Origin of the sequence: Chryseobacterium sp. 22543, from assembly GCF_052044565.1 — a bacterium.
Lineage (GTDB): Bacteria > Bacteroidota > Bacteroidia > Flavobacteriales > Weeksellaceae > Chryseobacterium.
The window spans coordinates 741043-971728 of sequence record NZ_JBQENH010000001.1; the positions used below are offsets into that span (position 1 = coordinate 741043).

Consider the following 230686-nt stretch of genomic DNA (forward strand, 5'->3'; position numbering starts at 1 on the left):
CTTTGTCATTCTGTAAGAATCTAAATGATGCTGTTTTACGTTGCCGAGACTCCTATGGAATGACAAACGTTGCGTTGAACATTTTGTAATTCCAAACTAATGAAATCAATTTTCTGTACATAAAAAAACCGGATTTAAAATCCGGTCTTATTATTATTTATTTGAATATTCAAATTTTCTTACAGCTTCCAGCGTCATATCAATTTCTTTATCCTTGATTGCATCACTGATGAAATACGTTTCATAACCACTTGGCGGCAGATACACTCCATTCTGAAGCATCTGGTGGAAGAAGTTATTAAACAATGAATGGTTAGCTTCCTGTGCTTCATCAAAGTTAGAAACTCTGTTGATATGGAAGAATACCGACATCATAGAACCTTTTCTGTTGATTTTATGAGCAATTCCTTTTTCATTCAGAATTTTTCCGATTTCAAAATCTAATGTTTCTGTTGTCTTGTATAATCTGTTGAAAAATTCAGGATCATTTTTAATAAGCTGAAGGGTTTTTAATCCCGCTCTCATTGCTAAAGGGTTTCCACTTAATGTTCCTGCCTGGTATACTCCTCCTTTTGGAGCCAGGTGATCCATAATTTCGTTTCTTCCTGCGAAAGCTCCTACCGGAAGACCTCCACCGATTACTTTTCCGTAAGTCACAAGGTCTGCTTTAACATTGAAAAGCTCCTGAGCTCCTCCGAAAGCCAGTCTGAAACCGGTCATTACCTCATCAAAAATTAATAAAGCTCCGTTTTCATCACAGATCTTTCTCAGATTTTGTAAGAAATTGTTTTCCGGCAGTACACACCCCATATTTCCTGCAACCGGCTCTATAATTACCGCTGCAATTTCTCCCTGATTGTGACGGAATAGATCTTCTACCTGTTCAAAATCGTTATAACGGGCAAGTAATGTATCTTTAGCAGTACCTGCTGTTACTCCCGGAGAATTTGGATTTCCGAAAGTTGCCGCACCACTTCCTGCTTTGATCAGAAATGAATCTGAATGTCCGTGATAACAGCCTTCAAATTTTACGATCTTATCTCTTCCTGTATAACCTCTTGCCAGTCTTACGGCACTCATACATGCTTCTGTTCCTGAAGAAACCATTCTGATCTGGTCAATATTCGGAACGTTATCAATAATAAATTTTGCAATTTCCGTTTCCAGTTCTGTAGGCGCTCCGAAAGAGAATCCTTTCTCTGCCTGGATTTTAAGTTCTTCCAGTACTTCAGGATGGGTATGTCCCAAAATGGCCGGGCCCCATGAATTGATATAATCGATGTAAGTATTGTCATCTGCATCGGTAAGGTAAGCTCCTTTTGCCGATTTCATAAAAACAGGAACACCTCCTACGGATTTGAATGCTCTCACCGGAGAGTTTACTCCTCCCGGAATGTATTTGTAGGCTTCATCAAACAAAGCCGAACTTCTTTGATACTTCATATATACTTAGTTGCTGTTGGCAGTTGCTGGTTGGCATGTAACTGTCAACGGTAAACGCTCAACAAAAAATTAAATTAGTTTCGTGGTTTTTTGTCTATTAAATAAATAAGCTGTCCTGCAGATGGTTGCTGTCCTTCATCCATTCTGTTTTTAGCATACAATTTATTTAATTTGATTCCGAATTTCTGAGCGATATCATGCATATCTTCTCCGGATTCTGCTTTATAAGTAGCTGTATTTCCTGTAGAATTTTTTGATTCCAGAAAAACAATATCATTTTTCTTTAAGATTTCACCTTCCAGTTCATTCCACTTGATCAGTCTGCTTTCGCTGACTTTGAATTTATTGGCGATGAATTTCACATCAGTATCTTCAGGAATTACGATATATTTCAGGCCGTCATTCGGATGGCTTTTGATAAGGATGGAATTAAGAATTTCAGCTTTCGTTTTGATTCTTTCCACTCTTTTTTGCTGTTGTGCGTAAGAAGTCTGTTTATAAGGAACTTCTACAGTAACCGGGTCTTTAGCTTTTTTAACCGCTTTTGAGGGTTCCAGCTGTGCCATGAAAGTTCTGTCGTCCTTCAGATCCGGATACATTTTAAGTACGGCATACAATACCTCATTAGAACTGGTATTGTCGAATTCATATAGCTTGTACTTTTCAATTTTGGTAATAAGAATTGAAGCATAACGTGGATTGGTAGCATAACCCGCTTTTTTTAAACCGGTTGCCCACGCTCTGTAATCTCTCATATCCAATTTGAAAAGGTTTGCGTAATATTTTCTGGTGGATAAAAATATAGAATGATCTTCATAAGACTGTCTTGGATCGTCATATACACGGAAGCATTCATTGGGTGCATCATCGGTATGTTTCATCGTTCTACCGGTCCAGTCTTCTTTACATTTTATACCGAAGTGGTTTTTACCTTCCTGTGCCAATCTGCTTTGCCCGCCCCCGGTTTCCAATAATCCCTGGGCAAGGGTAATAGAAGCCGGAATTTTATATTTTTCCATTTCTTCTACGGCATATTTAGCAAACTTCTGAATATACTGATCTTCGGTTGCCCAAGCCTGGGCAGAAAATTTTGATAAAACTAAAAGGCTTATGGATAGGAAAAGTCTTTTCATGTTTTTCAATTTTACTTATATAATTAAATTTCTGTTCTGTTTTTCTAAAAGCAGATTAGCTCCTTCAATCCCCTGTAAACCACCAGTGTGAAAGCACAAAATGCTGCTGTTTTCAGGAAAATAATCATCTTCAATCAGTTCAAAAACTTTCTCCATCATTTTTCCTGTATATATCGGTTCTAAAGGAATACCATACTTCTCTTTGAAATCATTGATAAAACGGATGTTTCCATCATTTATTTTACCATAACCTCCAAAACATGAATCTATTAGATTAAAATTCTGTCTCAAAGTTAATTCAAAAATTTTATTTTCCAGTGAAGCATCATCTACAACTTTAAATCCTATAACTTTCTGATTGTCTTCACTAAATTTTGAAATTCCTGCAATGGTTCCTCCGGTTCCAACTGCGGTGCAAAGATAGTCAAAATCTTTTGTTTGTTCATTGAGCATCATTTTCACCCCTTCCACAGCCTCTTCATTGGTACCTCCTTCAGGTACTATCAGGGCATCGGGAAACTCCTGATGAAGGAATTCTGTCAGTTTTTCTTTATGACGGTATTCTTCACGGGTGACAAATTTCAGGTTCATTCCATTTCTTTTGGCAAAAAGTAAAGTAGGGTTATCACGCCACTTATGCTGCAGCTCTTCACCTCTGATGATTCCCAATGTTGGAATACCCGCCAGATTCCCTACTGCTGAAACCGCGGCGATATGGTTGGAAAAAGCTCCGCCAAAAGTAATAATATAGGGTTTATCCGGATTTTTTTCCAGATAGTGGTTCACATTATAAAATAGTTTCCAGTATTTATTGCCTGAAATCAGCGGATGAATCTGGTCTTCCCTTTTAATGAAAAGTTTTACGTTTTTATGAATGGGAATTTCCTGAATGGAAACAGGTTCTGTGGGAAGTTGTAATAGCATTTCAGTTTTACTACTCAAGGTTTACTGTTTGCAAAAGTAGGAAAAGATTTAGTGTTGTAGAGATTTTCTCTTTGTATAAAGTACTGTTTACTTATTTTTCACAACAGATCATGCAGATTCTTACAGATGATTGTATTGATACTATCTTTTTTCTAAGTTTTAGCTAAAGCCGGATGAATTGTTGATTTATTTGATAAACGGCTTCCTTCGTCTACGCTCAGGATATTAACCCACTTCTATTGAATAAGTAGAGATGTGAATACTTTTTCAAAATAATTCATAATTCTACAGATATTTCCGGAAGTTCCAGAATTTTCTTTTTTTGAGATAATTAAAATTATTTTCATTCGTATAAGCTTCTCTTTCAAATGATATTCTTCTGTAAGCCAGATAGCCGTCTTTGAGCTTAAAAAACCAGTAATAGTATTCAATGACATAAAAAATATAGAAGAAAATAATGAGCATTTCCAATTGTTGGCGTAAATGGATTTTTTCGTGATTGATCAATACATTATTTTCCTTATCTTCGGGTTTCCTAATGAAGATAAAGGGAAAGAGAGCAATGCCATTAATTTTTAATTTTTTTAAAGGCTTTTGGCATACAATTATCATAGTAACAAATATAAAAAGTTTTTTGACTAGCATTTAACTTATGGCCCATTATGACATCAAAGAAGGTGAAGACTTCTACTATAATGAACAGGGGTACAAGGTTTTTACAGAAAAATTCCATCTGAAAAGAGGTCATTGCTGTAAAAGCGGCTGCAGACACTGTCCTTACGGGTACGATAAAAAGACTGATACATTCATTAAAAATGATAAAAAAAATAAATAAAATGAAAAAATATATTTTTATTTTGTTGGCATCTGCTACATTAGGTTTAACTTCTTGTAGCCCTTTTCAGGTACGTTCAGATTATGCTGAAACCGCCAATTTCAATTCTTTCAAAACGTATAAAATAAGAATTGATGATCTAAAATTGAATGATATTGATAAAGACAGAGTCCTGAATGAACTGTCTAAACAGCTTCAGAGCAAAGGGCTTCAATCCGGAGAAAATCCTGATCTGATTATCAACGTAAAAGCGAATCATAAAAAGGTTACAGATATCAATTCTTCTTCACCTTACGGTATGTGGGGATGGGGTGGACCATTCGGATGGGGTGTTGGAATGAGCAGAACATGGACTTCAAATTATAATGAAGGCGCACTGATCGTAGACCTTATTGATTCAAAAACCAACAAATTGGTTTGGCAGGGTATCGGAAGTGGAATTTCTGTAGATTCTCCAAAGGCGAAACAAAGACAGATTCCTGAAATCATGGCTGAGATTATGAAAAATTATCCGCCACAAAGAAAATAAAATTAAGTCATCCATTATATAAGCCAGTATTTTTGTACTGGCTTTTTTTATAAGTAATTATTCCGTTTTTCCATAGATAAAACAGATTTTCACAAATCAATTTTTATGTATTTTTATGAGTAGGATTATTAAGTTTTAAGTTTTGGCTGAAGCCAAATGAATATTGATTTTGATAAGCGGGCTAAAGCCCACTCCTATTGAACTAAAAGACAATCACTTATTAATAGAAAAATAATTTATAACTTATAATTCATCATTACTAACATGCTGTACATTTAAAATTAACGCTCACTTAATTTTTTATTCACAAAAATGTGTTATTCTTGCTTAAACTTAATATTATATGAAAAAAGTTATTTTATTTTCTCTATTTGCAGGACTCGCCTACGCTCAGGCTCCTGCAGGATACTACAATTCTGCCAACGGACTGAGTGGCGCAGCACTGAAAACTGAATTAAGCAGTATTATCACCAACGGACATATGGACAAAGGTTACAGTGGACTATGGACTGCGTATAAAACCACTGATATTGATAAGGATTATGAGAATGACGGTTCTATTCTTGATATTTACTCTGAAAAACCTTCAGGCACAGATCCTTATAAGTATACTCCGGGGACCAACCAGTGTGGAACATATTCTACGGAAGGAAATTGCTATAACAGAGAGCATATTGTTCCTCAAAGTCTCTTTAATGAAGCTTCACCAATGGTTTCTGACGTTAATTTCATCAGAGCTACAGATGGAAAAGTAAACGGAATGAGAAGTAATTATCCTTTCGGAAAGGTAGGAAGTGCTTCTTTTACTTCACAGAATGGTTCAAAGCTTGGAACGTCAGCTTCTTCAGGATATTCGGGGACAGTTTTTGAGCCGATTGATGAGTTTAAAGGAGATGTGGCCCGTATGATTTTCTATTTTGTAACCCGTTATCAGAGTAAACTTTCTTCTTTTTCCTCAGGAAACATGTTAGGAAGTTCTACATTCCCGGGACTGCAGACATGGGAACTGAATGTTCTTCTGGCTTGGCACAATCAGGATCCCGTTTCCCAGGCTGAGATCAAAAGAAATAATGCATCTTATACTTTCCAGGGTAACAGAAATCCATTTATTGACAATCCGAATTATGTAAACCTTATCTGGGGTTCTCAACAGCCTTCAGGTGATACTCAGGCTCCAACCACAGCAACAGGGCTTACTGTTTCAGGGAAAACTTCCAGCAGTATTTCTCTTGCCTGGAATGCCTCTACAGATAACGTAGGTGTAACAGCTTATAACGTTTATATGGATGGAAATCTGAAAACTACGGTAAGCTCAACCTCAACGACTATTTCAGGTCTGACTCCTTCTACTACTTACAGCTTCTATGTTGTAGCGAAGGATGCAGCAGGAAATTCGTCATCCAACAGTTCAACAGTTTCCGGTACCACCAATTCAGGAGGTACTACTCCAGGAACCAACTGTGCCAATGAAACTTTTGAAACCATTCCTGCAGCCAATTCTACCTATACAACCAGAACATGGAGCAATGGAGGAATCTCATGGACAGCAACGGATGCAAGAACTGATCAGACTATTAACAATAAAGCTATTACAGTAAGAAACGGGTCTTTAACTTCCGGCAGTTCAGCAAACGGTATTGGTTCTTTAACAGTAACTACACAGCTTAAATTCTCAGGAACAAATGGAACTTTTGATGTAAAAGTAAACGGAACAACCGTAGGAACTGTTCCTTACAGTACTTCATCTACAACTACTACTATCAACAATATCAACCTTTCCGGGAATGTAGTGGTAAGCCTGGTTAATAATTCAACAAGTAACAGAGTGGCTATTGATGATCTTGCATGGACATGCTATTCCGGATCAAGTGCAAGAATGGCTCAAAATACGGCTGTAGAAACAACTTCTAACAGTTTTAAAATCTCTCCTAATCCTATTACCAACCAGGAGATTTTTGTAAAAGGAGATCTTCAGAAGGTAAGAAAAGCTGAGATTTATACCCTACAGGGGAAAGTTCTTCAGACGATTGACCAACCTTTCAGAAATGGAAATTCTATCAGAACCATAAATCTTGGTCAGGGAGTTTATATTCTGAAACTGGATCAGGTTACGATGCAGTTTTTGGTAAAATAATTCAAATACTTATTTAAATATAAAAAAATGCCGGTCTTTTTAGACTGGCATTTTATGTTTTTAAAACTCAACATTTTTTTAATTGACAGGATTTTTTAACGCAGAGATTTTATTTTTTAATGTTTTATTTTTAAAGAGCAAAGAAGGATCAGCAAGCTGATTTGACTAAGCGAATGTTATAGAGAGATTTTATCCAGATCCGGATATCCCGATCCTTTCAGAAGGTCTTTCCATTCTTTATTTTTAAATACAAAGAGATTGCAGCGGTATTCGTCCGGTCTGTTATCTATTTTGGTTTCGCAGTAGTAATAGAGTATATCTTTGTTTCTCCAGATCGCCACTTCCTGTCTGAGTTTGTTATGCGTCTGGATGATTTCATTATCTCTAACTTCTGATTCAAAACCTTCACGTATGGTATCAAAGCTGGGTTTCTGAAGTGTTTTGTTCAGATTATCCAGAAGTGCAGTTTTTTCCTGCTCTGTATAAATATCAAGCTGATACATTCCCAATTCATCTTCTTTTTCATTGGCAAGAGGACCTATTTCCTGATCAACCTTTCCGAAGTGTAAAATTACTTTATTGGTATTTTTATTATACTTTCCTTCCAGATCTATTCCGTTGAAGTGTAATAGTTCTTTTGATGAAAAAGCCAGTTTTTCATTTCCGATGAGGGTAACTTCACTGCTACGTACGGCTTCTTTGGCTGTTGCTCCGGCAGATTTTAAAATTTCATTAATATTCTGACCTACAGTAATTTTGGCAAGATTAAAGGGTTCTGTCTGCGTACTTCCCTGTGTTTCAACCAAAGCTTCAGTTTCTTTATTTTTCTGATGGCCGCATGAAGCAAGTCCCCAACAGATCATTGACAGTACTATATATTTCAATCCTTTCATAATGTTAGTGTTAGTAAGCAGTTCTCAATAATAAAACAGAAAAAAGTGGATTCAAGTATCCAGAATCTGTTTTTTTATTTCTTCATCCTTTTAAAGGCTTATTTTTAATTCATATACTTATACCACGGAGAAGCCGGAGATGTGGGATATTTTAATCCAAAATTACTGATTCTGTTTGTCTTTAATTATTTTAGACCAATCGGTAAACATTTTAGTAATGGTATTGGCATTGATTAAACTGAAAATAAACATTCCGGTAAAGACGGTAAGCCAGCAATATGCTAATTTCACTCCATTTTTGTCTGTAATAAAGAAAAGAACAAATATAGTGATCGCTCCAAATATAAAAGTAAAAAGCAATGTATACATCAACACATGAATGATGTACATATTGAATTTAAGCTTTCTGAACATCCAGCCTATCAGGGCAACGGGGATAAATAATAGCAGAGGTATGAACATCGCCCCGAAGATAACAACTTCAGGATAATCTGTAATTCTGTCCTCCAGTCCGAAGAAGGTGTTAAAACTGAACCCCATCATAATGTTTCTCGGCATTGGTTACCTCCAGTAAAGTCTTATCTTTATATCCTAACATTTTCGCCAGTATAACATTGGGAAATTCATGGATTCCTATGTTATAAAGGTTAATACTGTCATTAAAAAATTCTCTTCTGTCTGCTATTTTGTTTTCCAGATCGGAAACTCTTTTTTGCAGCTCCAGGAAGTTATTATTAGATTTCAGCTCGGGATAGTTCTCTGAAACTGCAAAGAATGAAGAGAGTGCTTTTGAGGTTTCGTTGGCAATTTCGGTTCTTTTATCTGCATCCGTACTGTTATTGTAAAAAGTTCTGAGCTCTGTAAGGCGGGCCAGAAGCTTTTCCTCATAATTCATAAAGTGTTTGGCTACGGTGACAAGATTGGGAATCTCATCTGCACGTTGTTTCAGCACCACATCAATATTTCCGTAAGCTTTTTCAACATTAAATTTGAGCATGACCAATTTGTTATACAGATTGATCAAAAAACTGATAATAACTACTCCTAACAGGATAAGTAATATGATTGCGACCGTCTGATTCATTATTGTATGAGTATATAAATAATTATTAAAAGGATGATGGAACAGGTAAACATAAATGACCTCAGCAATGGCTGATATTTGTTCCAAACACTGATTCCTGATGATGAAGTAATCCCGAGAACTTTATAATAGTCGTCTTTTCTAATGAAAGGTGTCCCGTTTTTAGAATCGGCATATCCCACCAAAAGCATTTTCTGCCCGTCTTTTATAAGGGTTTCTTTGTATCTTTTGCCTCCGTGGCTGCTTATATTGGTTTCTCCCAACAAAACCAGTTCTATTCCTTCAGGTTCTACTTCTATAATTCCTGTATCATCTTTCATCTGAAAAATATTACATTGGGTTTCCCTGTGAATGATGCTGTATGTTTCTTTACCGTCTGAGTCTCGCCCAATATTTTCGATGGTATAATAATATCCAATGCATTCTTCATTCTTCACCGGTGAAGATAAGGGATTTTTCATGATCAGGCTACCTTCAATCTCTACTACTCCTTTGGCTACGGAATGGATCTTTGAGGTGGGAAGAGAGGACTGCAGACGTAAAAAACGTTTTGCAGCATTAGGCTTCATTACTATGATAAATATGAATATAAAAAATAATAAAGGAATAAGAATGATGGCTTTTTCGGCATAGCTGTCATAATTATTTGCAATTTCATAAGCATATTCATGCAGTGGCATTTTGTCCTTGAAAATAACCCATAGAATAAAATAAATAAAGCATACGGCTATTATTCCTAAAATGATATATGCAATGTACGGCCTTTCTTTTTTTATTCCCATCTGTTCTGTTCTCAAATCCAGGAAAAATACATGACTGTTATTCCGATATTTTTACTTTTCCCTAAATTACATCAGATTCATTTAGTTCATGTATTTATACCACGGAGAGGCCGGAGGCGTGGGATATTTTAACCCGAACACGGCATTATTACGGTAAGCTTCTTTGGTCACGGAAATGTATTTATTTCTTATTTTCCCATCATCTTCAATGGAAATACTTAGTATGGAATAATTTTTTCCATCATCCCAGAAGAAAGAAGTTGGATAAGTAAAGGCATTTTTTTGATTTTGATCCCATGAAACTTTTTCGGGAGAAAGTTTTTTCAATTTTTCAAAAATAGGTTTTACAAGTTTGATATCTACAGTTGCTTTATCCGTGATAGAAGCTGTAGGATTTCCATGTTTTTTTACTATTTTTTCTACAAATTCCAAAGAGTATTTTTCGGCAGCATTGGTGTCAACAGCCCCTACTTTTCCTTTGTATACTGTAATTCTTGTACCCATCGTATTATCTAAGGGTATATTTCCATACGTTATTCCTTTGTTTTCATCAGCATAGTATTGAATGATGTCTGCTTTTGCGGCATCTTTCAAAAATAAATCTTTGTTTTCAAAGTCATATTTTTTTGCGTCATCGCCTAATGAAACTGATGAAAGGTCAAATGATTTATTTCCACAACAGATATTGATCAATACTACAAAAATCAATATCAGAACTCTCGCTTTTTTCATACTATTTTATATTTTGATGATTACTATAATTCGCTATTTTTTATTATATGTTTGTTTTTAAACTATTCTTTATGATTTCAAATATATGAATACTATACAGGAAATATTAATGAAAATAAGCAATAATGCAAGTCTGGAGGACAGGGCTATTCTTTTTTTCATGGGATATGATGTGGTGTAGGTAGAAATTAATGAAGCAAAAAATGCAGCAAATCCTGTAAAAATACAACCTGCAGCAAACATCACCCAATCCAGCTGAAGAGCATTTGTACTATCCTTCCCTGCTTTATCTGTTATCTTTAGTTTCTGTCCCATAGCAGGTGGATGATCACTTGTAATATCCAGTGTTTTTGTTACCTTTTCCCCATTGGCGCCTGTATATTCTACTTTCGGAAAGAAAATCACCTTATCTCTGTAGGTAGAGGTTGAAAAGTTTTTAAACTTTGTAGTTTCTTTTTTGTATCCCACTACTGTTGCTTCATATTGCGGCTCATCAAAGCTTCTGTAAGCCTTTTCCCAGAAAAAGGTGTATGAAAGTACCAATGTCATTGCATTAACAGAAATAATAATGATTGAAATGATAAAAAGAAGGAAGGCTTTCTCCAAAAGACCTTCTTTTTTTCCTGACTGATCTCTGTTCGCAGCAAATTTCGTGAAGATTTTATATCCTTTATACAGAGAAAATATGATAATAATTGCTGTAAAATATCCTAAAAAAGTCATTTTCAATGATTAAATAATACTGAACCCTTTTTCTTTTGTTCTCATATGAAGTTTCACTTCCATTTCTATATTACTTTGTTTTTCAATATCGGGGCTTTTGAATTGCAATGGTTGTGAGCCGTCTTTTCTCATCAGCCTTACTAATTTTCCATATCCCATTATCTCAAGCTGCAGATCTGATTCATGAAGTTCTTCCACTTCCAGGTTCTGAGAAAATAATTGTCCTGCGCTTTCCACAAAGCGTTTCTTTCTTTCTTCTGTATAATATAAAGCTTGTTCCTGCAGTTTCATTTTGTCCTGTGACATTTCCAGATATTTTCCGGCATTATGGCTTTGAAGTACTGTTCTGATCTGCTTATAATATTTAAAAACATCACTGAAAAGGTCTTCTTCTTTGATGTCTTTCAAATCTACTGAATTTTGCCATCCATCCAGTACAAAAGGAAGCTCGACTTCTATTTCACCTGCGATTTCAAAATGAGGATATTTGATATTGTCACTCAGACCGTCCCATGGAGATTCTATTTTGGGATGAAAAGCAGATCGTGAAGCCTTCCAGTTATCAAGCTCTGCACAGAAGAAATCGATGGACATCATATCATCTTCATCCAAGATATTTTTTCCTAAACGAGGATACATTTTCCCGGTCACTTTATATTTCCCACTCTGAAGCAATGCCTGATTGATCATAGTATCACCTCCGAATCCTCCTTCTTTTGTTTCGTCTCCGTACCAGTCTATGACAGGAACATCATTTATATAGATGGTGCCTGAGCAGTACAGTCTCGGATATACAGAATATAATGGTTTTTTTAAATTATGCATACGTCAATTTAAGTTAAATATTTTTTTTCCAGGTAGAAAGTTTCTTCTTTTATTGCTTTTTCTTCTACTTTAAAATTACTTTTCCACCAGCCGACTTCTCCTTCTATTTCTACTGAAAGAACTACTCCTGAGAATTTCAGGATCGGCTGTATGAATAATCCTTTAGAATCGGAATCCAGTACAATATCTCCTCCAAAGTAAGAATCGGCTTTTGCAGCGGCTTTAAAAGTCATAATCGGTTTTGATTTGGTTCCTTTTACTGTTCCGATTTCGACACTTACACTGAGTTCAATGGTGGCTCCCATTTTCCCTCCAATAGTGGTTTTCCCCTGCATATTGATCCCGTTGATGCTGTCAATTTTCAGGGCATCTACCATTATTTCCAATTCACCATAGAACGTTGCTGTAAAGGTTACCGAAGCTCCTAGTTTTTCTAATCCTCCACGGAATTTATTAATAATTCTTGCGGCAGCTGGATTTCCTGTAGCTCCATAAGAGGCTGCAGCAATAGCAGCTCCCAGAATATCTATGACTACTTCAGCTCCGATCAAGGGTTTAAAGCCAAAGCCTACTTCACCAATTACGCTGAGTGTATTTCTTTCGTTTACTCTTTCCAGATACCATTTTCCTACGACTGTAAATTTTGGATATCTCATATTGAAACCTACCGGTATTGCTGTTTCTTTTGCCGCACTTTGAGCATAGTTGATTGCATTTTGGACAATATTTACAGCAGTGGCAATCATTCTTGCTACCAGTTTAATTTTATCTGCAAATTCATTAGTAAAGCTTCTCTTTTCTCTCCCGGCATCCCATTCAGCAGATAGTCCTACTCCTATTGAAATCGGAACTTTTCCGGTTTCATTCATTCTCATTCTGTTGTATCCTGCCTGCCTGGATTTTTCCTGGTGTTTTGCATAAACAGATCCAGGCGGCATATTGGCCGCTTTATAATTGGAAACATTCACCAAAAACTCAAGAGCGAGTTCCCATTTAATATCGGGATAAGCTTTGATCAGTACTGTAGTTCTTTTTTCGTTACTAAAATATCTACAGCTATGAACATGCAAATGAAACTGATTCGGATTGGTTGCTGAAGGCCAAATATATTCTATTGGATAAACATTGACTCTGGACAGGTTTGAATATACACCATAACTAAATGAAGGAGTAGTAAATGTTTTCACCGTATCTCCTTTATCTATTGCCTGCCCTACGTCTACAATCAGAGCTTGTTTTTTATGTTTTCCTTTACTGTCTCTGAAACATTCATTGGTTTGAAAACCTGTAATATCAATGATCAGATTTTTCTTTGTAGACACGCTGGGAGCTGTCACTTCATAGTTTACCGTTTGTGCATCATGGGCATTGAATACAAATGAGATATCTACTCTACGGTTGTTTTCGTAGTCTTTCTCATTTTTATATTTAATATTATCTCTTCCCATTTTATCATCGGTAGGATCTACTTCTCCTTTTCCTACTGAGATTATTCTTCTGGGATCTAACCCTCCGTCTGCAAAGAATTTTTTGACAACGTCTGCTCTTCTTTGGGAAAGTCCTCTGTTATAATTTTCTTTTCCTATAACGCAGGCATAGCCACTGAGATTCATTGTGGAATCTTTATGCTCCAGAAGGAATTTGAGTACATTATTCAGAATTGCGACTCCGTCTTTGTCAATGACTGTGGAATCAAATTTATAAAAAATCGTTCTTTGAATATGCTCCTGTAATGCAGCAGATTTTATCAGTTTGACACCATTCCCGTTGTCAAAGACTTTAACGGTTGTATTGCTGGCCTGACCGTCCTTTGTTTCATTTTCAGTAATCTTTATCACTTCAAATTTGCACGGCTCTAGTCTTACAGAGTTTACATCCGGTTTATAGACTTTGGTTGGTGTCTGATTCTGAGCTCCGTTGGTATTGGTAGTGGCTATTTTATTCTTTACATTCAGATAGATGGCATGAAGATCATCACCCAGCTTGTCTTTGATGTATTGTTTTGATGCAGTATCTTTTACTTTAACGTAGAATTCTTCCACATTCTGAATGTTGTCTACATAGGCCATCCATGCAAAAGTATTCTCCATTTTCACATTTACCTCACCATCTATTACCTGTACATTGTTGTAGGTGTGTACCAGTTTATCTTTTTTTGCAGACTGCTGGTTCCATAGCTCAATACTGAGTGTATTTCCGTTCAGCCCTTCTGTCATCAGGTTCAGGTGAACAATGTGTCCATAGGAAATATACTCTGCCTTTTTGTTGTTTTTAATACTCTTGCTGTTTTTCTGTGTAGACCATTTACTGCTTACAATTTTGGGATCACACCAGCCTTTTACATATATTCCTGTATCATTTTTTGGGTCTCTCACTCCTGACAGACTGGCTTCAATATAAAACTGATAGCTTCCACAGAACTGTTTTCCTATTAAAAACTTATATCCGGTAGCAGAGGTTATCTGATTGATGATAATTTTTTTACTGTTGTTCTGCCTCATCCAGGTGAGAGGTTTCTTTTTGTCTGCATCTGTAGTGCCTGGTAACCATTCGCCCACTCCAAACTGCACCCACTGATCCGGCTTTATCGTAACCCTTTGTCCTAATACAGACATTTTAGGGTAATAAAGCCCACTTACAACTTTTATTTTCTTTACGCCTTTTGCCATTTTTGTATCATTTAGATTGCACCATCCTGACCTCCTCCCGAAGGCTGTTCGTTATACATTTCTTCGGAATCCACCAACGGATTGATCTGCTGCTGGACGTCTTTATCTGCATTTTTAAAGTTCTGCTGGCTGGCTTCTGCTCTCTGCCCGTGGTCTATAATCTCAATGCATGGAGTTCCGGCAATAGCACATACGGCTTTGCTGTCTTCTACAATTATATATCCGCCATTGCTGAGCTGTACTTTATCATAAAACTTCTGCCATTCTGTAACCATGATCTTGCAAGGTGGCGGCGGAACTCCCATTTTGGTACAGTTTCCGAATGTGTTTTTTTCAAATGTAGCTGCTCCTATTTCTTTCGTGGTGACGATGAGTTTTTTGGAAGCGCTTTTATCATTGGCATATTCTTTTTGGTGTGTAAGTACTTTCAGCTTGTCCGGAGCCTGCCCGAACTGGCATTTGCACATGGCGCCCTGTACTACAATATGTTTTTCTGCCATATTAATTTTATCTTTAGTGAAATGGTAATTTAGTTTTTATCAATTCCTGAAACTGATACTGAAATCTTTTTTTCTTCCTGCAGCATGATACTGCATTCCAGATAAAGAGATTCCGGAAGTGAAGTTTCTCCTTTCATATAGCTTATGAGTCTGAAAGTTCCTTGTTCATTCATCACAGGTTCGTCTTCTATAATCAATGAAAAAGGTGATCTTCTTATAAAATCATCAATGTCTCTTTCTTCATATAATTTCCCTGATCCTTCTACAGTAATCAGACCTGTTTCTCCTTTTATCGGATCTGTTTGCAGCTTAATTTTGTATTTGGGTTCAATAGCGTTGTCCACTACCGGAAAAGTTGATGTCATTTCTGTCGTATAATCCGTTCCGAAACGTTGGTAAATCCCAAAGAACAAAGCCCGGATGAAATAATCATTTTTAAGGTAAAGATCTATTGCTTCAGGCTGGCTGATTACTTTTTCAATCTTTCCGCAGTATTCGTCTACGGTTTCGCCCTCAAATTCTTTATATAATTCTTCTTTTACAGCCGGCCATCTTTTGATAAATACCTCAGCATTTTCTACTGCTTCAAATTTCCCCTGTTCATCTGTACTGATCTGTAAAGGATATAAAATCTCAGAGGTTCTGTACGCCAGCAGATCTGCAATTTCATTGACTTCTTCTTCATTGAGATAAAGATTAGATGTTCTGTCTATCTCAAAAAAGTGGTGTCCTTTTTCTGTTTTCAGCCAGCGAACTGAGGTTTCATATTTTAATTCGCTTTTATCATCTCCTTTTTCAATGGTAATGACAACACTGTATTTCCGTACTGAAATTTCCGGCTGAAAAACGAGATTATTTCCTCTTCCGAATTTCACCAAATTGTTTTTATCTGCAACTGCCGTTCTCGGAATAAAAAGTTCTTTCTGCCCGTTAAGGTTGATCAGGATCATATCCTTAACATCGCAATGATTATTGTGGAAGAGTTTTAATGCATCTTTATCCAGTCCGTACAGCGAGGCTATACTTTTTAAAGTTTCATCTTTCTGAACGGTATGTATATTATATTTCTGCATAAAAATGTTCCTGCTTCAATTTTTTTCTTTATTTGATATTTTATTAAAAATGAATAACCCTTGTTCTGTTAGGTCTTGGATCCATACCAATACCTTCTCTTCTTGCTGACCAGTGAAGATATTCATGGCGAAGTTTTCTTAAATCATCCTGTTCCTTTACTTCTTTCTGATAAGCTGTCTGACGGTTTTCCGGGATTTCGTTTCCTCCGTAGGCATCCCGCAGGGCTTTATAATGTTTGAAAGAGTAAGGCTTGCCATCTCCCATCACGTAAGTTCTGAGACGGTCTTTTATTCCTATTAAAAACTGATCATCCAAAATAGAATATTTATCGTCTGTCAGTTTCTTTATGGTTATAGGAAGATTTTTATCAATGCCATATTCCGCCATAAAATGCAAAGGAATGTAGCTGTATGTCTTCAGCAGCTTGCGTGTTCCTCTTAGTGACAAATAGAATCCGGGGGTAATGGTGAGCTCATCTTTATGATACCAACCTTCATTTTCAAGCTCTGTTTTTAATGCTTTTAATTTGGTACTGGTAGTCCATGAAGTTTCAACTTCTTCCCACGTTTCCTGTCCGTTTTCGTAAGCTCCACCTACATCACAGTGTACCCCGGGGAATGTTTTTTCAGTTCCGATATGTACTCTCGTAAGGTCAAAATTTTCCCTGTGTTCATCTTCTGCAGTAAAGTGAACTACTGTCTGTGCTTTTCCGATATCATTCAGGCTCAGTTCTTCAACGTCATTGCTGAAATTAGGTACTGGTGACAGGTATTTTGAATAGGAAGAAACGGTATCGTAAATTCCCAGGAATCTTACTTTTAAAACATCTACTTTTAATCCTGCTTCTTCAAGTTTAAGGCCTAAATGTCCCCATTTTGGAAGTTCTTCTGAAGCTACCCCTTTTCCATCGTCGTCTGAATAAGTAGTAACGGAAACGGCTTCGTTGGCAACTGTACGTGAGGTGGCTTTATATTTTGCTTTTCCAATTTCGTATACAAAATTACGGGCAGCAGCAGCTCCACGGCTGAATCCGAAAACATCAAAAGTAAGCACAGCAATTTTATCAGCTTTCTTTTCTGCTTTAATGGTTTTTACCTTTTTTACAATTTCTTCGCAGCCTTTTCTTACCTTCGATCTGATCCCGGTTTCTCCTGTTCCAAAAGCATATCCCAACGTAGCATCTCCTTCTTTATCCTGAGTACCGATGCCTTCTATATAGATTCCAAAGTTTTTATCATAGTTATCCCACATACGGGCTACATTACTCCAATCATTGTTGTAACTGGTATTGTCTGTAGATTTACCACCATGTTTTTTATGGGCATCAGTCTCTCTCTTTCTTTCGTCTGTATTGGTTTTATTATTCAGGGTTCCGTCAAAAAAAATCCCAATGGTAATATCCAGTACTTCCTCTTTGGATACAGATGGTGTATAACTTCCAAATTGATTGTTGTGCATAGTTCTTGTTTTTAAATTGACTGAGTGAACGCTATGATTCTATCTTTCGGGATACCCTTATTTTTGCTTTGGTAACGGCCAGTTTTTCTTTTTCAGATTCTAAGGATACCAAAACATTTGTATTGTCTTCATTGACTTTAATGGTAAGATTAATGTTTTTATCCTTCCCTAATTTTTGAAACAAATCAAATATTTCTTTATCATCAAAAGCGTCTATCCATACTGCATACCTGTTGTTATTTTTATCTTTCCAGTAAAAACCACAGAATCTTGGTACCGCTCTGCTTTTATAGGTATTATCTTTCAAACTCTGATCAAAAAGATTTTCCTGTTCTCCGTTATAATTGGTAAAACCAAAATCTATCCATACTGCTCCTTCAGGAAGAACTACTGAAGGTTTCCAGTTGTATTTTTCTCTGTAGGTTGTATAGATGTCCGCTGCAGGATATCCTTCTTTTTCAATTTTCTCACGAATTTCTGGCTTGAATGTCTTGTAAGAAGGATCTTTCAGCATTCTGTCTGCAAAACCTTCTTTCAGCATATACTGAGCATTATCATATGCTTTTTCTTTGGTAATAACAGTATCGTGAGCCTGGAAAGCACCTATTTCTCTCTGGTTACCAGCACCCTTCATCCAAATCACCACTCTGCCCTGTGGAGCTAATCCTACGACAAATGAGTTGTATGTAGATTTTTTTTTCGTATCCTGATCTACAAATCCTTCATCAAAAAGGCTTTTTATCTTTTCTTTGTCCAGGTTCCATTTTCCGGTATAGAATTTTTTTTCTACCAACGAGTACCATGTGAACTCCAGCTCATGGGGAGCATTCATTCTTTCGGTGGTTACGTTCATCGTTCCTCCTTCTTTTCCCCATCCTGTATTCTGTGTTCCCCAGATCGCATCAAAACTGTAGGTGAAATCATCAGCCACAATAGCTCCTTCATACACTTCCATTGGATATTCCTGTGGGGCAGAAACGGTTCCCAGCCAACTGTATTTTTCTTCCATTTTTTTATTCTGACAATTCGTTAATGAGAAACAGCATACTATAAAAAGAATCAGTATGTTATATTTACTTATGACCATGGGACATAATCTTCTTGTTACTCGCTAAAACCAGATTATCTCTGTGTGCTTCCACATTGATTTTCTTTGCTATTTTTTCAACCTTTTTTCCTACACTCAGGTGATAGGAATCTTTTACTGTTATGCGCAGATTGGTTGCTGTTTTTATGATGGCCATATCAGAAAAGTTTTGATTTTTCAGCGCTGTTGAATTCTACTATCTTTCCACTCTGCATGGTCATATTTTCCAGTTCGCTGAACATAGAAATTTCACCTGCTATTTCATTGGATGTTTCAGATTGTCTCTTGAATTCTTTTTCAATCATTTCTGTTCGGGTATCGGAAGCTTCCGTAATGTCTCCTGAAGCCGTAAGTTTCATATCTTTTCCTGCTATAGAAACAATATTGTCATTTGCAGTACTGGTAATACTTGCTCCAGCTCCTATTGAAATTTCTTTTCCTGCTGTGATATTGATATTGTCACCAGCATTTAAAGTAAAGTTTTTAGGTGCTTTCATACTGATATTGCCCTGTCCGTCCATGAAATAAGTATTGCCACTCGGATCCAGAATGGTTACACTACCTTCTTCATCATTCATTAAAATTCTGATTCCACTTCTGGTTTGGATAGATTTCAGATGATTGTTTACACCACCTCCTAAAGCGATTCCTCCATGGAACATTCCTCCCATTACGAAGGGTCTGTCCGGATGGCTGTGAACAAAATTAACCATCACCTGATCTCCCACTTCCGGAATAGCTACATATCCGCGGTTTTGGGTAATCTGGTCTGTTCCCCCTGCATCAGGGCTCATCATACGGATAAAGTGAGTGGTATCATTGGTCTGCCAGTCAAATCTCACCTGTATTCTTCCCTGTCCTTCGGGATCTGTATTAGAAATTACCGTTGCAGTCTGTGGTTCAGCTTTTGGAAGGGTATATTCCGGTTTTGGAAGAAAGCCAGTGTCTGCTGCTATCCCTATGAAGCTTCCATTGTAATGACCTATTGTGTCAATTTCATGTTCTGCTTCTGTAATCATGATTCTGGTGAAATAAGAAGTTTCATTAGAGTCCTGTTTACGCATCTGCACATCTGCTACACATCCTGGATGCAGGAAAGGAACTGTTGTATTTCCTGAAACGGAAAAAACGTTGACAGCTTCGCTTCCTGATGCACTTTTCTGAGAGTATTCAACGTCAAGATGTGTGGTAGCTTTGATGGGAGCCATCTGTAAAGCCGGGGTTTTATAAATAGATTCGTTATGACTGTATGCTGTTTTTGCCAGATCACTCACATGTTTGATCGGGGTTGAACCGGAAGTCAGTCTTTCATTTTTATTACTGTTGTAACCGTAAAATTGTGGTTTGGTATGTACCGCTTTCAATTCCACTTTTATATCATTGGCACTGCTTCCGTAGGTAAGGGTTATGGGCTTGTTCTGAGCAGGAAGTTTTCCGAAGTGTAAGACTTCACCGTCATAGTAGAACTGTTCACCATAAGCTTCAGCCATTCTTGCCAGATAGTTGTAATGGGTTTCATCATACTGGCTGCTGTAGATGATCTGGGAAAAGTTATTCGCATCTACCCTGATATCAAAACGGCTTTTGTCAATTCCCTGTTTAATCACTTCTTCTGCAATGATTCCTACATTTACAGACTGTGCACCTCCAAAACTCTGGATATGTGGTGCTCCGTCAAGGAGAATGGTAGGACTGTATCCGGTAAGGACAATATTTCCTAAGCTCATTTGTTCCTGGCTGAATCCTACTCCGGTAATCACTCCTACAAAGGTTCTTTCAGGACTGTTGTCTATATCTTTATAGGAAATAACAGCTGTAAGTCTTTTTCCAAGGAACTTATTGGCTTCTTCCAATGAATGGGTCTGTCTGTCTCCCAGGGTATCATGTGCCAGTGTCAGCGTAAATTCGTGGTGTCTTCTGGTGCTTTGTTTAAGCTTAAAATGCTTATAATACTTGATAATCTTCCCTTCTATGACAAGAGAAAGTTTTACCAAACGGTTGATACCTGTATGATGGTTTTCGGAAATACCATCTGCATTCTGCGTAGGACGAAAAGACGTCGCTTGTGATTTTCCAGGTGTATTTGACATATTTTTTAGTGATTTGATTAATTTTCTAACCGTTTATTCAACAGGACGGGAATTTAAAAACAAAAGCTCCCACTGAATATAGTCTAAGGTAAAAAAAGACCGTCTTATTTAAGGACAGTCTTTTATCTTTTACTCATGAAAGACCTAGCTCATTGGCCAAAGTCCGTCATAAGATGAGTTTCCATATGTAATGCTTTCAGCACTTACTACAAAGCTGATCAGCATATTGTTACTGTCTATTGCATCAAAGTCTACTTCATGCTGGATAACATATCCGTTTTCCCATTTCAAAGAAATCAATGTTCCTTCTTCGTGAGATTTATTGAAGTTTATTTCTCCGCTTGTAGGTTTATATTTACTGTTCAGCAAACTTTCTAAAACATCAGATTTTTCTGTTGCTTCAATAGTTACTTTAATCAATGCGTTTGACGGATCAGATGCTACACGTCCTGATATGTCTGTAGATCTTGATACGCTGTAGTTAAGCTTTAATAACTTTTGACCTTCTCCTCCATTGAATTTTAAGATTCCTCTTGAATTTCCTGCCATATTCTTAAATTTTAATCATTAACAACTGTTCCCAGATATAGGATTTATATAACAAAGATAGACTTCATGTTCTAATTTAAAAAGTTTTTATGGCACTGTTTCATAAATTGTAGTAGTTCTACGACATTTATCAAATTTTGAATTAAAAATCAATTTTAGAATTTTAAACTAAATTACCTTGTTTTTAATTGAAATTTTTCTACAAAATCCTTTATAATCCCACATGCACAGGAAACCAAAAACAATCACTTTATTCAATATCAATCATTTAGCATTTTTTTGTGACATCAATAGTGTTTATATCCATACCCAATTACCATAATAATAAGGTTAATGATTACCATACCCATTAAAATATTGCTGTATTTTCTTTTTTTGTCGATAAAACTCAGGCCCAGGGTAAAAAAAAACAATAATAAGGTATATACGGCAGGATACATGTGAAAAGCTTCAGAAAACTTTCCTTCAAACACCAATACAATTGCTCTCTGGGCGCCGCATCCCAGGCATTCCACTCCAAGGAATTTTTTGCTGGGGCAGGTAAGCATAAAGTCTTCGATATCCATTACTGTGGTTTTGTCAACTATTTCTGTAATTAAGAAGAGATTTTGGCTCTGGTATACTGATGTGGAAAAAAGCAGTCTTCTTTCATCTCAAAAGACCCCTGAACGGCAATATATGGATTTCTAAGAATTTCTCTTGCCACAAAAACAAGATCGGCATCACCTTTCTGAAGGATTTCTTCAGCCTGCTCTATTTTGGTAATCAATCCTACTGCTCCTGTCTTTACACCGGCTTCATTTCTCACCTGTGATGAAAAAGGAACCTGATAGCCATCGAAAACCGAAATTTTCGCGCCATGGATATTGCCGCCGCTGGATACATCAACAAGGTCTACAGCATGTTCTTTCAAAATTTTTGCCAGTTCCACACTGCTTTGAATATCCCAACCGTTCTCTGCATACTCCGTTCCGGAAATTCTTACAAAAAGGGCTGTATTTTCATTCAATTCTTCATTAACAGCATCTACAATTTCGATCAGAAACCTGATTCTGTTTTCAAAGCTTCCCCCATATTCGTCTGTTCTGATATTGGATAGCGGTGACAGGAACTGATGGATCAGATATCCGTGTGCCCCATGAATTTCAATAACGTCAAAACCAGCTTCTACAGCTCTTCTTGCTGCTTTTTTAAAATTCTGAACCTGCTCCTTTACCTCATCTGTAGTGAGCGTATGCGGAATTCTTTCCGTCGGGTGATACGGAATAGGGCTTGGTGCAACGGTTTCCCAGCCTTCTTCAATAGAAATCTGCAGGTTATTCCATGTAGAACCTTTCCTTCCGGCATGAGCCAGCTGAATTCCTATTCTGCTTTCAGAGTTTTTATGAACAAACTCCACAATCCTTTGTAATTTTTCTGCCTGCTCATCATTCCAGATTCCCATGCAGTGATTGGTAATTCTTCCTTTAGGTTCTACTCCCGTAGCCTCTACAATCAACAGACCTGTACCCCCTTGTGATCTGCTTCCGTAATGTACGAAATGGAAGTCATTGGCTTCTCCGTTTTCACATGAATACATACACATGGGTGACATTACCCATCTGTTTTTTAACTCTACATTTCTAAATTTTATTGGTGTATATAACATTGTACTCTTTAAAAAAATTGAACTTTTCACCGGAAGAATAAAATATTGCCCACCTCATTAAAAAGAACTAATTTTACCCCCCTTTTTTAGTCTACAATATATGAAAAAAGATATACAGATCAGTTACGAATATTTTAAAAATAGCAGTGAACTGAGCACCATAGAAAATACATTATTTGAAAGAGCCAAAGAGGCTCGTGAGAATGCTTATGCCCCTTATTCTCAATTTCTGGTAGGATGTTCCGTGTTATTGGAAAGCGGAGAAATCTATTCCGGGAATAATCAGGAAAATGCCGCTTATCCATCCGGACTCTGTGCAGAAAGAACTACTCTTTTTTGGGTAGCCGCCAATTTTCCAAATGTGAAAATAAAAAAGATCTTTGTGGTGGGAGGTCCTAAAGAATTTCATGAAAATAATCCTCCGATTCCTCCTTGTGGAGCATGCCGTCAGAGTCTTATCGAATATGAGACAAAACAAAATGAGAATATTGACCTTTATTTCTCCAGTATGAATGAAGAGGTTGTAAAAGTGCAGGCAGTGAAGGATCTGCTGCCATTTTATTTTGATTCTTCATTTTTGTAATAATTAGTGTATTGTGTAGAAAGGCACAAAGATTTTATCTCTGATAAATTTAAAGAAATTTCTACACCGTGTCAAGGTTTAAAACCTTGACACGGTGTGATAAAAGAAAACGAACTTCACATTTCAGCATAAAAAAGACTGTTTCGTAATTTGAAACAGTCTTGTTTTTTTTCTATTCTTCGTCTTCATCTTCATCCCCATCGTCTTCATACTGCTCCAGATAGTAGCTAAAGCTAAAGTCTTCTACTTCGTATTCGGCATCTTCAAGAGTGGTCAGCAGATCTTCAAAAATCTCCAGCTGATCTACGGTCATGTTTACGAATTCCAGATGGAGGGGCATTTCTATTTCTCCGGTGATGGTGTCAGACAGTGCATCAAGATTATCGCCAAAATGTTCAGGAAGCTGAATTTTTTCCTTTAACTGAGCGTAAAAATCTTCATAATCACCTATGTCTGTAAAATCTATATATACTGTCTTCATATTGAACTAAATTTCCAATTTTTATTGATTAAAAAAGTTTTGCATTTTTTGCAGAAATCCGTTTCTTGATTAGAAATCTATCTCTGTGTAAATATTTTTCAAAATTAATATTTATAATAATTTAAATGCAAATTATACACTGGTCATTGCGAGGAACGAAGTGACGAAGCAATCTCAAAAAACATCCATAATATTTTCAACATCCTCCGCAAGGTCTTTCCATAATGGATTCATACTGTTTATCAGATCTAATTTCTTTTGTCTCGAACCAGCTTTTATCTGTTTTTCTCTAAATATAGCGTCACCTATTTCCTGAAAAGCTTCCCAATACACCAAAATATATAAATTATATCTCGAGGTAAAGCTTTGTGAGTAATATGATTCCTTATGCTTGAACTCGTTTAGGCAGATTTGAAGTAACTCCTGTATAAAGAGTTGTATGATTTTTATTAGTCATGATATAGACAAAACCTGCTTTCAACTGTGATTATTTTTTTAAAGATCGCTTCGTCACTTCGTTCCTCGCAATGACAATTTGTTATTTACACATTATTGTTTCTCAAAGCTCTTATAATGATTTTTGGTAAGGTATACTTCCCCATTTTGGGTATAAATGATACGGTCAGCATTTCTTCCGCCGCAATGATAGTTTACATCTGCTTCAAAGTACCTTTCGCCATCAGGCAACCGCCCTTCTCTGTTTCCGAATTTATCTCCGCCAATCGCTTTTCCGGGAATTACGTCACAAAGGTTTCCCTGGGAAGGATTCCATCCTTGTTTTCTGGCTTCATTTTTAGTGATATAATAATCCGGAAGTTGATGATTCTGCTTCACGTAGCTGATCACCGTCTTTTCTTCTGTCAGTTGATCAATAGATACCTGAGCTGATGAATTTCCATTATTGATGCACCATTCGGGGAGGTACTGCCATAGCTCACTGTTTCCTTTTTTACAGAACCTGCATGATCTTTCTTATCTTCAATAAAGTTCCTGTAAACATACATTACAGCCATTCCGAAAAGGAGTCCCAGGCATATAAAAAATAAGGATCTTATTTTACCGTTCATAACAATAGTTGTTTAAATGTGACAATTTACCCATCAGGCAACGCATCGTTTATTGCTAAATGATGACACTGCTGAACTGGTACATTTTATTATGCTCTCCACTCTTCAGGAATATCACAAACCGGAATAGGATCTATTTTATGTTTGGCCGCTTTATGCATTCTGTCAAAAATCTGGAATACTTCCTTATCTCTTCCTTCGTAGTCATCAGCCGTTTTTGTTCCGTATTCTTTCTGGATTTTTTCCAGTTCCGGATACGTAGCCCCAATCTGCTGTTCGTCCGTTCTGTCTACATCCCAAAGTCCGTCTGTAGGAATAGCTTCCTGAATACTCTTGATCAGATTCAATCCTTTGGCAAGTTTATATACTTCAGTTTTATAAAGATCTGCAATGGGAGAAACATCTACTCCACCATCTCCGTATTTTGTATAAAAACCTATTCCGAAATCTTCTACCTTATTTCCTGTTCCACATACCAAAAGACCGTTCAGCTGTCCGTAATAGTAAAGAGTAAGCATTCTCAGGCGGGCTCTTGTATTCGCAAAAGCAAGTTTCTCGTTAGGATACAGATCATCTTTTACATCAAAAGTTTTATACAATTCTTCAAAAGCAGGTGTAAGATCTACAGACATTGTTTCTACATTGGGGAATCTGGATTTAAGGTCATTCATATGATCCTGTGCACGGTCTACCTGATCTACTTTCTGACGAATCGGCATTTCGATCAGTAATGTTTTCAGGCCTGTCATTGCTGCTAAAGTAGAAACCACTCCGGAATCTACTCCTCCGGAAACTCCAATTACATATCCGTTTACTTTGGCATTTGTCGCATAATCTTTTAACCAGCTTACAATATGATCTATCACTTTTTGTGTCTGCATTGTTTATATTTTTTTAGTCTATTCCAAATTCCTGAGGGTATTTCACCACTCCTTTTTTATTTTTTAATCCGTCTTTTATCAATTCTACAGCCATTCCGTTTTCTTCCGGAATATCGAATGGAAAAGAAATCCCAAAATTACTTGTTTTTTTGTAACCAAAGCGCGGATAATAATTTTCATGTCCGATCAATATTACAGATTCATATCCCAATTCTTTGGCAATATGGTGTCCCTGAAGAATCAATTTCCCGCCGATTCCCTGATTTTTAAATTCAGGTTTTACAGAAACAGGAGCCAGTGCAAGAGATTGGAAAGATTCTCCATCACCTTCAATTGTAATTTTTGTGAACAGAATATGTCCTGCAATTTCACCATTCCCATCTTCTGCCACTAATGACAATTCCGGAATAAAAGCACTGGACAATCTTAATTTTTCAACAAGAAACTGTTCCTGATGATCGCTGTGTTCCATATCTCTGAAAGCTTCCTCTACAAGACTGAAAACTTTTTTATGATCTTTTTCTTCTTCTTTTCTAATAGTCATTACTCTTATATTTTTCACGTTTCAGTTCGTACCAGAAACAGACTCCGTCAGGTTCTTCAAACTCACTGGTTTTTTCAAATCCTAATTTTCTTAAAATATGATTAGACACCTCATGTTCAGAATGAGCATAGGCATAAATAACCTCAGCATTCAGGTCATTAAAACCATAATTCAGAGAAGCTATTCCGGCTTCCACAGCATATCCTTTTCCCCATGATTCCGGCAAAAAACGATATCCCAGCTCCAATACATTTTTGTAGCCATTGGTTTCATGGGTTAATAATTTCAATCCGCTCCAACCTATCAGAAGACCGCTTTCTTTCTCCACTACTCCCAGTCTTCCTACTCCATTTTCTTCATATTGTTTCTGAATCATGCTGATAACATTTCTAGATTCATTGATATCTGTCAATACCGGTACACCAATATATTTCATGACTTCCGGATTGGAGTCCAGCAGAAATATACTTTCAAAATCTTCATCCTCGAGTTTTCTTAATATCAGTCGCTCTGTTTCTATTTTCATACTCATTAGTTTTTATTCTTCAGCACCAAAAATAGTTACGTCTGTTTTTGTACCTTTTTTGATGTCTGTTTCTTTTATTTTATTTCCCATTACATTGAGGGTTTGTAAAGCAGGATTCCCGGAAATATCAATTTTTTGAAGCTTATTATGTTCTACATTCAGTTTCCTTAATACTTTGAACTGCGTAAGGTCAACTGTTTTTAATTGATTTAAAGATAATGTTAATTGGTCAATTTTTGGAATTCCATTCAGCGAAATACCTTCCAACAGATTATTGTCCAGATATAAAGAACTTAAATTTTTCAGATTTTCTGCTTTGAATGAGGAGATTTTACATCCTGTACAGGAAAACAATTCGAGTTGATCCAAGCTGTTTAGTACAATATTCGGAATCACATTATCATCCAGAATAATCATTTTCACATTTTTAAAAAAGTGCAGATCTTCTGTGGAAGTAATCCCTTTCTGAACAAGGAACAGGTTCGTAACCGTCCCAGCTTCCATGGGTTCAAGTATTCCGTTTCTATTCAGATCAAAATTTCCAAGTACAGCTTTTTCAAAGTTTTTATCTTTAAATTCCAGCTTTTGCCCATAGAAAAAAGAAAGTCCCAAAATAAGGCAAAGGGTTGTAATTATTTTAATTTTCATCATGAATTGTGTATTTAATCCTTATTTTTGTAAACTTAAATTCCATGTAAAAATAATGAAGATTTTTAGATATATTGCGCTTTCTTCTATTTTAGCTGCCGGACTTGTTTCCTGCAAAAAAGAAGCTGAAAATCAATGGAAGGTAGAAGTTAAAGAAACTGCCGAAAAAGTTGATGTAACAGATATCTCCAAAGAATTTTACAATCCGAATGTTCCGCTGGAGCAGTTTAAAACTCAGTTCCCATGGTTTCAGGGAAGTGTTTCAGATGCAGATTTTGAAAAGAGAAGAATGGATGCTGAAGAGATCAAAATCTACAAGGAAACGATTGGAAAGATAAATCAGGCTACATTACAAACAGAGCTGAAGAGTTTATTCTCGCATATCAAATATTATTTCCCACAGTTTAAAAGCCCCAAAGTATATTTATTTTCATCTGCGTTACAGATGATCCAGGATCCGATATTTTATGATCAGAAAGGAAATCTACTGTTTATAGATATTACCGGTTTTATGGGAGATGGAAATCCTAATTATAAAGGACTGGAACTTTATTTTCAAAAATCAATGAATCCGCAGAATATCGTTCCTAAGGTTTCACAGCTTTTTGCTGAAAATATTGTAACGGAATCTCCTGATCATCAGAAATTCATTGATCAGATCGTTCTGAATGGAAAAGTAATGATTCTTCAGGACGCTTTTCTTCCTGATGTTCCTGATTATCTGAAAATGAATTATACCAAAAAGCAATATGAATGGGCAACAGCTAATGAAGCCAACATCTGGAATTATTTTGTAGAAAGCAACCTGATTTTCGGTGATGATCCAAGATTGGGAGAGCGTTTCATATCGCCCGGACCATTCTCAAAATTTTATACGGAGATTGACAATGAATCTTCACCACAAATCGGAATTTTTACAGGATGGCAGATCTGTAAGACCTACCTTAAGGAAAAGCCTGAAACAAAACTTACAGCTTTCCTGAAAATGGATGCAACGACCATTTTTAATGAATCCGGTTATAAACCGAAACTTAAACAATAGAAAATTTAGAATTTAGAAAAAATAGAAAAATGAGAAAGACTCAGATTACGATAGATGTAGAGCTTGATGAAAATCATGTACCTGAAAATATTACATGGAACGCTCAGGATGGAGGTATTGATAAGCAAGATACTAAAGCAACGATGATTTCTGTATGGGATGATAAAACAAGAGAGGCATTAAGAATTGATCTTTGGACTAAAGAAATGCCTGTAGACCAAATGAAGATGTTTATCCACCAGATTTTAATATCTTTAGGAAGCACTTATCAGAGAGCAACGGGTGAGGAGGATGTAGCGCAGTGGATGGAAGAAGTTGCAGAAGAGTTTGCTGTGAAATCTGCTATTAAGTAAAAAAACAATTGTGATAAGCTGGAGACAGTAAGCGGTAAGCTTTTTGTATTCAGCTAGAGCAAATTTAATAAAAAACAATGGGCTCAAGTAATATATTCTATTGCTTAATGCTCAAGCCTAAAGCAAAAAATTATGAATTTTAATACAAAAGTAATTCACGGAGGGCAGCACCACGAGTCTGCAACAGGTTCTGTAAATGTTCCTGTATTTTTGACCTCTACGTTTGCACAAAAAAGCCCTGGAGTACATTCCGGATATGAATATTCAAGAGCTGCCAACCCTACAAGACAGGCATTGGAAGATTCTTTGGCAAGTATTGAAAATGGAGCGAGAGGTTTAGCTTTCGGTTCTGGTCTTGCTGCCATCGACTGTGTTTTGAAATTATTAAACCCAGGTGATGAAGTCATCGCTGTAGATGATCTTTATGGTGGTACTTACAGAATGTTTACAAGACTTTTCGAAAAATATCAGCTGAAGTTTACTTTCGTGAATTTCGATGATGTTTCTAAAATTGCTGATGTTATCACTGATAAAACGAGACTGATCTGGGTAGAAACACCTACCAACCCTTTGATGAAATTGGTAGACATCAAAGCGGTTGTAGATATTGCGAAAGGAAAAGATATTTTAGTAGCAGTAGACAATACTTTTGCAACGCCTTATATTCAAAGACCTATTGATCTGGGTGCTGATATTGTGATGCACTCTGCCACCAAATATCTGGGTGGACACTCTGATGTGATTGCGGGAGCGCTTATCGCTAAAGATGCTGAACTGGGAGAAAAACTTCACTTTATTCAGTTTGCAAGTGGTGGTATTTTAGGACCTCATGATTCTTACCTTGTACTGAGAGGGATCAAAACACTGGCATTAAGAATGCAGAGACATTCTGACAACGGACTTGCAGTAGCCAAGTATCTTGAAAATCATCCTGCTGTAGATAAAGTAATTTATCCGGGATTAGAATCTCACCCTCAGTATGAATTGGCAAAATCTCAGATGAAGGAAGCAGGAGGAATGGTTTCATTCACTTTCAAATCCGGAAAGAAAGAAGATGCAATTAAATTCTTAGAGAAAGTAAGAGTATTCACCCTTGCAGAATCTTTAGGAGGAGTAGAATCTCTGGCTAACCACCCTGCTCTGATGACCCATGCTTCAATCCCGGCAGAAAAACGTGCTGAACTGGGGATCACTGATGATCTTGTTCGTTTAAGCGTAGGTATTGAAGATGCAGAAGATCTTATTGCAGATCTTGAGAAAGCTTTTTCTTAACATACTATAAACTAAAATGAGAAGGGTTAATCAATCCTTCTCATTTTATTATAACCACCAACCAATCATATGAAAAACACAAGAAAAGCAGTCATTTCCGACTTGCCTCAACTTGCTGAACTATTTGATCAGTACAGAATATTCTATCACAAGACCTCAGATATTTCTGCCGCGACAAGTTTTCTTCAGGAAAGACTTGAAAATAAAGATTCTGAAATTTTTGTTGCAGAAGAAAATGGTAAACTTACAGGTTTCGTACAATTATACCCTATATTCTCATCTACAAGAATGCAGCGCTACTGGCTGCTGAATGATCTCTACGTGAATGAAAACCATAGAGGAAAGGGCTATTCTAAAGAATTAATTGAAGAATCCAAGGAGCACTGCCGTTCATCAAAAGCATGTGGTATCCTTTTAGAAACAGGAAAAAGCAATGATATCGGGAATCAGCTGTATCCAGCCTGCGGATTTGAATTGTATGACTCTGTGAACTTCTACGAGTGGAGCAATTCATGAGTAATGAGAAATCAGTAATGAGTAATTTTATAAAATATATTCATTACTATCATTAACTTTCTGTTGCATTCTCTATACCCACACCCCGAAATCAATTTATAAAAACAAAAAAATAATATGACCGATTTTCAAAAATACATTCAAAGATATTTAGATCAGATTCCATCAGGGAACTGGCTAAACGAACTGCAGATATCAGCTGATAAAACCATAGGAATTTATTCTAACCTTACCGAAGAGCAGTCTCATTTTGCTTATGCAGAAGGAAAATGGACATTAAAAGGACTTCTACTCCATTTATCGGATACGGAAAGAGTTTTCCAATACAGAATATTAGCTTTCGCAAGAGGAGAAAAAAACAATCTTCCAGGGTTTGATGAAAATGAATATGCCGATCAGTCTTTCGCCAATGAAAGAACACTGGAATCTCTTCTGGAAGAATACAAGCTGGTGAGAAAGTCTTCCAAGATTCTATTAGAAACGCTTACGCCTTACGCCTTACAAAATACAGGTACAGCCAATGGCCATGAAATTTCTGTGGAAACCATCGGAAAGCTGATTGTAGGACATAATTACCACCATCTGAATATTATTGAGGAAAGGTATTTATCGAAGTTGGGATGGATGTAGGAGATTAAAAATAAGTTTTAATTAAGTTTTGGCTAAAGCCAGAGGATTTGTTCCTTTTTTATTTAAATGGGCTAAAGCTCATTTCTATTGAATAAGATAGCATACCTAATAATCGTTGAAACATTTTTTAAATGCGTCATAAAAACATCAATAGGAACGGGCTTTAGCCCGTTTTCACGTTTTACACCATTCCATTGGCTTTAGCCAAAACTTATCAACATAACCACATTTACATCCTGATTTTTTGTCTGAAATCCATAGATTTTCTACCTTTATCCACTCTTTGAATTTCACATACAATTATGGAACATATTATTGAAGTATTAAAATCCGGCGGAACAATTCTTTACCCTACAGATACCATTTGGGGAATTGGTTGTGATGCCACCAATATAGAAGCTGTCAATAAAATTTTTGACATCAAAAGGCGTGAGAAAAACAAATCCATGATCATTCTTGTAGAATCTGAAAAAAGACTTCAGGATCTGGTGGATGTTCCTGAAATAGCATGGGACATTATTGATCTTAGTGAAAAACCTGTAACGATCGTTTATGAAAATCCAAGAGGTTTACCCAAAGAACTTCTTGCGGAGGATGGAAGCATCGGAATACGTCTTGTAAAAAATGATTTCTGCAAAAAACTGATTACAAAACTGAACAAACCTCTGGTATCTACCTCTGCCAATTTCAGTGGTGAGAAAAGCCCATTGAAATTCTCTGATATTTCTGAGGAGATGATTGGTCTTGTAGATTATGCAGTGGAAGAAGACAGAGAAAAAGTTTCAAAATACGCTGGTTCTTCGGTGATCAAAATATGGAGTGACAACAGAATAAAGGTTCTTCGGGAATAGAAATTCTGAACCTTTTTGTTTATTTTTTAGAGTCTTGTCAGTTCATATCGGCAGGATTTCTTTTTTTTAATTCTATCTTTGCAAACTCAACTCATAAATTATTTGCTATGAATCATCAGGAATTTGCTCAAATATGGGTTAATGCATGGAATTCTCATGATTTAGAGACTATTCTTACCCATTATTCGGATGATATTGAGATTACAACTCCCATGATTGCGATGGCTACAGGCGGTAAAGAAAGTTCTTTGAAGGGAAAAGAAGCTGTCCGTGAATATTGGAGAAAGGCATTGGAAAAATTCCCAAATCTCCATTTTGACCTTATTCATTCTACAGCGGGAGTAGATTCAGCAGCATTATTTTATAAGTCGATTATGGATAAACATGCTGTTGAAGTCATGTTTTTTAATGAAGATGGAAAAATTAATAAAATGTATGCTCATTATGATTAATGGGTTACATGCGTAGAAATTGTCACTATTATTAACGATGAAAATTAATCTTAATCAAAATAAGAATTTAAAACTTTTTAAAATAATTTCTGAAGCAGCAGAAAGGAATAACCAGTCCGTGTATATTGTGGGTGGTTATGTACGTGACCTTCTGATGAACAGAAAAGCTTCTACAGATATAGACTTTGTAACAGAACAAAGCGGTATAGAGCTTGCTCAAAATGTAGCTCAAGATATAGATCCTAAATTAAAGGTTTCCGTATTCAAAACTTATGGAACAGCAATGATTAAGTATAAAGAACTTGATCTTGAATTTGTGGGAGCAAGAAAGGAAAGCTATACCGAAAACAGTCGAAAACCGGAAGTAGAAGGAGGAAGCCTTGAAGATGACCAGAAAAGAAGGGATTTCACCATCAATGCGATGGCTATTTCTTTAAATAAAGATAATTTCGGAGAACTGATTGATCCGTTCAATGGGGTTGAAGATCTTGAGAATGGAATTTTAAGAACTCCTTTGGAACCGGCTCAAACCTATTCTGATGATCCGTTGAGAATGATGAGAGCGGTACGTTTTGCTTCAACTTTAAATTTTAAAATTGAGGAAAACTCTCTGCAGGCTATCCAGCAGGAAGCGGAAAGAATCAAGATTGTTTCTATGGAAAGAATCATGGTAGAATTCAACAAGATTATGCTTTCTGAAAAACCGTCTGTCGGATTGAGGCTCATGGAGCAAACCGGTCTTATGAAGCTGATTATTCCAGAGCTGATCGAACTTAAAGGAGTGGAAGAAGTGGAAGGACAAACCCACAAAGATAACTTTTACCATACTTTAGAAGTTGTAGATAATATTTCTGTGAATACAGATAATCTTTGGCTTCGTTGGTCTGCCTTACTCCATGATATTGGTAAAGCTCCTACAAAAAAGTTTGTAGAAGGAACAGGATGGACTTTTCATGGACATGAGTTTTTAGGTTCAAAAATGGTTAAAAACCTTTTCCAGAGATTGAAATTACCTTTGGGAAGTGATATGAAATATGTTCAGAAAATGGTAAAACTTTCATCGCGACCTATTGCCCTGATCACTGATGATGCTTCAGATGCTGCATTGAGAAGACTTTTATTTGATGCCGGTGAAAACCTTGAAGATCTTTTTACCCTTTGTAAAGCTGACATTACAACTAAAAACTCCAAGAAACAGGAAAAGTTCAAAAGAAACTTTGAATATGTAGCGGTGAAGATCAAAGAAGTGGAAGAAAAAGATCAGGTAAGAAACTTCCAGCCGCCTATTACTGGTGAAGAGATTATGCAAATGTTTAATCTTAAGCCAGGCCGTGAAATTGGTATTTTGAAAGAGAAAGTAAAAGAAGCCATTCTGGAAGGTGAAATTCCCAATGAAAAAGAGGAAGCCACAAAATTTGTGATTGCTGAAGCGGAAAAACTGGGATTAACAATCTAATTCAATCTATAGCTAATATAAAAGCCCGGCGGGATGTTCCATCCCGCCGGTTTTTTTATTTTCACAAGGAAAACAAAGCCGGCCGGTTTCAAAAGAAACCGGCCGGAAAAAAACACAAATGATGAAAAAATAAAAAATTATTTTTTTATATACTGTGAAGTATTATGGATTCAGGTAAGTACCGTTAGCACCAAGACCTCCAGTTTTAATGGATCCCATCTTGCTCCCTGTAGCTGCTGAATATATTACCATTTCACTTTCTTCTGTAAACTTCTTAACGTCTGATGCAAAGATTCTTCCATCAATAACATTAAATCCATAAAGCGTATAATAAGGTCCACCATCCGCTGCTGTTAATAACGGACTTGCAGGAACTGTTGGTGTAGCTAAGCTTGTTGTATATACTTTATTGACAGAGCTGAAATAGAACTTATCGTTATCAATCTGAAGATTTGTAGCATTTGGAATTCCTGTCAAAGTAATTACCGGTGTTATAATTCCTGCGCTCGTAATCTTGTAGATATAAGAATCTGTAGCTGTTGAAGAAATTGTGTAAACATTGGATTTGTAAGATACAGTGTTTCCAATCTGACCATTCGGAATGGAAATTTCAGTTTTGCTATCGTTGGAAGTATTGATATACGTAATCTTATTTCCAAATCCTGATGAAGCATTCTGTACGAAAACATTTCCTCCTGCTTCTACTGTTTTATCAGAAACATCAGCCATGTTGATTTTACTTACAAATGAATAATCAGAAGCTTTATATTTCGTTACACTTTGAGTATTAGCAATGAAATTGGTGTTGGCAACATAAATAAATCCATTCGCAAAAGTAATTCCTCTTGGATTATCAAGCTGATCTGAAATGACTGCTAATTTCTTAAATGTATAACGGTCTACTACAACAATTTTGTTCGAGTTGTTTATCACAAGATAAGCCTTATTTCCGTCAAGACCAATGGTCTGAAGAACGTCACCTAAGATTTCTTTACTGTTGTTATAACCATATACATCCTCCTGCTTCAGGCTTAAATCTCTTGTAAGAAATGTTACTTTAGCCCCCTGGCTGTTGAAGTTACCTTCATTAGAGATAAAATATCCGTTCTGGTAAGTGATCGGAGACATTTCAAACTCTGCAGAGTCACTTGTACATGAAGACATGTTAAACAATAAAACCACTGCAAATAATACAGTTAAAAGTTTAGTTATTTTCATAATTTATTCAATTTAATTTTTTAAAAATTTATTGCCGCATACACACTATAGTTTCTTTTCGGTAAAGGATAAAAAGAAACCGTTTTATAATAAGTATTCGTTAGATTATTCACTTTAAATCCTAAAGTATACTTTTTTGCCAGTGTTGCTGAAACTCCCATATTTAAAAGAAAATAAGGATCTATTGCTTCTGATCTTTTTTCATCACTTGTAGTGTAAGTAACGCCATTCACCAGTCCCTGTGCGAAAAACTTAAAGAAACCGTATTCATAATCTACATTGGCCATTCCTCTGTGCATGGGAACATAAGGTCTTTGCATTTTCGTTTCCTTATCAATAGATTTTGCATAATAGTACCCGGCATTAGCCCGGATTTTATGATTTCCCAATTGTTTGCTGAAAGACAATTGAGATTCCAATCCGTAAGATTCAGATTTATTGACATTAAATGCCTGCCAATACCCCAAAGCAGTAGGCAGCCATACAATAAGATCTGTAATGTTCATATAATAAGGAGACAAAGTAAGTCTGAAATCTCCTACTCTGAACTCATTCACCATATCAAACTGGGTAGACGTTTCCGGTCTCAGATCTTTATTTCCTCCCGGCTCATAATAAATATCATTAAATGACGGATATCTGAAGTTTTTTGACACGTTAACGCTTACATCATACCATTTTGCGGCACTCCATTTTCCAGAGAATGAATACATAAACGGAGACTTCACATCTTCCACAAAATCTTTCTTAAATCCACCCTCAAAACGCAGGTCTTTAGTAGCAAAATACCTCAGCAACCCGGAAACAGAGCCAATATTTCTACTGACACTGGATATTCCGCTCTGATATCCTTCACCTTTATTGATCTGAAATTCTCCGATAAGATTAAAATTCCACTTAGAATTCAGAAAATAATTGAAATCATTTTTAAAGATATAGTTTTTCCCTGTTCCCCCACTTGATTTAGGCTGGTTTAACGAACCGAAATACTGAAAGTTTTCTTCTGTATAGGCCGCTTTAAAAGAGTTGCTGAACTTAGTTTTATTCCAGTCCCAGGAAAGAAGGCTTCTTATACTTTGAGTTTTATATTTTGTTTTTGTTCCCGTTTCTTCATACACAGGATAATGCTGTGAAGAATCGAAAAACTGGCTTTGCCACGAAATTTTATGATCGTTGGTTATTTTATAGGATGCACCTGCATTGAATGTGGTATTATAGTAATTTCCATTTCTGTTGATATACTTCAGATCGCTTACCTCATAATTGTTTTCACTTACAGAATAATTTCCGGAAGCTTTAAAACTGAACTTATCATTGCTGTAAGAACCTTTTACAAAATTATTATAGGTATTAAAGGAAGCCACCTCAGAAAATAAAGAACCATGGAAACCTTTATTAAAATCAAGGGTATTATTCAGGTGAATACTTCCCCCAATGGCACCACTTCCATAGACTACACTTCCACCGCCGGCTTTTATACCGATCTGATCATAGCCAAACAAAGCAATATTATTGATATCTCCCTGTCCTAAAAAACTGGAGTTGATATTAATCCCATTCCATACAAATGCAGTCTGCTGAGCGGTAGTACCCCGGAAAGATGGTGAAGAAACAGCCCCTCGGCCATTTTCTTTGATAAAAACCTGTGACTGAAATCTCAGGAGCTCTGAAAGATTACTGGAGTTTTTCTCGGCCTCTTCTGCCGAAATTATTTTTACGGGATGAAAAAGTTTCACCCTATTCATCTGGTTGTCGAAGACATAAATAGTGTCTATGGTTTTCTCTTGTCCAAAAAGAAAACAGCCATAAGATGAAAAAAGCAGTACTAAAGATCTTTTTATATCCATACTTTTTTACTTTTCCTCCGAAAGCAATATGTTTTTTGATTATAATGTTGGCAGGTCTCCTGACTTTCGCATTCTGCTCCTTCCCGTTTTAGACAGTGGTTGTTTGCAGAAACTTTTATTGCGATTTACAGTTGCGGGGACAGTATGGGAGTTACACCCAATTCCCTTTTCATTCCAAAATACTGGAAACCAAAATTTTTGCAAAGATAGTTTTTTATATGTATTTGCCAAAAAACCGGCTTTTACATCAAAAATTTCAGACTTTTACAAATAAAAAACAGCCGCTTTCAAAATTGAAAACGGCCATCATCCCACTACTTTACTATTTATATATGTTATTTTTTAATGAATTTATAAGCTTGTTTTTCTCCTTTCACAGAGTATTGCAGAATATAATCTCCTTTTGATAAAGATGAAACATCAATTTGTCCTTCCACAGTATTGAACGATTTCACCCTTTGCCCAACCATATTATAGATTTCTGCTTTTTCTATTTTTCCTGTTCCTTTAAAATAAAGCACATCAGTTACAGGATTAGGATAAATGCCAACACTGTTTTTCTCTTTCACGGTATCATTTACTGATAAGAATTCAGAAGTATCCAGATAAAAAGCAACTATTTGACCTGAAGCATTCGTCCCTGATCCGGCAATTTTCTTTCCGTCTTGTGAAATCGCCAGAGGAAGTCCCATCGTTACTCCATTCGTTGCAATTCCTAAGGATACTGCATAATCATTCAGATTAATTCTTCCGGCAGATGCAGTCCAGATAAAACCTTCTCCCGACATTGGAGGTGCTCCAAATGCTCTGTAAAAACCAATAACTCGTGTTCCATCAGCTGAAATTCCTGTAGCTCCTCCTTTGAAATTGAACGAAGCATTAGGATGTGTTATATAAGTCAGCCCGCTTGTAGCATTCCAAACATAAGGATTAGGATTTGCAGATCCTATAATGGTATTTCCGTCAGCCGAAATTCCGCCTGCTTCTCCTACATTATTCCCGTTATTATCTGTAATAAAACTTTCTACTCCATCCTGCCATTTTGCACCGCTTCTTGTTCCGGTTGGCTCATCCTGCCACCCTACAATCACGGTTCCTGCCGCATTGATTGCATTTGCCCTGGAACTGCGTCCGGAAACTATACTTCCCAGGTCAACCATTCCGTTTACGTCATCCCATTTCACAGCATGTGCGTTCGCAGCAGTAAGAAATCCTAACCCTACAATAGTATTTCCATTCGGTGACATTCCCCATGTAGAACTTACACTGCCGTCCCAACCGGTAGGAACCAGCCCTCCTCTGTTTACCCATGTGGAAGTAGCTACGTCATAAGTTGATATTTCATTAAATCCTGTTGCAGAATTTGTAACAGAAGATGATATTTTGGTTCCATCGTTTGAAACAATCGTTCTCCCTGCGGCTGGATATCCGTTTGATATTGAACCTATCTGTACAAGTCCGCCTGCTGCATTCCATTTATATACTCCTCCTGCACTTGTATGCATACTTACTACTCCATTATCTGAAACTGCACCTACATTATAATTTCCCAACCCTATTACTGTAAGCTGTGCTGCTGCAAAACTAAATTTCAGAAAAAGACAAGCCGTCAATATTTTTATTGACATTCTGTAAAAATTTTTCATATTTTATTATATTTAGCGTTCCGAATTGGTGAAAACAATATTAATACAATATTTACCCTATCCAAAGAAATAGACTTTCATAATTCGTGAATTTTAAAAGAGTTTAATTTTTAAACAAATAATAATCAATTAGATACAAAACATCATTTTGAATATGGATTTTACCCGAACTATTCAAAAAAGCACAAAAAACAAACTATCAAGACAAAAATTATTTCAAAATAGCAGAAAAATATTACTGTTTATTTTCATTTGCTGTTCTTTTATTACCAGTGGACAGTCAGGTCCGGACTTTAATATTTTGGCAGATAAGGCATTTCTGAAATTGTATCAGAATTCTGACGAATGCATCAGCTATACTCAGGGAATCCTCGTAAGTGATCAGAATACAGAGCATAAAATTGTACTGCAAAACATTATTTCACAGGCTTTTGCTATGAAAGGCGATTACATACAATCTGTGAATATTTTTGCGCAGAAAGAAGATGCCGATCCGAAAAATGAACTTTCTTATTTTATGCAGGTTTTCAGTGATTATAATCTTGCTGACCAATACCAAAATCTGAGTCTGTACAATCAGTCAAAAAGAATTATTACCCATCTTTTATCTGATCAAAAGCTTCTTAAAAGTAATGATGCCGCATTACGAATAACCACAGCAAAGCTGTACCAACTGCAAGCTTTGAACTCAGGAATCAATAGAGATTATCCTGCAGCATTCAAAAACCTTGATAAAAGTAATCAGTACCTCAGCGATCATAATGAAGAAAACAGAATATTAAAAATGGAAAACAGAATTTTCCGTTCTTCTTATCTCCTAAAACAAAATAGACTTGTTGAATATAAAGCGCTTATAGAAAATATTATTTCTGATCTTGAACACCAGACAAATCAACCATTTCTTTTAGGTTTAGCGTATGAGAATCTGTCCCAATATTATTTTTTGAAACAGGATTACACAACATCTGTTGAGAAACTGGAAGTTGGACTCTTTTTGATTGAAGATCTGTCTTTTAATAATTTAAAAATTAAAATTTACGAATCATTATCCCGCAACTATTACGCACTTCATGATGATGTAAAATATCATCAATACAATAAACTCTATAATGATTTAAAAACAAAAACCGATGCAAGCTCGAAAGAAGGAATACGATATATTGTAAAACTTGTTGAAACCAATCAGAATAAAAATATTGAATTTCAAAAACTGATGTTCCTTAGGTCCTTCTTACCTCTGGCTCTCATTCTATTCCTGATTATTATTGGCCTGTCCATCTATTTTTTAATTATTAAAAGCAAAAATAAAGATTTAAAAAAGCAGTTTGATTTCTTTAAAAAACAGAGCAATGAGAAACCTCAACCCATTTTATTAAATAAAGCTTCTGCAACAGCAAAAGATGCCGGTTTCAACAAAATATCGAGGGAAAAAGAAGATGAAATCCTTCAAAAACTTGAAGAGTTTGAAAAATCCAACGGATATCTGAATAAAAATATGTCCTTATCTATGCTTTCCTCTCAAATGGAAATTAATACAAAATACCTTTCTGAAGTCATCAACAACAAAGAGAAAAATTTCAATGGATACATTAACAAACTAAGGATCAATCATATTGTACAGCTATTAAGGAATGATTCCACTTTTCTTAATTATAAAGTAAGCTATCTTGCAGAATATTCAGGGTTCTCATCACACAGTGCCTTTACAACCGTTTTCAAATCCGTCACCGGAATGTCTCCCAATGCCTATATTCAGGAAATCAGTAAAACCAAAACCGTATGAAATCACTTTTAAAAATATGGCCACTGCTCCTGGTATCCTTTTGTATTTTCACAAAGGCTCAAAAGACACCGGATAGTGTCTTAATAAAAAAGGCCAGGCTTGAAATTTATGACAATCCTGATAATACAATTAAAATTGGGGAACGGCTGTTAAAGAAATCTTATGATGTCAAAACTTCTATCCAACTTTATAAGCTTCTTTCCACAGCTCATATTGCCAAAAGAAACTTTGAGGAATCATTAAGATATATTATGAAGGCAAAGGAACTTTCCCAGAAAACCAATGATCCCTGGAGTCATGCAGAAGTTCTTATCTCTGTCGCAATACAATATCAGCAGATGGAACTTTTCAGCAAGAGCCTTGAAACGCTGAATGAAGCGGACCAATATATTGCTAAAATCCCGGACAAAAATCCCTTGAAATATGTTGAAACCGCTACAAGCTATGCCATAAGAGGAATGATTTACAAGAGCCAGTCCAACTCAGAAATTGCATTGGAAAAGTTTTTAATTTCAATCCAGAATTTTGAAAAAGTACCTGTAAAGAAAACTACCAATTCCAACATGAGTGTGGTCTTATACAATATCGGGTATTGTTATCTTAATCTCAATCAAATTGATAAAGCACAGGAAGCTTTTGTGGAATCTTTAAACTATGCCCGCAAGAATTATTCTAAAAGTCTGGAAGCTTTTGCCTTAAAAGGAATTGCCGAAATACACAAGAAAAAACATGAAAATCAACCTGCTATAAACCTTTTGTTAAAAGCAGAAAATCTTTGTAAAAATATAGGAGATATCACCCTGAATGAAGGAATCTACAAGGAATTGGCAGAAAATCATCTTGCCATGGGACAACAGAATCTTTACCAGCAGTATAATAAAAAATACCTGGAAATGCGCTTTAAAAGAAAACAAAATGAACTGAAATCCATTAACCAGGTCATTGACAATCATAATAAGGAAACCTCTTTAAAAAGTGAAAAACTGAAATCCTATTATCGTTATATTAAAATTGGCTCTGTACTGCTGGGATGTATTTTTATAGTTATCCTTTTATATTCTATTATAAAAATCAGAAAACAGAATAAGAATTTTCATAAAGAGATACAGCAAATGATAAGAACATCATAAGCTATGAAAACAAAAAAGCATTCCAGTTTGGAATGCTTTTTTATAATGTATAATTTCAGCTTATCTACCGATAACTTCTGTAATTGGATTTCCTACATTTCCACTTGGGAACTGAATTTTCAGTAAAGAAGATACCGTAGGAGCAATATCAGTCATGTGATATTCTTTATTGCTTTCTCCCTGCTTCACTCCCCATCCCATAAAGATCAATGGAATATGTGAATCATAAGAGTTCCATACACTGTGTGTAGTTCCTGTTTTAGAATATGGAGGAAGCATAGAATCATGAGAAATCAACTGAATATCTCCGCTTCTCTGTCTGTTGATTCCGTTGATAATTCTTTGTTTGATGGGCTCCGGAATGCTTGACTCCTGAACTTTATCTACAGAAACAGCATATAAAACAGTAGGATCTTTCTCAATTTCTTTTACTGCAAAGTTTCTTACATCATCCAATTCAAGTTTGCTGTCTGCCAATACTTTTCTGTCGAAATAAATCTGATAGTTATCAATCGCATTGATCAGTTTATCTGCTCCGAATTTATCTTTTAGCTTTTGGTTCAGATTTTTTTCAGCATCTTCTCCGAAGAAACCTGTAGGAATTTTATGTTCTTTAAGAAATCCTACAGAATGCGCTCCACCATGGTCTGCAGAAAGGAAAACAGTGTATTCTCCTTTTCCTACTTTTGAATCTAAATAATTGAAGAATTCAGCTAAATCCTGGTCTAATCTGATATAAACATCTTCTACTTCAATAGAATTTGGTCCGAATTTATGTCCCGCATAATCTGTAGAAGCAAGGTTGATAGCTAAAAAGTCTGTAATATTATCTCCACCCAGTTTTTCACCCTCTACAGAAGCTTCTGCCAACTTCAATGTCAATGTGTTTCCGAAAGGAGTATAACGGATATTATCTTTTTTAGTCTGATAATCCTTTGCTAAGTTGCTGTAAGGGAATGTAGGTGTTTTTGCGCTTCCCAGCAGCCCTTCCCATGAAGAGTTGTCCGGTGCACTTTCTGTATATTGGTTGATCGGAAGTAAGGTATTCCAACCGTTTGCTACTAATTTTTCAGGAAGATTCTGAGAATTGAATGATTTTACCCATTGAGGCAGGTCATTCATATACCATGTGCTGGTAATGAAATTTCCTGTGCTGTCATCAAACCAGAAAGCTCCGTTTGGAGTGTGCCCTGCAGGAAGAATAGAAGCACGGTCTTTCAAAGAAACACCCACTACTTTTCCCTGGAAGTTGGTCGCCAGTCTCAATTCGTCAGTTACTGTAGTAGACCAAAGATTTTTTGGTGAGTGGCTTCCGATTTTTGTATTGGTTGTTCCTACTGGCTGAACGCTCTCATCTGCAGTACAGTAAACCCCTTCTCCGGTCTCTTTATCTGTCCAGTCGTTTCCTGCAATCCCATGAATTGCCGGTACAGATCCTGTATAGATACAAGTGTGTCCCAAAGCTGTAATGGTAGGCACATAAGGAATGTGTACGTTATTCAAAGAGTATCCTGTATTCAAAAGTCTCTTAAAACCGTCATTCCCATACTTACCATAAAAACGGTATAAATAGTCCCAACGCATCTGGTCTACTACCAGACCAACGACTAATTTGGGTCTTTCCAGTTGAGTATTTCTGTTCTTCTGCGCATTGATTGTAACTACGGACAATAATGTAGCTGCCGCAATTGAAATGTTCCTAAGCATCCAAGTAAATTTTTATTGCCTACAAATTTAAGGGTTTTGAAAGTTTTGGAGTGTGAAATTTTATTTAATTTTGATTATTGTACAATTCATCAATCAACCTTCTATGATTTTAGGCGTATACTGGTATTTCAAATTTCCGGATCATCTATATGACTTTACGTTTTTCAAATTTTATCCGGGATTTGGTGGACATGCCGATACTCCTGCTGAACTGGCAGCGAAAGTTCAGATTGAAAACACAAATGATTTCCTCATAAAGTTGGAAAAACTGAAAGCAAACTTCAGACAGACACATTTACAGGTAAACATCAATGAAAATCAACTGATCATTACTATTGGAGATTATCAGCTTTTTGACTTTCATTTTCAGTTTGTAACAGAAATTGAAAAATTATTGATTTGTGAAAATGCTCTATTACTAAATTCAGGCATTCCCTTTACTATTCAATCCAGTAAAAGCTATCCTCCGAAAAGAGAAGCTTTCAAAAATATTGAACACCGGTTTATTCAGATGGTGGGTTCAGATTTAAAAAAAAGTAATGCTGAAAATTATATGGTCAGAATTGACTGCAACCTTCCTGCACAGCATAAACAAAATCTTATTAATGACTTAGTGCAGATTTGCCAGGAAGAAAATCTCAATGTCTTCTACTATAATGATTTCAATTTTAATGATCATTGTAATTTGATGCTTTTTTTCAGCAATGGTAGGCAGAAAAAAGAGAATATCCAAAAGGTGGATATCAATTCCTTTGGAAGCAAAGTTCGGCAGCTTGCCCAGAAATACCCTCTTCATTTCGGTCATTTCGGAAGCTTCAAAGAATATCCTTTACATGGCCCTCATACCATACTTATGGTGGATGAAAAATATATTATACACAAAAAATAAAACCATTTTAATTCAATATTATGATTAAATTCAAATATGTCATTCTGTACGTGGAAAATGTAGAACAATCTATTAATTTTTATAAAAATACTTTTGATTCTGAAATAAAATTCATCACCCCGGAAAAAGATTATGGAGAACTCCTGACCGGAGAAACTACGCTATCATTTGCCTCTGTTAACCTTGCAGGTTCAAATATTAAAAAAGGTTTTTTAACTTCAAAAACGGAAGATAAACCTTTCGGAATAAAACTGGGGTTTACCACAGATAACGTAGAAGCCTTAGTAGAAAAAGCAATAAAAAACGGGGCTGTTCTTTATGAAGATATTGCGGTAAAACCCTGGGGGCAAAAAACAGCTTACATCAAAGATCTTGATAATTATCTGATAGAAATCTGTACTGAAATTCAATAAGCTTAAAATATCTGATGTGGAAATAAAAAAATTACAAAAATTAGAATCCAACCCAAGCTTACACTGGGGGCATAATGGCTATACAACGGAAATAATATATTCTGTTTCTTCGATTGAATTTGGAGGTTCTTTTGAGTTTAACTTAAAAGAAAAATCTTTCCCTTACAACAAAATATGGGAAACAACTTCTGAAGATTTGGAAGAACTCAATGCCTTTATCGAACAAGGAAATTCTTTTGGTGCTTTTGCAGATGAACAACTTACAGGCTGGATCATCTGTGAACACAGGACATGGAACAACAGTTTTTATATTGAAAACATCCTGATCGATGAAAAACACAGACGACAGGGAATTGGCATTATGCTGATTAAAAGTGCTCTTAAACAGGCAAGGAAACTAAACTGCAGGGTGATTGAACTGGAAACACAAAACACAAATTATCCAGCCATCCAGTTTTACAGAAGAATGGGATTCAATATTACCGGACTGAACACAAGACTGTATGAAAATGCAGAAGAAATTGCTCTTTTTATGACCTTAGACCTTGATTAAATCTATGATAAAATAAATACTATCTTAAAATCTACATCCCTATTAATTAAAACACTTGCTGGTGTGTTAAAAATTTTATACATTAGTTACCAACAAATTAAAACATGATTACTATGAAAAATTTAAAAAAATTAAAGAGAAATCAGCTTGTGATGATCAGTGGTGGTGACACTCCTTATGCATTATGTGATATGGATGGCAATTGCCCACCAACAATAGGCTCTTACTATTGCAGTGATGGAACCTGCTACAGAGTTTCCGGCGGCGGCGGTGGCAACCCTGGATGTAATGAACCAATGCGTCTTTGCCAGGAATGGGAAACAGGATGCGGATGCGTTTATATGTAAAATATTCTTGTTAGATAAAATTTTGTTGAGGGCGGTTTTTACCGCTCTTTTTTATGACCTGTTGCTAAGGTATAATCTCCGGCAATTTCATTAATTTCGCAAAAAACAGAATTTCTCAATATCATGGAAAATCTTCTGAAATATATCAGATTACTCACTCCATTTTCGGACAAAAGCTGGGAAATACTTCAACCTGCTCTATCGGAAAGGAATTACAGGAAAAATGAACTGATGTTACAGAAAGATGAAGTCTGCAACACTTTATTTTATATCGATAATGGGTTTTGCAAAAGCTATTATGAAATAGACGGAGATATTAAAAACACTGGATTTTTCTTTGAAAATGAAATCGTCACCAATATCAGCAGCTTTGGAAGCGGTCAAAAATCTGAATTTAATATCATCGCTTGTGAAGACCTGCATGTTGTTATTTTTGATAAAACAAAACTATTTGAAGCAGCCAGAAATGCACCCGAAATTGAAACTTTAGGACGCCATTGTATTCGCCAGTTTGCATCCAGACAAGAAGAATTTTCAAATCTGTTCAAACTTTATACAGCAAAACAAAGACTGGAATATATTGAATCCAAGCATCCGGAAATGCTGCAACGTATCTCGCTCACTCAGCTGGCTTCATTTCTTGGAGTAGCAAGAGAAACATTAAGCAGAATCCGGAAACGAAGAATTACCCGTTAATACATTACATCCAAAACTATATATATGAAAACACTAATCTGGCAGGGAATTCTTTACCAATCTCTTGAATATTTTAATTTACTATCTGATGATAAAAGCTATACTGCAGAATCAAAAATCATTGGTTGCTATGAAGATAAAATCTTTGCTGTAAACTACAGCATTCTTATTGATAAAAACTGGATTGTTCAGGATTTTTTGATCGAATCCGAGATCAATACTATTAAAAGCAAACTTGCAGGAAAAAGAATACAGGATCAATGGGAAATCAACAATACCATAAGCCCTGAACTCAATGGTTGTGAGTTTATAGATATTTCCCTCACTCCATTTACCAATACTTTACCGATCAACAATTTAAAACTGCAGGAAAGTATTTCTCAAAAAATTGATGTTCTTTATATTGATATATTAAATCAGCAAATCAGACCTGTTCAACAAGAATATACAAGGACAGCATCCCATAAATATCTGTATGAAAATATTGAAAATGATTTTAAAGCTGAAATTTCAGTCGATGAAATGGGATTAGTCATTAGCTATCCAGAATTATTTGAGAAAATCGCTGAACTCTAATCTCATAATTTTTTAATCTTAGTAATAAACATCCCTTTACAATTGTTATTACTATATGAAAACAATTTCTTTCCTACTCTTTTTGTTCATATCTCTGGCTGTCGTTTCAGCTCAGAATCATCATTCTGAAGGTTTTTATGAAACTTCAGATCATGTAAAGATCAAATACAAAGTCTCCGGAAAAGGAGAAGCCTGTTTCTATGTTCCCGGAGGTCCCGGGCAGGGCTATCCCTCTTTTGAACTGATGGGAGGGAATAATCTGGAAAAAAGCATGCAGATGGTTTATATGGATCAGCGGGGTTCCGGCGCATCCGGCACTTCGGAAAACTATCATCTCGATAAAATGGTTCAGGATATAGAAGAAATGAGACAACATCTCCATTTGAAAAAAATCTTTCTGCTGGCCCACTCCTTTGGGGGAATCATTGCTGTCAATTATGCAAAAAAATATCCTCAGCACACGAAAGGACTCATTCTGGCGAATGTTACCTTACATTTCCTGAATGATGAATCAGTCAAAGAACAGATTGAATATGGGAACAGTCTTTTACATACAAAAACCAGGGCTGTTTCTAAAGACAGTCTTTCATCAGAACTTTCAAAAATCAGCAGTGCGTTAAGGAAAAAAAGAATCGGATATAAATTTCTGACCGAAGATATTGAAACTATAAAAGAGTCTGATAAGATTGACTCTCTTCATCCCCGAATTATCGACTTTGGAATGGCAGTCATCTCAAAACCTAAAGATTTCCCGGAATATTATGCCGATTACGCTCCTATCACAAAAGATATTCATGTTCCTGTATTGATTATTACCGGAAAAAAAGATAAAGCAGTAGGAACCCAGCACTATAAAACATTTAGTTTTCCCAATCAGAAAATAGTTTCTATTGATGGCGGGCATCTTTTGTACTATGAAAAAAATAAAGAATTTGTGAATGCTGTCAGTCAGTTTGTGAATACTGCAAAGTGATATTGTATTGACTATTTTACAGATATTAAGTTTTTGTCGCGGCCTCCGGCCGCGACAAAAACTTAATCAATATTCAAAGATTAAAAACAAACCCGGCTGTTTCAAATGAAACAGCCGGGTTTTATCTATTTTAATTCCTGATTAAAAGCAGGCAATCATTAAAATTTAAGATCTCCATTCACTTCTCTTACTGCATTAGCAGCTTCAGCGAATTTCAATTGCTCTTCAGCAGTCAATGTTACGTTTACAATTGATTCTACTCCATTTGCTCCAATGATTGCTGGAACACCAAGGCAGATATCATTTTGACCGTATTCTCCTTCAAGCATTAAAGAACAAGGGATCATTTTCTTCTGGTCACATGCAATCGCCTGAACCATTACAGAAACTGCTGCACCTGGAGCATACCAAGCTGAAGTTCCTAATAATTTCGTAAGAGTAGCTCCTCCTACTTTAGTTTCTTCAATTACATATTTTTGTTGATCTTCACTTAAGAATTCAGTTACAGGAACACCGTTTCTTGTAGCTTTGCTCAATAACGGAAGCATACCTGTATCACTGTGAGCAGCAATTACCATACCGTCAACATCAGAAATTGGAGCTTCTAATGCTTCAGCCAATCTGTATTTGAATCTTGCAGAGTCTAATGCACCACCCATTCCGATGATTTTGTGCTTAGGAAGACCTGAAGTCTTGTGAACAAGGTAAGCCATAGTATCCATTGGGTTAGAAACCACGATGATGATTACTTCCGGAGAATGTTTTACTAAGTTTTCAGTAACTTCTTTCACGATACCAGCATTGATACCGATCAATTCTTCTCTTGTCATTCCAGGTTTTCTAGGAATTCCTGAAGTGATTACTGCTACATGAGAACCTGCAGTTTTGCTGTAATCTCCTGTTGTACCCGTAATTTTTGTATCAAATCCGTTAAGAGATGCTGTCTGCATCAAATCCATTGCTTTCCCTTCAGCAAACCCTTCTTTAATGTCTACCAAAACTACTTCTGAACAGAAGTTCTTCATTGCGATGTATTCCGCACAGCTTGCTCCTACAGCGCCTGCACCTACTACAGTTACTTTCATATTGTTACTTTTTAAAAATTATTTTTGTTAGTTAAGTTTAAATTTGAAACTCCCCAAATTTAACAATTCCTGAAAAAATGCGCAATTTTTCAGGAATTTAATTAGAATTAAAATAAATTAGTTGACGTTCAGTAAAAACGTGTACAGCTTTTTCGCACCAGAAAGCACTTCTTTGTAGTTTTCTTCAGCTACCTCCATATCCAGAACTTCTTTAAAATTTTTCCACATAGGTCCTGTATTTTCCTGATAACACCCGAAAAAGTTGAATGTAACCTCATCAAAACCTTCCGTTTTGGAAAGCTGTTTGGCAATTACGTTCCCACCAAGGGTAGAACCTTCAATCACATACATAGCTCCTAGCGCTTCATGCTCGTTATTGAACTCCAGGTTATGAGATACTTCCTGATTTTCCAGAGAAAGGCTTTTCAGATCTTTTTCAATAAGTGAAAGCTTTTTTCTTGCATCAAGCTGAAGTTTCTCTGCATATTTCCCGGAAAGACTGCTGAATATTTTGTCTTCACTGTGAAGAAGCATCAGGTAATTGGTATGGATGATTTTTTTATAATCCTCTAAGGTGAAAGTTTTGTTAAAAATCTTTTCAGAATTAAAAAGTTTCTCTGCTGCATCGTGATAATCTGCCGTATTCTGTTTAAGATATTCTGATACCATAAATAACGTTTTAAAAGTTTCTCAAATATAAGGCTTTTTGAACGTTAAAATAAAGGAAGTTCCTTCACTGCTGCTTTCATAATCCACATTTCCTCCTATCCTTTTCATGATACGGTGTACAATGGACAGCCCTACTCCGTTTCCTTTAAATTTCTTCGCATTATCCATCCTGTTGAAGATTTTAAACATCTTATGTTTTTCCTCCTCAGGAATACCGATTCCATTGTCGGAAACTCTGTAAATAATAGTCTGGCCATCTTCTCTCCCTTCAATTTCCACTTTCGGAAGCTCTTTGTGGGAAGAATATTTCACGGCATTATTGATAATATTCAGGAACACCTGATGAAGCATTGTTTTATCAGCCAGTACATCCGGACATTCCTTAATGATGATTTCACTATTTGGACTGCCATAGGTCATCTTGGCATTTTGAGATATTTTTTCAATAGTATGAGCCGTTTTCAGGCTTTCAAGCTGTATTTCACTATGCTTGGCGCGGCTGAGCTGCAGTACATCATGCATCATTTCCGCCATATTATCTATTTCCTCAATAATCGTATTGATCTTGTTTTTGCTTTTTATAGAATCATCAGCAAGATTTCCCAAAAGCATTTGTGCATTCAGTTTCATTACCGTAAGAGGCGTTCCCAGGTCATGCGAAATGGTATAAGAAAAACTGTCAAGTTCATCATTTACCTTTTTCAGCTCATCATTAAGCCTTTTGATTGCATTATAATTTTTGTGTGAGGTTTCTAAAATCAAATCTCTTACCGCCTGTACAGCACTCACATTTCTGGAATTCCATCTTTTAGAATTTCCTTTGATATTTTCTGTAAAAATACGGAAGGAGGTTCTAGGTGATATCATCTGCTTTTCTTCTCCGTTTTGAGAAAAGACACTTATCTTTTTCTCAGGATTCCCTGCCCAGTTGATGTGTTCATCAAACTCTTTCCGGAACCAGATCAGCATTTCATTTTTCTCCTTTTCTATAAAATAAATAACGATACCTGCAGCATTGTCAGACAGATCCAGTTCATCACCGTGCTCTTTAAGAAAGTTACGGCTTACATAGATTCTCTCATTTGTATTCCCCAGTGCCCATTGGACAATTCTGTTGATACTTTCCGGATTGGGAGTTTTACCATCTGTTATGATACTCTCATCCGAAACAATGGCAAGCCCATCTGCCTCAGGCAGATTTCTGATCTCTGTCTTACACTCAATAAGAGAGTCGAACAGGTTATTATGTTTTAAAAACTCCGTTTTAAGCTGAGACACTTTCTCATTCAGTTCCAAACGGTAGTTCAGTTCACTCTTGGATTTAAAAGATGAATAAGCATTAGCAGCCAAAGCTGTAAAAATTCCTGCCTGTACCCTGTCCTCAAGGTCAATATGCTTAGGTTCTACATTCTGGCAGGTTACCAATCCCCAAAGATGATCATCAATAATAATGGAAACACTGAAGCTTGAAGCAGCGCCTGCATTTTTAAGATACTGCCCGTGAACGGGTGACATACCTCTGGATGCTGAGTAAGTAAGGTCAATCTTTTCAGGGCTCCTGCTTAAAATAGGAACCGTATCTGCATATACATTGCTGAAGATTCTTTTTCTTTTTTTCAGATAAAGATCGCGTGCCTGTTTTGGAATATCGGATTCCGGATAATGAAGTCCCAGAAAGCTTTCCATATTCTCATTTTTCTTTTCGGCGATTACTTTTCCTGAACCATCCATCATAAATTTGTAGACCATCATCCGGTCATAGTTTACCACCTTCGACAGGGTTTCCAGAAGATGATTCCAGAGCTCCTTTTCATTATCGATGATATAAAAATTATCGTATTTATTCGAAATTCGTTTATTGGGGTTAATCAGGACTTCTTCAAACTCCATAAAAATATAAAGTTCACTTCTGAAAACAGAAAAATGGTACTCTGTATCACCAATAAAAATCTTATCAAAATAAGTTTCATTCTTCCGTCTGGTAAACTTATCCAATGAAGTATAGATTTCTGAATCAATAATGCTTTGAAAACTTTCCGGAAAGTCAGTAAGCTGCCTTCCGAACAGTTCCTCTGAACTCCCGATTTTAAATATATCCGAAATATTCCTGCTAAAAAAAGTAATGGTACGGGATTCCGCATCAATGCCAATCAAATAACCAAAACTTTGTATAGAACCCGGAATATGGATAGGTTCTTCATGGCATTCTATAAAATTCATATATCTCTTCAGTCTATCTATCAAATATAACGTTTTTTGGAACAGCTTCCTATTTTGTGGTACGTAGATTTTAAACTTCAGTCTATCAAATGTTCAAGAGAAAAATCAGTTTAAAAAAAGGCCGAAAAACACATTAAAATATTCTTCATTTTTTCCCACTTTTAATGTCATATATCTAAAATATACAAAAAAATATCCAATAATCCAATTATCATGCTTTAACTATGATTCATAACATGATTTACACATTATTAACCTTAATAATTATTTTATTTAAACAAATTTATCTAAATTTATATCACCAAATAATGAATATGATCAAAATTAATTGAATTATTCACAATAAATTCAATACAAAATTTAAATTCAAATAATACTATTATGAAAAAGTTCCCATTAATTTTATTTTCTCTGGTCCTCTCTATAGGATTATGGAATCCATCGGAAGCATGCACAAGAGTGGTTTACAAAGGGCCTCAGAATACCGTTATTACAGCCCGTTCTATGGACTGGCGTGACGAAATCCCTGCGAACCTGTGGGTTTTCCCAAAAGGAATAGACCGCAACGGGCAGGTAGGCTCTAAATCTGTAAAATGGAACTCCAAATACGGAAGCCTTATCAGCTCTTCCTGGGATATTGCATCAGCAGACGGAATGAACGAAAAAGGACTGGTTGCCAACCTGCTTTGGTTAGGAGAATCCCAGTACCCGAAATTCGATGGAAAAGGAAGTAAAAAGGGACTTGCCATATCATTATGGGCACAATATTATCTCGATAATTTTGCCACCGTAAAAGAAGCAGTAGAATTTTCACGAAAAGAACCGTTTGTTATTGTAAGTGATTATATTCCGGGAACAGAAAGATTTACAACAGTCCATCTTTCCATTTCCGATGCTTCAGGAGACAATGCTGTATTTGAGTATATTGCCGGTAAACTGGTCATTCATCATGATCCATCTTATACGGTAATGACCAATTCTCCTGTTTTTGAAGAACAGCTGGCCCTTAACAATTACTGGAAAGGAATTCCGGGAACAGTTATGCTTCCGGGAACCAACCGCGCTGCAGACCGCTTTGTACGAGCTTCTTACTATGTGAATGCAATTCCGCAGACTGCCGATACCCGTACAGCGGTGGCCAGTGTTTTCAGTGTCATCAGAAACTGTTCCGTTCCTTACGGAATCACCTCTGCAACAGAGCCTAATATTTCTTCAACAAGATGGCGTTCTGTCTCGGATCAGAAAAACCTGGTGTATTATTTTGAAACGGTTTTCACACCGAATACTTTCTGGGTAGATCTTAAAGATTTCGACCTGAGCTCTAAGGGAAAAGTAATGAAACTGGATCTTAGTAATAATAACACTTACAACGGTAAATCCAACGCAAATTTTAAAGAATCTGCACCGTTCACATTCTTAGGATTAAAATAGATATTTTACCACAAACCGCTTACGCTTATGCAAAAACAATCTGCCCTCAGCAGATGAAAAGACCTAAGTATGCAGCACTATAATTGAATGTGTAGCCACTCCTTTCCTCGGGATAGATGCCAAATCAAAGATTTGACAGATAGTTTAAAATACTTGTCTTTCATTTAAGTGCATGCAGGAAAGTAATGGTAAAATAAAGTTTACAATAAAAAAACAAAAATAGATATGGCCTTTTTTTCGATTAAAAAGAAAAGCCTGATCCTGTGCATGCTGGCCTGTGGGTTATCAGCTTATGCGCAAAATCAGGATTCTCTGAAGACCACCCCACCTCCACAGGAAGAAGACAATGTAAAATATCCGCAGCTGCAGATCAAAGGCCTTTTTCAGGCACGTTATCTCGTGGGGATGTCCAAGGATGTTGATGTCAACGGACTCCATCATACCGATGGTTCCGGAACGGATAATAATTTCATGCTCAAATACATGAGGATTCAGGTACGGGCACAGATCAGTAAACGTACAGAAGTTGTTGTTTTGGCCAACCTTGCCGATTTTAAAAATGATCCTAAAAGCAGAGTTCTTGAAAATGCTTATCTGAAGTACACCTTCAATCCGAAATTAGCAATTACGGTAGGACAGTTCAGACCTTGGTTCGGTATCGAAGAAACTTACCCTATTGATATTATTAAATCTTTAGACTGGTCCAATCAGTATACTGAATTCGGAAAACTGGGCTGGACGAGTTTCCAGATCGGAATGTCTGCTACAGGACAGCTTCAATTAGGAGAAATCCCTTTCCAATATGCTGTTTCGGTAGTCAACGGAAATGGAAAGAATCAAATCAATGACAACGATAACGGAAAACAATATTCTACCCGTCTGGTTTTTGGACTCTCCAAAAAATATAATTTTAACGTAGGACTAAATGCGGGTACCGGGGAAGTTTTTAGCAAAAAAGTATATGCTCTGGGAGTAGATCTGAGTTCACTGATCCAATTTGATCCAAAATGGAGCCTTGATATGCAGCTGGAAGCCAAACAGGCGACCAACCACGTTCTGTACAATTCCATTGCCCCTGAACTACGCCCTGATAATCCTGATCAGTATCTGATTCGAGGAGCTTATTTTCTTCCGAATTTAAGATATGAGATCAACCATAAGAACCTCAGTGCTTTTGAATTATCATGCCGGTACGAATACCTTGATACCAATTTCAGAATGGCTTCCAACCCAAGACAAACGATCACTCCTATGTTCGGATTGGAATTTTTGAAAAATTACGGTGCAAGAATTCAGTTGGGGGTTCAGTTTGACCGTTACAAATATCAGGTGGAAAATACATCACAATACAATAACAATCTATTCATTGTGCAGGTACAGAGTAGATTCTAAACGATTAAATAGTTAGTATCATGAAAGAAATTAATATCAAAAACGTAGCGATTACATTTGCTGTTGCGTTAATCATATGGTTCATTCCTGCTCCGGAAGGTGTTGCTGAGAATGCCTGGCATCTGTTCGCCATCTTTGCGGCAACTATTTTAGGGATTATTCTTAAAGCAGCACCAATGGGTACAATGTGTATGATGGCCATTGGTTTTACAGCCCTTACGCAGGTTGTGGCTCCGGGAGATGCTGGAAAATCTATTACCAAAGCGCTTTCCGGTTTTGGAGATAAAGTAATCTGGCTGATCGGGATTTCATTCTTTATTGCCAGAGGATTTATCAAAACGGGACTTGGAAACCGTATTGCCTTTCTATTCATCAGGATTTTTGGTAAAAGTTCATTGGGATTGGCTTACGGATTAGGACTTGCCGATGTTTGTCTGGCCCCTGCTATTCCGAGTAATACAGCGAGAGGAGGTGGAATTATCTACCCTATCATGAAATCTATGGCGATCAGCTTTGATTCCGTTCCTGAAAAACCTGAAACCCACAGAAAATTAGGATCATTCCTAACGTTGAACAGTTATTATATGAACCTCATCGCTTCTTCTATGTTCCTTACCGGGACAGCAAGTAACCCGATGTGTCAGAAATTTGCAGCGAACCTGGGTATTGATATTACATGGATGTCATGGGCTGCTGCAGGTTTCATTCCTGGTGCGGTAGCCTTCTTTGTCGTTCCTTTGGTATTGTACAAACTATACCCGCCTGAACTGAAAAAAACAGGTGATGCTCCGAAAATGGCAGCTCAGAAATTAAAAGAAATGGGACCTATCTCTAAAAATGAATGGCTGATGTTACTGGCATTTTTCATTCTGTTAGCCCTTTGGATATTTGGCGGAGCACTTTCTATTGATGCAACCACTACTGCATTTATCGGATTAACATTATTGCTGTTAACCTCAGTATTGACCTGGGAGGATGTAAAAAGTGAAAAAGGAGCATGGGATACCATTGTTTGGTTCGCTGTACTGGTGATGATGGCAAGTTCTTTAAATGAACTGGGTTTCATTGGCTGGTTCAGTAACCTTATCAAGGTACAAATTGGAGGTCTGAGCTGGCAGGTAGCTTTCCCGGTTATTATTGTAGTCTATTTCTTCAGTCACTATATTTTTGCCAGTGCTACCGCTCACGTAGCAGCTATGTATGCAGCATTGCTGGGTGTTGGGGTTTCTTTGGGAATTCCTCCTATGCTATTGGCGATGATGCTGGGTTTCATGGGTTCTATTTATGGGGTACTTACCCATTACGGCCATGGCCCGGCTCCGGTATTCTTCGGAAGCGGATATGTAGACCTGAAAGCATGGTGGGTCAGAGGTCTTGAAATAGGGATCGTTCTATTGATCATTTATATGGTTGTAGGAGGATTGTGGATGAAAGTCTTAGGATATTATTAATCATAAAATAAAAAATATGTTATCAACACTGTCAAGAAAAATGCTGATGTGCCTTACAGGACTCTTTTTGGGATTCTTCCTGTTGATTCATTTTCTCGGAAATCTTCAGCTTTTTCTGCCACAAGAACAGGCGCACCTGCAATTTAATGCTTATTCGCATTTTCTATCCGGAAATATTATTATCAAAATAGTTTCTTATGTTTTGTATGCCAGTATTATTCTACATGCTGTAGACGGGCTGATCATTACGTTAAAAAATAAAAAGTCTGGTGGCGGTTATCAGTCGGACAGACGTGGAAGAGCCAGTAAATGGGCTTCCAGAAATATGGGAATTCTCGGGACATTAATCCTGATCTTCCTGGTGATCCATTTCCAGAACTTCTGGTATATCTACAAATTCGGAAATCCGCCTTTGGATGAAAACGGAAATAAGGATCTGTACATTCTAGTAGTGAATGTCTTTAAAGAATGGTGGTACGTTATCATTTATGTTTTATCAATGATTGCTTTATGCTATCACCTGATCCATGGGATACACAGTGCTGTAAGAACATTGGGGCTCTATCACCCTAAGTTTGTACAATGGTTCAAAACTATAGGAATTGCCTATTCAATCATTATCTGTGTAGGTTTTGCATTGATGCCGGTGTATGTATTCTTTACTTATCATTAAACAGAACGGTCATGATTTTAGATTCAAAAATACCACAAGGCCCATTAGAACATAAATGGGATAATTATAAAAAGAAAGCAAAACTCGTTAACCCTGCCAACCGCAAAAAACTGGATGTCATTGTAGTAGGAACAGGACTGGCAGGAAGTTCCATTGCTGCTTCTTTGGGAGAAATGGGATATAATGTTAAATCATTCTGTTTCCAGGACAGCCCGAGAAGAGCACACTCTGTGGCAGCCCAGGGAGGTGTGAATGCTGCAAAAAATTATAAAAACGATGGTGACAGTATCTACCGGATGTTTGTAGACACACTGAAAGGAGGCGACTTCAGAGCCCGTGAAGCGAATGTATACCGTATGGCAGAGTGCTCTCTGAACCTCATCGATCAGGCCGTAGCTCAAGGTGTACCTTTCGGACGTGAATATGGGGGATATCTGAATAACCGTTCCTTCGGAGGGGTTCAGGTAAGCCGTACTTTTTATGCGAGAGGACAAACAGGGCAACAGCTTCTTCTGGGAGCTTATCAGGCTTTGATGAGACAGGTTGGAAAAGGTTCTGTACAATTGTTTTCAAGACATGAAATGCTTGATCTGGTCACTGTTGATGGGAAAGCCAGAGGAATTATCGTAAGGAATTTAGACACCGGAGACATTGAAAGACATGCAGCCCATGCTGTAGTATTGGCAACGGGAGGGTATGGTAAAATCTATTACCTGTCTACCCTTGCCATGGGATGCAATGGCTCTGCGATCTGGAGAGCCCACAAAAAGGGAGCTTTAATGGCTTCTCCAAGCTGGATTCAGGTGCATCCTACTTCTCTTCCACAATCCGGAGATTATCAGTCTAAACTGACCTTAATGTCTGAATCATTACGTAATGACGGTCGTATCTGGGTCCCATTGAAAGAAGGTGAAAACAGACCTCCGAATAATATTCCCGAAAATGAAAGAGATTATTACCTGGAAAGAAGATATCCGGCTTTCGGAAATCTTGCTCCGAGAGATATTTCTTCCCGTGCAGCAAAAGAAAGAATTGATGCAGGTTTTGGAATCGGGCCTTTGAAAAATGCAGTGTATCTCGATTTTTCAAAAGCAATACAGGAACAGGGGAAAGATAAGATCAGTGAAAAATATGGAAACTTATTCGATATGTATCTGAAAATAACAGGTTATGATGCGTATAAAGAACCTATGATGATCTCTCCGTCTGCACACTTTTCAATGGGTGGACTTTGGATAGATTACGAGCTGATGACTACTATTCCGGGATTGTTTGCCCTAGGTGAAGCTAATTTTGCGGATCACGGAGCCAACAGATTGGGAGCCAATTCTCTTTTACAAGCTTCTGTAGACGGTTATTTCATTGCTCCTTACACCATTGCGAACTATTTGGCAGATGAAATTCATACCGGAAAAATTTCACCGAACACTCCTGAATTTGAACAGGCAGAAAATGCCGTTAAAGAGCAGATTCGTGATTTTATCAGTATTAAAGGAACTAAAACCGTTGATTATTTCCACAAAACATTAGGAAAACTCCTGTATGATTATTGCGGACTGGCCAGAAATGAAGAAGGTCTGAAATATGCCATTCAGGAAATCAGAAAACTGAAAGAGGAATTTTATAAGGATGTAAGGGTTTCCGGGCAGGGAGATAAAATGAATACCGAACTGGAAAAAGCAGGCCGCGTTGCCGATTATTTTGAAATCGGAGAACTGATGTGCTATGATGCCTTAACCCGTAACGAATCGTGCGGAGCGCATTTCCGGGAAGAATTCCAGACTCCGGACGGGGAAGCGATGAGAAATGATGCGGAATACCAGTTTATCTCCGCATGGGCGTGGACAGGTGAAAATGGAGAACCTGAACTGATTAAAGAGCCTTTAACCTTTGAAGAAATTCAGCCAACGGTAAGAAGTTACAAATAAAAACAGAAAATTATGGATTTACATCTTAAGATATGGAGACAGAAAGACAGAAAAAGTGATGGAAAACTGGTGGGCTACGACCTGAAAGGATTGAACTCCCATATGTCTTTCTTAGAAATGCTGGATACCTTAAACGAAAAACTGATCATTGAAGGTGATGAGCCTGTAGAATTTGATCACGACTGCCGTGAAGGAATCTGTGGACAATGTGGAATGATGATTAACGGTATTGCCCATGGTCCTCTGAAAAATACAACCACCTGCCAGCTTCATTTACGGTCTTTTAAAGATGGGGAAACGATTCTGATAGAACCTTTCCGTGCTGAAGCTTTTCCGGTGAAGAAAGATTTAAAAGTAGACCGTTCTGCTTTCGATAGAATTATATCTTCAGGAGGTTTTGTGTCTGTAAACACAGGCCAGGCTCCTGACGCTACAGCCATTCCGGTGACTCACCAGACTGCTGAAGAAGCTTTTGATTCCGCAGCCTGTATCGGATGTGGGGCTTGTGTGGCTACGTGTAAAAACGGAAGTGCAGCATTATTTACCTCTGCAAAAATCACCCATATGGCCCTTCTTCCTCAAGGGAAGGAAGAACGCAGTAAAAGGGTTCTGGATATGGTGGCTCAGATGGACACCGAATTATTCGGGCACTGTTCCAATACAGAAGCCTGCGAAGTGGAATGTCCACAAGGAATTTCCGTACTCAATATCGCCAGAATGAATTTTGAGTATAGCAGAGCTTTATTTTTCAGGAAAAAAGCTTAGATCAATAAAAGAAGAACGCTAAAAATGATAATGTTTGAAAGGGTAAATCTGCAATGCAGGTTTGCTCTTTCTTTTTATGATTTACTTCTGCTCATTCATTATGGCCACAACCCTTGCCGGAGCTGCAGAACCGCCTACAATCTTTAATGGAAATACACAGATTTTAAATCCGGACGGAGGTAATGCACTGAGATTCGTAAGCTGCTCGATGTGTAAATATTCTTTTTCAATTCCTACACGGTGTCCTTCCCAAAAGAATTCAGGATCATTGAGTTCTTTGGCTTTTTTAGCCATATATCTTAAAGGAAGATCCCAGCCCCATTGATCAATTCCCATTACTTTTACGCCCTGGTCAATCAGCCACTCTGTAGCTTCTTTGCTCATTCCTGTACCTTTTTCTACAAAATCTGAAGTTCCCATCATCTTATCTCGGTCAGTTCTGATCAGTACAATATTTCCTTCCTGTATCATGATTCCATTTTTGTCAAGGTCTTTTTTGAGATCATCTACGGTGATAGCCACAAAATCTTCTTTATGAGTACAGTCAATCACAATTCCATCCCCATAACACCATTCCAGAGGAATCTGATCTATGGTTTTTGCCGGTTTACCTTCTACTACTGGACCATAATGCCATGGAGCATCAATATGAGTGGTGGCATGAAGTCCCATATTTTTAATCGTGTCATCTGCCCAGCCCGTCCAGTTTTTAGGAAAAAGTCTTGAGGGCAGTCTTAACGCCAGACGAATCAGCCAATGTGATTTTCTGTGTGCTTTATGTTTGATTTTCACCCTCATGAACCATGGGTCTCCTGCATTATATTGAATGGGTTTTGTCAGATCAACAATTGTCGTTTTCATATGATTTAGCTAATAAAACAAAGATAGCGAATATGATAAAAAGAAGAATAAATGGAATATTTGTTTGAGTTAAGAATCTGATCAGTACATAAAAAAGATCAGCTAATTACTGATCTTTTTCTAATTCTATTGGGTTTTCATATTTTTTATTTTCTTCTCGTTCTTTTTCTCTCTGTCTTACCATTTCCTGACCTTTTATTATTGTCGTTCCATAACTTGCAAGTACAGCAGCAGAATTTGCTTCTGCATTTCTTAATGCTTGTTTTAATTTTTGTTGTGTTGTTTCTATAGCTTCAGTATATCTGTTTTTCTTGATGGTAACTAACTTTCCTTTTAATTTAGATGCAGGTATAGATTTTACCAGTTCAAAATCAAAATCTCCTTTATCATCTGTTATTTTGACAATTAATCCTGGTAATCCACTAAATTTATATGGACCATAAGGCAATGGAATTTCAGGAGAATACCATGCTATCCAGTTTCTTCCTTTAAAGGTAACTTCTGCTTTTTTGCAATTAATTGTATTGATCACTTTAGACTCATTAATAAGTTTCCAATTCTTTATTATTGGTTCTTTATAAGTAAGTAAAGACATTCCAACTAATCTAAAATATTGTATATTTTCATTAGATTGAATTATGGTAAAAGATAAACCTGTTTTTGGAATCACTGTTCCTTTTTTCCAACCAAGAGTGATACTACCATCAGCATTCTTTGTTGCTGTTCCTGAAGCCGTCATTACAGAATCACCCTTAAGTGATATATTACTTGCGAAAAATGCACGGTTATTCCCTATCTGTAATAAAAATTGTTCCTCATGTTTATAATCAGTTCGTAAATCGAATTTAGCTTTTAATTGGTAAGTAAATTCACCATGAAGAGTATCCTGTCTGTATGATTGTGCATAAGATAAAACACTATAAAATAAAATGAATATTTGTATTAGTTTTTTATGGTAATGCATAAGAGATATTTTTCATTATAAAATTGCACTTATAGTCTTAATTTTCACTATAAGTGCATTAATTTAAGCTAATTAGGCTAGATTATTACTAGGACCATAGTGAGAAGCCGACTTACAATAATTTGCTTCAAGAGCTTCAACCCACGCATTTGCTTGCTCTGCTGTCCAATCTTGAGTAGTTGTAGCTTGTACACCGCAAGAAGTTTCAGCATACCAAACTTGACCTCCTTTTACAGATTTAAGGTTTTCACGAGTCATTTTTTTTAATTTTTTCATAAAATATGTTTTTAATCAGGTCTCAAATATATACAACTAACTCATATCTATAGGATATTTTTTATTATGTTAAGCAGTTGTTTATCTGATAAAAACATATTTTTCACTTAAAAAATTTTCGTATAAAATTGAATTGATTTTATCATATTTCCTACACAAAAAGTATTCATTAAAAAAATGCTTTTTATTATTCCTGATTATGTTAAATAATTAATTTCAAACAGAAATTTTCACATATAAAGTCTAAAGGTTGTTTAATTATTTTGACGCATTACCATCAAATTTAGCATTTTACCCTTTTGCTTTTTTGCCTTTTCCTTAAAACCCTTTAGGAATCATAATCTTCTTCGGATCATTCTCATCATACATGATTTCAATAGTTCCGGATTTAGGAACAGAAGAGAGGTTCAAAAGACTGACAATTTTCTTGTAAACAGTAATATGTTCTGTTCCTCTGAAATCTTTAAAGCTCACCTGAAACATAATCTGCGGCTGATCATTGACAAGAAGACCTGTCTGGCTTACACTGATAATATTGGCTTCAGCATTTCTTCCTGAAAAGAGGATTCGTTCTTCTTTTTTATTTTTAAAAAGCCTGCTGATCAGCAACTGAAAAACCAAAATATAAATAAGAGTCATTACTCCACTGAAAACAATCGGATGCATGAAGGTCAGAAATCTCCAGCCAAAATCAAAGGATTCCCGCATATAGAAATAATAGTAGAGCCCAATCACGTAAGTAATCAACAGGACAGTAAACACAATTCTTAAAATGATTCCAGAAGTATTGAGCCCCACTTTCTGATCACTTAAAATAAAGTAAGGTTCCTGAGAGACTTTAGGATTAAGTAGTACTTTCACCTTATTTCCGACATCAAACCTTTTTTCCTGTGGTTTGGAGTCGTGAAACATCATTTCATGTTCAATCAATGTATTTCTGAGATTAGGAAATGAAAGTACAACCTGAATGATATTCATATTGGTTTTCGGAATATACTTCAGGAGTTTATAGTTCATGATTTTGGCTTCTCTTGGAATTCCGTTCCGCAGTATGGATTGAATCATATCCTTCTCTTTAAAGGTTTTTATAAAAAGTATATTGATAAAGAAAAGAATCACATACAACCATATAAGCAAAGAAAAACCGAGATACCCATAGCTCACAGCTAATGAATTTCTCGGTTCTGTCGCCAGTTCCTCACCCATCATATAGATGAAAATGGGAAAAGGAGCACTGAAAAAAAAGAAAAAAGCTCCCCAGAAAATGATCAAAAATTTCATAACTTTTATTTTGTGTGGTGAGATAAAGTTATGATATTATTATTGAATGGGAGAATTCTTTTTTATACCTCTTTTTCGAAATAAAGTCTGTAGTATTTTCCTTTATCATCTTCTCCGGTTTCAATTTTCTGTCTGTCTCCGTGGATGTAGATGTGGAAATTTTTATCCAGTTTAATGATACTTTTAAAATGTCTCTGAGTCTTTTTTACCGCAGCTTCACTGATCGGGAATTCTTCAGCGATGTTCACCTGCATTTCCTGTTCGTAATCTGTTTTAAAGTTGACAAAACTTTCAATCACATGTTCATCTCCCAATACTTCACTGGCAAAATCATCTAACTTAAATTCTTCTTTTTCTTTGAAGAAATTGATAGACTTATTAAGGAAGTCCGCCTGGTCTGCTTTGGAAACTTCAAATTCCTGAGGCAGCTGTTTTGTGATATAATCTTTATAGACCATCAAAGCCTCCTGCGTGTGAAAATATTCATCATCACGCTGTTTTACCTTCAGGAAATCTTCGAACCAATAGTACATATCTCCGTTTTTGTTGTTGTCAACTACAGAAAGTACATATCCGGTTTCTTTATCATTGTTGTAGACCAAAGCGGCTTTATCAATTTTAGATAAACCAATTCCCTGATCTTTTTCAATATCAAAAGTTTCTTCTGAAGGGTTGATTTTCAGGAAAGATTCTCTCTTCTCTGTTTTGAAGATCCCGATCTTGTCTACTTTATCAGGACGGTCACTTTCATCTTCAAAAAGTACGATAAAAAGTTCTCCACTCTGAACTCTTGGGTTTTCGGCAGCATCAAAAAGGTGTTTTGCAATATTCTCCGACTCCCAGATGAACTTGGATTTATCCTCAAAAATTTCAGATACGGCACTGTAAACCGGATTATTCACCAGGTAGGTGTCACTGTAAAAATGAAAAGTTTCTTCTGATTTAAAGGAACCTAAAAAGTAATCTTCAAGCATTTCTGCCATTCCTTCTTCCAGCTTCAATTCTTCCTGGGAAAGCGTCAGGGAATCTCCATTGATCTTATTTCCTACTCTGTGTACTATTATTTTTGAAAACATTTTTCTGAATATTTGGACTGCAAAGATATTCATTCTTATTCTTTCTGCGAAACCTAAAAATTTTCATTTTATTCTGGGTGAAATTTTATCCCACTGTATCATTCTGAATGAAATGAAATGTAGTGAAGAATCCCATAAACCTGAATATCAATTAGATTATTCATTCGTCAGAATGACAACAGCTAAACCATTTGGCCTTTGAAACAGTCCCAATTCTCAGTCGTTCGTTTGTAATAGGCTTGATAATAGAAGTTTTTGGCTTTCATTTTTCCAAATTGATAAAACCCTTATCATTTTGACATGCTTTTTTGTTTTAAAAATTCAGCAACAAATACATAATTGTTTAAATATCAAATATTTAAATAAAACATATTTCTAACGGAATACCATTGGCATCATGATTTGAAAACATAGAAAAATGGACTTAAAGACATTAAACAGACTCGATAAGCTGAGAAGATTAAAAAGCAGAGGACCTGAAACTCCAAAATGGCTGAAGCCCTATCACCTGCTCTTTTTTGCTTTTTTAACCATTTTCATCTTTGGCGCCATCATCAGAATGCTGGAACAGAATCACCATTAAAATATAATATTATGAATTATCTACAAGCCGTAAAGGAAATCACCGACGTGGTTCCCGATTTCGAAAAAGAAGTGAAAGAAATTAAAATTCAAAACTCATACAGCATCATCCGCACTTTCACGGAGCGCATTAAAAACATGATCCGCCAGAATGACAGAAATCTGCTGTTCAGAAGTTTACAGAAAATGGACAAAATTTATACTGACGGAGATACCGTATTAAAAAATGCTATTGAAACTACTTTCATCTATTCTCTGGACAATTGTACCGCTTTCTGCAGTGAAGAATACAGAAAAGTGATTTTTAGTCACATTTCTACCAACCTTCAGAAGGTATATTCAAGACAAATTTACAGTCACGGTATATAAAGGTTTTATTACATTTTTTATCCGTTTCATTACAAAGTGTTTAAATTAAACAAAATCAAAAATAACTCACAATCAATAGATTATGAAAAATAAAATAAGAAGAATTTCAGATTGGAAAACCTTGAAAACCACGACCAACAGACACAATACAGAGATATTACTCACTCACATCGCTGTGATAGTATGTGTATTTATTTTTGCGGCCTGCCTTTAAATTTTGGTATACATTTCGCTGCAATATAAAGTGTTTGAAAAATTCTTAATTATGATGAAAGTACAAATGCAAACTATTAATCAAAAAATAGCTGTTGAATACTTAAAATTTTTCTATCCGCCACTTCGCAAGGAAATCACACAATTGTCTGTTCAGGACAATTTCGCTGGAATCATGCAGGCTACCGTGAATTATCTGAAGAATCTTTTACAGGAATCTAAAATCAGCATTATTGCCCATCACCTTAAACTGATGGACTCAATCTATAAAAACGGGGATTCTTATGTAAGAACCATGATTGAAAATCTGTTTGTAAGATCTTTTGAAAGCTTCAAGAAACACGCAAAGATTCAACATTGGAAACTCCTTTATCAATATATGCCTGTAAGCTTCCAGATCATTTATAATGAACAGCAGAAGCAGGATATGATATATTTTGGAAAATAACATGTAAAATAAAGAGCAAAAAGGTAAATCAGTGAATTCGCCTTTTTGCTTTTTTGTTCTGTTACTGACAAATCACACCCTCTTCTATTTCACTAGTACGTGTAAAACCCTTACTTTTGCAAAAAAATAACGATGAAGTACCCTTTTTACGCAGCAATGATAGGCCTCTCTCTGATTTCGTGTGGAAATAATGACAGCACCATTGACGATCCGAAGCCAATTGATAAAGAAATGTATCAATTTGAATTCAAAAGCTATGCTGTAAAAGGAACCACTCTTTATACCGGATCATTCGGAAGTAAATCTAATCCTGATGAGTCTTATCTGAACAAATACTGGAGCACGTATCAGGAACCTGCCTGGAAAAAGATAAGCCTTGATCTTACCAACAAGACCATTAAATTGATTTCCGAAACCTCATCTACAGACTTCACTTATAGTTTCACAATTGTAAATGACTCTGTGTTAATCAAAGAGAATAATACTAATAAACCAACTTATATTGGTGATTTCAATAAAAACACGTCCTCGTTCACTTTAAAAAGAACTTACAGATACGTTAAAAGAGTACCCCGAACCGATGGAGAAGGGCTGCTGATTACTAAAAGTGCACATTTTGGGACAACCCAATACGAAAATATTTTTGGGAATATATTTACCAATCCTTCTGAAATGGTAAAATCAGGAGACCAGGTTTTATGGACAAATATTGAATATTATTATAAGAAGTTTTAATCATCCGATGATATCATAAAAATCCCTCCAATGAACTTATTGGAGGGATTTTTATGTTTTTTTAAGTCTTATTTCTTCACAAACACTTTCTCAATGGTCTGCGATTCTTCTTTACTCAGTTTTGAAGATTTTCCCAGTTTAGCAATGAAAGCATTTACTTCTTCCGGGGTTGCCGGTGATCCCAGGTTTTGTCCTTTGTCATCAAAAGAATCTGTCAGCACTTCTCCTTTGGAGTTCAGAACCAGCCAGAAAGGAAGTCCTGCATTTTCACCTTTATATTTATTCATCAATTCCTGTCCGCCAGGATTTTCAAGGCTTTTCTTTTCGCCTCTTTCCTGAACATCCACATAAGCCGTGACAAATCTTTTATCAAAAATCGGTTTGGTTTCAGGAAGATCCATATTTTTCTCCATCATCTTACACCATTTGCACCATGAAGCATGGAATACCAGTAAAACATTTTTATTGTCTGCTTTAGCTTCTTTGAAAGCTGTATTTAATACTATATCTGCTTTTTCCTGTGCTGCTCCTAACTGAAATAAAAACAGCGTAACAATGATAATAATTTTAGAGTATTTCATTCTGAATTTTTGTTTAAATCTACACGAATTTAGATATTTTTCTTTGACAATATAACTTTGGAGCTCATCAATTTAGTTAAACATTTTGTAATTTAGTCCATGATAAATTTGCTTCCTGATATTTTATACAAAACAGAATCTTCTATTCTTAAATAGATTTAAAAATGATTGAAATAAAAAAATATTCTAATCAGTCAGGACATCCTGAGCCAAGACGGGTCATCAAATACACATTATTCTGGTGTGATCATGGAAGTGCTGAAATCCTGATTGACGAAAATATTTTCATCCTGAAAACCGGCCAAACCATAACCATTACTTCAGGGCAGTTTCATCAATTAAAATCGGTGGAAGGAGAACTTACGGCATTAGAATTTACCCTGGACTTCTTCTCTAAAAGTGACAGTGATATTGAACTTATTTTTCACAATGGGCTTTTTTGTCATTTTGGAATGAATGAAATGATTACTGTGCTTCATCCCAAATTTTTCTCCGAAATACTCAACACTATTGAAAAAGAAATTCTGGAACAGCCTTATCAGTATCTGATCTCCACGCATTCTCTGGTTGAATTGCTGTTGGTAGAAATCAACCGCAGTAAAATCGCCAACGGTGATGAAATATGGAAACCTGATGCTTTATTCTTAAAGTTCCTGGAAAGTGTCAGAACCCATTTTAAAAATAATTTTCAGGTCTCCCATTTTGCTGATATCCTCGGAACCACTGAAGCCAAGCTGAATGAGGTTTCAAAACTTCACACGAGCAAAACTGCTCAAAATGTTATCTACAGCCTTATTATTTCTGAAGCAAAGAGACTTTTACTGTATGAAAAACTAACCGTAAAAGAAATAGCTTACCTTCTTGGTTTCAATGATCCTTTCTACTTTTCCAATTTCTTTAAAAAACATACTTCCCGTTCTCCAAAAGATTATCAGAAGACCGTAAAGGAAATTTAAAGGAGTTAGAAAAATTTAACCTGATAAGAAATTAACAGTTCCCAATCACTTCCAGCTTCCCTCTTCCATACAAATATTCTATGCTTTTCCCGGAATTGTCTATTCTTTAGACAACAGTTTTCGCTGAACTTTGTACCTGTAATTAAGACCTAAAAATTATAAGTATGAAAACTCAACAGGACACCGCCGTTTTTTTATTAAGGATAGCTTTGGCATTCGGATTTTTATCTGCTGTAGCAAGCAGGCTTAATCTTTTGGGAGCTCAATCTTCAGGATGGAAAAAATTTGTCGATTATACTGCTGAAACGAATTCATTCTTACCGCAGTCATGGGCTTCCATAATTGCCATATTATCTACAGCTGCTGAATTGTCAATCGGCATTCTGCTTCTTATAGGGTATCAGATAAAAGGAATGGCACGTTGCGCCTCTATTCTTACTTTATTTTTTGCGGTTGCAATGAGTATTTCTTTTGGCATTAAAGAGCCTTTGGATTATTCTGTATTTGCATTCTGTGCCGGAGCATTTCTCCTGAGTACTTTCTCCCGCTATCAATGGAGTTTAGACCAGTTTCTACAACAATAACAATTAAAATTTATATATCATGAACACCAACATTCACGATTACATCGTAAAAACAGAACAAAAAGAATGGCAGCCTTTAATTGAAAAAGGAATTCACTATGAAGGTATTTTTGTAAAATCTTTAAAATTTGATCCGGAGAAAAACCGTTCTACCAGCATTCTTTTAAAATTTGAACCGGGAGCCAGCTATCCTTATCATAATCATCCTGCCGGAGAAGAACTGTTTATCATGGAAGGTGATGCTGCTATTGCAGGTGCTCAGCTTGAAAAAGGAGATTACTTATATACTCCACCGAATTTTAAGCATTCCGTAAAGTCGGAGCATGGGTGTACTATTCTTTTTGTGATCCCTGAAGAAGTAGAGATTCTTTAACCCATTAAAAACAAAACCACAGTGAAATATTTTACTGTGGTTTTCTCTTATAAAATATTGCAGCATTACACTGGCATTTTTATTTCAAGGCGGCTTTGTTTGATGATACAGGTCTGAAATTAATTAAAGTTTTTTTCTTTCTCACAATATCCACCAGAGTCTGTACTGAAAAAGTGAGAATGATATATAGTACAATCAGCACCGACACATACCCAATTTCATGTTGTCTATACCCAAAAATTCCTTTTCCCCAGGAGATCAGTATCCATTGGATCATGTACATTGAGGTTAAATTTCTGCTGCAGTACTTCAGAACACGCATAAAGCCATTTTCCTTAACGTTTGCAGTTATTGTATTGATCAGCCATAAAAACAGTAAGGTCCAGCCTGCAAAATAAATAACCCCGCCAGGCCCCATATGATAAAATCCGTTGTAATTATAATCACCATACAGAAAAACCAACGGTGCACCTATGGCAATAAACAACAGTCCTACATACAGCATATTTCTAAATACCAGTTTGATGTTGTAGTTCAGTTCCTGAAACCATTTACCGAAAAACATTCCGATGATAATAAAAGCCATCCATGGGAAAACAGGAAAATAGACATATGCCGGATAATCTGTATTGAAAAGAAGATCCAGAACATAATTGATCACAGGATAGTCAAGATTAATTCCGCTCACTTCTCTGGATATCAGTGCAACGAATAAGCCTATCGCCAGAATAATATATTTATTTTTCACATACTCTCTGATAAACCCAACGAACAGTAAAGACATCCCTGCCAGCTGTAAAATATCACCCAGCTGTACCAGATATACATACTGCTGCCCTATAGGAGCATGCCATCCGTATTTCTGGATAAAATTATCGGGAGCAAAATTAAAAATAACAGGGATCATAAATTTCATAAAATTCATAAAGAGACCTGCAAACACCAGTAAAACACCCCGTTTTAATGCACTTTTAAGACTTTGATGAGTGGAAGTCATAAAGGTAATTCCCATACAGATCAGGAAAATGGAAGTTCCTCTTCCGAGAAAAACAATAAAACTGCCAATTGCTGTTTCATATTGTGATTTTACATTGGCGTATACCAGTAAGGTATGTATAATGATCATTCCGATAACACTTATACCTTTTATTAAATCCAGAGTGAGGATTCTTTTGTTTTGTTGTTCCATAGTTTTATTTAGTGAAAATTGTGGATTAGATGGATAAAATTGTATTCATTAATTTTTCGTTAAACAATATTTTTATTTAGAATAAATAAAAATCAAATATACAAATTAAAACCACTCCTTATAATTCATTAATAAATTTTCATAAAATATTAATAATTAAAGATTTAATTCCACATTAAAACCCATTTCAGGTCAATATCCGTCCCTATCCATTCATATAATTTACCCTTAAATCCTTTCAAAAATGAAATGATTAATATCCCTCTACATAAAAAAACTCTTCCTGGGTGGAAGAGTTTTTACTATAGTGATTATGATTTAGGCAATTCAGGGGGACGCATTTTGTATTTGTAACTATTTAACGTTTTTAAAAATGCTACGATATCAAAAACTTCGTCGTCCGTAAGATTCAATTTTTCCACCATTCCTGATTTATGGGGAAATTTCGAGTCATTGATCTGATCTTCTTTTGGAGTTTCTCTTCCCATTCCTGCGTTGTACATCATGACAATGTTAGCCAGCTCAGGGAAAAGCCCGTTGTGCATGTAAGGTTTGTTCTCAGAAACCTCTCTCAGTGTAGGGGTTTTGAATTTCCCTACATCTTCATTTTTTTTAGTAACGATATATCTTCCCAAGTCTTCGTATTTCCTTCCGTAATAGGTGAGTCCGAGGTTATGAAACTTCTGGTCAGAAAAATAAGGAGTGTTGTGGCAGTTGATACAATTCGCTTTGGTTCGGAATAAATGAAGCCCATTGATTTCAGAGTCCGTTAACGCATCTTTTTTCCCGGAAACGAATTTATCAAACTTTGATGGCGGACTGATCAGAGAACGCTCAAACGTTGCAACGGCTTTTGCAATTTTCTCTTCTGTCACTTCTCCATTTCCGAAAGCTTTTATAAAGAAAGGCTTATAATCTTTAATCTTCTTGATATTTTTTGTGGCCATTGACATGTGAAGATTCATTTCCACCGGATTTTCGATAGGAGCTTTCACCTGCTCTTCCAACGTTGCTGAACGGCCATCCCAGAAGAATGTTTTGGCATATCCGATATTCACTAAAGTAGGTGCATTTCTTGTTCCCGTCTGTCTGTCATGACCAAAGGAAACTCTGCTCCCGTCTGACCATCCTATTTCAGGATTATGGCAGTTGGCGCAGGAAATCTGTCCGCTTTTGGACAATCTCGGATCAAAGAATAACATTTTTCCCAATTCCATTTTATCTTCGGAATAGGGATTATCTTCAGGAAATTTCATCTTAGACAAAGGTCCGATATCCTGAAACCCGTCTTTTGCTTCATCAAATAAGTGAGGAGCCGGCCATTTGCTCTGATCCCCGCTGCTGTATAAAGTACGAAGCTCTTCTACAGTATATCCTGTAGGATCATTTGAGGTATAACTTAATAAACATACTATTCCGGCAACGGCCAAAAAAGCGATATATCTGTCTTTCATTTATTTTTAATAATAAACATTCAACCCTACCAAGGCAACATGATTAGCTCTGCCATTGTAGTCCACTTGATTTTTATACGTACTGTTCATCAGCCAGGTCTGAGAAAAACTTCCGTACAGCTCATATCTGATTTTGTTTTGATCAAAGATATAACTTGCGTTAAAATTAAGACCAATTTTTGGAGTTGCGTCATAAGCAAAATCCGGCTGAGCAATTTTCATTGCAAAGATATTCTCTTTTGTGCTCTGATAAGGCTGATAATTGAATTCTTTTTCCAATGGAATATACAGGTTTTGCGAAAGACCAACCATTATTTTATGTGAAGGTTTTAAAGCAAATTCTTTTTCTGCACCCAGACGGTAATTGAAAAAAGAAAGTTTTCTGTCCATTACGACCGATGCATCTTTCACATGATTTTTCCCATATGCTGCATCAAAAAGAATCTTAAATGCTTCATTTTTATGGTTAAACCAAATCACACTATTCTGCCAGAAAAGATTCTTCTGCTCCAGGCGGTACGATCTGTATTCCAGAGGATAATTATAATTGGTATCCAGCTGATCCTGATAGGTCACCATGGAAGCCCATTTTTTACCATTATAGTTCCCTAAAAAATTAAGGTAGAAACTATGCAGATCTGTTTTTAGTCCGGAATATTTTGTATAGTCTTTATGCCAGTTAAAGACTGCGTCCTGATATTCGAAGACCCTGTAAAAGCGTTCAATCAGATTTTTATAATCATATCCGGCAGAGAAATGGGTACTTCCATTATTAAAAGCATATTCTCCACCCCAGATATAGCCTCCCATTTTATATTCAGAAGTTTTATACTCGGTATTCCCGATGTACTGATTACCATAACCTTCATTATAACGGATATAAATGCTGTCATTGGCAGGTACATTTCCTTTCATATTCACAAACATGATATCATTTCCCTTGTAATGATGTACGTAGCTCAGTTTCCCGAAAATGGCATGCTGTTTCCACTTTAAACCCAATTTTGCAAAGGCTTTGTATTTGTAATCATCTACCTTCGGTCTTGGATCTGCATTCTGACGGTAAGATTTGGCATACAACCCTTCTCCTCCCAACTGCAGGATTACAGGTTTTACTGGATTATAGGCAAACTGTCCGCTGATAAAATAGCTTTGTTTCTGCCATCTTGCCGAACGGGGAACCCAATAATATGAAGGATTATAAATAAAAGAAGAATTTGTAGTTCTCTCATCGCTTAGAATATAGGGAACATCTTCTTCAGTTGTTTTGTCTGCTTTAAGTCTTCCTGATAATGCAATTTTATCATTCAGTTTATAAACTCCTTCAGACTTAAAAGTAAAACTTCCTGTTTCTCCTGCTGTCTGTACTCTTTTAAAATTTTGTTTTACAGAAGAATACTGAAAGGTTGTCCGTGAAAAATCCAAAGGCTGGAAAAATGAAATATACGGATCATTTATTCTGATATCCTTTTCTACCGAACTGATGTTAATACTATCTAAATGAGTAGTCTGAGCATGGAAGAACTGGCTGCCTAAAGCAACCAATCCCAACATACTGTATTGAAAGACTTTAATCGTCTTATTTCTATTATTGTGCATATCCTCTAGGGTTTGCTTTAATCGTTACAAAATCATTGGCAGAATTATTTGTATCCTGCAATACCATACGTCCATTGACAATTTCCTTCGTTTTACGGATTACAGAAAATCCTGTAAAAGTACCTTCAGCCTGCCCCAGAGAGTTGACAATGAAAGTTCTTGAAGCATCTATATCTGCAGGGAAATCTTTAGGTACTTTCTGCTCTTTATCCGTAATATCTATTCCGTCTATGATATAGTTTTTAGGAATTTGTAAAAACAGGGTTCCGGTAGGAGCTTTAGGAGCTGCAACTTTTTGCCAGCTTGCCACTTCTGCATCCGTTGCTCTCAGAATTCCTAATCCCAGCATAGAATTTACATTCAGGATTAAATCATTAGAGGCAATACTCCAGTAAGCAACCTGCATATCCGGCACCATAATATTCTGGATATCCCATGCGAAGGGCTTTTTACCAATACTTATATTATAATCTCCCATATAAGTTTCAAAGTCGGCATGGCTCAGATCAACAGTTTTGTCAGGCTCCTGTATTGGTATTCCTGTACCGTTAATATCATCAAAAGGCATCTTATGATTAATGGCCGTTTGAGCTACAATAATACTTTTCCCAGGCAAAATTGGGTACTGGCTACCGTTGCCCGGTATTTTGATAAGTATATTAGAATAAACATAATCCGTATTGGCTGCAGCACCTCCCCCGGCAGTTTTGCTCCAGTCATACTGCCCATTGGATAAAGTATAGGTGGTCACATTACTGTTCACATTTCCTTCCAGAAATACCAGGTATAATCCGTCAGCATAAATAGTCTGATCCGAGTTGTTGTGAACCTCAATAAACTGATCTCTGAAATTGGCTCCTAATTTATTATCCGAACCTGCATAATAATATTGTTTGATTACAAGATCTCCAAGGTTTCCACTGGTGATTCTGATCAGTTTTGAAGAAGTATTGGCATTGATGGTTACTTTTTCATCAAAACCTCCGAAGTGAACAATTTCATAGCTTGTTTCCTCTCCTATTTGCTGTTCATATTCACTCTGCTTCAGCTGTAATTCAGCCTGAATACTGTAACTTCCCGGCAGAACGGCATCTAATTTCAGTTCTCCGTTGGCATCTGTTTTTCCGATAATCTGATCTTCTGTGGCTGTATTTTTCAGGATAACAGTTACATTCGCTACTCCTTTGTCTGCTACGGAAGGGTATTTGGAAGCATCATATTTAATATTTACAGTAAACGGAACAGGCTTAATCTCGTTATTTCCTCCAAAGTCATCATCTCTGTTGCATCCAACAAGGGCAAGAACGGGAATTACTAACAATAGTATTAATCGTTTCATTATTTTTATTTTTAGCGTTATTAAAATCTGTATGAAATATTTCCTCCAAATGAAGTAGACGTAAAGTTTCCGTAAACAGCCCCTCTTTCGTCGTATGCTTTTAAATTGAAAACATTACTTACGTATATTGACAATCTGAAACCACTTAAGAAATCTTTTGTAACCCTTAAATGAACATTATGAAGTGTTTTGTTATATAACCCTGAAAGTTTTTCGTCAGAAGGTTTCAGGAATAATCCCTGGTATTTTGGATTGGTACGCTCATTTTCAGGAATCATCTGCATTTCTCCGTCATGTTTTATATACCCTATCGGATAAATGTCATTCATTCCTGTCAAAGATCTGTCTGAAAGAAAATGATCTGTTCTCAAGCCAATAATTAACCCTGATGAAGCAAGGTGATAATCAAAACTGAAACTTGCTCTGGCCATGGATCTTTTATTTTTGATATCATTATAAATCCCATATTGGTAATCCTTATCCATGATCTCCGGTGCACTGATTTTGTAAAGTCCGTCGTCTTTCTGCCCGGAAGTCTCCACATAACTGGCATTAAAACCAATCACAAGATTAAGAGCTTCTATTTTTTTGAAGCTGGCCATCAGTTCCAATCCTTTATCTGAAGACTGATATCCGTTAATAATTCTGTTCTGGAGGTAATTAAATTTTTCAGTTCCTACAATTTCAAAAGTAGGCACATTTGTTCCTGATATATTGACATCAACTTTGGCTTTATCCATTATTTTATGAACACTCATGGTAGTAAAACCATCTACCAGCTTATTGTAATATGCTGTAAGGTTAACAATCCCAAAAGGAAACCTGTAATCTACTCCTATTTCAGTTTTCCAGCTCTTTGAAGGTTTAAGACTCGCATTATCTCCTGGTGTTACGACCGTTTGCATAATAGCTGCTGAATAATATCCAGGCAGACGATAATCCCCAAGAAGGAAGTCAAAATATCTTGGTGCTGTGTAGATCTGATTAAGTGAAGGTGCTTTAGATGTTAATCCAAACCCTCCTCTCACAGAAAGTTTCCCCATCTGATAAGAAGTGTTTACTCTTGGCGAATAGGTAGAATATGAATTCTGCAAATCATAGCGAAGACCCAGATTTGTTTTAAAAATGTGTTTATTAGCAAAGACTTTGGTAATATTATCCTGAATATACAATGCATACTGTTTACTGGAAAATACATTGTCTCTGTAATTAAAATCTCTCATCCCATTGGAACCCTGCCCGGCTGCATTTATCGTTGTGAACTGTCCTGCTGTTCCGTACCTTCCTTTTCCAAAGTTATCTCCATAACGGAAATTAGCTCCCATACTGTAATTATGAGCCCATTTTGAAGAAGTTAGTTTTATTCCGTTAATGCTAAAATTGGTGTAAATATTAAGAGGTTTCCCATCCGAAAATGCCTGATTCTCATAACTTGGCGGTGTATAAGGTGCATAATAAACTCCATCTGTTGTAGAGTTTCCATAAGGACGAGCGCCTTGGTTCAGCCAGTATCTGCGTTCTGTAAGCTGAGTTGCATAGCTTAATCCCATATCGACATTGATTGATTTAAAGAATGTTTTTTTACCATTCTGTGCGAAAAAATAACTGATATTATTTCCTAATGAAAAGCTTTTATTTTCGACATTGATAATCATTCCGTCAACATCATCAGGGTCTCTTTTTCCTTTGCTGCTATTGGTAGAAAATGAAGCAGACAGCTTATTTCTAAATCCATTTTTATTACTTGACCAAAGAAAATTGACATTTGTTCTGTCATATCCTACAAGGCTGGTTCTGGGATCTGAAAGAGAATTCATATAATCAACAGAAGCGTTCAGGGCATTATTCTGATTAATTTTAAACCCTTTGGTAAGGCCAACCTGATAAGTTCCTTCTCTCAGCGATGCATCCAATCGTAATGGTGATGCTTTTGCCGTTGTAGTAACTTTGATCAATCCGGAAGTCAAATCTCCATATTTGGCATCCGGTACTCCTTGTACAACTTCAATACTTTCGATATTTTCTGTAGGAATTTCTCTTAAATCAACCCCATAATTCGGCTGGCTTGGCATTAGGTTTCCTCCTTTGGTAGAGGTATTAAAGCTTATTCCAAAAGGGCCGCTGTTGGCAGAGTCATAGCTCTGCATATTTTCGTTATTAGATAAGACAATATCATTGACCATCAACTGTACCCCAAACGCCCTGTTCCCGAAATCATCACCTCCAGGAACATTTCCGGAACCTGTTACTGAAGGTCCGCTTGCGGTTCTGAAAACAATATTTTTAAATTGGGTATTGTCAAACTGCTGTACATATTGACCAGGTAATTGCTGTAATACATCTCCGATAGAAAATGACTGCAGGTTTTGAAGTGCTTCCTGTTGAATTGCTATTTCAGAAAATTGTTTTTTTCTTGCAGTAAGCTGCACTCCTTCGATTCTGATTTCTGATCTTTCACGAGATGAGCTTTTAGGTGATAGAATTTGCAACTTTAGTTCCTCCCCCTCTTTGATTATAATGGTTTCTTCTCTATTATTATCATTTAGGAAAGTAATCTGGCATTTTCCTTTGAGAACCATAGAATTACCGTTCTTATGCAATTCTTTACATTCTTTCAAACCACCACTGACAAGTTCTCCCGTTTTGATTTGTCCATTATGAGAAAATTCAACTTTCTGAGCAGACAAGAATCCGCCTGCTGTTAGAAAAACAGCACCTGCTAATAACGATAATTTCACCCTTAAAATATTTAGAGCGCAAAATTAATTATAATTATTCTAAATAAAAAGTAAGTTTTAAAATTAATTAAAGTTATTTTTTCTTAAAACCAAACAATATATACAAACAATTCCCTGAATGAAGAATAAAACAATAATACAACTTAAATACACACGATATTACATCTGGCTATGGCTTTTTAAAAACGGACTGAAAGTTAAATGCATAGGATGATGGACCGTTTTCCTGCAAATACTCTAGCCGCTTCACAGCTTCTGTTATGTCTGGATATTCGCTATCTTTAATCCACCACAGAGCATAAAAGGCTTTTCCATATTTTTGAAACCATTCTTTTCTTCTTTTCAGAAAGTCAACATGAAATGTTTTATAGGTATAGTATTCCAATGTTTCTATATTTCTCCATACAGATAGATTGATAATAATTTGTTCATCATTAAATGGATTAAAGCTTGCCGCATTGTTATCCTCATCTTTTAGCCTCCATATGAACCCATCACTTTCTTCTGCTAGTTGATTAACTGAATCAAAATGACTTACAAACTCATTCATTACTGGATCTTCTATGTTAACTCCTTTCATTCGGGCAACATTAATTTGTGCTAATTGGTACATTTTTTTATTTCTTTAATTCTCGTTATATTGTGTAAAAATAGATCCTGTACTATTAGCATAAAATAACTATCAATATAGATACTATAAAAAAATGAAAAAAGAATGTGAGACCTCATACATCAATGTGGACCAAAAATCTTATCCCTGTGCAGTAAGCTTTGTCATGGATCTCATTGGAGGAAGATGGAAAGGAGTTATTCTCTGCCACCTAAAGAACGGTGATAAAAGGTTTGGTGAACTAAAAAAAGAGCTTTCTTTTATTACAGAAACAACCTTAAGTATTCAGCTGAGACAATTAGAAAGAGATCAATTAATAACACGAACAGTATTTGGAACAAAGCCTCCCGTAAAAGTTGTATATAGTTTGTCAGATTTAGGATTATCATTTATTCCTTTATTGGATCATATTAATAATTGGGGCAAAACTATTTTAGAAAGTAAAAAGGTGCTTTAAAAGTTTATACATTAAATTTATATATCAGTCTACAAAAAATAAAAACCCGCAGTAAATAAATTTACTGCGGGTTTGATTTATAATTAGATGTTAGTGTTTATAGATAACTATATAAATTAATATTACCCATCCATTAATAAATAGAGTACTCAATTTGCTGTGCTTATTTGGGGTTACCATTTAAAAGTTTTGAGTTTGTTGACTTATTTATGAATATCAAATAATCAAAAGAGCTAGCAACATTGGTTTTTGTAAATTCACTTTTATCTGTACCTGATCCTGTTTTGCGGAATAGAATATCTTTTAATATCCAATTACCAAGTTTGTTGCCATCCTTCTTGATTCCTTTCAGATCCAAAATAAAAATTGGAATGTCGAGCGAGTTAAGCTTATATTCTAATGTTCCGGGACCGGCTTTTTCTGAATTATAGGTACCAAGCTTCCCATTAATACTGGCAGAATAAGTACCTTCATAAAAGGCAAATCCAAAATTCACAAAATCGTTATCATGCATTTCATTCATCCAATACCCCATTCTTTCTGAATTTAATTTTGCAATGTGATAATTATGAGCGGAGACAATTACTTTAGAATTCAAATAGTTTTCCTTTAACCATTTAACATTCTCTGCCATAAATTGGTCTCTTCTAATAAAACTGTGTTGGATATATTGTCTAATAATATCTACATTTTGTAGGAAGCGCGATTTTTCTTCCGGATTTTTTATTGATATACTTTTTTCTTTTATTAAAAACAGATACTCAGATATAATTTTTTTGACCTTTTTTAGAATACGTTCTAAAGCCTCTGTTATTTTCCTTTAAAGCGATTTCCATGTCATCAATCTCTTGCTCGGGCAGCTGATTTTCCTGATATGTTTTTCTTATTTGAGCTATCGCCCCTTTAGCGTATTACATATCGAAACCATCAAAAAAAACTTTTGAACTATGATTTTCATTGTATTTTTTCAACCATTCAACAAAAGTTAAAGTTTCTTCGGTTTGCCACAGCCAAAAATACATTCCCTTTAGAATATCTTTTGGGTTTCCTTTTCCTTCCTGAATATAGTGATTCATTAAAAAACTTTCAGACATATTGGCTTCGAGCGAAAAGACATTGAAATTTTTATGAGCGATCAAATATTCACTTATTCTATATTTCATTTGATACACTTCACTCGAACCGTGAGTAGATTCTCCTAATCCTACTATTTCTGCATTGCCTCTGAGTTCTTGGTTAAAAGGCAGTTTTTTGTTGTAAGAAACCTTTTGGAAGTAAAAACCCCATAAACAAATGTTTATGGGGTTTTTTTATATGTTATTAATTGTTATGAATCAATTAATTATTTTACTTCTTCGAAGTCTGCATCCTGTACATCTTCAGCTCCAGCGTTTCCGCCAGCATTCTGAGCTCCGGCACCTGCATCAGCACCAGGCTGTTGACCAGCTGCATATAATTCTTCAGAAGCTGCCATCCATGCTGCATCTAATGCTTCAGTTTTAGCTTTTACATCATCAACACTTTTAGCTTCGAAAGCTGTTTTTAATTCTGTGTGAGCTGTTTCGATAGCTGCTTTTTTGTCAGCAGAAAGCTTTTCACCGAACTCTTTCAATTGCTTTTCAGTCTGGAAGATCAATCCGTCAGCTTTGTTGAAGATTTCAACTTCTTCTTTTCTCTTAGCATCTGCTGCAGAGTTTTCCTGAGCTTCTTTCTTCATTCTTTCGATTTCTTCGTCAGAAAGACCTGAAGAAGCCTGGATTTTGATAGACTGCTCTTTACCAGTTCCTTTATCTTTAGCAGATACACTTAGGATACCGTTAGCATCAATATCGAAAGTTACTTCAATTTGAGGAACTCCTCTTGGTGCTGGTGGAATATCCTGAAGATCGAATCTACCGATTTCTTTGTTATCGTTGAACATTGATCTTTCTCCCTGCCCTACTCTGATGCTTACAGCCGGCTGGTTGTCAGAAGCTGTAGAGAATACTTCAGATTTTTTAGTTGGGATCGTAGTGTTCGCCTCAATTAATTTAGTGAATACAGAACCCATTGTTTCAATACCTAAAGAAAGTGGAGTAACGTCAAGTAGTAATACGTCTTTTACATCACCTGTTAATACACCTCCCTGGATTGCTGCACCAATTGCTACAACCTCATCCGGGTTCACTCCTTTAGATGGTTTTTTACCGAAGAATTTTTCTACTTCTTCCTGGATGATCGGGATTCTTGTAGAACCACCTACCAAGATTACTTCGTCAATATCTGAAGTTGATAAACCAGCATCTTTTAATGCTTTAGCAACAGGCTCCATAGATCTTCTTACAAGATCTGCAGATAATTGCTCGAATTTAGCTTTTGTTAAAGACTTCACTAAGTGCTTAGGACCTGTAGCAGTAGCCGTGATATATGGTAAGTTGATTTCAGTCTGAGGAGAAGAAGATAATTCAATTTTAGCTTTTTCAGCAGCTTCTTTCAATCTTTGTAATGCGATTGCATCAGATTTCAATTCTACACCTTCTTCAGCTTTGAACTCATCAGCCATCCAGTTGATGATCACATCATCAAAGTCATCACCTCCTAAGTGCGTATCACCATTTGTAGATAATACTTCGAATACACCATCTCCTAAATCAAGGATAGAGATATCAAAAGTACCACCACCTAGGTCATATACTGCGATTTTCTGATCTTTATGGTTTTTATCAAGACCGTAAGCTAACGCTGCAGCTGTAGGTTCGTTGATAATTCTTTCTACTTTAAGACCAGCGATTTCACCAGCTTCTTTAGTAGCTTGTCTCTGTGCATCATTGAAGTATGCAGGAACAGTGATTACCGCTCTTGTTACTTCCTGTCCAAGATAATCTTCAGCAGTTTTCTTCATTTTTTGAAGCGTCATTGCAGAAATTTCCTGTGGTGTATATTCTCTATCGTCGATTTTTACTTTTACAGTATCATTTGGTCCTGCAACCACTTTATAAGGTACTCTTGAAACTTCAGAAGCATCATCTTTAAAGTGCGTTCCGATAAATCTTTTGATAGAGTAAACAGTTTTTGTTGGATTCGTTACAGCCTGTCTTTTTGCAGGATCACCTACTTTTCTCTCTCCGTCTTCTGTAAAAGCTACAATAGAAGGAGTAGTTCTTTTACCTTCTGCGTTAGGAATAACAACAGGGTCTTTACCCTCCATTACAGCAACACAAGAGTTGGTCGTTCCTAAGTCAATTCCAATTATTTTACTCATAATATTTTATATTTTTTTCTATTTTTAAATTAATTTACACTCTCAATTTCTCAATATCTGTACCATTCAAAGAATTATGACAAAATGACACAATAAAATAAAAACCCCGATAAAATCGAGGCTTTGTATGATTTAATATGGAAATATTTTCATTATTTTTTGATAAACTTCATTGATTTTACGAAGTCTTTGCCATTATAAGTTCTTACATAATAAACACCACTGGCAAAATCTTTCACATCAATTTTATCTGTTTCATTTTTAATAAATGCTTTTTTCACCAGTCTTCCTTCTGCATTGAAAATTTCCACTTCATTAATAGGTGCTAAAGGAGAAGCAATAGAAATATACTGTGTAGTAGGATTAGGGAAAAGCTTGATAGAATTTACCTTTTGTACATCATTTACTGATAAAAATGCACATGCGTTAGAATTCAAAAGACTTGCTCTTGGCCCTGCCATCGTATTGGTCTTGATTGTTTTCTGATCATTGGTAAAGAATGCCATTTCTGTATCTGTCACATAATCCATAAAATTCATGAACATAGCTCCGTTTGCAGTCGGATTACACATGAATCCATTATCTGGAAAAACATTACCACCGTAATGAGCATCATTAATAGCAGGGGTATCAGCACACCCATCATCATTATCCGGTGTATTACAAAGACTGCCATCTTCTCCCCAAGGGTGAAGCAATCCGAAATAATGTCCTATTTCATGCGTAGCAGTTCGGCCTCCATTATAAGGATACTGAGCAGCTCCTGTGGTTCCGAAATATTTGTAACCAATAGCAAGTCCGTCTTCCGGAAAACCAGCAGCGTCAGGCAGATAAGCCCAACCTAAGTAAGGATTTGGCATATTCCCTACCCATATGTTCAAATATTTAGTTGGATCCCAGGCTGTAAGTCCCGAAGCTAAATAATATTGGTTTGCAAAATCAAAATTTGCAGCTACAGATTTTCTTTCTATTCCTGTAGTGGAAGCACCTGTAGGAGTTTTTGTTGCCATACAAAATGTCAGTTCCATATCGGCTGCATAAGGCTTGAATGCATCAGGAACGACAGAACTAAAGTTAGGATTCAACTTTCTGAAATCATTATTCAGAATTGCAATCTGTGATGCAATCTGAGCATCAGAAATATTCTGGGCAGCACTTCCATAAAGAACATGTACTACTACGGGAATAGTAACAACAGTCTGTCCATTTTTAGCCATTGTATTAGCATTTTTACTGGTTAAATAATTTCGTAAATCTTCTTTTTTTGCCAGAGCCTGAGGGTTTCTTGTATAAAACTCCTTCATTTTCAAATCAGTAGCACATTCTCTCTGTCCAAATACATTAGCCATCAGAAAGCCGGCTGTCAATAGTAAAATTTTTTTCATATAAATAGTATAAATAGTCGGCAAATATAACCATTCTTCCAACAAGACTATGGAATAAATGAGTAATTTACAGTAAAATCACTGTAACTCTAAATTTGCTTAAACCAATTGATTACCAATATGCTTGTTATCAGCAAAACAATTTAATTCACCAACCTTTAAAAATTAATCAAAGTTTAACCTAAGAAATAGAGACAGAATCTTTACGAATTATTATTTTTGATAAAATATACACATTTAGAATGTCATTACACTTTAATCCACGAGATATTACATGGCTTGCCTTTAATGAAAGAGTTTTACAGGAGGCCATGGATGAAAAAGTTCCCTTACATTTAAGAATACGTTTTCTCGGAATTTTCTCCAACAATTTAGATGAATTTTTCAGAGTACGTGTTGCCGGATTAAAACGTGCCATGGATTTTAAGGAAAAAGTGATTGCTGAATCTTTCTACCAACCTCCCTCCAAAATCCTTCAGAGAATCAATGAAATCGTGATGAGACAGCAGCTGAATTTTGATAAAAGCTGGAAAAATATCCAGACTGAAATGGCTGATCATAAAGTTTTCATTAAAAATGCCAAAAACCTGACAGCAGGACAAAAAGAATTTGTCAGACAATATTTTGATGAAGTAGTAGAATCTAATGTAATTCCTATTCTTCTTCATGAAAATACGCCAATGCCCTATTTGAGAGATAAAAGTCTTTATCTGGGGGTTGCGATGAGAAAAAAAGACTGGCAATATTCCAGCAATTATGCCATTATTGAGATTCCTTCCCGTTTTGTAGGAAGATTCGTATTGCTTCCAACAGAAGATCCGGAAGAGAAAAACGTAATGCTGCTGGAGGATGTCATCACTTTCAACCTTCCGCATATTTTCTCTTATTTCGGATATGATGAGTTTTCTGCTAATGCTTTTAAAGTAACAAAAGATGCTGAACTTGATCTGGACAATGACATCAGAACCAATTTCGCAGAGAAAATAGAAAAAGGACTCAAAAACAGAAGAAAAGGAAAGCCTACCCGTTTCGTGTTTGATAAAGATATGGATAAAGCGCTGCTGGAACTCCTTATCAGAAAGCTGAATTTAACGAAAAAAGACAGTATCATTCCGGGAGGAAAAATTCATAATTTCAAGCATTTCATGGATTTCCCAGATGTTTTTGAAAAGTATGAAAGACCTGTGGAAAGAAGCTCTTTTACTCATCAGGCATTTGAACATGGTGAGAGAGTAACAGATGTTATTTTAAAAGAAGATGTGCTTCTTACTTTCCCTTATCACAAATATAATCCGGTAATTGATCTTCTCCGTGAAGCAGCAATGGATCCGGATGTAAAATCTATACAGATCACTGCCTACCGTATGGCAAGCAGCTCAAAAATCATCAATGCGCTCATCTATGCTGCCAGAAATGGTAAAGAAGTGACCGTAATGCTTGAACTTCAGGCAAGGTTTGATGAAGAATCCAATCTGAAATGGAAAGATATGCTGGAACCGGAGGGGATTACAGTTCTTGTGGGAATTCCCAACAAAAAAGTACATGCTAAACTGTGTGTTATCAAAAAGAGAGCGCATAATAAAACCATCCAATATGGATTTGTAAGTACCGGGAATTTCAACGAAAAAACAGCAAGAATATATGGTGATCATCTGCTCCTTACAGCCGATCGCGGTATCATGGCAGATATCAATAAAGTGTTCAATGTTCTGAAAAAACCGAAGGATGATTTTATTCCGATTTTGAAAACTTGTAAAAATTTATTAGTTTGCCCTCAATTTATGCGTGAAAAGATTGTTCACCATATTGATAAAGAAATAGAAGAAGCCAAAGCAGGCCGAAAAACAGAGATCATCATCAAGGTAAATTCTATGAGCGACAGGCTACTGATAGAAAAGCTATATGATGCCGCCAAAGCTGGTGTGGTAATCAGACTCATCGTAAGAGGAATCTATTGTGCCGTAAACCAGAAAGAGTTTAAAGAAAAAATAAAAGCGATTAGTATTGTAGATGAATACCTGGAGCATGCCAGAGTAATGTATTTCTACAATAAAGGAACAGAAGACATGTACATTTCTTCCGCTGACTGGATGACCAGAAACCTGGATTACAGGATTGAAGCCGCCGCTAAAATCACTGACAAGAACCTTAAGAAAGAATTAAAAGATATTCTTGATATTCAGCTTAGGGATAATGTAAAAGCCAGAATTCTGGATAAGAAACTCAGCAATGAATACATAAGAAATGATAAAAAAGAATGCCGTTCACAAATAGAAACCTATAAATATTTAAAAGCTAAAACAAGCAAAAAATGAAGATAGCAGCGATAGACATAGGGAGTAATGCAGCCCGCCTTCTAATCAATGAAGTTAAGATTAATAACAGAAAACCTGAATTCATCAAACTCAACCTTCTCAGAATTCCCCTGAGACTGGGAATGGATGTTTTCACCATCGGAAAAATAGGTCCCGAAAGAGAAAAAATGGTCATTGACTCCATGAAAATCTTCAGTGACCTGATGAAAATATATAAAGTGGATCATTACAGAGCCTGTGCTACCAGTGCCATGCGTGACGCTTCCAATGGCAACGAAATTATTGAACTCGTAAAAGAAGCATCTGGAATCAACATCGAAATTATTTCCGGTGATGAAGAAGCTACCCTGGTTTATGAAAATCATGTTGCAGAAGGTCTTGATAAAGAATTCGCTTACTTATACATCGACGTTGGCGGAGGTTCTACGGAACTTACCTTCTACGAAAACGGTAAAATGGTTTACGAGAAATCGTTCAATATCGGAACCATCCGTCTTCTCAACAACCTGGTTACGATGGACAACTGGAAAGAGATGAAGGACGAGATCAAGGAAAATATTGTCAGCAAGAAACCAATTGTAGCGATTGGATCAGGAGGAAACATCAACAAAGTGTTCTCCATGAGCAAAACCAAAGACGGGAAACCCATGTCTTTATCACACCTGAAAAAGGTCCATAAAGAATTCAATGAGCTGTCTGTGGAAGAAAGAATGACCAATTACAACCTTAGAGAAGATCGTGCCGATGTATTGGTACATGCCCTGAGCATCTTCAATAATGTGATGTTATGGTCTGATATCAACAGGATTTTTGTCCCTAAAATATCTGTGGCAGACGGATTGATCCACAACATTTACACTCAGTTACAGCACAAAAAGTAACAACAAATAACAATATTATAAGCCAGCCATTGAGCTGGTTTTATTTTTTTGAAACTGTTTTCAGCTTTTCACAGTACTGTCATTGCGAGGAACAACGCGACGAAGCAATCTCTATGTTCTCCCATGCTATTAAGTTTTGGCTAAAGCCAATGATAAATCATTTATTGTCAGGTGGATTAAAACCACCTCTATTGAATTTTAATAAAAGTTACTTTTTACTTTTTACTTTTTACTTTTTACTTTTTACTTTTTACTTTTTACTTTTAGTAAAAAACTTTTCCAAATTTTAAAGTAAAACCCTATCCCCATTCGTCATATCATTATCAATAGCAAAACAATGAATCCAATCAAAATAATTCTTACAGGAGCAACAGGGATGGTAGGTGAAGGCATTTTAATGGAATGTCTTGAGAACCCCAATGTTTCTGAAATCCTCAGCATAAGCAGAAAACCTTCTGGAAAATCACACCCCAAACTGAAAGAATACCTTGTCCCGGATTTTTTATCCATAGACATCCATGATGAAAAACTAAAAGGCTATGATGCCTGTTTTTTCTGTGCCGGAATCAGCAGTGTAGGTATGAATGAAGAAGATTATACCAGAATCACTTACGATACAACCCTTCACTTTGCAAAAGCTGTTTTGAACCAAAATCCGGATATAGTTTTTAACTATGTTTCAGGTGCAAGTACAGACAGCACAGAGAGCGGGAAAATGATGTGGGCACGGGTAAAGGGCAAAACCGAAAATGATTTAAAAAAAATGAATTTCAAAGGGGCTTATAATTTTCGCCCCGGATTTATGAAACCTGTTGACGGTCAATTGAATGTAAAATGGTTTTTTAAACCTTTTATTTGGATTTTTCCTGTTTTTTTTCAATCAAAATCATTAACTTTACACGAAGTGGGTAGAGCAATGATCAATGTGACACAAAAAGGATACCCTACATCTACTTTAGAAATTAGAGATATTAAAAATTTAGCGATATGAGAGACATGTTAAGAAGAATTATTCTGGTTATTTTTGTACTCTTGCTTGTGACTGCTGTTTCAGGATATTTTTATATGCAGAAACATCCATTAGAAGGAAATAAGTCCGGAACAATTTTAAATTTTTCCGGAAAATCAGGAAAATAAATACATCCTACAAGTCCTCATTTGAACAACATTCTATCATTTATCGGAAACAAACCTATTTTTTAAACATTTCTTAAGATTCCATTAAAATAGTTGCGAAACATAAAGTTCATTTTTGCATTTATCTAATTAAAGTAAAAATGATCAACAACTACCTATTAAAAGGGTCTGTGATTGCCGCATTCTTTTTTCAGAGCGGTCTTTTCGGACAGACACTGATTCATTACTGGAATTTTAACAACAATACTTCTGCTGCCACAGTCACTACACCTGCTTCTACCCTGGTGAATGGCTCTCTTACGGCTATAGCAGGAGGTACAAGTGTAATAGATTTTGCTGGTGGTACCGGGCAGAATTTTAGTGATGAAAATTTAAATGCCAGAAATGGAGATGCATCCGGAACTCATTTAAGGTTCAATAATCCAATTGGAGGAGGATTACAGTTTAATCTGCCTACCACCGGATATAACAGCGTCATTGTTAAATTTACCACCAGAAGATCCGGACAGGGAGCCGGTACTCAGACATGGTCTTATTCAACAGACGGAACTAATTTTGTGCAGTTTCAGACTGTGAATCCTCAGGATGCCAATCCTCAGCTCATTACTATTGATTTTTCTGCCATTCAGGGAGCCAATAACAATCCCAACTTTAAATTAAAAGTTGAATTCTCAGCAACAGGAGGCGGAACAGGAGGTAACAACCGTTTTGATAACTTTACGGTAGATGCCACTCCTGCCGGAGGTGCGGACACCACTCCACCAACTGTTACTTATCTTCCTGCCAATAATACCAATAACGCTTCGACTACTGTAAATCCTACCTTATCTTTTAATGAAAATATAAGATTAACAGATAATTCTGCGATCAATAATTCTAACGCTCAAAACCTTATAGAGCTTCGTCTTGGGAATGCAGCAGGGGCGCTAATTCCATTTACAACGACTTTCAGCAACAATACGATTACTGTAATCCCAACTTCGGGACTGGTACCGGGACAAACTTATTATCTTGCCCTTAAACCCAATATGGTAGAAGACTTTAGTGATAATGGAGTTACAGCTGTTACATCCAGCACTTTCACTACAGCCGGAACAATAATTTCTTTGGAAAAAAACTTCATTAAGGTCAATGAAAATGCAGGAAACCTTGCATTTAAAATCAATATCACCAATCCTTCAACGGCTACAGTAAATCTTGTGGTAAAACCGGCACCATTCAGTACGGCTGATGCTAATGATTTTACTTTAGCCAACCAAACTATTAACATCACTCCATCTACAACAAGTTATACAGTCAACATTCCGATTACTGATGACACAGTGGCAGAACAGCAGGCCGAATATTTTGTTGTAAGCCTCGAAAATCCTACCGGAGCAACTATTTCAGGAGACAATACTGCAACTGTTTATATTGTAGACAATGATAAGCCGGCACCGGTTCCATCCCATCAGATCCAACTGAATTATCTGGGAAGTTTTGATCCTTCAGGAAATAATAACAGCTCCACGGAAATTGTGGTTCATGATGCATCAACTCAACGTTTATTCACGATCAGCTCCATTACAGATGTTTTTGATATTATTGATTTCAGTACGCCTGCCACTCCATCGGTCGTAAAAACAGTCAATATGGCTTCCTATGGCGGAATCACAAGTATTGCAGTAAAAAACGGAATCATCGCCGCTGCTTCTCCGAATACCGATCCGCAGCAAAATGGTTCTGTAGTATTCTTTGATATTAACGGAAATTTCCTGAAACAGGTAAGTGTAGGAGCTTTACCGGATATGATCACCTTCTCTCCCGACGGAACAAAAGTAGTGACCGCCAACGAAGGGGAACCTAATGATGCCTATACGGTAGATCCCGAAGGAACGATCAGCATCATTGATATTTCCGGAGGTATCGGAAATCTTACGCAAAGTAATGTGACAACGCTCAATTTCAATAGTTTTGATTCTCAGGTAGCAGCTTTAACAGCTACCGGGTTAAGAAAAGTAAGAACAAATAATACGCTTTCTCAGGATCTGGAACCTGAATATGTTACCATCAGTTCAGATAGCCAGAAAGCATGGGTAACACTTCAGGAAAATAATGCTGTCGCTGAAATTAACCTGGTAACCAAAACCATCACGGGAATCTGGGGATTGGGTAAAAAAGACATGAGCCTTCCGGGTAATGGTTTTGATGCTTCGGACAATAATGGAGAGGTTTTAATTGCCAACTGGCCTGTAAAAGCTTATTATGTTCCGGATGCAGTACAGAATTATAAGGTAGGAAGTACTCATTATATTGTAACAGCCAATGAAGGAGATGAAAAAGACCTTTCAGGCTACAGCGAAAGAACCACTGTAGGTGCAAACGGTTATATTTTAGATCCAGTACTTTTCCCGAATTCAAATATTTTAAAGGCTTCTTATAATCTTGGAAGATTCAGGGTTTCATCTGCCACAGGAAATACAGACGGAGATGCAGAATTTGAAGAAATGGCAGCTTTAGGAGCACGCTCATTCTCTATTTTCAATGCGGATACCAAACAGATCGTGTACGACAGCGAAGATCAGTTTGAAAGATATATTGCAGCTTATCAGCCGTTAATTTTCAATGCCGATAATGAATCCAACGGTGCCAAAAACAGAAGCCGTGCAAAAGGCCCTGAACCGGAAGGCGTAGCATTAGGAAACATCAACGGACAGACATATGCTTTTATCACATTAGAAAGAACCGGAGGCGTTATGGTATATAATATCACAGATCCTAACAGCCCTACTTTTACCGATTATAAACATTCTCGTTCTACTTCAGCTTACGGAGGTGACAATGGCCCTGAAGGGATCATCTACATCGCTCCTGAAAATACTACAACCAATAAAGGCTATGTAATTATTGCCAACGAGATCAGCGGAACTTTATCCATGTATGAAGTGGCAATGCCGCCTACTTTGGGAACCGGTGAAACAAAAGCTGAACAGGCAACCTTCAACGTATTCCCAAATCCTGTTAACAAAGGAAATACACTTTATTTCAACAGAAAACAGGATTACGAACTGTATGATATGTCCGGAAAGCTGATCGGAAAGGAAAAGAATGCTTTAACCATAAGCACATCCAATCTTTCTACTGGTGTTTATCTTGTAAAAACTTCAGAAGGACAAATAAAAAGAGTCATTGTAAAGTAAACATAAATTACAGTATACCATTCTATTTTAAAGCTTCGGATTTTCCGGAGCTTTTTTGTTGTTGATAAATTTGAAGTCAACTCAATATAAAACTTATTATTTAAGATGATTTAACTTTTGAAATGCCTGAAAAAATCATTTTATTTCTATATTTACCTTTAACAAACCAAATTCACAATGAAAAATATTAAAACGGCAGGAATTCTTGCTTTTCTGTTATTGGGAACAGGAACAGCTTTTTCACAATCCAGAAAGATAGAATCCGCAAAAGGTGTAGAGAAAACAGAAGGTAATAAGGTGGTCCATGTAGAAGGTGTAGGTCATAATCTCAATTATACTCTCAACGGAGGAGTTGTTGAGGTAGAAGGTGGTGACAATACACTAACAGTCAAAGGAAGTGCTAAAAAAATTACGGTTTCCGGAACAGGTAATAAAGTATACATTGATAAAGTGGACAAAATATCCATGGAGGGTGGTGACAATATGATCTACTACCGAACTTCCGGAACAAAATCCGGTAAACCTGATGTTTCTATTACAGGAGTGGGAAATAAAGTAGTAAAACAGTAAATACAGTTCTCACAGATTTCAAAATCTGTAAAGAATATATTCAAACAAAAAAAGACAGACCCCATTGAGGTCTGTCTTTTAAAAATATCTCAGATATAATTTATTCTACGTTGATTACCTTTTCGATTTCTGGCGCATGTTGTTTGATGGTATTTTCAACACCTAATTTCAGCGTTGAGAAATTCAACGAACATCCGGAACAGTTACCCAAAAGCTTCACAAACACCTGATTATCTTTCACATCAATAAGCTCAATATCACCTCCGTCTTTATTCAAAAACGGTCTGATGCTTTCCAGAGCTTCCATTACTCTTGTTACTGTATCTTCGTGCGTTATGTTTGTTTCCATATTTTTCAGTTCAATTTGGTTCTTTCAAAGTATTGAAAGGTATTATTATTTTGCTTTTGGTGAGCATCCTGCCATTGTTGAAATCTTCACTGCTTCAGTAGGAGGAAGACTTTTATTTCTTTCTACAAGGCTTTCTACCATTTTTCTGGCTGTTTCTGTGTAGATATCAGCAATCTTAGATCCTTCCTGAAGAGCAGCAGGTCTTCCTACGTCTCCAGCTTCTCTGATACTTTGGATCAACGGAATTTCTCCCAATACAGGAATTCCAAGATCTTCAGCTAAATATTGTGCTCCCTGGTTTCCAAAGATATAATATTTGTTGTCAGGAAGTTCTTCCGGTGTAAAATACGCCATATTTTCGATTAATCCAAGCACCGGAATATTGATACTCTCCATCTGGAACATAGCAATTCCTTTTCTTACGTCTGCCAAAGCAACATGCTGAGGTGTACTTACGATCACTGCTCCTGTTACCGGTACTTCCTGAATGATTGACAAGTGAATGTCACCTGTTCCCGGAGGCAGGTCTATTAATAAGAAATCCAGTTCTCCCCATGCAGCATCTCTGATCATCTGGTTTAATGCTTTTGAAGCCATAGGACCTCTCCACACTACCGCCTGATTAGCTCCTGAGAAATATCCGATAGAAAGCATTTTTACTCCATAGTTCTCAATAGGTTTCATCAAATTCTTCCCATTTACTTCTACAGAAATTGGTTTTGCACCTTCTGTATCAAACATGGTGGGAACTGAAGGACCATAGATATCAGCATCCAATAATCCTACTTTGAAACCCATTTTTGCCAACGTTACTGCCATATTTGCAGAAACTGTAGATTTTCCTACTCCTCCTTTACCGGAGGCAATAGCGATAATATTTTGAATTCCCGGAATTTGTTTTCCTTTGATCTGACTTTGCTGAATTTCACTAGGTTCCGGAGAAACGATTTTAAGTTTTAAATGAACCTCTTCTCCAAACTCACTGGCAAAAGCCTGTTTCATTGCAGCCTCCAGTTTTTTCTTTTCGTGCATTGCAGGCGAATGAGCAGTCATGTCAATATAAACATCATTACCCATAATCTGAAGATTATTCACCAAATCGTCTACTTCTATTTCTTTAAGGAAATCCTGAACCTTTTCTTTCGTCAACATATAAATATAAATTGTTTACAAATTTACGCATTTTTCACCTATTTAGAATAAGTAAACACAATCATAGATAAATTCTTTTGTAAACACAGACCTTCAGCCCTTTATATATCGGCAATTATTATCTGAAATAGGTTACTAACGGAATATTTTTATTCCAGAATTCACTGGATTTTAACAGCCAGGAGGTAGAGAAGAAAAACAATGAGGTGGTTTCAAAAATAAGGGTAGAATACGTTAGAAATTGATTCACGGAAGCTGAGTCATCTCCTAAAATAGCAATAAGCCCAATGCAGGCGAGACTGATGAGTATTCCCCAGCCGCAACATTTGTAATACAGGTTTCTACGACTTTTTTTGAGTGCTTCTTCTTCGGAAATAGGCTCTCCATCCTGTTCTTTATCACTTTTTTGAAAAAAATAAAGACAAAAAACGGCAAAAGACACGAAAAGCAGTCCAGCACTGATATAATGTACCCAGCTGAACCAGTCCTTATAATTCGCTTTATCTATAGTAATGTAAATATTTCCTCCATATCCATTAAATTTTGTTGGAAATACAGCGACCAATACCGCCATTACTCCGGCAAAATTTGAAAGCATGTTTTCATATCTGTCTTTTCCTCTGTAGGTAGCGAATAATCCACCCAGAATACATAATGTTCCAACAAAAATCACATGCCCGAAACTGTAGTAATAATGGCTTATACTTACTTTAAGCGGATGTTCATCATTCAGAAAATAGGTGGTCATAAAAAGAAGAAAGGAAAGGAGAAATCCGAGTAATCCGATAAACATTCGTAATTGGTAATAGGAGATCAGAACGCCGTTATTATCATCTGGAGCAGGTTTTTTAGAATGAGTTTCCATGACTTTGTTTTTTGAGGTTATGTTTGTTTTGAGGTTATAATGAAATGGTTATTTTATCAATAATTTTCACATTTTTGTCCGGATCCAGTTTGAAATTGTCTTTGATAAATTTCTTTGGATCCTCCGTAAGCATCTCTTTTTGTAAATGAGAAGCCTGTTTCTTTTTTAATAAATTCATCCATTGGTATGTTTTTTTGATAGCAACTACATAGATGACAATTTCTTTATCTGTTATTTTAAACTTCAGAAAGTTTTTATTTCCTGTATTTATTTTCCCTGATGAGATTTCGGTTACATACAATTTAAAAAAATGATATCCGAAAAGAATATACCATCCAAAAAGTATGGATTGCAAAAGAGCGGAAATGATCAGTTGAGAAACAAAATAATCACAGCCCGCCGGAATTTTAAAGAAACTTTTTATTTCATTAATATGAATAAAAGACAAATGACTGTCTTTTAAAAAAGCAAATCCATAAGTCGGAAGCTTCATAAATACAAACCATTGAACAGCAAAAGATAATATAAACAAAAATCCCCGTAAAATTCTGCTCGTCCATTCTTCCTTCCCGGAACATTCTGTATTGGTGACTTTGGTGATGGTAAAATGAAAGATGACAGGAATTAAAAATAAAATCAACCCTTTCAAAATAGAATCTGAGTAACAATGGGTATAGGTAACAATTAATGAGAGAAAAAACAGCAATACAGTAAATTCATAGTTAATGATAAAGAAAATAAGGTTCCAGAATGTTTTTTTACCGGATTTTTCTTTAGACGGATATCTGCCATTCAGTTTATAGGTAAGTTCTGTAGTCGTTGTATTTTGCAGGATAGGAAGAGTGATAGTATCTTTTAAAAAATCGGTAACATGTCCGAAAGCACCTCCTCCTCCTGAAGTAATATAATGTTTGATCTCTTTATCATAGCCTTTCTCATTTTCATCTAATTTATAATGTGAATAATGATGAATATCTCCTGTAAGCACTACATCAAAAATAATTTCTGATTTTATATTACTGGCTTCCAGCTTTCTGACAGCTTCCTTCATCGTTCTGATGATATATTCCAGGCTATCCATACGCTGTCTTCTCTTGTGTCTGTCTTTTATCTGGTAATTGTACCAGTAAGGTTCTGCAATGAGCAGGATAATGTGGTTTGTATCATTTCCTTTTGATATTCTCTCAACATATTCAGTAAAAAAAGTCATCTGAGGAATATCAATATCACCGAGCAATTGATTGTCAATACCCATTAAGTGAACATTATCCCTTAGTGAATAAGCGAAATAGCTTCGGTTCTGTACGGTTCTGTAATCACTGATTTTACTTCTCTGGCACATCAACCTGAAAAAAGCACTTAAACCATCGTACCAGTCATGATTTCCCGGTGTGGCAATGAGTATCGGGCCTGCTTCTTTTGTATCAGGAGCAACAAGTCTTAAAGGTCCTTTGAAGCGGTCTCTGTAATTGATTTCAGAGCCTACGGGATATACCAGATCACCTCCCACTACCAAAACAGATCCCCTTTTCAGTTTGATTTCAACCTCATCCTCAACATCTCTGTTGAATTCATTTTTAAAAGAATAGATATAGCTGTCTCTTGTCAGATGGTAAAAAACAGAGGTGGTAGCATCAAAGCCATCGCCGGTATCTGCAATGAAATCAAACCAGAATTCATCTTCAGGTTCATCACAATTATTTTCTATCAGTTCTCTTCCGGTATCTTTTCCCAAAGCGGTCTGCATTTCTCTTTTATCAATGATAGAAAGGATATCTGCAGAAAGAGAAACCATTCTGAAACTATTCATCAACCCGGTAAAATCAAACCATTTGACAGGTTTTTGAGGAATAAAGTAATAAGGGTATTTCTCATCAACATCTTTAAATATTTTCACTTTTTTAGAAGCGTATAGACTGTCTTTAAAGTAAAATATCAGAAACGTAACTGCAACAAGCAGCAGAAGGTAAAAAAACAATGTTTCCATCATATTTTGTATTGAGTTGGTCTTCGTTTCCCCAGTTTTGTTATACTTAAAAAATTTTTGAGTATTTCAAACCGGGAATTATTAGTTTACCATCAAATGTATGAAATTTGGAATTCGAATCATATAACACTTTTGTGGTATTTTATCCGTTAATAAAAATATTTATGAATAGATATTTAAAATAAAATAATTAGATTTATTAACACCATTATCATTGTAAAACAATTGTTATGAAAACCAATACCTACCCTTCCAAATATGCACTGCCAAAAGGAATTTTTACAGTCGGAAAAACGAAATTCAAATGGTATGATCTGGCTGGTGACCCTGCAGAAATCTCTCCACAGGACATCCATAATGCCCGGTTATGTGTTGAATATGCTGAAGAAGACTTTCAAAATATTAAGGATCTGGGATTCATCATTATGCATCGTTGCGGAGAAAATTATCTTCTCCTGGTATGTACGTGGCGGAGTGAAAATGAATTATGGGAAAGTGTTTATTATGACGGTTCCGGAAACTTTGAAATATGGGACAGAAACAAAACCCACCTCCCTACTTACTGTGTTTGGGAAATGGGTATTGTATATCATGAATCCCAATCCTGGAAAAAATATCTGGGTTCTGAAAGAGAAGAAAAAGACAAAGAGAAATATCTTACTGATGTCTTTGAAGGAGAAGTATAGATATTTCCATGTTGAGATTCTTCCTTTGTCAGAAATCGAAGATTCGACGTAGTCAATGACATGCATCGAAAAAATAATTTAAAATCAGGTGATCAGTTGGCTCTGTTTTTTTCATCAAACTTTACATTGCGGTCTATTCCTTTTACTTTTTTATTTCCGTAAGTATAGGTTGCAGATACCGTAAGTCTCCTGGCATCATAATAATTATTGTACGAATGAGTTCCGGTGGTATAATAGATTTCACCCAGACTTTTCCCTTGCTTCAAAATATCAGAAACAAACACATTCAGCTGAAGACTTCTTTCCATAAAGCTCAGTTTCAGACCCGATGTAAAATTGCCGGCAAATTTCATATATGAATTTCCGGAATTGGAAGGCAGACGGAACCAGTAATTCAAGATCAGCTGTATCGTTTTGCCTGGGTTTAGTGATATATTATTCTGAAAATCAAAATCATAGCTGTTTCCTGTTCTGGAAAGGGCATCGGTTGCAAAAACGTCAGTATTCATATAAGAATAATTGGCCGAATAATTAGCTTCCCATTTTTTGAAAAAAGTATCGGAATAATTAAGAGAAATGCCCATGCTATTCTGATTATAATAATTTTCAAAAGTGCTTACCCTGTTTTCCCCTTTCAGATTAGCCAGCTGACCAAACGCTTCCACTGTTCTCTGAAAATAAGCGGATGCCGATAATTTTCCTTTATAAACATAAGAAAGTTCAAAATTATGATTAATGGAAGGTTTCAGGAAAGGATTTCCTGTGAAATAGGAATTGATATTGATGTACCAGCGATACGGATTAATCGCACGAAATCCCGGTCTGTTGATCCTTTTGGAATAATTCAGGCTGAAAGTATGATTTTCATTGCTTTTATAACTGATATAGGCAGTAGGGAAAAATTTCCCATAAGAGTTTTCGGTCTGCTGTCCGGAAGTTAAAGAATTCCCATTGACTACAGAATACTCATACCGTAAACCCGCTTTTGCCGACCATTTTTCGTTGAATGATTTTTCAAAACTGATATAAGCTGCATAATTTTTTTCATTATACTCAAACTCGTTACTTTTCAGTGGATCTGTAATGTAGTCTCCATTTGTTAAGTTCTGATAGAATATACTAGAGTTATTATCAAAATTTGTGAATTTCACACCTGTTTCAGTCTTTACGAACTGGTAAGGCAGTGTAAGATCTGCCTGTCCGGAATAAATTTTATAATCCACCATTGAGGGTGATTTTACGACAAATCGGTCGCCAGAACTTTCTCTAGTCGTAAAATCAATGGTCGTTTCCGGAGTATTGGAAAAATAATTTCCTGTAATGCTCAGTTTATTATCCTGTTTCCCGAATTTCAGGTCATAGTAAGCACTTGCAGTATGTTGTCTGCTGGTAGCCCTGTGCTCTGCATAAGTAAGTAAGGTATTGGTATAGCTGCCATTTTGGAAATAGTCCGAAGTATTGGTGATATTCATATTGGAATGCCCGAATCCGAAATCATAAATAAATCCGATATTAGACTTCTTCCCCAGCTGATAATCCAGACTTAAGTTAGCTCCAAGACCATCTCCGAAATCACTTCTGTTATCATTACTTTTAAGACCGTCTGCACCTTCTATCCAATAGTTTTCATAAGAGTGCTTTTTATTTTTATTTTGTCTTAATTTCAATGAGGTTCGCAGTTTTTCATTCTGATAATTCAATGTCACACTGTTTGAATGTCCGGTATAGGTCTGCTGCTGAAGGCTGGAGGTCAGGCTTCCACTCCATCCGATATTCTGATTTTTCTTTAAAACAATATTGATCAGACCGCTGTTTCCCTGCGCTTCATATTTGGCAGGAGGAGAAGTAATGACTTCAATTTTTTCTATATTTTCGGATCTGAGGCTTTTCAGGTAAGTAACCAACTCTGCATCTGACAAATTCAGAATCCTGTCGTTGATCATCACTGCTACTCCACTTTTGCCAACAATGGAAACTCCGGTATTGTCATCAACTTTTACCAAAGGCGTTGTTGCAAGAGCATCCACGCCATCCATTCCCTGTGAAGCCACCGAATTGGAAACGTTGAAAACTAATCGGTCAGCTTTTCTCTCAATCAGTTTTTTTCTGGCAGTAAGTGTAACCCCTTCAATCTGTTTTTCATTCTTTTTTTCAATAAAAAAATCGTGTTTCACCTCACCATTTACCATCATCTCCTTACTGGATATTTCTGCACCATCCTGGATAAGCTTAATATTATAGTTCCCGTTTTCTGAAAGCTTCAGTGAATAGTTTCCTTTTTCGTCTGAAATAGCGGTCTGTTTTTTTTGACCTTTTACAGCAATCACCTCGACATAAGGAACCGCATTTCCGGTTTGGGTGATCTTCCCTGTTATTGTCTGGGCAAATGCAGCTGCCGGCAATAGCATGATTACAGCAAGTAATGTCTTCTTCATGAATGATAATAGTTTTCTATAAGACAAGCTAGACTTCTGTTTTATTACCTCTGTTTTGCTGTTTTTCAATATCTTCGCCTTTATAAAATCAGAACATGAAAAAAGGGCTTATAGCATTTTCTTTATTTATTACTCACATCATTTCTGCACAGAATTACTCCCAATATGTGAATCCTTTTATAGGAACCGGAGGCCATGGCCACACTTTTCCAGGGGCAATCGTTCCATTCGGGATGGTACAGCTTTCTCCGGATACAAGAATTGACGGAAGCTGGGACGGATGCAGTGGATATCATTATTCGGATTCCGTGATCTATGGTTTTTCTCATACCCATCTGAACGGAACCGGAGTTTCAGATTATGGAGACATTATGCTGATGCCTACGATGGGAAACCCAAGTCTGGACAGTAAAAATTATTCCTCAAAATTTTCGCATAAAAATGAAAAGGCTGCTGCCGGATATTATGCTGTTAAATTAGATAAACATAATATTGGAGTACGCCTGACAACGACAAAAAGAGTTGGTCATCATGAATATACCTTCAATAATGCAGGTGATGCCAATATTATTTTAGACCTCAACCACAGAGATAAACTTCTTGAAGGGGAAGTAAAAATCATTGATGATAAAACCATTGAAGTTTTCAGAAGAAGTGAGGCCTGGGCTACCAACCAATATATCTACGCCAGAATTGAATTTTCAAAACCTATGAAAATTTCCAAGAAAGAAGTCAACGGAAAACAGGAAACTCATCTTTTTACCGGAACAAAGCTTGCACTGGCATTTTCAACCGGTGTTAAAAAAGGAGAAAAAATTAATGTAAAAGTTTCTATTTCTCCCACAGGATATGAAGGAGCTGGCAAAAATATGCTGGCAGAAGGACAATCAAAGGATTTTGATGCTGTAAGAAAACAGGCAGAAGCCAATTGGGACAAAGAGCTTTCAAAAATTGAAGTGAAGTCTGATGATAAAAATAAATTAGCTATTTTTTACACCGCTCTTTACCATGTTTTCACACAACCAAACATCAATATGGATGTTGACGGAAAATACAGAGGCAGGGATAACAAACTCTACACGGCAAATGGCTTTGATTATTATACCGTATTCTCACTTTGGGATACCTTCAGAGGAGCTCATCCTCTGATGACTTTAATTGACCGAAAAAGAACTGCAGATTTTATCAACACATTCATCAAACAATATGAACAAGGGGGAAAACTTCCGGTATGGGAACTGGCATCCAATGAAACAGAATGTATGATTGGCTATCACTCCGTTTCTGTAATGGCAGATGCTATGGCCAAGGGAATTCAGGGGTTTGATTACGAAAAGGCTTTTCAGGCCGCCAAAGGTTCTGCCATGCAGGACATTTTTGGATTGAATGCTTACAAGCAGAATAATTATATCAGTATCGATGATGAGCATGAAAGTGTTTCCAAAACTGTAGAATATGCCTATGACGACTGGTGTATTGCTCAAATGGCAAAAATTTTAGGCAAAAAAGAAGATTATCAGTATTTCATGAAGCGTTCTCAAAACTGGAAAAATCTTTATAACCCTAAAACAGGGTTTATGCAGCCAAGAAAGAACGGAAACTGGTATGAACCTTTTGATCCTAGAGAAGTCAACAATAATTATACAGAAGGGAATTCATGGCATTATTCTTATTCCGTACAGCAGGATATTCCGGGACTTATTGCAGCTCATCGCGGAAAAGAAAAATTTGAACAGTTCATTGATGCCATCTTTACCGCTCCGGATAAAACAACTGGAAGGGAACAGGTAGATATCACAGGATTGATGGGACAATATGCTCAGGGAAATGAGCCAAGCCACCACATTGCTTACCTGTACAATTTTGTAGATAAGCCAGAAAAAACAGATGCTAAAATAAAATATATCCTTGATAATTTTTATAAAAATACACCTGACGGATTGATTGGAAATGAAGACTGCGGCCAAATGAGTGCGTGGTATATTCTAAGCTCTATGGGAATTTATTCCGTTGCCCCAGGATTACCGGAATGGGAAACGACAATACCTTATTTTGATGAAATCAAGCTTCATCTGGAAGATGGTACGACAAAAACCATTACTAAAAACACCAGCAGAGCAGAGCTTAAAAAACTTGGTTTCGAAAATGTGAAACCTGTTAAGGACTTTAAATATGCAGAACAAACAGCTTCGCCCGTGATCGCAGCTGACAGAATCTTTGATTTTTCTACCAAAGTTGAGATCTCCCCACTGAATCCAAATGACAAGGTATATTATATGACCATGGATGAAAGCGACAGCAATAAAAGAAAGACTTTCTCTACTTACAAAGGGCCATTCTCCATCACAAAGACTACTCAGGTAATGGCTTATGCCGAAAGAAACGGAGAAAAAAGTTCTGTAACCACAGCCAATTTCAACAGAAGACCAAATTATTGGGACATTAATATCATGTCTAAAGTGACTCCACAGTACAGCGCTACCGGAAAACTGGCTCTTATTGACGGAATCAGAGGTGATGTCAACTGGAGGAAAGGTGAATGGCAAGGCTATCAGGGGCAGAATTTTGAAGCAATCATTGATTTCAAATCTCCTCAGCAAATCAAGTCATTATCTTCCACCTACCTTCAGGACAGCAGAGCATGGATTCTGATGCCTAGAAAAGTAGAATATTACGCTTCCATGAACGGGAAAGATTTTATTCTTCTGAAAACGGTTGAAAGTGATATTGATGCTAAAGATGAGAAGGTACAGGTCAAAGATTTTTCTACTGAAATTCTTCCTACCGAAGCGAGATATATCAAAGTAAAAGCCTATTACTTCGGAAAACTTCCTGAATGGCACCAGGGAGCAGGAGGAGATGCTTATATTTTTATTGATGAGATTTCTGCAAAGTAAGGAAGATGGAAGAGTGAAGCTGGAGGTTTCTATTTGCCGGATTACTTTTTAAAAGTTGGCTTGTAGAAATTTTAGATTAAAAAAAAAATTAATAAAATAGACTGATTTTAATCCTTAGTCTTTCAGAAGCTTCCTTCTTCCAGCTTCCCATCATAAAAAATCGGCCTTCGAAAATTCGAAGACCGATTTTTTATGAATTCATTCTTTCCGACCATTGCAGAACTTCCGGAAGTTCCATATCAGAAAATTCTATGTGGATCACTCTCCTTTTCTTTCCGTTGGTTGTCCGGTTAGAACCGTGAAGCGTTAAGGGTTTCATGATCATAATTCCGCCTTTTTCAACATTACAGATTTCTTCTGTTTCAATCGTCCAGTCGATGGTTTCCGGTCTGTAAATACCTTTTGCGTGAGACTTTGGAACTACTTTCAAAGCTCCATTATTTTCGTCCGTATCGTCCAGATGGATTCTTACAGTATAGATATTTTCCAAAATATTTAATGGAGGCTGTACTGCAAACTGATTCTTTTTAGTTGTCCATGGACCGAAATCAGGCAGATCCAGTTTTTTATCTACAGAAATTGTCAGATCCTGATGATAAGCTACATACCAGTTGGAGGTTTCAGGCTTATCAAAATAAATACTTTTGACCACAAAATATTTTTCTCCGAAGATTTCCTTAACCACTTTCTGGATATTTTCATTAAAAATCAGGTCTTTAATTTCCGGAACTTCTTTTAAAAACTGTCTTATAGCGAAAAGATCTTCAGACTTTCTGAAATTCTCTTTTGAGGTATCTATATGCTGCAGAACATGGTTTATTTCTTCAAGTTCTTTCTGTGAAAATACATTATTGATAACAGCAAAGCCATATTCAAGAATATGGCTTTTATTGTTTTTTAAGTTTTGTAAACTCATTGATATATTTAAATTTTGTCTAATGGCTCTGTCAATTGTCCTTCCCATTTGGAAACTGCAGAAGTGGCCAGTGTATTTCCTAACACGTTTGTCATACTTCTTCCCATATCACAGAAATGGTCAATTGGTAAGATCAAAGCAATTCCTTCCGGTGGAATACCAAACATAGAACAGGTTGCCACAATAATTACCAGAGAAGCTCTCGGAACACCTGCAATTCCTTTTGAGGTAAGCATTAATACCAATAGCATGGTGATCTGCTGTCCAAGGCTCATTTCGATCCCATAGATCTGAGCAATAAAGATTGAAGCAAATGTCATATACATCATACTTCCATCCAGGTTGAATGAATATCCTAAAGGTAAAATAAAGGATACTACTCTGCTGTTACAACCGAATTTTTCAAGCTCTTCCACCAATTTCGGGAACACTGCTTCAGAACTTGTTGTAGAGAAAGCGATCAGTAACGGTTCTTTAATTCTTTTTAAAAGGTCAAAAAGACGGTTTCCTAAGATAAAATAACCTACCAGTAAAAGTACCAGCCAAAGAACTGCTATAGCAAAGAAGAAATCTCTCAGATAAATAGCATATACTTTAAAGATTTCAAAACCATTGGTTGCCACTACTGCTGCAATAGCTCCCAATACTCCCAGTGGAGCAAACCACATGATATACCCTACCATTTTAAGAATTGCGTGAGCGATGATATCAAAAAGCTTTACCACAGGCTTAGAATACTCTTCTCCTAAATTCGCAAGTGCAACTCCAAACATCACAGCAAATATCACGATCTGCAATACTTCATTGGTAGCAAAGGCTTCAAATAAACTTTTAGGAATCATATGCTTTACAAAGTCTTCCATGGAGAAACTTTTACTGCTTTTAAGAAGTTCATCAGCAGAAGATACGTCCTGAATCGGTAGTTTTGTGACATGTCCCGGCTCAAGCCAGTTAACAAGGATTAACCCGATAAAAAGGGAAATCAGAGAAGCGGAAATAAACCAAAGCATTGCTTTTGTTCCTACTCTTCCAATCATTTTAATATCACTCATTTTGGCAATCCCCACTACTAATGTCGTAAAAACCAAAGGAGCAATAATCATCTGTACCAATCTGATGAAAACCGTTCCCAACAATTTTATGTTCTTAGCAAAAGGTTCCGCATTCTCAGGATATTTCACATGTACAATACCTCCGATTCCTACTCCAACAAGAAGGGCAATGATAATTGCTATAAAAAGTTTATTCTGTCCTTTCATATATATAGTTCAATTTGCGCAAATATAATGGTTTTTCAATTGGCAGAAGATTTTCTTCAATGTGGATTAATTTTACATTAAGTTTTTAATCCCTAAAAATTAAAAGCCTGGTTTAGAAAATATTGTAAAAAAATTAAAAAACATTTATTGAATTTTTATTCTTTTGGTACAAATTTTATTATTACATTTGATTGTATAACAACATTAATAAATATACAATATGAAAAAAACTATTGCAATGGCTGCATTAGCTGTAGCTGTATCTTTCGGTGCTATTTCTTGTAAAAAGAAAGTTTCTGATGCCGACCTTCAGACTCAGGCTACAACGGTAGTAACTTCTAATCCCAATGCTTCTGTTGAAGTAAAAGAAGGTGTAGCTCACTTAAGCGGTACTTTCGCAGACCAGCAGTCTAAAGACGCGATGATCACAAAATTAAAAGCGATCAACGGAGTAAAAGACGTAATGGATATGTCTACTGTAGCAGCTGCTCCTGCCCCTGCCCCTGTTGAAACTTCTTCTGCTGTAGATCCTGCTGTTCAGAAAAAAGTTCAGGATGCGGTGAAGGATTTCCCTTCTGTAAAGGTAGAAGTTGTAAACGGACAGCTTACTCTTACAGGAAATGTTTCCGGCCTGCAGGCTAGAAAAATCAAAGAATCTGTAGATGCTTTGAAAATCGGAAAGTATAACAACAACCTAATCGTAAAATAATTTAAGATGAGCGAATTACAAGATAAATATTCAAGCGTAGTTTCAGCGGCACAGTCTGCAGGGATCGCCAATCTTCAGGTTCAGGAGCAGGACGGAATTCTTTATGTTTCCGGAAATGCTTCCAACACCGCGGCTAAAGATGCTGTATGGAATGCTTTAGGAGCTATTGATTCTACTTATTCTGCTTCAGATATCAATATTGATGTACAGGTTGCAGGTCTTACTTCAGGAGCTTCTTTAACAGTAGCAACAGAAGATTCTAACCTGAATATCAGACAGGAACCTTCTACTGAAGCTGCCGTAGTAGGTAAAGCAGCTAAAGGTTCTTCTGTAACTTTAATTGAGCAGACTTCTGATGACTGGTGGAAAGTGAAAACTGATGACGGCCAGGAAGGATATGCTTATTCAAGATATTTAAGAGCATAATTTTTATTAAAAAATAATAAATTTTCACAAAAAAAGCATAGAAACATCCCAACTTTGGGATGTTTTTATATTTTTACGGCTCTGAAAAAAAAACTAATGAAGAAAACTCTGCTGCTATTGACTTTGATGTTCACAGTCATTATTCTGCACGCCCAAAAATTACACATCGATGGAAAAATATCCGATTCTGAAAAGAAAGCGATAGAAAATGCCACCGTTTATCTTTTGAAAGAAAAAGATTCATCCATTGTCAACTATACAGCAACCAATAAAGAAGGTAAATTTTCTCTGAAGATAGACGATGTAAAAGAACCTTCCATTCTTAAAATTGATGCTGATAAATTGTCGTCCTATTCAAAAAAATTTGATAAAATAGATCAACCCCTATCCTTAGGAGATATTCAGCTTGAAAAACAAAGTATTGTCAATAATATTGATGAGGTAAAAATCACCGCATCACCGGTAAAAATTAAAAAGGATACCATTGAATTCAGTGCAGCGGCAATCAAAGTACGGCCTGACAGTAAAATAGAGGAACTTCTGAAGCAGATTCCCGGAGTAGACATCAGCAATGAAGGAAAAATTACAGTCAACGGGAAAGAAGTGGATCAGATCATGATCAACGGCAAACCTTTCTTCGATAAAGACGGCAAAATTGCCCTGCAGAATTTACCTGCAGATATCATCAAGAACATTCAGTTTACAACAACCAAGACAAAGGAAGAAGAACTGAGCGGGCAAGCAGCCAAATCTCAGAACACTACTATCAACTTTAATATTGATGAAAAAAAGAATAAAGGGTTGCTGACAAGACTTACGGTCGGATACGGGTCAGACAAGCGGTATGAAGCAAGCGGACTGGCAAGTTATTTTAAAGGAGACACAAAAGTAAGTATTCTTGCATCATCCAATAATATCAATTCACAAGGGTTTTCCAGGGATGAAGTTTTTGACAGTATGGGGAACGGACGGAATGCCTGGATGATGCAGGGCGGATCAGTCTCAACGGTAGGAAATGTGACGTATTATAATCAGGGAGGCAGTACAAGAGGAATTCAACGGTCTACCACCATAGGATTGAATTACAGTGATAAAATGGGGAAAAATGCTGATCTGGATTCTTTCAGTCTGATGCATTCAGATTCTAATACGGAGACAAGATCCAAGGTTTCCAGATCTACTCTTCTACCCAATTATACGCTTCAGACCAATTCTGAAAGTAATGGAGAAAATGAATCTAAGCAATACAGTTTTGATACTTCAGTCAAAATCAAGCTGGATTCTATGACAAGTGTTTATTTTTCACCGAGATTTACTAAAAACAGCAGTTTTAATTTCAATAATTCACAATCATCTACTTTGAAGAATGGCAGCCTTCTGAATGAAAGCAACTCCTATTCAAGTAATGATTCGGAAAGCAATTCATTTAATCCTTACATCTATTTTTCCAGAAAATTCAAGAAAAAAGGACGTGTGCTTTCAGCCAATATGAACAGTTCTATTTCTGAGTCTAAAAGGGATAACCTAAGCCAATCCCAGAACACATTTTATGACCAAAACGGGATAACAAAAGATAATCGTGACCAGTTAGCCAAAAATAAAAATCAGAACAGCTCATTCAATTTCAGTACAGGATATTCAGAACCCGTTTCCGATTCGTCCAGTGTAAATTTTAAAATAAAATATGAAGCGAGATCAGCGAGGGATTTAAGGAATGTAAACGATTTTGATAATGTAACCGGAGATTACACTAAATTCAACCAGCTTTTATCGAATAATATGAAGCAGAGAATCAATCAGATTTCTCCTGAATTGAGCTATCAAATCAATAAAAATAAACTCAACTTCTGGGCTTCGGTGAACCTTGACATTTCAGATATGAAGGTAAACTCTATCTACAACGGACAGCAATATGACCTGCAGAAAAATTTCGTGTTGCCCGAATATAATCTCAACCTTTACTATCAGCTTGGGGAAGGTAAAATCTTAAGTATCTATAATTACTCTAACTTCAACATTCCGACTGCAGAACAGCTGACTCCTTATAAAGATGAATCCAATCCTTTGATTACCTATCAAGGAAACCCCAATTTGAAAAATACCTGGATCAACAATCTTTATCTGTATTTCAATAATTATAATAAAGTAAAAAACCTCAGTTACTATTTCAATATTGGCTTTACGTACAGGAATAATGACATCATCAATTTTTCTACTTATGATAATGCAGGAAAACAGATCGTTACTTATGACAATGTAAGTGGAAATAAAAGCATTAACGCCGGCGGGGGCTTTAGTAAAACCCTGAAATGGAAAAATGACAAACTGACCATTAACCCAACATTCAACATGAATTATGCTTACAATAATGGTTTTATCGACGGACAATCTTTCACCAGCAATTCATACAATCTCAATCCTGGTCTTAATCTTGTGTATGAGATCAAAGATAAAATGACGATCAAACCTTCTTACCGACTTGGATACAGCTTCTCAAATTATACCAATTATAATTTAAAAAGTATAAATACGGCCAATCAGTCATTAAAACTGGAACTTACCAATTATCTGCTGAAAGGCAATTTCGTATTTGGAAACGATTTTGAATATAATACCAACTCAAATATTGCTCCCGGCTTTAAAAAGGATTTCTACTTCTGGAATACCAGTCTGGGTTATTCATTCTACAAAAAACAGTTTACAGCAAAAGTGAAGATTTATGATGTTTTAAATCAAAATCAAAGTGTGAGAAGAACCATCACAGATTCTTATTTTGAAGACCGTGAAGATCTGATTTTGAAACGATATATCATGTTCTCTATCAGCATGAAGCTGAATAAGTTTGCCGGTAAAAAAATGCAATAACACAACACCATACTTTTATATATATATTTTTGATAATGGCCGGATCTTTCCGGCTATTTTTATGAATCCAGAGAAGATTGATCAATAACCGTGTTTTTATTTTTAAATTAGCAGCAAATTTTTTTTATGAAAATCCATATTTCAGTATTATGTATTCTTTTTTTCATTCTTGGAAAAGCTCAGAAGACGGAACAGAAAGATACTTTCGTTAAAGACAATTTCACCAAGAAAGAATTTTATATTCCGATGCGTGATGGAGTAAAGCTTTTTACAGCTGTATATATCCCGAAAGATATATCAAACAAGAACAAATATCCGTTTCTGATGCAGAGAACCTGCTACAGCATTGCACCTTATGGAGAGAGTGAATATAAAACAAAGGTAGGTCCCAACACTTACCTTATGAAAGACAAGTATATCTTTGTATACCAGGATGTGCGCGGAAGATATATGAGTGAAGGTACTTTTACCAATATGACTCCACAAGTAGAGCGTAAAACCAAAAAAGATGTAGATGAAAGTACAGATACTTATGATACCATTGAATGGCTTTTGAAAAACATCAAGGACAACAATGGTAAAGCAGGTCAGTTCGGAACATCTTATCCTGGATTTTATACTGCTGTAGGAACGTTGTCACAACACCCGGCTTTGGTAGCTTCTTCACCGCAGGCTCCTATCTCTGATTTCTGGAATGACGATTTCCTTCACAACGGAAGATTTATGTTAGGCTATTTCAGAACTTTCCCTGTTTTTGGAGTTCAGAAAACACAACCTGAAAAACAGGCCTGGTATATGGATTCTTTCATCAAACAGACTTCCGAAGACGGATTAAAATTCTACAGAGACATGGGCACCCTGAAAGAGGGCTATGAGAAATATTATAAGAATAATTTCTTCATGACAGAAATTATGAATCATCCCAACTACGATGAGTTCTGGCAAAAAAGAGGTCTTCTTCCTCACCTGAAGAATATCAATCACGCTGTAATGACTGTTGGAGGATGGTTTGATGCAGAAGATCTTTCAGGTCCTTTGAATATTTATAAAACCATTGAAAAAACAAGTCCTAAAGCTAAAAATACAATTGTAATGGGACCTTTTTCTCATGGTGGATGGTCTCAGGAACAGGGTAAACATTTCCACAGCGAAACGTATTTTGGAGACAGTATTGCAACCTATTACCAGAAAAATATTGAAACCAGATTCTTCAATCATTATCTGAAAGGCAATACAAAAGAAGATGCCGGACTTCCTGAAGCGCTGATGTATGATACCGGAGCTAAAGAATGGAAAGAATTTGCTTCTTATCCGCCTAAAAATGCTCAGAAAGTTAATTTCTATTTAGCTGACAACACCTTGAAAAAAACTTCGGGACAAGGATATTCTGAATATTACAGCGATCCTAATAATCCTGTTGTAAGCTCAGATCACCTGAAAGATTTCAATGGCTTCACTCCGAAAAATTATATGTCGGAAGATCAGAGATTTGCAGTAGGAAGACCTGATGTACTGACGTTCACAACAGATGTTCTGACTGAAGATATGGCATTTGCCGGAGAAATTATGGCCAAACTGAATATTGCATCCTCTTCTACAGATGCCGATTTTGCAGTAAAGCTTATTGATGTATATCCTGAAGATTTCAAACCGACAGAAAAGAAAGACGGTGTTATCTATGGCAATTATCATCAGATGGTAAGAAGTGAAATAATGCCTGCCAGATTCAGAAATACAAAAGAAAAAGGAGAAGCATTGGTTCCTAATCAGAAAACAGCTGTTAATTTCAGACTTCAGGATGTAGTTCACACCTTCAAAAAAGGACATAAAATTCAGATTCAGATCAGCAGTACATGGTTCCCACTTTTTGCTATCAACCCACAAAAATTTATGGATAATCCGAATTTTGCTACCAAAGAAGATTACACTAAAGCATTTATCAAAGTGTATGATGACAGCTCAATTGAGGCTGAAGTTTTAAAATAAATTGAAAAGCTGTTCGTTTGAACAGCTTTTTTGTTTTTGAAGACTTGAAGTATATTTTTTAGGTTTTGGCTAAAGCCGGATGAAGATGTTCTTTCTGTTCAAGTGTGCTGAAGCCCGCTCCTATTGATAAAAAAACATATAATAATTTATTCTTCAATTGTTCTGAAGGTCAGGTTGACTCTGGGAGATTTCACTTTTGTAGTAGGTGGAAGCCTGTGAAGCCAATTATCCTGAGTAGTTCCTTTCATAATGAGCAGACTTCCGTTTTCCAGAAATATTTCGGTCTTTTCTTTGGTCTTTTTATGTTTGAATAAAAATTTCCTTTCTGCTCCAAAGGTCAGAGAAGCAATTGCTCCATGTTTTTTCAGATCTGTTTCACCATCACTGTGGTAAGCCATTCCCTCGCTTCCGTCATGATATAAATTGAGCAGGCATGAATTGTAAGTCTCATCCGAAACTTCTTCACATTTCTTTTTTAATTCTAATAATTCCGGAGTCCAGAACTTTGCATATTTTGTTCTTTTCGAATAGGTATATTCAAAAGGCTTTTCTCCGAACCAGGCAACTTTTCTTTTAGTCAGAATCAATTTACCGAAGATGACTGCCTCATCATTTTCCCATGGAATCTGATTGAGGAGATAATCATAATAAAAATCCGATTGTTCTTTAGAAAAAACCTTTCCGTAATAATGAACGGTTCCGTCATGTGGAAGTATATTGAGAGGATAGTCTGATATTTCTTCGAACAGGCTCATCATAGTTTTTATAATTTAAATGTATTTATGATTTTTTATAGCTAAACACAAATGGCTCAAATATTTTTCACAAATGGCACTATAGATTTTGCATCAATAGAAACGGACTAAAGTCCGTTTAATCAGAAATAAAAATCCATTGGCTTTAGCCAAAATTAACCTTTTTCAACCGCAAAAGTCACAAAGAATTTTACACTTAAGTATTTTTAAGAATAATCCCTGCATATGAAAGTACACTTAAGCTTTTGAAAATATAAAATTTTCATTTTGTGAACTTTAAGACAGTTAATTTTAACTTAATCCTTTATAAAGTCTTTTATGCCTTTTGTGGTAAAAATATGTTACGAGTACATCTGTGAACCTTCCCAACCTACGATCAACTGCTTCCTTTCACTTCCCCAGCGATATCCGCCAAGATTACCGGTAGACTGAATAACACGGTGACACGGAATAAGAAATGCGACAGGATTACTTCCAATAGCAGTCCCTACCGCTCTGGAAGCTTTTGGATTTCCTATTTTTTCAGCCAGGCTGCCATACGTTGACAGTTTTCCCATCGGAATAGTCAACAGGCTCTCCCATACTTTAAGTTGAAAATCGGTTCCTTTTAAATGTAATTTTATAGTATTGAGTTTGGTCCAGTCTTTATCGAATATGGACAGTGCGTTCTTTTGAAGAGCGTCTTGCTGCTCAGTAAAAGAAGCATTGGGGAACTTTTGTTTCAGCTCCCCGAATGCTTTTTCTTTATCGTCTTCAAAAGCCATATAGCAGATTCCTTTTTCTGTAGAAGCTACTATTATATTTCCGAAAGGACTTTCAGAAAAACTGTAATGAATACTAAGGCTTTTTCCACCATTTTTATATTCTGCCGGAGACATACCTTCTACCTTTACAAACAGGTCATGAAGCCTGCTGGTACTGGAAAATCCTGTCTCATAAGCGGTATCAAACAAACTTGCTCTTTCTTCCTTCAATAGGTTTTTGGCATGTTCAAGACTGATGAACTGCAAAAACTTTTTCGGACTTGTTCCTGCCCAATCTGTAAAGATCTTCTGAAAATGGGCGGGGCTCAAGTGAATATTCTCTGCCACTTCCTCCAAACTTGGCTGAAGCCTGAAATTGCTCTGGATATATTCTATCGCTTTAGCAATTCTGTTATAATCTATCTGACTTTGTGTGGACATCGTATTGTTATTTTACCTCACAAATTTCCAAAGAATATACGGCAGAAAAAATCCGATTCTTGTGGAATATTAGTTGTTGTTATAAATATTGTAATAAGCAAGCATTTTGTAATATAGCTTCGCCGATAAGAAAGCGGTTGGCTTAGCCATTGGAGAATCCATTAATTCCACAATATCAAATGCCACTACGTTACATTTTTCAAATACTTTTCTCAATAACTCCAGTGTTGGATACCATTGTAATCCACCTGGTTCAGGAGTTCCTGTAGAAGGAGCAATAGAAGGATCAAAAGCATCTAAATCAATTGTGATATAAACGTTTCCTGATACTTGTTCCAATACATCATTGATCCAGTTTTCGTTGTTCGCGATTTCGTGAGCAAAGAATACTCTTCCTTCCGGTAAATATTCAACTTCTTCAACATCCATAGAACGGATTCCCACCTGTACTAAGTTATGCTTCTGATTTGCTTCAAAAACAGCACAAGCGTGATTGGAAGTAGAACCGTGGAATTCAGGACGTAAATCTGTATGAGCATCAAACTGAAGAACAGTAAGATTGTCATATTTCTCTCCTACTGCACGGATAGAACCGATAGAAACAGAGTGCTCCCCACCAAAAAGAGTAAATAACTTACCGTCATTGTTCAAAAGTTCTTTTGTTTTCTGGTAAACAGCTTCTGTCATTGCTTCCGGACTGGAGTTTTCAGAAATTTCTCCTGCCAGGTATACTCCCTGAAGATAAGGTTCTGTTTGGGTTTCAATATCATAAAGCTCCATGTTTTCAGAAGCATCTAAGAATAATTCAGGGCCTTTATCAGCTCCTTTTCCCCATGTTGAAGTTCCATCATAAGGAACAGTTACCAACATTACTTTCGAATTCTCTAGCGTTGCGTTTTCCTCGGGAATTCCTGCGTATGTTTTCATATATAATTATTAATTAAAAAATTAAATGATTGAAAAATTAAAAGATTCCACAAAGATACAAAATAGTACCTGAGTTATAAATAATGAACGGTTTGTTATGAATTTTTAACCTTCCTTTCTATTTTTAAATTTTTAAACCTTTCAATGTTTAAATTTTAAAGTTATTTTTGCACAAAACTTTTAATATGTCTTTAAAAGCTGTTCTTTTCGATATGGATGGAGTAATTGTAGATACAGAACCATTACATAGAAAAGCTTATTTCAAAACGTTTGATGAATTGGAAATTGCGGTTTCCGAAGAATTGTATACCTCTTTTACCGGAGCATCAACCAAAAGAGTTTCTGAAACCCTGATCAATGAATTTAATTTAAATCAGACTTATGAATCCATTGCAGGAATCAAAAGATCTCATTTCAAAGATTATTTTTATAATGATGATGAATTTGATTTAATTCCGGGGGTAAAAAACCTAATTGAACATTATCATGAAAATGGAATAAAACTTATTCTGGCTTCTTCGGCTACCATGGTAACGATCAATATGGTTTTTGAAAAATTCGGATTGGAAAAATATTTCAGTGGAAAGATCAGCGGTGCCGATTTAAAAGAATCAAAACCTCATCCTGAAGTTTTTTTACTGGCTGCAGAAATGGCAGGCGAACCTGTTGAAAACTGTATGGTCATTGAGGATTCCACCAACGGGATTCTTGCCGCACATCGGGCTAAAATTTTCTGTGCGGCTTACAGAAGTCCACATTCTAAAAATCAGGATTATACATTGGCAGACACTGTAGTTACTGATTATGAGGAACTCGAACTTGATAAAATCTCTACTTATTTCTAAATAAAAAAGCTCTCAGATTCTGAGAGCTTTTGTTTTGTATATGTTTTGTCATCTGAACGAAGTGAAGATCCTTAACTTTCCTTAATTCTTAATAAAAAACTTAATGGTTAAATTTTAAAATATTAAGATATATTGAGTGATTAAGATTATTAAGATGAGATTACTTCGTCACATTCGTTCCTCGCAATGACAGATTAAGGTTTTATTTATAACCAAGAATCTTCAATATATCTTCCGGTTCCTGTTTTTCGCGGAAAATTTCATAGTGCAATTCACCGTTTTCATCCTTTTGGATCAGGACGTGTCTCGGCTGAGGCATCAGACAGTGGTGTACTCCACCGTATCCTCCGATTGTTTCCTGATACGCTCCTGTATGGAAGAATCCGATATACAATGGCTTAGTATCACTGAAAACCGGTAAATAAATTGCGTTGGTATGCTGTTCAGAGTTATAATAATCATCTGAGTCACATGTAAGCCCTCCTAAAAATACCCTTTCATAAGAATCTTCCCAACGGTTTAGCGGAAGCATGATAAAGTGTCTTGAAATCGCCCAAGTATCAGGAAGAGTGGTCATGAAAGAAGAGTCAATCATATTCCATTTTTCTCTGTCATTCTGACGCTTCTGAGAAATAATCTTATATAGATTCGCTCCACTTTCCCCTACAGTAAAACTTCCGAATTCAGTATAAATATTAGGTTCTTCCACTCCTTCTTCTTCACAGAATTTTTTAATCTGAGAAACGATCTCTTCTACCATATACTGATAGTCATAATCAAAGTTCAAAGAAGTTTTTATTGGGAAACCACCTCCGATATTCAATGAATTTACTTCCGGAGCGATTTTTTTCAAACGTGCATATACACGAAGACATTTATACAATTCATTCCAGTAGTAAGAAGTGTCTTTGATCCCGGTATTGATGAAGAAGTGAAGCATTTTCAATCTTGCATTCGGGTGTTCGGCAATCTTCTGGCTGTAATAAGGAATAATATCTTTATATCCGATTCCTAATCTTGAGGTATAGAATTCGAACTTCGGTTCTTCCTCTGATGCGATTCTGATTCCGATATTAAAGGTAGAATCGATACTTTCCGTAAGTTTATCCAATTCTCTGTAATTATCAAGAATCGGAGTAATATTTTCAAAACCATTGTTGATCATATCTGAAATATTTGTCAGATAATCATCAGTTTTGAAACCATTACAGATTACTTCAATGTTTTTATCTACTTTCCCTTTTTCGTAAAGAGACTTCACAATATCCATGTCATAAGCAGAAGATGTTTCTATCGAAATATCATTCTTCAAGGCTTCTTCCAATACGAAATTGAAATGACTGGATTTTGTGCAATAGCAGTAGGTATAATTCTTTTTATATCCGGTTTTTTCAAAAGCTTCTTTAAACCAGCTTTTGGCCTTCTGAATATTTTGAGAAATTCTCGGCAGATAGCTAATCTTTAGCGGAGTGCCAAATTGTTCAACTACATCCATCAATGGAACGTCGTGAAACAACAAATTGTTCTCAGATACATTAAATTCCTCTGTAGGAAAATATAATGTCTGATCAATAAGTTCCGAGTACTTTATTTTCATTTCTAAACAAGTGAATTAAGAAATGCAAAATTGCTAAAAAAGTTTGATTTTCGGGTGTTAAAATTATTATAATTTTAAATAAAGACCCAATATCATATCCTGCAAAAATTTATCTCTGATAATCAATAGGTAAACTTTTGAATATATTCTGTTCTTTTGGCATCTGAAATCCCTAATACCTGCTGAATATAGACATCTATGGAGCCATACTTTTTATCAATCTCCCCAAAAGCAGCATCAAGGTATCTTTTTTCTACCCAGCTCAGATTTTCAAGCACCTGCAAATCCATCTTCGGATAGATGAAATGTAAGCGATTGGCAAGGCGAAGTCTCTTCTCAACCATCTCTTTCCTGTAGTTGTTGGATAGAAGATATTCATTATAAATAGTCTCTTTATCAAACCTCAGAATCGTTAAGATGAGTGCTGTTGTAATTCCTGTTCTATCTTTTCCTGCAGTACAGTGGTACAAAACCGGATCTTCAGATTCCAGGATCTCAGTGATGATTTTCTTTATGGTCTCAGGATTTTCCGTAACATATTCACGATAGAAATCTATCATTCTCTTATCTGCATCTGAAGCATTCACCTTGCCTTTCAGAACCAGTTTTCTTGCCTGAGCCAGCTGATCTCCTTCATCTTCAAACGCTGAATATTTTTTGTAAACGATTCCTGAAGGCAGCCAATCAGGTTTCTCGGCAATTTCCTTTGAATTTCTAAGATCAATAATCTCTTTGATTCCCAATTTTTCAAAATCATCAAAAGATTTCTTTTTAAGCTTATGAAGATGGGCACTTCGGTAGAACTTTCCTTCTTTTAAGGTTCTTCCATCTACATTTTTAATATTTCCGACAGTTCGGAAGTTCGTTACCTTCTTTATATGAATCACTTTTTCAGTCTCCTTTTTTCCATATTCGGGTGTTTCAAAATGCTGTGTTCTGCATGAGAAAATACTGCATAATGAAATGGTGAGAACTGATATTTTGATTAATTTATTCAATAGTTTTTAATACGTTTTGGCTAAAGCCAGTTGATTTATATATTTTTTATTAAATGGGCTAAAGCCCATTTCTATTGGTAGAATAACTACTCGATAAAGATCTTTTTAATAGATCGTGGGATATTCTATTTCGCTGATTCCTACAAATAACAGGACATCTCCTGATTCATATTCTACGGAAACCTCATCTTCAACGGCAAAGTTTCGGGTTCCTATTCTTGAAGTAATGCTTAAAGTTTCATTCGTCAAAGACCAGTTAAGTCCTTTCGTTGTAATATTATTCACTGATGGAAATGGATAGAGAGAAATCATTCTATTTTTCGCTCCTTTCAATTTAAAATGATTTGGAATAAAGTAATATTCTGAAAACTCATCATAAAATTTAATTTCCATCTGATCTTTGAATGCATAAGCAACGGTAAGGTTTCCAAGAAAATGATCCTGCTCACCTCCACTTCCTCCAAAAACATCAATCTCTGAAAAGCCTTTTTCCAAAATGATTTCTAAAGCTTTGTGAAAATCTGTTTTATCCTGATCCAATGTAAGGATAAATTTTTCCTGATACATATCTTCATCTGATCCGGAATGGGAATCAAAATCACCAGATATAAAATCCAACCTGTCCATTGGGAAACCCATTCTTTTTAAATAGTGAAAAGCACCGTCTGTACAAGCAATCAAGTCATAATGATCAAGATCAGGGAAAGATTGGGGAGCATCTCCGTTGATGAAAAGTAGTGCTTTATCTCTCATTCGGATTCCAGTATTCTTCCGGTTCGTTGTTCAGTTTTGAAACATATCTTGCCAACACAAAAAGATAATCTGAAAGTCTGTTTAAATATTTAATCAATTCAGGACGTATTTCTTCTGATTCATTCAAAAATACCAATGAGCGCTCTGCTCTTCTGCAGATGGTTCTTGCAGCATGTAAAAAAGTGGCAGGCTTTCCACCTCCTGGAAGGATAAAGTATTGAAGCGGCTCCAGTTTATCTTCAAAAGCATCCATCCATTGTTCCAGTTCTTCAATTTCTGTGTCTGAAATAATGATCGGAAGGCGTGATTTTCCGTTGGCCAGCATCAGTTTATCTACTGGTGTAGCAGCCTCGGAACCTACGGTAAACAAATCAAACTGTATTTTTTTCAGTTGTCTCAATACTTCTTCATCTTCGATATGACTTTTTGCAATCCCAATGAATGAATTCAGCTCGTCTATATTTCCATAACTGTCTACTCTGGCACTGGCTTTAGAAACTCTTGTTCCGCCATATAATGCCGTCTGACCTTTATCTCCTGTTTTCGTATAAATTTTCATAGTACTAAAATACCCTTTTTTGTAGAATGTAAAAAGCAAAATATAGTAATAACTTCCTATTCTGCGTGAAAAAACAATTAGCTGACATTATGAATGAATGCCAGCTAATTGTTTATGTGGGTTTTATATTTTTTGAGATTGCTTCGCCTTTGTTAAGCCTAACAATACCAATTCCTTTGTTTATAGATTAAAAAGTATAATTAACATTGAGCTGAAAAGTTGTTCCGTTAAATCCAAACTGATTCACCTCCCAAGGGTATTTGAACCTTCCTCCAAGATCTGTAACTATATCTCCTTTGCTGTCTATAACATCCGGATAAATATTAAACAAATTATTTACAACTCCGGAAACTTTAAGGTCTTTCGTTATTTTATATGTTAAAACGATGTCTGTAACTACTTTACCAGAAAATGTCTGATCTTTGGCAGGATCAGTTGCGTGCTGCCATGTAACAGAACCAAAATAAGTATTATTAAGGTTAAAGTTAAACTTTGAAATATCATAAGAAAGACTAAGAATAGTTTTTGTTTTGGGTCTTGCAGAAGTAATTCTGGATTGTTCTTTTCTATCAAAAAAGTTTTCTGAGTAACCATTTTCAGCCAAAATAGGCGGAACGGCAATATTATCTACTATTTTAGTTTCGTTATAATTGAAAGCAGCAATAACTCCCAATCTTCCTTTGCCTATAGCAGAAGTATAATAATTTGCGACGAAATCTACCCCTTGAGTAACTGTATTTACCGCATTGGTGAAAAACTTCAAAGAGGTTATTTTATTATTGTCTAATATTACCTCCACTGGGTTTGTTATATCCGGACTACCCGGAGCACCGGTTTTATAACCAATATCTCCTGAGAAAAGTACCCGGTCTTTAATTTTTATTCTATAATAATCTGCTGTAATAGTAAGGTTTTTAAACGGTTTTACGGCAAATCCCCCAGTAATGTTAAAAGCTTTTTCAGCATTTAATCTGGCTACACCAAGATCAGATCTTACAATTTGAGAGTCATTATTAAAAGTACCCTGATTAGCTACAGTATTCCCTGTAATTTTGGTTTGAACATTGGAATAATAAATCTGGTGTAATGAAGGTGCTCGAAATCCTGTAGAAACAGACCCTCGGAACACCAATTTATCATCCAACAACTTATATCTTGCATTTCCTTTCCAGGAAACATTATTTCCAAAATCACTGAAGTTTTCATATCTCACAGTTCCTCCAACTAACAGGTTTTTCGTAATATCCCATTCAGCATTCAGATACGCCCCAATATTCTGACGGTTTTTATTGACTTCATTTTGAGGCTGCAGTCCTGGAAATGATTCTGCACCACTTCCTATATAAGATGCTTCCTCACCTGCCTTCGCCTGATAGTTTTCATTACGCACTTCTGCTCCAGCTCCTAAAACAAGCGCACCAAAATCCCGGTTGATGTCTATGTTTCCTATAATATTACTAAACTGATGACCTCCTGCTCTAAAACGGGTTGGTGAATTGGCTCCCAAAGATGTATTAATGGTATTTGCTACAGCATAATCTACGGCATTAGAGCCAAAGGTTGCACTCCCATCAAAATTCCATTTTCCAAACATGCCTTTCCACCCGGAGGTTAAATTATAATCGTAAACATCTGTTTTAAATTGCGGTTGAAATCCATTGTAAGGTTGTCCTTGTGGAGTTAATAAACCAAAATCTGAAGCTACCCAATAGGGAGTTCTGTACAAAGCAAAACTGGTCCCATTTCTGTAAGTTGTACCCCCAAAAGCATAAAATTTGCCTGTTTCACCTGTTGGCAACTCAAAATTGACAAACATATTGCCCACTTTTGTTTCCGGCTGCCCTATAATCATTCCCAGACCAGGATTAGCTTGCGTCCAGGCATTATCTACACCAAAAAGGTCATCTTTTGTAACAGTACCTGCACGGTTGGTTTTATTTTGGGAAGAATATCCGAATGTAAGATTCAGACTTCCATTTTTGGCAACTCTGATTCCTGTATTAAAATCTGCTCCGATATTAAAGCCATCACCTTCTGATGTAATACCTGAAAAAAGATTGACTGTACTTTTTCCAACGCTGTTCTTAAGGATAATATTGATTACTCCTGCAATAGCATCAGAACCATATTGTGCAGATGCACCATCCCTCAATACCTCTACATTTTGTAAGGCTGCTGAAGGAATACTTTTAAGATCTGTACCTACTTCACCTTTTCCCGGTGTATCATTTACATAAATTAAAGCACTTTGATTTTTTCTTTTACCATTTACCAAAACCAATGTTCTGGAAGGTCCTAATCCTCTTAAATCCGCCGGATCAAAATGAGCCGTTGCATCAGAAACGGTTTGCTGTGACGAATTAAAAGATGGAACAGCATAGGTTAAAGCTTTATCAAAAGTAATTTGCCCTGTGGATTTTAATTGTACAGCAGAAATATTATCAATAGGAATTGCTGAGGTAATGATGGTTCTGGGCTTAGTTCTACCCGTTGTAACCACAACTTCATCTATTTTATTTTGTTTTATGCTGTCCTGAGCATATCCCATTGCACCAGCTCCACTTAATACCAGTGCACAAATTTTCTTATTAAACAATTCCTTTTTCATATCAATTGACAATTATTTAATAAATCTAGTGAAAATATTAATATTAAATACAAAAATAAATCATATGATATGAATAATACTCCATAACCTCACAAATAGTAATTATTTATAAAAACAATAATAAACTTACAAACATCAGTAATTTATTAATAATATGAAAAGAAATGCAGTAGTAATTTCCTAATTCTGTCTGAAAAAGTGATTAACTTACACCGGGGAATAAATATGATTTCATTCTTTCTTATAAGTGGTTTTCGTAGCTTGAGATTACTTCACCTATTGACTGCATATAAAAAATGGCCGTTAAAACGGCCATATCCAAATTATTTATTTACCTCTACGTATTGTATGATGGTCTGATTTTTTGGGTTGTAGATAATTGTACTACTGTTGGGAAACCTTTTCAATTTATAATATTGAATGTTTTTATCGGATTTTATATCTTCCAGAATACTTGTATCAAGGGTATTATCAGGAAGAAATTTTGATAAAAGACTTATTTTATCAATGATGTTTTGTCCATCAATCTTACGGGCTGTCTTTTCTGATTTGCTTTCATCAGAAGTAGGCTGGCCTTCTAAAAACGGGAGCAATGCGGCAATGTCTGCTTTGTATTTAAAAATGTAACCTTCAGATCTTCCCGGGATTTTAATTTTTTTCCCTTTTTCTTCAGAAACTATAGAAGCTCCCGTACTAGGAAAAACGGTATTAAACTTAACATCTTCGGAATTGGTTATCGTATTTATTGATTCATTGATTGTTTTCTTCACTGTTTCTTCTACAGCCTGCTGTGCCTTTTGCTGCACAGTTTCTGTTGATTTTTGAACCGTCTGGTCAATTTTTTCCTCAATCTTATTGCATGATACTAATAAAAATGCGGTGACAACAGGCAAAATATACTTCTTCATAATTCTAATAGCGATTTTTGTTATTAATATCCTTCCTTCTAACGGAAAAGTAGGTCCGGATATTTTAGCAAAGAAAAAAATATTTTTTCAATATCAAAAACCCTACTGACAAACTGTTGTCATAACCCTGTCTTACCTTTGTATCAACAACAAACAAAAACAAAACATTATGACAACTACAGCAACAGCCACTAAACAATTCATGACTTCTGAACAGTTATTAAACGACTGGCAAGGACATAGAAATCTAACGAGAAGAGTTATTGAATCTTTTCCTGAAAAAGAACTATTCGAATTTTCTGTAGGTGGAATGAGACCGTTTGCAAAACTGGCAGTAGAGCTGATTGGCATTGGCGGACCTGCTTTAAAAGGAATTGTTGAAGGAAGCATGGAAGCATACAACGAGGAAGCCTTTAATCCGAAAACAAAAGAAGAAATTTTAAAGAAGTGGGATGAAGAAACAGAAGTAATCAACCATTATTTTAATATGATTTCTGAAGAGCGTTTCCAAGAAACTTTCAATTTATTTGGAGAATATGAATTCCCTGTATATCAGAACATTCTTTATTTTGTAGACAATGAAGTTCACCACCGCGGACAAGGATATGTTTATCTGAGAGCTTTGGGAATTGAACCACCTTTCTTCTGGGAAAGATTTTAATTTTAATAAAAGTAAAGAGGTAAAATTGCAAAAAGGCGGAAATCCTGAGAATACATCTGCAATGTCATTTAATTAGTGATTTTCCTCCATCTCAACAACTTATATCATTTTTTGCAACAAAACAAATTTAGCTTTTTTGCGATTTTGCTCTTGGCTTATTAACCATTTCATTTATTTGCCTCAATTAAGTCTTTAAACCTCAACAATTACTCTGTTGAGGTTTTATTGGTGTCTTTCTGTCATTTTTACAAGCAGCTCATTCAATCTGGTGCGAAGACTTTCCGGTTCCAGAACGGTAGCATAGTCTGCAAAAGTAACGAGCCAGCGGGGAAATCCGTCACTGATCCATTCTGTTTCAAAAGTGAGTTCTACCCCCTGTTCAGTTTCCACTTCTTCTGTCAGTCCATAATATTTTTTGGAATTCACCAGATGAGACATTATCTTTTTGTCAACCAAAAGTTTGGCTCTGACTTTATTTCCGTTTGATTTTTTCCGGTAATCATTTACCTGCCCATATTCCTGCAAAAAGGGATTCAAGGTTTTTGAAATTTCTAAAATCCTGTCTATCCGAAACTGTCTGAAATCTTTTCTCAAAGTACAGAATGCCATGATGTACCAAAAATTAAACTCAAAGAACATCCCGACAGTTTCAATTGTTCTGTTGTCTACCCTACCATCTACCGTCTGATATCTTATATTCAATTGGGTTTTGTCTGCGATGCTTTCTAAAATAATTGGAATCACATTTTTAAGAGAATCTCCGGAATCGGTATGAAAACTAAAAACATCAATCTGTTTTTCAATATTCTGAATGAGGTTTTTATCAGAATTCCGCAATACTGACCGCACCTTTTCCATGGCTGCCTGATAATGGCTTCCCAAACTTTGGTGGGAAAATTTCTGCATCAGCTTTTCGGCGGTTATAAAACTTAAGACCTCTTCTTTGGTAAACATAATGGGAGGAAGTTTGTATCCGTCCATCAAAGAATAGCCGTTTCCTGCTTCACCTACAATAGGAATACCTGCATTTTCCAGGGTTTTTACATCACGGTAAATGGTTCTGATACTTACATCGAACTTTTCAGCCAGATCCTGCGCCCGAACTACAGGTTTAGACTGTAATTGGGTAAGGATAGCGGTTACCCGATCGAGTTTTTTAAGATAGTGATCATTCATTATGTAACAAAGCTAAAATTCTTTTTCGAGGTATGTCTTATAAATGGGACTGCTTTTTTTATTAATTTTATTTTTCACAAAACAGTTTCTTTTTTATGCTTCACACTCATTTTGTTCAGTCTATTGAAAAAGTTTTAAAACCGGAACAGGCAGTGATAGACGGGCTTGTTACCCATATGGAATCCAAAACTTACAGAAAAGGAGATTTTTTGTTAAAAGCTGATGAAACCTGCCGGTATTTTTATTTTATTGAAAAGGGACTTGTAAAACTATTTTTTGACAATGGTGATAAAGATTTTATCATGACTTTTTTTGCAGAAAATGCTTTTTTCGCTGAGCTGAGCGGTTTTCTTACCGGACAGCCGTCAAAATACATGATCGTTGCCCTGGAACCTACTGAAGTCCTCCGCATACACAGAGATGTTATTGAAGGATTGTGTAAAAAATTTCATACGGCAGAAACACTTTTCAGCAAATTGTATTCAAAAGCTCCGGTCAATATGATGGGAAGGATCAGTGAAATGCTGGAAGATGACGGAAAAAAACGCTATCACAATTTCATGAAGCAAAGACCTGATCTTATCCAGCGCATCAGTCTTGGTGATCTGGCAGATTATATCGGAATCACTCAGGTTTCTTTAAGCAGAATAAGAGCACAGAAGTTTTAGAGAAAAGGAAGCTGGAGGCTGGAAGTGGGAAGCTATTGTAGACTGAATATATATCATCTACATAATAGTAACTTCCAGTATCCAGCTTCTATCCTCCAGCTTTTAAAATCTTTCCTTATAAAATTTATCATTTGTAAAAAAATTCAGGAAAATACAGTTCTACATTTGTCACATAATTAATCAAAAAACAAATATTATGTCACAAAGAATCAACGCATTTGCGATCGGAAACAAGGCTGTAAATGCACTTCACACCATGGGATTTCAGGTACAGAATTCATCACTGGACAATTCATTTCTTGAACTGATGTATTTCCGGGTTTCACAAATGAACGGATGTGCTTTTTGCCTGGATATGCATTCTAAAGAATTAAGAGCAAAAGGTGAAACAGAACAGAGAATATTTCTCGTAAGTGCCTGGAGAGAGTGTTCATTTTATACCGATAAGGAAAAGGCAGGACTGCTATGGGCTGAAACTTTAACGGCTTTAAATGGCAAGGAAGTGAATGATGATATTTATTCAAAGGTAAGTCATTACTATTCTGAAACTGAAATAGTGGATTTAACAATGGCCGTTATTGCCATCAACAGCTACAACAGAATTAATATTGCTTTCGGAGCAGATGTAGGGACTTATCAGGTTCCTGAAAAAGCGCATTAGACAATTGTTATTAAAATAAAAACTCAGCGGGCAAGCTGAGTTTTTTTATTTAATTTTCTTTAAAAGTATTCACCAGTTTATCGAGATTCAGACTGCGGGCTGATGCATCAAAGATCTCACGGTAAGTACCTTCTTTACTGTAAAGTTCATCATGAGTTCCATTTTCCACTACTCTTCCTTTTTTCATCACGTAAATAATATCGGAATCCAGAATCTGCGACAGGGAATGGGAAATGATAACCACGGTTCTTCCTTCTTTTATTGCATCCAAAGAATTCTTGATCTGTTCGGTGGCGATGGCATCAAGACTTGCTGTAGGTTCATCCAGAAAGATAATCGGGGGATTTTTAAGAAACAACCTGGCAATGGCAATCCTCTGCTGCTGTCCTCCGGAAAGCTGAGTAGCATCATGCTGGTATTGATCCGGAAGATCCATGATCTGTTCATGCAGATAAGCTTTCCTTCCAGCTTCCTGAATTTCTTCAAAACCTGCATTCATATCTCCATAGCGGATATTATCTTCTATACTTCCCTGAAAGATATGGTTTCTCTGAAGTACCAATCCAAGATCACTTCTCAGAAAAGTATTATCAAATTCATTAAGATTTACTCCGTCAAGAAGAATCTCTCCGGAATCCGGAAAATAAAATTTACACAAAAGATTAATCACCGTTGATTTTCCCGCACCGCTCAATCCTACTAAAGCTGTCGTTTTTCCGTTTTCAATTTTCATGGAAACATCATGTAAGGCTTTTGTTCCGTTGGGATAAGTAAAACCAACATTTTTCAATTCAAAAGTTCCTTTGATTTCTTTTTCCACAAAGGTTCCATTCGATTCGGTTTCGTTGTCTGCATTCAGGATATCAAAGTAGCCCTCAGCGTAGATCATGGCATCATTCATATCATCATAAATCCTGTGCAGCTGGCGGATAGGCGCAGAGACATTATTGAAAAGCATAATATGAAGCATGATCGCACCGATAGTCATTTGCTGATCAAGAACAAGATAAACGGTTAAAAGAATGATTAAAACTACTCCGAACTGCTCAATAAACGTTTTTAAACCATCATAAATAAAGTTGGTTCTTCTTGTGATCATCTGGCTTTCCATCAGTTCCATCTGAAGATCGTATTGTTTTTTTCCTTCAAACTTTTCACGGACAAAACTTTTAATGACCATAATGGAATTGATCAGATTCAGAAGTCCGGATGTCTTTTTTTCTCTCTGATTTCTAAGCTGGCGGCGCACTCCTCCAAGCTTTTTGGCCTGCAGAGAACTGATATAAAAATAAATCGGAACAATGATCGTTGAAACAAGTCCTACGTACACATTCTGCATATACATAATGATCAGCGCAATAATAGCGTTGGAAAAAAGCGGCAGAATATCAATAAAAAAATTCTGTACCAGTCTGGTTAAACTTTCTATACCACGGTCTATTCTGATCTGTAATTTTCCGGATTCATGGTTTTCATCATTAAAATAAGCAACTCTATAGGTTAAAATTTTATCAATGGCTGACTGAGCCAACACAGAACTTACATTGATCCTGATCTTTTCTCCATAAAATTTCTGTCCGAAATTGATAAAAATATTCAGCAGTTCTTTTCCCAGCAAAATAATTGAAATGATGATAAGAATATGAATACCCTCTGTCATCGGATGTGGAAGATGGGTTAGCTTGGTGACTTCATCTACTGTATATTTCAAAACAATAGGGTTTACCTGTGCTGCGAGGGCTCCCAGAAAAGTAAGAAACAGGGTTCCGTAAATCATTAATCGGTAAGGTCTGATAAAGGGGACAAGCTGTTTATAAATTCCGAACAAGGTGACTGTTCTGTTAAAAGGTTTAGCCATAGAAATCATTTTTAAATGAAAAACGTACCGCTTTCAAAAGAAAAAGGTACGTTTTATTATCATGTTCAGCAAATAAATGCTTTATATTTTATCCTTCAAATAGATAAGTTGTAAGGTAATGCAGTTCTTTTCTGCCAGCTTCTTTAGATTCCGCTTCTGCCTGCTCTAGAGAATATTGAGAATTGATTTCTTTTTTCTGGAAAACAAATGAGTTGTTGGCATTTTTATCTACCACATCATTAAAGATATGTTCAATTTCAGAGTTTGCTAATGAAGCAAAGCTGATGTCTTCAAAACCATACATCAGTCTCAGATCATCAAACTGTCTGAAGTTTTCATCTACAAATCCCTGTAACTGCGCTTTTGAATCAAAGTTTCCTGCCCAGATATTGTAAGCATATTTTTTCTTTTTAGGTTTATCCAAAATACTCTGATACACGAAGTTTTCACCAAGATATGCCTCTCTTACCTGCGGATCATTCGCAAGGTCTTCCGGAAGTCCTTCTTTCAGGATTTTTCCTTCAAACATAATATAGGTTTTGTTGGTAATGGCCAACGTCTGCTGTACGTTATGATCGGTAATCAGAATTCCAATATTTTTATCTACAAGACTTCTTACAATCTTCTGGATATCTTCAACGGCAATAGGGTCTACTCCCGCGAAAGGCTCATCCAAAAGAATAAAATTCGGGCTTGTAGCCAAACAGCGTGCGATTTCGGTTCTACGTCTCTCTCCTCCGGAAAGAAGATCTCCTCTGTTTTTACGGACATGCTGTAAAGAAAATTCTTCGATCAGTTCATCACATTTGATCTGCTGTTCACGCTTTGAAAGCTTGGTCAGCTGCAATACTCCCATAATATTTTCCTCTACAGACAATTTTCTGAAAACGGAAGCTTCCTGAGCAAGATATCCGATTCCCTTTTGGGCTCTTCGGTACATGGCATCCGTAGTAATCTCCTGTTTATCCAGGAAAATCTTTCCTGAAGTGGGCTTAACCAACCCTACGATCATATAAAACGATGTGGTTTTTCCTGCTCCGTTCGGACCCAGCAAACCAACAATTTCTCCCTGTTGAACCTGTACAGAAACGCCTTTTACAACTTTTTTAGGACCGTATTCCTTGATTAAGTTTTCTCCTCGTAAAATCATAGGGCAAATATATCAAAAATATAAACTTCACTTATATGTTAATATCAACTTGTTTATTTAAATATAAACTTGTTCACTTCCAAATCATTGTAACTTTTAACCATTTTAAACTACTTATCGTAAAACATCTCAATCAATTACAATCATTAAGAAATGGAAAATTACGGTTACACAAAAACAGAAAATGTACAAAACCAGCAAAACAGCGTCCCTTATCATTCGGAAAAGAAAATTCCTGCGGCATTATTGGGAATTCTTGTAGGCTGGCTGGCTTTAAATAAATTTTATCTTGGCTATACGAAAGAGGGAATCATTCAGCTGGTTCTGAATGTTGTTACTTTAGGAGCAGCTTCTGTCATTCCTTTTATTGAAGGTATTTTGTATCTTTTTATGAGTGATAAACAGTTTGATGATACCTACGTCTATGGGAAAAAAGGTTGGTTATAAAATAATAAACCACTCACCTGTCTGAAAATAAAATAGGCTGTTCTTATCTGAACAGCCTATTATTTTTTATTGAAATGATTAATCAGGTGGACAAGCTAAATGATTAATTGTACATGGATGCCAGATTCCCTTGCACCATGTTCCGCAATTTGGATCATCAATGATCACTTCTCCTCCTTTGATTTCCTTCAATTGATTTCTTTCAATCTTTTTAAGATTTCTCATAAATAAATTCTTTTGATGTTTTAATTATTTTCGTTTCTCGAAATTAGCTTTACTCAAAAGTATATTTTTTATGTACTCGAAAGTCTTCAATTCAGACCATTAACCTAACATTAACGTTGGTGTCCGGATCACAATTTTCTAACTGTTATTTATTCAAAAGGATAGCAGCTTCTTTTGCAAAATAAGTAAAGATCATGTCTGCTCCTGCTCTTTTGAAACAAGTCAGACTTTCAATGATCGTTCTGTCATTATCCAGCCAGCCGTTCTGTGCTGCCGCTTTTACCATTGCATATTCCCCGCTTACATTGTATACTGCGATCGGAAGATCAATGGCTTCACGTACTTTGGAAACAATATCCAGATAAGGAAGTCCCGGTTTGATCATGATAACATCCGCTCCTTCGTCAATATCTTTAAATACTTCATTCAATGCTTCACGTGTATTGTGGAAGTCCATCTGATATGTTTTTTTATCTTTCGGAATTTCCATATCATCTTTCGGAGCGCTGTCTAAAGCACTTCTGAAAGGTCCATAGAAAGAACTTGCATATTTGGCAGCATAGCTCACAATTCCTACATCTGTAAATCCGCTTTGTTCCAATGCCTCACGAATGACCTGTACTCTTCCATCCATCATATCACTTGGTGCCACAAGATCTGCTCCTGCTTCAGCGTGGGATACTGACATTCTTGCCAGTGCATCGTTGGTAGCATCATTGATCACTTTTCCGTTTTCAATAATTCCGTCGTGTCCATAAATTGAATAAGGATCCAGCGCTACATCCGGCATAATGATCATTCCCGGAACGGCATCTTTAATTGCTTTGATTGTACGCTGCATCAGTCCGTCATTGTTCCAGGCTTCTTTTCCTGTATTGTCTTTCAGATGTTCTGACACTTTCATGTACAAATTGACAGCTTTTACTCCCAAAGAAAATAATTCCTTACATTCCTTCACGGTTAAATCTATACTCCGCCTAAAAATCCCCGGCATAGACGGGATTGCCTCCTGCTTGTTTTCGCCCTCCATTACGAAGATCGGCATTACAAAATCATCAGTTGTAAGCACATTTTCTCTTACCAAACTTCTGATAGATTCATTAACTCTAAGTCTTCTATTTCTTGAATGTATCATTTTGGAATACTTTTTGAATAAGTTTCTACAAATTTAATATAAGTTCTACAAAAAACTATTGTATGAAATTATAGAATTTATTACATTTGTTATATATATTCGAGAAATTATAAATTTGATGAAAAAACTTTTACTTTTATTTCTATTTGTAGGCACTTTTGTTGGATTTTCCAACAATTTAAAAGCTCAGCTTAGAGAGCCGAGTTCCATCACTCAGAAAGCGGATGATGGGGTGTTGCTTGCTTATCCAAATCCTGCAAAGGATTTCCTTATCATTAAGGCAAAAGATTCTTCTTTAAGAATCAAAAGTGTGACTTTTTATTCTATTTTGGGTATGCAGGTCGCTAATTATACAGTGAATATGAATTCCGGTGAGATTAATATTGAAAAATTGAAACCCGGAAAGTACATGATCCGTTATATTTTAAGTGACAACACGCAGAAAGTTACTCAAATCGTGAAACAATAAATTACAATCCTGATAATCATCAGGATTTTTTCTTTTACATTAATTCTGTTTTAATATTTCCGTAACTTTCGGAATCTTTTTATACTAATTGTAAAAAGAATAATTTTAATGCTAAAAGCTGAACATATTAAAAAGACCTACAATGCCGGAAAAAAGGTCGCCCTGGATGATTTCAGCATCCATGTTCCAAAAGGTAGTATTTACGGCCTTTTAGGTCCCAACGGAGCCGGAAAAACTTCTTTTATCCGTATCATTAATCAAATTACTCAGGCAGATTCCGGAGATATCTTCATCAACGGACAAAAACTGAGCCCGGATCATATTAAAGACATCGGCTATATGCCCGAAGAAAGAGGATTGTATAAAAACATGAGTGTTGGCGATCAGATCCTATATTTCGGGGAACTGAAAGGAATGAGTAAGAACGATGCTCTGAATGAAGCCAAAAAATGGTTTGAAAAACTGAACATCGATCAATGGTGGAAGAAAAAACTTTCTGAACTTTCTAAAGGGATGGCACAAAAGATCCAGTTTGTAGTAACCGTTCTTCACAGACCTCATCTTTTGATTCTTGATGAACCTTTTTCAGGTTTTGATCCCGTAAATGCCAACTTAATCAAAGATCAGATCATTGATCTTAAAAATAACGGAACAACTATCATTCTTTCTACCCACAGAATGGAAAGTGTGGAGGAAATGTGTGATTATGTTGCTTTGATCAACAATTCTAAAAAAATCATTGACGGAAGGGTTTTTGACGTAAGGGAAAAATTCAAGAAAAATATTTTTGGGGTTACACTTTCTGAAGTCAGCAACGATCAGTTTGACCATTTCAAGAGTAAGTATGACATCTTCAATTTATCGAATGAAAATAATCTTGTTTCCTTTGACCTGAAAAATGAAGAGAGTCAAAATAATGTTCTTCTTGATCTAGTACAAGTGGGCAAAGTGAGATCATTCGATGAAAGAATACCTAGCATGAACGAAGTGTTTATTAATGCTGTAAGTAACCATCCCTAATTTATGAATAATATTTTTTTAATTACCAAGAGAGAATTTCTTACACAGGTTAAGAAAAAATCCTTCATCATATTAACGCTGCTTGCCCCCATAATGATTATTGCTTTCGGAGCTGTAGTAGGATTAATGTTTAAGGCTAATGAGTCACACAGCATTATAGAAGTGGTTGATAAGAGCGGATTGTTTATGAATCAACTGAAATCTAATGATAAATTAAATTACGTTTTTGTTTCTGCCGCAGATGAAAAATCAAAGATTAACAATTTAAAAGGAAATGAATCCCTGGATGGTATTCTGATTCTTCCGGAATTGAAAAATCAGAATTTCGATGCGCTTGAAAAAGAGACAAGACTGGTAATCAACAGTAAAATAGGATTCGACACAAAGCAGCAAATTGTTTCTGATATCAGCAATGTTGTTAAAAAAGAAAAAATCAAACAGCTGGGCATTCAGGAGACTCAGTTAATTGATCTTGATAAAAGCTTCACATTAAAGACCATTAATGTAACGGATAATAATAAAGAGGATTCTGATCTTGCCTTCGGGGTTAAATCCGGGCTGAGCATGATCCTGATGTATGTTACCTTTATGTTTATCATTATTTATGGGGTAAGGGTAATGCGAAGTGTACTTGAGGAAAAGAACAACCGTGTTGTGGAGATTATTATTTCTTCCGTAAAACCTTTTGAACTGATGATGGGGAAGATTCTGGGGGTAACCATGGTTGCACTGACTCAGTTTCTGATCTGGATCACAATGTCTGTCATCGGAGCATTAGTTCTGAATACAGGCTTCTCACCTCTTCAGAAAAATATCCCGGGTGGAAATAATGAGATTGCGAGTAAACTGGATGTGGGGCAGCTTGCTACCCAGATTTCTCACAGTTTGCTGGAACTTAATTTCCCACTGATCATTTTTGTATTCATCGTTTTCTTCCTTCTAGGATATATTTTTTACAGTTCTATTTATGCAGCAATCGGTTCTGCAGTAGATAACGAAACAGAGACACAGCAATTTACTTTATTTGCAATTTTACCCTTAACCTTGGGGATGTATGGAAGTTTTACTTTGATGAACAATCCTGATGGGCCATTAGGCTTCTGGCTGTCAATCATTCCGTTTACTTCACCGGTTGCGATGATTGCAAGAATCCCATTTGGAGTTCCTGCATGGCAGATTGCATTGTCTATTGCATTATTATTGGTAACAACTGTTTTTATGATCTTCCTGGCCGGAAAAATCTATCGTGTAGGTATTTTGATGTACGGTAATAAAGCTACTTTAAAAGAGCTTTGGAAGTGGATTAAAGGATAATCACCAAAAGGCTGAAAAATAAAGATTACAGATCAATCTGTTTATAATTTAGGTAATTATATACTTCTTTACACAAGCAGATTAATCCTTTTTAGGAAATATCTGCTTGATTGTTTTATCAAATTCTGTAATAATATATACATAATCAGCTTTAATTAAAGCTATATCATCTAAATATACTATTTTACTTGTATCAACTTTTAGTTCAGGATGATTTTCTTTTATGTCCTGAACATCAAAATACTCAATGTCATTTACTATAACATTTTTCACTCCTTCTCTTTTTAGTTTTGTACTTAACATAGTTCTTTGTATTTAGTTCGGACATTTGAATTATACAACAAATATCTGAATTTTTCTTGGTCTGAGACCTTTCTCAAGTTAAATCTATATACAAACTCATCAACATATTTCTGAAGGTGCTTTCTTGAAACATGATTATACATTCCTGAAACACTTTTCTTTAAAATATTCCAACTTCCTTCTATGTTATTTGTATGTATAGAGTTGTCTTGTAAACTTACATACTCTTTTTTAGAATGATCTATTATTTTATGATCGTAATATTTGTTTAAGCCTGTATATCCCCACCATTCATCACTTATTAGGACTGTTGTTTCAGGATTTACATATCTACAAATTAATGGTTGAATACTGTTTCTCTTTGTATCAGCAACAACATAAGCATTCATCTTGCCATCTCTCTGAAGCATTCCCATTACAGGTGTTTTATCCTTAAAACTACGTCCTTGAGAGTTTTTAACCTTCTTATCTTTATGTCTATTTTTATTCTTACCTCCAATAAACGTTTCATCACATTCAACAACACCTTCTAATTCATTGTTATTCTCTATTCCAAAACAGGCTCTAATCCTTTGTAACATGAACCAAGCTGTTTTCTGTGTTACTCCTACATCTTTTGATAACTGGATTGAACTTATTCCTTTCTTATGAGAAGTAACCAACCAAATAGCTAAGAACCATTTTCTAAGACTGATTTTAGAATTCTCAAACATGGTTCCTGTTTTAGCATTAAAATACTTACCAGTGTTTTTACATCTGTATCTATTCTTACTACATTTATAAACTCGTGATAGTGAATTAAAAGGACTTTCAACAATTCCTCCCCATCTTAAATCTTCTAAATAATCAATACATATTTGTTCTGTTGAAAATGTGTTCATCAATTCAAAAACTGACTTTATATTGGTGTTTAACATTTTGATTTTATTAAAGTTACATTAATTTACGAATTATTTCGGTTGGTCTATTTTGTCAAAAATGTTTGTGGTATATTTGCAAAAACGTAGTGTTTTAGGAGGTAATTTTTAAATAAGATTCTCAATGAAAATCAAAATCAAAATACCTCCTCGCTTGATAAAAGCGTTATGTAAAACAATTATTAAGTACTCTGTACATTTTATCCTGAAATATGCTTTCGAGCATTTCAGCCTATGGGACTGGATTACTGGTCAATAATAAAAAATGAGAGAGTTAAAAGAAATGATGCTCTCTCATTTCCATAGGGAAAGAGGTTTCTTTCTCCTCCTAAAAGCACTACAATGATTTCTTTCTTATAAGGCAGAGTTAACGCTCTGCTTTTCTTTTTCACAAATCTTTTCCATATTTTTGCTAAACTTTAACGATTAAAAGAAGCTGTTAGCTTTTTATTCTGTCAGTAGGAATCTGGTAAATTCAATTGAAGTACAGAATAAATAAGGCAACCGCATCCTATATGGGTGTGGGTTTTGTCTTATTTGTACTTCAAGGTTTACCAGAACCTCTACTGTCAAATAAGAGTTACAAACTCACACCTTCTTTATTTTATATAACTACACTTTTGAGTTTGGAGTGAATTAAATTTCACAATCATGAAACAATACGATGAAACAGAGTTTACTTTAATCACTCATGGAGATATGGAAACTTATCGATGGTTAATTAAAGAGAATATCAGGCGTAATAGAAGGAATGGTATAATTGCGAATGTTGTTATTTATACCTTTGTTGCTGTTATTGCTATTACAGTTATAGTTCTTGTGACTAAAGATATTTTCTTTGAAAATATGCCGTGGTAATTACTATCTTTGAAAAAGGAAGCTAATATTTCTATTGATGATGAACATAACCCTCCGAGGTAGTTTGTTCGATTGTTAAGAGTGATTCTAACAATACTTGATGATTCATAGAAATTTAGCTTCTCTTTTATTTTGTGTAAAGTTGTATGTAGTTACCATAATTTATAATAAAAAAATCCCGGAAACTTAGTTTCCGGGATTTTTTATATTCTGAGATATTCTATTTGAATATATAGCTTAAGGTAAGTGCAATTACCTGTTCTGATTTTTTCTTATCACTTCCTCCTTTTTCTTTTACAAGACCAGGGTAAGTATCAGAAAGTCCTAAATCATATTTTAAAGCTACTTCGAGTTGTCTCTTATAGCTATATCCTACGCCTAGTCCAAGTCCCCAGTTAAAGCTTTTTGCTTTTCCGTCTACTCCTGGTTGTGTAGGATCAGTAACGTCCGGATCATAATAAGGTCTTCCTACAGGAGGATTCTTTACGTCCTGACTTACTAAAAAGTTAAATCTAGGTCCAATCAATCCAAAGAATTCTGATTCAGCTTCTGAAAAGTATCCTTTGAAATAAAGTGGTACACTCAGATAGTTATTTGCATATACTGCATCGTAACCATCTTTTCCTTTAGCATCTTTATCTTTTCCGGTTTCTCCTGCACCATAGTACAGAACTTCGGGTTGGATAAAGAATTGGTTTGCCTTCCCTACGGGGATCAAAGCCAAAGCTCCACCTTGGAAGGTATATCTTGGGCCAGAGGGATTGTGGGCATTTGCTACTCTTGAGTAGTTTAAACCTGCAGTAAGACCGAATCTTGTATTATTCCATTGCACCTGTGCAAAAGATAATGCAGACAGCGTCAAAGCTGAGGCTAATAAAAGTTTTTTCATATGGTGTGGTTTTATATTATCCTAGAATTTTTGCTACAGTAGCACCAATGTCAGCAGGAGAATCTACAACGTTGATACCGTTTTCTCTCATGATTTCCATTTTAGCCTGAGCTGTATCTTCATCACCACCTACGATAGCACCTGCGTGCCCCATAGTTCTTCCTTTTGGAGCAGTTTGTCCAGCGATGAATCCTACAACCGGTTTAGTAGACCCGCTTGCTTTGTACCATCTTGCAGCTTCAGCTTCAAGACCTCCACCGATTTCACCGATCATTACAACAGCTTCAGTTTCAGGATCGTTGATGAATAATTCTAATGCCTCTCTTGTCGTTGTTCCAATAATTGGGTCACCACCGATACCGATAGCAGTAGAAATACCGTAACCTGCTCTTACTACCTGGTCAGCAGCTTCGTAAGTAAGGGTACCTGATTTTGAAACGATACCTACTTTACCTTTTTTGAAAACGAAACCTGGCATAATACCAATTTTAGCTTCTTCAGAAGTAATGATTCCAGGGCAGTTTGGTCCGATTAATCTGCAGTCTCTGTCAGCAATATAAGATTTTACTTTTACCATATCAGCTACAGGAATACCTTCAGTAATACATACAATCACTTTGATACCTGCTTCAGCAGCTTCCATGATAGCATCTGCTGCAAATGCCGGTGGTACGAAAATAATACTTACGTTTGCTCCTGCTTTTTCAACAGCATCAGCCACTGTATTAAATACCGGTTTTCCTAAGTGCTCGCTACCTCCTTTTCCTGGAGTAACACCACCTACTACATTTGTTCCGTATTCAATCATCTGACCAGCGTGGAAAGTTCCTTCGTTCCCTGTAAATCCTTGTACAATTACTTTAGAATCTTTGTTTACTAAAATTGACATTTTATTGTTGTTTTAATTTATTTATTATTTTATTAATGCTCACAAATTTACTTAAATTTCTTTGATTTTGGATAAAACCTTTGGAATAGTTTATTTGAGATTTCTCAGCTTTACTTCTTTTTTCAGATAAGTTTTGAAATCTTCTGCAAACATCCCAATATAGGTACCTTTTTCAAGATCTCTGTTTACTCCGGTTTTTCCTAAAATTACAGATCCTGCCTCAATTTTATTACCGGAAGCAATGCCTACCTGTCCCCATAATGTCACCTCATCTCCAATGATGCAGCATCCAGCAATTCCTACCTGAGACGCAATAAGACATTTTTTCCCGATAACGGTATCATGTCCTATCTGAATCTGGTTATCCAGAACAGAACCTTCTCCAATGAGGGTAGAATCCGTAACCCCTCTGTCAATGGTACATCCATTTCCGATCTCCACATTGTTTTCGATGATAACATTTCCTACAGAAATCAGACGGTCAAAATTTCCATTTAATTTTCTGTAATAAAACGCATCACCTCCTAAAACTGTGTTGGACTGGATAACAACATTATCCCCGATTTCGGTACGGTCTCCTATCACAACATTTGGGAAGATAAGGGTATTTTTTCCGATTTTCACATTGTTCCCGATTACTGCAGAATGGTGGATTTTTGTGCCTTCTCCTATTTCAACATCGTGAAGTTCTTCTGTGAAATTATAGATTCTGGTAAAATGAGTATTGATTTTATTAAAGTCTCTGAAAGGATCATCAGAAACCAAAAGCGCTTTGCCTTCCGGGCACTCTACTTCTTTATCAATTAAAATAATAGTGGCTGCAGAGTTTAGTGCTTTGTCATAATATTTAGGGTGGTTCACAAAAACGATATCACCTGGCTTTACCATATGAATTTCATTGGTTCCCAATACTTCAAAGTCTTCTGGCCCAACAAATGCTGAGCCTATTAAATCTGCAATCGTTTTAAGCTTTTGCGGAGAATGGAATCTCATAACAATAGATTTTCTTATAAAACAAAATTCGGACTGCTAGTGCAAACCGAATTTATGTAAATTTTATTTATTATTTCACTCTTTCTAAGTAGCTACCGTCTTCAGTGCTTACTTTAATTCTGTCTCCCGGCTCAATGAACAAAGGAACCATTACTCTTGCTCCTGTTTCAACGATTGCGTTTTTAAGAGCGTTAGTTGCCGTGTTTCCTTTTACACCCGGATCAGCTTCGATAACATCCAGATATACTGACTGTGGAAGTTCTGCAGAAAGCGGAGTTTCATCAGCTTCTTTCAAAATGATTGTTACTTCTTCCCCTGCTTTCATCAAGTTTGAGTTTTCAATCATTTCTTTATTTAAATATAACTGAGAAAAATCATCGTTATTCATGAAGTGGAATCCGTTCTCGTCATCATAAAGATATTGGAACTTTCTTGTGATTACTTTTACTTCATCAATTTTGTGACCAGCAGAGAATGTATTGTCTAATACTTTTCCGTTTGTCACAGATTTTAGTTTTGTTCTTACGAAAGCAGGACCTTTCCCTGGTTTTACGTGAAGAAACTCGATTACTTTAAAAATATCGTTGCTAAATTCGATGCAAAGACCTTTTCTGATATCGTTACTTGTTGCCATTAATTATATAAATATTTATTTTCTTTTTTTAATTTCGATACCTTGTCCTTGAGGCATCATTCTGTTAAATGTATTATTATTGAATGCATTCACATTATTATTTAATCTGTTTACATTCATCTGAACATCAGATTTATACTGATCAGTTGTTCCTAATATTGAACTTCTGATACTTTTCTGTTTCAGAATACCATTTAAGTTATTCTTGGCAATACTATCATTAGATTCTCCGGAAAGTTTTCTTTCTATGGTAAAAGGTTTTTCTTTTTTCCCAGTTGCAGACTTTTCCGTTTGCTGGCCAAACAAAAAAGAAGTTGCAGAAAGCGCAATAAGTACGATTAAACTTTTCATTGTCTGATAGTATTTATAAATTAATCTCTATCCTTTCCGGTACCATATCCTTTTACGATACCTCTAGGTGAGTTTTGAATAAACTGTAGAATTTCATCTCTTTCAGCCGTTGGAAGCATTTCTTTTTCAATATAGGCTAACGCTTGAGAAACATTCATCTTCATTTGGAAAATAGCTCTGTAGATTTTTTGAATTTCAAAGATTTTCTCATTAGAAAACCCTCTTCTTCTTAATCCAACAGAGTTGATTCCTGCATAAGAAATTGGATCTCTTGCTACTTTTACATAAGGTGGAATATCTTTTCTAATTAAAGATCCTCCTGAAATCATAGTATGTTTCCCGATTTTACCAAACTGCTGAACAGCAGATAAACCTCCCATTACGGTAAAGTCACCAATTTCCACATGTCCCGCAATACCGCAACCATTTGCAATAATCACATTATCTCCTATAATACAGTCATGAGCAACGTGTGAAGTTGCCATGATCAGGCAGTGACTTCCTACTTTGGTGTATCCTAATGCTTTGGTTCCTCTGTTTATGGTGACACATTCTCTTAAAGTAGTGTTATCTCCAATGATTGTTTGTGTATCTTCACCATCGAACTTCAAGTCCTGAGGGATTGCAGAGATTACAGTTCCGGGAAAGATTTTACAGTCTTTTCCGATTCTTGCACCTTCCATAATGGTAACATTGGGACCAATCCACGTTCCTTCTCCAATTTCTACGTCCCCTGCAATTGTAGTAAATGGTTCTACGATTACATTTTTGCTGATTTTCGCGCGTTTATCTACGGCTGCTAATTGATGAATCATTTAATCAACTTTATTTTTTGCAACTTGAGCCATAAGCTCTGCTTCTACTGCTACTGTATCTCCTACGTATCCATACCCCTGCATATGAACAATTCCTCTTCTGATAGGCTCTATTAATTCAATTTTAAATATAAGCGTATCTCCAGGAATTACTTTTCTCTTGAATTTCACCTTATCAATTTTGATGAAATAAGTAGAATAGTTCTCAGGATCCGGAACGCTGGCCAGTACCAGGATACCTCCTGTCTGTGCTAGAGCTTCTACCTGAAGTACTCCAGGCATTACAGGTTCTTTCGGGAAGTGTCCAACGAAGAATGGTTCGTTCATTGTTACATTTTTCAACCCTACTACGTGAGAGTCTGAAAGTTCAAGAACTTTATCAATCAATAAGAACGGGGGTCTGTGAGGCATAAGCTTCATAATTCCGTTGATATCGAATACTGGTTCTTTTGTCAGGTCAAAATCCGGAACGTTTTTCTTTTTCTGCAATTTCCACTGGCGGTTTAGTTTTTTCGCAAACTGGGTATTCACAAAGTGTCCCGGTTTGTTGGCAATAACTTTACCTTTTATTTTTACTCCTGCTAAAGCCAGGTCACCAATTACATCTAATAATTTGTGTCTTGCGGCTTCGTTAGGATAGTTTAAATTAAGATTGTCAAGAATACCGTTTGGTCTGATAGATACATTATCTTTTCCAAAGGCTTTCTTTAGTTTTTCTGTCGTTTCAGGAGTAAGATCTTTGTCTACATATACAATCGCATTGGAAATATCTCCACCTTTGATCAAACCGTGATCTAAAAGCATTTCCAATTCATGCAGGAAGCTGAATGTTCTTGCTGATGAGATTTCGTCTTTAAATTCTGAAATATTTTTAAGAGTAGCATTCTGAGTACCTAATACTTTAGTCCCAAAATCTACCATTGTCGTTACTTCGTAAGTATCTGAAGGAATGATTGTGATTTCCGAACCAGTAGCCGGATCACTGTAGGTAAGAACTTCTTTTACAACCAGATATTCTCTCGCCACGCCCTGTTCTGCAACACCAACGCTTTCAATAGCTTCAACAAAGTATTTTGAAGATCCATCAAGAATAGGTGGTTCAGAGGCATCCATTTCTAAGACTGCGTTATCAATATCACAACCTACAAGAGCTGCCAAAAGGTGTTCGCAAGTGGTAATTTTCACCCCTAGTTTTTCTAAGGTAGTTCCTCTTTCTGTTGCTACAACATAGTTTACATCTGCTTCTACCTGAGGATGTCCCTCCAAGTCTGTTCTTACAAATACAAAACCTGTATTTTCTTTAGCAGGTTTAATGGTAAGTTTTACTTCTCTACCCGTATGAAGGCCAATTCCAGAAAGAGTTACCTCTTGCTGAAGTGTTTTTTGCATATCACTCATTAGTATTATCTTTTGAGGTATTCTCAAGATTATTTATTCTATTTACTATTCCAGGAAGATTCCTGAAATGAACATAACTCCTCAAATAGTCATTATAACTGATGGCTGGAGAGCCATACAATGTTTCTCTGTCATTAACGCTGGAATTCACACCACTCTGAGCCTGAATCTTCACTTGATTTCCTATTTTGATATGTCCTACGACGCCTACCTGGCCTCCAATCTGATTCCAGTCACCAATTGTAGTAGAACCTGCAATTCCCGCTTGTGCTGCAATTACATTGTTCTGACCTATTTTCACATTGTGGGCAATCTGAATCAGGTTATCAATTTTAGTTCCTTTTCCTATAATTGTAGAGCCTATTGTTGCTCTGTCAATACTGCAGTTTGAGCCTATCTCAACATCGTCTTCAATAATTACATTTCCAAGCTGCGGTATTTTTTTGAAACCCTCGGCAGTTGGCTGGAAACCAAAACCGTCACCTCCAATTACCGTATTGGAATGAATCACACAGTTATCCCCAATAATACAGTAGTCATAAATTCTGGCGCCACTGTCTATCTTGCAGTTTTTACCAATTTTCACTCCTTTTCCTATATATACGTGTGGAAAGATCTGTGCCCCTTCCCCGATTTTAGCTTTCTCGGAAACATAAGTAAATGCTCCGATATATGCTTTATCTCCTATGACAGCTGTATCGTGAATGGAAGAACCATTTTCTATACCTTCTTTTCTTCCCTGCATTTCCTGATATAAATTCATCAGGATCTGAAAAGAAAGATAGGCATCTTTTACAACGATTAAGGTAGGGTTATAACTGTTTTTCTCCAGAAGTTTTTCCGAAATGATGATAACAGAGCATCGTGAGGTATCCAAGAAATGAGAAAATCTATCTTGTGCTATAAAAGAAAGATGTCCTGATTCCCCATTTTCAATTGGTGAAACCCCTGTAATAAGTGCATTCTCGTCACCTATTATTTTTCCGTCAATAAAACTTGCAATTTGCGAAGCTGTAAATTCCATATTCTGCAAAGATAAGAAATTCTAGAATTTGCAAACATTTTTTGGTTTCAGATCGTAAATTTTAATATTATTTAAGAGTCTAGCCTGGAGATATCTCTTGGAAACATAAGGATATAGCGGGTCGTCTTATTTACAATTAACCCTGATAAAAGCTGATCTTCTGACTCATGAAGTCTCGTTCTCCTGCCATTTTTATGCAGTAAATAGATTGGTTGTTTTTCCGCATGATAGGGTAAAAGTTTTCTTTTTATTTCATGAACCAATTCATTTCCATTATCAATTTTGAAAAATTCATTGGTATTTTTTACTTTTTCATCAATTGTTTCCTTACCAAATGGATGTGATGAAATAATTGTTTTAGGTAAATTTCTCTGAATTACGCATTTACACCAATATGACAGCACAAAATCACCTTCATTTTGCCATTCTTTCATTGCCTGAATCACATCATTATCATCAAGACTTGTAAATCTCTCTATATCTTCATCCGTTGCAGCACTCTTTTCGCGGTATAGAAAATATTTCAGATTATCCGCTGCAGGAAGCTCTGTTCCCTGGGAAATCAGATATTTTGCTCTTTCAAGGATTTTAACCAAAAGAAATTCTGCTAACGCTGAAGTTTTATGATAGTAGACCTGCCAGTACATAAACATTCTGGCTGTCAGAAAATTTTCAATGGAATAAATTCCTTTTGCATCAATCACCAGCCCACCTTCTTCACAGACATTCATCATGGAAATAATTCTCTGGGTATTAATATTTCCTTCCGATACACCGGTAAAAAAACTATCTCTTTTCAGATAATCCAAACGGTCCACATCCAGCTGGGAAGAGATCAGTTGGTTGAAAAATTTTCTATGATATTTTCCCTGAAACATTTCGATAGCCATTGACAACTGGCCATCAAACTCCTCATTCAGCTTATTCATCAGGAGTAAAGAAAGGTTTTCATGATGCCAGTCATCCATCAGCATACTTTCCAGCGCATGAGAAAACGGACCATGGCCAATATCATGCATCAGAATAGCCAACATCGCCCCTTTTTCCTCTTCTTCAGAAATTTTCACCCCTTTCTGCTTTAATGTTTCCAATGCCGTAAACATCAGGTGCATTGCTCCCAGTGCATGATGAAATCTCGTATGTGTAGCTCCCGGAAATATCAGGTTCAGAAGACCGGTCTGCCCGATTCTTCTTAATCTCTGAAAGTAAGGGTGCTCAATGATATCAAATAAAATTTCGTGGGGAATTTTGATAAATCCATGAACAGGATCGTTGATGATTTTTAGCTTATTCTGCATTCAAACTTCAATATTAGTAAACAAAGTTAGGCATTTTAAAGTTTAGCCATTTATTAAATTACTATTAAAACATGAAGTTAAAAAACTGATATCATTCATATTTTTCACAAATAATACGATTGAAAATTTCTCCGATTCATTTTTATTTTTAATTCAATATTTTTTTTGAAAACCTTTTGCAGTTGTTGTTGCAAAGGACTACCTTTGAGAGAAAACACGACAACCCTTAATGAGAAAGTATTCTCTTTTCCTTCTATTATTTTTAAGTTTAAATTTTTCCGCACAAATTATAACTGAAACGCAAAAACTGGAATCCCTCTGCAGAATATGGGGATTTTTAAAATATTATCATCCACAGGTAGCAAAAGGAAATCTGAACTGGGATAAACAGCTTTTCAAAAAAATTGATGAACTTGAATCTATTAATGAGAAAGAGGCGTTGAATAATTTTTATGCTGACTGGATCAGAAATCTCGGAGAAGTTGCTCCCTGCAAAGAATGCTCAGTAAAGGATAATAAAGTATATTTCCTTAAAAACTTTGATCTGGGCTGGATAGATAATCGTAAAATTTTCTCCAGAGACCTGTCTCAAAAACTACATTATATTGAAAACAACCGGAATCTTGGAGATAATCACTATTTCGGAAAAAGTGGAAGGAAAATATATTTCAGAAATGAAAAGTCCTACGGTTCAAAATTCACTTCAAAGACCATTAGCTTATTGGAACTATTCAGATACTGGAATTATGTAGAATATTTTTTTCCGTATAAATATGAAACTGATCAGAACTGGAACGATGTTCTTACAGAAATGATACCCAAATTTCTGATGATTGACAATGATGAAAATTATCATCTAACATTGGCAGAACTGGTTACCAAAACAGATGATTCCCATGCTTATCTTTCATCAAAGGAAATTCAGCGGCATCAATACGGAAACCGAAGAGTGCCTGCAGACTATTCTTATGCAGAAGGAAAACTTGTGATTACAAAAATCAATGCTACAAAATTCCGGAATAAAAGCCCGCTTCATGTAGGAGATGTTATTTATGATATTGAAGGTAAAACAATTCCGCAAATAGTCAACAGCCTTGGAAAATATATTCCAGCCTCCAATTCCTGGGGTAAATTCAACAAAGCAAAAAGCAAGCTTCTCTTCAGCAATAACGATTCTATTTCTGTAAAAATTGAGAGAGGTGGACAAAATCTGGAAATAAAAACCAAAACGTATTTTACCAAAGATATTCTTCATGAGAAAAATGAAGCTCCAAAAAAATGGAAATTCATAGATAAGGAAAAGAAAATCGGCTATGTTAATATGGAGATTATAGAGAAGGAAGATCTGGATGAAATGTACAACAGTTTAAAATCTTCAACATCTATTATCTTTGATCTTAGAAATTATCCAAAGCAAACGATCATCCCTTTAAGTTATCTTTTGCTTCCTGAAGCTTCCGTTTATTATCAGTTTACTTTTCCTGATCCTTATTATCCCGGTAAATTTTACAGCAGAAAAAATGTTATCGGCAGGAAAAATCCTGAATACTATAAAGGGAATGTAATCGTTTTAGTAGATGAAAATACCCAAAGCCAGGCAGAGACCACTGCAATGATGTTCAAGCAGCATCCGAACGCTAAAATTATCGGAAGCAATACTGCAGGAGCCAACGGAGATGTGATTATGTTTAAAATTGCCAATCTTGATACCCGGTTTACAGGACTTGGAGCTTATTATCCTGACGGAAGGGAAACACAAAGAATAGGCATCACTCCCGACATTCTTGTAAAACCAACTGTAGAAGGCCTTAAAAACGAAAAAGATGAAGTTCTGGAAAGAGCTTTGGAATATATAAAAACCACCACAAAAATGTGAAATATCAGACGATATTTTCATTTAACTAATATTTAACTTATAATCTTTTTATTTTGTGAGATTTTAAAAGGATTTGGTCAACATTTTGATAGAATAACCGTGTAAAAAATAAATTATGTCAGAAAAGATATTATGGATCGACGATGAAATAGATTTACTTAAACCTCATATTGTATTTTTAGAAAAGAAGGGTTACCAGGTAACCCCTGTTAATAATGTGAATGAGGCTTTGGAACTTATGGATTCAGAGAAATTTGCTTTAACATTAATTGATGAAAATATGCCGGGTATCTCCGGACTGGAAGCCATTCCTATGATTAAGGAAAAAGATAACTCCTTAAAGATTGTGATGGTTACCAAAAGCGAAGAAGAACACATTATGGAAGAGGCTATCGGATCTCAGATTGCTGATTATATATTGAAGCCTGTAAATCCTAACCAGATATTACTTTCCTTAAAGAAAAACCTTCAGGAAGACAATCTTGTTGAGCAAAAAACTATTTTGCAGTACCAACAGGAATTCAGAAACCTTTCTATGGAGCTTTCATACCTGAGAACGTATCAGGAATGGGCAGAATATTATAAAAAAATCCTTAGCTGGGAAATCAAATTTGATAAGGTTGCAGATAATGAATTTGCTGACCTTCTGCAGTCTCAGAAAGAGGAAGCCAATATTCAGTTTGCGAAGTTTATTGAAAAAAATTACGCAGACTGGCTGGTTGATTCTGACAAACCTCTCATGAGCCACACCCTATTCAAGGAAAAAGTAAAACCTGAAGTTGAAAAAGAAAAAGTTCTTTTGCTGATGGTAGACAACCTTCGTTACGACCAGTGGAAAGTGATTGAACCTTTATTTACAAAATATTATAATAAGATATCGGAAGATTATTACTACAGCATCCTTCCTACTGCTACACAGTATGCGAGAAACTCTTTTTTTGCAGGATTAATGCCGTCTGAAATTGAAAAACGTTTCCCGGATAAATGGTTTAATGATAATGAAGAGGGAAATAAAAATGAATTTGAGCGTGATTTCCTGGAAGATCAAATGAAGAGAATTGGTCTTGGATCCAAGTCTATGAAGTACCTTAAAGTACTGAATGCTGATTTTGAAAGAAAGATCTATGATGATTTCAACCAGCATAAGAGTAATGATCTGCTGGTTATCGTATACAACTTCATTGATATTCTTTCCCACGCGAAAACAGACAACCACATCGTAGATCAGCTGATCCGTGATGATAAAACTTTCCGTTCTCTTACCTTCAACTGGTTTGAAAACTCTTCTTTGCTGAAGATTATAAAAACAGCGGCAGAAAATGGCTATAAACTGGTCATTACGACAGACCACGGAACGGTATATGTGAAAAAGCCAAGTAAAGTGGTAGGAGACAGAGAAACTTCTACTAATATCAGATATAAAACAGGTAAAAGTTTAACGTATGACGACAGCGATGTATGGGCAATTACCAATCCTGAAAAGCTTTTCCTTCCAAAAGGAAACTTAAGCTCGAAATATATTTTTGCTAAAAACAATATATTCCTGGCTTACCCTAAAAATTACAATCATTTCGTTAATTACTATAAAGAAACCTACCAGCATGGGGGAATTTCACTCGAAGAGTGTATCATTCCTATCAGCATTTTAGAACCCAAGTAGTTTTTTTCATAGTTTATTTAATTTTGGGTTTAAAGCGGAAAAAATCGAATGATTTTTTCCGCTTCTTTTTTATAGTTCATATCTTCGTAAAAAATAAATCATGTTTATTATTTCGCTTACCTACAAGAGTTCTATTGAAAATGTAGAACGTCTTATTCCCCAGCACAATATTTTCCTTAATAAGCATTATGAATCCGGACGCTTTATTGCTTCGGGAAGAAAAGAACCCAGAACGGGAGGTATCATTATAGCCAATGCAGAATCTAAAAATGAAATTGAGCAGATTATTTCTGAAGATCCTTTTTATATTCATCAGGTAGCGGATTATGACATCACGGAGTTTATCCCTTCGAAATACAATGAAAATTTTAAACTTTTTATAGAAGACTAATGAGATTAATCACATACAACGTCAATGGAATCAGAGCTGCTTTTACAAAAGATTTCCTGGGCTGGCTACAAACTGCTGATCCGGATATCATCTGTATTCAGGAGAGCAAGGCCGGAAACGATCAGATAGACATCGAAAGCCTTGAAAAATTAGGTTATCACAGTTATTGGCACTCAGCAGTAAGAAAAGGCTACAGCGGGGTCGGAATTGCCTCAAAAATCAAACCTAATCATGTAGAGTATGGCTGCGGCATTGAAAGCTATGATAATGAAGGGAGAATCATCCGTGCAGATTTTGACGGATATTCCGCTATTTCGGTGTACGTTCCTTCTGCGTCTAATATTGAAAGACTGGATTTTAAAATGCAATTCTGCCATGACTTTCTGGAGTATATCAAAAATTTAAAGAAAGAAATTCCCAATCTGATTATATCGGGTGATTTTAATATTTGTCATGAAGCAATTGATATTCACAATCCAATTGGGTTAAAGAATGTTTCAGGGTTTCTTCCTATGGAAAGGGAATGGATGACGAATTTCATGAATGAATGTGAGCTGATAGACAGTTTCAGATTTTTTAATAATGATCCGGACAATTATACATGGTGGAGCTACAGACAAAATTCCAGAGCCAGAAACAAGGGATGGAGGCTGGATTATAACTTCACTTCTTACAGTTTAAAGGATAAGCTCTCCCGGGCTGTTATTTTAAAGGAAGCTGTACATTCTGACCATTGCCCTGCTTTATTGGAATTGAATGTATAATCAACAGATATTACGCATACAAAAAGCCAGCTGAATCAGCTGGCTTTTTTTTAATTTAAATCATAAAACTAATCGACAATTTCATATTCGACCGGAATTGTACCATGACTGATATCTCCAATCTCATCGAACGCAGCTTTAGACATGTCTAAAGATCTTGATGAATGGTAAGGCCCTCTGTCATTAATTCTCACTATTACCTCTTTACCATTTTTAAGGTTAGTAACCTTAACGTTTGTTCCAAATGGAAGCGTTCTGTTTGCTGCAGTAAACTTTGAGTTATCAAAGATTTCTCCGCTAGCAGTTTTTCTACCGTTAAATTTATCGTGGTAGTACGATGCATAACTTGTTTTTTTCGCATCTAAGGCATTACTCGTAAAAGAATAAACACCTAAGGTTGAAATCATCATTATGATTACGAGAATGAATCTTTTCATCATTTTGAACTTTTATTGGTTTTGACGGAGCAAAAGTATCAGGAATCTTTAGAAAACACTATTCGATATGTTAAAAATCGTTAACAAAATATTAAACAAATGTTAAACATCACTGCAACCCCCTATAAACAGGGGTTTTAGACTACGGTGTTAAAAAGTGTTAAAAAAACAGTCTAAAAGTTAACATAATTAACTACTTTGTGCATAATTTAAATTTTATACTTTTAAAAACAACTGTAAATCAATAAATTACAAAATCAACAAAGTTAAAATAAAATCAGAAAATCAATCTTAAAAAAATAAAGTCTTAAGAACTAGATTCCGGAAAAACTTTCTGACAGAGGACCTCTGCTCATATAAAACCAGATGCCTGACTTATTTTTTAACACCGTTTTGTTTTGTTAAAATTTATAGATCGATACGATATCCAATAAATATCCGCTTTAATCATTCAAAAAATTGAATGAGTGATGATTTATAACCCAAAAAAATAAATGAACGCAAATCTCTTAAAAGTAAAAAACCAATGATTTCTCATTGGTTTTATATGTAATTAAATAAATGTCTTATTTTAAATATTCCAATACATAGTCGTATGTACCGTTAGGATACACTACAGACATACTAGGAGATCCTGTAACAGCATTTCCTGGAGTTGTAACCGGATTATAAGAATATAAACTTCTATCATAAACAGTGTTTGTACCTGCTTTATAGATTGTAATACCATACATTGTAGTCATTCCTGTAGGGGCTGGGATATTAACTGCTGTAGAAGTACCACTTGCAGTGAAAGATCCTTTGATAGCATAAAGCTGCTTATCAACACCCGGACTAACATTAATAATAGTATTTGTAGTTGTTTCTGCTGTTCCAACAGTTACTTTAGGTGAAGTTGAAAGCGAAACCCATCTACCAGTTGAAGTTGCAAAACCATTTGCCGTTCCACCAGTTGGATTAGAGAAATAATAATATCCCGGAGTTACACTTGTAGCAATACCAGAAACAGTAGTTCCTGTAGCACTATTAAAAACAATCATACCATCGTAAGCTGTTGGAAAGTTATCCTCGTCAGTAACAGGAGTTGCAAATGTAAAGACAGTTAAGTCTGTTCTTGGAAAAACAATCCCTTTTCCGTCATTAGCACTATCTGTAAAACCTCCGGCACTTCCTGATGCATCAAGGAAAGCACCTTGTCCTTGTATATTTCCACTGGCGAAACCATTTGTTCTTACCTGTGCATTTGTATATTGAAACATTGCCAAAGAAGAGGCAAGAACTAATAATATTTTTTTATTCATGACTAAATCTGTGTAAAATTAATAATTATTGAGCTGAGTACGATTGCCAAGAAGCACCATCATAAACGAATCCAAGACCTCTACCATTAGTAGTCATTGAATTAAATGATGCTGCACTTGCACCGTTTACAGTAAGGGTACCTCCACCTACTTTAACAAGCGTAATAGTTTTTCCTTTTGTTGCTGCACTTACAGGGATTGTTGACAAATCAGCATTGGTTGTAAGGAATACATAACCATTTAAGTCTGCTGCAGATAAGTCTGCTCCTGTAGCTGAAGTTCTTACAGAAGGAGCAACGGGTGTAACGATTCCACCACCACCTACAGTGATCCAGGTATTCGTAGTCTGGCCATCATAGTAGTAAAAACCTACAGCTGTAACGTTGGTAGTTTTAGGAGTTGCTGTACCGTCAATTGTTGTAACGAAAGCAAGTGCTCCATTTTGAGCTGTAGTATAAGCTGCATCTTTAGCTAATAATTGTGCTCTTGTCATACGAGGGACTAATAAAGCGTCAGGTCTAGCGTTGTCAGTAGTATTTGCTACTACATCTAGCGTTGCGGCAGGCGTGGTTGTGTTAATCCCCACTCGCCCTGTAGTCTGAGCCTTAGAAAAAGCCGAAAGGCCAACAAGCATAATTGCTGTTAATAAAATTTTTTTCATAAGTTTTTAAAGATTTTTAATTACATTTTTTTTCATCAATATTTTCAAAAAATAGGAAAAACGCATCCCAACTTGTGAATATTACATTGAAACTGAAGGGTAAAAAAAATTATTTTTATTCAATTTTAGCTTCATATTAATAATTAACTTATTGAAAGCATATTATTTAAAAATATTGCTTATTGCGCAAATTTAAGATATAATTTTCAAATTTATATACTTTAAAATAGAAATTTGAAAAATCTTAATTACACAAAATATTAACAAACTGATTATCAATTAAATAAAAACAAGCCACCGAGAAAATTCTATGTTAATTTTCGTTAATAGCTTAATTTTACAAATCTTATTTCAAACTGATTAATAAGCATTTAACTAGACTAATTCTCCGTATAAGTCAAACTCTTCGGCCGAAGTAATTTTAACATCTGCAAATTCACCTATAGAGATATAGGTATCTTCAGCAGAAACCAAAACCGTATTGTCCACATCTGGTGAATCATACTCTGTTCTTCCGATAAAATAATTGCCTTCTTTACGATCAAAAATACATCTGAATATTTTACCTACTTTTTCTTGGTTCTTTTCCCACGAAATCTGAGACTGCAATTCCATGATTTCTTCTACTCTTGCCTCCTTTACTTCCTGTGGAATATCATCTTCCAATACATAAGCCGTAGTATTTTCCTCATGAGAATAAGTAAAGCATCCTAATCTGTCAAATTTCTGTTCTCTTACCCAGTCTTTAAGTTCCTGGAATCTTTCTTCCGTTTCACCAGGATATCCAACGATAAGTGTTGTTCTGATTGCCATATCCGGAACTTTTTCTCTGAACTTTCCTAGAAGAGCATCTGTTTTCTCATGGGTAGTTCCTCTCTTCATGGATTTCAACAAATCGGAATTGATATGCTGAAGAGGAATATCTATATAATTACATACTTTAGGTTCTTCACGGATAATATCGAGAACATCTTCAGGGAAACCGCTTGGGAACGCATAATGAAGACGAATCCATTCTACACCTTCTACCTTCACCAATTCTTTTAAAAGATCTCCTAACGCTCTTTTCTTATAAAGATCAAGACCATAGTAAGTAAGATCCTGAGCAATAAGAATTAATTCTTTTGTTCCCTTTTTTGCCAGTTTCTGAGCTTCTAAAACCAGTTTTTCGATAGGGGTTGACATATGACCTCCTCTCATCAATGGAATCGCACAGAAAGAACATGGTCTGTCACAACCTTCAGAAATTTTAAGGTAAGCATAATGTTTTGGAGTCGTTGTAAGTCTTTCTCCTACCAGTTCGTGTTTATAATCTGCTCCAAGATGTTTTAGGAGCATCGGCAGATCTCTTGTTCCGAAATATTGGTCTACATCCGGAATTTCTTTTATCAAATCTGGTTTGTATCTTTCTGATAAACATCCTGTAACGAATACTTTTTCAACCTCTCCTCTATTTTTAGCCTCGACATAATCAAGGATAGTATTAATAGATTCTTCTTTAGCATTATCAATAAATCCGCAGGTATTGATTACAACAATGTCACCACGGTCTTCATGAACCACTTCTTTGCCATTAGCTTTCAGCTGGCTCATTAATACTTCAGAATCATATACATTCTTGGAGCATCCAAGAGTGACTACATTGATTTTCTTCTTCCCTACAGATTTTGTACGCATCGTTTTGATTTTGAGTCTGCAAAGATACAAAATATTGAAGAGTTAAGAATTAAAAAATAAAAACCACTTTATAAAAGTGGTTTTCAGGGATATATTTTAAAAGTTTTTGTCTTTAAATCCAGGGGAGTTCTGATCTTTTTCCGAAAGTATGGCATCTTTTTCATCAACTTTCCAATCAATATCAAGATCCGGATCATTGAACTTTACGCTGCCTTCTGATTCTTTGTTATAAAAGTTATCACATTTATAGGAAAATACAGCATGGGTACTTAATACGGCAAATCCGTGTCCAAAACCTCTTGGTACATAAAGCTGTAGTTTATTTTCTGCGGTAAGCTCTATTCCGAACCATTGCCCAAAAGTAGGAGAATCTTCTCTAAGATCCACAGCAACATCCCACACACTACCCTCAAGGCATGATACCAGTTTTGCCTGTGCATGCTCACCTTTCTGAAGATGGAGTCCTCTAAGCACTCCATAAGATGATCTGGAAACATTATCCTGTACAAAGTGGCCGTTCATTCCTGTTAATTCTTCAAATTTCTTTTCGTTGAATTTTTCAAAGAAGTAGCCTCTTTCATCTTCAAATATGGTAGGCTCTATGATATAGCAATCTTTAAGCGGGGTTTCTTTAATTTTCATAATAGTAAAAAAACTCTATTTCAATATGGTTATTATTGTTTTAAATAAAATCTTCGTATCATTTTTGAAAGACATATTTTCAAAATAGTCAAGATTCATTTTTACTTTGTTTGGAAATAATATTTCATCATTATATAGCAAAGGATTCTTCTGGCTGTTCAGAAGGTCTTCTTCATCTCTGTATTTAATGCTTGCTTCACACGTTAATCCGGGTTTTAATTCCAGAACTTTTCTATCTGCTCCGGCCAGTTTATCGTAATAACCTTCGATATCAGGTCTGGGACCTACAAAACTCATATCACCCTTTAAAATATTAAACAATTGGGGAAATTCATCAAATTTAAACTTCCTGAGCGTCTGCCCGATTCTGGAGCATACTCTTTTTTTATCATGAATTGTTTTAAATTTAAATATGGTAAATGGCTTTCCATACTGTCCTATCCGGGTCTGAAAAAAAATTCCATTAGAAGATGTATCGATACTTGCAATCACAAATAAAACAATCAGCACCGGCATAAGAAAGAGGGTCAATATTACCGCTAAGATAAAATCAAAAACCACTTTCCAATATTTGTACTGATTCATTAAATTCAATGATATTAAACTCCGAAATAGTTACGGATTACGTTTGCAATTCTTTCTCTGTCATCATCTGACAAGTTGGACCCTGACGGAAGACACAGTCCGTTATCAAAAAGATCTTCGGAAATTTTTCCTCCGTAATAGGGAGAAGATTCAAAAACCGGCTGTAGGTGCATTGGCTTCCAAAGTGGTCTTGATTCAATATTGTCTTCTAAAAATGCAAGTCTTAGGCCTTCTCTGTCTTTTCCTGCTACCTGCGGATCAATAATAATGGCAGATAACCAGTGATTTGAATAAAAATCATTTCCAGGTTCAGAAAACACGGTCACTCCTTCAATATTTTTGAAGGCATCCAAATAGAAATCATGCATTGCTCTACGCGCTACCACTCTATCTTTAAGTACTTCCATCTGTCCTCTTCCTATCCCTGCAACAATATTGCTCATTCTGTAATTGAAACCAATATGTGAATGCTGATAATGAGGTGCATTATCTCTTGCCTGAGTGGAAAGGAAAACCGTTTTATCTTTATCTTCCTGAGTATGGCAAACCAAAGCTCCGCCTCCTGATGTAGTAATAATTTTGTTCCCGTTAAAGCTTAATACTCCAAAACGTCCGAATGTTCCGCATGCCTGTCCTTTGTAAGTAGAACCAAGAGCTTCTGCAGCATCTTCTATAACAGGAATCTGAAATTCCTGGGCAATAGCTGTAATTTCGTCCATTTTTGCAGGCATACCATACAAATGAACTACAATAATTGCTTTAGGCTTCGTTCCTTTTTGAATTCTGTCTTCAATGGCTTCTCTTAAAGCTTTTGGACACATATTCCAGGTATCCGGTTCGCTGTCTACAAAAACAGGAATTCCTCCACAGTAAGCAATAGGATTGGCTGATGCTGAGAAAGTCATTGACTGGCAAATCACCTCATCACCATGCTGTACTCCACATTCAATAAGGGCAAGATGCAATGCTGCAGTACCGGCAGAAAGAACGGCAACTTTTGCATTTTCACCCAAAAACTGCTCCAGATCTTTTTCAAATCCGTCAACATTAGGCCCCAATGGTGCCACCCAGTTTTCTTCAAATGCTTCGTTGATATATTTTTGTTCGTTACCTCCCATATGAGGTGAGGACAACCAGATTTTAGTATTCATAATATTAATTAGTAACTTGTTTATATAATATTTTTTTTGATGATTTTACCAGGATTTCCTACCACAACTGAATAATCAGGAATGTTATTAATAATTACTGCACCAGCACCTACTACACACCATTTTCCTATTTTGATCCCCTGTATTACTGATGCCCCGATTCCAATCTGGGTACCTTCTCCTACTTCAACCCCTCCAGCAAGCGCTGCATTGGGTGAAATATGAACAAAGTCTTCAATTAAACAATCATGATCTACTGAAGCGTTGGTATTGATGATACAGTGTTTCCCGATGGTAGTTTCTGCATTGATCACGACTCCTCCCATTACTACAGTTCCTTCTTCAATGGTTACGGAATCTGAATTTATAGATTTCGGATGTATTAAAATACCAATCTCATTCTTAATTTCTTGTGCAATCTTCTTGCGGATAGCGTTATTTCCAATGGAAATAATCAGTTTTTCCTGATCCGCCGGCAGAGTATTCAACACAGGAAGCCCATAGCATTCTTTTTTAGTGATATCCTGATCTATGAATGCTTTAATTTTTATATCATTAGCTGTTGCAATATCTGCAATTACCTTTCCGTGTCCACTTGCTCCGAATAAATACATAACTCTAAATTAATTTCCCCGAAAGGGTTCTATGGTTACATGTCCATCAGCAGAAATGCCTTCTCTTACAAACACTTTCTTTGCTGTCAGAAAGAAAATCTTCACATCTAAGATGAATGATATATTTTCTACATACCATACATCATAATCAAATTTCTGATTCCATGATATTGCATTTCTACCATTTACTTGTGCCCATCCGGTAATTCCCGGCCTTACCTCATGTCTGCGTGCCTGATTTTCATTATACAGTGGCAGATACTGAACTAAAAGAGGTCTAGGCCCAATAAGGGACATATCTCCTTTAAGAACATTAAGTAATTGTGGAATTTCGTCCAGAGATGTTTTACGAACAAATGCTCCCAGAGCTGTTAATCTTTCTGCATCTGATAAAAGGTTTCCATTAGAATCCTTTTTATCATTCATTGTTTTAAACTTTATAATTTTAAATACCTTACCATTTCTGCCAGGTCTCTGTTGAAAGAAAAAAGGCTTCCCATTATTGGAAAGAAACAATCCAACCATCACAATAAGAAAAATTGGAAGCAGAAGGGTAATTCCTATGAGAGAAACTACAAAGTCGAAAATCCTCTTTAAATAATTTTTGTACATTTTTAGAAATTAGGTGTATCAATCATCATATGCTTTTATCAATATCTTTTTTAAACTTCCTGTGTTTTTGCAGTATAACCAATACCTATAATCATTGAGCTAAAGTACAAAAATTCCGGTATATTGAAAAGATTGCAGGAAGTCTGTACCAAAGTAAAGTATTGCAAAAATAACGCAAAAATCAGTTTATAGTATATATTTCCCTTTTGAATATTCCAAAATAAGGCAGCATTTTTTACAACGGGCCAAAATTTTAAGAAATAAATAATCAGCCCTAAAATACCTGTGCCCATTAAAAGCTCTAAAAAAATATTATGTGGGTGAACGCCGTCCTCAAACAATATCCTTCCTCCGAATAAACGATGTGAATTAAATATCTCGATAGCTTTGCTATACAATGGACCTCTGCTTGATGTATCTCCCTGTGCTATCCATTTATACATTCTGTTAAAACTTGTAATTTCTCCGTTGCCATATTGCTCATGCAAAATAATCAATCCTATAAACAGCAGCAGCAAAATCAGAGCATATAAAATATATTTTTTATTCCCTTTTAAAATAATCATATACAAAGAACATACAGAAATAGCGACAAGTGGGCTTCTCGCCATAGATTGTATAACATTAAAAAGGCCTAAAAAAAGGCAAAAAAACAGAAAATAGGATTTATAATCTTTTCTGCAAAACAACAGCAAAAATAATGATATGATAAACAATGAGGCTCCTATATGACCATACATTATGTAGTAAGTACTAAAAATATGGTCTAATTTTATATAGCCATATATGTAATTTATAACAAGAAGGCTACAGAGAATAGTAACATAGTATTTTACTATACTTTTAAAATCTATTTTACTATAGTTGATACATAATAATGCAATGCTGGGTAAAAGTACCATACATAAGATTCTGAAAATATCTTCATTCCTTGATAACAGTACTTCCTGATTAAAGGAATAATTATTAAACGAATAAATAAGTTTGATGATATAAAAACCCCAAAATACAACAAGGCTTATAATAGAAATATTTTTAAAACTAATATTTTTTCTTTCTCTATATATTATAAATAAAGAGAAAATAATGATAAAGATTCGGTATGGTATAGAAAAATTCCTGGGGTTCATCTCCAAAGGTTTTGCAAAGGAGATGGCAATAGTATTTCCCACCATAACAGATAACAGGAATAGTTTATAAATGAAATTATTATTAATAGTAATTTTCAAAATAAAGCCTATTTTTTATTTCAACCAGTGCAAAGCTACTTCTTTTGCTTTACGGAATGAAATAAAATAGCATCCATATATTTTTTTCCCAATACCGGATATGTCCTGTTTTCAAGAATCCATTTTCTGCCTTTCCCTCCAATCGCTATTCTTTCTTCCGAGCTCATATTAGCATAATATAAAATTGCGTTTTTTATATCTTCTGTAGATGTACTGTTGATAAATTTACCACAATCCGCTTCATTAATCATAGAAGGATATCCGGTATAAGAAGCAATAATTGGTTTCGCCGCGAGCATATATTCTACTACTTTGTTCATAGACTGCCCGTAGTCCCACACTTTTGAATCTTTGGTGGATAAGTATAGAATATCACAAACCTGGAGAAAATATTTCACTTCGTTTTGCTGGATTCTTTGTAAAAACGTAACATTAGAACAATCTTTTAACTGTTCTTTGTAGGACTCTCTGAGATCACCGCTTCCCACTAATACAAAATGGATATCAGTGTTCTCTTTCATCATCTGTATTGTTTCAATAAAAGGTTCCAATGCATTAGTAACTCCCATACTTCCCGCATAGCCAATAATAACTTTACCCGATGGTACTATTTCTAAAAAAGGATTTTTTTCTGTTAGGAAGTCTTCAGAATAATTTTCAGGATCAAATCCTAATGGTGAACAATGAAAAGGTTTTTTATATCCGAGTAATTCTTCTACGTGTAAATCCAGCCTTGGCATTGTTCCTGCAACCAGATCAGCGTTTTTATATCCAAACTTTTCTATAAATCCTATCAATAAAACAAGAGGATGCCATTTGGAAAAACCCGCTTCTTCTGTCATCGTTAAAGGCCAGATATCACGAATTTCAAAAACTAAAAAACTACCAAACTTTTTTTTCAGATAATAACCATATATGATCGTAAAAATAGAAAGTGATGAAATGATAACCGTATCAGGCTTTGTCATCCCGGCCAGTTTCATAGAGAATAGTTTTCTTTCAAAATCAAACCAGGACAATATCCTGTCCATTGATGCCGTTTTAGTATATTTTTTTGTTTTAATCCATCTTATAGCTACCCCATCTTCCTCTTCATCATTATAGATCTTGTCAGTTTCAGGACAATTGGTAAAATGATTAGAATCTGAAGTTATCATGAGGGTATTATTTCCCTGTCTTTTAAATTCTCTTGCCAAATAAAACAAACGAGATGGAACTTTTGCGTATTGTGGAGGTGAGGCATATTTGGAAATCAGCCAGATATTTTTTTTCATTTCCATTAGTGCAGGGTTGGTTTTTTAATTGGATCAATTAGGAAATCAAGCATGATGGCTTCATTCAGAATATTACTGTTATTAAGATTCTCAATTGTGAGATTGTTTTCAAGTCGACTGAAGTCTGATACAAAATCTTTTGCTTTAGATTTATTTTCTAAAATATTTGATTTTATTCTTTCCCCCACACCATCATTCACCCAATTCTGTGTGACATCAAAACCTCTCTTAAGACGGTTTTTAAGGATATATCCCGGTACGTCTTTTTTCATCATTTCACGTAATATCCATTTTCCGTAACCATTTTTAATTTTAAGTAAATCAGGTAATGCTAAAGCAAATTCCACCAACCTATAATCCATAAAGGGTAGCCTGCTCTCAATAGAAAAATACATTGAGTTTCTATCTTCATATCTTAAAAGAGAAGGAATACTATATTTTTGAATATCTGAAATCTGTCTGTTTGATAAAGATGAATTTTCAAACAGATTTAAAGAAATTTCCGGTAAGCAATCCAGGAACGATGTATCTTTCCCTGTTGTCTTCAGATATCTGTTTTTCTCATTCCAGTATGTTTTTATTTGTTTTGCTTCAAATACCAACATCAATGCTAATGAGTGAAAATATTGTAAGCCTGGTAAAACTTCTTTATTTTCTATTGCCTTTCGCAATGCTACTATGAAAAACTTTCTGTATCCGGCAAAAATTTCATCACCTCCCTGACCGCCTAATAATACTTTAATGCTTCTTGCTTTTACCTGCTTGTATACTTCATGCTGTGCTATAATACTCAATCCCAGAAATGGAGATTCCTGTGCCTCCATGGTTTGGTCATAGATATTACCCATCTCTTGTGCCGTGTAAGAATGGTGAATATATTCAACATTAATATTTTTATCTTTTGCAAACTTATTAATAACGGGACCTTCTGATTTCGGGTGATCGGGAGCTCCATAGCTGAAAGCCATTAGATGATCTACTTCTTTTGAAGCGATTGCTGCTATAGAGGAAGAATCTACACCTCCACTCAAAGAAATCGCCAAAGGAACATCACTTCTCAAACGTATTTTAGTTGAATTTCCCAACAAGGCTTTTCCTTGGGAAATGAGTTCTTCCGAGCTTAATAACTCTAGTTCTTTTCTTTTTTTTGCAACCTGCTCTTCCAGGGAATACCAGATTTTAGTCTCTGTTTTCAGTTCTCCTTCCAGCTTACATTTCATTAATGATCCTGGTAAAAGATATTTTACATTTTTGAAAGGAGTCCTGTCTTCATATCCTTCAAAAAAACCGAATCTTATCCCACTGGAACAATATTCCAGATCTATATCCTGATTTGTTTGTTTAGCTACAGAGGCTATAGACGAAGAGAATAATAATTGACCATCGAAAAAAGTATAAATTAACGGCTTAACTCCAAATCGGTCTCTTACCAGATAGAACTCTCCTTTTATCTTATCAAATAGACCGAAAACGAACATTCCATTCAGCTTATTCAAACAAGCTTCCCCCCAGCATTCCCAAGCTCTTAAAAGAACTTCTGTATCTCCTTTTGTTCTGAAGACAAAACCATTGGATATTAATTCTTCTCTGATTTCCTGATAGTTATATATTTCACCATTATAAGTGAGACTATATCTTTCATCATCAGAAATCATAGGTTGATTAGATGCTACTGACAGGTCTATAATCGCCAGCCTTGAGTGGGCCAAAGTTACTGACCAATCAGCGTATTCTGCTTTTTCAACGCCATAGTAATCCGGTCCTCTTCTTCGTATATAATTATGTAAATCACTTCCTTCTTTAAAATCAAGATTTTGTGATCTTTTAAATTCTATTGCTCCTGTTATTCCGCACATATTAGTTTGATAAAACTTTTTGATAAAACGTTAATAATTTTTCAGCCTGGCTTTCCCATGAAAAATTTTCAAAGACTAATTTTCTTCCCACTTCACCCATTTGTTTTGCTTTTTGCTTATTAAGCATAAAGTAATCAATAGCATCAGCAATTTCTTTAGGTTTTTGAGGATCTACAAAAATACAACATTCACTCCCTTTCAATAAATTTCTCCAATATGGAAAATCTGAGGCTATAAAAGGAATTCCTGCAACCATGTATTCAAACATTTTTATAGGCAGACTCACTAAAAATGTTGGGATAGGGTGCAAAGTAACCACTCCTACTAAGGACCGGTTATAAATATTTTCTACTTCTTCAGAATTAACATATCCGAAATCATTGACAAGGTGGTAATCTTTATGTTCTTTTATCTCTTTTTCCAAAGTGAGAGAAGAATACATACCTGCCAGATTCAATCTGGCCTGTGATTTTGTGAGCTCCAATGAATTCATCAGATCTTTAATCCCTCTTGTATCATCAATAGATCCTACATAACATACTTCATCCTGTTTTTGATCCCAGGAAATTTGTTCCAGTTTCTTATCAGATAAGATAGGATAGTTATTGATATTTTCAGTTTGTTTGGCAAACTTTTTAAAATAATTTTCAATATGAGGTGTAGCACCAATCACTCCATCTATCTTTTTACAGGTATAGCGTTCAAAATTCTCATATAATGTGGAAATAATATTTGAAACAGGAGATTTTAAATAGGGTGAAACTAAAATCGTGTTTACTGTATCTTCGTGGGAATCAAAGATTACTTTTTTATTTAATTTTTTCAGTTTTCTTGCTATTAAAAGCAATTCAGGATCATGAAGATGAAAAACATCTGCGTTAAGTTCTTTAGCTTTATTAAAGATTTCACCTGTAGTTTGTGTAATTCTCTTCAATCTACCAGCTGGGACTCCTATATCTATAATTTCTACATTGTCCACCGTCTCATTGCCTTTACCATCAGCAACTACCAACGTCATCTTAACATCCTTAGATGCCAGACTTTTACACATCTTATGAAATATTCTAGAATCGTTTCTTGGATGAACACTTGTCAGATGGCAGATGTGAAATCGGTATTTTTTATTCATTAATTGATTTTTGGAAAGTTTTCAATTTTCCTGTTAAACATTGATTATGTTTTTATTTCTTAATTTATTTGGTTCTCCGACTGAATCCGACAGGACTTTATACATAACTTGAAATTCAACAATGCTGCAACAAATCATTTCAGATTTACAATTTCTTGAAAGAAACCTTTATCATGAATGATATAAGCACTCTGTTCAGAATAATAAGGGAATTGTTTTGTTATTCTTTCATACATGACATCAACTTCATTTGTATTCAACATTTTCCACCATCCGATAAAAATATGTTCAAAGTTCTGAGAGGGCTGTATTCCTTTTTTTCCATCTTTAATATCACTTCGGAAACTACTGTTATTGCCATCTATATAATTATTGAAAGTGTAAACATTATTTTTGGAATCATAAACTGCAATATTAGTGGTCAACTGATTTGAAAGTAATGTGGTTAGTTTTTCCAAATAGCTGTATTTTGGTTTATCATCTTGAAAATTAAGTTTCAACAGATGTAAATAAGCAGACATTCTTGAAAAATGAGAAGCATCCCAATTGACACTTTGGCTTTTCTTAAGGGCTACATCCTGAAAATCCGGATGATCACGCCAAATATTGGGCTGTAAGTACCATGCTTTATTATCTTTAATACTTACTTCTTTCTTCAATACCTGATAGAATCTATCTTTAATGGAAACTAAATCAGGAGTTATGGTTTGCTTTGCCTCTTTTTCAATCAGTAAAAGACTTACGCCTGTTCCCATAACGTAGAGCTCAAAATCAGTAATTGCTCTGTAATAGCTTAAATTACCATTAAAGTTCCCACTTAAGATATAATCTATTCTCTGTTTGACCCCATAAAATTTCTTTGATTCCGCATCCCAAATGTTTGCAGGATTTTTATTCCAATAATATAATACTTCACTTTTTATGAAATTATACATTTTGATGTTTTCGGCATTGTCTTTTATTCCATTTCTTCTTAAATATTCTGAAACAGTAAAGTAAAAAGTTCTTTTAGCCAGATCATCTGCCTGAGAATTCTTTTTTACAATAAGTAAAGTATTATAAGTAAACAATTTTCGCAGCTTATTGATTAACTCCTGATTTTGGGTATCATAAGCATATTGTATAGGAATATACAAAAGTGCAGAACTATCATAAACAGAGCTGTACCACTTGGCCAGCTGAGTTTCTGAACTAAACACATCAGTATAAAAATCCAAGAGCTTAGAAATTTCTTTTACACTCAAGTTTTTGTCCGTAAATATTTGATCATCTGATGTAAATATTACCTTATTTTGTGTTTCTGGTGTACGCGCCAAACAGAAAGAATTACTATAAAACAAATAGGTAAGTAATAAAGTAACTTTAAAAATCAGGGTAGAGCTTTTCATTTACGAACAAAAATTTAAATTATTTTTCAGTATACAATTTCGGAATTCTATTCACGATTTTAATTACTCTTTCAAAATCGAGTCCTAAAGTATCCAGATACCATCTGATATTCTGATAACGGGGAGTATTTTCTATACCAACAAGTTCTAAAGCTCTTTCTCTTGTCATTTGCCCCTCTCTGATCTGATTACTTCTGAACGTATCATGCTCTGTAAAACCAGCTACAGTATAATATACATAATTATAAAAAGCTGCTGTACCATCACCAATTCTCCAGGTAGTGGTAGTATCAATTGCTTTCTCCCAATTATAATCATTTAAAAGAGTATTATCTACCTGCTCCTCATCCCATCTCCAATAATCAAAAATGTGATAGTAATCCTGTTTTTCTGTGAAGCTGCGATAGTATTCACCAGACAACGTATCCCAAAGTGAACTATTGAAATATCCAGGACTCTCCATCATCGCTCTGAATCTTTTGGAATGGTATCTCAGCTGTTTCATAGCACCATGACTGTATACTCTTTTTTCTTCAAAATCAGGTTCAATATCTAAAAATCCTGTTTTAAAGTGAGTTACTTCTAATGGATTTACTCCCCAAAGATTAAGATTGATTCCTGTTTGCTTTTTAATATCTTCTACATGTCTGAAGAAGTGTTTATCTCCAGCGGTTAGCATTGCCATCATTCCTAAATGGGGTGATTTCAGCCATGCTTCAAGGTTCATTCTGATATTCTTCCTTTTGAGTGAGATGTCTGCAGCAACAATAATGTTTTCTACGCCAAGATCTGCACACATACGGCTGATATTTCTTCGGCCAAGATCCGTTACCATTCCCCAATCATAGGTATAGGTAACAGGTTTCATTTCCAGCTCTTTTACAATAAGGTGCAGTCCATAGCAGCTGTCTCTACCTCCTGAAAAGGGAACAATACAATCCAGTTCTTTTCCTTTTCTTCTGTAGGGCTCAACCAGCTTAAATAATTCTTCTTTCGGTTTAGGATTATTTCTTGGTTTGTAGCTTTTACAATAATTACAGACCCCAGCTTCATCGAATTTTATAAAAGGCATGGTCTCAGGAAGAATACATTTGGTGCATCTCTTGATGTCGAGTTTTTTATATTCAAGTAGATTTTCTTCAATAGTATTAAATTTAAACTCAGGGATTAAGTCTTCTACTCTGCTTTTTTCATCTATAACCGTAAGATTTTCTTTTGAGACAGGAATATCCAGAATCAAGGATTCTTCTTTTATCTGGGTAATGTTTTCGCATCCTATAATTTTAAGTCCATAGCTTTCTGATGCAAAATAAGTTTTATCCTCATTGTATCCTACGTATAAGCTGCCATTATTAGAGAATAAAAGGAGTTTTCCTTTTTCAGGCAGAGCAAGAGCGCAGGCAATAACTCCCTGGCATAAAGAAAGTACTTCTTTAGGAAGGTCTTCTATTTTGTTCTCACTATGAGTAAGAAATTCTTCTGCAATAGCTACAATGGCTTCAGAATCAATTTTTAATTGTCTGCTTACTGATAACTTACTCCAGACTTCGTCTTCGTTAACTATAATACCATTATGTATTGCACATATATTACCTCTGATCACGGGTTGATTATCTCCCAGTCCGTTGGTAATTAATCTGCTATGTCCTAAGACAATATTGTTATTATAGGGTTTTACCTTATTCAGTAATTTTTCAATGCTGTAATCAGCTCTGTTTACTTTATATTGGTTATTTTGATAATAAATCAAACCACTAGAGTCTACTCCTCTTTGTTCGGAGTGTTTTACCAGAGTTTGAAACTTCTGTTTATTAATACTGGTGTTCGATACGACACCAAAAATTCCACACATTTGTTTTTTTTTTAAATTAAATAATATTTATAGGAACTTATATAAGTATAATCATGTTTTATAAAATTAATATTATACATTATCTAAAGTATTTCAAGTTTTTAATTAGCTATTCCAACTTTGTATCTCTTCTCGGATATAAAAAACATAATCCATATAATACTGCACCTCCAGGAATCAAAAGAGTTACTTTTATTGTCTTCAAGATAAAATAACAAAACAATAATAAATAAAATCAGCATATCCTTATTGTTTTTGGAGATAGAATAATTTCTAAGAAAGAATAATATATATACAGATAAGTATAATAACCCTCCTAGTATTCCCAATTCCATCATTGCCTCAACAAACAAATTGTGTGGATAGTTACTCACATCTACACCCTCCAGTATAATTCCTGAGCTTCCAATTCCTAATCCAGAAAAAGGATGATCTAATATTGATTCCAACCCAATCTCAAGAAAATTCCCCCTTATGGATAAACTTGCATCTTCGTTATAAGATTTAAATATGTTAAATCGTTCAAAGTCTACATTTTGAAATGCAAAAGTATAAATATTCTCTCCAAAAATAAGTATGGTAAAAAATAATGCACCTATTGCAAACCCTGTTTTATAATTTATTTTATAATTTTTAAGATTCAAAGTAAAGAAAACAATTAAGGATAGTACCAGATTAATGATAGGTCCCCTTCCTCCAAGTTGAAACAGTAAAAATAATATTGATAATCTGTAAACTGCAACATACCATGTTAATTTACTTTCCAGAGAAAAAACAAAACATGCACACAGCATAATTCCAATAACTAAATAGGTAGGAACTTTATCCACTAATAATTCAGAATCATGGAATATGATAAACATATTATTAAAATACAGATAAAACAATCCTACAATCATTAATCCACCAATAAGATACATCAATGATTTCAATTCGGAAAAAATTGATGTTTTAAATACAACAATGGGATATATTACGGTAAAAATATTTAAAATAATGGCAAGAGATTTAGACTGGGCGTAAATACTAGATATTGAATAAAAATTAGAAATAAGAAAAATAAAACTTAGTATAAGAATCAAAATAACTATGAGACGGTCTTTTACTTTTAGTGGAACTATTGTTCGTAATTCAAAGATCATTACTATAAAACACAACAAAAGAGACAATAGTGTCAAATCTATTGGAATAGGTAACCACTTAAGAGACCCCGAAAAAACAAAAATAAAATAAATGAATACTTTAAAAAATGTAAACTTGTCTGTAAATAATGACATACTTCTTAATTATATTTGTTTTTTAATCAAAATTAAATTTGTTTCTCGTCTATAAAGAATCATTAGTTTCTGAAATTTTGTATGAATTAAATACTAGTATTATATTAAAAACAGAAGCAGAAATCGTGAAAAACACTAACGACATATATGCGTCTGAAAAAATTAAATATCCTGTCAAAATCATTATGAAACCTAAAATTGCATTCAATAATTGAAGTTTCATAAGCAACTTTTGTTTGCCTCTTATATAATAGATTGAACTTAGGGGAGTGGCGATAAATTCAAAAAATAAAAAAATTGAAATAACTTGTGAATACTCACCAGCCACATACCATTGCTTACCAAAAACCCAACTAAATAAAATTTTACTTGTTAAAAATAGGAATAAATATGCAGGTAGTGAAAGAAATATTAGCTTCTTCAATGTAGAAAAGTATAAGTCTTTACAGTTTCCTTTTATCCTGATTGCATCTATTGCCTCATTTCTAAAAACATTACTGATTGCACTCGTAATTACAATATTCGGAATTCTTATTATCCTATTTGCCATAGAAAAAAAACCTACTACGGTGGTGCTGTATAGTAAAGAAAATATAATCGGTATAAATTGCTGGCTAGCCACTAAAGACAAATCCGAAAATGTCATATATTTTGGAAAAGAAGAGTATTTCAGTGCTACACCCTTCACTTCATTTTGTTTCATAACATTTTCTACTATTTTATTTTCAGTCAATATATGATAGAAAATACCAACCAAAATACCAACCATTAGGGATAATATAAGTCCAGATTTTACATGGAAAAAGCCTAATATTAAACTAACTAATGTGGTACTTATGATTTGTAAAGTAGTAGCTATCGTAATGGTTTTATATGCCTTTTGTCTTTGTTTCCAATAATTTAATGCTGAAAAAACAGCAACGGAAAAAATATAAAAAGGAGCCAGATAATATACGTTTTGGGATAAAAATAAATCTTTATCTAAAACTTTCAATATATATTTCGAAAGTATGATCAGTAATAAATAAATAAAAGAAACTACAGATCCGATAATTACAATCAATTTAATGATTTTATACGAATCTTCTTTTGATTTCGGCAACCCTACTGCTAATTCATATCTTCCTGTAGAAACAACAGCTAAAAAAGCAGTAACGCTCGTAAATATTGCCAAATTTCCAAAAGATTCTACCGGATAAATTCTAGATAAAAACGGAGAGGCCAGAATAACTAAAATTTGTCCAATTATAGTCCCTGAAGCCAGTGTTGTGACTCCCTTAAAAAAATTATCTTTGAATAGACGTAAAAGTTTCTCTCGCAAAATATCAGTTTAAAGTTTTTGGAATATTCCTTAATTGATCATCTATTTTTAGAATGTATTTAACCAGCTACTAAATATATAATTACTTAATATTATAAATCCTTTCGATAATATCCACCACTTTCAAGCCTTCTAAAGCATTAGTAGTGATGGTATTTCTGCCTTTTAATACATCCACTACATTTTCTATGATATAATGATGGTTTGCTGCAGATCCTTTATAAGCACCATAATCATTTCCAGGATTTGTTGGAGCTAATTCCGGCATTACATAGTCTTTTATATTACAGACTTCTACTTTGTCCATATACTGCCCACCGATTTTCACAGCTCCATGTTCTGCAATGATTGTCATTGAACTTTCAAGGTTTTGATTCCAAACAGAAGTAGAATAATTTAAGGAACCCATTCCTCCGTCTACAAAATCAAAGCTGACGAAACCTGAATCTTCAAAATCAGTAAGCGTTTCATGATTAAAATCTGCAAATTTCGCCTGAATATTGGTAATATCTCCGAATAACCAATACATGATATCTATAAAGTGAGAAAACTGCGTGAATAAAGTTCCGCCATCCAGTTCTTTCTTTCCGTGCCATGATTCCGGTTTGTAATATCGGTCATCACGATTCCAGTAGCAATTAAGCTGAACCATAAATATTTTTCCCAGTTTTCCGCTCTCTACCATTTCTTTTACCCAGACAGAAGGTGGCGAGTATCTGTTTTGCATCACTGCAAAAACTTGTTTATGTTTATGCAACGCCTGAAAAATAAGTTTTTCAGCATGCTGTTTCTTCAGCGCCATTGGTTTTTCTACCACAACATGCTTTCCTGCATCTATCACTTTATAAGACTGTTCAAAATGGAATCCGTTTGGAGAAGCGATATTAATAACATCCACTTCGATTCCGGAAGCTAAAAATTCATCCAGTGATGCAAAAAAGGGAACGTCATAATTTTCAATTCCCAATACTGATTTATCTTTAACATCAATCAGTCCTACCAACTCACATTCATCATTTCTTGAGATCATTTCGGCGTGTCTTTTTCCGATATGCCCGCAGCCTACTACTGCAAATTTTATTTTTTCACTCATTTGTATGTTTTTAAATTTTTGAAACTTTGTTATTTTCTAATTTGTATTTTTCTCCACTTTCTTCACAAACGGCAATATTTTCTGCATCAAATTGAAGTCTTTGCCCAAATTCGCTCATCCATCCCATCTGTCTGGCAGGGTTTCCTACTACCAATGCATAATCCGGTACTTCTTTTGTAACCACAGCTCCTGCTCCAATAAAAGCAAACTGACCTATATTATGGCCACAGACAATAGTTGCATTGGCTCCTATAGACGCTCCTTTCCCAACATGGGTCTTCAGGTATTCATTTTTTCTGTTTACAGCACTCCTGGGGTTTATTACGTTGGTAAAAACCATTGAAGGTCCTAAAAAGACATCATCATCACAGGTTACTCCTTCATAGATAGAAACATTATTCTGAACTTTCACATTCTGTCCTAAAACTACTTGAGGGGAAATGACAACATTTTGACCAATATTACATTTTTCGCCCAAAATGCAACCTGTCATAAGATGTGAAAAGTGCCAAATTTTGGTTCCTTTTCCTATTTGACATCCTTCGTCAATAACCGCCGTTTCGTGTGCAAAAAAATCTGACATATCTGCTTTATATTAATTAAAATAATTCTTAATTTCTGTAACAATAACATCCAATACTTCCTGATCAAATTCTGTATGCACAGGAAGGGAAATCACTTCGGTACAAAGTTGCTCCGTAACAGGAAGACTAAAACCTTCTTCTACATATTGAAGAAAGGCTTCTTGTTTGTAGAGGGGTAAGGGGTAATATATCATACTTGGAATATTCTTTTCTGCCAAGTATTTTTGTAGTTCATCTCTTTTCCCATTTTTCACTCTAAGGGTATACTGATGGAATACATGGGTAGAGTTTTCAGCTCTTTTGGGTGTTTGAATTTCGGCAATACCTGCAAGATTCTCATCATAATAATCAGCCATTCTGTTTCTGGCGGCTGAGTATTCGTCCAAATGTTTTAGCTTAACTTTTAAAACGGCTGCCTGAAGTGTATCCAATCTTGAATTACAGCCTAAAACTTTGTGGTAATATTTCTTTTCCTGACCATGGTTGGCTATCATTCTGATTTTTGAAGCCAGGTTATCATCATTCGTCATTAAGGCACCTCCATCACCATAACATCCAAGATTTTTTGACGGAAAAAATGAGGTACATCCGATATGGCCGATAGTCCCTGTTTTTTTTACAGTTCCATCAGAAAAAGTATAGTCAGACCCAATTGCCTGAGCATTATCTTCTATTACAAAAAGATTGTGTGTTTTTGCAAATTCAAGAATCTTCTCCATATTGGCACTTTGCCCATATAAATGAACCGGAACAATGGCTTTGGTATTGGGTGTCAGATATTTTTGTAAATCTTCCAGCTCAATATCAAAAGTATCTTCGTTTACATCTACCATTACCGGTTTTAGTCCTAAAAGACCAATAACTTCTGCAGTAGCTACATAAGTGAAAGCCGGGCAGATGATTTCGTCACCAGGCTGCAGATCAAGCGCCATCATGGCAATTTGAAGAGCATCTGTTCCATTAGCACAGGGAATAACATGTTTTACCCCCAAATATTTTTCAAAATCCTGTTGAAATTCTTTTACAGCAGGACCGTTAATAAATGCTGTATTGTCTATACATTCCTGAATACCGGCATCTACGTCTTCTTTTATTTTCAGGTATTGACCTTTAAGGTCAACCATTTGAATTTTCATATCTTTAGTTTTTTGAGTGCACGTAGAGGTGCATATTTTAATTCACGATAAGCTCACTGATCTTATTACCTATAGAAAGGCAGGAAGTGGCTGCCGGAGAGGGTGCATTTCTAACGTGAATGATATTTCCGTTTTTCACGATATCAAAATCATCAATCAATCCTCCATTTCTGTCGCAAGCCTGAGCTCTTACCCCTGAACCTCCTGCTACAAGATCACTTTCCTGTATTTCCGGTAACAGTTTTTGCAGGGCTTTTGTAAATGCGGATTTGGAAAGTGAACGATGCATTTCTCCCATTCCTGTTTTTCCATATTTTGCTACAATTTTCCTAAACCCCGGCCATAGCATAGTCTGCATTGTTTCGGTGAAATTGAAATCGAAAAAATGGTATCCTTCCTTTTTGAAAGCCAGCACAGCATTAGGGCCAGCTTCGATATTACCATCAATCATCCTGGTAAAGTGTACTCCAAGGAATGGAAAACTAGGGTCAGGAACCGGGTAAATAAGATGTTTTACCAAATATTTTTTTTCATCCTTAATTTTATAATATTCTCCTCTAAACGGAATAATGACCACATCGTTTTTTTCGTTGGTCATTTTGGTGATCTTATCAGAATAGAGTCCTGCGCAGGAAATAAGTTTTTTGGTTTTGAATTCGGAAATATTGGTGTTTACAATAATTTCAGATCCTTTATCAATGATGTTTTTTACTTCATTATTAAATCTTACTTCTCCTCCTAATTCCTCAAAAAGTTCTTTTATTTTTTTTGCTATTCCCGGATAGTCAATAATTCCGGTCTGTGGAACTTTGATTGCTTTTACGCCTTCACAATGGGGTTCAATTTCACGGAATTCTTCTCTTGAAAGGTATTTTAAATCCTGCAGACCGTTTTCAACTCCTCTTTTATAAATATTATCCAAGAGGGGTAATTCTTCCTGTGAAGTAGCTACGATTATTTTACCGCAAAGGTCATATCTTATTCCATATTTCTCGGCAAAATTAATTACCGAGTTATATCCTTCGATACAGTTTTTTGCTTTAAGGCTGCCTGGTTTATAATAAATCCCACTGTGGATTACTCCACTGTTGTGTCCCGATTGGTGTAATGCCACATCATTTTCTTTTTCCAAAATTAAAATTTTAGAATCAGGATTTTTCAGCTTAGTCTGATAGGCTGTAGCCAATCCTACCAAACCTGCACCAATGATTATAATATCATAGTTCATGATCTGTTACAGTCTTGCATCTACCAGATTTCTGTCTAAACATGCTTTGGTATCAAAAACCACAGCATTTTCTTTTTTAAGTTGATCCAGATCCATTTCCAGGAACTCATTATGAGATACTGCAATAACTAAAGAATCATACTTTTTACCTTCCTGAAGAGCATCCAGAATATCAATTCCATATTCATGTTTCACTTCCTCTTTGCTAGCCCACGGATCATAAATATCCACATTTACTCCGTAATCAGCAAGTTCTCTATAAATATCAACAACTTTAGTATTTCTGACATCCGGACAGTTTTCTTTGAATGTAACTCCTAAAATCAAGGCGTTAGAATTTTTGATCACTCCACCTTTTGCAATAAGAAGTTTCACTACTTTGGCTGCAACAAACTTTGCAATAGAATCGTTTACACGTCTTCCCGATAAAATAACATCCGGATGATACCCTAATTGCTCTGCCTTGTGTGCAAGGTAATAAGGATCTACAGAGATACAATGTCCTCCTACTAATCCCGGTTTATATTTAAGGAAATTATATTTTGTACCAGCAGCTTCCAATACATCATTGGTATCGATTCCTACTCTATCGAAAATTAAAGCTAATTCGTTCACAAAAGAAATATTAACATCTCTTTGTGCATTTTCAATAGCTTTTGAGGCTTCTGCTACTTTAATGCTGGGTGCTTTATGGGTTCCAGCGGTAATGATTTTCTTATATAGATTATCTACTTCTTCGGCAATTTTTTCCGTAGAGCCTGAAGTTACTTTTTTAACACTGGTAAGGGTATTTACTTTATCTCCCGGATTAATTCTTTCCGGAGAGTACCCTACAAAAAAGTCTTCATTAAACTGAAGTCCCGAATATTTTTCAAGAACCGGTACACATTCTTCTTCTGTACATCCAGGAAAAACGGTAGATTCATAAATAATAATATCTCCTTTTTTGATAATTTCGCCCAACATTTTTGAGGCAGAAATCAGTGGATTCAAATCCGGAGCGTTATATCTATCAATAGGGGTAGGAACTGTTACAATGAATACATTAGCTTCAGAAATATCAGACAACAGGCTTGTTGCCTTATAGCCTAAAGAGCCATTAGATTCATTATATTTTTTCAGTCCGTTATTTAATTTATCAACATCTGCTTCAAGCGTTATATCCTTTCCTTCATTAAGCTGATCAACACGCTGCGTATTAATATCAAATCCAAAGACAGGATAGTGATCTGCAAATTCAAGAGATAAAGGAAGGCCTACATAACCCTGGCCTATAACCGCTATTTTATATGTTGTTGTCATTAACTAAGTTTATTTTTTATTTTTTGAAACCAAGATTGTTCTGTATGTTGGTTATAACCATAACCATATTTGTTGCTGTATCCTAAATTTTCTCTGCTTACGTCATTAAGTACAAATCCAACATTTTTGATTTTTTTCTGATCAATATTGCTATTTGCAAATTCTAATAATGCCTTTTCTGTGTATTTAGATCTGGATACATAAATTGTGACATCAGAAAGTTCAGCAATAAGGAATGTGTCTGTAACAAGAAGCAACGGTGCAGTATCCAAGATTATATACTCATATTTATCTTTCAACTCGCTCAGAAGGATTTCATAACGGCCGTTGGATAATAATTCTGTTGGATTCGGAGGAATCATTCCTGAATAAATTACATCCAGATAAGGATTAAAAGATGATACATGAATGATATCTTCAAGTTTAGTATTGTCATTATAAAGATATTCTGTAAGTCCGGTAAGTCCCTTTCTTGCAGGATTATATCTTTGAAGTTGAGGATTTCTGATATCGGATCCTATGATAATTGCTTTTTTCTTAGGATTGGCCAATGTTAAAGCTAAGTTGACAGATGTAAAGGTTTTTCCTTCTCCTTTTACTGTTGAAGTGACAAATACAACTTTCCCTTTTTTCTCTTTTGAAAGCATGAAGTTCATATTGGTAATAAGAATTCTAAATGCTTCCGCCATAGGAGTAATATCATTCATTTTTACTATTTCAGAATCTCCACTTTCAAGACTTGGTAATTCTGCAATAATAGGAGCATGTATAAGCTTTTCAAGATCATGTTTAGTAATAACTTTATTATTAAATAACTGTAACATATAAATAATAATAAAAGGAACTAACAACCCTAGAAATAGTGAAGCAAATAAGATAGCTTGGGTCTTAGGAGCAATAGGATTTGCAAAAGCATAAGCCTCATCAATCACTCTTGCTTTTGGCGCTGTAATAGATTGCGCAACAGCAGTTTCTTCTCTTTTCTGTAATAATAATAAGTATAAGTTTTCTTTAATTTGCTGCTGTCTTTCTATTCCCCTAAATATTTTTTCCATAGAAGGAATTCTCGCTATTTTCCCAGTTACTTTATTTTGCTCTCCTACATATTCATTTCTGGCAAGTTCTAATCCCGTTTTATTTCTTTGCAAACTTTGAACAACTGAACCGCGCATTGCATTTATTTGTTTACTAGTCTCGACAACTATAGGGTTTTCTGTAGTTGCAGATTCCAGTAATCTCGCTCTCTGCAATATTAATTGGTTATAGGATGTAATCCCTGAAATAGCTTCGGGATTATTTAATCCAATATTTATTGGTAAAACCTGGTATTGTCCTTGCTTCGACATGAAGGAAAGTAAAGAATTTGTCAATTCTATTTGAGCATCAAGCTCCAGCTGCTTACCACGAGCTGTTGCAGAACTTTCAAGATCTATTTTAGCTTCTGTTTCAAGATCGGTAAGATTATTTTTTGATTTAAAACTTTCTTTTTCATTCTCAACCTGTCCCAGTTCTACTGAAAGTTTTCTTACTCTGTCTTCAATAAAATCCAATGTCTTCTTAGACTCTTGGTTTTTATCCAGGATAGCATCGTTATTATAAGCAACAACTAATGAATTAAGAATGTCTTCTGCTTTTGAAATTACCGGGTAATTCATTGAAAGTTTAAGAACGGTAGCTTCTTTGTTTGCCAAATTTACACTAAGAGCTCCTCTTAATGAATTAACCTTTGCTTCAACTGATGATATGATTAATTCTAAGTTCTTTTTATCAACTGTTGGTGATGCTTTTGGGTTATATCCTGTATTTTTAGTAATGATAATATTAGCAAAAGGAAGACTTATCATTCTTCCATAACCAGAAACAACATCTTTTTTCAGCCCTTCATAATGTATTGAAATTTCTTCTCCTTTTAATTCTACATTAATAAGGTTATTGGCGCTTTTAGATACTTTTTCATTTACAACTTTTACTTCAATAGGAGAAGATTCTTTATAAAGCTCAGCACGACTTACTTTTCCTTTAACAATGATATTGGTCTGAAGATTTTTATTGACAACTACATCCCTCATCAGTTTTTTTGATTTCAGGACTTCAATCTCATTAGAAATACTATTAGTTTTCATTCCTCCCAATCCTGATAAATCAGAAAGAACTCCCAAATCATTATTTGAAGAAGAATTTTTAGAATCTTTTATAAGTAATGTAGTTTCTACATAATAGACCGGGGTCATAAATTTTATTGCAAAATAACCTATCGCTAATGCTACCATGGCACAAAAAATAAACCATGGCCATCTCCTTAAATAAGGTTTGATTATTTCACTAAAATTAATTTTGCTTGAATTTTTTTCTTCTTCGGAAAATTGTGACGTTCGCTGGTTATCCATCAATTTTATTTCTTATTAAATAAACTTACTACTACGGCAACTGCTGTAACCGCAATAGAAATGGCGGTCAGATAAAGTCCAGTGTTGGGGTTCTGTTTTGCTATAACATCTTTTGTATTGTTGGAAGAAACAATAATAGCATCTCCTTGTTTCAGATTATAGTATGGAGAGTTAATTAAATTAGCATCCTGAAGATTAATACGTCCGTGAGAAACGACACCATTTTCTGTTCTGACAACTAATATATCTTCTCTTTTACCATACTGAGTCAAATCACCAGCTAACCCTAATGCATTTAAAATAGTTGCCTGTCCATTTGCAATAGTGTAGTCACCCTGTCTATTTACTTCTCCCAGTACAGTAACCTTAAAATTCGAGAGTCTCACATTAATTGTTGGATTAATAACATATTTCGTCATTTTTTCCCTTAAATCATCTTTAAAAGTTGTCAAACTTTTATTTGATGTATTCAGTTTTCCCAATATTGGAAAATCAATATCTCCATTGGCATCTACAATATATGTTGGACCAGACAGTATTGTTGCTCCTTGATTAGGAGTATTCCCTCCTGCTATAGCATTTGTCTGGATAAGTTCTGACGAAGAATAATTCTGATTAAAAGGCTTTACAACATCCATATCCTTTGCCGTGATCAGAATAATCAGCTGATCACCTGCCTGGATTGTATTTGCTGAATTTTTAGCAGAGGCATTGATTGCAACCTGTTCTATATTCTGCATATAATTTAAATCATTCTTAGCATTGGGATTGACTTTACAGGAAATCACTAAAGAGGACACCAAGATTACTGCTAATATTTTTCCTTTCATTCTATTGTTAAATTATGCAAATATACATTTATATTTTTTCTATTTATCCAGGGCCTCATAGATAGAATTATTGCTTCGGAATTCCGGCACTATTGTTTTAAGAATCCTTACTACTTCCACTTTATCTCTTCTGAGGGAAGCTTTAGTAATTTGTCTAGTAAGTGTATCTATTTCTTCGAATCCCGTAGAAGGGTCTTTAGAGATCATAATTTTGTCATTATGAGTAGGAAGTGTTTTCGCATCATCACTCAAAAGTTCTTCATAAAGCTTCTCCCCAGGCCTTAATCCCGTATAAATGATCTTAATATCAATATTAGGTTCGAATCCTGATAATTTGATCATTCTTTTTGCAAGATCAAGAATTTTAACAGGTTCGCCCATATCAAAGACAAAAATTTCACCTCCTTCTCCCATTGTTCCAGCCTGAAGTACAAGTTCACATGCTTCCGGAATCGTCATGAAATATCTTACAATTTCCGGGTGAGTGATGGTTACCGGACCTCCTGCTTCAATCTGTTTTTTAAAATGAGGAATCACAGAACCGTTGGATCCTAATACGTTTCCAAATCTTGTTGTGATAAACTTGGTAACATTACCCTCTACATTTTGAAGCGACTGTACAAAAAGCTCAGCAGCTCGTTTGGAAGCTCCCATAACATTGGTGGGATTTACAGCTTTATCTGTAGATACCATTACGAATCTGTTTACTTTATACTTGCTGGATAATTTTGCAACAATCTTTGAACCTAATATATTAACAAAAATCGCTTCATGCGGATTTTCTTCTACCAAAGGAACATGCTTATAAGCAGCAGCATGGTAGACCATTGAGAAGTTATATGTTTGGAATAAGGATTCCATTCTGTGATGATTAGAAACATCTCCTAAAACAAATTTGAAAGCAATATGAGGATACTTATCTCTCATTTCGAGTTCAATTTCATAAAGAGGGGTCTCTGCCTGATCCAGAATGACAATTAAAGAAGGGTTAAAGTTAGCAACCTGTCTTACAATTTCACTTCCTATGGATCCTGCTCCTCCAGTTACTAATACTGTTTTATCAAAATGCCTGCTCTTAACTTTTTCGTTCTGAATTTTGATAGGTTTTCTATTTAACAAGTCTTCAATTTGAAGATTTCTGATAGATCCTCCCAAATCACTGTCTCTCAATTTTTGTACTGAAGGCGCTTTAAAGACATTAAGATCTTTCTCTAAAAACAAATTCACCCACGTATTCATCTCATCTCTGGCCATCATCTCTTTTACAATAAGAATTCCATCAATAATAAGATCTTCTTTCGTGTTTTCTTCTATTTTTTGTTTTCCGTAGATGGGCTTTCCAAGTAGAGATGCCCTTTTAGAATCTGTTCTTTGAGTTAAAAAGCCCACTACCTGATAAGGCAGACTTGGATTATCAAGAATCGCACGTGCAATTGCAATGGATTGTTCATCAATCCCCAGCACCAAAATTCTTTTTTTCAATGCACTTCTTCTGTATTCCCTTACAATATGGAAAAACTCTTTCACATAGAGTCTGAAAAGGAATAATCCCATAAATGAAATTACAAAATAAAGCATCAGATAAGGAGTAAGTATAAACTTAGCTCCTGTAGTCCAGAAATAAAGAATATTGATAGTTCCAATGGCCAGCATTGTACAAAAGCAGGATATCAGAAGCTTAAATAAATCTATAAATGTTGAATGACGGATAATTCCGGCATACGTCTTGAAGAGATACATAAAAACAGTATTCGCCAGAATAATAAAAGCAAAGATTAAGCTTTTATCTTCATGGTATATAAATTCCTGCTTGGTAATTTTTTCGATAATGTAAGTGGAAAGAAATAAAGATATAACCAGAATAATAATGTCTATTACAAGAATTATCCATCTAGGAAGGTATCTTACGTCTGAGAGATTGACAACATTATCCCCTCCAAATATTGTTTTTCTAAGAGAATCGTACATTGTCTATATTGGTGTTCATATTTAATTAAAATTGTAATATCTGATCATCTGATCAAAGATAATTCTGATACAATCATGCAAAAATAAAATAATTTTATTTCAATATGTTGAAATCAAAAATAAATTTGATGTTATATTTATGAAATCTAATAATTCCATTACGATACAGCTAAGCTCACAGACAAAAATCATACCATATAAAGTCTTATAAAGGTGATATTTATCTGTAAAAAGTCTTTATTTCAGCTGTTTCATGTTTTAAATCATCATTAAATCTTTATGTATCAATCTCTTTCAATGAACTGATTGTTTTTTTGTCAAAAGTCATATTTCAAGTTTTTTTAAATTCATTAATATATTATTCAAAAATATCAATTATTTTCTCATATTCAAAACCTTTACTCATCAAATATTTTATAGTTTTGGTTTTTTTTTGATATTCTTTCAAACCATTTTGTTTAGAATAATACCCTTCGAAAATTTTTCTGATAGTCTTTTCATAATCAGAATCATCTATCTCATCAAAGCACGAATTGATCAGTCTTTCTGAAACCTGTTTTTGCTTCAGATTCATTTTTATTTTGGTCTTACCCCAGTGTTTGATGTAAAATTTGCCTCTGATATAGCTTCTTGTAAACCTTTCTTCATTCAGATAGTTTTCTTTCAGGAGGTATAAAATAATTTCTTCTTTAGCTTCATCAATAAGCAGAAACTCTCTCATCTTCTGTTCCACTTCTGCATGACAGCGGTCCTGGTAAACACAGTAATTGACCAGTTTCTGTTTGATTTCCTCAAAAGTATAAGATTTCTTTTCCATTTGAATAAAAAAAGAATGAGCAGTTGCCCATTCTTTATATGATATTGAAATGCCTGTTAGTAGTTAAACAAAGCTTTTCCTTCCATTAATTCGTTAACTTTCTTTCTTACAGAGGTAAGAACTTCTTCATTTTTGATATTGTCTACCACTTCAGAAATCAATCCTGCAATAGTATCCATATCATTTTCTTTCAATCCTCTTGTTGTAATTGCTGCTGTTCCTAATCTGATACCAGATGTTGTGAATGGAGACTTATCATCAAAAGGAACCATATTTTTGTTGCAGGTAATATCAGCAAGTACTAATGCTTTTTCTGTTTCTTTACCATTCACGCCCTTGTTTCTAAGGTCTACCAACATTAAGTGGTTATCTGTACCTCCACTTACGATATCAAATCCTCTGTCGATCATCGCTTTTGATAGTGCCTGAGCATTGGATTTAACTTGTTTTGCATATGTTTCGAAATGTCCGTCCAAAGCTTCACCGAAAGCGACTGCTTTACCAGCGATAACATGCTCAAGCGGCCCTCCCTGAATACCTGGGAATACAGCTCCGTCTAATACCTGGCTCATCATTTTGATTTCTCCTTTTGGAGTTTTGTGGCCATATGTATTTTCAAAATCTTTACCCATCATGATCATCCCTCCTCTTGGACCTCTCAGGGTTTTGTGAGTAGTGGTAGTTACTACATGACAGTGCTCAAATGGTGAGTTTAATAATCCTTTTGCTACTAAGCCAGCCGGGTGAGCAATATCTGCCCAAAGGGTAGCTCCTATTTCATCTGCCACTTCTCTGAATTTAGCATAATCCAAATCTCTTGAATACGCTGAGAAACCAGCAATAAGCATTTTTGGTTTTTCTCTTAAGGCAATTTCTCTCATCTGGTCATAGTCAATAAGACCTGTTTCCTGTTGAACTCCATAAGAAACCACATTATATTGGATGCCTGAAAAATTCACTGCAGAACCGTGAGTAAGGTGTCCTCCCATCGAAAGGTCCATCCCCATGATTTTATCACCAGGTTTCAAAACTGCAAGATAAATGGCTGCATTCGCCTGAGAACCGGAATGTGGCTGAACATTCACATAGTCTACTCCGAAAAGTTCTTTTGCTCTGTTGATAGCCAATGTTTCAACCTCATCTACAACTTCACATCCTCCGTAATATCTTTTTCCGGGATATCCTTCAGCATATTTATTTGTCAGTACACTTCCCATTGCTTTCATCACGTTTTCAGAAACAAAGTTTTCTGATGCGATAAGCTCTAATCCGTGAGTTTGTCTTTGTCTTTCCTTTTCAATCAGGTCGAAAATAATATCCATTTTACTTTTAGTTTTTGAAATTTCCACCCCAAATGTACGGAATTTTCATTGAGATTTCTCTATTGAAAAAATGATTTTAGACACTAAAAAATGAAAAAACCTGTCAATAAATCTAATATTATGATCCTTTCAACCTGATCAAAAATTCTTTAAAATTCTTCGTCTGCAAGTTCTTTATTAACCACAGCACCTGCAAAATTCCCCTGTGCAACAGCATTAGCTACGGAACGCATCATCGTTACATTGTCTCCACAGGCAAAAACTCCGGGAACATTTGTTTTCTGCATCATATCTACTTTAATAAATCCCTGTTCTGTAAGCTCACATCCCAGATCATCGGACACATTAAGATTTTGTTCAAAAGGAATTTTAGCATATAAAGCCTGTAAAGAAACTTCTTTTCCGTTTTTAAAAATAATTTTTTGAATAGATCCATTTTCATGTTTGATCTCTTCAATTTCATCTTCATTCAGCATGATTTTATTCTGCTTTAGCTTTTCAGTTTGTTCATTAGTAAGAACAGCTTTTCCATTGGTAAACAGAGTAAGATTTTTAGTCAGATTAAAAATCAGTTTTGAAAATTCGTAAGCCATTTCTCCATTGGAAAGAATTCCGGTAATTTCATTTTTCACTTCATAACCATGACAGTATGGGCAATGTATAACAGAAATCCCCCAGCATTCTGCAAATCCGGGAATATCCGGCATTACATCCTTTACTCCGGAAGCCAGGATAAGCTTTTTAGCATGGAATTTTTCTCCGGATGACGTTTCAATCCTAAAACCTCCGGTTATTTTTACTGTTTTGATGACTGTTCCGTTATAAAAGCGGACCGTGTTGTATTTTTCGACATCTTTTTTGGCCAGGTTTGCAATTTCTCCCGGTGTTTTCCCATCATGGGTAACAAAGTTATGGGAATGAGGAGTCTGCCTGTTACAAGGTTTTCCGTTATCAATAATCAGGACATTTCTTAAAGATCTTCCTAATGACATTCCTGCTGATAATCCTGAATAGCTTCCTCCTATTATAATGACATCAAATTTTTTATTTTCCATAGTTCAGTTGATAGTTGATAGTTGATAGTTGATAGTTGATAGTTGATAGTTGATAGTTGATAGTACAAAGGTAAAATAAATTTCATTAACGCAACAAAGTTGCTATAATATTTTATATCTATTCCTTTGATATCCTAACCAAATTATCGTTTACCAGAAGAAAAAACTATTTCCATTCATTTTTAGTTTCATCAATTTCATCGTGAATTCTTTTATTGATGTCTATTTTTGCCCCTTGTAAACTGAAAATAGAAGTCCCTTTTTCTCTTGCATATGGATTGGTAATGGAATCTTTCAATTTTGCGACTTCAAAAAAAGAACCGGATTCTTCAAGTTCTTTTCCTGCTTCGGGAGCATCTTTGATCCTGATAACATTTTTATATTTTTTGCTTACATCTATCCAATTGATATAATCCGCATGAAACGACATCGCTACAATACCACCCTTTGAATAATAATTAATAGCTCCGGTCTGCCCATAATTATCACACAGTACCATAGTATTTCCTGACTTCGACAATCGGGAATATTCTTTATCTACTTTTTGAGTCAATTCTTTCCAACCCTGCATATCGGCAAAATCCTGTGGCAAAGGATGGTCTTTTCCATCTTCCCAGCGAAGCAGTCCGAATTTTTTGTACTGCTGCGGATGAGATTCAATATATCCGGGACTTCTATTGGGAAAGGCTACATTATATAAAGGAAGAAATAAAAGTACAGGAATAAGGATGCTGACGGGTTTCAGGAATCTCTTCCTCCCTTTTTCAAATAGATGACCAAGAAAAACGGATCCAAAAGCAATGTACACCGGATAGAGTCCAATTGCATAATAATCTTTTGCTTTAAAAAACAAAAACAAAGCAATTGTGATGATATAGCTCCAAAAGAAAAATCTGAATTTATCGAAAGGCTTATACAATAACAATGCTCCCCAGCCTGCAATAATTACAAAAACAACTCCAATGAAGAATAATAGCTGAGATTTCATAAAACCCATTCTATCTACATGCACAAGCTGTTTTTCAGAAAGTTCTTTCATATGATGAATGACCGGAAAATGATTCTGATACTGCCAGAGAAGGTTAGGAAAAATAATGATTAAAGCTAAAAGTGCGGCCAAATACACATGAGACTGCATAAAAATCTTCCTTTGCTCTGTCAGCAATAATGCAGGAATAAGCCCTAATAATGAAAAAGCAATATTGTATTTATTTAATATTCCTATTCCAAAAATGACAGCTCCAATATAAATCCATTTTACTTTTTCCGAATTAAAATATTTAATCAAAGCATAATAAAGGAACAACCACAGAAAAATTTCTAAAGATGTAGGCTGAAACAGCATATTTACCCGAAGAAGTACTGAAAATAATACTCCCAAAGAAGCCAGTATTTTAGCAAACAAACTTCCCTTGAGTTCTTCAACAACTTTCCATGTCAGCACAATTGTCAAAGCTCCAAACAGGGCTGGAAAAAATTTAATCCAAAATATGGAATTTCCAAGCATTTTAATTATCCAGGCCAGCCAGGAATTTACCGGAGGAACAGAGAGATATCCCCATGCGAGATGATTCGCCTGATCGAGATGCAGATATTCATCTCTGTGAAGTTCATACTCAGGGCTTATCAGTGAGTATTGGAGAGCAAACTTTGCAATGATAAAAAGTAAAAGAATCCAATAGTCTTTTTTCATGGGATATAGTTTGGAATTTAAAGGTAAGACAGTCTAAACCTCTATTTTGTTACACTTATGTTATTTCAAACCTATTATCAATAATTTCAGTTTTTATCTTCTGAATATTTTCAGACCAATACTTAATTTCTTCAATCTTCTTAGGACATTCTTCCAGATGAATCTTCTGACAAGCAGTTAAATATTCCTGATAGGTTTTCAATATAGTATTCAGGTATGTTTCGTAGTCTTTAGGATTTTTAGGAATATACCCTATTCCATCGCAACCACATGAATGAAAGCATTTTCCTGTTTTAAAAAGACTTTCTACAATCCTCCATTCTTTGACTGCTGTTTTTTAGGAGCTTTAAAATCTTTCCCCAGATCAGCCATCACATTACTGCATTCAGGGCATTTTACCGTTCTGTTTTCAATATCTGAAACCATTTTTTCCAACTCCTTTGTTTCTGCTTTTGTGAAAACATGTCCTACTTTACGAATTGACTTCCCATTAGGGTTATGGTATATCTTTTCTTTTTCGATCCTTTGTATAATGTCATAGGCATCCGGCTGTTTAAATGATTTTCGGCATTTAAAACAGACATAATGTGATTTATAAGTTTTCCGTGCGTATCGACACATTTTTCATGGATTTATCTGATTCAAATATAGGAATTTACTCTTGCAAAAATTTTGATATAAAAAAAGAATCCCGGAGAAAAAAATTCCTCCGGGATTCACAGTTTAAAAGTGTATAGTGTAGTTTATTATTTTTTATTCGCTTTTTCTTTCAGCTCTTCTTTGTCTTTATCAGATGGATTCCAAACTTTTACTTCAGTGTCTTTTGTAATGTTTGATCCCGGAAGAATCTGAACGTTGATACCGTCACTTGCTCCCAATTTCAAGTATACTTTCTTGAATTTCCCGTCTTTTTGTTTCACTTCTACAAAAGGAACATCTTTACCTTGTTTCTTTTCATACTGAACTAAAGATTCATCCAATAATAAAGCATTTTTCTGAGAACTCAAAACAATTTCACCGTTTGCAGAAAAACCTGCTCTAATATACTCATTATTAGGATTAGTTACGTTTCCTTCTACCGGAAATTTAATAGTTCCTGCATTATCCTTTCCTTTAGGCGCGATCATGGTAAGTTTTCCTGGAAAAGTTTTGTTTTGTAAAGCACCGATTACGATATTCATATCCATGCCTTCGTTTAACTTTCCAGCTTGAGCTTCATCAATTTCACCTTTAAAAATCAAAACGTTCAGATCTGCCACTGAACAGATTGTAGTACCTGCGTTGAAGTTATTGGCTTCAATCACCTGGCTTCCTGCTTTTACAGGAACTTCAAGTACGGTACCTGAAGCTTTGGAACGAATTTCAGTGGTAGCTAAGCCCTGTCCTTTAAGTTCAGGAGTTGCTCCTGTTTTAGCGATCTGCAATCTTTTTTGAGCAGTATTCAATTGCTGTTGAGCATTTTTCAAAGTCTGCTGCTGAGAAAATAACTGCTGCTGAGAATTCAGGTATTCCTGTTTAGAAGCTACTCCCTGCTTGTATAATTTCTCCTGCATCTCAAACTGCTTCTGCATATTTCCTACATTCATCTGGGCGTTGCTGATCTGGATCTGTGCATTCTGAACTTCCTGCTGAGAAGCATTTACTTCAGAGATACTTGGGACAATTTTCACGGTAGCAATCAGCTGTCCTACCTCTACTTTATCTCCTTCTTTTACTAAGATTTTATCTATAATCCCTGCAATATTGGGTTTAATTTCAATTTCTTCTTTGGGAACAATTTTTCCTGTTGCCATTACTTTATCATCCATATTCTGAATAGTTGGCTTACGGGTCAGGAAAGCCTCCCCTTCTTTAGAATTTGATTTTATAAGATAGCCAAGCCCCGAGAACAATGCCACTGCAAATAAAAGCCCCAAGACAATATAAATGGCTTTTTTCCAGGTGAATTTCTTTTTCATATGTATAGTTTATTTTTTATTAAATAGATTGAATGATTTAAAAATTAAAAGATGGATTCTGTACATTTATCAGCTGTTCATCTTGATTTTCAAATTAATTATTCTGTTCTTAATGCTTCAATAGGTCTGATTTTTACGGCTCTCTGCGCGGGGATCATCCCGATTATCAGTCCTAAAATCACCATTACGGCCATCGCAGCAAATACGTTTCCATAATTGACTGTCGGATTATAGAATGGAAACGAATCCTGTCCCTGTGTAACGGCATTGAGAATCATCAGCACAAAAATCCCAGACATAAAACCTAGCAATCCCGAGGAAAGCGTAATCACAACACTTTCAAGCAAGATCTGATTTCTTACTTCTGACGGTTTTGCTCCCAATGCTCTTCTGATCCCGATTTCTTTGGTTCTTTCTTTTACCGTAATCAAAAGGATGTTTGAAATAGCAATTACTCCGGCAAGGATTGTCAGTGTCCCTACAATGATTGTTAATAACTGCATTCCCGTAAGGAAACCTGTCAGTTTTTTAAACTCTTTTCCGAGGTTGAAACTCCCGAAAGCATTGGTATCTTCAGGTGAAACTTTATTTTTTGTTTTCAACACCTGCTTTACATCTTCTTCTACGGAATTTACATTGGCATTAGGCTTACTTACAATTGCAAACATGTCTATCTGCTCTCCTGCATTATACATTTTTGTATAGGTAGAAAGTGGGATGAAAGCTGTTTGGTCATTTTCAAATCCGCCTCCTTTTTTTACCCGGAAAACTCCGATTACATTAAAGAACAACCCTTTAATATTGATTGATTTTCCAATTGGGTTTTCTTTTTTCTTGGCATCAAAGAAGTTTTTGTAAATTTCTTCTCCTATAACCACTACATTTTTATTTCCTGAAACATCGGCATCATTGATATAACGTCCGAAGATCAGTTTCTTTTCTGAAATTTTATTTCCCACAGAGTAGTCTCCGGTAAGCGAATACGTTCCATTCTTCCCGTTTCTAGACATCGCTTCCCCTGGTGTTCCGGTAAAGCTTCCTCTTGCATTTTGCGGCGATATATAATCTATGGCAGTTACTTTTCTTTTCAGCATTTCCATATCGTTTAAGTTCAGGTGAACTTCACGACCTTTAGGAAATCCTTCATAAGGAATAGATGTTTTCTGTGCCCACAGGAATATTGAATTGGTAGCAAAACCGGAAAATAATTTATCAAAACCATTCTCCATCCCTTTTGCTGCTCCAAGAAGGCTTACATACAAAAACATCCCCCATCCTACGCCAATCATGGTAAGAAATGTTCGGAGTTTATTATTCCTCAGTGAGTAATAGATCTCCTGCCAAGTATCTTTTTTAAATATGATATTCACCTTGTTGAATTATAAGTTATAAATTATGAATTTGCTTCATTTCTTTTTTTACACTAATTACTCTGTTCTCAATGCTTCGATCGGTTTAATTCTTGAAGCCCTGTATGCTGGTACAAATCCTGCGATCAACCCTGAGAAAATCAAAGCAATGAATGCCATAATAATAGCTCCCCATCCAACGCTCGGACTTTTGATGAAATATTCTTCAAGACCATCACCAATAAGACTTAATGTCAAAACCCCAATTCCTACTCCAATAAGTCCGGATACCACTGTAATCACAACGCTTTCCTGAACAATCAGGCCTACAATTCCACTTGGTTTTGCGCCAATAGCTTTTCGTACTCCAATTTCTTTGGTTCTTTCTTTTACGATATACACCATAATGTTACTGATCCCAATAATTCCCGCAAGCAATGTACCCATACCAATAAACCCGACAATTGCTGTAAGAACTGCCATAAATGCAAATGTATCATTCATGTTTTTCGCATTGTTCCAGACCCTCACACCGTTTTCATCATCAGGAGAAACACTTTTTCTCGCTTTTAATTTATCTTTAAGCTCATCACCATACTTAATGGCCTGATCCGGAGTCAGTTTATCATCGTATGTGATATAGGCTATATTTACTGTATCAGATCCTTTCTTCATCTGCTGTAAAGTGGTAATCGGAACGGTAATATGTCTTTCATCCCTATCTCCTCCATCATCTGAAAAGACACCAATGACCTTATACATCGTCCCATTAATATCGAGCTCTTTTCCTACCGGGCTTCCATTTTTGATCAAATCCCGCTGAACCATTCTTCCAATGACTGCAACATTTAATTTTCTTTCCAAATCCATATCTGTCAGATACCTGCCATCAATAATCTTTCTGTTTTCAATGACTTGTTCCCCGGGTTGAGCTCCATTGATCTGATAAAGGCCACTTTCTTTTCCATATTTCACCATTAAATTGGCAGTATATCTGGGACTGGAAGGTCCAGCTTTCTTCTTATCTGCATTAATTAAAAAGTCATAATCTGAGTTATTCATTGTTATATTTCGATCAGACTGAAGGCCTTTATAAGCTAAAGATGCTTTTCCTGTAGAAAAAATAATAAGATTTTTAGCATCTCCCGCAAATCCTTCAGAGAATGCATTCTGAAGTCCTTTTCCAATTCCAAAAAGTACAATGAAAATAAACAGTCCCAAAGCTACTGTGAACCCTGAAAGCACCGTCCGAAGTACATTACTCCGGATAGAACTGAATATTTCCTGCCAACGATCTAGGTCAAACATTTTTTATTGGTATTAAAAGATTTAAAAATTTAAAGATTAAAAATTGAATCGTTAAATTTTCAAATTATCTCGTTTTCAAATTTTCAAATTCCTAAAGCACAATTTGCTTAATAAACTCATCACTTTCAATAATCCCGTCCTTCAGTATTACATTTCTTTTGGTTTGTGCAGCAACATCCGGTTCGTGGGTTACAACAATGATTGTTTTTCCTTCATTATTGATATCCTGAAGCAGTTTCATAATATCATGAGTGGTTTTGGAGTCCAATGCTCCCGTAGGCTCATCTGCCAGCACAACTTTTGGATTTGTTATCAATGCCCTTGCAATAGCTACTCTCTGTTTCTGCCCTCCGGAAAGTTCACTCGGAAGATGGTTTGCCCATTGTGCAAGACCTACTTTCTCCAGATATTCCATAGCTTTCAGATTTCGCTCTTTTCTCGGTACATTCTGATAGTAAAGAGGAAGTGCTACATTTTCCAAAGCTGTTTTATAATTGATAAGGTTAAAAGACTGAAAAATAAATCCCAAAAACTTACTTCTGTATTCTGCAGCTTTTACTTCTGACAAGTGTTCAATAGGAACCCCATCTAATTCATAGGTTCCTGAATCTTTTTCATCCAGAATACCAATAATATTAAGAAGTGTAGATTTTCCGGAACCGGAACTTCCCATAATAGAAACAAACTCGCCCTCAGAAATATTCAGATTAATTCCTTTGAGAACATGAAGTTTGCTTTTCCCTGTATCGTATGACTTATTTAAATCCTGAATTACTAACATTAAGTGATGTATGTTTTATACCCAATAAGTAGATGATATTTTCAAATTGTTACAAGAATAAAAATTTATTCAAATATTTTTTTGTTTAATGTTTTAAACCTTTATTAATAATAATTTACATACTTCTGTTTAACTGTAACTCTAGATTTCCATGTATTTATCCTCAAGATAGTGGTCTAGCCTATTATTCTAGCCTGTTTCATGTAAATGTGGAAAACTTTTCAGGCTAAAAGTCAGCCTATTAGTATTTACCCCTTTCAAAATCAGTTCTTTTTTTCGAACTTTGCTATTAGTTCTTTACAAGAAATATGATTTTGCGAAAGTGAATAACTTTATTTCACAACATGCAGAAAAACAAAAAGTTAAGTATTTCCGGAACGTTATCCACAGAGATCTAAATTATTTAATTATAAAGATATTTAATATGGGAATTTTTGATAAAAGAGTAAGCTATAAGCCATTTGAATACCCGGAGGTTCTTCAATTTGTAGAGGCAATCAACAAATCGTTCTGGGTGCATTCGGAAGTGGACTTTACTGCAGATGTTCAGGATTTTCATTCGCAGTTGGAACCACATGAAAAGCACGCTGTGAAAAATGCGCTGTTAGCCATTGCACAGATCGAGGTGTCTGTAAAGACATTCTGGGGGAATTTATACAACCACCTTCCAAAGCCGGAATTCAATGGATTAGGATCTACTTTTGCAGAATGCGAGTTTCGTCATTCTGAAGCATATTCCCGATTATTAGAGGTATTAGGATATAATGACGAATTCCTTAACGTTATCGAAATTCCTGCTGTAAAAGGAAGAATCGAGTTTTTAGGAAATGCTTTAAAGCATGCGAATTCTGCTACTCCGAAAGAATATGTTTCTGCTTTATTGTTATTCAGTATTTTAGTGGAAAATGTTTCTCTTTTCTCGCAGTTTGCCATCATCCTTTCTTTTACAAGATTCAAAGGGTTCATGAAAAATGTTTCCAATATTATTGCATGGACTTCAGTAGATGAACAAATTCACGCGAATGCAGGAATCTATCTGATCAACAAAATACGTGAGGAACAACCTGACTTATTAACAGACAGCGATATTGAAGATATCTACACCTTGGTAGACGAGTCTATCGCAAGAGAAGGAGATATTCTTAGCTGGATCTTTGAATTAGGAGAAATCGACAATGTTTCTAAGGAAGACCTGTTAAACTTCATGAAATACCGTGTGGATGACAGTTTGAAGAAAATCAACATGAAAACAAGATACAACATCACCCCTGAACAATACAAGCCAATGGTATGGTTCGAGGAGGAAGTTTTTGCCAATTCATTAGATGATTTCTTTGCAAAAAGACCTGTAGACTATACGAAGCACGATAAGAGTATTACAGCAAACGATTTGTTTTAATACAGAGGCGCGAGCGAAGCGAGCGTCAAAGCAGTCAGTATTAGGATGATCCTTTTCTGATTAATAAGTGGAATTGCTGTTCAATTAATAATAAAGCACAAGTACAGAAGAAATGATCAATGTAATAGTAAGCTATACGGTAAACCCCGAATTTGTTCCAAACAATAAAACCAATATCCAAAAGTTCCTGGAAGATTTCAAGAATTTAGATCCTTCCACCTTTGAATATAAAGTTTATCTAAAGGAAGATGGTGTTACTTTTGTACATTATTCAAACTACATCAACGAAGAAGTTCAGCATGAAGTTTTGAATGTTCCGTCTTTTAAAGAATTTCAGAGATTAAGAGATGAAAGCGGACTGAACGGTTCCCACAAAGTAGAAATTTTACAATCAATAATATAAAAAACAAAATTCCGGAGTGATTCTCTCATTCCGGAATTCGAAAATATAACATCTATGGAAGAGCAAAATTCAAATATATGGTGGCTCAATGAAGAGTCTGAGCAGATGCTGAACAGAGGATATCTGTTGAAAGGTGAAACGGTAGATGGTGCTATCGACAGAATTACCACTGCTGCTGCAAAAAGGTTATACAAACCTGAACTTCAACCGGCATTCAAAGAAATGATTACAAAAGGATGGATCAGTTTCTCTTCTCCTGTATGGGCAAATATGGGAACAGAAAGAGGTCTTCCTATCTCATGTTTCAACGCTCACATTCCGGACAGTATTGAAGGGATTACTCACAAAATGGGTGAAGTCATCATGCAGACTAAAATCGGAGGAGGTACTTCAGGATATTTTGGAGAATTAAGAAACAGAGGAACAGCGGTAACGGATAACGGAAAGTCTTCAGGAGCCGTTTCATTCATGAAGCTTTTTGATACAGCTATGGATGTTGTTTCTCAGGGAGGCGTTAGAAGAGGTGCTTTTGCTGCTTACTTAGATATTGACCACGGAGATATAGAAGAATTTTTATCTATTAAAGATATTGGTAGCCCGATTCAGAACCTGTTTACCGGAGTATGTGTACCAGATTACTGGATGCAGGACATGATAGACGGTGATATGGAGAAACGTAAAGTTTGGGCAAGAGTATTGGAAAGCCGCCAGCAAAAAGGTCTTCCGTATATTTTCTTCACAGACAACGTAAACAGAAATAAACCTCAGGTTTATAAAGATTTAGGAATGACGGTGAATGCAAGTAACCTTTGTTCTGAAATCATGCTTCCATCTACTATGGAAGAATCTTTCATCTGCTGTCTGTCTTCCATGAACCTTGAACTGTATGATGAGTGGAAAGATACAGATGCTGTAAAATTAGCAGTATATTTCCTTGATGCTGTGTTATCCGAGTTTATTGATAAAACTGAAGGGAACTATTACCTACAGGGAGCAAGAAACTTTGCAATGCGTCACAGAGCTCTTGGATTAGGAGTTTTAGGATACCATTCTTATTTACAGAAAAATATGATTCCGTTTGAAAGCTTTGAGGCAACTCAGTTCAACGCAAGAGCATTCAGACATATTAAAGATCAGGCTGAGCAGGCTTCAAGAGAGCTTGCCAACATCTATGGAGAACCAGAAGTATTGAAAGGATACGGATTAAGAAATACCACAACAATGGCTATTGCTCCTACCACTTCAAGCTCTGCAATCTTAGGACAGACTTCTCCGGGAATTGAGCCTTTCTCTTCCAACTATTATAAAGCAGGTCTTGCTAAAGGAAACTTTATGCGTAAGAATAAATATCTTGCAAAATTATTGAAAGAAAAAGGATTGGATAACGAAGAAACATGGAGAACAATCATGCTCAACCATGGATCTGTACAACATCTGAATGAACTTACTGCTGAAGAAAAGGCAGTATTCAAAACATTCAAAGAAATTTCTCCAATGGAGATCATCTCTCAGGCAGCACAGAGACAGCAATACATTGACCAGGCACAGTCACTGAATCTTCAGATTCCTTCTACAATGCCTGTAAAAGATGTTAACTACCTTTATATTGAAGCTTGGAAAAAAGGAGTAAAAACACTTTACTACCAAAGAAGTTCATCTGTTTCAAAAGAAATGATGGTTAACTTCGTGTCATGTTCAAGCTGTGAAGCATAAGATCAAGTAATAAACACGCTATATTTAAAAAAGCACACTTTTTAGTGTGCTTTTTTATTTATCAGAACTTTTGAAGGTCATTTTTCCAAGATAACAATGAGAAAAGCCTTTCTTCCATACTAAAAATTGACATTAAAAATCAATATTAAATAAATAAAATTAAACAATAACGCTATTTTATTAATAAATATTACTTAAAACCAAGAAATAAATCTACAGACATCTAAAATGGATTTTTTTCAAAAAAAGAAATTATATTTACAACATCTGATTGTACACAAAGGGATTTGTAACATTATCTGATAACTAAAACTCAAATATGAAAAAACTTTTAATTACCTTATGGGTAAGCGGATTTTCTATCGCTTACTCTCAGAATCTGAACTTTTCTGATTCAAAATTTAAAGCTTTACTTCTAAGCTCAAATACAACTAACCAGATTGCACAAGACTTTAATGGTAATTCTATTGCCATAGACAGTAACGGAGATGGAGAAATCCAGCCTTCAGAAGCGCAACAGATTAAAGTTCTGACAATCAGGTTAGATTCTGACCAAATGTATATTGATCCTAATGGCAGCCCATTTGATCCGAATAATATCAATAGTACATACTATAACACCCATCTGCCGGACGGGATTTCGGATGCCATATTGTTCTCCAATCTCGAGGAACTTTATTTCTGGAACACCAGGACTGCCAACATCAGCTTTACCAATAATACTAAAATCAAAAAAGTACAGGGAAGACCTTTTTATTATGACTTATCACAGGGAGGTCAATATATGGCTTCTCCTATTAACCTTTCTTTTGATAACTGCTCAGGGATTCAGAATATTGCCGATATCATCGCCTATCAGATCTCCGGTAATCCATGGTATCCTGATGAAAACAGCTTAAGGATAAAAAACTGCCATCAAATAAACAATGATGCATTGATTAGTTCCGCAGAGCTTAGAGAATTGTATATTGAAAATTCCAGTATTCAAACTCTTACATTTGATTCCTGTAAATTTCTGGAAAAGATTGTCGCTCCTAATCTGAATACTTTGACTAGAATATCAGTAACAGGAGGTTTCACCTCTTCAGGCAATTCAGAACAGAATATTGAGCTGATTGCCAATAATTGCATAAACCTGCAGGAAATCATTGCAGATACGGATCATTATGAATCAACAGGGTCATATTTCTCCAATGTAAACCTTACTGGTTGCTCTTCCTTAAAGAAAATAATGGGCCTGAATGCTCCATCTATTGATTTTAGTATGGCAGGACTGATTAATCTTGAAGAATTAGACTGTTCTTTCTATAACAGATATCTATACTCTACCACTTCCGGAATTTATTTCGGAGATGTAAATAGCTTAAACCTTGCGGGTCTTCCAAAACTAAAAACCCTGAAAGCTTTCAATCAAAAGATCACCAATACTATCAACTTCAGTGCTGCCCAAAAATTGGAAAGCATTGATCTTACCAATTCCTGCGGATATATGAATACGGTAAACACCAATAACCTTTCCCATCTGCATACCTTAAAAACAGATCGTTTTATAACCAACGGGACACAAGGAGCAAACAATCTTCAGAACATTTTCACTAAAAACTGTATTGCACTCACAAATTTTGCTTTCGACAATAATAACGAATTAAAAAAACTCGATTTAGAAAACTGTCCAGGCTTGCAGAATTTATCAATCGGGGTTATGTTCTCGAACTTAGAAGAAATCAACCTCAGCCAATGTACCGGGTTTAAAGATATTGTGGTAAGCAATACAAAAATATCCGCTCTAGACACCAAAGACTGTGCTTCTCTGCAATCATTAAGCCTTTCTTACAATGATCTCCTTGCTTCAGTCAATACTTCAAATAATACGAATTTAGAATCATTGACATTGGCAAATCTGCCTTTGCTTGCCCAGATCAACACTTCCGATAATATTAATCTGAAGAATGTACATTTTAATACCTGTCCTCAGATTACTCAACTTGATCTTTCCACATCATCACATCTGGAATCTGTTACTGTATGGAATATGTCTAATCTTAATTCTGCTAATCTGAGAAATGGTTCAATAGAAGATTTCATTGATTTTACCAATAACAACTCTAATTTATCAGTTTGCGTGGATGATGCACAATTGAATGAACTTCAGACAATGTACCCTGATGTCACATTCACCACAAACTGCAGCAATTCTTTCCTGAAGAGCGACAATCCAAGCTTCAAAACAAAACAGATCAAAGTTTTCCCTAATCCGGTAAAAGACATCCTGCAAATCAGCGCCGATACTCCTATAAAAAACATTAAACTTATTGATTTTCAAGAAAGGATTCTTTTGGACAGAAACTTCAATCAAGCTAATGTAAGTATTGATCTTTCAGGCTATCCTACTGCTGTTTATATCATAAAAATCACGACTGATAAGACTCAGGTTACGAAAAAAATCATTAAAAAATAAGTAATTTCGATACAATTATTTCCATTAAAAATCATAGAAAATTCTATGATTTTTTTGGTTTATATTTGTGTTTATTGTTTAATACCAAAACTACAGATATGAAATTCGGACAAGTAGAAGACCCATCAAAAATAGATTTTACCTTACCAAAAGATCATCCTAAAACCAAGGATATGCTGGCTCTTAATAAAAAAGGACTGGAAAATATTTCTATCGGATGCGCAAAATGGAATAAAACGGATCTTAAAGGATTTTACCCCAAAGGAACTAAAGATGAACTGACCTATTATGCCACTCAGTTTAATTCTATTGAACTGAATGCTACTTTCTACGGAATGCCCACTCCAGATCAGGTAAAAACATGGAAAGAAAAAACCCCTGATAATTTTAAATTCTTCCCCAAGATCACCAATACGGTTTCCCATTTCAGAAGACTGATTGATGTGACTGATCCGGTGACTCATTTTGCTTCGGCAGTAATCAATTTTGATGAAAAGCTGGGAATGGCTTTTCTTCAGCTTCATGACAATTTTAAACCCAAGGATTATGACAGGCTGGAAAAATTTGTAAAAGAATGGCCTAAAGAAGTTCCTTTAGCTATAGAACTCAGAAATACGGAATGGTTTACTGATGAGGAAATCCTCAATACAACCTGTGACCTCTTTGAAGCTCATAACATCACCAATATCATCGTAGATACCGCCGGAAGAAGAGATATGCTCCATATGCGTCTTACTACGCCTAATGCATTTATCCGTTACGTAGGAGCCAATGCTGAAAGTGACTATGAAAGATTGGATGACTGGTTGAAGCATCTCACAAAATGGAAAAAAGAAGGTCTCCAGAATCTCTACTTTTTCGTACACCAGAATATTGAAAAAGCTTCTCCTCTATTATCCGCCTATTTCATCAAGAAACTGAATGAAGAATGGAAAACTGATATTCATGTTCCGCAAATGGCAACGGAGAGTACAGGAACATTATTTTAGAGCAGGAATGCGATAAAAGATTAAAACAAACTTCTTTTTCATAACGAAAAATTTCATAAATTAGAGTGTAATGTATCTCACGATACATTATGCTTTAAAACATAAATCATGGAAAAGGAAATTTGCAAAATCAGTATTGCCAGTAACTGGCTTGGTAATGAATATATCTTTTATGAGAACAGCACCATAAAAAGAGTATATGACCATCACAGTCTTAATTCCAATAAAACGGAATGGATTACCTCCAAAGAAATCAGTAAACAAAGTAAAGACAAACTTATCAGATCCTGTCCTGAGGAATTCAAGGAACAAATCATGCAAATCCTGGATTATCCTTAGCAGAAATAATAATGGGTAATGAGTACTCTAAAAAGGCTCATTACCTATTTTTTTATTTATTTTTCTTCAGAAGCAATACCAGATTGAGAAACAGAAGCAGAAAATCCAGTGCAATCCAGATCCCCAGTTTTGTATTCTCATAATTATAGGCATCTACCTGTTTTTTTGCCGATTCAGACAGTTTCATACTTTGGTTGATGTAATTCTGTACCTCCACAATCTGATCAATATTTTTATTCGGTACGGAATGCTGGGAAAAGTACACAAGGTTTTTCTTTCCGAGATAGCCTATGATCCAGTATTCATCAGACTTATCCATTTTCAGGTATTCTATTCTGTAGTATTCCGGACGTATTTTGCCAATATGCTTAGGCTCAAGAGTTGTATTTTTATCGGTTTTATTTACATTGATCAGATAAAAATCCAATGCCTGAGGAAGCTTATTGATAACCTGCAGCCCTACAGAATTATCCACAAATGCCACAGCACTTTTCTTGATAAACCAATACGTAAAAACAGAAATTGAAAAAACTACTGTTACAATACGGAACAGCTTCGCCCACTTTGCCATACTTCCTGATTTTACCTTAAACAGGACCAGAGAAAGAACAGAAGCCAGAAATATTATAAAAATAATGAGTGTCATATTCTACAAAGATACTTCTTATCTGTATTTTATCTATATCAGAGGTTATTTTTTTAATTTTAAACTACAGTGCAAAAATGTTTTTGAGACTTAGTTTCTTTGATATTTAGAGAGTTTACTGCATAAAAAAAACTATCCAGACACATGAAAGTCTTACAACATGGGTATGGATAGCTATGTTTGGAAAATACATCAATGTAAAATTGAATATCTGATTATGATGTAAATAGTGTGTCAATCTTTATAATCAGCTTATTACTAATCTAAATTCCATTCTTTATAAAACTGGTCGAGGAAATTCAACATATAATTATGTCTTTCTTCGGCCATTTCTTTTCCTTTTTCAGTATTCATCATCTCTTTCAGAAGTAATAATTTTTCGTAGAAATGATTGATGGTTGTGCCATTTGATTTTTTATATTCTTCTTTTGACATTCCCAGTTTGGGTTTCATATCCGGGTGATACATCAGGTTGTTCTTAAAGCCTCCGAAGTTGAACGTTCTGGCAATTCCAATAGCTCCTATTGCATCAATACGGTCGGCATCCTGCACAATTTTAAGCTCAACAGGTGGATTTATCGGTGCCTGATCCCTGTTTTTAAATGAAATATTTTCAATCACAAATAAAACCTTCAGGATTGTTTCTTCGGGAACATTCTGCTCTTCAAGAAACGCCCTGGATATTTTGGGAGCAATAGTTTCATCACCGTTATGAAATTTAGGATCTGCAATATCATGAAGAAGAGCAGACAGTTCTACCACCTCTTTATCACAATCTTCTGTTTCTGCTATTTGAACAGCCAGTTTCCAGACTCTTTCAATATGGAACCAGTCATGTCCTGCCTCTGCTCCTTCTAATTTTTCTTTTACAAATGCTATTGTGTTTTCAATCGTACTTTTCATTTATCTATCAGTTCATTTAAAATAATATCCCAGAGTTTTCTATTGTAGCTTCTAAAAAAATTGACATGTCCGATTTCTTTTTTATCAGATTCTGAAACAGCGATCAGTCTGTACGTTGGTTGAAGATTAGGATAGGTATTATTTAATAAACTCAATACGCCTCTTTCTGTCAGCCAGATATCATCTTCTGCGCGGATTACAAATACTTTTTGTGTCAAATTTTTAGAAAAGTTATCAATTTTCTCCAACAGTTTGTTGGTTGATTTCTTGTTTAAAATTAAGGTTCTCCAGTCATATGCGCAATTTTTTGGAAGACTTTCTCCCAGTCCAAACCAATGTGCAGGAAAATACCCTAATAATGAAGTGGTTAATGGCTGGGCAATTCCAAACCCCAAATAGGCTTCAATTTTTGTCATCCCTTTAAGATTGCCGACAAAAGCATTTTGTGTTCCAACAAAAAAGAATTCCTCGAATATTTCCGAATCTTCATTCATTCCCAGAATCAAAGCACCTACAGAATGGCCTAAGCAATACTTTTTGTGATCTTTAAAGTTTGTTTTGATATATTGGGTTAAAGCTTTATAATCCTTTGAACCCCACAATCTCATTGAACCATGAAATCCCCTCATATCTTTCGGCTTGGAAAGTCCTATTCCTCTGTAATCATAAGTAATCACTGTAAATCCCTGTTCAGAAAAATAACTGGCAAAAGAAAAGTACACCTGTTGTTTTACTCCTGTTGCCGAATTGATCAGCAACAGTTTTCCATTACTTTCTTCCGGTTTAAAGAGATGGACAACCAGAGAGATATGATCTTCTGTGGTAAGTATTAGCTTTTCCATAGTATAAAAAGAAAAAATCCACTATAAAAGTGGACATTTTACTTATATTTTTATGTTAAGTTTCAGACTTTTGATATGTCGTAAATAGTTTTAAGAAAAGAAATCTGACATTCTTGGCAGCCCTGTCTGAGAACCTTTACCGCCGGAAACTCTTGATGAAACTTCATTTCCAAACTTTACACATTCTTCGATAGAGTTTCCATGACAAAGTGCGATAGCAAATCCTGAAGTAAATGCATCACCCATTCCCATTTTATAAACTTTCTCATCTTTGTCGTTTCTGTAATATTTCATCTCAGTACCATCAAAATAAATAGTTGAGTTGGTATCATCTCTTACAAAAACTTTATTGAAATATTTCTTAAGAACCTCTTCCCTTTTTTCTTCTCCGAAAATGGTATATAATTCGTTGCTCTTAGCTACAATAAAATCAACCTTTTCTAAAATTTCTTCACTGACTCTCATTGCGGGAGAAGCATATAAACCTACTTTTTTCCCATATTTCTTGGCTTTTTTAACGGCATGCTCTACCACCTCCATAGAGACCTCAAGCTGTACCAGTACAAGATCTGCCGTATTAAAATACTTTTCAGCTTCGTCTATATGTGATGTGCTAAGATATTTATTGGCTGCCGGCACTACAACAATAGCTGCATTACCGTGAGAAGTCGTCACATAGGCTGTTCCTGTAGCATCTTTATCTGTTTCATGTACAAAACCTACATTCACATTTTCACTTACCAGATTTCTCATAATCTGCTGCCCAAGGGGATCCATTCCCACACATCCTATAAAATACACACTTGCCCCCAGTCTGGCAGTACCTACTGACTGATTGGCTCCTTTACCCCCAAAATAGCTATCTGACTTAACGGCTAAAACCGTTTCGTTGGGTGAAGGAAGTTTTTCGGTTTCAAGAACCAAATCTATGGATGAGCTGCCCACAACAATAATTCGGGGTTGTTCTGATGAGAAATTCATTGTGTTTTGTATTAGCTTTAAAATTTATAACTGACAAAATCGTGTTCCAAAAGTAACTAATTTTAAGTTAACTTATTTCTATAAATTCAGTAATTATTTTCACTGGTAATTGATTTTGATCATATGCTATATAACTGGCATAAAATCCTTCACCATATCCGGTTTCAAAAGCAAATATAGTTCCGGGATGTTCTTTTGCAGGTTTTAGGAACGCATATTGGTCAATAGCTCCATTTTCATCAAAGAAATACTCATGGAAAAATTCTTCATAGATTCCCATAAAATCTCCGCCTTTGTTTTGATATAATCTCTGTTCAAGCTCGTTGAGGCTATTTTGAGTATCAACATCCATAAAACATCCCATCCCACTTTCTACAGGATATCCAAAAATTTCTTCTTTTGCCAGATCTTTTATATTCTGCCCTGCTGTGGTTGCCAGCTTCCATTCTTTAATTTCAGAATTATTGAATATAATTTCGGCATAAGCCACACAGTTGCTGTCTCTTTCTTTATGTACTATCACAGAAAAATCTCCCTTCGGAAATTCTGTGGTGAAAGGCAGCATATCATTGGTGATTAATGGATCGCAGGTAACCAGCTTTCCACTGGAAAGATAAATCTTTCCTGCTTCAAAACTTTCTAACAATGGATTTTCTACAAAATCCTTCGAGAATAGTTTTTTTATGTTTTCTATATGTGTCATTTTATTTATTCTTTATTTTCAGTGTCAGGCTGAGCGGAGTCGAAGCCTTCAGGATTTTTATCTTTAAAATTATCCGCGTGGCTGTCATTCCGGCAAATAGATAGTTCTTTCAGTTTATCCCAATTATCATTTATAATTGCTTCCTTTTTTTTACGACTCCAGCCCTTCACTTGTTTTTCAAATACTATTGCCTGAATAATATCATTAAACAGATAAAAGAAGACCAGCTCAACCGGTCTTCTTTTATAAGTATAACTTTCAGGAAATTTTCCTGATTGATGCTGAGAAAATCTCAATTCAATATCATTGGTAACTCCTGTATAATAGGAATTATCGGAACATTTTAAAATATATACAAAATATTGTTTCATCTTTCAAAAAGGCTTCGACTCCGCTCAGCCTGACATTCCGACAAATTAACCTATTATTAGGCAATTTTTACAAACTTTTCAGTTTCTCTTCAAGGATCGCAATTTTATCCTGAGCATCTTTCTGCTTCTTACGTTCCACTTCTACAACTTCTGGTTTAGCATTGGCAACAAACTTTTCATTGGAAAGTTTCTTATCTACTGAAATTAAGAATCCTTTTAAATATTTCAATTCCTCTTCAGTTTTTACTTTTTCTTCTCCTAAATCCAAGTTTTCACTTAAAGGAATAGAAACTTCAGTTGCTCCTACCAGGAAGGTAAAGCTTGGCTTATCTGTTTTCTGCCCAAAATGGATCTCAGAAATATTAGCCAATTTTCTTACTACGGCTTCATTCGCAAATTCAGAAGCATTGGTATATACCTCAACAGTTTCTCTTGGCGAAATTCCTTTTGTCTGGCGGTAATTTCTAACTCCAGAAATCAATTCAGCTGTGATTTCAAAGTTTTTAATAACCTCTTCACTAAAGTTATCAGCATTCTTCTGCTGGGCAATAACAAGCGCTTCATCAATACTTCTTTCAGAAATCAACTGCCAGATTTCTTCAGACTGGAATGGCATGAACGGATGAAGCAGCTTCATCAATTCTTCAAAGAAATAGATGGTTTTATTATATACTTCTTTAGAAATTCCCTCTCCATAGTTAGGCTTGATTGCTTCAAGATACCAACCACAAAAATCATCCCAAATTAATTTATAGATCAAATGCAGCGCATCAGAAATTCTGAATTTCTCAAACTGATCATTAATTTCAACGATTGTTTTGTTCAGTTTATTTTCAAACCATTCAATAGCCTGGTGATCTGTAGCAATTGCAGGTTTATCTTCATGATTCCACATATTGATCAAACGGAATGCGCTCCAGATTTTCGTCATGAAGTTTCTTCCCTGAAGCATTAGATCTTCATCAAAAAGAAGGTCATTTCCAGCTGCAGAACTCAATAGAATTCCTACACGTACACCATCAGCACCATATTTTTCCATTAATTCAATAGGATCCGGAGAGTTTCCTAAAGATTTGGACATTTTTCTTCTTTGTTTATCCCTTACAATTCCCGTAAAGTAAACATTCTTGAACGGCACTTCTTTTTTGTATTCCAGCCCGGACATGATCATTCTTGCCACCCAGAAGAAAATAATATCAGGGGCAGTTACCAGGTCAGAAGTAGGATAATAATATTTGATATCTTTATTTTCTGGATCTAAAAGTCCTTCAAATACAGACATTGGCCATAACCAGGCAGAGAACCATGTATCTAATGTATCCTGATCCTGTCTTAGATTCTCCAGAGTAAGTTCCGGATTTCCGGATTTCTGTTTTGCTAATTCTAACGCTTCTTCAGCGGTTTCAGCTACTACAAAATCTTCATCTCCTGTTCCGTAGTAAAAAGCAGGAATCTGCTGTCCCCACCATAGCTGACGGGAAATATTCCAGTCACGGATGTTTTCCATCCAGTGTTTGTAGGTATTTTTAAATTTCTCTGGATAGAATTTCACATCATCATCCATTACCACGTCTAAAGCAGGCTTAGCAAGATCAGACATCTTAAGGAACCACTGTACAGAAATTTTAGGTTCAATTACCGCACCTGTTCTTTCCGAAGTTCCTACTTTATTTACATAGTCTTCAGCTTTCAGCAAAAGATCTTTTTCTTCCAGTTCTTTTGCAATCTGCTTTCTTACATCGAATCTGTTTTTCCCTGCATAATGTAATCCATGCTCATTAAGATTTCCGTCATCATCCAAAGCATCAATCATTTTCAGCTGATGTCTCTGTCCGATTTCGTAGTCATTCACATCATGTGCCGGCGTAATTTTCAGGGCTCCAGTTCCGAATTCAATATCAACATATTCGTCTTCAATGATTGGAACTACTCTGTTTACAATCGGTACAATTACATTTTTACCTTTTAAGTGAGCATATCTTTCATCATTAGGATTGATACACACTGCAGTATCCCCAAAAATAGTTTCAGGGCGTGTAGTAGCAACTGAAAGGAACTCTTCTGAGCCTTCAATTTTATATTTAAGGAAATATAGTTTTCCGTTCTGCTCTTTGAATATTACTTCTTCATCAGAAATATTAGTCTTGGCTTCAGGATCCCAGTTGACCATTCTGTATCCTCTGTAGATCTTTCCTTTATTATACAGATCTACGAAACTTATGATGACCTGTTTTGAAAGATTATCTTCCATTGTAAAACGGGTTCTGTCCCAATCACAAGAACATCCCAGTTTTTTCAGCTGCTCAAGGATGGTACCTCCATATTTATGAGTCCAGTCCCAGGCATGTTTTAGAAATTCTTCACGGGTAAGATCTGACTTATTGATTCCTTCAGACTTCAATTTAGCAACAACTTTAGCTTCGGTAGCAATTGAAGCGTGATCTGTTCCCGGAATCCAACAAGCATTAAACCCGCGCATTCTTGCACGACGGACCAGAACATCTTGAATTGTATTGTTCAGCATATGTCCCATGTGTAATATCCCCGTTACGTTTGGCGGAGGAATAACCACGGTATATGGTGGTTTGTCATTAGGTTCTGAGTGGAAATATTTATTTTCCAACCAGTAATTGTACCATTTCTGTTCTGTTTCCTGTGGATTGTACTTTTCTGAAATCTGCATAAATTCTATTTCTTTGGCTTGCAATTTGCAAAAATAGTCTAAAGAAAAAAATTTTTAAGCATGAATTAAAATAATTTTTAACTTTGTTTCACAAAATTTATCTAACAAACGTATTAACATTCAAGAATATGAAAAAACTAATTGCAGGAATTGCATTATTCGGGACATTTGCAATTGCATCTGCACAAACAATTACATTTGATAAAACAACTTTTGATTACGGTACTATTAAGCCCAATGCTGATGGTACGAGATTCTTTACTGTAACGAATTCAGGTGATAAGCCTTTGATTCTTTCAAACGTAAAGCCTTCTTGTGGATGTACAACTCCTGAGTTCAGCCAAGATCCTATCATGCCGGGTAAATCCGCTAAGATCAAAGTTGGATACAACACTGCTATTCCTGGAGGTTTCAACAAAATGATTGAGGTTTTCTCTAATGACCCTGTAAACAGTAGAAGTGTAATCTACATTAAAGGTAATGTAGACGCTAATGCTCCTGTTGCTGAGGCAAAAGTATTGACTCCTGCTGAGCAGAAAGAAGCTGCTAAAGCTGAGAAAAAAGCTGCTAAACTAGCTAAAAAGGCTGCTGCGAAGTAATCTCTACTCAAAAAAAATAAAGAAACCGTCTCCATAGAGGCGGTTTTTTTATTACATTTATGTTTGTTAAGGCAGCAGATGACAGGTAATGGGTGGGAGGAAGTGACATTTGCTGAAATCTTTGGGCCTATTCCTTCTTAAAATGGCTGGGCTAAAGCCCACCCCCTATTGAATTATAACAACAACATCTTTTAATCTTTTAAATATATGGACACCAATTTCTCAGATGACTTTAAGGTAAATGGAAAGTTTTCAATAAAAAAAACTTCAACATCTTATAAAGGAAAACTCACCAAAGAAGATGGAGAACAAATGCTGATTCAGGAGAAAGAAAAGCTTCGTGAACTGCAGGAAAGATTATATGCTGACGGAAGCCAGTCTCTCCTGGTTGTATTACAGGCTATGGATGCAGCGGGAAAAGACAGTATGATAGAACATGTTTTCGGAGGGGTGAATCCTCAGGGATGCAATGTGACCAGTTTTAAAACACCAAGTTCTAAAGAGTATTCCCATGATTTTTTATGGAGGCATTATCTCGCATTGCCACAGAAAGGAATGATTGGGATTTTCAACCGGTCCCATTATGAGAGTGTCCTGGTCTGTAAAGTACATCCTGAATATAATTTAAGTGAAAAAACATGGTCTTCAGTAAAAGATTTCGACAATAAATTCTGGGAAAACAGATATGAAAGTATCAGAAATTTTGAAAAGCACCTTTCACAGAACGGAACAACGGTTGTAAAGATCTTTTTACATGTTTCTAAGGATGAGCAGAAAAAAAGGCTTCTGGACAGAATCAATGAACAGGAAAAAAACTGGAAATTCTCTGCAGCAGATCTTCCGGAAAGAGCATTATTCGATCAATATATGGAAGCTTATGAAACAGCAATCAATGAAACATCAAAAGATCATGCTCCTTGGTATGTACTTCCTGCCGACAACAAATGGTTTGCAAGAGTGGCTGCTATCCAGATTATTATTGATACTCTTGAAAAAATGAATCTCAAATATCCTACCCTTTCTGATAAAGACAAAGAAGACCTAGAGCGGGCCAAAACACAATTAATGGGAGAATAATCAGTCATGGCTTATTTCAAAACCGATCTGTGATGAATATAATTAAAGACCTTTGAATGTAATTTTTCAAAGGTTTTTTTCCATGTGAATTGTCCGGTATTTTTTATCTTATTCCCATTTTCAGGTAATAGGAATGGTATAATTTCCTTTGGAATGCGCCAGAAAACTTCGGGTGGATTTTGCCTGAAAATATTGATGTACAGTTTTAATGTTTCCAGATACCAGTCCTGATGCTTATGATAATCATTAATTCCACCTACATTTGGGAAATGATGCAGCTCTCTTTCCAGGATCTTCGGACAGAATTCTTTCCAGTATTCAGTGGTATAGAGCAAATGCATATGCCATACTTTATCTACTACGATTGAAGGGGAGGCTCCGTTTTTTGAGATACAGCATAAATAAACAAACTTTTTATATTCTTCAATGGCAAGCAGACAGAATCTTCTCGTCCACCCTTCAGTCTGAGCTAATTTTCTGGAAAATGGAATGATGACGTGAGCCTGATCAATCTGATACGATGAAATCCTTTCCCACAAAGGATTCTGGTCATAATCTAACTGTGTGCTATCAAGTAAAACGGAAGTAAATTCGGGTTTCATGATGTCAAAATTTTAATGGTAATGCTAGTTATTAATATAAACTCAATCAACCTCCGCATCCACATGATGGAGGGCTATTATAGGTATAAATTTCTTTTTTGTAATGACATTGAAGTAATTTTGCAAAATCATCTCTGTTCATATCCGTATAAACATCTGTATCCCCTAAATTTAATTGAAAATCTTTTTCAGGATACAAATCTACTGTCACCGAAATAACGGCATCAATAATCTGAATTTCAGAAATTTCGTTCCAAATCAATTGCTGCTTTTTCTTATGGTTAAAAATTCCTGTTTTGGTGATGGATAATATTTCAACAGCTTTTTCTTCCGGCGTTCTCTGTTCCCTAATGCATCCGATTAAGATTTTTACTGAACCATAAAATAAGGCTGATATCAATACAAGTACAATAACCGAGATTAAAAATTTAAAAAAACTATTACTTGTCAGCAAAAGATAGATTATTGCACAAAGAGCAGCCAATAGAGCAAGTGATATGAGCGTAAAGAAAATAATCGCCACATATCCTGGTTTTCTTTGTCTGGATTTATATAAAGTGATTTCTGTTTTCATTTTGTATGTTAATATATTAAAATTAACAGCCACAACCACAGGATGATGGAGTAATATAGGTATAAATTTCTTTTTTATAATGATATTCCAATAGCTTTTCAAAATCTTCCTGCTTCATTTGCTTCTGAAGATCTGTCTTGAAAAGGTTAAGTTTAAAATCTTTTCCAGAATCAAAATCTACAGTTACAGCCAATATAGAATCTATAATCTGTATTTCTGAAATATTTCCCCATTCGGATTTTTTGTTTTCCGGATAATAAGTTATTCCTTCTTTTGAGATGGTTAAAGCAGGATAAATAACCGGACGTTTTCTTTGTTTTCTAATCAGATAAAGGAAATGTTTTACGATCAAATAATTTAAAAACATCAACCCGATCCATACCGTATTATTAAAAATCTTTATCAGTATAACATTGGTAACATCACTGAAAAAATAAACCAGACATTGATCTATCACCCAAAATAATCCGTATACAAAGGCAATGTAGAGTAGAATAAGAATATATCCGGGTTTTTCTTCAGGAACTGAATGTAATGTGATTTCTGTTCTCATTTTAATTTGTTTATACAAATGTGTGGTAACAGAAAAATATAAAAGTTTTCTATTCGTCTTATTTAGTTTCATATAAGTCTTATATTAGACTTATACAAAACAATACCCTTTTTCACATATAACTATGAAAACAGATTTGATTTTAAGAATAAAATTTGAGGAAGATTATATTGTAAAAAACGAGAAAATCTATAAGCCGGATTTTGTACTTCCGAAGAAGTGCCTGTTATTTATCTACGTATTACATTGCTGCAACACTTGAGCTGATTACCCCTCGGTTTTCAGGACGAGCCGCCCCTATTTCCATTACTGAAAAGAACCGATATACTTACCATTGCACCGCAAAGAGTTTACCTGGTTTCACTACAGCCGAACTGTACTTGCTTTCTGTTGCACTTGTCCTACCCTCACGGGTGACGGATGTTATCCGCTTTGCTGCTCTATGGTGTCCGGACTTTCCTACCTCCCGTAAAACGGGAAATCAACAAGCCGATTTTCTCGCGGATGCAAAGATACATAAATTTCGCAAAGAAAGTGGATAAAGCTAAGGCAGCAGAGAAATCTCAGCTGTTAATTCTCTTTGTTTCACATTTCTATGATTTTACATTATAATTTTCACCAATTACCACTTTATTATTATCTTCGTGCCATTATATATCTATGGATTCCAGAGAAAAAGAATTTGCGAAGCTTATTAAGGATAATCAGGGTCTGATTATCAAGGTATCGCGCCTGTATACCAATTCTCTGGAAGATGAGGAGGATCTTTTCCAGGAAATTGTTTTACAGCTCTGGAGAAGCTATGATTCCTTTAAAGGGAATTCCAAGATTTCCACATGGATGTATCGTGTAGCGCTCAATACGGCCATTACCCTCTTTAGAAAAAAAAGCAAAAGTCTTCCTACGAATGAGCTGGACATCAACCACAAGGATTTTGTGGAAGATGACGATGAAAAACAGCAGCAGGTATCACTTTTGTATACTGTAATCAAGACTCTTCCTAATGTAGAAAGAGCCATTGTCATGATGTATCTTGACGATCTGCCTTACAAGGATATTGCAGAAAACCTCGGTATCACTGAAGTCAATGCACGCGTGAAAATGAACAGATTAAAGAAAACCCTTAAAGAACAGATGGAAAAATATGCCTGAATTTGATCTAGATAGTTTAAAAAAAACATGGCAGGAACAACCTGTTCAGCCTAAATATGACGACAAGGAGATTCTCCAGATGTTGAATAGAAAATCACGTAATTACATAAAGTATATTTTCTGGATCAGCGTTGTAGAATTTTTGTTCTTTTCCGTATTAGGTCTGTTTTATCTTTTCCCGGAAGAAGAATCAGACAGCTTCCGCAAAATGCTGGAAAGATTAGGCGCTCAGGAAGCTCCGGAAGTAGAAAACAACTTCGGCCATGCTTATTTAGCTATAAAAGTTTTAAGTTTATTGATCACAGCATATTTTGTATTGAAGTTCTACCAGAATTACAGAAGAATCAAGATTGAGGAAAATCTGAAGGGTCTTATCACCAGAATTATTAAGTTCAAAACCACAGTGAATGCTTTTATTCTGATCAGCATTGTATTATTGTTGATATTCACGTTTGTATTGACTGCATTCATATTTTACACTTTAAATTCTCAGAATATACAGCCTAGCGGCTCAAATCTTACCATCATTATAGTAGGAATTGTTGTCAGTACCTTATTAGGCATATCTATGATCTGGCTTTATTACAGACTGGTATATGGTACAATTATTAAAAAACTTGATAAAAATTTAAAGCAGCTTAAAGAAATAGATTCTCAGGAAAGTTAATATACATAGGCATATTTCGGGATATAATTATTAATTTTAGCCCACCAAATCTTAAACTATGCCCTTATCTTATGTATATGGAACTTCTGAGGTTTCATTATTAGGACAGACCATCGGAGCCAATCTTAAAAGTACTGTCGAAAAACATCCCCATCAGGAAGCATTAGTCTGTGTTCATCAGAATTACAGAGCTACTTACCAGGAATTTTACAATCAGACAACCGCTGTTGCAAAAGCTTTACTGCTTTTGGGAGCAAAAGCCGGTGACAGAATCGGAATCTGGTCTTCTAACCGTTATGAATGGGTTCTTTTGCAGTATGCCACTGCGAGAATAGGAACTATTTTAGTTAATATCAATCCGGCCTACAGGACTCATGAACTCACCTATGTCCTTAATCAGTCTGAAGTTCGTTTCATTTTTTCTTCCTTAAGTTATAAAAGCAGCAACTACAAAGAAATGGTTGAGTATGCCAAAGAAGTATGCCCCACCCTTGAACATGAAATATTCTTTGATGAAACCTGGGAAGCTTTTGTCAATAAGGGTCAGGATATTTCAGATGAAGTTCTTCACAGTTTTGAAGAACATGTACAATTTGATGACCCTGTTAATATTCAATATACTTCCGGAACTACAGGTTTCCCGAAAGGCGTCACGCTTTCTCATCATAATATTCTCAACAACGGTTATTTTATCGGAATCAGATTAAAATATACTGAGAAAGACCGGGTCTGTATTCCTGTTCCCTTCTATCATTGCTTCGGTATGGTTATCGGAAATATATGCTGCACAGCCCATGGAGCCTGCATGGTAATTCCAAACGACAGTTTTGATCCGGAAATTACTTTAAAAGCCGTTTCTGACGAAAAATGTACTTCTTTGTATGGTGTTCCTACCATGTTTATTGCTGAACTGGCAGTAAAAGATTTTAATAAGTATGATTTTTCAAGCTTAAGAACTGGTGTCATGGCAGGATCAGTATGCCCTCCCGAGATTATGAAAAAGGTAGAAAGTTTGATGAATATTAAAGAAATGAGCATCTGCTACGGAATGACGGAAACTTCGCCTGTATCTACCCAGACTTTAATAGGAACACCGCTGGAGAAGCAGGTAAGTACTGTGGGAACTGTTCAGGATCACCTTGAAATAAAAATTGTGGATGAAAATGGCAGAACCCTGAAACGTGGAGAACATGGCGAACTTTGTACAAGAGGCTATTCTGTCATGCTGAAATACTGGAATGACCCTGAAAACACTAAAAAAGTACTGGACGATGCCCGCTGGATGCATACCGGAGATATGGCAGTAATGGATAAAGACGGATATATTACCATTTCAGGAAGAATAAAAGACCTCATCATCCGTGGCGGAGAAAATATTTCACCTAAAGAAATTGAAGACTTTTTATATACTTACACCAACATCCTTGATGTTCAAATCATTGGTGTTCCAAGTGAAAGGTTTGGGGAAGAAGTGATGGCCTGGGTAAAAGTGAGAAAAGGTTTTACCATCACCGCTGAAGAACTGCAGGAATACTGCAAAGGAAAAATTGCCCACTATAAAGTACCGAAATACTGGAAGTTTGTAGATGAGTTCCCCATGACTATTTCCGGAAAAATAAGAAAAGTAGAAATGCGGGAGATTTCTATGAAAGAGTTAGAATTAGGCAGTTTTAAAGATTGAGCATGTCTCAATTTGCATTGATAATTTTAGACACAAAAGTTTTAAATATTTAAGTTTTTTTAGAGCCAAACTTTATGTACAATAGTACACATTAGTTTTATAAAATGTTTGATTTTTCGTCTTATATGAGCTTTTCACCAGAAGCATTTTAGACTTACCAATTAAAATAAAAAAACCTGTTTAAAATGCTTAAACAGGTTTTTTTATATGAATTTGCTTTGAATAATTGCTTATCCTTTTGGAGCATTTTATTTTTAAATGGAAATGTACTTTATTCAGGTTCTGCAATTCCAAGGAAAATGACTACTCCGTCGCCACCGGGATTATCAAAAACATCTACAAGGGCTGACGGTTTCCAGTTGTTCATACACCACAGATTTCCGGCACCGTCAATATTTGTTGAAGTCAGTCTCATGATTGGCTGATAACAATGCATTTGTAACTCTTCGTGTTTTGATTCGTTCAATTTTGGTTTTCGCTGAGTACCATATAAAGGATATCCATTAGCTAAAGTGACCTCAGAACCGCCTGTAGGAAGAGTAAGCAGCATTGCCGTTTCCGGTTTTGACGGATTACGAAGCATCGTTACTCCAAAAGGCCCCTGCATATCCAGCGTAGGGTTATTCTTAAAATCCGTTTCATGACCAAAATTAGCCAGAAAAACAGTGTGGTTTTTATCTATTTTAACTCCCCAGGGAGCATAAGTATTGACATCATAATATCCCAAAACGGTTGAAAGGTCTTTGCTAAGAACTGTGGCACGGCTACTGCTTACTCCTACCACAACAACATCGCCATTACCATTTATTGCAATCTGACGAAGTGATTCATAACCTTCCTGCTTATTGGCACTTTCAGAGTAATTACTGAACCAGCTATTTGTAACCACCAGTTGATTTCCTTCAATTGCAACTTTATAAACTGCTGAAAAAGCACAATTTTCAGGAACATCTTTATCATAATTTCCGATACAGGAAACATAAGCACTTCCTTTATGATCAGGAATTACATCAAATATTTTTAAATAAGGGGTTTTGGTTGGTAACGGAGGTAAGTTTTGTGATCTTTTTACGGGAAATTCATTACAAATAAGAGTTAATTCCTTTGTGGGACCCTTTCCAAAGTCACCATCTTCCGGTTTTAGATAAACAACTACTGCACTCGGTTCGTTTTCAAAAGGATAAATTCCCGGTTTGGCAGGTGCGAAAGGTTCCTGGCAGCCCACCGAAGCCATCCATAGATTTCCCTGATTATCATATTCCATTCCCTGAACCCTGGAAAGTCCTAATGTAAAACCATTGGAAGGACTTACCGGTTTTCCATCTTTATAATAAAAACGGGAGATACTTCCTTCTTGTGGATTGTTATATTCCGAACCCCAGCCGAAGTTACCGAAGGAAATATATTTTTTATCCGGGCTCACTGCAGCTCCAAAAGCTACTCCAAGTAGTCCGCCACCCTGAACCGGAGAAAAATCAGCAGGTGTAGCATCGTATTTATAAACAGGACAATGCGTTCCGGAATCCGGAGAACCGGCCCTGAAATTATTGGCGATCCATGCATTATCATCTGCATCAAAAACAACAAATGCAGCACCACTTGGAATAAAGTTCTTAGCTCCCGAAGAATTACTTTTTAAGGTAAGTGTCCAGTTATTAGGAATTTTTTGATCATCAGTCATATTTTTCATTGAGACTAATGAATCCGGGTAAATTTCTTTCAAACCAATAAGCATTTTATAAATATTATCGGCATTATTACAAGGATCATGTAATAAATTTCGTACAGCCTGAAGAAAATTTTTGTTTGATTCAGAAGGTTCATGCCACGCATAATCCAAAAACTGTCTGTAAAAAGGTTTTCCTGTACTGAGGATTGGGTTTGTTAAAGAATAATAGTACAAATTACATAAAGAGTTGAACATCGGATAACTGTTCGTTTCAAAGCCATTCGGTGATGTGCTGATCATAGCCCCGATGACTCCTTCTGTTTTGTAAAGATTCTTCTTCATCCCATAAGCAATTTTCATATTTCGTTCGGTACCTGTAATATGAACTGTTCCGTTATCATCTACTTTCGACATACGTGCAAATGTATAGATTGAAGCAATAGAGGATTCAGGATTTACAATGACAGGAGCAGTGACATCAGGAAGATAGAATGTTGCCAATAAACTTAAGGGCTCGCCTTCAATTTTATATTTTGTATCTTCAATGATATATTCATGCACCCAAACGGTTACAGTGTAATATTCTGATTCTGCATTTTTAATTTCAACACTGAAAGTATTGTTTTCAAATGAGGTTTTGTTATTAACAGCGCCAATAAAATTTTCAACAATTCCAAAAACTTGGAAACTTCCTGAAGTGATGATCATATTTTTCACTTCAACACTAAATTGAACGGTTTTTGTTGACATAAGCAAATGATTAATTGGTTCAGTTAAAGATTAATCAACCAAATGTCGGGATAAAGGATTGAATTTTATTCAGTAGAAATACGGTACTGAAATTGTTGATAAAAACTTGTTATATTAAAAAAGAAGGAATGAAAACTTTAAACAAGTACAAATTCAATAATAAAAAAAGCATTTCAAATTGAAATGCTTTTTTATATTTTTAAAGTTCTTTTCTTAATCTTGCGACAGGAATATTGAGCTGTTCACGATATTTCGCAATCGTTCTTCTGGCAATATTATAACCCTGTTCCTTTAGAATTACCACTAATGCATCATCGGTAAGCGGCTTTCTTTTGTTTTCTTTACTGATTACTTCCTGAAGATGGGTTTTGATCTCTTTGGTAGAAACTTCCTCTCCATCATCATTCGTTAAGCTGTCTGAAAACAGGTCTTTAAGATATACAATCCCGTTAGGGGTATCTGCATACTTACTTTTTACCACCCTTGAAATAGTGGAGATATCAAATCCTGTAATATCAGCAACGTCCTTCAGAATCATTGGTTTCAGAGACTTTTCGTCTCCGGTAATGAAATAATCCTTCTGAAACTTTACAATGGCTGTAATCGTCTGTAATAAAGTATTCTGACGCTGATTAATAGCATCTATATACCATTTTGCGGCATCCAGTTTCTGCTTGATAAATAATGCAGCCTGCTTATGTTCCGATGAGTTTTTATCATGGGAATAAGTAGTCAAAATATCTTTATACTCTTCAGAAACTCTTAAAGTAGGTGCATTTTTGCTGTTGAGCATAGGAATCACCAATCCATCTTTTACCTGAATTACAAAATCCGGAATAATTTCCTGATTAATTGTAATTGTTTGTGTATCGAAGTTCCCTCCTACTTTCGGGGATAATTTTGAGATTTCTTCCAGTGCATCTTTCAGATCTTCTTCTTCAATATCATATTTCTGAATGATCTTATTGTAGTGCTTATTCGTCAGGGCTTCAAACTGATGTCTCAAAATATTGGCAGCTAAAGAAACTGCTTTATCTGAGCTTACTTTCTTTTCAATTTGCAGCAATAAACATTCCTGCAGGCCTCTTGCTCCTACTCCAGATGGATCCAGTTTCTGAACATAGTTCTCCAGAATATCCTCAACTTTTTCTTTAGTTGTGTAAATTCCTTGTGAGAAAGCCAGATCATCAACAATAGACTTGATTTCTCTTCTAAGATATCCGTCTGTATCTAAGTTCCCGATAAGGTATTCTGCAATCTTAAGATCTTCATCACTGATATTAATCAGGTGAATCTGTTCTGTAAGATAATCATATAAGGACTGTCCCTCTGTGAGAAGGCTTTCGTTGTCAAATTCTTCATCATCCGGAGAATAATTGCTGGATGCAGTTTTATAGCTCGGTTCATCGTCATAGATATATTCATTGACGTCGAAATCTGTTTCAATGCTTTCTGTACCCTCATCCTTATAAGCATCTTCCAGGGAAGAGTATTCATCTTCCTTAGAATCTTCTTTCGCAATTTCCAAAGCCGGGTTTTCTTCTAACTCTCTCTCCAACTCCTCTTCAAATTCAAGAGTATGAAGTTGAATAAGCTTCATCAACTGGATTTGCTGAGGGGCCAGCTTTTGTCCTAATTTGAGTTGTAAGTGTTGTTTAAGCATATTCTTATTTGCGTTTTAACATAACATATTCTACGAATTTAATAAATTTATTTGATAAAAAACGTATTTAGCATGATTTTTGCATGATACATCCCATCTTAATAAACTATTGAAAAATAAAAAAAGCCTTAACTTGTGATTAAGGCTTTTTTTTTTGTTCTAGAATTCAGCACTTTTCGGCGTTCTTGGGAAAGGAATCACATCTCTGATATTCGTCATTCCTGTTACGAAAAGAACTAATCTTTCAAGTCCTAAACCAAAGCCTGCATGCGGCACAGAACCGAATTTTCTGGTATCAAGATACCACCAAAGCTCATGTTCATCTACATGCATATCTGCCATTTTCTGTTTTAAAACATCCAGTCTTGCTTCTCTTTCTGATCCACCGATGATTTCACCAATACCAGGGAAAAGAACATCCATAGCTGCAACGGTTTTATTGTCATCGTTCAGTTTCATATAGAAAGCTTTGATCTCTTTCGGATAATCAAATAATACGACCGGGCTTTCAAAATGTTTTTCAACAAGATATCTTTCATGCTCAGACTGAAGATCTGTTCCCCAACTTTCAACCGGGTAAGCAAATTTTCCTTTTTTATTTTCTTTCGAGTTCAATAGGATTTCGATTGCTTCTGTATAGCTTACACGCTTGAAACGCTTAGCCACTACATTCTGAAGTTTTTCGATAAGACCTTCTTTTGCTCTTTCTTTTTCCGGTTTTGTTTTCTGTTCTTCTGCAAAACGGTTGTCTAAGAACTCAAGATCATCTTTACAGTTATCCAATACATACTGGATTACATATTTTAAGAAATCTTCCGCAAGGTCGATATTGTCTTCAAGGTTGTTGAAAGCAACTTCCGGCTCAATCATCCAGAATTCTGCAAGGTGTCTTGTGGTGTTAGAATTTTCAGCACGGAAAGTAGGTCCGAATGTATAGATTCTTCCTAATCCCATGGCTGCAGTTTCTCCTTCAAGCTGTCCTGAAACGGTAAGGTTTGTTTTTTTACCGAAGAAATCCTGTGCAAAATCAATATCTCCTTCCTCAGTTCTCGGCATATTGTTCAGGTCAAAATTGGTTACTCCAAACATTTCACCTGCTCCTTCTGCATCTGCTCCTGTAATAACCGGTGTGTTGATATAGAAGAACTGGTTTTGATTGAAGAACGAGTGAACCGCAAAGCTTACTGCATGGCGCACTCTGAACACTGCTCCGAAAAGGTTTGTTCTGAATCTTAAGTGTGCCTGCTCACGAAGTTTTTCAAGACTGTGTTTCTTAGGCTGAAGAATTGTACTCTGAAGTTCTTCTGTAAAATTATCTCCTAAAACAATAATCTTTTTAGCGATAATTTCCACAGACTGTCCTGCTCCCTGGCTTTCCACTACTTCACCCACTACTTTCAGGGAAGAAGCAGTACTGATATTCTTGATGATTGCTTCATCAAAATTTTCGAAATCAACAACTATCTGCAAATTATTAATCGTAGAACCATCATTAAGTGCAATAAAGCGATTTGCACGGAATGATCTTACCCATCCGTAAACTGTAATGTCATGATGTAATACTTTCTTGTAATCCTTTAGGACTTCTTTGATCGTTTGCTTTTTCATTTGTTGATGATAAATTTTTTATATAAAAATTAATGTCCGCAAAGTTACAAAAAAACAGCGCAACTTGATGATTGCGCCGTCTTTAAAAATCATTTAACGAGTATTTAAACTTTGAGTTCAGGGAATTCACCTGTTTTCTGCTGCAGACTCTTCTTCATTTTCAGGTTACATTTCCACTCAATATTGTCCTGAACTTCAATAAAATCCGTATTGACACGGAATGAACACACTTACACTATCACTTTTAAAAAGAATAAAATTTTATTTTACTCCGAGTTTTCATGGAATTAGTTTTATTGAAATGGTTATTAGTTTTTAAGTGATAACTCCGTGGTAAATTACCCGGTCATACATCCATTTTTAGACTATACTATACTTTTAAACTGTGTGGCGGATTCACCACTGGATTTTGTTTTTAACTGTTTATGATTTTTAATGATCACTACACTTTTATATTTCCAAACTTTTGAACAATTATCTCATTATTTACATTTTATTTTCTGGTTATTATCCACTTCATTATTAATTTTTATGATATAATTCCTGATTTGATTTTCTAATTAATCAATAGTCTGGAATGATATCTTGTATTGTGCACATACAAAATAAATGGTTGTGTTTTTACCTGAAGCAAAGATGCAGGAAGTGGAATAATGAAACAAGTATATGATCTATAGATTCATAAATTTATATACATAAAATCATGAATTTATAAACACAAAATAAATGAATACCAATAAATTAAACCTAATTTGAAGACATATTTTCAATCTCTTTCAAATAGATGGAAAGAGGGGTTCCGGTTCGTTTTTTGAAGGCTAAAGTGAAAGCCTGCTCATTATTATACCCTAATTCTTCTGCGATAAATGGAATTTTATAGGACCTGAATTTTCTGTCATTGGCCAATCTGCTGATGGCATAATCAATACGGAGATCGTTGAGGTACGTTGCAAAATTTTTCCCTTTGTAAGTATTGATAATTTCTGACAGATATTTAGAGTTTGTTTTTATCTTTTTGGCGAGACTTCCCAATGTAATTCCTTTATTTAAAAACTGGTCTTTGTTTTCAAAGATTTCAAGTTCTCTTAAAATGGTTTGGGTAATATCTTCTGAGATTGTTCTGGTAGTTCTGTCTTCTGAATTTACTGTATTTTCTATCGGAAGAGGCTCAGACAGGGTTTCTTTTTTGAATTCAGAATCTTTGTTCTTTCCTACTCTGTTTTCATTAACAGACTGGATCAGATCCTGGGCAATATTTTTATAATTTTTTTCTGATTTTTTGTATTTGAAATAAAAGTTGATAAATAATAAATGTGATATAAGCAAAAGACTTAAAACAATATAAAAGAGACTCTTTCTTTTTGTAAGCTCATTGGTAATATTTTCTTTCTCCTGCTGTAGTTCCGGAGTATCATATCTTCTCGGAAGCTCTCTGGAAATATATCTGAATTGAGTATCCAGAACCTGATCAACTTTTAAAAAGCGATCCACATAATACAGTTGTTTTTCTTTATCACCGTTTTCTTTATAATAATCAATCAGGTAAGTATATACATCTCTCAGCTCCGGATAGATATAATTTGTTTTAAGAACCATAGAATCAATCTTCCGGAAAAAGTCTACAGCTTTTTCTTTTTCCTGAAGCCCGGCATAGGATTTCCCTAAATATAAAAGAGTATAATGCTGGTTTCTTTTACTGCCACTACTATTGGTAAAAAAATATTTTTCACATTCCAATAAACCATCAATAGCTTTCTGATAATTTTTTGAATGCAGATGATAATATCCCAGCAGTCCAAGATTCTGATAATAACGGTAAACATCATTATTTTTTTTGGAATCCTGTAAGCCATTCTGTATCAATACATACGCAGAATCCATTTTATTAATTTCTATGTAAGCATCAGCCAGATTCAGTTTGAGAGAGTTTTTCTCAACTTCATTCATATAATCAGCATCATAGGCATAATGTCTTAATACTTTAGCTGTTTCCGCGTGTTTTCCAATATAATTATTCAGATAGGCAATACTGATGTGTGCCATGGCAATCTGCCTCTTATTTCCTTTTTCTTTTGCATACTTCAGCCCTAAGATATAATTATTCAATGCAGACTGAAGATTATCATTTCTAAAATAAAGATTTCCTCTTAAAAGATAAGTTCTGGCCGGATAGGTATTTTCTTTAGAATTTTGGGTGATATGCTGTAAGCTGTCAAGATATTTTAAAGCATTGGGTAAGTCTTCGTCAAAATGAAGCATAACATATCCCTCAGCAATATGACTGATATTTTTTTCAGATTTTGCCTTTTTAAGATATGAGTCTGCAATACTTTTACTGTTTTCTTCTCCCGCACGGCTGCCATAGAATTCTTTTTCCAATTCTTCATAAGTACGGTGTTCGGGGATATTTTTTTCTATATCATGGGTTTGTGAATGACAGAACACATTCCCGATAATCAAAAACAGTAGTAAAAGTTTTATTTTCATCATTCATCCTAGCTATATTACAAAAATATTATTTTTCTTCAGTAGATACACCAATCCTTTTATTTTTTTCCGTGAATGGGGAATAATTTTATTAAAACCAATGCTGATAAACTTACAAAAGAGAGTAAAGTCTTCATACTGTACTCTCTTCATCAATTATTTCCATTCTACTCTACCTTCCAGATAATACACTCTCCCATTGTTTTCATACAAAAGATCATAGCCCTGAGATGTCAGATAAAAATGACAGACTTTCATCTCTCCGTTTCTGTCTTTAAACTGAATAATAGCAGGACACATTTTCGCGCGGTCCATTTTCTTTACGATCAGATCAAAATTTTTCTGGACATTCTTTTTACCGTACAAAGACAGCATCCGGTCATCAATAAAACGGACATATTTTAAAGAGGAAAGAGGATAAGTAATCAACGTGAAGGGTTGTCCCGCAAGTTTGGCTGCATTTTCGTTAAAAAAATTCGTGATCGAAAGACTGTCCTGTGTAATTTTTTTCACTACACTTGATTCATATCTTTTCCCGTCATTAAATTCCATACTGTATATAGCTTCCATTTTAATCTCAAATCCTTTCCCTGATTTTCTTAAATCTGTAAGGTCTGTAAATTCTTTTCCTTTTTTGATCACTAATAAAACATTCCCTTCTCCAAAATCGCAGTCATAATATTTTTTATAATCAAAAGAATCTTCACTATTGGCCTTTAATGTATCGGCTGCAACATTTTGTGAAAAAATAAGCGCTGGCAACATCAATAAAAATAAGATCAGTTTATAATTTTTCATGGTTTAATTATTTATGGGTAACAAACTTTTTCATAACGTCTTATTTGTTTTCTGTTTCTTGAAATTCCAGTTGATCAGAGGAAGTTTTCTTTTGCCGTTTTCATTCCATCCGCCAATCTGTATCCCTCTGAAATCACTGCATTTATTGTATAAACCAATCTGTATTCCCCTGCATTTCTGACCAACATTAGCCAATGGCGCTACAGAAATTCCTTTCATTTCATGATGAAGATTAAAAAATGGAGAAACAGACATTCCGTTAGTCACCGCATGTGTATTAATATTACTAGAAACATTAATCTCCAGACCATTGGTGACGGTAGGTTCCATATTGATCAGAGACAATTGAAGTCCATTGATTTTATTCATCTTTTCACGGGGAACTACTACATAATCATCATCAAGGCTCCAGCTTCCTGGTGACTGTAAAGTGAAAAGCATCAGCGGAGGAAGGAAAATACCTACAACATTGAACCCAAGGCCTAATCCATTTACTTTTTTAGGCTTAAAATGATCTTCCTGATCATAGTATTTAAATAAAATTCCGTTGACGTTTCTTACATTCTTTGAAGGAGAAGCTGCTATCAATCTCGGTTTCAAAGAATCTGCTTTTAAACTGTCTGATGCATAAGCCAGACTATTGAATAAAAGAACTGCTGTAAATAAAATTCGTGTTTTCATAACTCATTATTTTAAAATTACATTTCAAAATTATCAGCAGAAAGCACAGTTCCGAATGTGAAAAAAAATTAAAAAAAATATTACATTTGTGAAAATCACAAAACTATGCACCAGGAAGCTCTATTGAAGGAAATCCGAAGAAAAATCGGGGAAAGATCTTTAAATGATGAGATTGCCAACATTCTCAATATCAGTTATGATGCGGCCCACAGAAGAACTTCTTTGAAAGCCAAGTTCAGCTTTGAAGAAGCGCTGGAGCTTGCCAAATACTATCAAATCTCACTGGATCAGTTCCTGGGAACAGAAAATCAATTGGTTGTCAAAAGAACACAACCGGTAAGAACCACCGAAGACCTTTTAAACTATTTTGAAAACTCATTGAAAATTTTAAACGTTTTTCAGGATATCACCAATTCTAAAGTATTTTATTCAGCAAAAGACATCCCGTTTTTTTACACCATTTCAGGTTCAATGCTATCCCGTTTTAAGTTTTATGTCTGGATGAATTTACTGAACCAGGACAAATTTCTAAGCCCTTTTCATGAGTTTAATATGGAATATCATTCAGTAAAAAATGACATGCTGAAAGATCTTTATGATAAACAAAACGTAACCGAAATCTGGAATGACACCACCATTATGAGCGCTTTGAGACAAATTTCCTTCTACTATGAAATGGGATTATTAAAGAAAAATGATGTAGATCTTATTCTGGATGACTTAAGAAAACTACTGGAAGGTCTCGAAATTAAAACACTGGAAAAAACTAATTTCCAGATATATGTGAATGATTTAGTAATTTTAAACAACAGTATTTTATTCAAAAATGAGCAGCAATGTTCCTTTTTCGTTCCTTTCAGCATGTTTGGATATATGATGACCAATGATAAAATCACCTGTGAAGATTCTCTGAGTTATTTTGAGCATCAGATCAAAAACTCCAGATCACTGAACGAATCCGGAAACCGGGAAAGGAAAATGTTCTTTAATAAAATGTATGAACAGATTGACCGATTAAAACAGAACTTATCATGAATACTCTTCGTAAAGGCGAATATTTTGGAGAAACCAATCAAATGCTCAATTTAGAAGGATTGACTATCACTGATACGGAGTATACACATCCTTTCGTAGACTGGCATTATCATGAAAATGCCTACTTCACCTTTTTGCTTCAGGGCAATATGACAGAAGGAAACAGAAAAGAAACTTATGGCTGTTCTGCTGGAACATTATTGTACCATCATTGGGAAGATCCGCATTACAATATTAAACCGGATATTTTTACAAGAGGATTTCACATCGAACTCTCACAAAGTTGGTTTGATCATTTTGACATCCAGAAAAATAAAGTGGAAGGCAGTTTCAATATAAAAGATCCCAATCTGAAACTATTGGTTTATCAGATGTTCAAAGAAACGAAAACCAATGATTTATCTTTTGAAATAGCCGTCAATCAGTTACTATTGCATCTTTTCAGTCAATTGACCCATCAGAAGAAGATAGTTGATAGAAAGCCAGTCTGGGTACGTCAGATCAATGAAATTTTACATGAAAGCTTTACAGAAAGTCTCAATCTTACGGAGCTTTCTAAAACCCTGAACATCCATCCTATTCATCTCAGCAGGGATTTCCATAAATATTTCCACTGTAATCTGGGCGAATACCTCAGAAAATTAAAACTTAATAAATCACTTGAACTGCTGACTTTGCCCCATTCTTTAACGGATATTGCCATGGAATGCGGCTTTTCAGATCAGAGTCATTTTATCAGATGTTTTAAAGAGAATATCGGAATCACTCCCTTGAAATACAGGAATCTTTTGAAAATTCATTAGAATCTATCTGAATTTAAATGATATAAAAACCACCATTCACGATTTGGATACATCATTCCCCGATTTGGATACATTTTCCCTTCTGTAACTTTTCATCTTTGTACCATCATTTAAACAAAAAAATATTTAAAAATGGAAACAAAAGAAGTATGGTTCGTGACAGGAGCTTCAAAAGGCTTAGGATTCGAGTTGGTAAAAAAATTATTATCCGAAGGATTTCAGGTTGCTGCAACAAGCCGTACCGTTGAATCCCTGATCTCCACCATCGGAGAAACTTCTGAAAACTTCCTTCCGCTTAGCGTAAACATCACAGACAACAACGATATAAAATCTGCTATTGCCAAAACGGTTGAACATTTCGGACGAATTGATGTAGTTGTCAACAATGCTGGTTATGGACAAATCGGAACCTTGGAGGAGCTTTCGGATGAAGAAGCAAGAGAAAATTATGCTGTGAATGTTTTCGGAACCTTAAATGTGATCAGAAATGCGATGCCTTATCTCCGTGAGCAAAGATCCGGAAACATCTTCAATATTTCTTCTGTTGGAGGGTATTCTGCTAATTTTCCGGGTTGGGGAATTTACTGTTCAACAAAATTTGCTGTTGCCGGATTTACTGAAGCTTTGGCTGAAGAAGTAAAAGATTTCGGAATTCATGCTACCGTTGTGTATCCTGGATATTTCCGCACAGATTTTTTAACTAAAGATTCTGTGAAAACACCTTCTAATCCTATTCAGGCTTATGAAGCGGCAAGAAATTCTGAACAGGCCCATCTTAATGACATCAACGGAAACCAGCCTAATGATCCGGAAAAAGCAGCTGATGTACTGATCCAGATCAGTAAAGAGAAAAATCCGCCTGTACATTTATTATTGGGTGTCGGAACGATAGAATTTCTGAATAACAAAATTGATATTTTAAAGAAAGACGCTGAAAAATGGGAAAGTCTGACTGTTTCCACTGCGATTTAATTTGATACTATCCTTCGACTCCGCTCAGGATGACATTCCTAATACTTACTATTTTAATTTAATCGGATGAATTAAATATAAAACTTTAGAAATCATCCTGACCGGAGTCGAAGACATTTGAATCAATACGTTATATTTTTTTCAAAAAACAACTAACTTCGCTATTATGAAACAGCCTGTTCGTTTTAATTCCATTTCAGATTTTCATGCCTTCTGCAGTCTTCCCAATCCTGAGCATCCGCTGATCAGTGTGATAGATTACAGTAAAGTCCGCTATGTTGTGGATAATGACGAATTGAAATGGATTCAGAATTTTTATTCGATTGGTTTGAAGAAAAATGTTACTCCAAAATTCAATTACGGGCAGCAGCAATATGATTTTGATTCGGGCGTATTATGTTTTGTTTCTCCACAACAGTTTTTAAGTCTGGAAATAAGACAGGATATTGAAGTAGAGCCTACCGGATTTCTATTGCTGATTCATCCCGATTTTCTGTGGAACACTTCATTAACCAAGAAAATAAAGTCTTATGATTTTTTCAGTTATCAGGTAAAAGAAGCTCTTTTCCTTTCTGATAAAGAAGAGAAAATCCTTGTTGATATTTTTAAAAATATTGAACGGGAATATCAGTCCAATACAGATAGATTTACGCAGGAACTGATCATTGCCCAAATTGAATTATTACTGGTTTACTCTGACCGTTTTTATGAACGTCAATTTTTCACCAGAAAAAAATCAAGCCACGAATTATTATACAAGTTTGAAGATATTCTTTCCCAATATTTCGAAAGTGGAAATCTTCTTGAAACCGGAATTCCATCGGTAAAAACCATTGCCGAACAAATGAATATTTCGCCCAATTATCTGGGAACACTTCTACGACTTCACACGCAGCAAAACACCCAGCAGCACATTCAGAATAAGCTGATTGATTCTGCCAAAGAACGTTTGAGTACCACAAGTTTATCAGTAAGTGAAATTGCTTATGAACTGGGATTTGAACATCCACAGTCTTTCAGTAAACTCTTTAAACAAAAGACGAATCAGTCTCCGGGAGAATTTAGAAAGCTTTTCAATTAGAATACACGGCAAATAATAAAATAGCAATGTTAATTTCATTCTATTTTACCATTAAGAAGTTTGCTACTTTTGTTGAAATACTTCCTGCAATGAAACCAGTTCTACTATTGATCTTTATTTTCACATTTTATATTTATCAGGGACAAAATAAAAATATAATTGATCCTGAAAAAATTGAAAATCCAATTCAAAAAAAATATACCGGAAAAATTGTTTTCCTTAACAAAGCCGTTGCCCTTGAAAACTTAAAAGATTCGGACTTTCTCACTTCTTCTGTGTTTCAGGAAAACGGAGATCTTGGAATTCATGCTTTTTTTGACAATTCTCTTGTCAACTACCTTCATCAGCTTGAACCCAATTGGGCTGTTGATGAACTATTGAAAAACGGAAATTATCAATTCTCATTTTATGCAGACGGAAAACTGATCTATAAAGAAAATCTCAATACGGGTGCAGGTACTGCAGAAAATAAAAAAGCCAAAACCACATTGAGAATTCCTCTTCTCAGCAGTAAAAACGAAGATTCGTGGGGAAGATATCTATGGATGCGCTTCTATATGGCCCACAACGGAATTGATGCTCTCACGGAAGGAAATCATATTTTAAAGATTGAAATGCGTCCGTATCTCAATACTTCTACAATCAAGACAGGACCTGTTATAGCAGAAGGTCAGATTAATCTCAGTATTCCTTCCCAAAATATTTCTGAAAAGCAGATCGCTGTTCAGTCCATCCAACCCAGCAGTGAATGGAAGGTTTCTCAGGCAAAGATCAATACGGAAACTATCAGAAATCTGAATAAGAAAATTGCAGAAAACAGGTTTAAAAATATAACCGGAATTGTCGTTGTAAAAGACGGAAAATTGCTTCTTGAAGAATATTTCAACGGATCCGGAAGAGATTCTCTGCAGGATACCCGTTCTGTAGGAAAATCGTTTTCTTCAGCATTAATGGGAATTGCAATCAAGGAGGGATATTTAAAAAGCGAAAATCAAAACCTGAAAGAATTTTATGACCTGAGACAATTTAAAAATCATTCTTCCCAAAAAGAGAATGTTACTATAAAAAGTTTATTGACAATGAGTTCCGGATTTGAAGGAAACGATGAAAATTCTGAATCTGCCGGAAATGAAGAAAACATGTATCCTACCGAAAATTGGGTGAATTTCACATTGAATCTGCCCATGACAGAGAATGTAACAGGAAAAAACTGGAGTTACTTCACAGCTGGCGTTGTGATAACCGGAGATATTTTGGATAAAACAGTTCCGCAGGGCTTAAAAAACTATGCGGATAAAAAGTTATTTCAACCGCTTGGAATCACCAATTATAAGTGGCAGTTTACTCCACAGCAAAAACCTTCTCTGGCAGGAGGACTGCGTATGAAAGCACTTGATTTCGCAAAATTCGGGCAGCTGTACAGCAACAATGGAGTTTGGGAGGGTAAAACTATTTTGAGTAAAGACTGGGTTAAGAAATCTTTTACCAATTATTTTTCCGATCATCAGGATTTTGAAGGCTATGGGTATTTATTCTGGAGAAAAGTTTATACTGTGGGAAACAGCAGTTATGAAGCTTTCCAATCCAGCGGAAATGGTGGAAACAAAATCATCATCTTCACCAGGATACCGGTTGTAATGGTGATTACCGCACAAGCTTACAATAAGTCCTATGCTCACTCACAAGTGGAAAAAATGGTACAGGAATATCTTTTACCCGCCTTGATGATGGATAGTAAAAATGAGTAATGAAAATGAGTAATGAGTAATATAAAGGGAGGAAGAAAAGCTTATTCGTCTTTCTTAGATGGAACCAGAAAAACATCAATAAGACCTTCAGGAAGTTCCATTTTTATGATTCTTTCTTCTCTGTCAACTTCAAGAATCCAGTCTTTGATCATAGGAATAACCACTTCTTTTCCATCCAGATTGGTAATGAAATACACCTGAGCCGTCTGATCGTTTACAGATCTGATCACTCCACAGTTATTATCATTTTGATCAAAAATTTCATACCCGATGATCTCGTGGTAATAGAATTGTTTTCCCGAAAGTTTAGGCAGTGAAGCAAGCGGAAGGTAAACATTTTTACCCAAAACCTGGTCAATCATAGCCTCAGAAGAATTTTTGAATGCAAGATTCAGAGCATCAGATTTGCTCCATGATGATCTTTCAATAAAAAATGGAACCAATAATCCGTTGATTTCAACGAATATTGATTCCAATTTATTGTAAAGCTCGGGTTGATCGGTATCCAATTTAAGGATTACGTTACCCGCAAGTCCATGTCTGCGTGTGATTTTACCTAAAAAATAGCAATCTTCTTTACGCATAACAGGATTTGGTCTTAAGCTTCAGTGTTTTCTTCAGTTTCAGCAGCAGGAGCTTCTCCTTCTGTAGCCTCAGCAACAACTTCTTCAGCAGGTGCGTTTGCAGCCTCTTCAGCAGCTTTAGCATCAGCATCAGCTTGTGCAGCAGCAGCAACTCTAGCTTCGTTTACTTTTACTTCAGCATCTAAAGCAGCTTTCTTAGCATCAGCTTTAGCAGTTGCTAAACCTTCTACTTTACCTTGTACTTTAGAATCTTTAGCCTCTACCCAAGCATTGAATCTTTTTTCAGCTTCAGCTTCGTCAAAAGCACCTTTAGCTACACCACCTTGTAAGTGTTTTTTGTAAAGAGCACCTTTGTAAGATAGGATAGCTCTAGCAGTATCAGTAGGCTGAGCACCGTTGTTTAACCACTGTACAGCAGAATCAACGTTCAATTCGATAGTTGCCGGGTTAGTAATTGGGTTGTAAGTTCCTAGTTTTTCGATGAATCTACCATCTCTTCTAGCTCTAGAATCTGCAACCACGATGTGGAAAAAAGGTTTTCCTTTTTTACCGTGTCTTTGTAATCTGATTTTTACTGACATAATGTTTGAATTTTACGGGAACTCGTCCCAGTTAAATATTTAAGAGTGCAAAGATAGTAAAAAAGTTTGAAGTAAAAAGCTCCAGGTAAAAAGTTTTATAAATTCAAATTATTTTTTCCAAAAGCGGAAACCTGCTCTCACTACTCGCTTTTTTCTTTTACAAAGAAAAAGAGCTTAGACAGGCCGCTCGATCAGGGCTATTTTAAGACAAACCTCCCATATAGAAAAGTCCCAGACACTTCTGGTTTTCTTCAATAGTAAGAGCATCCTTCAACTCTTCTACAATTTTGGGAGAACTCCAATAGCATCCGATATTATTCGCGGTGCAGGTAAGATACATGTTCTGAACCGCCATTGAAACAGCAGCTATTTCTTCCCATTCCGGAACCATTCCGCTGAAATTGACAACAATGGAAACTACGGCGTCAGATTTATTGATTTTAAAACCAATATCCTGGTATTTCTTCTCCAAAAAAGTCTGTTCAGATTGTGTAGCTTTATAGATAGCCTGCATTTCTGAAGCCAGTTTTGCTTTTTCTTCCCCTTTGAAGATCTTGAAACGCCAAGGCTTTGTTCTTTTATGATTCGGAGCCAGTGTTGCTGAATGTAAAATTTCATCAATGACTTCCTGAGATATTTCGGTATCAGTATAATCTTTTGGGAAAATACTTCTTCTTTGCTCTATGATTTCTTTTAAAATGGATGCTTTATTCATGTAACAAAATTACAAAAAAGATAGAAGCAGGAAGCGGGATGAAGGAAGTTTAATGTTTGGCCGGGTGATAGATGCTGGAAGCTTATCAAAATTACTTTTTACTTTTACAAAACCTCTATAATCTTCTGATGGATTTTATTTAAAGTAAACTCATCGCCTGATTTCATGCCCATCATTTTTTTGGCCATGGGGCTTTCAGGAGAGATGGCATAAAACCGGTCTCCTTCAAAAAAAAACTCTCCTAAAGACACTGATATATAAAACCGGGCCTTGTTGGTGATCACCAGTGAGCCAAGCTGTACTCTTTCCGTAGAGGTATTCAGGACTTTTGCCATATTTCTTTTAAGATCATTCAAAGCCCCCAGCTGTCGCTGCATCTGATAAATCTCCTCCTGCATCTCTTCTCTCATGCTGTCATATTTTGGAGTTTTTTTGATGTCACGGCTGGCCTCCAGGGTAAATTCGATAAAGTTTTTAAGCTTTTCAATTTTCTCTGCGATAGTAGTTTTTACAAAGTCTCTGATATGATTTTTTTCAAATACAATCTTCTCCATACAATCGATTCTTTATATAAAGATAATATTTTTGAATAATATTTCTTTGACTTAACATAAAAAAACGATTGCAAAATAGTTCATCCTTTTTAAAAATATTTTTTAGCTTTGCCTCTTTAAAACTACAACCATGTTTAAAGCACCATTTTCATTTGATGGGAGAATCAGAAGAACAGAATATGGATTATCATATCTTATATATCTTGTGTTTTCTGTTCCTTTCAATTTTTATTTTCAGACTAATGAACAGCCATCCGGGGGTGTTACTATAGTTTTCTTTCTTTTATTAATTCCATTTCTTTGGTTTCTTATTGCACAGGGAGCAAAAAGATGTCATGACAGAGGAAATTCAGGTTGGTTTCAACTAATTCCTTTGTATGGTTTATGGATGTTATTTGCAGACAGTGACCACGGACCCAATGAATACGGACCTAATCCTAAGGGTGAAGGAAACTATAACTCGATCAACGAGATTGGTAAGAAAGAATTGTAATAAAAAAGCCTTGTAAAATTTACAAGGCTTTCGTTTTATTTTTCAGCAAGTTTCTTCAGATCACCAAGACCTTGGCCAAACATTTTATCCATGTTACTGTCCATCATAGGCTTCATGATCTTCATCATGGTGTTCAATTCATTATCAATCATCCAGGTTACTTTTGTTCCGCTTCCTTCAGGAGTCAGTACAATATTACTTTTAGCCATACCTTCAAAAGGTTTTATGAAATGAAGCTGGGTACCTAGCTTTTCATTAGGTGTAATTTCAGTAATGGATTGCTCACCTTCGCTGTCATCCCCTGTCCAGTGATAGGAGTCGCCTATCTGGTCTCCTGCCCCTGAGTAGGTAACAGAGAAATTTTTTATTTCTTTAGAAAAAGGATCCCATGTATTGTATGCTTTTAAAGAGTTTGTATGCTGCCATACTTTATCTTTTGGCGCATTGATGACAATAGATTTTTCATAATGGTAATCTTTACTGAAAGCCAGCATAGCAATTACAGCATAGATAATAATCAGCGCGATGATGGCTCCGATGATTTTTAAGAGTGTTTTCATAGTCTATATATTTAAGGTTATTTATTTTAAATCTGTTCTCAAAATTAAATATTCCCACATCACTCCCACTTTCCATATGACAAGATTATTTAAAGATAAGTATTTTTGTCATAACTTGTGAGTAAGGCATTATTTTTGAGCATTTCAGCTGTGATTCCTGATGAATCATTACATTTACCTTATATAAAGATCAAAAAATGAATATTTTAACAGAAAAATTTACTACCCCATACCATTCAGCACCATTCAGTGACATTAAAAATGAAGATTATCTTCCGGCATTTAAAGAACTGATACAAAAATCCGAAGCAGAAATTGATACTATTGTCAACAATCCTGAAGCACCTACTTTCGAAAATGTAATCGAAGCACTGGCCTATTCCGGAGAGCAGTTGGATGTGGTTTCAAATATTTTTTTCAACTTAAATTCTGCAGAAACCAGCGATGAAATTCAGCAAATCGCTCAGGAGGTTTCTCCGATCTTAACGGAATATTCTTCAAAAATATCTCAAAACGAAGCCCTTTTCAACAAAATCAAAAAAGTATATGATGAAAAGGACAAATATAATCTTAATGAAGAGCAGGAAATGCTTTTAAATGAGACCTACAAAGGTTTTGTAAGAAACGGAGCTTTATTGAATGAGGAAGACAAAGAAACATTAAAGAAAATCAGCATGGATCTTTCTTTAAAATCTTTACAGTTCGGACAGAATGTTTTGGCTTCTACGAATGCTTATTTCAAACATATCACCAACAAAGAAGATCTTGCGGGAATTCCTGAGGCTATCATTAATCAATATGCAGAGGAAGCTAAGGAAAGAAACCTGGAAGGCTGGGTAGTAACGTTACAATATCCAAGCTATATTCCATTCATGACGTATGCTGAAAACCGCGAACTGAGAAAGGAACTGGCATTAGCAAACGGTAAAAAGTCTTTTGACGGCGGAGAGTTTGACAATCAGAATCTGATCAAAGAGCTGCTTACTCTAAAACAGCAGAAAGCTGAACTTATTGGATATAAAAACTATGCAGATTTTGTTCTTGAAGAAAGAATGGCCAAGTCTCCGGTAAAAGTTCTGGATTTTCTGAATGAGCTTTTAGCCAAGGCAAAACCATATGCTGATAAGGAAATTGAAGAATTAAAAGCTTTAGCAAAAGCTGATGGAATTGAAGAAATGCAAGGCTATGATCACGCATTCTATGCTGAAAAACTTCGTAAAGAGAAATTTGATCTGAATGATGAGGAATTAAAACCTTACTTCCCGCTCAATCAGGTACAGGAAGCTGTATTCGGACTGGCTGGAAAACTTTTTGGATTGACTTTTGAGGAAAGAAATGATATTCCGAAATACCACGAAGATGTAAAAGTATATGAAGTAAAAGAAGCCTTCGGCTCCGCTCAGGCTGACAGCTACAAGGCATTATTATACGTTGATTATTTCCCAAGAAAAGGGAAAAGAGCCGGTGCATGGATGACCAGCTACAAAAATCAGTATAAACAAAACGGTGAAAATTCCCGTCCACATATTTCAATTGTTTGTAACTTCAGCAAACCAACAAAAGATACACCGAGCTTATTGACATTCCAGGAAGTGACTACTTTGTTCCATGAATTCGGGCATGCTCTTCACGGAATGATGGCAGATACCCAATATCCTACGTTGTCAGGAACTTCTGTAAAATGGGATTTTGTGGAACTTCCATCTCAGTTTCTGGAAAACTTCTGTTATGAACCAGAGTTCTTAAAAACATTCGCCAAACATTATAAAACCGGGGAAGTACTTCCTGACGAGAAAATTGAAAAGATAGAACAGTCTAAAAACTTCATGGAAGGTTATCAAACCTTAAGACAGCTAGGTTTCGGACTTCTGGATATGAACTACCATACAAAAGTTGAAGAATTAAAAAATGAAAGTGTAAAGGAGTTTGAAGATAAGTATACCAAAGCAACAACTCTTTATCCTTCCAATTCCGAAACGGCAATGAGCCCAAGTTTCTCCCATATTTTCCAGGGCGGATATTCTGCCGGGTATTATTCATATAAATGGGCTGAAGTTCTGGATGCGGATGCTTTCCAGTATTTCAAAGAAAACGGAATCTTCAATCCTGAGATTGCTGCCAAATATAAAGTACTGCTTTCTTCAGGGGGAACAAAAGATCCAATGGAATTGTATAAAAGCTTCAGAGGCAGTGAGCCGAAAGTAGAGAGTTTATTGAAAAGAGCATTTGGATAGGATATACATTCAGATTGTGACAGAAAAAATAAATATAAAAAGGACAGCAATTGCTGTTCTTTTTTGTTTCATCGTTACGTGTATTGTGCTTTATGAAATTTTGTAAATTAGTCGCTCAATATACTCAAACCAAATTCCTGATTTCACATGACCATCGAAGAACAAATCAAAGACTATATCAACAGCCAGCCTGAGAAGAAACGAAATGATATGCAGGAACTTCATCACATCATTCTAGAGCTTATGCCGGCATGCCAGCTGTGGTTTCTGGATGGTAAAAACAGTGAAAATAAAACAGTTTCCAATCCCAATATCGGCTATGGATTCTATACCATACAGTATACCGACGGAAACACCAGAGATTTCTATCAGATTGGAATGAGTGCCAACACCACGGGAATTTCTATTTATGTTCTCAACATTGATGATAAAACCTATCTGTCTGCCACCTATGGAGATAAAATAGGTAAAGCCAGTGTAACCGGATATTGCATTAAATTCAAAGCGTTGAAAGATATCAACGTTGAAATCCTGAAAGCGGCCATCCTGGATGGGATTAAAGCATAAGTAGATCCTTTACATAAAATATCTTATAAATTTGTCTTTATGACACCAATCCAACAGCTTTATAAAACCTTAGATGAACGCAAACGTCCTGAAGATGTTGCGGAAATGATTGTTGATATAATAAAAAGCGATCTTAAAATTCATGAACATGCTATTTTAAGTAAAGCAGCCAACCATTCCCTGAAAAACAGTTTCTATGGGTACACCTCAATGCTTGAAACTTTTGGAGTTGCCATCGGTGCAGGAAAACAAATCAAAAAAGCGGTTGAAATTTTTAAAATCAGTGAAAAAGAAAACTCGGGATATAATAATGTGGATGAAATTGAAGCTTTTCTGAAAGAAGTTTCTTCCCTTATTCATAAAGATGTTGGACAAAATGATTTCAGAAAAGACCGTCTTAATAAAGATTTGAGAAAGCTCGCCGGAATGGATATTTCCAAACGGAATTATAATAAAAAATGGAGGCTTCTGAAAAGGATTGAAATAAGGCTTCAGAAATTTATTCACGAATCAAAAAAGATTGAATTTCAGAAAATTTCCAAACACGGACTTTCCCATACGATCAGTTTTGAAGATTTCTCTGCTGATCTGAATACAGCCTGCTTTATCGCTTATTTTAATGCACGCAGCAATCTGAGAAGCACCTTTACCAATCAAAGCCAGGACAGACCTTTTGATGAGATATGCGACATGCTTTTCAACCGATGCAAACAAAATTCGGAAGGAACAAATTGGTCAGCTATTTCCTATATCTACTCTTCCCGGGAAGTTTTACAGCATCTGACAGACGAACAGAAAGGAAATTTATTAGGAAAATGGACCGTTATTCTCGAAGAAATTTCAGGATTTCTGGAGATGCTTTGGTACGAAAATGATATTTACAGGAAAACCATGGCTGTCAAAAAAGGAAATGATTCCACCACCTGGAATAATACAGCCGGAGCCTGGAATAAAGCCAGAGATAATTGGATGAACCTGATTTATGCTTTAGGGCTGGATTCTATTCTTGAAGATCTTTGTTTTGGAAAAGTAATGCGCCTGATGGCAGCCGATGTGATCGCATGGCATTTATCTACTGGCGGCAAGATCGATCCCAATACAGAAGTCTGGAATAATGTACCTTTGCCATGGGAGGTTTTTCAGGAAAGAGTTTTCTGCAATAAGGAAATTATTGTCAATGCCTGTAAGGAGGCTGGCATAGATCCTGAAAAATCAGGATGGATTGCTCCGAGAATTCATGGA

General features: G+C 35.6%; 217 protein-coding genes, 1 other RNA gene, 2 pseudogenes and 1 riboswitch (1 of these 221 cut by a window edge). Of the genes and pseudogenes, 80 read left to right on the forward strand and 140 right to left on the reverse strand.

Annotated elements, in window-relative coordinates; genetic code table 11:
- Positions 1-153: 153 nt before the first annotated feature.
- From hemL to ACTJIP_RS03200, 4 genes are all read right to left on the reverse strand, one after another.
- A complete protein-coding gene (hemL, locus tag ACTJIP_RS03185) occupies positions 154-1443 on the reverse strand; it encodes a glutamate-1-semialdehyde 2,1-aminomutase (protein WP_077418196.1) in 1290 nt (429 codons plus the stop codon).
- Positions 1444-1517: 74 nt separating this feature from the next.
- Complete coding sequence (locus tag ACTJIP_RS03190) at positions 1518-2576, reverse strand: glucosaminidase domain-containing protein (RefSeq protein WP_077418194.1); 1059 nt, start codon at positions 2574-2576, stop codon at positions 1518-1520.
- A gap of 15 nt (positions 2577-2591) precedes the next feature.
- Positions 2592-3500, reverse strand: coding sequence for a 1-aminocyclopropane-1-carboxylate deaminase/D-cysteine desulfhydrase (locus ACTJIP_RS03195; protein WP_077418192.1), 909 nt, complete (start codon positions 3498-3500; stop codon positions 2592-2594).
- Positions 3501-3785: 285 nt separating this feature from the next.
- Positions 3786-4112 carry a hypothetical protein gene (locus ACTJIP_RS03200; protein ID WP_077418190.1) on the reverse strand — a complete coding sequence of 109 codons (327 nt, stop codon included), beginning with the start codon at positions 4110-4112 and terminating at the stop codon, positions 3786-3788.
- A 40-nt stretch (positions 4113-4152) separates the two neighbouring features.
- Between ACTJIP_RS03200 and ACTJIP_RS03205 the strand changes: the two genes are divergently transcribed.
- The 3 genes from ACTJIP_RS03205 (at position 4153) to ACTJIP_RS03215 (ending at position 6998) form a co-directional block, all read left to right on the forward strand.
- A complete protein-coding gene (locus ACTJIP_RS03205; protein ID WP_034745671.1) occupies positions 4153-4335 on the forward strand; it encodes a DUF5522 domain-containing protein in 183 nt (60 codons plus the stop codon).
- A 1-nt stretch (position 4336) separates the two neighbouring features.
- Positions 4337-4864, forward strand: a complete 528-nt coding sequence (locus ACTJIP_RS03210; RefSeq protein ID WP_047387292.1) for a DUF4136 domain-containing protein — start codon at positions 4337-4339, stop codon at positions 4862-4864.
- A 343-nt stretch (positions 4865-5207) separates the two neighbouring features.
- Positions 5208-6998 carry an endonuclease gene (locus tag ACTJIP_RS03215; RefSeq protein ID WP_428167995.1) on the forward strand — a complete coding sequence of 597 codons (1791 nt, stop codon included), beginning with the start codon at positions 5208-5210 and terminating at the stop codon, positions 6996-6998.
- A 176-nt stretch (positions 6999-7174) separates the two neighbouring features.
- On the opposite strand, the gene ACTJIP_RS03220 is transcribed toward ACTJIP_RS03215, so the two are convergent.
- The 17 genes from ACTJIP_RS03220 to namA all read right to left on the reverse strand — a co-directional run bounded on the left by ACTJIP_RS03220 (position 7175) and on the right by namA (position 23112).
- Positions 7175-7891, reverse strand: a complete 717-nt coding sequence (locus ACTJIP_RS03220) for a hypothetical protein (protein ID WP_077418186.1) — start codon at positions 7889-7891, stop codon at positions 7175-7177.
- A gap of 162 nt (positions 7892-8053) precedes the next feature.
- Positions 8054-8449: a hypothetical protein gene (locus ACTJIP_RS03225; protein WP_139348564.1), complete on the reverse strand. Its 396-nt coding sequence runs from the start codon at positions 8447-8449 to the stop codon at positions 8054-8056.
- Entirely contained in the window at positions 8415-8888 is a 474-nt protein-coding gene (locus tag ACTJIP_RS03230) for a LemA family protein (RefSeq protein ID WP_228408882.1), read from the reverse strand. The genes ACTJIP_RS03225 and ACTJIP_RS03230 overlap by 35 nt, the downstream gene beginning before the upstream one ends.
- Before the next feature lie 86 nt (positions 8889-8974).
- Positions 8975-9757: a hypothetical protein gene (locus tag ACTJIP_RS03235; protein WP_077418180.1), complete on the reverse strand. Its 783-nt coding sequence runs from the start codon at positions 9755-9757 to the stop codon at positions 8975-8977.
- 81 nt (positions 9758-9838) lie between these two features.
- Complete coding sequence (locus ACTJIP_RS03240; RefSeq protein WP_440704108.1) at positions 9839-10489, reverse strand: hypothetical protein; 651 nt, start codon at positions 10487-10489, stop codon at positions 9839-9841.
- Positions 10490-10558: 69 nt separating this feature from the next.
- Positions 10559-11212: a hypothetical protein gene (locus ACTJIP_RS03245; protein WP_077418175.1), complete on the reverse strand. Its 654-nt coding sequence runs from the start codon at positions 11210-11212 to the stop codon at positions 10559-10561.
- Positions 11213-11221: 9 nt separating this feature from the next.
- On the reverse strand, positions 11222-12037 hold the full coding sequence (locus tag ACTJIP_RS03250; protein ID WP_228408881.1) for a hypothetical protein: 816 nt from the start codon (positions 12035-12037) through the stop codon (positions 11222-11224).
- A gap of 8 nt (positions 12038-12045) precedes the next feature.
- Positions 12046-14706, reverse strand: a complete 2661-nt coding sequence (locus tag ACTJIP_RS03255; protein ID WP_180564369.1) for an OmpA family protein — start codon at positions 14704-14706, stop codon at positions 12046-12048.
- Positions 14707-14717: 11 nt separating this feature from the next.
- Complete coding sequence (locus tag ACTJIP_RS03260; protein ID WP_077418171.1) at positions 14718-15206, reverse strand: DUF4280 domain-containing protein; 489 nt, start codon at positions 15204-15206, stop codon at positions 14718-14720.
- 29 nt (positions 15207-15235) lie between these two features.
- Complete coding sequence (locus tag ACTJIP_RS03265; RefSeq protein ID WP_219073119.1) at positions 15236-16279, reverse strand: hypothetical protein; 1044 nt, start codon at positions 16277-16279, stop codon at positions 15236-15238.
- Positions 16280-16322: 43 nt separating this feature from the next.
- Positions 16323-17738 carry a phospholipase effector Tle1 domain-containing protein gene (locus tag ACTJIP_RS03270; protein ID WP_440704109.1) on the reverse strand — a complete coding sequence of 472 codons (1416 nt, stop codon included), beginning with the start codon at positions 17736-17738 and terminating at the stop codon, positions 16323-16325.
- A 31-nt stretch (positions 17739-17769) separates the two neighbouring features.
- Positions 17770-18747: a DUF2931 family protein gene (locus ACTJIP_RS03275; protein WP_219073120.1), complete on the reverse strand. Its 978-nt coding sequence runs from the start codon at positions 18745-18747 to the stop codon at positions 17770-17772.
- 64 nt (positions 18748-18811) lie between these two features.
- The gene (locus tag ACTJIP_RS03280; RefSeq protein WP_156106421.1) at positions 18812-18982 is read right to left on the reverse strand and encodes a hypothetical protein; all 171 of its coding nucleotides are present in this window, start codon (positions 18980-18982) and stop codon (positions 18812-18814) included.
- Position 18983: 1 nt separating this feature from the next.
- Positions 18984-20915 (reverse strand): type VI secretion system Vgr family protein, encoded by a 1932-nt coding sequence (locus tag ACTJIP_RS03285; protein ID WP_426481965.1) that lies wholly within the window; start codon positions 20913-20915, stop codon positions 18984-18986.
- 144 nt (positions 20916-21059) lie between these two features.
- Positions 21060-21464, reverse strand: a complete 405-nt coding sequence (gene tssD, locus ACTJIP_RS03290) for a type VI secretion system tube protein TssD (protein WP_077418161.1) — start codon at positions 21462-21464, stop codon at positions 21060-21062.
- Positions 21465-21751: 287 nt separating this feature from the next.
- Complete coding sequence (locus ACTJIP_RS03295) at positions 21752-22030, reverse strand: DUF2752 domain-containing protein (RefSeq protein ID WP_077418159.1); 279 nt, start codon at positions 22028-22030, stop codon at positions 21752-21754.
- Between the two features lie 29 nt (positions 22031-22059).
- Entirely contained in the window at positions 22060-23112 is a 1053-nt protein-coding gene (gene namA, locus ACTJIP_RS03300; RefSeq protein WP_077418156.1) for an NADPH dehydrogenase NamA, read from the reverse strand.
- A gap of 100 nt (positions 23113-23212) precedes the next feature.
- On the opposite strand from namA, the gene ACTJIP_RS03305 reads away from it, so the two are divergent.
- Entirely contained in the window at positions 23213-23695 is a 483-nt protein-coding gene (locus ACTJIP_RS03305; RefSeq protein WP_077418153.1) for a cytidine deaminase, read from the forward strand.
- A 172-nt stretch (positions 23696-23867) separates the two neighbouring features.
- On the opposite strand, the gene ACTJIP_RS03310 is transcribed toward ACTJIP_RS03305, so the two are convergent.
- The 7 genes and pseudogenes from ACTJIP_RS03310 to ACTJIP_RS03340 all read right to left on the reverse strand — a co-directional run bounded on the left by ACTJIP_RS03310 (position 23868) and on the right by ACTJIP_RS03340 (position 27845).
- Complete coding sequence (locus tag ACTJIP_RS03310) at positions 23868-24176, reverse strand: barstar family protein (protein ID WP_077418150.1); 309 nt, start codon at positions 24174-24176, stop codon at positions 23868-23870.
- A 385-nt stretch (positions 24177-24561) separates the two neighbouring features.
- Entirely contained in the window at positions 24562-24633 is a 72-nt protein-coding gene (locus ACTJIP_RS03315; RefSeq protein WP_317169715.1) for a hypothetical protein, read from the reverse strand.
- 92 nt (positions 24634-24725) lie between these two features.
- Positions 24726-25243 (reverse strand): annotated as a pseudogene (locus tag ACTJIP_RS03320) (ribonuclease domain-containing protein).
- 89 nt (positions 25244-25332) lie between these two features.
- Entirely contained in the window at positions 25333-26124 is a 792-nt protein-coding gene (gene nadE / locus ACTJIP_RS03325) for an NAD(+) synthase (RefSeq protein WP_219073122.1), read from the reverse strand.
- Positions 26125-26137: 13 nt separating this feature from the next.
- A complete protein-coding gene (locus ACTJIP_RS03330) occupies positions 26138-26668 on the reverse strand; it encodes a GNAT family N-acetyltransferase (RefSeq protein WP_180564375.1) in 531 nt (176 codons plus the stop codon).
- Entirely contained in the window at positions 26658-27194 is a 537-nt protein-coding gene (locus ACTJIP_RS03335) for a GNAT family N-acetyltransferase (protein ID WP_317169680.1), read from the reverse strand. Before ACTJIP_RS03335 ends, ACTJIP_RS03330 begins: the two co-directional genes overlap by 11 nt.
- A 12-nt stretch (positions 27195-27206) precedes the next feature.
- Entirely contained in the window at positions 27207-27845 is a 639-nt protein-coding gene (locus tag ACTJIP_RS03340) for a leucine-rich repeat domain-containing protein (protein ID WP_440704110.1), read from the reverse strand.
- Positions 27846-27897: 52 nt separating this feature from the next.
- On the opposite strand from ACTJIP_RS03340, the gene ACTJIP_RS03345 reads away from it, so the two are divergent.
- The 8 genes from ACTJIP_RS03345 to ACTJIP_RS03380 all read left to right on the forward strand — a co-directional run bounded on the left by ACTJIP_RS03345 (position 27898) and on the right by ACTJIP_RS03380 (position 34414).
- The gene (locus ACTJIP_RS03345; RefSeq protein WP_440704111.1) at positions 27898-28884 is read left to right on the forward strand and encodes a gliding motility protein GldB; all 987 of its coding nucleotides are present in this window, start codon (positions 27898-27900) and stop codon (positions 28882-28884) included.
- A gap of 29 nt (positions 28885-28913) precedes the next feature.
- Positions 28914-29237, forward strand: coding sequence for a gliding motility protein GldC (gene gldC, locus ACTJIP_RS03350; protein WP_077419338.1), 324 nt, complete (start codon positions 28914-28916; stop codon positions 29235-29237).
- A gap of 132 nt (positions 29238-29369) precedes the next feature.
- On the forward strand, positions 29370-30509 hold the full coding sequence (locus ACTJIP_RS03355) for a cystathionine gamma-synthase (RefSeq protein WP_077419337.1): 1140 nt from the start codon (positions 29370-29372) through the stop codon (positions 30507-30509).
- A 69-nt stretch (positions 30510-30578) separates the two neighbouring features.
- On the forward strand, positions 30579-31025 hold the full coding sequence (locus ACTJIP_RS03360; protein ID WP_077419336.1) for a GNAT family N-acetyltransferase: 447 nt from the start codon (positions 30579-30581) through the stop codon (positions 31023-31025).
- Positions 31026-31142: 117 nt separating this feature from the next.
- Positions 31143-31655, forward strand: a complete 513-nt coding sequence (locus ACTJIP_RS03365) for a DinB family protein (RefSeq protein WP_077419335.1) — start codon at positions 31143-31145, stop codon at positions 31653-31655.
- A 302-nt stretch (positions 31656-31957) separates the two neighbouring features.
- Entirely contained in the window at positions 31958-32506 is a 549-nt protein-coding gene (locus tag ACTJIP_RS03370) for an L-threonylcarbamoyladenylate synthase (protein ID WP_440704112.1), read from the forward strand.
- Positions 32507-32613: 107 nt separating this feature from the next.
- The gene (locus ACTJIP_RS03375; protein ID WP_440704113.1) at positions 32614-32958 is read left to right on the forward strand and encodes a nuclear transport factor 2 family protein; all 345 of its coding nucleotides are present in this window, start codon (positions 32614-32616) and stop codon (positions 32956-32958) included.
- 37 nt (positions 32959-32995) lie between these two features.
- A complete protein-coding gene (locus ACTJIP_RS03380) occupies positions 32996-34414 on the forward strand; it encodes a CCA tRNA nucleotidyltransferase (protein ID WP_077419332.1) in 1419 nt (472 codons plus the stop codon).
- A 162-nt stretch (positions 34415-34576) separates the two neighbouring features.
- On the opposite strand, the gene ACTJIP_RS03385 is transcribed toward ACTJIP_RS03380, so the two are convergent.
- The 3 genes from ACTJIP_RS03385 to ACTJIP_RS03395 all read right to left on the reverse strand — a co-directional run bounded on the left by ACTJIP_RS03385 (position 34577) and on the right by ACTJIP_RS03395 (position 39125).
- Positions 34577-35632, reverse strand: a complete 1056-nt coding sequence (locus ACTJIP_RS03385) for a YncE family protein (RefSeq protein ID WP_440704114.1) — start codon at positions 35630-35632, stop codon at positions 34577-34579.
- 20 nt (positions 35633-35652) lie between these two features.
- Entirely contained in the window at positions 35653-37479 is a 1827-nt protein-coding gene (locus tag ACTJIP_RS03390; RefSeq protein ID WP_077419330.1) for a TonB-dependent receptor plug domain-containing protein, read from the reverse strand.
- Between the two features lie 32 nt (positions 37480-37511).
- A riboswitch (cobalamin riboswitch) is annotated at positions 37512-37688 on the reverse strand.
- 126 nt (positions 37689-37814) lie between these two features.
- Positions 37815-39125, reverse strand: coding sequence for a T9SS type A sorting domain-containing protein (locus ACTJIP_RS03395; protein ID WP_077419329.1), 1311 nt, complete (start codon positions 39123-39125; stop codon positions 37815-37817).
- 154 nt (positions 39126-39279) lie between these two features.
- Between ACTJIP_RS03395 and ACTJIP_RS03400 the strand changes: the two genes are divergently transcribed.
- The gene (locus ACTJIP_RS03400; protein ID WP_077419328.1) at positions 39280-40908 is read left to right on the forward strand and encodes a helix-turn-helix domain-containing protein; all 1629 of its coding nucleotides are present in this window, start codon (positions 39280-39282) and stop codon (positions 40906-40908) included.
- Positions 40905-42038 (forward strand): tetratricopeptide repeat protein, encoded by a 1134-nt coding sequence (locus tag ACTJIP_RS03405; protein WP_440704115.1) that lies wholly within the window; start codon positions 40905-40907, stop codon positions 42036-42038. Before ACTJIP_RS03400 ends, ACTJIP_RS03405 begins: the two co-directional genes overlap by 4 nt.
- A 60-nt stretch (positions 42039-42098) precedes the next feature.
- On the opposite strand, the gene pafA is transcribed toward ACTJIP_RS03405, so the two are convergent.
- A complete protein-coding gene (gene pafA, locus ACTJIP_RS03410) occupies positions 42099-43745 on the reverse strand; it encodes an alkaline phosphatase PafA (RefSeq protein ID WP_440704116.1) in 1647 nt (548 codons plus the stop codon).
- A 103-nt stretch (positions 43746-43848) separates the two neighbouring features.
- Between pafA and ACTJIP_RS03415 the strand changes: the two genes are divergently transcribed.
- From ACTJIP_RS03415 to ACTJIP_RS03445, 7 genes are all read left to right on the forward strand, one after another.
- Positions 43849-44634: a hypothetical protein gene (locus ACTJIP_RS03415; protein ID WP_440704117.1), complete on the forward strand. Its 786-nt coding sequence runs from the start codon at positions 43849-43851 to the stop codon at positions 44632-44634.
- A gap of 20 nt (positions 44635-44654) precedes the next feature.
- Entirely contained in the window at positions 44655-45047 is a 393-nt protein-coding gene (locus ACTJIP_RS03420; protein ID WP_440704118.1) for a VOC family protein, read from the forward strand.
- 16 nt (positions 45048-45063) lie between these two features.
- A complete protein-coding gene (locus ACTJIP_RS03425) occupies positions 45064-45600 on the forward strand; it encodes a GNAT family N-acetyltransferase (RefSeq protein WP_440704119.1) in 537 nt (178 codons plus the stop codon).
- A gap of 113 nt (positions 45601-45713) precedes the next feature.
- On the forward strand, positions 45714-45947 hold the full coding sequence (locus tag ACTJIP_RS03430; protein ID WP_180564385.1) for a hypothetical protein: 234 nt from the start codon (positions 45714-45716) through the stop codon (positions 45945-45947).
- Positions 45948-46070: 123 nt separating this feature from the next.
- Positions 46071-46643: a Crp/Fnr family transcriptional regulator gene (locus tag ACTJIP_RS03435; protein WP_440704120.1), complete on the forward strand. Its 573-nt coding sequence runs from the start codon at positions 46071-46073 to the stop codon at positions 46641-46643.
- Between the two features lie 24 nt (positions 46644-46667).
- The gene (locus tag ACTJIP_RS03440) at positions 46668-47219 is read left to right on the forward strand and encodes a putative glycolipid-binding domain-containing protein (RefSeq protein WP_180564387.1); all 552 of its coding nucleotides are present in this window, start codon (positions 46668-46670) and stop codon (positions 47217-47219) included.
- Between the two features lie 55 nt (positions 47220-47274).
- Entirely contained in the window at positions 47275-48192 is a 918-nt protein-coding gene (locus ACTJIP_RS03445; RefSeq protein WP_077419320.1) for an alpha/beta fold hydrolase, read from the forward strand.
- Positions 48193-48350: 158 nt separating this feature from the next.
- Here the strand turns inward: ACTJIP_RS03445 and ACTJIP_RS03450 are convergent, their stop codons facing one another.
- From ACTJIP_RS03450 to ACTJIP_RS03460, 3 genes are all read right to left on the reverse strand, one after another.
- Entirely contained in the window at positions 48351-49277 is a 927-nt protein-coding gene (locus tag ACTJIP_RS03450; RefSeq protein ID WP_045500033.1) for a malate dehydrogenase, read from the reverse strand.
- Between the two features lie 117 nt (positions 49278-49394).
- A complete protein-coding gene (locus ACTJIP_RS03455) occupies positions 49395-49946 on the reverse strand; it encodes a biliverdin-producing heme oxygenase (RefSeq protein ID WP_077419319.1) in 552 nt (183 codons plus the stop codon).
- A gap of 21 nt (positions 49947-49967) precedes the next feature.
- Positions 49968-52166 (reverse strand): ATP-binding protein, encoded by a 2199-nt coding sequence (locus ACTJIP_RS03460; protein ID WP_180565758.1) that lies wholly within the window; start codon positions 52164-52166, stop codon positions 49968-49970.
- Between the two features lie 381 nt (positions 52167-52547).
- Here ACTJIP_RS03460 and ACTJIP_RS03465 point away from each other — a divergent pair, with 381 nt between their 5' ends.
- From ACTJIP_RS03465 to ACTJIP_RS03490, 6 genes are all read left to right on the forward strand, one after another.
- Entirely contained in the window at positions 52548-53597 is a 1050-nt protein-coding gene (locus ACTJIP_RS03465) for a linear amide C-N hydrolase (protein WP_180564390.1), read from the forward strand.
- 225 nt (positions 53598-53822) lie between these two features.
- A complete protein-coding gene (locus tag ACTJIP_RS03470) occupies positions 53823-54989 on the forward strand; it encodes a porin (RefSeq protein WP_047387125.1) in 1167 nt (388 codons plus the stop codon).
- A gap of 20 nt (positions 54990-55009) precedes the next feature.
- Complete coding sequence (locus tag ACTJIP_RS03475) at positions 55010-56440, forward strand: anion permease (RefSeq protein WP_180564391.1); 1431 nt, start codon at positions 55010-55012, stop codon at positions 56438-56440.
- 16 nt (positions 56441-56456) lie between these two features.
- The gene (locus ACTJIP_RS03480; protein WP_047387121.1) at positions 56457-57113 is read left to right on the forward strand and encodes a succinate dehydrogenase cytochrome b subunit; all 657 of its coding nucleotides are present in this window, start codon (positions 56457-56459) and stop codon (positions 57111-57113) included.
- A gap of 11 nt (positions 57114-57124) precedes the next feature.
- Positions 57125-59041, forward strand: a complete 1917-nt coding sequence (locus ACTJIP_RS03485) for a fumarate reductase/succinate dehydrogenase flavoprotein subunit (RefSeq protein ID WP_180564392.1) — start codon at positions 57125-57127, stop codon at positions 59039-59041.
- Between the two features lie 12 nt (positions 59042-59053).
- Positions 59054-59806, forward strand: a complete 753-nt coding sequence (locus tag ACTJIP_RS03490) for a succinate dehydrogenase/fumarate reductase iron-sulfur subunit (protein ID WP_077419312.1) — start codon at positions 59054-59056, stop codon at positions 59804-59806.
- A gap of 81 nt (positions 59807-59887) precedes the next feature.
- Here the strand turns inward: ACTJIP_RS03490 and ACTJIP_RS03495 are convergent, their stop codons facing one another.
- The 5 genes from ACTJIP_RS03495 to ACTJIP_RS03515 all read right to left on the reverse strand — a co-directional run bounded on the left by ACTJIP_RS03495 (position 59888) and on the right by ACTJIP_RS03515 (position 64264).
- Positions 59888-60667, reverse strand: a complete 780-nt coding sequence (locus ACTJIP_RS03495) for a cyclase family protein (RefSeq protein ID WP_180564393.1) — start codon at positions 60665-60667, stop codon at positions 59888-59890.
- A gap of 106 nt (positions 60668-60773) precedes the next feature.
- Positions 60774-61631 (reverse strand): GLPGLI family protein, encoded by an 858-nt coding sequence (locus tag ACTJIP_RS03500; protein WP_077419310.1) that lies wholly within the window; start codon positions 61629-61631, stop codon positions 60774-60776.
- 72 nt (positions 61632-61703) lie between these two features.
- A complete protein-coding gene (locus ACTJIP_RS03505) occupies positions 61704-61907 on the reverse strand; it encodes a bacteriocin-like protein (protein WP_077419309.1) in 204 nt (67 codons plus the stop codon).
- Between the two features lie 318 nt (positions 61908-62225).
- On the reverse strand, positions 62226-63188 hold the full coding sequence (locus tag ACTJIP_RS03510; RefSeq protein WP_440704121.1) for a hypothetical protein: 963 nt from the start codon (positions 63186-63188) through the stop codon (positions 62226-62228).
- Positions 63189-63250: 62 nt separating this feature from the next.
- Positions 63251-64264, reverse strand: coding sequence for a nucleoid-associated protein (locus ACTJIP_RS03515; protein WP_219073132.1), 1014 nt, complete (start codon positions 64262-64264; stop codon positions 63251-63253).
- A 418-nt stretch (positions 64265-64682) separates the two neighbouring features.
- Between ACTJIP_RS03515 and ACTJIP_RS03520 the strand changes: the two genes are divergently transcribed.
- From ACTJIP_RS03520 to ACTJIP_RS03535, 4 genes are all read left to right on the forward strand, one after another.
- Complete coding sequence (locus tag ACTJIP_RS03520; RefSeq protein WP_232538993.1) at positions 64683-64847, forward strand: hypothetical protein; 165 nt, start codon at positions 64683-64685, stop codon at positions 64845-64847.
- 11 nt (positions 64848-64858) lie between these two features.
- Positions 64859-65215, forward strand: a complete 357-nt coding sequence (locus ACTJIP_RS03525; RefSeq protein ID WP_105700953.1) for a DUF7674 family protein — start codon at positions 64859-64861, stop codon at positions 65213-65215.
- 265 nt (positions 65216-65480) lie between these two features.
- Positions 65481-65876: a DUF7674 family protein gene (locus ACTJIP_RS03530; protein ID WP_180564398.1), complete on the forward strand. Its 396-nt coding sequence runs from the start codon at positions 65481-65483 to the stop codon at positions 65874-65876.
- A 132-nt stretch (positions 65877-66008) separates the two neighbouring features.
- Positions 66009-66611, forward strand: coding sequence for a hypothetical protein (locus ACTJIP_RS03535; protein ID WP_149386766.1), 603 nt, complete (start codon positions 66009-66011; stop codon positions 66609-66611).
- A 68-nt stretch (positions 66612-66679) separates the two neighbouring features.
- Here the strand turns inward: ACTJIP_RS03535 and ACTJIP_RS03540 are convergent, their stop codons facing one another.
- Positions 66680-67192 carry a thioredoxin family protein gene (locus ACTJIP_RS03540; RefSeq protein ID WP_440704122.1) on the reverse strand — a complete coding sequence of 171 codons (513 nt, stop codon included), beginning with the start codon at positions 67190-67192 and terminating at the stop codon, positions 66680-66682.
- Between the two features lie 164 nt (positions 67193-67356).
- On the opposite strand from ACTJIP_RS03540, the gene ACTJIP_RS03545 reads away from it, so the two are divergent.
- The 3 genes from ACTJIP_RS03545 (at position 67357) to ACTJIP_RS03555 (ending at position 69105) form a co-directional block, all read left to right on the forward strand.
- Entirely contained in the window at positions 67357-68148 is a 792-nt protein-coding gene (locus ACTJIP_RS03545; RefSeq protein WP_440704123.1) for an AraC family transcriptional regulator, read from the forward strand.
- Positions 68149-68312: 164 nt separating this feature from the next.
- Complete coding sequence (locus ACTJIP_RS03550; RefSeq protein WP_440704124.1) at positions 68313-68732, forward strand: DoxX family membrane protein; 420 nt, start codon at positions 68313-68315, stop codon at positions 68730-68732.
- Positions 68733-68751: 19 nt separating this feature from the next.
- The gene (locus ACTJIP_RS03555) at positions 68752-69105 is read left to right on the forward strand and encodes a cupin domain-containing protein (RefSeq protein ID WP_180564403.1); all 354 of its coding nucleotides are present in this window, start codon (positions 68752-68754) and stop codon (positions 69103-69105) included.
- 79 nt (positions 69106-69184) lie between these two features.
- Here ACTJIP_RS03555 and ACTJIP_RS03560 read toward each other — a convergent pair whose 3' ends face one another.
- From ACTJIP_RS03560 to ACTJIP_RS03585, 6 genes are all read right to left on the reverse strand, one after another.
- On the reverse strand, positions 69185-70294 hold the full coding sequence (locus ACTJIP_RS03560) for a heparan-alpha-glucosaminide N-acetyltransferase domain-containing protein (RefSeq protein WP_180564404.1): 1110 nt from the start codon (positions 70292-70294) through the stop codon (positions 69185-69187).
- 311 nt (positions 70295-70605) lie between these two features.
- Entirely contained in the window at positions 70606-71748 is a 1143-nt protein-coding gene (locus ACTJIP_RS03565; RefSeq protein WP_077419296.1) for a cytochrome-c peroxidase, read from the reverse strand.
- Positions 71749-71754: 6 nt separating this feature from the next.
- Positions 71755-73347 (reverse strand): DUF6850 family outer membrane beta-barrel protein, encoded by a 1593-nt coding sequence (locus tag ACTJIP_RS03570; protein WP_440704125.1) that lies wholly within the window; start codon positions 73345-73347, stop codon positions 71755-71757.
- Positions 73337-74686 (reverse strand): DUF4876 domain-containing protein, encoded by a 1350-nt coding sequence (locus ACTJIP_RS03575; protein WP_149386773.1) that lies wholly within the window; start codon positions 74684-74686, stop codon positions 73337-73339. Before ACTJIP_RS03575 ends, ACTJIP_RS03570 begins: the two co-directional genes overlap by 11 nt.
- Positions 74687-74706: 20 nt before the next feature.
- Positions 74707-77424, reverse strand: a complete 2718-nt coding sequence (locus ACTJIP_RS03580; RefSeq protein WP_228408914.1) for a TonB-dependent receptor plug domain-containing protein — start codon at positions 77422-77424, stop codon at positions 74707-74709.
- 169 nt (positions 77425-77593) lie between these two features.
- Positions 77594-78037, reverse strand: coding sequence for a DUF3291 domain-containing protein (locus tag ACTJIP_RS03585; RefSeq protein ID WP_426481909.1), 444 nt, complete (start codon positions 78035-78037; stop codon positions 77594-77596).
- A 91-nt stretch (positions 78038-78128) separates the two neighbouring features.
- On the opposite strand from ACTJIP_RS03585, the gene ACTJIP_RS03590 reads away from it, so the two are divergent.
- On the forward strand, positions 78129-78491 hold the full coding sequence (locus tag ACTJIP_RS03590) for a winged helix-turn-helix transcriptional regulator (RefSeq protein WP_077419292.1): 363 nt from the start codon (positions 78129-78131) through the stop codon (positions 78489-78491).
- Positions 78492-78654: 163 nt separating this feature from the next.
- Here ACTJIP_RS03590 and ACTJIP_RS03595 read toward each other — a convergent pair whose 3' ends face one another.
- The 4 genes from ACTJIP_RS03595 to ACTJIP_RS03610 form a co-directional block, all read right to left on the reverse strand.
- Positions 78655-79305, reverse strand: coding sequence for an erythromycin esterase family protein (locus tag ACTJIP_RS03595; RefSeq protein ID WP_440704230.1), 651 nt, complete (start codon positions 79303-79305; stop codon positions 78655-78657).
- Positions 79306-79402: 97 nt separating this feature from the next.
- Positions 79403-79654 (reverse strand): erythromycin esterase family protein, encoded by a 252-nt coding sequence (locus ACTJIP_RS03600; protein ID WP_440704126.1) that lies wholly within the window; start codon positions 79652-79654, stop codon positions 79403-79405.
- Between the two features lie 179 nt (positions 79655-79833).
- Entirely contained in the window at positions 79834-81732 is a 1899-nt protein-coding gene (dnaK, locus tag ACTJIP_RS03605; protein WP_077419290.1) for a molecular chaperone DnaK, read from the reverse strand.
- Positions 81733-81884: 152 nt separating this feature from the next.
- Positions 81885-83117 (reverse strand): zinc-dependent metalloprotease, encoded by a 1233-nt coding sequence (locus tag ACTJIP_RS03610; protein WP_440704127.1) that lies wholly within the window; start codon positions 83115-83117, stop codon positions 81885-81887.
- Between the two features lie 242 nt (positions 83118-83359).
- On the opposite strand from ACTJIP_RS03610, the gene ppk1 reads away from it, so the two are divergent.
- The 6 genes from ppk1 to ACTJIP_RS03640 all read left to right on the forward strand — a co-directional run bounded on the left by ppk1 (position 83360) and on the right by ACTJIP_RS03640 (position 91199).
- Positions 83360-85432: a polyphosphate kinase 1 gene (gene ppk1, locus ACTJIP_RS03615; protein WP_077419288.1), complete on the forward strand. Its 2073-nt coding sequence runs from the start codon at positions 83360-83362 to the stop codon at positions 85430-85432.
- The gene (locus ACTJIP_RS03620) at positions 85429-86313 is read left to right on the forward strand and encodes a Ppx/GppA phosphatase family protein (protein ID WP_077419287.1); all 885 of its coding nucleotides are present in this window, start codon (positions 85429-85431) and stop codon (positions 86311-86313) included. Before ppk1 ends, ACTJIP_RS03620 begins: the two co-directional genes overlap by 4 nt.
- 337 nt (positions 86314-86650) lie before the next feature.
- Positions 86651-87304, forward strand: coding sequence for an NAD-dependent epimerase/dehydratase family protein (locus ACTJIP_RS03625; RefSeq protein WP_077419286.1), 654 nt, complete (start codon positions 86651-86653; stop codon positions 87302-87304).
- Positions 87301-87450 (forward strand): hypothetical protein, encoded by a 150-nt coding sequence (locus ACTJIP_RS03630; RefSeq protein WP_156118480.1) that lies wholly within the window; start codon positions 87301-87303, stop codon positions 87448-87450. The genes ACTJIP_RS03625 and ACTJIP_RS03630 overlap by 4 nt, the downstream gene beginning before the upstream one ends.
- A gap of 140 nt (positions 87451-87590) precedes the next feature.
- The gene (locus tag ACTJIP_RS03635; RefSeq protein ID WP_440704128.1) at positions 87591-90629 is read left to right on the forward strand and encodes a choice-of-anchor I family protein; all 3039 of its coding nucleotides are present in this window, start codon (positions 87591-87593) and stop codon (positions 90627-90629) included.
- A 177-nt stretch (positions 90630-90806) separates the two neighbouring features.
- Positions 90807-91199: a DUF3060 domain-containing protein gene (locus tag ACTJIP_RS03640; RefSeq protein WP_077419284.1), complete on the forward strand. Its 393-nt coding sequence runs from the start codon at positions 90807-90809 to the stop codon at positions 91197-91199.
- A gap of 100 nt (positions 91200-91299) precedes the next feature.
- Here ACTJIP_RS03640 and ACTJIP_RS03645 read toward each other — a convergent pair whose 3' ends face one another.
- The 4 genes from ACTJIP_RS03645 to ACTJIP_RS03660 all read right to left on the reverse strand — a co-directional run bounded on the left by ACTJIP_RS03645 (position 91300) and on the right by ACTJIP_RS03660 (position 95555).
- Positions 91300-91548 (reverse strand): NifU family protein, encoded by a 249-nt coding sequence (locus ACTJIP_RS03645; RefSeq protein WP_002977212.1) that lies wholly within the window; start codon positions 91546-91548, stop codon positions 91300-91302.
- Positions 91549-91593: 45 nt separating this feature from the next.
- On the reverse strand, positions 91594-92700 hold the full coding sequence (locus ACTJIP_RS03650) for an Mrp/NBP35 family ATP-binding protein (RefSeq protein WP_077419283.1): 1107 nt from the start codon (positions 92698-92700) through the stop codon (positions 91594-91596).
- A 118-nt stretch (positions 92701-92818) separates the two neighbouring features.
- Positions 92819-93565, reverse strand: coding sequence for a hypothetical protein (locus ACTJIP_RS03655; RefSeq protein ID WP_428169200.1), 747 nt, complete (start codon positions 93563-93565; stop codon positions 92819-92821).
- A 34-nt stretch (positions 93566-93599) separates the two neighbouring features.
- A complete protein-coding gene (locus tag ACTJIP_RS03660; protein WP_440704129.1) occupies positions 93600-95555 on the reverse strand; it encodes a metallophosphoesterase family protein in 1956 nt (651 codons plus the stop codon).
- A 227-nt stretch (positions 95556-95782) separates the two neighbouring features.
- On the opposite strand from ACTJIP_RS03660, the gene ACTJIP_RS03665 reads away from it, so the two are divergent.
- Positions 95783-96238 carry a hypothetical protein gene (locus ACTJIP_RS03665; RefSeq protein ID WP_180564412.1) on the forward strand — a complete coding sequence of 152 codons (456 nt, stop codon included), beginning with the start codon at positions 95783-95785 and terminating at the stop codon, positions 96236-96238.
- A gap of 92 nt (positions 96239-96330) precedes the next feature.
- Here ACTJIP_RS03665 and ACTJIP_RS03670 read toward each other — a convergent pair whose 3' ends face one another.
- Entirely contained in the window at positions 96331-98673 is a 2343-nt protein-coding gene (locus tag ACTJIP_RS03670; protein WP_440704130.1) for a TonB-dependent receptor domain-containing protein, read from the reverse strand.
- Positions 98674-98768: 95 nt separating this feature from the next.
- Here ACTJIP_RS03670 and ACTJIP_RS03675 point away from each other — a divergent pair, with 95 nt between their 5' ends.
- Positions 98769-101570, forward strand: a complete 2802-nt coding sequence (locus ACTJIP_RS03675) for a GH92 family glycosyl hydrolase (RefSeq protein ID WP_440704131.1) — start codon at positions 98769-98771, stop codon at positions 101568-101570.
- 190 nt (positions 101571-101760) lie between these two features.
- On the opposite strand, the gene ACTJIP_RS03680 is transcribed toward ACTJIP_RS03675, so the two are convergent.
- Together ACTJIP_RS03680 and ACTJIP_RS03685 are read right to left on the reverse strand one after the other, a co-directional pair.
- A complete protein-coding gene (locus ACTJIP_RS03680) occupies positions 101761-102486 on the reverse strand; it encodes a phytanoyl-CoA dioxygenase family protein (RefSeq protein WP_077419277.1) in 726 nt (241 codons plus the stop codon).
- Between the two features lie 8 nt (positions 102487-102494).
- Positions 102495-103745 (reverse strand): dicarboxylate/amino acid:cation symporter, encoded by a 1251-nt coding sequence (locus tag ACTJIP_RS03685; RefSeq protein WP_077419276.1) that lies wholly within the window; start codon positions 103743-103745, stop codon positions 102495-102497.
- Between the two features lie 220 nt (positions 103746-103965).
- Here ACTJIP_RS03685 and ACTJIP_RS03690 point away from each other — a divergent pair, with 220 nt between their 5' ends.
- From ACTJIP_RS03690 to ACTJIP_RS03705, 4 genes are all read left to right on the forward strand, one after another.
- Positions 103966-104454 (forward strand): BON domain-containing protein, encoded by a 489-nt coding sequence (locus ACTJIP_RS03690; protein ID WP_180564415.1) that lies wholly within the window; start codon positions 103966-103968, stop codon positions 104452-104454.
- A gap of 6 nt (positions 104455-104460) precedes the next feature.
- Positions 104461-104880, forward strand: coding sequence for an SH3 domain-containing protein (locus ACTJIP_RS03695; RefSeq protein ID WP_077419274.1), 420 nt, complete (start codon positions 104461-104463; stop codon positions 104878-104880).
- Positions 104881-104976: 96 nt separating this feature from the next.
- Positions 104977-107745: an outer membrane beta-barrel protein gene (locus tag ACTJIP_RS03700; RefSeq protein ID WP_440704132.1), complete on the forward strand. Its 2769-nt coding sequence runs from the start codon at positions 104977-104979 to the stop codon at positions 107743-107745.
- A 126-nt stretch (positions 107746-107871) separates the two neighbouring features.
- A complete protein-coding gene (locus tag ACTJIP_RS03705) occupies positions 107872-109731 on the forward strand; it encodes a CocE/NonD family hydrolase (protein WP_219073149.1) in 1860 nt (619 codons plus the stop codon).
- A 146-nt stretch (positions 109732-109877) separates the two neighbouring features.
- On the opposite strand, the gene ACTJIP_RS03710 is transcribed toward ACTJIP_RS03705, so the two are convergent.
- The 3 genes from ACTJIP_RS03710 to speB form a co-directional block, all read right to left on the reverse strand.
- On the reverse strand, positions 109878-110486 hold the full coding sequence (locus ACTJIP_RS03710; RefSeq protein ID WP_077419272.1) for an alpha-ketoglutarate-dependent dioxygenase AlkB family protein: 609 nt from the start codon (positions 110484-110486) through the stop codon (positions 109878-109880).
- 341 nt (positions 110487-110827) lie between these two features.
- On the reverse strand, positions 110828-111670 hold the full coding sequence (locus ACTJIP_RS03715; protein WP_180564418.1) for a bifunctional helix-turn-helix domain-containing protein/methylated-DNA--[protein]-cysteine S-methyltransferase: 843 nt from the start codon (positions 111668-111670) through the stop codon (positions 110828-110830).
- Between the two features lie 69 nt (positions 111671-111739).
- On the reverse strand, positions 111740-112597 hold the full coding sequence (speB, locus tag ACTJIP_RS03720) for an agmatinase (protein WP_180564419.1): 858 nt from the start codon (positions 112595-112597) through the stop codon (positions 111740-111742).
- A gap of 185 nt (positions 112598-112782) precedes the next feature.
- Between speB and ACTJIP_RS03725 the strand changes: the two genes are divergently transcribed.
- Entirely contained in the window at positions 112783-113442 is a 660-nt protein-coding gene (locus tag ACTJIP_RS03725; protein WP_077419269.1) for an HAD family hydrolase, read from the forward strand.
- A gap of 202 nt (positions 113443-113644) precedes the next feature.
- Here ACTJIP_RS03725 and ACTJIP_RS03730 read toward each other — a convergent pair whose 3' ends face one another.
- From ACTJIP_RS03730 to ACTJIP_RS03755, 6 genes are all read right to left on the reverse strand, one after another.
- The gene (locus ACTJIP_RS03730; protein WP_077419268.1) at positions 113645-115039 is read right to left on the reverse strand and encodes an arginine decarboxylase; all 1395 of its coding nucleotides are present in this window, start codon (positions 115037-115039) and stop codon (positions 113645-113647) included.
- Between the two features lie 122 nt (positions 115040-115161).
- A complete protein-coding gene (locus ACTJIP_RS03735; RefSeq protein WP_077419267.1) occupies positions 115162-116037 on the reverse strand; it encodes a tyrosine-protein phosphatase in 876 nt (291 codons plus the stop codon).
- Positions 116038-116142: 105 nt separating this feature from the next.
- Positions 116143-116790: a thiamine diphosphokinase gene (locus tag ACTJIP_RS03740; RefSeq protein WP_077419266.1), complete on the reverse strand. Its 648-nt coding sequence runs from the start codon at positions 116788-116790 to the stop codon at positions 116143-116145.
- Positions 116780-117349: a cob(I)yrinic acid a,c-diamide adenosyltransferase gene (locus ACTJIP_RS03745; RefSeq protein ID WP_077419265.1), complete on the reverse strand. Its 570-nt coding sequence runs from the start codon at positions 117347-117349 to the stop codon at positions 116780-116782. Before ACTJIP_RS03745 ends, ACTJIP_RS03740 begins: the two co-directional genes overlap by 11 nt.
- Before the next feature lie 187 nt (positions 117350-117536).
- Positions 117537-119957, reverse strand: coding sequence for a TonB-dependent receptor plug domain-containing protein (locus ACTJIP_RS03750; protein WP_440704133.1), 2421 nt, complete (start codon positions 119955-119957; stop codon positions 117537-117539).
- Between the two features lie 323 nt (positions 119958-120280).
- On the reverse strand, positions 120281-120865 hold the full coding sequence (locus tag ACTJIP_RS03755; protein WP_440704134.1) for a hypothetical protein: 585 nt from the start codon (positions 120863-120865) through the stop codon (positions 120281-120283).
- Positions 120866-121034: 169 nt separating this feature from the next.
- Between ACTJIP_RS03755 and ACTJIP_RS03760 the strand changes: the two genes are divergently transcribed.
- Entirely contained in the window at positions 121035-121526 is a 492-nt protein-coding gene (locus ACTJIP_RS03760; protein ID WP_047387000.1) for a DinB family protein, read from the forward strand.
- Positions 121527-121748: 222 nt separating this feature from the next.
- Here ACTJIP_RS03760 and ACTJIP_RS03765 read toward each other — a convergent pair whose 3' ends face one another.
- Positions 121749-122702 carry a helix-turn-helix transcriptional regulator gene (locus ACTJIP_RS03765; protein WP_219073151.1) on the reverse strand — a complete coding sequence of 318 codons (954 nt, stop codon included), beginning with the start codon at positions 122700-122702 and terminating at the stop codon, positions 121749-121751.
- Positions 122703-122797: 95 nt separating this feature from the next.
- Between ACTJIP_RS03765 and ACTJIP_RS03770 the strand changes: the two genes are divergently transcribed.
- Both ACTJIP_RS03770 and ACTJIP_RS03775 read left to right on the forward strand, forming a co-directional pair.
- Positions 122798-123370 carry a Crp/Fnr family transcriptional regulator gene (locus tag ACTJIP_RS03770; RefSeq protein WP_428169192.1) on the forward strand — a complete coding sequence of 191 codons (573 nt, stop codon included), beginning with the start codon at positions 122798-122800 and terminating at the stop codon, positions 123368-123370.
- 196 nt (positions 123371-123566) lie between these two features.
- Positions 123567-124031 (forward strand): carboxymuconolactone decarboxylase family protein, encoded by a 465-nt coding sequence (locus ACTJIP_RS03775; RefSeq protein ID WP_077419260.1) that lies wholly within the window; start codon positions 123567-123569, stop codon positions 124029-124031.
- Positions 124032-124080: 49 nt separating this feature from the next.
- Here the strand turns inward: ACTJIP_RS03775 and ACTJIP_RS03780 are convergent, their stop codons facing one another.
- Positions 124081-125808: an ABC transporter ATP-binding protein gene (locus ACTJIP_RS03780; RefSeq protein ID WP_440704231.1), complete on the reverse strand. Its 1728-nt coding sequence runs from the start codon at positions 125806-125808 to the stop codon at positions 124081-124083.
- Positions 125809-126313: 505 nt separating this feature from the next.
- A pseudogene (gene lptB / locus ACTJIP_RS03785) lies at positions 126314-127039 on the reverse strand (LPS export ABC transporter ATP-binding protein); the annotation flags it as partial.
- A 153-nt stretch (positions 127040-127192) separates the two neighbouring features.
- Here lptB and ACTJIP_RS03790 point away from each other — a divergent pair.
- Positions 127193-127486, forward strand: coding sequence for a TM2 domain-containing protein (locus tag ACTJIP_RS03790; protein WP_077419258.1), 294 nt, complete (start codon positions 127193-127195; stop codon positions 127484-127486).
- Between the two features lie 78 nt (positions 127487-127564).
- Here ACTJIP_RS03790 and ACTJIP_RS03795 read toward each other — a convergent pair whose 3' ends face one another.
- Both ACTJIP_RS03795 and hemB read right to left on the reverse strand, forming a co-directional pair.
- Complete coding sequence (locus ACTJIP_RS03795; protein WP_156118482.1) at positions 127565-127711, reverse strand: bacteriocin-like protein; 147 nt, start codon at positions 127709-127711, stop codon at positions 127565-127567.
- Positions 127712-127856: 145 nt separating this feature from the next.
- Positions 127857-128846, reverse strand: coding sequence for a porphobilinogen synthase (gene hemB / locus ACTJIP_RS03800; protein ID WP_077419257.1), 990 nt, complete (start codon positions 128844-128846; stop codon positions 127857-127859).
- A gap of 118 nt (positions 128847-128964) precedes the next feature.
- Between hemB and ACTJIP_RS03805 the strand changes: the two genes are divergently transcribed.
- The 3 genes from ACTJIP_RS03805 (at position 128965) to ACTJIP_RS03815 (ending at position 131649) form a co-directional block, all read left to right on the forward strand.
- Entirely contained in the window at positions 128965-129315 is a 351-nt protein-coding gene (locus ACTJIP_RS03805) for a T9SS type A sorting domain-containing protein (protein WP_047378731.1), read from the forward strand.
- Positions 129316-129423: 108 nt separating this feature from the next.
- Positions 129424-130335 carry an ABC transporter ATP-binding protein gene (locus tag ACTJIP_RS03810; protein ID WP_077419256.1) on the forward strand — a complete coding sequence of 304 codons (912 nt, stop codon included), beginning with the start codon at positions 129424-129426 and terminating at the stop codon, positions 130333-130335.
- 3 nt (positions 130336-130338) lie between these two features.
- The gene (locus tag ACTJIP_RS03815) at positions 130339-131649 is read left to right on the forward strand and encodes an ABC transporter permease (protein WP_077419255.1); all 1311 of its coding nucleotides are present in this window, start codon (positions 130339-130341) and stop codon (positions 131647-131649) included.
- Positions 131650-131730: 81 nt separating this feature from the next.
- Here the strand turns inward: ACTJIP_RS03815 and ACTJIP_RS03820 are convergent, their stop codons facing one another.
- From ACTJIP_RS03820 to ACTJIP_RS03830, 3 genes are all read right to left on the reverse strand, one after another.
- On the reverse strand, positions 131731-131952 hold the full coding sequence (locus ACTJIP_RS03820) for a hypothetical protein (protein ID WP_440704135.1): 222 nt from the start codon (positions 131950-131952) through the stop codon (positions 131731-131733).
- Positions 131946-132869, reverse strand: coding sequence for an IS1595 family transposase (locus tag ACTJIP_RS03825; protein ID WP_440704136.1), 924 nt, complete (start codon positions 132867-132869; stop codon positions 131946-131948). The genes ACTJIP_RS03820 and ACTJIP_RS03825 overlap by 7 nt, the downstream gene beginning before the upstream one ends.
- Positions 132870-133114: 245 nt before the next feature.
- The gene (locus ACTJIP_RS03830; protein ID WP_440704137.1) at positions 133115-133261 is read right to left on the reverse strand and encodes a hypothetical protein; all 147 of its coding nucleotides are present in this window, start codon (positions 133259-133261) and stop codon (positions 133115-133117) included.
- 259 nt (positions 133262-133520) lie between these two features.
- On the opposite strand from ACTJIP_RS03830, the gene ACTJIP_RS03835 reads away from it, so the two are divergent.
- Entirely contained in the window at positions 133521-133727 is a 207-nt protein-coding gene (locus ACTJIP_RS03835) for a hypothetical protein (protein WP_440704138.1), read from the forward strand.
- A gap of 220 nt (positions 133728-133947) precedes the next feature.
- On the opposite strand, the gene ACTJIP_RS03840 is transcribed toward ACTJIP_RS03835, so the two are convergent.
- From ACTJIP_RS03840 to ACTJIP_RS03880, 9 genes are all read right to left on the reverse strand, one after another.
- Entirely contained in the window at positions 133948-134616 is a 669-nt protein-coding gene (locus ACTJIP_RS03840) for a porin family protein (protein ID WP_077419254.1), read from the reverse strand.
- Positions 134617-134632: 16 nt separating this feature from the next.
- Entirely contained in the window at positions 134633-135505 is an 873-nt protein-coding gene (gene sucD, locus ACTJIP_RS03845) for a succinate--CoA ligase subunit alpha (RefSeq protein ID WP_077419253.1), read from the reverse strand.
- A gap of 90 nt (positions 135506-135595) precedes the next feature.
- The gene (locus ACTJIP_RS03850; RefSeq protein ID WP_440704139.1) at positions 135596-136498 is read right to left on the reverse strand and encodes a UDP-3-O-(3-hydroxymyristoyl)glucosamine N-acyltransferase; all 903 of its coding nucleotides are present in this window, start codon (positions 136496-136498) and stop codon (positions 135596-135598) included.
- A 70-nt stretch (positions 136499-136568) separates the two neighbouring features.
- Positions 136569-137132: an elongation factor P gene (efp, locus tag ACTJIP_RS03855; RefSeq protein ID WP_077419251.1), complete on the reverse strand. Its 564-nt coding sequence runs from the start codon at positions 137130-137132 to the stop codon at positions 136569-136571.
- A 15-nt stretch (positions 137133-137147) separates the two neighbouring features.
- Positions 137148-137483: a hypothetical protein gene (locus tag ACTJIP_RS03860; RefSeq protein ID WP_228408913.1), complete on the reverse strand. Its 336-nt coding sequence runs from the start codon at positions 137481-137483 to the stop codon at positions 137148-137150.
- A gap of 20 nt (positions 137484-137503) precedes the next feature.
- Entirely contained in the window at positions 137504-138298 is a 795-nt protein-coding gene (lpxA, locus tag ACTJIP_RS03865; RefSeq protein WP_047386961.1) for an acyl-ACP--UDP-N-acetylglucosamine O-acyltransferase, read from the reverse strand.
- Positions 138299-139696 (reverse strand): bifunctional UDP-3-O-[3-hydroxymyristoyl] N-acetylglucosamine deacetylase/3-hydroxyacyl-ACP dehydratase, encoded by a 1398-nt coding sequence (locus ACTJIP_RS03870; protein WP_047386958.1) that lies wholly within the window; start codon positions 139694-139696, stop codon positions 138299-138301. It abuts the gene before it with no gap.
- The gene (gene lpxD, locus ACTJIP_RS03875; RefSeq protein WP_440704140.1) at positions 139689-140720 is read right to left on the reverse strand and encodes a UDP-3-O-(3-hydroxymyristoyl)glucosamine N-acyltransferase; all 1032 of its coding nucleotides are present in this window, start codon (positions 140718-140720) and stop codon (positions 139689-139691) included. The genes ACTJIP_RS03870 and lpxD overlap by 8 nt, the downstream gene beginning before the upstream one ends.
- 71 nt (positions 140721-140791) lie before the next feature.
- Complete coding sequence (locus ACTJIP_RS03880; protein ID WP_428169191.1) at positions 140792-142018, reverse strand: HD domain-containing protein; 1227 nt, start codon at positions 142016-142018, stop codon at positions 140792-140794.
- Positions 142019-142247: 229 nt separating this feature from the next.
- On the opposite strand from ACTJIP_RS03880, the gene ACTJIP_RS03885 reads away from it, so the two are divergent.
- The 4 genes from ACTJIP_RS03885 (at position 142248) to ACTJIP_RS03900 (ending at position 146709) form a co-directional block, all read left to right on the forward strand.
- Positions 142248-143894, forward strand: coding sequence for a S41 family peptidase (locus tag ACTJIP_RS03885; RefSeq protein WP_440704141.1), 1647 nt, complete (start codon positions 142248-142250; stop codon positions 143892-143894).
- 115 nt (positions 143895-144009) lie between these two features.
- Positions 144010-145554, forward strand: coding sequence for a bifunctional response regulator/alkaline phosphatase family protein (locus ACTJIP_RS03890; protein ID WP_077419247.1), 1545 nt, complete (start codon positions 144010-144012; stop codon positions 145552-145554).
- A gap of 100 nt (positions 145555-145654) precedes the next feature.
- Positions 145655-145945: a YciI family protein gene (locus ACTJIP_RS03895; RefSeq protein WP_077419246.1), complete on the forward strand. Its 291-nt coding sequence runs from the start codon at positions 145655-145657 to the stop codon at positions 145943-145945.
- On the forward strand, positions 145945-146709 hold the full coding sequence (locus ACTJIP_RS03900) for an exodeoxyribonuclease III (protein ID WP_077419245.1): 765 nt from the start codon (positions 145945-145947) through the stop codon (positions 146707-146709). Before ACTJIP_RS03895 ends, ACTJIP_RS03900 begins: the two co-directional genes overlap by 1 nt.
- Before the next feature lie 68 nt (positions 146710-146777).
- Here the strand turns inward: ACTJIP_RS03900 and ACTJIP_RS03905 are convergent, their stop codons facing one another.
- From ACTJIP_RS03905 to ACTJIP_RS04070, 34 genes are all read right to left on the reverse strand, one after another.
- Positions 146778-147149, reverse strand: coding sequence for a septal ring lytic transglycosylase RlpA family protein (locus ACTJIP_RS03905; RefSeq protein WP_034699143.1), 372 nt, complete (start codon positions 147147-147149; stop codon positions 146778-146780).
- A gap of 563 nt (positions 147150-147712) precedes the next feature.
- Positions 147713-148447: a hypothetical protein gene (locus tag ACTJIP_RS03910; protein ID WP_180564429.1), complete on the reverse strand. Its 735-nt coding sequence runs from the start codon at positions 148445-148447 to the stop codon at positions 147713-147715.
- Positions 148448-148472: 25 nt separating this feature from the next.
- Positions 148473-149108, reverse strand: coding sequence for a hypothetical protein (locus tag ACTJIP_RS03915; protein ID WP_077419243.1), 636 nt, complete (start codon positions 149106-149108; stop codon positions 148473-148475).
- A gap of 375 nt (positions 149109-149483) precedes the next feature.
- A complete protein-coding gene (gene rimO / locus ACTJIP_RS03920) occupies positions 149484-150785 on the reverse strand; it encodes a 30S ribosomal protein S12 methylthiotransferase RimO (RefSeq protein WP_077419242.1) in 1302 nt (433 codons plus the stop codon).
- A 96-nt stretch (positions 150786-150881) separates the two neighbouring features.
- Positions 150882-151427: a dTDP-4-dehydrorhamnose 3,5-epimerase gene (gene rfbC / locus ACTJIP_RS03925; RefSeq protein WP_077419241.1), complete on the reverse strand. Its 546-nt coding sequence runs from the start codon at positions 151425-151427 to the stop codon at positions 150882-150884.
- A 15-nt stretch (positions 151428-151442) separates the two neighbouring features.
- The gene (locus tag ACTJIP_RS03930) at positions 151443-152012 is read right to left on the reverse strand and encodes a sugar transferase (RefSeq protein WP_219073157.1); all 570 of its coding nucleotides are present in this window, start codon (positions 152010-152012) and stop codon (positions 151443-151445) included.
- Between the two features lie 14 nt (positions 152013-152026).
- Positions 152027-153163: an aminotransferase class I/II-fold pyridoxal phosphate-dependent enzyme gene (locus tag ACTJIP_RS03935; protein WP_077419239.1), complete on the reverse strand. Its 1137-nt coding sequence runs from the start codon at positions 153161-153163 to the stop codon at positions 152027-152029.
- Positions 153164-153183: 20 nt separating this feature from the next.
- Entirely contained in the window at positions 153184-153777 is a 594-nt protein-coding gene (locus ACTJIP_RS03940) for an acetyltransferase (protein WP_440704142.1), read from the reverse strand.
- A 9-nt stretch (positions 153778-153786) separates the two neighbouring features.
- The gene (locus ACTJIP_RS03945; RefSeq protein WP_180564433.1) at positions 153787-154389 is read right to left on the reverse strand and encodes a sugar transferase; all 603 of its coding nucleotides are present in this window, start codon (positions 154387-154389) and stop codon (positions 153787-153789) included.
- Between the two features lie 50 nt (positions 154390-154439).
- Entirely contained in the window at positions 154440-155618 is a 1179-nt protein-coding gene (locus ACTJIP_RS03950; RefSeq protein ID WP_440704143.1) for an O-antigen ligase family protein, read from the reverse strand.
- 35 nt (positions 155619-155653) lie between these two features.
- Positions 155654-156892, reverse strand: a complete 1239-nt coding sequence (locus ACTJIP_RS03955; protein ID WP_440704144.1) for a glycosyltransferase family 4 protein — start codon at positions 156890-156892, stop codon at positions 155654-155656.
- A gap of 5 nt (positions 156893-156897) precedes the next feature.
- Entirely contained in the window at positions 156898-158748 is a 1851-nt protein-coding gene (gene asnB / locus ACTJIP_RS03960; protein ID WP_428168220.1) for an asparagine synthase (glutamine-hydrolyzing), read from the reverse strand.
- A 1-nt stretch (position 158749) separates the two neighbouring features.
- A complete protein-coding gene (locus ACTJIP_RS03965) occupies positions 158750-159877 on the reverse strand; it encodes a glycosyltransferase family 4 protein (RefSeq protein ID WP_077419233.1) in 1128 nt (375 codons plus the stop codon).
- 134 nt (positions 159878-160011) lie between these two features.
- Entirely contained in the window at positions 160012-161121 is a 1110-nt protein-coding gene (locus ACTJIP_RS03970; protein ID WP_139348595.1) for a hypothetical protein, read from the reverse strand.
- Positions 161122-161284: 163 nt separating this feature from the next.
- Entirely contained in the window at positions 161285-163117 is a 1833-nt protein-coding gene (locus tag ACTJIP_RS03975; protein ID WP_077419231.1) for a glucosamine 6-phosphate synthetase, read from the reverse strand.
- Positions 163118-163218: 101 nt separating this feature from the next.
- Entirely contained in the window at positions 163219-163980 is a 762-nt protein-coding gene (locus ACTJIP_RS03980) for an O-antigen ligase family protein (RefSeq protein ID WP_175627296.1), read from the reverse strand.
- A gap of 463 nt (positions 163981-164443) precedes the next feature.
- The gene (locus ACTJIP_RS03985) at positions 164444-165715 is read right to left on the reverse strand and encodes a lipopolysaccharide biosynthesis protein (RefSeq protein ID WP_219073161.1); all 1272 of its coding nucleotides are present in this window, start codon (positions 165713-165715) and stop codon (positions 164444-164446) included.
- An 82-nt stretch (positions 165716-165797) separates the two neighbouring features.
- Positions 165798-166808, reverse strand: a complete 1011-nt coding sequence (locus tag ACTJIP_RS03990; protein WP_219073162.1) for a Gfo/Idh/MocA family protein — start codon at positions 166806-166808, stop codon at positions 165798-165800.
- Positions 166809-166818: 10 nt separating this feature from the next.
- Positions 166819-167391 (reverse strand): acyltransferase, encoded by a 573-nt coding sequence (locus ACTJIP_RS03995; protein WP_077419227.1) that lies wholly within the window; start codon positions 167389-167391, stop codon positions 166819-166821.
- A gap of 12 nt (positions 167392-167403) precedes the next feature.
- Entirely contained in the window at positions 167404-168528 is a 1125-nt protein-coding gene (locus tag ACTJIP_RS04000; protein ID WP_219073163.1) for a DegT/DnrJ/EryC1/StrS family aminotransferase, read from the reverse strand.
- 37 nt (positions 168529-168565) lie between these two features.
- The gene (gene lhgO / locus ACTJIP_RS04005; protein ID WP_077419225.1) at positions 168566-169756 is read right to left on the reverse strand and encodes an L-2-hydroxyglutarate oxidase; all 1191 of its coding nucleotides are present in this window, start codon (positions 169754-169756) and stop codon (positions 168566-168568) included.
- Positions 169757-169762: 6 nt separating this feature from the next.
- Positions 169763-171058, reverse strand: a complete 1296-nt coding sequence (locus ACTJIP_RS04010) for a nucleotide sugar dehydrogenase (RefSeq protein ID WP_180564447.1) — start codon at positions 171056-171058, stop codon at positions 169763-169765.
- Positions 171058-173445, reverse strand: coding sequence for a GumC family protein (locus tag ACTJIP_RS04015; RefSeq protein ID WP_077419223.1), 2388 nt, complete (start codon positions 173443-173445; stop codon positions 171058-171060). Before ACTJIP_RS04015 ends, ACTJIP_RS04010 begins: the two co-directional genes overlap by 1 nt.
- A 5-nt stretch (positions 173446-173450) precedes the next feature.
- Entirely contained in the window at positions 173451-174275 is an 825-nt protein-coding gene (locus ACTJIP_RS04020) for a polysaccharide biosynthesis/export family protein (protein ID WP_077419222.1), read from the reverse strand.
- A gap of 39 nt (positions 174276-174314) precedes the next feature.
- A complete protein-coding gene (locus ACTJIP_RS04025; RefSeq protein ID WP_077419221.1) occupies positions 174315-176243 on the reverse strand; it encodes a polysaccharide biosynthesis protein in 1929 nt (642 codons plus the stop codon).
- A gap of 358 nt (positions 176244-176601) precedes the next feature.
- Positions 176602-177060, reverse strand: coding sequence for a regulatory protein RecX (locus tag ACTJIP_RS04030; RefSeq protein WP_077419220.1), 459 nt, complete (start codon positions 177058-177060; stop codon positions 176602-176604).
- 56 nt (positions 177061-177116) lie between these two features.
- Positions 177117-178382 (reverse strand): serine hydroxymethyltransferase, encoded by a 1266-nt coding sequence (gene glyA, locus ACTJIP_RS04035; protein ID WP_077419219.1) that lies wholly within the window; start codon positions 178380-178382, stop codon positions 177117-177119.
- Positions 178383-178531: 149 nt separating this feature from the next.
- Positions 178532-179437: an NAD(P)/FAD-dependent oxidoreductase gene (locus ACTJIP_RS04040; RefSeq protein WP_440704145.1), complete on the reverse strand. Its 906-nt coding sequence runs from the start codon at positions 179435-179437 to the stop codon at positions 178532-178534.
- Between the two features lie 166 nt (positions 179438-179603).
- The gene (locus ACTJIP_RS04045) at positions 179604-181130 is read right to left on the reverse strand and encodes an ArnT family glycosyltransferase (RefSeq protein WP_440704146.1); all 1527 of its coding nucleotides are present in this window, start codon (positions 181128-181130) and stop codon (positions 179604-179606) included.
- A 306-nt stretch (positions 181131-181436) separates the two neighbouring features.
- Positions 181437-181751: a hypothetical protein gene (locus ACTJIP_RS04050; RefSeq protein WP_440704147.1), complete on the reverse strand. Its 315-nt coding sequence runs from the start codon at positions 181749-181751 to the stop codon at positions 181437-181439.
- A gap of 125 nt (positions 181752-181876) precedes the next feature.
- Positions 181877-183088 carry an efflux RND transporter periplasmic adaptor subunit gene (locus tag ACTJIP_RS04055; RefSeq protein ID WP_047386834.1) on the reverse strand — a complete coding sequence of 404 codons (1212 nt, stop codon included), beginning with the start codon at positions 183086-183088 and terminating at the stop codon, positions 181877-181879.
- A 98-nt stretch (positions 183089-183186) separates the two neighbouring features.
- Positions 183187-184458, reverse strand: a complete 1272-nt coding sequence (locus ACTJIP_RS04060; protein WP_047386832.1) for an ABC transporter permease — start codon at positions 184456-184458, stop codon at positions 183187-183189.
- Positions 184459-184515: 57 nt separating this feature from the next.
- A complete protein-coding gene (locus ACTJIP_RS04065) occupies positions 184516-185745 on the reverse strand; it encodes an ABC transporter permease (RefSeq protein WP_047386830.1) in 1230 nt (409 codons plus the stop codon).
- A gap of 91 nt (positions 185746-185836) precedes the next feature.
- On the reverse strand, positions 185837-186526 hold the full coding sequence (locus ACTJIP_RS04070; protein WP_077419215.1) for an ABC transporter ATP-binding protein: 690 nt from the start codon (positions 186524-186526) through the stop codon (positions 185837-185839).
- A gap of 424 nt (positions 186527-186950) precedes the next feature.
- Between ACTJIP_RS04070 and ACTJIP_RS04075 the strand changes: the two genes are divergently transcribed.
- From ACTJIP_RS04075 to ACTJIP_RS04100, 6 genes are all read left to right on the forward strand, one after another.
- Positions 186951-187925, forward strand: a complete 975-nt coding sequence (locus tag ACTJIP_RS04075; protein ID WP_047378790.1) for a ribonucleotide-diphosphate reductase subunit beta — start codon at positions 186951-186953, stop codon at positions 187923-187925.
- Between the two features lie 112 nt (positions 187926-188037).
- Positions 188038-188328 (forward strand): hypothetical protein, encoded by a 291-nt coding sequence (locus ACTJIP_RS04080; protein WP_077419214.1) that lies wholly within the window; start codon positions 188038-188040, stop codon positions 188326-188328.
- A 54-nt stretch (positions 188329-188382) separates the two neighbouring features.
- Positions 188383-190041: a ribonucleoside-diphosphate reductase subunit alpha gene (locus ACTJIP_RS04085; RefSeq protein ID WP_440704148.1), complete on the forward strand. Its 1659-nt coding sequence runs from the start codon at positions 188383-188385 to the stop codon at positions 190039-190041.
- Positions 190042-190360: 319 nt separating this feature from the next.
- Entirely contained in the window at positions 190361-192499 is a 2139-nt protein-coding gene (locus ACTJIP_RS04090; protein WP_440704149.1) for a T9SS type A sorting domain-containing protein, read from the forward strand.
- A gap of 98 nt (positions 192500-192597) precedes the next feature.
- On the forward strand, positions 192598-193488 hold the full coding sequence (locus ACTJIP_RS04095; RefSeq protein ID WP_077419212.1) for a DUF72 domain-containing protein: 891 nt from the start codon (positions 192598-192600) through the stop codon (positions 193486-193488).
- A gap of 108 nt (positions 193489-193596) precedes the next feature.
- Positions 193597-193827, forward strand: a complete 231-nt coding sequence (locus ACTJIP_RS04100; protein ID WP_077419211.1) for a hypothetical protein — start codon at positions 193597-193599, stop codon at positions 193825-193827.
- A 52-nt stretch (positions 193828-193879) separates the two neighbouring features.
- Here the strand turns inward: ACTJIP_RS04100 and ACTJIP_RS04105 are convergent, their stop codons facing one another.
- The 7 genes from ACTJIP_RS04105 to ACTJIP_RS04135 form a co-directional block, all read right to left on the reverse strand.
- Positions 193880-194473 (reverse strand): hypothetical protein, encoded by a 594-nt coding sequence (locus ACTJIP_RS04105; RefSeq protein ID WP_077419210.1) that lies wholly within the window; start codon positions 194471-194473, stop codon positions 193880-193882.
- Between the two features lie 258 nt (positions 194474-194731).
- Positions 194732-195376, reverse strand: a complete 645-nt coding sequence (locus tag ACTJIP_RS04110; protein ID WP_077419209.1) for an HD domain-containing protein — start codon at positions 195374-195376, stop codon at positions 194732-194734.
- On the reverse strand, positions 195373-196218 hold the full coding sequence (locus tag ACTJIP_RS04115; protein WP_077419208.1) for an alpha/beta hydrolase family protein: 846 nt from the start codon (positions 196216-196218) through the stop codon (positions 195373-195375). The genes ACTJIP_RS04110 and ACTJIP_RS04115 overlap by 4 nt, the downstream gene beginning before the upstream one ends.
- Before the next feature lie 90 nt (positions 196219-196308).
- Entirely contained in the window at positions 196309-197199 is an 891-nt protein-coding gene (locus ACTJIP_RS04120; protein WP_219073169.1) for a ribokinase, read from the reverse strand.
- 67 nt (positions 197200-197266) lie between these two features.
- Positions 197267-197902, reverse strand: coding sequence for a DUF4241 domain-containing protein (locus ACTJIP_RS04125; RefSeq protein WP_077419206.1), 636 nt, complete (start codon positions 197900-197902; stop codon positions 197267-197269).
- A 5-nt stretch (positions 197903-197907) separates the two neighbouring features.
- Positions 197908-198273: a GIY-YIG nuclease family protein gene (locus ACTJIP_RS04130; RefSeq protein ID WP_077419205.1), complete on the reverse strand. Its 366-nt coding sequence runs from the start codon at positions 198271-198273 to the stop codon at positions 197908-197910.
- A gap of 67 nt (positions 198274-198340) precedes the next feature.
- Entirely contained in the window at positions 198341-200956 is a 2616-nt protein-coding gene (locus ACTJIP_RS04135; RefSeq protein ID WP_077419204.1) for a valine--tRNA ligase, read from the reverse strand.
- 128 nt (positions 200957-201084) lie between these two features.
- Between ACTJIP_RS04135 and ACTJIP_RS04140 the strand changes: the two genes are divergently transcribed.
- Both ACTJIP_RS04140 and ACTJIP_RS04145 read left to right on the forward strand, forming a co-directional pair.
- A complete protein-coding gene (locus ACTJIP_RS04140; protein ID WP_077419203.1) occupies positions 201085-201555 on the forward strand; it encodes a DUF1573 domain-containing protein in 471 nt (156 codons plus the stop codon).
- A gap of 207 nt (positions 201556-201762) precedes the next feature.
- Entirely contained in the window at positions 201763-202632 is an 870-nt protein-coding gene (locus ACTJIP_RS04145; RefSeq protein ID WP_077419202.1) for a polyphosphate kinase 2 family protein, read from the forward strand.
- An 11-nt stretch (positions 202633-202643) separates the two neighbouring features.
- On the opposite strand, the gene ACTJIP_RS04150 is transcribed toward ACTJIP_RS04145, so the two are convergent.
- The 4 genes from ACTJIP_RS04150 to rnpB form a co-directional block, all read right to left on the reverse strand.
- Positions 202644-203234 (reverse strand): glycine-rich domain-containing protein, encoded by a 591-nt coding sequence (locus ACTJIP_RS04150; RefSeq protein WP_077419201.1) that lies wholly within the window; start codon positions 203232-203234, stop codon positions 202644-202646.
- Between the two features lie 46 nt (positions 203235-203280).
- A complete protein-coding gene (locus tag ACTJIP_RS04155) occupies positions 203281-203808 on the reverse strand; it encodes a hypothetical protein (RefSeq protein ID WP_440704150.1) in 528 nt (175 codons plus the stop codon).
- Between the two features lie 22 nt (positions 203809-203830).
- A complete protein-coding gene (locus tag ACTJIP_RS04160) occupies positions 203831-204361 on the reverse strand; it encodes a hypothetical protein (RefSeq protein WP_077419199.1) in 531 nt (176 codons plus the stop codon).
- 176 nt (positions 204362-204537) lie between these two features.
- Positions 204538-204862: RNase P RNA component class A (gene rnpB / locus ACTJIP_RS04165), an RNA gene on the reverse strand.
- 159 nt (positions 204863-205021) lie between these two features.
- Here rnpB and ACTJIP_RS04170 point away from each other — a divergent pair.
- From ACTJIP_RS04170 to ACTJIP_RS04180, 3 genes are read left to right on the forward strand one after another with little or no spacing between them, the layout of a single operon-like run.
- Entirely contained in the window at positions 205022-205513 is a 492-nt protein-coding gene (locus ACTJIP_RS04170) for an RNA polymerase sigma factor (protein WP_047386784.1), read from the forward strand.
- Complete coding sequence (locus ACTJIP_RS04175; protein ID WP_077419198.1) at positions 205506-206180, forward strand: beta-carotene 15,15'-monooxygenase; 675 nt, start codon at positions 205506-205508, stop codon at positions 206178-206180. Before ACTJIP_RS04170 ends, ACTJIP_RS04175 begins: the two co-directional genes overlap by 8 nt.
- Positions 206181-206238: 58 nt before the next feature.
- The gene (locus tag ACTJIP_RS04180) at positions 206239-207861 is read left to right on the forward strand and encodes an AMP-binding protein (RefSeq protein WP_180564459.1); all 1623 of its coding nucleotides are present in this window, start codon (positions 206239-206241) and stop codon (positions 207859-207861) included.
- A gap of 271 nt (positions 207862-208132) precedes the next feature.
- Here ACTJIP_RS04180 and ACTJIP_RS04185 read toward each other — a convergent pair whose 3' ends face one another.
- The 6 genes from ACTJIP_RS04185 to ACTJIP_RS04210 all read right to left on the reverse strand — a co-directional run bounded on the left by ACTJIP_RS04185 (position 208133) and on the right by ACTJIP_RS04210 (position 217517).
- Complete coding sequence (locus ACTJIP_RS04185) at positions 208133-210280, reverse strand: hypothetical protein (RefSeq protein ID WP_440704151.1); 2148 nt, start codon at positions 210278-210280, stop codon at positions 208133-208135.
- 199 nt (positions 210281-210479) lie between these two features.
- On the reverse strand, positions 210480-211943 hold the full coding sequence (gene rpoN, locus ACTJIP_RS04190) for an RNA polymerase factor sigma-54 (protein WP_077419195.1): 1464 nt from the start codon (positions 211941-211943) through the stop codon (positions 210480-210482).
- A gap of 159 nt (positions 211944-212102) precedes the next feature.
- Positions 212103-213551 (reverse strand): asparagine--tRNA ligase, encoded by a 1449-nt coding sequence (gene asnS, locus ACTJIP_RS04195; RefSeq protein WP_047386768.1) that lies wholly within the window; start codon positions 213549-213551, stop codon positions 212103-212105.
- A 747-nt stretch (positions 213552-214298) separates the two neighbouring features.
- The gene (locus tag ACTJIP_RS04200; protein ID WP_440704152.1) at positions 214299-216041 is read right to left on the reverse strand and encodes a helix-turn-helix domain-containing protein; all 1743 of its coding nucleotides are present in this window, start codon (positions 216039-216041) and stop codon (positions 214299-214301) included.
- 153 nt (positions 216042-216194) lie between these two features.
- Entirely contained in the window at positions 216195-216836 is a 642-nt protein-coding gene (locus ACTJIP_RS04205; protein ID WP_440704153.1) for a hypothetical protein, read from the reverse strand.
- Positions 216837-216866: 30 nt separating this feature from the next.
- Entirely contained in the window at positions 216867-217517 is a 651-nt protein-coding gene (locus ACTJIP_RS04210; RefSeq protein ID WP_219073176.1) for an LA_2272 family surface repeat-containing protein, read from the reverse strand.
- A 105-nt stretch (positions 217518-217622) separates the two neighbouring features.
- Between ACTJIP_RS04210 and ACTJIP_RS04215 the strand changes: the two genes are divergently transcribed.
- The 5 genes from ACTJIP_RS04215 (at position 217623) to ACTJIP_RS04235 (ending at position 223156) form a co-directional block, all read left to right on the forward strand.
- The gene (locus ACTJIP_RS04215; RefSeq protein ID WP_180564462.1) at positions 217623-218552 is read left to right on the forward strand and encodes a helix-turn-helix domain-containing protein; all 930 of its coding nucleotides are present in this window, start codon (positions 217623-217625) and stop codon (positions 218550-218552) included.
- Complete coding sequence (locus ACTJIP_RS04220) at positions 218549-219355, forward strand: helix-turn-helix transcriptional regulator (protein WP_440704154.1); 807 nt, start codon at positions 218549-218551, stop codon at positions 219353-219355. The genes ACTJIP_RS04215 and ACTJIP_RS04220 overlap by 4 nt, the downstream gene beginning before the upstream one ends.
- Positions 219356-219487: 132 nt before the next feature.
- Positions 219488-220327 (forward strand): SDR family NAD(P)-dependent oxidoreductase, encoded by an 840-nt coding sequence (locus ACTJIP_RS04225; protein ID WP_440704155.1) that lies wholly within the window; start codon positions 219488-219490, stop codon positions 220325-220327.
- A gap of 166 nt (positions 220328-220493) precedes the next feature.
- A complete protein-coding gene (locus ACTJIP_RS04230) occupies positions 220494-221408 on the forward strand; it encodes a helix-turn-helix domain-containing protein (RefSeq protein WP_077419188.1) in 915 nt (304 codons plus the stop codon).
- Between the two features lie 26 nt (positions 221409-221434).
- On the forward strand, positions 221435-223156 hold the full coding sequence (locus tag ACTJIP_RS04235) for a serine hydrolase domain-containing protein (RefSeq protein ID WP_440704156.1): 1722 nt from the start codon (positions 221435-221437) through the stop codon (positions 223154-223156).
- A gap of 41 nt (positions 223157-223197) precedes the next feature.
- On the opposite strand, the gene rimM is transcribed toward ACTJIP_RS04235, so the two are convergent.
- The 4 genes from rimM to ACTJIP_RS04255 all read right to left on the reverse strand — a co-directional run bounded on the left by rimM (position 223198) and on the right by ACTJIP_RS04255 (position 225590).
- Positions 223198-223740 (reverse strand): ribosome maturation factor RimM, encoded by a 543-nt coding sequence (gene rimM / locus ACTJIP_RS04240; RefSeq protein WP_047386745.1) that lies wholly within the window; start codon positions 223738-223740, stop codon positions 223198-223200.
- 14 nt (positions 223741-223754) lie between these two features.
- Positions 223755-224321 (reverse strand): 30S ribosomal protein S16, encoded by a 567-nt coding sequence (locus tag ACTJIP_RS04245; protein ID WP_077419187.1) that lies wholly within the window; start codon positions 224319-224321, stop codon positions 223755-223757.
- Between the two features lie 202 nt (positions 224322-224523).
- Positions 224524-225036, reverse strand: coding sequence for a nitroreductase family protein (locus ACTJIP_RS04250; RefSeq protein ID WP_219073179.1), 513 nt, complete (start codon positions 225034-225036; stop codon positions 224524-224526).
- Positions 225037-225140: 104 nt separating this feature from the next.
- Positions 225141-225590, reverse strand: coding sequence for a hypothetical protein (locus tag ACTJIP_RS04255; protein ID WP_077419185.1), 450 nt, complete (start codon positions 225588-225590; stop codon positions 225141-225143).
- Positions 225591-225720: 130 nt separating this feature from the next.
- Between ACTJIP_RS04255 and ACTJIP_RS04260 the strand changes: the two genes are divergently transcribed.
- Complete coding sequence (locus ACTJIP_RS04260) at positions 225721-226083, forward strand: DUF805 domain-containing protein (protein ID WP_077419184.1); 363 nt, start codon at positions 225721-225723, stop codon at positions 226081-226083.
- Between the two features lie 35 nt (positions 226084-226118).
- On the opposite strand, the gene ACTJIP_RS04265 is transcribed toward ACTJIP_RS04260, so the two are convergent.
- On the reverse strand, positions 226119-226643 hold the full coding sequence (locus ACTJIP_RS04265) for an SRPBCC family protein (protein ID WP_440704157.1): 525 nt from the start codon (positions 226641-226643) through the stop codon (positions 226119-226121).
- Positions 226644-226840: 197 nt separating this feature from the next.
- On the opposite strand from ACTJIP_RS04265, the gene ACTJIP_RS04270 reads away from it, so the two are divergent.
- The 3 genes from ACTJIP_RS04270 to ACTJIP_RS04280 form a co-directional block, all read left to right on the forward strand.
- Positions 226841-228877 (forward strand): M3 family metallopeptidase, encoded by a 2037-nt coding sequence (locus ACTJIP_RS04270; protein WP_440704158.1) that lies wholly within the window; start codon positions 226841-226843, stop codon positions 228875-228877.
- A 147-nt stretch (positions 228878-229024) separates the two neighbouring features.
- Positions 229025-229444, forward strand: coding sequence for a DUF1801 domain-containing protein (locus ACTJIP_RS04275; RefSeq protein ID WP_077419181.1), 420 nt, complete (start codon positions 229025-229027; stop codon positions 229442-229444).
- A 39-nt stretch (positions 229445-229483) separates the two neighbouring features.
- Positions 229484-230686, forward strand: the 5' portion of a protein-coding gene (locus ACTJIP_RS04280) for a hypothetical protein (protein ID WP_077419180.1). The gene runs 108 nt beyond the window's last position; the window shows 1203 of its 1311 coding nt (coding positions 1-1203); it begins with the start codon at positions 229484-229486; the stop codon falls past the right edge of the window.

What these genes read in the sequence shown, in the direction of transcription:
- hemL (WP_077418196.1), bottom strand. Translation starts at nt 1,443, where the DNA reads ATGAAGTATCAAAGAAGTTCGGCTTTGTTTGATGAAGCCTACAAATAC.
- ACTJIP_RS03190 (WP_077418194.1), bottom strand. Translation starts at nt 2,576, where the DNA reads ATGAAAAGACTTTTCCTATCCATAAGCCTTTTAGTTTTATCAAAATTT.
- ACTJIP_RS03195 (WP_077418192.1), bottom strand. Translation starts at nt 3,500, where the DNA reads ATGCTATTACAACTTCCCACAGAACCTGTTTCCATTCAGGAAATTCCC.
- ACTJIP_RS03200 (WP_077418190.1), bottom strand. Translation starts at nt 4,112, where the DNA reads ATGATAATTGTATGCCAAAAGCCTTTAAAAAAATTAAAAATTAATGGC.
- ACTJIP_RS03205 (WP_034745671.1), top strand. Translation starts at nt 4,153, where the DNA reads ATGGCCCATTATGACATCAAAGAAGGTGAAGACTTCTACTATAATGAA.
- ACTJIP_RS03210 (WP_047387292.1), top strand. Translation starts at nt 4,337, where the DNA reads ATGAAAAAATATATTTTTATTTTGTTGGCATCTGCTACATTAGGTTTA.
- ACTJIP_RS03215 (WP_428167995.1), top strand. Translation starts at nt 5,208, where the DNA reads ATGAAAAAAGTTATTTTATTTTCTCTATTTGCAGGACTCGCCTACGCT.
- ACTJIP_RS03220 (WP_077418186.1), bottom strand. Translation starts at nt 7,891, where the DNA reads ATGAAAGGATTGAAATATATAGTACTGTCAATGATCTGTTGGGGACTT.
- ACTJIP_RS03225 (WP_139348564.1), bottom strand. Translation starts at nt 8,449, where the DNA reads ATGCCGAGAAACATTATGATGGGGTTCAGTTTTAACACCTTCTTCGGA.
- ACTJIP_RS03230 (WP_228408882.1), bottom strand. Translation starts at nt 8,888, where the DNA reads ATGCTCAAATTTAATGTTGAAAAAGCTTACGGAAATATTGATGTGGTG.
- ACTJIP_RS03235 (WP_077418180.1), bottom strand. Translation starts at nt 9,757, where the DNA reads ATGGGAATAAAAAAAGAAAGGCCGTACATTGCATATATCATTTTAGGA.
- ACTJIP_RS03240 (WP_440704108.1), bottom strand. Translation starts at nt 10,489, where the DNA reads ATGAAAAAAGCGAGAGTTCTGATATTGATTTTTGTAGTATTGATCAAT.
- ACTJIP_RS03245 (WP_077418175.1), bottom strand. Translation starts at nt 11,212, where the DNA reads ATGACTTTTTTAGGATATTTTACAGCAATTATTATCATATTTTCTCTG.
- ACTJIP_RS03250 (WP_228408881.1), bottom strand. Translation starts at nt 12,037, where the DNA reads ATGCATAATTTAAAAAAACCATTATATTCTGTATATCCGAGACTGTAC.
- ACTJIP_RS03255 (WP_180564369.1), bottom strand. Translation starts at nt 14,706, where the DNA reads ATGGCAAAAGGCGTAAAGAAAATAAAAGTTGTAAGTGGGCTTTATTAC.
- ACTJIP_RS03260 (WP_077418171.1), bottom strand. Translation starts at nt 15,206, where the DNA reads ATGGCAGAAAAACATATTGTAGTACAGGGCGCCATGTGCAAATGCCAG.
- ACTJIP_RS03265 (WP_219073119.1), bottom strand. Translation starts at nt 16,279, where the DNA reads ATGCAGAAATATAATATACATACCGTTCAGAAAGATGAAACTTTAAAA.
- ACTJIP_RS03270 (WP_440704109.1), bottom strand. Translation starts at nt 17,738, where the DNA reads ATGCACAACAATCAATTTGGAAGTTATACACCATCTGTATCCAAAGAG.
- ACTJIP_RS03275 (WP_219073120.1), bottom strand. Translation starts at nt 18,747, where the DNA reads ATGGAAGAAAAATACAGTTGGCTGGGAACCGTTTCTGCCCCACAGGAA.
- ACTJIP_RS03280 (WP_156106421.1), bottom strand. Translation starts at nt 18,982, where the DNA reads ATGGCCATCATAAAAACAGCAACCAATCTGCGCATAACAGTAAAAGAT.
- ACTJIP_RS03285 (WP_426481965.1), bottom strand. Translation starts at nt 20,915, where the DNA reads ATGTCAAATACACCTGGAAAATCACAAGCGACGTCTTTTCGTCCTACG.
- tssD (WP_077418161.1), bottom strand. Translation starts at nt 21,464, where the DNA reads ATGGCAGGAAATTCAAGAGGAATCTTAAAATTCAATGGAGGAGAAGGT.
- ACTJIP_RS03295 (WP_077418159.1), bottom strand. Translation starts at nt 22,030, where the DNA reads ATGGATATCGAAGACTTTATGCTTACCTGCCCCAGCAAAAAATTCCTT.
- namA (WP_077418156.1), bottom strand. Translation starts at nt 23,112, where the DNA reads ATGTTATATACACCAATAAAATTTAGAAATGTAGAGTTAAAAAACAGA.
- ACTJIP_RS03305 (WP_077418153.1), top strand. Translation starts at nt 23,213, where the DNA reads ATGAAAAAAGATATACAGATCAGTTACGAATATTTTAAAAATAGCAGT.
- ACTJIP_RS03310 (WP_077418150.1), bottom strand. Translation starts at nt 24,176, where the DNA reads ATGAAGACAGTATATATAGATTTTACAGACATAGGTGATTATGAAGAT.
- nadE (WP_219073122.1), bottom strand. Translation starts at nt 26,124, where the DNA reads ATGCAGACACAAAAAGTGATAGATCATATTGTAAGCTGGTTAAAAGAT.
- ACTJIP_RS03330 (WP_180564375.1), bottom strand. Translation starts at nt 26,668, where the DNA reads ATGACTATTAGAAAAGAAGAAGAAAAAGATCATAAAAAAGTTTTCAGT.
- ACTJIP_RS03335 (WP_317169680.1), bottom strand. Translation starts at nt 27,194, where the DNA reads ATGAAAATAGAAACAGAGCGACTGATATTAAGAAAACTCGAGGATGAA.
- ACTJIP_RS03340 (WP_440704110.1), bottom strand. Translation starts at nt 27,845, where the DNA reads ATGATGAAAATTAAAATAATTACAACCCTTTGCCTTATTTTGGGACTT.
- ACTJIP_RS03345 (WP_440704111.1), top strand. Translation starts at nt 27,898, where the DNA reads ATGAAGATTTTTAGATATATTGCGCTTTCTTCTATTTTAGCTGCCGGA.
- gldC (WP_077419338.1), top strand. Translation starts at nt 28,914, where the DNA reads ATGAGAAAGACTCAGATTACGATAGATGTAGAGCTTGATGAAAATCAT.
- ACTJIP_RS03355 (WP_077419337.1), top strand. Translation starts at nt 29,370, where the DNA reads ATGAATTTTAATACAAAAGTAATTCACGGAGGGCAGCACCACGAGTCT.
- ACTJIP_RS03360 (WP_077419336.1), top strand. Translation starts at nt 30,579, where the DNA reads ATGAAAAACACAAGAAAAGCAGTCATTTCCGACTTGCCTCAACTTGCT.
- ACTJIP_RS03365 (WP_077419335.1), top strand. Translation starts at nt 31,143, where the DNA reads ATGACCGATTTTCAAAAATACATTCAAAGATATTTAGATCAGATTCCA.
- ACTJIP_RS03370 (WP_440704112.1), top strand. Translation starts at nt 31,958, where the DNA reads ATGGAACATATTATTGAAGTATTAAAATCCGGCGGAACAATTCTTTAC.
- ACTJIP_RS03375 (WP_440704113.1), top strand. Translation starts at nt 32,614, where the DNA reads ATGAATCATCAGGAATTTGCTCAAATATGGGTTAATGCATGGAATTCT.
- ACTJIP_RS03380 (WP_077419332.1), top strand. Translation starts at nt 32,996, where the DNA reads ATGAAAATTAATCTTAATCAAAATAAGAATTTAAAACTTTTTAAAATA.
- ACTJIP_RS03385 (WP_440704114.1), bottom strand. Translation starts at nt 35,632, where the DNA reads ATGAAAATAACTAAACTTTTAACTGTATTATTTGCAGTGGTTTTATTG.
- ACTJIP_RS03390 (WP_077419330.1), bottom strand. Translation starts at nt 37,479, where the DNA reads ATGGATATAAAAAGATCTTTAGTACTGCTTTTTTCATCTTATGGCTGT.
- ACTJIP_RS03395 (WP_077419329.1), bottom strand. Translation starts at nt 39,125, where the DNA reads ATGAAAAATTTTTACAGAATGTCAATAAAAATATTGACGGCTTGTCTT.
- ACTJIP_RS03400 (WP_077419328.1), top strand. Translation starts at nt 39,280, where the DNA reads ATGGATTTTACCCGAACTATTCAAAAAAGCACAAAAAACAAACTATCA.
- ACTJIP_RS03405 (WP_440704115.1), top strand. Translation starts at nt 40,905, where the DNA reads ATGAAATCACTTTTAAAAATATGGCCACTGCTCCTGGTATCCTTTTGT.
- pafA (WP_440704116.1), bottom strand. Translation starts at nt 43,745, where the DNA reads ATGCTTAGGAACATTTCAATTGCGGCAGCTACATTATTGTCCGTAGTT.
- ACTJIP_RS03415 (WP_440704117.1), top strand. Translation starts at nt 43,849, where the DNA reads ATGATTTTAGGCGTATACTGGTATTTCAAATTTCCGGATCATCTATAT.
- ACTJIP_RS03420 (WP_440704118.1), top strand. Translation starts at nt 44,655, where the DNA reads ATGATTAAATTCAAATATGTCATTCTGTACGTGGAAAATGTAGAACAA.
- ACTJIP_RS03430 (WP_180564385.1), top strand. Translation starts at nt 45,714, where the DNA reads ATGAAAAATTTAAAAAAATTAAAGAGAAATCAGCTTGTGATGATCAGT.
- ACTJIP_RS03435 (WP_440704120.1), top strand. Translation starts at nt 46,071, where the DNA reads ATGGAAAATCTTCTGAAATATATCAGATTACTCACTCCATTTTCGGAC.
- ACTJIP_RS03440 (WP_180564387.1), top strand. Translation starts at nt 46,668, where the DNA reads ATGAAAACACTAATCTGGCAGGGAATTCTTTACCAATCTCTTGAATAT.
- ACTJIP_RS03445 (WP_077419320.1), top strand. Translation starts at nt 47,275, where the DNA reads ATGAAAACAATTTCTTTCCTACTCTTTTTGTTCATATCTCTGGCTGTC.
- ACTJIP_RS03450 (WP_045500033.1), bottom strand. Translation starts at nt 49,277, where the DNA reads ATGAAAGTAACTGTAGTAGGTGCAGGCGCTGTAGGAGCAAGCTGTGCG.
- ACTJIP_RS03455 (WP_077419319.1), bottom strand. Translation starts at nt 49,946, where the DNA reads ATGGTATCAGAATATCTTAAACAGAATACGGCAGATTATCACGATGCA.
- ACTJIP_RS03460 (WP_180565758.1), bottom strand. Translation starts at nt 52,166, where the DNA reads ATGAATTTTATAGAATGCCATGAAGAACCTATCCATATTCCGGGTTCT.
- ACTJIP_RS03465 (WP_180564390.1), top strand. Translation starts at nt 52,548, where the DNA reads ATGAAAAAGTTCCCATTAATTTTATTTTCTCTGGTCCTCTCTATAGGA.
- ACTJIP_RS03470 (WP_047387125.1), top strand. Translation starts at nt 53,823, where the DNA reads ATGGCCTTTTTTTCGATTAAAAAGAAAAGCCTGATCCTGTGCATGCTG.
- ACTJIP_RS03475 (WP_180564391.1), top strand. Translation starts at nt 55,010, where the DNA reads ATGAAAGAAATTAATATCAAAAACGTAGCGATTACATTTGCTGTTGCG.
- ACTJIP_RS03480 (WP_047387121.1), top strand. Translation starts at nt 56,457, where the DNA reads ATGTTATCAACACTGTCAAGAAAAATGCTGATGTGCCTTACAGGACTC.
- ACTJIP_RS03485 (WP_180564392.1), top strand. Translation starts at nt 57,125, where the DNA reads ATGATTTTAGATTCAAAAATACCACAAGGCCCATTAGAACATAAATGG.
- ACTJIP_RS03490 (WP_077419312.1), top strand. Translation starts at nt 59,054, where the DNA reads ATGGATTTACATCTTAAGATATGGAGACAGAAAGACAGAAAAAGTGAT.
- ACTJIP_RS03495 (WP_180564393.1), bottom strand. Translation starts at nt 60,667, where the DNA reads ATGAAAACGACAATTGTTGATCTGACAAAACCCATTCAATATAATGCA.
- ACTJIP_RS03500 (WP_077419310.1), bottom strand. Translation starts at nt 61,631, where the DNA reads ATGCATTACCATAAAAAACTAATACAAATATTCATTTTATTTTATAGT.
- ACTJIP_RS03505 (WP_077419309.1), bottom strand. Translation starts at nt 61,907, where the DNA reads ATGAAAAAATTAAAAAAAATGACTCGTGAAAACCTTAAATCTGTAAAA.
- ACTJIP_RS03510 (WP_440704121.1), bottom strand. Translation starts at nt 63,188, where the DNA reads ATGAAATTTTTGATCATTTTCTGGGGAGCTTTTTTCTTTTTTTTCAGT.
- ACTJIP_RS03515 (WP_219073132.1), bottom strand. Translation starts at nt 64,264, where the DNA reads ATGTTTTCAAAAATAATAGTACACAGAGTAGGAAATAAGATCAATGGA.
- ACTJIP_RS03520 (WP_232538993.1), top strand. Translation starts at nt 64,683, where the DNA reads ATGGACTTAAAGACATTAAACAGACTCGATAAGCTGAGAAGATTAAAA.
- ACTJIP_RS03525 (WP_105700953.1), top strand. Translation starts at nt 64,859, where the DNA reads ATGAATTATCTACAAGCCGTAAAGGAAATCACCGACGTGGTTCCCGAT.
- ACTJIP_RS03530 (WP_180564398.1), top strand. Translation starts at nt 65,481, where the DNA reads ATGATGAAAGTACAAATGCAAACTATTAATCAAAAAATAGCTGTTGAA.
- ACTJIP_RS03535 (WP_149386766.1), top strand. Translation starts at nt 66,009, where the DNA reads ATGAAGTACCCTTTTTACGCAGCAATGATAGGCCTCTCTCTGATTTCG.
- ACTJIP_RS03540 (WP_440704122.1), bottom strand. Translation starts at nt 67,192, where the DNA reads ATGAAATACTCTAAAATTATTATCATTGTTACGCTGTTTTTATTTCAG.
- ACTJIP_RS03545 (WP_440704123.1), top strand. Translation starts at nt 67,357, where the DNA reads ATGATTGAAATAAAAAAATATTCTAATCAGTCAGGACATCCTGAGCCA.
- ACTJIP_RS03550 (WP_440704124.1), top strand. Translation starts at nt 68,313, where the DNA reads ATGAAAACTCAACAGGACACCGCCGTTTTTTTATTAAGGATAGCTTTG.
- ACTJIP_RS03555 (WP_180564403.1), top strand. Translation starts at nt 68,752, where the DNA reads ATGAACACCAACATTCACGATTACATCGTAAAAACAGAACAAAAAGAA.
- ACTJIP_RS03560 (WP_180564404.1), bottom strand. Translation starts at nt 70,294, where the DNA reads ATGGAACAACAAAACAAAAGAATCCTCACTCTGGATTTAATAAAAGGT.
- ACTJIP_RS03565 (WP_077419296.1), bottom strand. Translation starts at nt 71,748, where the DNA reads ATGAAAGACAGATATATCGCTTTTTTGGCCGTTGCCGGAATAGTATGT.
- ACTJIP_RS03570 (WP_440704125.1), bottom strand. Translation starts at nt 73,347, where the DNA reads ATGCACAATAATAGAAATAAGACGATTAAAGTCTTTCAATACAGTATG.
- ACTJIP_RS03575 (WP_149386773.1), bottom strand. Translation starts at nt 74,686, where the DNA reads ATGAAACGATTAATACTATTGTTAGTAATTCCCGTTCTTGCCCTTGTT.
- ACTJIP_RS03585 (WP_426481909.1), bottom strand. Translation starts at nt 78,037, where the DNA reads ATGTACCAATTAGCACAAATTAATGTTGCCCGAATGAAAGGAGTTAAC.
- ACTJIP_RS03590 (WP_077419292.1), top strand. Translation starts at nt 78,129, where the DNA reads ATGAAAAAAGAATGTGAGACCTCATACATCAATGTGGACCAAAAATCT.
- ACTJIP_RS03600 (WP_440704126.1), bottom strand. Translation starts at nt 79,654, where the DNA reads ATGAAATATAGAATAAGTGAATATTTGATCGCTCATAAAAATTTCAAT.
- dnaK (WP_077419290.1), bottom strand. Translation starts at nt 81,732, where the DNA reads ATGAGTAAAATAATTGGAATTGACTTAGGAACGACCAACTCTTGTGTT.
- ACTJIP_RS03610 (WP_440704127.1), bottom strand. Translation starts at nt 83,117, where the DNA reads ATGAAAAAAATTTTACTATTGACAGCCGGCTTTCTGATGGCTAATGTA.
- ppk1 (WP_077419288.1), top strand. Translation starts at nt 83,360, where the DNA reads ATGTCATTACACTTTAATCCACGAGATATTACATGGCTTGCCTTTAAT.
- ACTJIP_RS03620 (WP_077419287.1), top strand. Translation starts at nt 85,429, where the DNA reads ATGAAGATAGCAGCGATAGACATAGGGAGTAATGCAGCCCGCCTTCTA.
- ACTJIP_RS03625 (WP_077419286.1), top strand. Translation starts at nt 86,651, where the DNA reads ATGAATCCAATCAAAATAATTCTTACAGGAGCAACAGGGATGGTAGGT.
- ACTJIP_RS03630 (WP_156118480.1), top strand. Translation starts at nt 87,301, where the DNA reads ATGAGAGACATGTTAAGAAGAATTATTCTGGTTATTTTTGTACTCTTG.
- ACTJIP_RS03635 (WP_440704128.1), top strand. Translation starts at nt 87,591, where the DNA reads ATGATCAACAACTACCTATTAAAAGGGTCTGTGATTGCCGCATTCTTT.
- ACTJIP_RS03640 (WP_077419284.1), top strand. Translation starts at nt 90,807, where the DNA reads ATGAAAAATATTAAAACGGCAGGAATTCTTGCTTTTCTGTTATTGGGA.
- ACTJIP_RS03645 (WP_002977212.1), bottom strand. Translation starts at nt 91,548, where the DNA reads ATGGAAACAAACATAACGCACGAAGATACAGTAACAAGAGTAATGGAA.
- ACTJIP_RS03650 (WP_077419283.1), bottom strand. Translation starts at nt 92,700, where the DNA reads ATGTTGACGAAAGAAAAGGTTCAGGATTTCCTTAAAGAAATAGAAGTA.
- ACTJIP_RS03655 (WP_428169200.1), bottom strand. Translation starts at nt 93,565, where the DNA reads ATGGAAACTCATTCTAAAAAACCTGCTCCAGATGATAATAACGGCGTT.
- ACTJIP_RS03660 (WP_440704129.1), bottom strand. Translation starts at nt 95,555, where the DNA reads ATGATGGAAACATTGTTTTTTTACCTTCTGCTGCTTGTTGCAGTTACG.
- ACTJIP_RS03665 (WP_180564412.1), top strand. Translation starts at nt 95,783, where the DNA reads ATGAAAACCAATACCTACCCTTCCAAATATGCACTGCCAAAAGGAATT.
- ACTJIP_RS03670 (WP_440704130.1), bottom strand. Translation starts at nt 98,673, where the DNA reads ATGAAGAAGACATTACTTGCTGTAATCATGCTATTGCCGGCAGCTGCA.
- ACTJIP_RS03675 (WP_440704131.1), top strand. Translation starts at nt 98,769, where the DNA reads ATGAAAAAAGGGCTTATAGCATTTTCTTTATTTATTACTCACATCATT.
- ACTJIP_RS03680 (WP_077419277.1), bottom strand. Translation starts at nt 102,486, where the DNA reads ATGAGTTTACAAAACTTAAAAAACAATAAAAGCCATATTCTTGAATAT.
- ACTJIP_RS03685 (WP_077419276.1), bottom strand. Translation starts at nt 103,745, where the DNA reads ATGAAAGGACAGAATAAACTTTTTATAGCAATTATCATTGCCCTTCTT.
- ACTJIP_RS03690 (WP_180564415.1), top strand. Translation starts at nt 103,966, where the DNA reads ATGAAAAAAACTATTGCAATGGCTGCATTAGCTGTAGCTGTATCTTTC.
- ACTJIP_RS03695 (WP_077419274.1), top strand. Translation starts at nt 104,461, where the DNA reads ATGAGCGAATTACAAGATAAATATTCAAGCGTAGTTTCAGCGGCACAG.
- ACTJIP_RS03700 (WP_440704132.1), top strand. Translation starts at nt 104,977, where the DNA reads ATGAAGAAAACTCTGCTGCTATTGACTTTGATGTTCACAGTCATTATT.
- ACTJIP_RS03705 (WP_219073149.1), top strand. Translation starts at nt 107,872, where the DNA reads ATGAAAATCCATATTTCAGTATTATGTATTCTTTTTTTCATTCTTGGA.
- ACTJIP_RS03710 (WP_077419272.1), bottom strand. Translation starts at nt 110,486, where the DNA reads ATGAGCCTGTTCGAAGAAATATCAGACTATCCTCTCAATATACTTCCA.
- ACTJIP_RS03715 (WP_180564418.1), bottom strand. Translation starts at nt 111,670, where the DNA reads ATGTCCACACAAAGTCAGATAGATTATAACAGAATTGCTAAAGCGATA.
- speB (WP_180564419.1), bottom strand. Translation starts at nt 112,597, where the DNA reads ATGAAAACATACGCAGGAATTCCCGAGGAAAACGCAACGCTAGAGAAT.
- ACTJIP_RS03725 (WP_077419269.1), top strand. Translation starts at nt 112,783, where the DNA reads ATGTCTTTAAAAGCTGTTCTTTTCGATATGGATGGAGTAATTGTAGAT.
- ACTJIP_RS03730 (WP_077419268.1), bottom strand. Translation starts at nt 115,039, where the DNA reads ATGAAAATAAAGTACTCGGAACTTATTGATCAGACATTATATTTTCCT.
- ACTJIP_RS03740 (WP_077419266.1), bottom strand. Translation starts at nt 116,790, where the DNA reads ATGAGAGATAAAGCACTACTTTTCATCAACGGAGATGCTCCCCAATCT.
- ACTJIP_RS03745 (WP_077419265.1), bottom strand. Translation starts at nt 117,349, where the DNA reads ATGAAAATTTATACGAAAACAGGAGATAAAGGTCAGACGGCATTATAT.
- ACTJIP_RS03750 (WP_440704133.1), bottom strand. Translation starts at nt 119,957, where the DNA reads ATGAAAAAGGAATTGTTTAATAAGAAAATTTGTGCACTGGTATTAAGT.
- ACTJIP_RS03755 (WP_440704134.1), bottom strand. Translation starts at nt 120,865, where the DNA reads ATGAAGAAGTATATTTTGCCTGTTGTCACCGCATTTTTATTAGTATCA.
- ACTJIP_RS03760 (WP_047387000.1), top strand. Translation starts at nt 121,035, where the DNA reads ATGACAACTACAGCAACAGCCACTAAACAATTCATGACTTCTGAACAG.
- ACTJIP_RS03765 (WP_219073151.1), bottom strand. Translation starts at nt 122,702, where the DNA reads ATGAATGATCACTATCTTAAAAAACTCGATCGGGTAACCGCTATCCTT.
- ACTJIP_RS03770 (WP_428169192.1), top strand. Translation starts at nt 122,798, where the DNA reads ATGCTTCACACTCATTTTGTTCAGTCTATTGAAAAAGTTTTAAAACCG.
- ACTJIP_RS03775 (WP_077419260.1), top strand. Translation starts at nt 123,567, where the DNA reads ATGTCACAAAGAATCAACGCATTTGCGATCGGAAACAAGGCTGTAAAT.
- ACTJIP_RS03780 (WP_440704231.1), bottom strand. Translation starts at nt 125,808, where the DNA reads ATGATTTACGGAACCCTGTTTCTTACTTTTCTGGGAGCCCTCGCAGCA.
- ACTJIP_RS03790 (WP_077419258.1), top strand. Translation starts at nt 127,193, where the DNA reads ATGGAAAATTACGGTTACACAAAAACAGAAAATGTACAAAACCAGCAA.
- ACTJIP_RS03795 (WP_156118482.1), bottom strand. Translation starts at nt 127,711, where the DNA reads ATGAGAAATCTTAAAAAGATTGAAAGAAATCAATTGAAGGAAATCAAA.
- hemB (WP_077419257.1), bottom strand. Translation starts at nt 128,846, where the DNA reads ATGATACATTCAAGAAATAGAAGACTTAGAGTTAATGAATCTATCAGA.
- ACTJIP_RS03805 (WP_047378731.1), top strand. Translation starts at nt 128,965, where the DNA reads ATGAAAAAACTTTTACTTTTATTTCTATTTGTAGGCACTTTTGTTGGA.
- ACTJIP_RS03810 (WP_077419256.1), top strand. Translation starts at nt 129,424, where the DNA reads ATGCTAAAAGCTGAACATATTAAAAAGACCTACAATGCCGGAAAAAAG.
- ACTJIP_RS03815 (WP_077419255.1), top strand. Translation starts at nt 130,339, where the DNA reads ATGAATAATATTTTTTTAATTACCAAGAGAGAATTTCTTACACAGGTT.
- ACTJIP_RS03820 (WP_440704135.1), bottom strand. Translation starts at nt 131,952, where the DNA reads ATGTTAAGTACAAAACTAAAAAGAGAAGGAGTGAAAAATGTTATAGTA.
- ACTJIP_RS03825 (WP_440704136.1), bottom strand. Translation starts at nt 132,869, where the DNA reads ATGTTAAACACCAATATAAAGTCAGTTTTTGAATTGATGAACACATTT.
- ACTJIP_RS03835 (WP_440704138.1), top strand. Translation starts at nt 133,521, where the DNA reads ATGAAACAATACGATGAAACAGAGTTTACTTTAATCACTCATGGAGAT.
- ACTJIP_RS03840 (WP_077419254.1), bottom strand. Translation starts at nt 134,616, where the DNA reads ATGAAAAAACTTTTATTAGCCTCAGCTTTGACGCTGTCTGCATTATCT.
- sucD (WP_077419253.1), bottom strand. Translation starts at nt 135,505, where the DNA reads ATGTCAATTTTAGTAAACAAAGATTCTAAAGTAATTGTACAAGGATTT.
- ACTJIP_RS03850 (WP_440704139.1), bottom strand. Translation starts at nt 136,498, where the DNA reads ATGAGATTCCATTCTCCGCAAAAGCTTAAAACGATTGCAGATTTAATA.
- efp (WP_077419251.1), bottom strand. Translation starts at nt 137,132, where the DNA reads ATGGCAACAAGTAACGATATCAGAAAAGGTCTTTGCATCGAATTTAGC.
- ACTJIP_RS03860 (WP_228408913.1), bottom strand. Translation starts at nt 137,483, where the DNA reads ATGAAAAGTTTAATCGTACTTATTGCGCTTTCTGCAACTTCTTTTTTG.
- lpxA (WP_047386961.1), bottom strand. Translation starts at nt 138,298, where the DNA reads ATGATTCATCAATTAGCAGCCGTAGATAAACGCGCGAAAATCAGCAAA.
- ACTJIP_RS03870 (WP_047386958.1), bottom strand. Translation starts at nt 139,696, where the DNA reads ATGAGTGATATGCAAAAAACACTTCAGCAAGAGGTAACTCTTTCTGGA.
- lpxD (WP_440704140.1), bottom strand. Translation starts at nt 140,720, where the DNA reads ATGGAATTTACAGCTTCGCAAATTGCAAGTTTTATTGACGGAAAAATA.
- ACTJIP_RS03880 (WP_428169191.1), bottom strand. Translation starts at nt 142,018, where the DNA reads ATGCAGAATAAGCTAAAAATCATCAACGATCCTGTTCATGGATTTATC.
- ACTJIP_RS03885 (WP_440704141.1), top strand. Translation starts at nt 142,248, where the DNA reads ATGAGAAAGTATTCTCTTTTCCTTCTATTATTTTTAAGTTTAAATTTT.
- ACTJIP_RS03890 (WP_077419247.1), top strand. Translation starts at nt 144,010, where the DNA reads ATGTCAGAAAAGATATTATGGATCGACGATGAAATAGATTTACTTAAA.
- ACTJIP_RS03895 (WP_077419246.1), top strand. Translation starts at nt 145,655, where the DNA reads ATGTTTATTATTTCGCTTACCTACAAGAGTTCTATTGAAAATGTAGAA.
- ACTJIP_RS03900 (WP_077419245.1), top strand. Translation starts at nt 145,945, where the DNA reads ATGAGATTAATCACATACAACGTCAATGGAATCAGAGCTGCTTTTACA.
- ACTJIP_RS03905 (WP_034699143.1), bottom strand. Translation starts at nt 147,149, where the DNA reads ATGATGAAAAGATTCATTCTCGTAATCATAATGATGATTTCAACCTTA.
- ACTJIP_RS03910 (WP_180564429.1), bottom strand. Translation starts at nt 148,447, where the DNA reads ATGAATAAAAAAATATTATTAGTTCTTGCCTCTTCTTTGGCAATGTTT.
- ACTJIP_RS03915 (WP_077419243.1), bottom strand. Translation starts at nt 149,108, where the DNA reads ATGAAAAAAATTTTATTAACAGCAATTATGCTTGTTGGCCTTTCGGCT.
- rimO (WP_077419242.1), bottom strand. Translation starts at nt 150,785, where the DNA reads ATGCGTACAAAATCTGTAGGGAAGAAGAAAATCAATGTAGTCACTCTT.
- rfbC (WP_077419241.1), bottom strand. Translation starts at nt 151,427, where the DNA reads ATGAAAATTAAAGAAACCCCGCTTAAAGATTGCTATATCATAGAGCCT.
- ACTJIP_RS03930 (WP_219073157.1), bottom strand. Translation starts at nt 152,012, where the DNA reads ATGAATCAGTACAAATATTGGAAAGTGGTTTTTGATTTTATCTTAGCG.
- ACTJIP_RS03935 (WP_077419239.1), bottom strand. Translation starts at nt 153,163, where the DNA reads ATGAATACTAAAATCTGGTTGTCCTCACCTCATATGGGAGGTAACGAA.
- ACTJIP_RS03940 (WP_440704142.1), bottom strand. Translation starts at nt 153,777, where the DNA reads ATGTATTTATTCGGAGCAAGTGGACACGGAAAGGTAATTGCAGATATT.
- ACTJIP_RS03945 (WP_180564433.1), bottom strand. Translation starts at nt 154,389, where the DNA reads ATGTACAAAAATTATTTAAAGAGGATTTTCGACTTTGTAGTTTCTCTC.
- ACTJIP_RS03955 (WP_440704144.1), bottom strand. Translation starts at nt 156,892, where the DNA reads ATGAAAAAAAATATCTGGCTGATTTCCAAATATGCCTCACCTCCACAA.
- asnB (WP_428168220.1), bottom strand. Translation starts at nt 158,748, where the DNA reads ATGTGCGGAATAACAGGAGCAATAGAATTTAAAAGATCACAAAATCTT.
- ACTJIP_RS03965 (WP_077419233.1), bottom strand. Translation starts at nt 159,877, where the DNA reads ATGAATAAAAAATACCGATTTCACATCTGCCATCTGACAAGTGTTCAT.
- ACTJIP_RS03975 (WP_077419231.1), bottom strand. Translation starts at nt 163,117, where the DNA reads ATGTGTGGAATTTTTGGTGTCGTATCGAACACCAGTATTAATAAACAG.
- ACTJIP_RS03980 (WP_175627296.1), bottom strand. Translation starts at nt 163,980, where the DNA reads ATGTTTATCATATTCCATGATTCTGAATTATTAGTGGATAAAGTTCCT.
- ACTJIP_RS03990 (WP_219073162.1), bottom strand. Translation starts at nt 166,808, where the DNA reads ATGAGTGAAAAAATAAAATTTGCAGTAGTAGGCTGCGGGCATATCGGA.
- ACTJIP_RS03995 (WP_077419227.1), bottom strand. Translation starts at nt 167,391, where the DNA reads ATGTCAGATTTTTTTGCACACGAAACGGCGGTTATTGACGAAGGATGT.
- ACTJIP_RS04000 (WP_219073163.1), bottom strand. Translation starts at nt 168,528, where the DNA reads ATGAAAATTCAAATGGTTGACCTTAAAGGTCAATACCTGAAAATAAAA.
- lhgO (WP_077419225.1), bottom strand. Translation starts at nt 169,756, where the DNA reads ATGAACTATGATATTATAATCATTGGTGCAGGTTTGGTAGGATTGGCT.
- ACTJIP_RS04010 (WP_180564447.1), bottom strand. Translation starts at nt 171,058, where the DNA reads ATGACAACAACATATAAAATAGCGGTTATAGGCCAGGGTTATGTAGGC.
- ACTJIP_RS04015 (WP_077419223.1), bottom strand. Translation starts at nt 173,445, where the DNA reads ATGGATAACCAGCGAACGTCACAATTTTCCGAAGAAGAAAAAAATTCA.
- ACTJIP_RS04020 (WP_077419222.1), bottom strand. Translation starts at nt 174,275, where the DNA reads ATGAAAGGAAAAATATTAGCAGTAATCTTGGTGTCCTCTTTAGTGATT.
- ACTJIP_RS04025 (WP_077419221.1), bottom strand. Translation starts at nt 176,243, where the DNA reads ATGTACGATTCTCTTAGAAAAACAATATTTGGAGGGGATAATGTTGTC.
- ACTJIP_RS04030 (WP_077419220.1), bottom strand. Translation starts at nt 177,060, where the DNA reads ATGGAAAAGAAATCTTATACTTTTGAGGAAATCAAACAGAAACTGGTC.
- glyA (WP_077419219.1), bottom strand. Translation starts at nt 178,382, where the DNA reads ATGGATATTATTTTCGACCTGATTGAAAAGGAAAGACAAAGACAAACT.
- ACTJIP_RS04040 (WP_440704145.1), bottom strand. Translation starts at nt 179,437, where the DNA reads ATGGAAAATAAAAAATTTGATGTCATTATAATAGGAGGAAGCTATTCA.
- ACTJIP_RS04045 (WP_440704146.1), bottom strand. Translation starts at nt 181,130, where the DNA reads ATGAAAAAAGACTATTGGATTCTTTTACTTTTTATCATTGCAAAGTTT.
- ACTJIP_RS04050 (WP_440704147.1), bottom strand. Translation starts at nt 181,751, where the DNA reads ATGTGTCGATACGCACGGAAAACTTATAAATCACATTATGTCTGTTTT.
- ACTJIP_RS04055 (WP_047386834.1), bottom strand. Translation starts at nt 183,088, where the DNA reads ATGAAAAAGAAATTCACCTGGAAAAAAGCCATTTATATTGTCTTGGGG.
- ACTJIP_RS04065 (WP_047386830.1), bottom strand. Translation starts at nt 185,745, where the DNA reads ATGTTTGACCTAGATCGTTGGCAGGAAATATTCAGTTCTATCCGGAGT.
- ACTJIP_RS04070 (WP_077419215.1), bottom strand. Translation starts at nt 186,526, where the DNA reads ATGTTAGTAATTCAGGATTTAAATAAGTCATACGATACAGGGAAAAGC.
- ACTJIP_RS04075 (WP_047378790.1), top strand. Translation starts at nt 186,951, where the DNA reads ATGGGAATTTTTGATAAAAGAGTAAGCTATAAGCCATTTGAATACCCG.
- ACTJIP_RS04080 (WP_077419214.1), top strand. Translation starts at nt 188,038, where the DNA reads ATGATCAATGTAATAGTAAGCTATACGGTAAACCCCGAATTTGTTCCA.
- ACTJIP_RS04085 (WP_440704148.1), top strand. Translation starts at nt 188,383, where the DNA reads ATGGAAGAGCAAAATTCAAATATATGGTGGCTCAATGAAGAGTCTGAG.
- ACTJIP_RS04090 (WP_440704149.1), top strand. Translation starts at nt 190,361, where the DNA reads ATGAAAAAACTTTTAATTACCTTATGGGTAAGCGGATTTTCTATCGCT.
- ACTJIP_RS04095 (WP_077419212.1), top strand. Translation starts at nt 192,598, where the DNA reads ATGAAATTCGGACAAGTAGAAGACCCATCAAAAATAGATTTTACCTTA.
- ACTJIP_RS04100 (WP_077419211.1), top strand. Translation starts at nt 193,597, where the DNA reads ATGGAAAAGGAAATTTGCAAAATCAGTATTGCCAGTAACTGGCTTGGT.
- ACTJIP_RS04105 (WP_077419210.1), bottom strand. Translation starts at nt 194,473, where the DNA reads ATGACACTCATTATTTTTATAATATTTCTGGCTTCTGTTCTTTCTCTG.
- ACTJIP_RS04110 (WP_077419209.1), bottom strand. Translation starts at nt 195,376, where the DNA reads ATGAAAAGTACGATTGAAAACACAATAGCATTTGTAAAAGAAAAATTA.
- ACTJIP_RS04115 (WP_077419208.1), bottom strand. Translation starts at nt 196,218, where the DNA reads ATGGAAAAGCTAATACTTACCACAGAAGATCATATCTCTCTGGTTGTC.
- ACTJIP_RS04120 (WP_219073169.1), bottom strand. Translation starts at nt 197,199, where the DNA reads ATGAATTTCTCATCAGAACAACCCCGAATTATTGTTGTGGGCAGCTCA.
- ACTJIP_RS04125 (WP_077419206.1), bottom strand. Translation starts at nt 197,902, where the DNA reads ATGACACATATAGAAAACATAAAAAAACTATTCTCGAAGGATTTTGTA.
- ACTJIP_RS04130 (WP_077419205.1), bottom strand. Translation starts at nt 198,273, where the DNA reads ATGAAACAATATTTTGTATATATTTTAAAATGTTCCGATAATTCCTAT.
- ACTJIP_RS04135 (WP_077419204.1), bottom strand. Translation starts at nt 200,956, where the DNA reads ATGCAGATTTCAGAAAAGTACAATCCACAGGAAACAGAACAGAAATGG.
- ACTJIP_RS04140 (WP_077419203.1), top strand. Translation starts at nt 201,085, where the DNA reads ATGAAAAAACTAATTGCAGGAATTGCATTATTCGGGACATTTGCAATT.
- ACTJIP_RS04145 (WP_077419202.1), top strand. Translation starts at nt 201,763, where the DNA reads ATGGACACCAATTTCTCAGATGACTTTAAGGTAAATGGAAAGTTTTCA.
- ACTJIP_RS04150 (WP_077419201.1), bottom strand. Translation starts at nt 203,234, where the DNA reads ATGAAACCCGAATTTACTTCCGTTTTACTTGATAGCACACAGTTAGAT.
- ACTJIP_RS04155 (WP_440704150.1), bottom strand. Translation starts at nt 203,808, where the DNA reads ATGAAAACAGAAATCACTTTATATAAATCCAGACAAAGAAAACCAGGA.
- ACTJIP_RS04160 (WP_077419199.1), bottom strand. Translation starts at nt 204,361, where the DNA reads ATGAGAACAGAAATCACATTACATTCAGTTCCTGAAGAAAAACCCGGA.
- ACTJIP_RS04170 (WP_047386784.1), top strand. Translation starts at nt 205,022, where the DNA reads ATGGATTCCAGAGAAAAAGAATTTGCGAAGCTTATTAAGGATAATCAG.
- ACTJIP_RS04175 (WP_077419198.1), top strand. Translation starts at nt 205,506, where the DNA reads ATGCCTGAATTTGATCTAGATAGTTTAAAAAAAACATGGCAGGAACAA.
- ACTJIP_RS04180 (WP_180564459.1), top strand. Translation starts at nt 206,239, where the DNA reads ATGCCCTTATCTTATGTATATGGAACTTCTGAGGTTTCATTATTAGGA.
- ACTJIP_RS04185 (WP_440704151.1), bottom strand. Translation starts at nt 210,280, where the DNA reads ATGTCAACAAAAACCGTTCAATTTAGTGTTGAAGTGAAAAATATGATC.
- rpoN (WP_077419195.1), bottom strand. Translation starts at nt 211,943, where the DNA reads ATGCTTAAACAACACTTACAACTCAAATTAGGACAAAAGCTGGCCCCT.
- asnS (WP_047386768.1), bottom strand. Translation starts at nt 213,551, where the DNA reads ATGAAAAAGCAAACGATCAAAGAAGTCCTAAAGGATTACAAGAAAGTA.
- ACTJIP_RS04200 (WP_440704152.1), bottom strand. Translation starts at nt 216,041, where the DNA reads ATGATGAAAATAAAACTTTTACTACTGTTTTTGATTATCGGGAATGTG.
- ACTJIP_RS04205 (WP_440704153.1), bottom strand. Translation starts at nt 216,836, where the DNA reads ATGAAAAATTATAAACTGATCTTATTTTTATTGATGTTGCCAGCGCTT.
- ACTJIP_RS04210 (WP_219073176.1), bottom strand. Translation starts at nt 217,517, where the DNA reads ATGAAAACACGAATTTTATTTACAGCAGTTCTTTTATTCAATAGTCTG.
- ACTJIP_RS04215 (WP_180564462.1), top strand. Translation starts at nt 217,623, where the DNA reads ATGCACCAGGAAGCTCTATTGAAGGAAATCCGAAGAAAAATCGGGGAA.
- ACTJIP_RS04220 (WP_440704154.1), top strand. Translation starts at nt 218,549, where the DNA reads ATGAATACTCTTCGTAAAGGCGAATATTTTGGAGAAACCAATCAAATG.
- ACTJIP_RS04225 (WP_440704155.1), top strand. Translation starts at nt 219,488, where the DNA reads ATGGAAACAAAAGAAGTATGGTTCGTGACAGGAGCTTCAAAAGGCTTA.
- ACTJIP_RS04230 (WP_077419188.1), top strand. Translation starts at nt 220,494, where the DNA reads ATGAAACAGCCTGTTCGTTTTAATTCCATTTCAGATTTTCATGCCTTC.
- ACTJIP_RS04235 (WP_440704156.1), top strand. Translation starts at nt 221,435, where the DNA reads ATGTTAATTTCATTCTATTTTACCATTAAGAAGTTTGCTACTTTTGTT.
- rimM (WP_047386745.1), bottom strand. Translation starts at nt 223,740, where the DNA reads ATGCGTAAAGAAGATTGCTATTTTTTAGGTAAAATCACACGCAGACAT.
- ACTJIP_RS04245 (WP_077419187.1), bottom strand. Translation starts at nt 224,321, where the DNA reads ATGTCAGTAAAAATCAGATTACAAAGACACGGTAAAAAAGGAAAACCT.
- ACTJIP_RS04250 (WP_219073179.1), bottom strand. Translation starts at nt 225,036, where the DNA reads ATGAATAAAGCATCCATTTTAAAAGAAATCATAGAGCAAAGAAGAAGT.
- ACTJIP_RS04255 (WP_077419185.1), bottom strand. Translation starts at nt 225,590, where the DNA reads ATGGAGAAGATTGTATTTGAAAAAAATCATATCAGAGACTTTGTAAAA.
- ACTJIP_RS04260 (WP_077419184.1), top strand. Translation starts at nt 225,721, where the DNA reads ATGTTTAAAGCACCATTTTCATTTGATGGGAGAATCAGAAGAACAGAA.
- ACTJIP_RS04265 (WP_440704157.1), bottom strand. Translation starts at nt 226,643, where the DNA reads ATGAAAACACTCTTAAAAATCATCGGAGCCATCATCGCGCTGATTATT.
- ACTJIP_RS04270 (WP_440704158.1), top strand. Translation starts at nt 226,841, where the DNA reads ATGAATATTTTAACAGAAAAATTTACTACCCCATACCATTCAGCACCA.
- ACTJIP_RS04275 (WP_077419181.1), top strand. Translation starts at nt 229,025, where the DNA reads ATGACCATCGAAGAACAAATCAAAGACTATATCAACAGCCAGCCTGAG.